Source organism: Advenella alkanexedens (assembly GCF_019132845.1).
Lineage (GTDB): Bacteria > Pseudomonadota > Gammaproteobacteria > Burkholderiales > Burkholderiaceae_B > Advenella > Advenella alkanexedens.
Genome location: NZ_JAHSPR010000002.1, coordinates 230,686 through 426,340 on the forward strand (window position 1 = coordinate 230,686; position 195,655 = coordinate 426,340).

At 50.5% G+C, this 195,655-nt stretch carries 186 protein-coding genes, 1 tRNA gene, 4 pseudogenes and 1 riboswitch (1 of these 192 cut by a window edge); of the genes and pseudogenes, 122 read left to right on the forward strand and 69 right to left on the reverse strand.

The annotated features are described in order from the left end of the window. The 8 genes from KU392_RS03530 to KU392_RS03565 all read right to left on the reverse strand — a co-directional run. Positions 1 to 1,433: the 5' portion of a type I restriction endonuclease subunit R gene (locus KU392_RS03530; RefSeq protein ID WP_217734574.1), read on the reverse strand. Its footprint begins 1,666 nt before the window's first position; 1,433 of the gene's 3,099 nt are visible here — the first part of the coding sequence; its start codon is at positions 1,431 to 1,433; its stop codon lies beyond the left edge, outside the window. Between the two features lie 248 nt (positions 1,434 to 1,681). After that, entirely contained in the window at positions 1,682 to 1,864 is a 183-nt protein-coding gene (locus KU392_RS03535) for a hypothetical protein (protein ID WP_217734575.1), read from the reverse strand. Further along, complete coding sequence (locus tag KU392_RS03540) at positions 1,857 to 3,041, reverse strand: ATP-binding protein (RefSeq protein ID WP_217734576.1); 1,185 nt, start codon at positions 3,039 to 3,041, stop codon at positions 1,857 to 1,859. Before KU392_RS03540 ends, KU392_RS03535 begins: the two co-directional genes overlap by 8 nt. A gap of 1 nt (position 3,042) precedes the next feature. Then, entirely contained in the window at positions 3,043 to 4,290 is a 1,248-nt protein-coding gene (locus tag KU392_RS03545) for a restriction endonuclease subunit S (RefSeq protein ID WP_217734577.1), read from the reverse strand. Then, positions 4,283 to 5,296 carry a PDDEXK nuclease domain-containing protein gene (locus KU392_RS03550; protein ID WP_217734578.1) on the reverse strand — a complete coding sequence of 338 codons (1,014 nt, stop codon included), beginning with the start codon at positions 5,294 to 5,296 and terminating at the stop codon, positions 4,283 to 4,285. Before KU392_RS03550 ends, KU392_RS03545 begins: the two co-directional genes overlap by 8 nt. Positions 5,297 to 5,342: 46 nt before the next feature. Then, a complete protein-coding gene (gene fic / locus KU392_RS03555) occupies positions 5,343 to 5,948 on the reverse strand; it encodes a protein adenylyltransferase Fic (protein ID WP_217734579.1) in 606 nt (201 codons plus the stop codon). Beyond that, positions 5,945 to 7,495 carry a type I restriction-modification system subunit M gene (locus tag KU392_RS03560; RefSeq protein ID WP_217734580.1) on the reverse strand — a complete coding sequence of 517 codons (1,551 nt, stop codon included), beginning with the start codon at positions 7,493 to 7,495 and terminating at the stop codon, positions 5,945 to 5,947. The genes fic and KU392_RS03560 overlap by 4 nt, the downstream gene beginning before the upstream one ends. 117 nt (positions 7,496 to 7,612) lie before the next feature. Beyond that, positions 7,613 to 8,524, reverse strand: coding sequence for a GIY-YIG nuclease family protein (locus KU392_RS03565; RefSeq protein ID WP_217734581.1), 912 nt, complete (start codon positions 8,522 to 8,524; stop codon positions 7,613 to 7,615). 112 nt (positions 8,525 to 8,636) lie between these two features. On the opposite strand from KU392_RS03565, the pseudogene tnpC (KU392_RS03570) reads away from it, so the two are divergent. The 6 genes and pseudogenes from tnpC (KU392_RS03570) to KU392_RS03595 form a co-directional block, all read left to right on the forward strand. Next, positions 8,637 to 10,070: pseudogene (tnpC, locus tag KU392_RS03570) on the forward strand (IS66 family transposase); the annotation flags it as partial. A gap of 159 nt (positions 10,071 to 10,229) precedes the next feature. Next, on the forward strand, positions 10,230 to 12,224 hold the full coding sequence (locus KU392_RS03575; protein WP_217734582.1) for a dynamin family protein: 1,995 nt from the start codon (positions 10,230 to 10,232) through the stop codon (positions 12,222 to 12,224). Next, entirely contained in the window at positions 12,221 to 12,877 is a 657-nt protein-coding gene (locus KU392_RS03580) for a hypothetical protein (protein WP_217734583.1), read from the forward strand. Before KU392_RS03575 ends, KU392_RS03580 begins: the two co-directional genes overlap by 4 nt. Further along, a complete protein-coding gene (locus tag KU392_RS03585) occupies positions 12,874 to 16,005 on the forward strand; it encodes a helicase HerA domain-containing protein (protein ID WP_217734584.1) in 3,132 nt (1,043 codons plus the stop codon). The genes KU392_RS03580 and KU392_RS03585 overlap by 4 nt, the downstream gene beginning before the upstream one ends. Further along, entirely contained in the window at positions 15,998 to 16,552 is a 555-nt protein-coding gene (locus KU392_RS03590; protein WP_217734585.1) for a hypothetical protein, read from the forward strand. The genes KU392_RS03585 and KU392_RS03590 overlap by 8 nt, the downstream gene beginning before the upstream one ends. Next, the gene (locus KU392_RS03595; RefSeq protein WP_217734586.1) at positions 16,552 to 16,872 is read left to right on the forward strand and encodes a hypothetical protein; all 321 of its coding nucleotides are present in this window, start codon (positions 16,552 to 16,554) and stop codon (positions 16,870 to 16,872) included. The genes KU392_RS03590 and KU392_RS03595 overlap by 1 nt, the downstream gene beginning before the upstream one ends. A gap of 108 nt (positions 16,873 to 16,980) precedes the next feature. Here the strand turns inward: KU392_RS03595 and KU392_RS03600 are convergent. Beyond that, positions 16,981 to 17,421, reverse strand: a pseudogene (locus KU392_RS03600) (transposase); the annotation flags it as partial. Between the two features lie 72 nt (positions 17,422 to 17,493). On the opposite strand from KU392_RS03600, the pseudogene KU392_RS03605 reads away from it, so the two are divergent. From KU392_RS03605 to mnmM, 6 genes and pseudogenes are all read left to right on the forward strand, one after another. Beyond that, positions 17,494 to 17,619 (forward strand): annotated as a pseudogene (locus tag KU392_RS03605) (transposase); the annotation flags it as partial. 98 nt (positions 17,620 to 17,717) lie between these two features. Further along, positions 17,718 to 17,936 carry a transposase gene (locus tag KU392_RS03610; protein WP_217734587.1) on the forward strand — a complete coding sequence of 73 codons (219 nt, stop codon included), beginning with the start codon at positions 17,718 to 17,720 and terminating at the stop codon, positions 17,934 to 17,936. Positions 17,937 to 18,257: 321 nt separating this feature from the next. Further along, on the forward strand, positions 18,258 to 19,268 hold the full coding sequence (locus KU392_RS03615; RefSeq protein ID WP_246587309.1) for a linear amide C-N hydrolase: 1,011 nt from the start codon (positions 18,258 to 18,260) through the stop codon (positions 19,266 to 19,268). A 30-nt stretch (positions 19,269 to 19,298) separates the two neighbouring features. Continuing rightward, on the forward strand, positions 19,299 to 20,060 hold the full coding sequence (locus tag KU392_RS03620) for a porin family protein (protein WP_217734589.1): 762 nt from the start codon (positions 19,299 to 19,301) through the stop codon (positions 20,058 to 20,060). A gap of 77 nt (positions 20,061 to 20,137) precedes the next feature. Continuing rightward, a complete protein-coding gene (locus KU392_RS03625; RefSeq protein ID WP_425514642.1) occupies positions 20,138 to 21,139 on the forward strand; it encodes a linear amide C-N hydrolase in 1,002 nt (333 codons plus the stop codon). 466 nt (positions 21,140 to 21,605) lie between these two features. Next, positions 21,606 to 22,178 carry a tRNA 5-(aminomethyl)-2-thiouridylate-methyltransferase MnmM gene (mnmM, locus tag KU392_RS03630; protein ID WP_217734591.1) on the forward strand — a complete coding sequence of 191 codons (573 nt, stop codon included), beginning with the start codon at positions 21,606 to 21,608 and terminating at the stop codon, positions 22,176 to 22,178. Here the strand turns inward: mnmM and KU392_RS03635 are convergent. The 3 genes from KU392_RS03635 to gshA all read right to left on the reverse strand — a co-directional run bounded on the left by KU392_RS03635 (position 22,175) and on the right by gshA (position 24,760). Beyond that, positions 22,175 to 22,549, reverse strand: coding sequence for a hypothetical protein (locus tag KU392_RS03635; protein ID WP_217734592.1), 375 nt, complete (start codon positions 22,547 to 22,549; stop codon positions 22,175 to 22,177). The two genes, mnmM and KU392_RS03635, sit on opposite strands and share 4 nt — an antisense overlap. Before the next feature lie 81 nt (positions 22,550 to 22,630). Further along, positions 22,631 to 23,068, reverse strand: coding sequence for a nucleoside deaminase (locus KU392_RS03640; protein ID WP_217734593.1), 438 nt, complete (start codon positions 23,066 to 23,068; stop codon positions 22,631 to 22,633). 138 nt (positions 23,069 to 23,206) lie between these two features. After that, a complete protein-coding gene (gene gshA / locus KU392_RS03645; protein WP_217734594.1) occupies positions 23,207 to 24,760 on the reverse strand; it encodes a glutamate--cysteine ligase in 1,554 nt (517 codons plus the stop codon). 96 nt (positions 24,761 to 24,856) lie between these two features. Here gshA and KU392_RS03650 point away from each other — a divergent pair, with 96 nt between their 5' ends. The 4 genes from KU392_RS03650 (at position 24,857) to KU392_RS03665 (ending at position 28,644) form a co-directional block, all read left to right on the forward strand. Beyond that, positions 24,857 to 25,366, forward strand: a complete 510-nt coding sequence (locus KU392_RS03650; protein WP_217734595.1) for a hypothetical protein — start codon at positions 24,857 to 24,859, stop codon at positions 25,364 to 25,366. 42 nt (positions 25,367 to 25,408) lie between these two features. Next, positions 25,409 to 25,487: riboswitch (SAM riboswitch) on the forward strand. Continuing rightward, positions 25,477 to 26,661, forward strand: coding sequence for a homoserine O-succinyltransferase MetX (gene metX / locus KU392_RS03655; RefSeq protein ID WP_169293516.1), 1,185 nt, complete (start codon positions 25,477 to 25,479; stop codon positions 26,659 to 26,661). Its footprint overlaps the riboswitch before it by 11 nt. Further along, a complete protein-coding gene (gene metW / locus KU392_RS03660) occupies positions 26,658 to 27,290 on the forward strand; it encodes a methionine biosynthesis protein MetW (protein ID WP_217734596.1) in 633 nt (210 codons plus the stop codon). The genes metX and metW overlap by 4 nt, the downstream gene beginning before the upstream one ends. Positions 27,291 to 27,342: 52 nt before the next feature. Continuing rightward, positions 27,343 to 28,644, forward strand: a complete 1,302-nt coding sequence (locus KU392_RS03665; RefSeq protein ID WP_217734678.1) for an AmpG family muropeptide MFS transporter — start codon at positions 27,343 to 27,345, stop codon at positions 28,642 to 28,644. A 101-nt stretch (positions 28,645 to 28,745) separates the two neighbouring features. Here the strand turns inward: KU392_RS03665 and KU392_RS03670 are convergent, their stop codons facing one another. The 4 genes from KU392_RS03670 to KU392_RS03685 all read right to left on the reverse strand — a co-directional run bounded on the left by KU392_RS03670 (position 28,746) and on the right by KU392_RS03685 (position 32,190). Next, a complete protein-coding gene (locus KU392_RS03670; protein WP_217734597.1) occupies positions 28,746 to 29,531 on the reverse strand; it encodes an exodeoxyribonuclease III in 786 nt (261 codons plus the stop codon). A 172-nt stretch (positions 29,532 to 29,703) separates the two neighbouring features. Then, positions 29,704 to 30,285: an FMN reductase gene (msuE, locus tag KU392_RS03675; protein ID WP_217734598.1), complete on the reverse strand. Its 582-nt coding sequence runs from the start codon at positions 30,283 to 30,285 to the stop codon at positions 29,704 to 29,706. Positions 30,286 to 30,452: 167 nt separating this feature from the next. Continuing rightward, complete coding sequence (locus tag KU392_RS03680) at positions 30,453 to 31,307, reverse strand: DMT family transporter (protein ID WP_217734599.1); 855 nt, start codon at positions 31,305 to 31,307, stop codon at positions 30,453 to 30,455. A gap of 88 nt (positions 31,308 to 31,395) precedes the next feature. Next, positions 31,396 to 32,190 carry a DODA-type extradiol aromatic ring-opening family dioxygenase gene (locus KU392_RS03685; RefSeq protein WP_217734600.1) on the reverse strand — a complete coding sequence of 265 codons (795 nt, stop codon included), beginning with the start codon at positions 32,188 to 32,190 and terminating at the stop codon, positions 31,396 to 31,398. 403 nt (positions 32,191 to 32,593) lie between these two features. Between KU392_RS03685 and pyrE the strand changes: the two genes are divergently transcribed. From pyrE to KU392_RS03710, 5 genes are all read left to right on the forward strand, one after another. Next, complete coding sequence (gene pyrE / locus KU392_RS03690; protein WP_169293535.1) at positions 32,594 to 33,265, forward strand: orotate phosphoribosyltransferase; 672 nt, start codon at positions 32,594 to 32,596, stop codon at positions 33,263 to 33,265. A gap of 142 nt (positions 33,266 to 33,407) precedes the next feature. Further along, positions 33,408 to 34,655 (forward strand): sarcosine oxidase subunit beta family protein, encoded by a 1,248-nt coding sequence (locus KU392_RS03695; RefSeq protein ID WP_169293536.1) that lies wholly within the window; start codon positions 33,408 to 33,410, stop codon positions 34,653 to 34,655. A gap of 22 nt (positions 34,656 to 34,677) precedes the next feature. Then, on the forward strand, positions 34,678 to 34,953 hold the full coding sequence (locus KU392_RS03700; protein ID WP_169293537.1) for a sarcosine oxidase subunit delta: 276 nt from the start codon (positions 34,678 to 34,680) through the stop codon (positions 34,951 to 34,953). Then, positions 34,950 to 37,958 (forward strand): sarcosine oxidase subunit alpha family protein, encoded by a 3,009-nt coding sequence (locus tag KU392_RS03705; protein ID WP_217734601.1) that lies wholly within the window; start codon positions 34,950 to 34,952, stop codon positions 37,956 to 37,958. The genes KU392_RS03700 and KU392_RS03705 overlap by 4 nt, the downstream gene beginning before the upstream one ends. Next, positions 37,927 to 38,547, forward strand: a complete 621-nt coding sequence (locus KU392_RS03710) for a sarcosine oxidase subunit gamma (RefSeq protein WP_217734602.1) — start codon at positions 37,927 to 37,929, stop codon at positions 38,545 to 38,547. The genes KU392_RS03705 and KU392_RS03710 overlap by 32 nt, the downstream gene beginning before the upstream one ends. 112 nt (positions 38,548 to 38,659) lie before the next feature. Here KU392_RS03710 and gatB read toward each other — a convergent pair whose 3' ends face one another. The 3 genes from gatB to gatC are packed head-to-tail and all read right to left on the reverse strand — an operon-like array spanning position 38,660 to position 41,957. After that, positions 38,660 to 40,114, reverse strand: coding sequence for an Asp-tRNA(Asn)/Glu-tRNA(Gln) amidotransferase subunit GatB (gene gatB / locus KU392_RS03715; RefSeq protein ID WP_169293540.1), 1,455 nt, complete (start codon positions 40,112 to 40,114; stop codon positions 38,660 to 38,662). Next, positions 40,114 to 41,646 carry an Asp-tRNA(Asn)/Glu-tRNA(Gln) amidotransferase subunit GatA gene (gatA, locus tag KU392_RS03720; RefSeq protein WP_217734603.1) on the reverse strand — a complete coding sequence of 511 codons (1,533 nt, stop codon included), beginning with the start codon at positions 41,644 to 41,646 and terminating at the stop codon, positions 40,114 to 40,116. Before gatA ends, gatB begins: the two co-directional genes overlap by 1 nt. A gap of 2 nt (positions 41,647 to 41,648) precedes the next feature. After that, the gene (gene gatC / locus KU392_RS03725) at positions 41,649 to 41,957 is read right to left on the reverse strand and encodes an Asp-tRNA(Asn)/Glu-tRNA(Gln) amidotransferase subunit GatC (RefSeq protein ID WP_217734604.1); all 309 of its coding nucleotides are present in this window, start codon (positions 41,955 to 41,957) and stop codon (positions 41,649 to 41,651) included. A gap of 239 nt (positions 41,958 to 42,196) precedes the next feature. Here gatC and KU392_RS03730 point away from each other — a divergent pair, with 239 nt between their 5' ends. The 5 genes from KU392_RS03730 (at position 42,197) to rodA (ending at position 48,002) form a co-directional block, all read left to right on the forward strand. Continuing rightward, positions 42,197 to 43,240 carry a rod shape-determining protein gene (locus tag KU392_RS03730; RefSeq protein WP_169293543.1) on the forward strand — a complete coding sequence of 348 codons (1,044 nt, stop codon included), beginning with the start codon at positions 42,197 to 42,199 and terminating at the stop codon, positions 43,238 to 43,240. 87 nt (positions 43,241 to 43,327) lie between these two features. After that, positions 43,328 to 44,236 carry a rod shape-determining protein MreC gene (gene mreC / locus KU392_RS03735; protein WP_169293544.1) on the forward strand — a complete coding sequence of 303 codons (909 nt, stop codon included), beginning with the start codon at positions 43,328 to 43,330 and terminating at the stop codon, positions 44,234 to 44,236. A 3-nt stretch (positions 44,237 to 44,239) separates the two neighbouring features. Further along, a complete protein-coding gene (gene mreD, locus KU392_RS03740) occupies positions 44,240 to 44,776 on the forward strand; it encodes a rod shape-determining protein MreD (RefSeq protein ID WP_211182248.1) in 537 nt (178 codons plus the stop codon). Positions 44,777 to 44,796: 20 nt separating this feature from the next. Continuing rightward, positions 44,797 to 46,854: a penicillin-binding protein 2 gene (gene mrdA, locus KU392_RS03745; RefSeq protein ID WP_169293545.1), complete on the forward strand. Its 2,058-nt coding sequence runs from the start codon at positions 44,797 to 44,799 to the stop codon at positions 46,852 to 46,854. Next, positions 46,851 to 48,002: a rod shape-determining protein RodA gene (gene rodA / locus KU392_RS03750; protein ID WP_169293546.1), complete on the forward strand. Its 1,152-nt coding sequence runs from the start codon at positions 46,851 to 46,853 to the stop codon at positions 48,000 to 48,002. The genes mrdA and rodA overlap by 4 nt, the downstream gene beginning before the upstream one ends. Here the strand turns inward: rodA and mutY are convergent. Genes mutY through KU392_RS03765 form a run of 3 tightly spaced genes read right to left on the reverse strand, consistent with a single transcriptional unit; the run spans position 47,966 to position 50,627 of the window. Next, positions 47,966 to 49,048 carry an A/G-specific adenine glycosylase gene (mutY, locus tag KU392_RS03755; RefSeq protein ID WP_217734605.1) on the reverse strand — a complete coding sequence of 361 codons (1,083 nt, stop codon included), beginning with the start codon at positions 49,046 to 49,048 and terminating at the stop codon, positions 47,966 to 47,968. The two genes, rodA and mutY, sit on opposite strands and share 37 nt — an antisense overlap. A 4-nt stretch (positions 49,049 to 49,052) precedes the next feature. Then, positions 49,053 to 49,961, reverse strand: a complete 909-nt coding sequence (locus KU392_RS03760) for a cell division protein FtsX (RefSeq protein WP_217734606.1) — start codon at positions 49,959 to 49,961, stop codon at positions 49,053 to 49,055. Next, positions 49,962 to 50,627 (reverse strand): cell division ATP-binding protein FtsE, encoded by a 666-nt coding sequence (locus KU392_RS03765; protein ID WP_169293549.1) that lies wholly within the window; start codon positions 50,625 to 50,627, stop codon positions 49,962 to 49,964. 234 nt (positions 50,628 to 50,861) lie between these two features. On the opposite strand from KU392_RS03765, the gene KU392_RS03770 reads away from it, so the two are divergent. From KU392_RS03770 to epsC, 14 genes are all read left to right on the forward strand, one after another. Then, positions 50,862 to 52,034 (forward strand): amino acid ABC transporter permease, encoded by a 1,173-nt coding sequence (locus KU392_RS03770; RefSeq protein WP_169293550.1) that lies wholly within the window; start codon positions 50,862 to 50,864, stop codon positions 52,032 to 52,034. 1 nt (position 52,035) lies between these two features. Then, the gene (locus tag KU392_RS03775; protein WP_169293551.1) at positions 52,036 to 53,145 is read left to right on the forward strand and encodes an amino acid ABC transporter permease; all 1,110 of its coding nucleotides are present in this window, start codon (positions 52,036 to 52,038) and stop codon (positions 53,143 to 53,145) included. A 12-nt stretch (positions 53,146 to 53,157) separates the two neighbouring features. Continuing rightward, on the forward strand, positions 53,158 to 53,898 hold the full coding sequence (locus tag KU392_RS03780; protein WP_169293552.1) for an amino acid ABC transporter ATP-binding protein: 741 nt from the start codon (positions 53,158 to 53,160) through the stop codon (positions 53,896 to 53,898). A 45-nt stretch (positions 53,899 to 53,943) separates the two neighbouring features. Then, positions 53,944 to 54,132, forward strand: a complete 189-nt coding sequence (locus KU392_RS03785) for a DUF3460 family protein (RefSeq protein WP_217734607.1) — start codon at positions 53,944 to 53,946, stop codon at positions 54,130 to 54,132. 9 nt (positions 54,133 to 54,141) lie between these two features. Next, the gene (locus KU392_RS03790; protein WP_169293554.1) at positions 54,142 to 55,011 is read left to right on the forward strand and encodes a segregation and condensation protein A; all 870 of its coding nucleotides are present in this window, start codon (positions 54,142 to 54,144) and stop codon (positions 55,009 to 55,011) included. A gap of 32 nt (positions 55,012 to 55,043) precedes the next feature. Next, positions 55,044 to 55,892: a pantoate--beta-alanine ligase gene (gene panC, locus KU392_RS03795; RefSeq protein WP_169293555.1), complete on the forward strand. Its 849-nt coding sequence runs from the start codon at positions 55,044 to 55,046 to the stop codon at positions 55,890 to 55,892. Between the two features lie 91 nt (positions 55,893 to 55,983). After that, positions 55,984 to 56,211, forward strand: coding sequence for a response regulator transcription factor (locus KU392_RS03800; RefSeq protein WP_169293556.1), 228 nt, complete (start codon positions 55,984 to 55,986; stop codon positions 56,209 to 56,211). Between the two features lie 199 nt (positions 56,212 to 56,410). Then, complete coding sequence (gene coaE / locus KU392_RS03805; RefSeq protein WP_217734608.1) at positions 56,411 to 57,046, forward strand: dephospho-CoA kinase; 636 nt, start codon at positions 56,411 to 56,413, stop codon at positions 57,044 to 57,046. A gap of 18 nt (positions 57,047 to 57,064) precedes the next feature. After that, a complete protein-coding gene (zapD, locus tag KU392_RS03810) occupies positions 57,065 to 57,820 on the forward strand; it encodes a cell division protein ZapD (protein ID WP_169293558.1) in 756 nt (251 codons plus the stop codon). 122 nt (positions 57,821 to 57,942) lie between these two features. Next, positions 57,943 to 59,154 (forward strand): MdtA/MuxA family multidrug efflux RND transporter periplasmic adaptor subunit, encoded by a 1,212-nt coding sequence (locus KU392_RS03815; protein ID WP_169293559.1) that lies wholly within the window; start codon positions 57,943 to 57,945, stop codon positions 59,152 to 59,154. Continuing rightward, positions 59,151 to 62,246: a multidrug efflux RND transporter permease subunit gene (locus tag KU392_RS03820; protein WP_217734609.1), complete on the forward strand. Its 3,096-nt coding sequence runs from the start codon at positions 59,151 to 59,153 to the stop codon at positions 62,244 to 62,246. Before KU392_RS03815 ends, KU392_RS03820 begins: the two co-directional genes overlap by 4 nt. Continuing rightward, on the forward strand, positions 62,233 to 65,346 hold the full coding sequence (locus KU392_RS03825; protein ID WP_217734610.1) for an efflux RND transporter permease subunit: 3,114 nt from the start codon (positions 62,233 to 62,235) through the stop codon (positions 65,344 to 65,346). The genes KU392_RS03820 and KU392_RS03825 overlap by 14 nt, the downstream gene beginning before the upstream one ends. Before the next feature lie 10 nt (positions 65,347 to 65,356). Beyond that, positions 65,357 to 66,790 (forward strand): efflux transporter outer membrane subunit, encoded by a 1,434-nt coding sequence (locus KU392_RS03830; protein ID WP_246587273.1) that lies wholly within the window; start codon positions 65,357 to 65,359, stop codon positions 66,788 to 66,790. 82 nt (positions 66,791 to 66,872) lie between these two features. Beyond that, positions 66,873 to 67,829 carry a serine O-acetyltransferase EpsC gene (gene epsC, locus KU392_RS03835; protein ID WP_169293563.1) on the forward strand — a complete coding sequence of 319 codons (957 nt, stop codon included), beginning with the start codon at positions 66,873 to 66,875 and terminating at the stop codon, positions 67,827 to 67,829. Positions 67,830 to 67,960: 131 nt separating this feature from the next. On the opposite strand, the gene KU392_RS03840 is transcribed toward epsC, so the two are convergent. Together KU392_RS03840 and KU392_RS03845 are read right to left on the reverse strand one after the other, a co-directional pair. Continuing rightward, entirely contained in the window at positions 67,961 to 68,917 is a 957-nt protein-coding gene (locus KU392_RS03840) for a Nudix family hydrolase (protein WP_217734611.1), read from the reverse strand. Positions 68,918 to 68,962: 45 nt separating this feature from the next. Then, complete coding sequence (locus tag KU392_RS03845; RefSeq protein WP_217734612.1) at positions 68,963 to 69,835, reverse strand: ATP-binding protein; 873 nt, start codon at positions 69,833 to 69,835, stop codon at positions 68,963 to 68,965. 149 nt (positions 69,836 to 69,984) lie between these two features. Between KU392_RS03845 and ispB the strand changes: the two genes are divergently transcribed. After that, positions 69,985 to 70,950, forward strand: a complete 966-nt coding sequence (ispB, locus tag KU392_RS03850) for an octaprenyl diphosphate synthase (RefSeq protein ID WP_217734613.1) — start codon at positions 69,985 to 69,987, stop codon at positions 70,948 to 70,950. Positions 70,951 to 70,958: 8 nt separating this feature from the next. Here the strand turns inward: ispB and KU392_RS03855 are convergent, their stop codons facing one another. Beyond that, positions 70,959 to 71,999 (reverse strand): C45 family autoproteolytic acyltransferase/hydrolase, encoded by a 1,041-nt coding sequence (locus tag KU392_RS03855; protein ID WP_169293567.1) that lies wholly within the window; start codon positions 71,997 to 71,999, stop codon positions 70,959 to 70,961. A 200-nt stretch (positions 72,000 to 72,199) separates the two neighbouring features. Between KU392_RS03855 and glnH the strand changes: the two genes are divergently transcribed. The 4 genes from glnH (at position 72,200) to ilvD (ending at position 76,403) form a co-directional block, all read left to right on the forward strand. Continuing rightward, positions 72,200 to 72,958, forward strand: coding sequence for a glutamine ABC transporter substrate-binding protein GlnH (gene glnH / locus KU392_RS03860; RefSeq protein ID WP_169293568.1), 759 nt, complete (start codon positions 72,200 to 72,202; stop codon positions 72,956 to 72,958). Positions 72,959 to 73,075: 117 nt separating this feature from the next. Beyond that, the gene (gene glnP, locus KU392_RS03865; protein WP_169293569.1) at positions 73,076 to 73,786 is read left to right on the forward strand and encodes a glutamine ABC transporter permease GlnP; all 711 of its coding nucleotides are present in this window, start codon (positions 73,076 to 73,078) and stop codon (positions 73,784 to 73,786) included. Next, entirely contained in the window at positions 73,783 to 74,511 is a 729-nt protein-coding gene (gene glnQ / locus KU392_RS03870) for a glutamine ABC transporter ATP-binding protein GlnQ (RefSeq protein ID WP_169293570.1), read from the forward strand. The genes glnP and glnQ overlap by 4 nt, the downstream gene beginning before the upstream one ends. Positions 74,512 to 74,537: 26 nt before the next feature. After that, entirely contained in the window at positions 74,538 to 76,403 is a 1,866-nt protein-coding gene (ilvD, locus tag KU392_RS03875) for a dihydroxy-acid dehydratase (RefSeq protein ID WP_169293571.1), read from the forward strand. A gap of 94 nt (positions 76,404 to 76,497) precedes the next feature. On the opposite strand, the gene ppc is transcribed toward ilvD, so the two are convergent. The 4 genes from ppc to KU392_RS03895 all read right to left on the reverse strand — a co-directional run bounded on the left by ppc (position 76,498) and on the right by KU392_RS03895 (position 82,036). After that, positions 76,498 to 79,344, reverse strand: a complete 2,847-nt coding sequence (ppc, locus tag KU392_RS03880) for a phosphoenolpyruvate carboxylase (RefSeq protein ID WP_217734614.1) — start codon at positions 79,342 to 79,344, stop codon at positions 76,498 to 76,500. Positions 79,345 to 79,457: 113 nt separating this feature from the next. Further along, positions 79,458 to 80,237, reverse strand: coding sequence for an ABC transporter ATP-binding protein (locus KU392_RS03885; protein ID WP_169293573.1), 780 nt, complete (start codon positions 80,235 to 80,237; stop codon positions 79,458 to 79,460). Continuing rightward, positions 80,237 to 81,040 (reverse strand): ABC transporter permease, encoded by an 804-nt coding sequence (locus tag KU392_RS03890; protein ID WP_169293574.1) that lies wholly within the window; start codon positions 81,038 to 81,040, stop codon positions 80,237 to 80,239. The genes KU392_RS03885 and KU392_RS03890 overlap by 1 nt, the downstream gene beginning before the upstream one ends. A gap of 33 nt (positions 81,041 to 81,073) precedes the next feature. Further along, positions 81,074 to 82,036 carry an ABC transporter substrate-binding protein gene (locus KU392_RS03895; RefSeq protein WP_169293575.1) on the reverse strand — a complete coding sequence of 321 codons (963 nt, stop codon included), beginning with the start codon at positions 82,034 to 82,036 and terminating at the stop codon, positions 81,074 to 81,076. A 338-nt stretch (positions 82,037 to 82,374) separates the two neighbouring features. On the opposite strand from KU392_RS03895, the gene thiC reads away from it, so the two are divergent. Continuing rightward, complete coding sequence (gene thiC, locus KU392_RS03900) at positions 82,375 to 84,288, forward strand: phosphomethylpyrimidine synthase ThiC (RefSeq protein ID WP_169293576.1); 1,914 nt, start codon at positions 82,375 to 82,377, stop codon at positions 84,286 to 84,288. A gap of 172 nt (positions 84,289 to 84,460) precedes the next feature. On the opposite strand, the gene cysG is transcribed toward thiC, so the two are convergent. From cysG to KU392_RS03945, 8 genes are all read right to left on the reverse strand, one after another. Then, a complete protein-coding gene (cysG, locus tag KU392_RS03905; protein ID WP_217734615.1) occupies positions 84,461 to 85,834 on the reverse strand; it encodes a siroheme synthase CysG in 1,374 nt (457 codons plus the stop codon). A 309-nt stretch (positions 85,835 to 86,143) separates the two neighbouring features. Next, positions 86,144 to 87,292: a glutamate 5-kinase gene (proB, locus tag KU392_RS03910; RefSeq protein ID WP_169293578.1), complete on the reverse strand. Its 1,149-nt coding sequence runs from the start codon at positions 87,290 to 87,292 to the stop codon at positions 86,144 to 86,146. A 38-nt stretch (positions 87,293 to 87,330) separates the two neighbouring features. Beyond that, positions 87,331 to 88,434, reverse strand: a complete 1,104-nt coding sequence (obgE, locus tag KU392_RS03915; RefSeq protein WP_217734616.1) for a GTPase ObgE — start codon at positions 88,432 to 88,434, stop codon at positions 87,331 to 87,333. Positions 88,435 to 88,564: 130 nt separating this feature from the next. After that, complete coding sequence (gene rpmA / locus KU392_RS03920; protein WP_169293580.1) at positions 88,565 to 88,825, reverse strand: 50S ribosomal protein L27; 261 nt, start codon at positions 88,823 to 88,825, stop codon at positions 88,565 to 88,567. A gap of 33 nt (positions 88,826 to 88,858) precedes the next feature. Further along, positions 88,859 to 89,170 (reverse strand): 50S ribosomal protein L21, encoded by a 312-nt coding sequence (gene rplU / locus KU392_RS03930; RefSeq protein ID WP_169293581.1) that lies wholly within the window; start codon positions 89,168 to 89,170, stop codon positions 88,859 to 88,861. 142 nt (positions 89,171 to 89,312) lie between these two features. Further along, positions 89,313 to 90,362 (reverse strand): DUF1853 family protein, encoded by a 1,050-nt coding sequence (locus tag KU392_RS03935; RefSeq protein ID WP_217734617.1) that lies wholly within the window; start codon positions 90,360 to 90,362, stop codon positions 89,313 to 89,315. 6 nt (positions 90,363 to 90,368) lie between these two features. Further along, complete coding sequence (argJ, locus tag KU392_RS03940; RefSeq protein WP_217734618.1) at positions 90,369 to 91,595, reverse strand: bifunctional glutamate N-acetyltransferase/amino-acid acetyltransferase ArgJ; 1,227 nt, start codon at positions 91,593 to 91,595, stop codon at positions 90,369 to 90,371. Between the two features lie 290 nt (positions 91,596 to 91,885). Beyond that, positions 91,886 to 92,305: a hypothetical protein gene (locus KU392_RS03945; RefSeq protein ID WP_217734619.1), complete on the reverse strand. Its 420-nt coding sequence runs from the start codon at positions 92,303 to 92,305 to the stop codon at positions 91,886 to 91,888. Between the two features lie 295 nt (positions 92,306 to 92,600). On the opposite strand from KU392_RS03945, the gene KU392_RS03950 reads away from it, so the two are divergent. Together KU392_RS03950 and KU392_RS03955 are read left to right on the forward strand one after the other, a co-directional pair. Then, positions 92,601 to 94,478 (forward strand): AAA family ATPase, encoded by a 1,878-nt coding sequence (locus KU392_RS03950; RefSeq protein ID WP_217734620.1) that lies wholly within the window; start codon positions 92,601 to 92,603, stop codon positions 94,476 to 94,478. Continuing rightward, positions 94,462 to 95,796 carry an McrC family protein gene (locus tag KU392_RS03955; protein WP_217734621.1) on the forward strand — a complete coding sequence of 445 codons (1,335 nt, stop codon included), beginning with the start codon at positions 94,462 to 94,464 and terminating at the stop codon, positions 95,794 to 95,796. The genes KU392_RS03950 and KU392_RS03955 overlap by 17 nt, the downstream gene beginning before the upstream one ends. A 146-nt stretch (positions 95,797 to 95,942) precedes the next feature. On the opposite strand, the gene hemL is transcribed toward KU392_RS03955, so the two are convergent. Genes hemL through thiD form a run of 3 tightly spaced genes read right to left on the reverse strand, consistent with a single transcriptional unit; the run spans position 95,943 to position 98,675 of the window. Then, the gene (hemL, locus tag KU392_RS03960) at positions 95,943 to 97,220 is read right to left on the reverse strand and encodes a glutamate-1-semialdehyde 2,1-aminomutase (RefSeq protein WP_217734622.1); all 1,278 of its coding nucleotides are present in this window, start codon (positions 97,218 to 97,220) and stop codon (positions 95,943 to 95,945) included. Between the two features lie 5 nt (positions 97,221 to 97,225). Continuing rightward, positions 97,226 to 97,888 carry a thiamine phosphate synthase gene (gene thiE, locus KU392_RS03965; RefSeq protein ID WP_217734623.1) on the reverse strand — a complete coding sequence of 221 codons (663 nt, stop codon included), beginning with the start codon at positions 97,886 to 97,888 and terminating at the stop codon, positions 97,226 to 97,228. Further along, positions 97,881 to 98,675 carry a bifunctional hydroxymethylpyrimidine kinase/phosphomethylpyrimidine kinase gene (gene thiD / locus KU392_RS03970; protein ID WP_217734624.1) on the reverse strand — a complete coding sequence of 265 codons (795 nt, stop codon included), beginning with the start codon at positions 98,673 to 98,675 and terminating at the stop codon, positions 97,881 to 97,883. The genes thiE and thiD overlap by 8 nt, the downstream gene beginning before the upstream one ends. Before the next feature lie 126 nt (positions 98,676 to 98,801). On the opposite strand from thiD, the gene KU392_RS03975 reads away from it, so the two are divergent. The 7 genes from KU392_RS03975 to KU392_RS04005 are packed head-to-tail and all read left to right on the forward strand — an operon-like array spanning position 98,802 to position 103,529. Then, positions 98,802 to 98,966, forward strand: a complete 165-nt coding sequence (locus KU392_RS03975; protein ID WP_169293587.1) for a rubredoxin — start codon at positions 98,802 to 98,804, stop codon at positions 98,964 to 98,966. A gap of 36 nt (positions 98,967 to 99,002) precedes the next feature. Then, the gene (locus KU392_RS03980; protein WP_217734625.1) at positions 99,003 to 99,584 is read left to right on the forward strand and encodes a YqgE/AlgH family protein; all 582 of its coding nucleotides are present in this window, start codon (positions 99,003 to 99,005) and stop codon (positions 99,582 to 99,584) included. Then, entirely contained in the window at positions 99,577 to 99,972 is a 396-nt protein-coding gene (gene ruvX / locus KU392_RS03985) for a Holliday junction resolvase RuvX (protein ID WP_169293589.1), read from the forward strand. The genes KU392_RS03980 and ruvX overlap by 8 nt, the downstream gene beginning before the upstream one ends. 39 nt (positions 99,973 to 100,011) lie before the next feature. Further along, positions 100,012 to 100,536, forward strand: coding sequence for a bifunctional pyr operon transcriptional regulator/uracil phosphoribosyltransferase PyrR (gene pyrR, locus KU392_RS03990; protein WP_169293590.1), 525 nt, complete (start codon positions 100,012 to 100,014; stop codon positions 100,534 to 100,536). Further along, the gene (locus KU392_RS03995; RefSeq protein ID WP_169293591.1) at positions 100,529 to 101,482 is read left to right on the forward strand and encodes an aspartate carbamoyltransferase catalytic subunit; all 954 of its coding nucleotides are present in this window, start codon (positions 100,529 to 100,531) and stop codon (positions 101,480 to 101,482) included. Before pyrR ends, KU392_RS03995 begins: the two co-directional genes overlap by 8 nt. Further along, the gene (locus tag KU392_RS04000; RefSeq protein ID WP_169293592.1) at positions 101,479 to 102,774 is read left to right on the forward strand and encodes a dihydroorotase; all 1,296 of its coding nucleotides are present in this window, start codon (positions 101,479 to 101,481) and stop codon (positions 102,772 to 102,774) included. Before KU392_RS03995 ends, KU392_RS04000 begins: the two co-directional genes overlap by 4 nt. 2 nt (positions 102,775 to 102,776) lie before the next feature. After that, positions 102,777 to 103,529, forward strand: a complete 753-nt coding sequence (locus KU392_RS04005) for a lysophospholipid acyltransferase family protein (RefSeq protein ID WP_217734681.1) — start codon at positions 102,777 to 102,779, stop codon at positions 103,527 to 103,529. An 89-nt stretch (positions 103,530 to 103,618) separates the two neighbouring features. Here the strand turns inward: KU392_RS04005 and KU392_RS04010 are convergent, their stop codons facing one another. The 7 genes from KU392_RS04010 to mpl form a co-directional block, all read right to left on the reverse strand. Then, on the reverse strand, positions 103,619 to 104,428 hold the full coding sequence (locus KU392_RS04010; RefSeq protein WP_169293593.1) for a symmetrical bis(5'-nucleosyl)-tetraphosphatase: 810 nt from the start codon (positions 104,426 to 104,428) through the stop codon (positions 103,619 to 103,621). Positions 104,429 to 104,430: 2 nt separating this feature from the next. Then, entirely contained in the window at positions 104,431 to 105,615 is a 1,185-nt protein-coding gene (lptG, locus tag KU392_RS04015) for an LPS export ABC transporter permease LptG (RefSeq protein ID WP_169293594.1), read from the reverse strand. Between the two features lie 155 nt (positions 105,616 to 105,770). After that, a complete protein-coding gene (gene mtgA / locus KU392_RS04020; RefSeq protein WP_246587315.1) occupies positions 105,771 to 106,430 on the reverse strand; it encodes a monofunctional biosynthetic peptidoglycan transglycosylase in 660 nt (219 codons plus the stop codon). Positions 106,431 to 106,552: 122 nt separating this feature from the next. Then, positions 106,553 to 107,401, reverse strand: coding sequence for a shikimate dehydrogenase (gene aroE / locus KU392_RS04025; protein WP_169293596.1), 849 nt, complete (start codon positions 107,399 to 107,401; stop codon positions 106,553 to 106,555). Further along, positions 107,398 to 109,320: a ribonuclease catalytic domain-containing protein gene (locus tag KU392_RS04030; protein WP_169293597.1), complete on the reverse strand. Its 1,923-nt coding sequence runs from the start codon at positions 109,318 to 109,320 to the stop codon at positions 107,398 to 107,400. Before KU392_RS04030 ends, aroE begins: the two co-directional genes overlap by 4 nt. 12 nt (positions 109,321 to 109,332) lie before the next feature. After that, positions 109,333 to 109,914, reverse strand: a complete 582-nt coding sequence (locus KU392_RS04035; protein ID WP_169293598.1) for a YqiA/YcfP family alpha/beta fold hydrolase — start codon at positions 109,912 to 109,914, stop codon at positions 109,333 to 109,335. 29 nt (positions 109,915 to 109,943) lie between these two features. Further along, on the reverse strand, positions 109,944 to 111,320 hold the full coding sequence (mpl, locus tag KU392_RS04040; protein ID WP_217734626.1) for a UDP-N-acetylmuramate:L-alanyl-gamma-D-glutamyl-meso-diaminopimelate ligase: 1,377 nt from the start codon (positions 111,318 to 111,320) through the stop codon (positions 109,944 to 109,946). A 143-nt stretch (positions 111,321 to 111,463) separates the two neighbouring features. Between mpl and KU392_RS04045 the strand changes: the two genes are divergently transcribed. The 7 genes from KU392_RS04045 to KU392_RS04075 all read left to right on the forward strand — a co-directional run bounded on the left by KU392_RS04045 (position 111,464) and on the right by KU392_RS04075 (position 117,336). After that, entirely contained in the window at positions 111,464 to 111,997 is a 534-nt protein-coding gene (locus KU392_RS04045) for a TlpA family protein disulfide reductase (RefSeq protein ID WP_246587274.1), read from the forward strand. Positions 111,998 to 112,086: 89 nt separating this feature from the next. Continuing rightward, positions 112,087 to 112,527, forward strand: a complete 441-nt coding sequence (aroQ, locus tag KU392_RS04050) for a type II 3-dehydroquinate dehydratase (RefSeq protein WP_169293600.1) — start codon at positions 112,087 to 112,089, stop codon at positions 112,525 to 112,527. Positions 112,528 to 112,583: 56 nt separating this feature from the next. Continuing rightward, entirely contained in the window at positions 112,584 to 113,036 is a 453-nt protein-coding gene (accB, locus tag KU392_RS04055) for an acetyl-CoA carboxylase biotin carboxyl carrier protein (protein WP_169293601.1), read from the forward strand. 1 nt (position 113,037) lies between these two features. Continuing rightward, the gene (gene accC, locus KU392_RS04060) at positions 113,038 to 114,390 is read left to right on the forward strand and encodes an acetyl-CoA carboxylase biotin carboxylase subunit (RefSeq protein ID WP_169293602.1); all 1,353 of its coding nucleotides are present in this window, start codon (positions 113,038 to 113,040) and stop codon (positions 114,388 to 114,390) included. 66 nt (positions 114,391 to 114,456) lie between these two features. Further along, positions 114,457 to 115,374 (forward strand): 50S ribosomal protein L11 methyltransferase, encoded by a 918-nt coding sequence (prmA, locus tag KU392_RS04065; protein WP_169293664.1) that lies wholly within the window; start codon positions 114,457 to 114,459, stop codon positions 115,372 to 115,374. A gap of 18 nt (positions 115,375 to 115,392) precedes the next feature. After that, a complete protein-coding gene (locus KU392_RS04070; protein WP_169293603.1) occupies positions 115,393 to 116,379 on the forward strand; it encodes a zinc-ribbon and DUF3426 domain-containing protein in 987 nt (328 codons plus the stop codon). Between the two features lie 12 nt (positions 116,380 to 116,391). Beyond that, positions 116,392 to 117,336: a carbohydrate kinase family protein gene (locus KU392_RS04075; protein WP_169293604.1), complete on the forward strand. Its 945-nt coding sequence runs from the start codon at positions 116,392 to 116,394 to the stop codon at positions 117,334 to 117,336. Positions 117,337 to 117,338: 2 nt separating this feature from the next. On the opposite strand, the gene KU392_RS04080 is transcribed toward KU392_RS04075, so the two are convergent. Further along, on the reverse strand, positions 117,339 to 117,890 hold the full coding sequence (locus KU392_RS04080) for a YggT family protein (RefSeq protein ID WP_169293605.1): 552 nt from the start codon (positions 117,888 to 117,890) through the stop codon (positions 117,339 to 117,341). 106 nt (positions 117,891 to 117,996) lie between these two features. Here KU392_RS04080 and KU392_RS14445 point away from each other — a divergent pair, with 106 nt between their 5' ends. Further along, the gene (locus KU392_RS14445) at positions 117,997 to 118,758 is read left to right on the forward strand and encodes a hypothetical protein (protein ID WP_217734627.1); all 762 of its coding nucleotides are present in this window, start codon (positions 117,997 to 117,999) and stop codon (positions 118,756 to 118,758) included. Between the two features lie 416 nt (positions 118,759 to 119,174). Here KU392_RS14445 and KU392_RS04090 read toward each other — a convergent pair whose 3' ends face one another. Both KU392_RS04090 and gltX read right to left on the reverse strand, forming a co-directional pair. Further along, on the reverse strand, positions 119,175 to 119,486 hold the full coding sequence (locus KU392_RS04090; RefSeq protein WP_169293606.1) for a hypothetical protein: 312 nt from the start codon (positions 119,484 to 119,486) through the stop codon (positions 119,175 to 119,177). Positions 119,487 to 119,525: 39 nt separating this feature from the next. Beyond that, a complete protein-coding gene (gene gltX / locus KU392_RS04095) occupies positions 119,526 to 120,926 on the reverse strand; it encodes a glutamate--tRNA ligase (protein WP_169293607.1) in 1,401 nt (466 codons plus the stop codon). Between the two features lie 109 nt (positions 120,927 to 121,035). On the opposite strand from gltX, the gene KU392_RS04100 reads away from it, so the two are divergent. Next, positions 121,036 to 123,498: a bifunctional acetate--CoA ligase family protein/GNAT family N-acetyltransferase gene (locus KU392_RS04100; protein ID WP_217734628.1), complete on the forward strand. Its 2,463-nt coding sequence runs from the start codon at positions 121,036 to 121,038 to the stop codon at positions 123,496 to 123,498. Here KU392_RS04100 and KU392_RS04105 read toward each other — a convergent pair whose 3' ends face one another. Continuing rightward, positions 123,499 to 124,182: an alpha/beta hydrolase gene (locus tag KU392_RS04105; protein WP_371808388.1), complete on the reverse strand. Its 684-nt coding sequence runs from the start codon at positions 124,180 to 124,182 to the stop codon at positions 123,499 to 123,501. Between the two features lie 3 nt (positions 124,183 to 124,185). Then, the gene (gene yjgA / locus KU392_RS04110) at positions 124,186 to 124,731 is read right to left on the reverse strand and encodes a ribosome biogenesis factor YjgA (protein WP_217734629.1); all 546 of its coding nucleotides are present in this window, start codon (positions 124,729 to 124,731) and stop codon (positions 124,186 to 124,188) included. A gap of 93 nt (positions 124,732 to 124,824) precedes the next feature. Between yjgA and pmbA the strand changes: the two genes are divergently transcribed. The 7 genes from pmbA (at position 124,825) to erpA (ending at position 130,944) form a co-directional block, all read left to right on the forward strand. Beyond that, positions 124,825 to 126,165, forward strand: coding sequence for a metalloprotease PmbA (pmbA, locus tag KU392_RS04115; protein ID WP_169293611.1), 1,341 nt, complete (start codon positions 124,825 to 124,827; stop codon positions 126,163 to 126,165). A 129-nt stretch (positions 126,166 to 126,294) separates the two neighbouring features. Further along, entirely contained in the window at positions 126,295 to 127,398 is a 1,104-nt protein-coding gene (locus KU392_RS04120) for a TRAP transporter substrate-binding protein (RefSeq protein ID WP_169293612.1), read from the forward strand. Between the two features lie 298 nt (positions 127,399 to 127,696). After that, the gene (rplM, locus tag KU392_RS04125; protein ID WP_169293613.1) at positions 127,697 to 128,125 is read left to right on the forward strand and encodes a 50S ribosomal protein L13; all 429 of its coding nucleotides are present in this window, start codon (positions 127,697 to 127,699) and stop codon (positions 128,123 to 128,125) included. A gap of 9 nt (positions 128,126 to 128,134) precedes the next feature. Beyond that, positions 128,135 to 128,527 carry a 30S ribosomal protein S9 gene (gene rpsI / locus KU392_RS04130; protein ID WP_169293614.1) on the forward strand — a complete coding sequence of 131 codons (393 nt, stop codon included), beginning with the start codon at positions 128,135 to 128,137 and terminating at the stop codon, positions 128,525 to 128,527. A 202-nt stretch (positions 128,528 to 128,729) separates the two neighbouring features. Then, on the forward strand, positions 128,730 to 129,785 hold the full coding sequence (gene argC, locus KU392_RS04135; RefSeq protein WP_169293615.1) for an N-acetyl-gamma-glutamyl-phosphate reductase: 1,056 nt from the start codon (positions 128,730 to 128,732) through the stop codon (positions 129,783 to 129,785). 14 nt (positions 129,786 to 129,799) lie between these two features. Beyond that, a complete protein-coding gene (locus KU392_RS04140) occupies positions 129,800 to 130,492 on the forward strand; it encodes a copper transporter (protein ID WP_217734630.1) in 693 nt (230 codons plus the stop codon). An 83-nt stretch (positions 130,493 to 130,575) separates the two neighbouring features. After that, complete coding sequence (gene erpA, locus KU392_RS04145; protein WP_169293617.1) at positions 130,576 to 130,944, forward strand: iron-sulfur cluster insertion protein ErpA; 369 nt, start codon at positions 130,576 to 130,578, stop codon at positions 130,942 to 130,944. Positions 130,945 to 131,050: 106 nt separating this feature from the next. Here erpA and nadB read toward each other — a convergent pair whose 3' ends face one another. Beyond that, positions 131,051 to 132,634, reverse strand: coding sequence for an L-aspartate oxidase (gene nadB / locus KU392_RS04150; protein WP_217734631.1), 1,584 nt, complete (start codon positions 132,632 to 132,634; stop codon positions 131,051 to 131,053). A gap of 5 nt (positions 132,635 to 132,639) precedes the next feature. Beyond that, positions 132,640 to 133,752 (reverse strand): quinolinate synthase NadA, encoded by a 1,113-nt coding sequence (gene nadA / locus KU392_RS04155; protein ID WP_217734682.1) that lies wholly within the window; start codon positions 133,750 to 133,752, stop codon positions 132,640 to 132,642. Between the two features lie 279 nt (positions 133,753 to 134,031). Between nadA and KU392_RS04160 the strand changes: the two genes are divergently transcribed. Continuing rightward, positions 134,032 to 134,976 (forward strand): NUDIX hydrolase, encoded by a 945-nt coding sequence (locus KU392_RS04160; protein WP_169293620.1) that lies wholly within the window; start codon positions 134,032 to 134,034, stop codon positions 134,974 to 134,976. A gap of 120 nt (positions 134,977 to 135,096) precedes the next feature. Here the strand turns inward: KU392_RS04160 and KU392_RS04165 are convergent, their stop codons facing one another. Continuing rightward, positions 135,097 to 136,212, reverse strand: a complete 1,116-nt coding sequence (locus KU392_RS04165) for an anhydro-N-acetylmuramic acid kinase (protein ID WP_217734632.1) — start codon at positions 136,210 to 136,212, stop codon at positions 135,097 to 135,099. 140 nt (positions 136,213 to 136,352) lie between these two features. On the opposite strand from KU392_RS04165, the gene tyrS reads away from it, so the two are divergent. The 8 genes from tyrS (at position 136,353) to KU392_RS04205 (ending at position 143,235) form a co-directional block, all read left to right on the forward strand. Next, positions 136,353 to 137,579, forward strand: a complete 1,227-nt coding sequence (gene tyrS, locus KU392_RS04170) for a tyrosine--tRNA ligase (protein ID WP_217734633.1) — start codon at positions 136,353 to 136,355, stop codon at positions 137,577 to 137,579. 41 nt (positions 137,580 to 137,620) lie between these two features. Then, on the forward strand, positions 137,621 to 138,250 hold the full coding sequence (locus tag KU392_RS04175) for a YbhB/YbcL family Raf kinase inhibitor-like protein (RefSeq protein ID WP_169293623.1): 630 nt from the start codon (positions 137,621 to 137,623) through the stop codon (positions 138,248 to 138,250). 32 nt (positions 138,251 to 138,282) lie between these two features. After that, positions 138,283 to 139,527 (forward strand): serine hydroxymethyltransferase, encoded by a 1,245-nt coding sequence (glyA, locus tag KU392_RS04180; RefSeq protein ID WP_217734634.1) that lies wholly within the window; start codon positions 138,283 to 138,285, stop codon positions 139,525 to 139,527. Between the two features lie 56 nt (positions 139,528 to 139,583). Further along, positions 139,584 to 140,063 (forward strand): transcriptional regulator NrdR, encoded by a 480-nt coding sequence (gene nrdR, locus KU392_RS04185; protein ID WP_217734635.1) that lies wholly within the window; start codon positions 139,584 to 139,586, stop codon positions 140,061 to 140,063. Between the two features lie 13 nt (positions 140,064 to 140,076). Further along, entirely contained in the window at positions 140,077 to 141,207 is a 1,131-nt protein-coding gene (ribD, locus tag KU392_RS04190) for a bifunctional diaminohydroxyphosphoribosylaminopyrimidine deaminase/5-amino-6-(5-phosphoribosylamino)uracil reductase RibD (protein ID WP_343212399.1), read from the forward strand. An 18-nt stretch (positions 141,208 to 141,225) separates the two neighbouring features. Then, the gene (locus KU392_RS04195) at positions 141,226 to 141,831 is read left to right on the forward strand and encodes a riboflavin synthase (protein WP_217734636.1); all 606 of its coding nucleotides are present in this window, start codon (positions 141,226 to 141,228) and stop codon (positions 141,829 to 141,831) included. Between the two features lie 72 nt (positions 141,832 to 141,903). Beyond that, positions 141,904 to 141,991, forward strand: a tRNA-Ser gene (locus KU392_RS04200). A 227-nt stretch (positions 141,992 to 142,218) separates the two neighbouring features. Next, the gene (locus KU392_RS04205) at positions 142,219 to 143,235 is read left to right on the forward strand and encodes an AI-2E family transporter (protein ID WP_169295536.1); all 1,017 of its coding nucleotides are present in this window, start codon (positions 142,219 to 142,221) and stop codon (positions 143,233 to 143,235) included. A 63-nt stretch (positions 143,236 to 143,298) separates the two neighbouring features. Here the strand turns inward: KU392_RS04205 and KU392_RS04210 are convergent, their stop codons facing one another. The 4 genes from KU392_RS04210 to KU392_RS04225 form a co-directional block, all read right to left on the reverse strand. Continuing rightward, on the reverse strand, positions 143,299 to 144,234 hold the full coding sequence (locus KU392_RS04210; RefSeq protein ID WP_169295535.1) for a hypothetical protein: 936 nt from the start codon (positions 144,232 to 144,234) through the stop codon (positions 143,299 to 143,301). A gap of 49 nt (positions 144,235 to 144,283) precedes the next feature. Beyond that, positions 144,284 to 146,275, reverse strand: coding sequence for a hypothetical protein (locus KU392_RS04215; protein WP_169295534.1), 1,992 nt, complete (start codon positions 146,273 to 146,275; stop codon positions 144,284 to 144,286). A 36-nt stretch (positions 146,276 to 146,311) separates the two neighbouring features. Next, complete coding sequence (locus KU392_RS04220) at positions 146,312 to 147,157, reverse strand: SH3 domain-containing protein (RefSeq protein WP_169295533.1); 846 nt, start codon at positions 147,155 to 147,157, stop codon at positions 146,312 to 146,314. A gap of 108 nt (positions 147,158 to 147,265) precedes the next feature. Further along, a complete protein-coding gene (locus tag KU392_RS04225) occupies positions 147,266 to 147,901 on the reverse strand; it encodes a carbonic anhydrase (protein ID WP_169295532.1) in 636 nt (211 codons plus the stop codon). A gap of 289 nt (positions 147,902 to 148,190) precedes the next feature. Here KU392_RS04225 and nhaA point away from each other — a divergent pair, with 289 nt between their 5' ends. The 7 genes from nhaA (at position 148,191) to KU392_RS04260 (ending at position 155,035) form a co-directional block, all read left to right on the forward strand. After that, positions 148,191 to 149,534 carry a Na+/H+ antiporter NhaA gene (nhaA, locus tag KU392_RS04230; protein WP_217734637.1) on the forward strand — a complete coding sequence of 448 codons (1,344 nt, stop codon included), beginning with the start codon at positions 148,191 to 148,193 and terminating at the stop codon, positions 149,532 to 149,534. A 62-nt stretch (positions 149,535 to 149,596) separates the two neighbouring features. Continuing rightward, positions 149,597 to 150,493 (forward strand): DMT family transporter, encoded by an 897-nt coding sequence (locus tag KU392_RS04235; RefSeq protein ID WP_169295530.1) that lies wholly within the window; start codon positions 149,597 to 149,599, stop codon positions 150,491 to 150,493. Between the two features lie 232 nt (positions 150,494 to 150,725). Further along, positions 150,726 to 151,526, forward strand: coding sequence for a thioesterase family protein (locus tag KU392_RS04240; RefSeq protein ID WP_217734638.1), 801 nt, complete (start codon positions 150,726 to 150,728; stop codon positions 151,524 to 151,526). Between the two features lie 82 nt (positions 151,527 to 151,608). Further along, positions 151,609 to 151,932, forward strand: coding sequence for a cupin domain-containing protein (locus tag KU392_RS04245; protein ID WP_169295528.1), 324 nt, complete (start codon positions 151,609 to 151,611; stop codon positions 151,930 to 151,932). 143 nt (positions 151,933 to 152,075) lie between these two features. Next, entirely contained in the window at positions 152,076 to 153,080 is a 1,005-nt protein-coding gene (locus KU392_RS04250) for a TRAP transporter substrate-binding protein (RefSeq protein ID WP_211182406.1), read from the forward strand. Positions 153,081 to 153,209: 129 nt separating this feature from the next. After that, positions 153,210 to 153,761, forward strand: coding sequence for a TRAP transporter small permease (locus KU392_RS04255; protein ID WP_200239465.1), 552 nt, complete (start codon positions 153,210 to 153,212; stop codon positions 153,759 to 153,761). Beyond that, positions 153,758 to 155,035 carry a TRAP transporter large permease gene (locus tag KU392_RS04260; RefSeq protein WP_217734639.1) on the forward strand — a complete coding sequence of 426 codons (1,278 nt, stop codon included), beginning with the start codon at positions 153,758 to 153,760 and terminating at the stop codon, positions 155,033 to 155,035. The genes KU392_RS04255 and KU392_RS04260 overlap by 4 nt, the downstream gene beginning before the upstream one ends. 126 nt (positions 155,036 to 155,161) lie before the next feature. Here the strand turns inward: KU392_RS04260 and KU392_RS04265 are convergent, their stop codons facing one another. Further along, positions 155,162 to 155,686 (reverse strand): cytochrome b, encoded by a 525-nt coding sequence (locus KU392_RS04265; protein ID WP_217734640.1) that lies wholly within the window; start codon positions 155,684 to 155,686, stop codon positions 155,162 to 155,164. A 272-nt stretch (positions 155,687 to 155,958) separates the two neighbouring features. Here KU392_RS04265 and KU392_RS04270 point away from each other — a divergent pair, with 272 nt between their 5' ends. The 13 genes from KU392_RS04270 (at position 155,959) to KU392_RS04330 (ending at position 167,573) form a co-directional block, all read left to right on the forward strand. Next, positions 155,959 to 156,969 carry an amidohydrolase family protein gene (locus tag KU392_RS04270; protein ID WP_217734641.1) on the forward strand — a complete coding sequence of 337 codons (1,011 nt, stop codon included), beginning with the start codon at positions 155,959 to 155,961 and terminating at the stop codon, positions 156,967 to 156,969. A gap of 27 nt (positions 156,970 to 156,996) precedes the next feature. After that, complete coding sequence (locus KU392_RS04275; RefSeq protein ID WP_217734642.1) at positions 156,997 to 158,331, forward strand: metal-dependent hydrolase family protein; 1,335 nt, start codon at positions 156,997 to 156,999, stop codon at positions 158,329 to 158,331. 55 nt (positions 158,332 to 158,386) lie between these two features. Beyond that, entirely contained in the window at positions 158,387 to 159,454 is a 1,068-nt protein-coding gene (gene dctP / locus KU392_RS04280) for a TRAP transporter substrate-binding protein DctP (protein ID WP_217734643.1), read from the forward strand. Between the two features lie 53 nt (positions 159,455 to 159,507). Continuing rightward, entirely contained in the window at positions 159,508 to 160,050 is a 543-nt protein-coding gene (locus KU392_RS04285; protein ID WP_217734644.1) for a TRAP transporter small permease subunit, read from the forward strand. A gap of 23 nt (positions 160,051 to 160,073) precedes the next feature. After that, on the forward strand, positions 160,074 to 161,363 hold the full coding sequence (locus KU392_RS04290; RefSeq protein ID WP_217734645.1) for a TRAP transporter large permease: 1,290 nt from the start codon (positions 160,074 to 160,076) through the stop codon (positions 161,361 to 161,363). 10 nt (positions 161,364 to 161,373) lie between these two features. Then, positions 161,374 to 161,931: a nuclear transport factor 2 family protein gene (locus KU392_RS04295; RefSeq protein WP_217734646.1), complete on the forward strand. Its 558-nt coding sequence runs from the start codon at positions 161,374 to 161,376 to the stop codon at positions 161,929 to 161,931. A 34-nt stretch (positions 161,932 to 161,965) separates the two neighbouring features. Beyond that, a complete protein-coding gene (locus KU392_RS04300; RefSeq protein ID WP_217734647.1) occupies positions 161,966 to 163,129 on the forward strand; it encodes an aromatic ring-hydroxylating oxygenase subunit alpha in 1,164 nt (387 codons plus the stop codon). After that, positions 163,120 to 163,434, forward strand: coding sequence for an NIPSNAP family protein (locus tag KU392_RS04305; protein ID WP_217734648.1), 315 nt, complete (start codon positions 163,120 to 163,122; stop codon positions 163,432 to 163,434). The genes KU392_RS04300 and KU392_RS04305 overlap by 10 nt, the downstream gene beginning before the upstream one ends. A 27-nt stretch (positions 163,435 to 163,461) precedes the next feature. Next, positions 163,462 to 164,241 (forward strand): SDR family oxidoreductase, encoded by a 780-nt coding sequence (locus tag KU392_RS04310; RefSeq protein ID WP_217734649.1) that lies wholly within the window; start codon positions 163,462 to 163,464, stop codon positions 164,239 to 164,241. A gap of 54 nt (positions 164,242 to 164,295) precedes the next feature. Then, positions 164,296 to 164,805 carry a MarR family winged helix-turn-helix transcriptional regulator gene (locus KU392_RS04315; protein WP_169295522.1) on the forward strand — a complete coding sequence of 170 codons (510 nt, stop codon included), beginning with the start codon at positions 164,296 to 164,298 and terminating at the stop codon, positions 164,803 to 164,805. 62 nt (positions 164,806 to 164,867) lie between these two features. Beyond that, positions 164,868 to 166,310, forward strand: a complete 1,443-nt coding sequence (gene gabD / locus KU392_RS04320) for an NADP-dependent succinate-semialdehyde dehydrogenase (RefSeq protein ID WP_217734650.1) — start codon at positions 164,868 to 164,870, stop codon at positions 166,308 to 166,310. 87 nt (positions 166,311 to 166,397) lie between these two features. Then, a complete protein-coding gene (locus KU392_RS04325) occupies positions 166,398 to 166,994 on the forward strand; it encodes a hypothetical protein (RefSeq protein WP_217734651.1) in 597 nt (198 codons plus the stop codon). 60 nt (positions 166,995 to 167,054) lie between these two features. After that, positions 167,055 to 167,573, forward strand: coding sequence for a lipocalin family protein (locus KU392_RS04330; protein WP_169295519.1), 519 nt, complete (start codon positions 167,055 to 167,057; stop codon positions 167,571 to 167,573). 76 nt (positions 167,574 to 167,649) lie between these two features. On the opposite strand, the gene KU392_RS04335 is transcribed toward KU392_RS04330, so the two are convergent. After that, positions 167,650 to 168,069 (reverse strand): Zn-ribbon domain-containing OB-fold protein, encoded by a 420-nt coding sequence (locus tag KU392_RS04335; RefSeq protein ID WP_169295518.1) that lies wholly within the window; start codon positions 168,067 to 168,069, stop codon positions 167,650 to 167,652. A gap of 1 nt (position 168,070) precedes the next feature. Next, positions 168,071 to 169,354, reverse strand: coding sequence for a thiolase family protein (locus tag KU392_RS04340; RefSeq protein ID WP_169295517.1), 1,284 nt, complete (start codon positions 169,352 to 169,354; stop codon positions 168,071 to 168,073). Between the two features lie 306 nt (positions 169,355 to 169,660). On the opposite strand from KU392_RS04340, the gene KU392_RS04345 reads away from it, so the two are divergent. The 4 genes from KU392_RS04345 to KU392_RS14260 all read left to right on the forward strand — a co-directional run bounded on the left by KU392_RS04345 (position 169,661) and on the right by KU392_RS14260 (position 173,263). After that, complete coding sequence (locus tag KU392_RS04345; RefSeq protein ID WP_169295516.1) at positions 169,661 to 170,713, forward strand: HNH endonuclease; 1,053 nt, start codon at positions 169,661 to 169,663, stop codon at positions 170,711 to 170,713. Then, positions 170,703 to 171,332, forward strand: a complete 630-nt coding sequence (locus tag KU392_RS04350; RefSeq protein WP_217734652.1) for a hypothetical protein — start codon at positions 170,703 to 170,705, stop codon at positions 171,330 to 171,332. The genes KU392_RS04345 and KU392_RS04350 overlap by 11 nt, the downstream gene beginning before the upstream one ends. A 202-nt stretch (positions 171,333 to 171,534) precedes the next feature. Next, positions 171,535 to 172,584, forward strand: a complete 1,050-nt coding sequence (locus tag KU392_RS04355) for an NAD(P)-dependent alcohol dehydrogenase (protein ID WP_217734653.1) — start codon at positions 171,535 to 171,537, stop codon at positions 172,582 to 172,584. Between the two features lie 196 nt (positions 172,585 to 172,780). Further along, on the forward strand, positions 172,781 to 173,263 hold the full coding sequence (locus tag KU392_RS14260) for a GNAT family N-acetyltransferase (RefSeq protein WP_169295513.1): 483 nt from the start codon (positions 172,781 to 172,783) through the stop codon (positions 173,261 to 173,263). 36 nt (positions 173,264 to 173,299) lie between these two features. Here KU392_RS14260 and KU392_RS04365 read toward each other — a convergent pair whose 3' ends face one another. Beyond that, complete coding sequence (locus KU392_RS04365) at positions 173,300 to 173,995, reverse strand: MarC family NAAT transporter (protein WP_169295512.1); 696 nt, start codon at positions 173,993 to 173,995, stop codon at positions 173,300 to 173,302. Between the two features lie 244 nt (positions 173,996 to 174,239). On the opposite strand from KU392_RS04365, the gene KU392_RS04370 reads away from it, so the two are divergent. Beyond that, complete coding sequence (locus tag KU392_RS04370; protein WP_425514646.1) at positions 174,240 to 175,244, forward strand: zinc-dependent alcohol dehydrogenase family protein; 1,005 nt, start codon at positions 174,240 to 174,242, stop codon at positions 175,242 to 175,244. 31 nt (positions 175,245 to 175,275) lie between these two features. Here KU392_RS04370 and KU392_RS04375 read toward each other — a convergent pair whose 3' ends face one another. Together KU392_RS04375 and KU392_RS04380 are read right to left on the reverse strand one after the other, a co-directional pair. Beyond that, the gene (locus KU392_RS04375) at positions 175,276 to 176,721 is read right to left on the reverse strand and encodes a Cu(+)/Ag(+) sensor histidine kinase (protein ID WP_217734655.1); all 1,446 of its coding nucleotides are present in this window, start codon (positions 176,719 to 176,721) and stop codon (positions 175,276 to 175,278) included. After that, positions 176,718 to 177,416 (reverse strand): heavy metal response regulator transcription factor, encoded by a 699-nt coding sequence (locus tag KU392_RS04380; RefSeq protein ID WP_200239361.1) that lies wholly within the window; start codon positions 177,414 to 177,416, stop codon positions 176,718 to 176,720. The genes KU392_RS04375 and KU392_RS04380 overlap by 4 nt, the downstream gene beginning before the upstream one ends. A gap of 250 nt (positions 177,417 to 177,666) precedes the next feature. Here KU392_RS04380 and KU392_RS04385 point away from each other — a divergent pair, with 250 nt between their 5' ends. The 3 genes from KU392_RS04385 to KU392_RS04395 all read left to right on the forward strand — a co-directional run bounded on the left by KU392_RS04385 (position 177,667) and on the right by KU392_RS04395 (position 179,214). Continuing rightward, entirely contained in the window at positions 177,667 to 178,170 is a 504-nt protein-coding gene (locus KU392_RS04385) for a cupredoxin domain-containing protein (protein WP_217734656.1), read from the forward strand. 57 nt (positions 178,171 to 178,227) lie between these two features. Continuing rightward, complete coding sequence (locus tag KU392_RS04390; protein ID WP_246587316.1) at positions 178,228 to 178,656, forward strand: c-type cytochrome; 429 nt, start codon at positions 178,228 to 178,230, stop codon at positions 178,654 to 178,656. 348 nt (positions 178,657 to 179,004) lie between these two features. Continuing rightward, entirely contained in the window at positions 179,005 to 179,214 is a 210-nt protein-coding gene (locus tag KU392_RS04395) for a cold-shock protein (protein ID WP_246587317.1), read from the forward strand. 362 nt (positions 179,215 to 179,576) lie between these two features. Here the strand turns inward: KU392_RS04395 and KU392_RS04400 are convergent, their stop codons facing one another. Further along, positions 179,577 to 180,341 carry an IclR family transcriptional regulator domain-containing protein gene (locus KU392_RS04400; RefSeq protein ID WP_217734658.1) on the reverse strand — a complete coding sequence of 255 codons (765 nt, stop codon included), beginning with the start codon at positions 180,339 to 180,341 and terminating at the stop codon, positions 179,577 to 179,579. Between the two features lie 167 nt (positions 180,342 to 180,508). Here KU392_RS04400 and KU392_RS04405 point away from each other — a divergent pair, with 167 nt between their 5' ends. The 10 genes from KU392_RS04405 (at position 180,509) to KU392_RS04450 (ending at position 189,969) form a co-directional block, all read left to right on the forward strand. Next, on the forward strand, positions 180,509 to 182,197 hold the full coding sequence (locus KU392_RS04405; protein WP_217734659.1) for an FAD-dependent monooxygenase: 1,689 nt from the start codon (positions 180,509 to 180,511) through the stop codon (positions 182,195 to 182,197). Positions 182,198 to 182,220: 23 nt separating this feature from the next. Continuing rightward, a complete protein-coding gene (locus KU392_RS04410) occupies positions 182,221 to 182,406 on the forward strand; it encodes a hypothetical protein (RefSeq protein ID WP_217734660.1) in 186 nt (61 codons plus the stop codon). Further along, complete coding sequence (locus KU392_RS04415; protein ID WP_217734661.1) at positions 182,403 to 184,040, forward strand: AMP-binding protein; 1,638 nt, start codon at positions 182,403 to 182,405, stop codon at positions 184,038 to 184,040. Before KU392_RS04410 ends, KU392_RS04415 begins: the two co-directional genes overlap by 4 nt. A gap of 6 nt (positions 184,041 to 184,046) precedes the next feature. Continuing rightward, positions 184,047 to 184,451, forward strand: a complete 405-nt coding sequence (locus tag KU392_RS04420; protein WP_217734662.1) for a Zn-ribbon domain-containing OB-fold protein — start codon at positions 184,047 to 184,049, stop codon at positions 184,449 to 184,451. Beyond that, positions 184,448 to 185,629: a thiolase family protein gene (locus KU392_RS04425; protein ID WP_217734663.1), complete on the forward strand. Its 1,182-nt coding sequence runs from the start codon at positions 184,448 to 184,450 to the stop codon at positions 185,627 to 185,629. Before KU392_RS04420 ends, KU392_RS04425 begins: the two co-directional genes overlap by 4 nt. Positions 185,630 to 185,636: 7 nt before the next feature. Further along, positions 185,637 to 186,734: an NADH:flavin oxidoreductase/NADH oxidase gene (locus tag KU392_RS04430; protein WP_217734664.1), complete on the forward strand. Its 1,098-nt coding sequence runs from the start codon at positions 185,637 to 185,639 to the stop codon at positions 186,732 to 186,734. A 12-nt stretch (positions 186,735 to 186,746) separates the two neighbouring features. Continuing rightward, the gene (locus KU392_RS04435; RefSeq protein ID WP_217734665.1) at positions 186,747 to 187,367 is read left to right on the forward strand and encodes an NIPSNAP family protein; all 621 of its coding nucleotides are present in this window, start codon (positions 186,747 to 186,749) and stop codon (positions 187,365 to 187,367) included. 41 nt (positions 187,368 to 187,408) lie between these two features. Continuing rightward, the gene (locus KU392_RS04440; protein WP_217734666.1) at positions 187,409 to 188,407 is read left to right on the forward strand and encodes a Bug family tripartite tricarboxylate transporter substrate binding protein; all 999 of its coding nucleotides are present in this window, start codon (positions 187,409 to 187,411) and stop codon (positions 188,405 to 188,407) included. A 68-nt stretch (positions 188,408 to 188,475) separates the two neighbouring features. Then, positions 188,476 to 189,453 carry a Bug family tripartite tricarboxylate transporter substrate binding protein gene (locus KU392_RS04445; RefSeq protein WP_217734667.1) on the forward strand — a complete coding sequence of 326 codons (978 nt, stop codon included), beginning with the start codon at positions 188,476 to 188,478 and terminating at the stop codon, positions 189,451 to 189,453. A gap of 282 nt (positions 189,454 to 189,735) precedes the next feature. Beyond that, complete coding sequence (locus tag KU392_RS04450) at positions 189,736 to 189,969, forward strand: hypothetical protein (protein ID WP_169295506.1); 234 nt, start codon at positions 189,736 to 189,738, stop codon at positions 189,967 to 189,969. A gap of 72 nt (positions 189,970 to 190,041) precedes the next feature. Here KU392_RS04450 and KU392_RS04455 read toward each other — a convergent pair whose 3' ends face one another. Next, positions 190,042 to 190,425, reverse strand: a complete 384-nt coding sequence (locus tag KU392_RS04455) for a VOC family protein (protein ID WP_217734668.1) — start codon at positions 190,423 to 190,425, stop codon at positions 190,042 to 190,044. A gap of 45 nt (positions 190,426 to 190,470) precedes the next feature. Continuing rightward, positions 190,471 to 190,722 carry an SEL1-like repeat protein gene (locus KU392_RS04460; protein ID WP_217734669.1) on the reverse strand — a complete coding sequence of 84 codons (252 nt, stop codon included), beginning with the start codon at positions 190,720 to 190,722 and terminating at the stop codon, positions 190,471 to 190,473. Between the two features lie 165 nt (positions 190,723 to 190,887). Here KU392_RS04460 and KU392_RS04465 point away from each other — a divergent pair. Then, positions 190,888 to 191,984 (forward strand): IS3 family transposase gene (locus KU392_RS04465; protein WP_425514647.1). Its coding sequence is split into 2 segments (ribosomal slippage): positions 190,888 to 191,116 and positions 191,116 to 191,984, totalling 1,098 coding nucleotides; the frame shifts between segments, so codons are not numbered across the junction. 384 nt (positions 191,985 to 192,368) lie between these two features. Here KU392_RS04465 and KU392_RS04470 read toward each other — a convergent pair. Next, on the reverse strand, positions 192,369 to 193,295 hold the full coding sequence (locus tag KU392_RS04470; RefSeq protein ID WP_217734670.1) for a tetratricopeptide repeat protein: 927 nt from the start codon (positions 193,293 to 193,295) through the stop codon (positions 192,369 to 192,371). A 495-nt stretch (positions 193,296 to 193,790) separates the two neighbouring features. Here KU392_RS04470 and tnpA point away from each other — a divergent pair, with 495 nt between their 5' ends. The 3 genes and pseudogenes from tnpA to tnpC (KU392_RS04485) form a co-directional block, all read left to right on the forward strand. Then, positions 193,791 to 194,162 carry an IS66-like element accessory protein TnpA gene (tnpA, locus tag KU392_RS04475; protein WP_200235227.1) on the forward strand — a complete coding sequence of 124 codons (372 nt, stop codon included), beginning with the start codon at positions 193,791 to 193,793 and terminating at the stop codon, positions 194,160 to 194,162. Further along, a complete protein-coding gene (gene tnpB, locus KU392_RS04480; RefSeq protein WP_217734671.1) occupies positions 194,156 to 194,500 on the forward strand; it encodes an IS66 family insertion sequence element accessory protein TnpB in 345 nt (114 codons plus the stop codon). The genes tnpA and tnpB overlap by 7 nt, the downstream gene beginning before the upstream one ends. Positions 194,501 to 194,687: 187 nt before the next feature. Beyond that, positions 194,688 to 195,476: pseudogene (gene tnpC / locus KU392_RS04485) on the forward strand (IS66 family transposase); the annotation flags it as partial. Positions 195,477 to 195,655 lie beyond the last annotated feature (179 nt).

The following is a 195,655-nucleotide window of genomic DNA, read 5'->3' on the forward strand; positions in this document are numbered from 1 at the left end:
TCCACCTTAAACTTCAGCACTTTTTCATCCCGAATGGCATCGGTAATCACATACGAATGCAGCTCGCGACCAAACACACTGGCCGTGGTTTCAGCCCCCAAAGCGTTTTCTACAAAAATCGGTGTGCCGGTAAAACCAAACTGGTAATAATGCTTAAATTTCTTTTGCAGATTTTTCTGCGCCTCACCAAACTGGCTGCGGTGGCATTCGTCAAAAATAAACACCACCTGCTTGTGATAAATAGGCAAGCTTGCCTCGCCCTTGATCAGGTTATTCAGCTTTTGAATGGTGGTAACGATAATCTTGTTATCGTCTTTATCCAAATTGCGCTTGAGGCCAGCGGTGCTGTCAGAGCCGTTCACACTATCCGGTGAAAAGCGCTGGTACTCCTTCATGGTCTGGTAATCGAGGTCTTTCCTATCAACCACAAAGAACACCTTGTCGATAAAGTCCAGCTCGGTGGCTAGCCGCGCCGCTTTAAAACTGGTCAGCGTTTTACCCGAGCCTGTGGTATGCCAAACAAAACCACCGCCTTCTGGAGTGCTCCATTTTTTGCTGGCAAAAGCACTTTTGATCTTCCACAGAATCCGCTCGGTGGCGGCAATTTGGTAGGGGCGCATCACCAGCAACGTGTCGCTCACATCAAACACCGAGTAATGCAGCAGCACGTTCAGCAAGGTGTTTTTTTGAAAGAAGGTCGCAGTAAAGTCTTTTAAGTCTTTAATCAGACTGTTGTCGGCTTTGGCCCAGTTCATGCTGAAGTCGAAACTGTTTTTATCGCGCTTGGTCGTGTTGGCAAAATAACGGGTATCGGTACCGTTAGAGATCACAAACAACTGCAAATACTTATACAGCGAGTTGTCTGAGTTGAAGCTCTCTTTGCTGTAGCGGTGTATCTGATTAAAGGCTTCACGAATAGCAACACCACGCTTTTTCAGCTCGATATGCACCAGCGGTAAACCGTTCACGAGTATCGTCACATCGTAGCGGTTCGCGTAGCTGCCGGTTTGCTCAAACTGCCTAATCACCTGCAATTTGTTGCGGGCAATGGTGTGTTTATCGACCAGATAAATGTTCTGAATCCGGCCATCGTCAAACACAAAATCCAGAATGTAATCGTCGTGGAGTTTACGGGTCTTGTCGGTAATGCTGTCGCTGGGTTTATCCAGATAGCTCTCTACAAAGCGCTGCCACTCCCCTTCCGTGAACACCACCTTATTCAAGGCTTGCAACTGCTCTCGCGCATTGGCCAGCATGGCTTGTGGGTTGTTCAGCCCTGCTACGTACTCATAGCCTTGGTGTTGCAAATCTTGGATCAGCTCTTGCTCGAGCGCGTCTTCGCTTTGATAGCTTTCCGCGACTTGCCAGTTTTTAGTGTATTTGTCCAACACAATAAAGTTGTTGGATTCGGCAATGGGTGTGTAGCTTGTCATTGGCTTTTATCCTTTTTGCTCAATCGTTTTTTATTTCACGGTCAAAACCTGACTCTCTGGGTCTGAGTTTTGCCTGCTATCGCGCCATATTCAGTGGTAGGTTCCATTTTGGAACATAGCAGTTTTTCGTCTCAATCACCTCTCTCAAAAATATTCTTCAAGTGCTTGGTGATTGCCGGGCGTTGTGTAGAGTAAGAACTCCGTGGCTTGGTCTTGTGTGCTTAATTGTTGGCTCATAGGGTCCTTCTTTATGCAGTTGCAACGGTTTCAGTCTTGGAAAAGCTCAGCAGCAAGCTGCGGTAAAACTCGCACAGCTGTTCGCGCAGTTCGATTTCGCTTTGGTCGCTTTCAGCTACTTGCCAGTTTTGGGGATATTTATCCAATAGGATAAAGTTATTGGATTCGGCGACGAGCTTAGTGTGTTCAACCATGTTGTTCTTCTTCCTTCTGCCAATAACCGTAATTGCTTACCAAGTGGTTCAGAAGCAAAGCTACCGTATTCTTTTCAGGAGCACTGGGCTCAGAGACGACTTCATTCGACAATGTTGAATGACTGGTAAATTGAATAATCCGGTTCAAATAGGCCTGCTTGTCGTCAGGCAAAAGTTCTGACCACTTTGGATAGCCTAAAAAACTGGCGGTCTTCTCATACAGATTGCGCAAAAGCGTAAAATGGTACTTCTGCACCTTGTTTTCAGCGATAGCATTCTCGAGCGTTTGCTTTAAATATAGATGGTAAGAGAAGCTTTTATTGGAGTCGCCATACTTATCCAACAGCTCGAAAGTGCCATCTTCAAAACGTTCCAACAGGTAACAAGATTTACTGTTTAGCTCGTTGTAAAGCACGTTATAAAATAACGGACTGTGGGTGGTGACAATAAATTTCAGGTTCGATTCGCTGGACTTGATAAGACCAGCCAAGTTGACCGCCAACTCAATTAAATGATTTTCATCCAGAGAGCTCACAGGATCATCAATAAATACATAATCTAACTGGTCAAATTGATTGGTTTCTCGCTCTGCAGGCTCAACGACATTTAGGATGGTGATCACTTGGTCCAGTAGCGTGTAGAATATACTCCAGATAAAGCTACTTTCTTCGCCTTTGGATATTTTCAGAGGCTCCGTACCTTTGTCATCACCCCGCTCCAGTGTAAAGGTGACCTCAGCAAAGTCTTCACTAAAGTGTGGAGTCAATTTGTCATTAGCGAAGCGTTGGAAGTACTTAATGATATTTCCATCCTGCCCAAGGTCTTTCAGTAAAGTCAGCAACCAGTCAGTATAGGTATTCGGCTGAATTTTCAGCCTAGGGGCGACATCCTCTTCCAAGTCGTTATCCCAATAGAAGAGGTCTTCGGTAAAGGCGTTGTAGTAGAGAAATTTTTTACGAGATAACATTACGTCATTTTCGTCGCCTTCATCAAAGTCTTTAGGTGCAACCAATTTCTTGAACTCGCGAGACAAGCGCGTTTTACCCGTACCATTAAAAGCGTAAATCAGTTGCACTTTCGGCACCTGCTTGACCACCTCGACCTCAGTGGCTTTCTTATTCTTCACCGTTCTTGGCGCATTTAATTGCTGCGCAATGTCTTGTAACGTCTTGCTCATATCAAGCGACTACCTTGGTATCTGGCTTAGGGAAGCTCAGCAACAAATCGCGGTAGTATTCGTACTGCTGTTGGCGCAGCTCGATTTCGCGGGGCAAGCCTTCGGTGAGGGAGGTGGTTAGCGTATCGAATTTGTCGAGGATGGCGACGATGCGTGCTTGTTCTTCTAGTGAAGGTACTGGAATTAGATATTCTAAAATTTTCGGTTTATTACCTCGTGGCATTTTTGCGCCTTTAGCATGCTGCATGTTGTACTCAAAAAATTTATCATCAGCTAGAACTTGATATAAATATTTTGGGTTTACAGCAGTATCTGTAGGATGAACTACAAGAACATCCCCATTCGTTCCACCAACTCGATCAGCATGCCAAATTTTCTTTAAATAAGGACGTATATTCCCTATCAATATATCACCCACCTTGTATTTTGTAAGATTTCCACTATCTGGAGTGCGGGTAGAGTCTATTTTTCCAGCTCGATTTTGTAACAAGCTTTCAACACCAACATAATTACTGCCATCGAGCTCTGTATGCCTAATACGGCTCTTTGAGTACTCGGCTACCTCCCCCAACGTCTTCCACTCCACTTCCCCTTCTTCAAAACTCAACAACTGGTCGCGATAGTAGTTGTATTGTTGCCTGCGTAGGTTAAGCTCGGCGGTCAGCTCGGCGGTCATGGCGGTAAATGCGTCTAGAATACGGACGATTTCGGCTTGGATTTCCAACGATTTTTTGGGGTTGTCTGGGCAGGGGATGGGGCACTCAAAACCATTCATGACAGATGAACTTAAGTTGTTAATAGTTGAGCTTTTCAACATTTCATCCATATAACGTTGAAAAATAGCGCTAGTTAAAATATGAAACATATACCCTGGAAGTAGATTGCTATGAGGTCTTACAACCCCCATAAATCCACCAAAGTAGTAATCCAAATCCTCTTTAATAAAAGCTACTTTACCAACGTGCTCTCTGCTGCCGCTAGCAGCACTTATTAAAATGTCATTTTTATAGAGTTTTTGTGAGCTTTTTACTTTTGTGTCATGCGTAACAATTTTAATATCATCAAAGTTCAATACGTTACCTGATAAGGTGATATTGTTTGCTCGCAACACCTTAAATCCTTCACTATTTGAAGATTCATTCGATTTACTGTAAGTAAGACCGCGAACATAAAAGGCTACATCACCAAGCCTCACCCACTCCACCTTTACACCATCCAATAGCTTTTCAATAAATCCTAAGTTATTCATTCTTATCTCCTAAGCTGTGCTGAAAATCCTGTTCAAGCATGGCAGCCAGTTCTTCTTCGGTGGGGAGCATGGTTTGGTATTTAGAGGCAAAGAGCTGTTTGCTTTCGCTCAGTACCGAGTAGTGCACTAGGGTTTCATCTTTATCAGCACAGAGGATAATGCCCAGCGTAGGGTTGTCGTCTTCACCACGCTTTAAATCATCAAACATGCGTACATACATATCCATCTGACCAATGTCTTGGTGGGTCAATTTCTCGGTTTTTAAATCAATCACCACAAAGCATTTGAGCAGGTAGTTGTAAAAAATCAAGTCCACATAAAAGTGCGAGGTTTCGGTGCTGATACGCATTTGGCGAGCTACAAAAGAAAAGCCTTTGCCAAGCTCTAATAAAAATTTCTGTAATTGATTAATCAGGCTTTGTTCTAGCAGGTTTTCTTTGCCGCTAAGATCGCTAGGCAAGTTTAAAAACTCTAATACATAAGGGTCTTTAATAAAGGCTTCTGGGCTGGTGGCAAATTGCTTTTCTACAGAAGTATCGTGATTCAACACACGACGGTAGTAACCGCTTTTGATATTGCGCTCTAGTAGGCGAGTGCTCCAGTTTTGGCTACTGGCTTCTTGCAGGTAGTAACTACGCTCGGCTGGGTTTTCTAGACGCATGATTAAGCGCACATGTGACCAGCTAAGATTGGCTACGCAGTGCGTAGCCAATTCATCAAAGTCAGGGTAAGTAAGATAAAGCTGACGAAAGTTCTTTAGGTTAGCCACCGAAAAACCCTTGCCAAAGGTGTCTCCCAAATAGCGCGACAGGTTGGTAATCAGGGCTTTGCCGTATTCGGCACGGGCTTCGCCTTGTTGTTCCTGCTCAACAATGCGTTGGCCTAGCTGCCAGTAGGTTTGCACCATGGCGGTATTGACGGCTTGGTAAGCTTGGCTGCGCCCTGTTTGTAAAATGCGGGCAATATCGGCAAAAAACTGTTGCTCATTGCTAAGGCTTTGGCTCATTTTTTACGGCTCTCTTTTTTAGCCTGTTTTTCTATAAAACCCATGCTTATAGTTCCTCCGTTTTGAACTCACTGTAGCCTTCATAAAAGTAACTCACGTCGATGCCTTTCATAAACAGGGCGCGGTCGTCAATTTTATCGGTGAGCGCTTGTTTGAGCAGGGCTTTGATTTCCACGTCTTTGACTGGGCTGCGTTGCATGGCAGAGAGGTATTCCTCTTTATCCACCTGATTCCAATCGATGACCTGCTGTATTTCTGTTTTGAGTATTACGTCCAACCAGATGCGGGTGGCGCGGCCATTGCCTTCGCGAAAGGGGTGCGCCATGTTCATTTCGACGTACTTTTCAATGATTTCATCGAAGCTACGTTGTGGCATTTTGTCGATATGCGTTAACGAGGCATCCAGATACATCACACGCGCAAACGCGGTTTCGCCTTTGGCGATATTCACATCGCGGACTTTGCCCGCAAAGTCATAGATGTCGCCAAATAAATAGGTATGAATAAAGGCTAGTCCGGCAAAGGTACCCACTTGCACTTGGTTAATGTCGCCCGAATCAAACAGCTGTTTGGCTTTTTGTTTACTGATCTTTTCTTCGGCTCTGGCCAGTTCCACTTGATCCGTGATGCCCAACTTGTTTTCCAGAATCATTGCTTTTCACCTTCAATTTCCAAAACAATGGCATCAATCTCACTACGCAGCTGGGTGATCTTGGCGACGGTGGTTTCAAGCTCGGCGTTCAACGCTTTGATGTCGATTTTCTCGCGCGTGTCTTCGGTTTCCACATAGCTGGACACCGACAGGTTGTAGTCGTTGTTGACAATGGTTTCCAATGGCACGGTTTGGGCAAAGTGGTCAATATTTTCTTTGCTGTCGAACACCGCCATGATTTTTGCGATGTGCTCGTCGGTTAGCGTGTTGGTGTTGGTTTCTTTTTTGAATAGGCTGCTGGCATCGATAAACTGGGTGTGGGTGTCGGGTTTGTTTTTCGCCAGCACTAAAATGGTCACGGCAATGGTGGTGCCAAAAAACAGGTTAGGTGCTAGGGAAATCACGGTCTCTACGTGGTTATTGTCTACCAAGTATTGGCGGATTTTCTTTTCAGCACCACCACGGTAAAAAATGCCCGGAAAGCACACAATAGCCGCACGGCCTTTTGCAGATAAGTAATTCAGCGCATGCAGCACAAAGGCAAAGTCAGCCTTGGACTTAGGCGCTAACACACCCGCAGGGGCGAAACGGTCATCGTTAATCAGCGTTGGGTCGTCGCTGCCAATCCACCTCACCGAGTAAGGCGGATTAGACACAATGGCATCAAACGGTTTTTCATCACCAAAGTGCGGCTCCGTTAGCGTGTTGCCCAGCTTAATATCGAACTTGTCGTAGTTGATGTTGTGCAAAAACATGTTCATACGAGCCAAGTTATAGGTCGTATGGTTGATTTCTTGGCCAAAGAAACCGTCTTCGATGATGTGCGCATCAAAGTGTTTCTTTGCTTGGAGCAACAAAGAGCCTGACCCACAAGCAGGATCGTATATCTTGTTCACACTGCTTTGACCATGCATAGCCAGTTGTGCGATCAGTTTCGATACATGCTGCGGGGTAAAGAACTCCCCACCGGATTTGCCAGCGTTAGCAGCATAATTCGAGATTAAAAATTCGTAGGCATCACCAAACAGGTCAATCTGATTGCCCGAAAAATCACCAAAGCCAAGCTCTGCTACACCTTTTAGTACCGCACTTAAGCGAGCGTTTTTATCTTTAACGGTATTGCCTAAGCGGTTGCTGGTGGTGTCAAAGTCGGCAAACAGCCCTTTAATGTCTTTTTCTGAAGGGTAGCCATTTGCTGAGTTCTCGATGTCAGAAAAAATCTGTGCCAGATCGGTATTCAGACTGTCATTACGGTGTGCATTTTTCGCGATGTTGGCGAACAGCTGCGAGGGATAAATAAAATATCCTTTGGTTTTAATCGCTTCATCTCGTACTTCTGGGGTGATGATGTCATCCGGCAGGGCTGCATAGTCAATGCTTTCATCATCAGCCTCGATATAGTTAGAGAAATTTTCACTAATGAAACGGTAAAACAAAGTGCCCAGCACGTACTGTTTGAAATCCCATCCATCCACTGATCCACGCACGTCATTCGCAATTTGCCAAATACGGCGCTGCAGCTCAGCACGCTGTTGTTGACCTGTCATACTGTATTTCCTAGATGATCTGCCCTAAGCCACGGCGTAACCCAGTGACTTCATATAAGTTAGTTCATTTTAGCGAGCTTTCACTCGTTTACATAATGAAACAACCAAGAGATTGTATCATTCGTCATTAAGCTGCTGCTCTTGCCAAGCGCCATACGTTAAAGCTTTTCCCTCAACCACCCAAGACTTGCGCCCATTCGCGCTACGCCCTGCCACTACAGCCGCCGCTGCACTAGGGCTAGAGAAAACCGTATCCACTGCAAAGGTACGTTGTCCTGATTCGGATTTAATCAGTGTTTCACTGGCACAAAGTTGTTCGTAGAGGCTTTCATAACCGCCAGCGGCACCTTCCCATCTAGCTCTGGCTGATGATCCGGCTAATACAACAAACTGCCCTTCTATCTCTTTAGCCTGCGCTTTAATGCCCTTGGTCGGTATGGCAAAGGTAAAGATAGGTGTCTCTGTCGCTTTAGTGGGGATCATATTTTGTTCCTTCACCTCAGTGACTGAACTGCGCAAATAATCAAAACCCAACACCGGCAAAATAGTACGCAACTGCTCCATAAAAAATGCCATATCAGCCTGATCAGACTCTGGCAGGTTTACGTAATCATGAGCGGTGCCATTCTCTAATTTACATAAACCACTTTGACTTACACTACGTATAAGCTGACTTTCTAAATACTTAGCATGTGCTTTGGTTAGATTTTGATCTTTGCTTGTGACGAGCCACACATGCTCCCAGAAGTCTTTGCCACCTGACTCTTCCGTTCGATTGTGCTGCTTTAGTCTGGTACTGACATCGTCACTCTCACCGATATACACCAAAGGCAGCGCCCCACCATCAGGATCGCTGCCCACTAAAAAATAGATGCCTGTTCGCTTGCTTTCTGGACGTTGCACCAGCTCTGATAGTTTGGTTCTAGGGCCTGTTAGCACATGCCCTGTCCAATTCATAATTTCCGCGGTCATTAAACCTTTAGGTGATCCGTCTACTAAAAAGAGTCGAATGCTGCGCCCTTGTGACATGCTTGATTCCCTCCAAGTAAAACCACAATGTAACACAGCATGTCTAATGTCTACTGGCGCTGTCGAGGACGGCCTAAACGGTGGCCTCTAGGCCTGTAAACTCCTTGCCTATACGAACGATAAACAGGAAATCGAACGCCTGACTTTATTACTGGCCAAATTACAGCGCCTGCTGTTTGGCCAGAAGTCTGAGAAACTGGTGCGCCAGATAGAACAGCTGGAACTGGAGCTGGAAGAACTGCACATCAAGCAGGGAGATCATCCCGTTCAGCCAGAACCTGTTACACTGCCAACGCGCACCGCTCCGGTGCGCAAACCATTACCCGAACATCTGCCTCGCGATATCCAGGAGCACCTGCCGCAGGCGTGCTGCTGCCCCGATTGTGGTGGCGCCTGGCAACGTATTGGCGAAGATGTGAGTGAAGTACTGGACTATGTCCCCGCCAGCTTGCGTGTGATCCGCCATGTGCGTCCCCGCTTCAGTTGCCGCCAGTGCGATCGCATGGCACAGGCACCGGCACCCAGCCGTCCCTTGGCGTGCAGTTATGCCGGAGCAGGATTGCTCAGCCATATCATGGTCTCCAAATATCTGGATCATTTACCCTTGTATCGTCAAACCCAGATGTGGGAACGGGAGAATGTTTCCTTGAGCCAGAGCACACTGGGCGACTGGGTGGGTGGCGTGCATCAATTGCTGCGCCCATTGATCAACGCCTTGCACCAGCATGTTTTTAGCGCCCGCAAGCTACATGCCGATGATACCCCGATTGCGGTGCTGGCACCGGGTAGCGGTAAAACCCGGCAAGCCCGCTTATGGGTGTATGCCCGTGATGATCGCCCTAGTGGCGGCACCCAGCCACCGGCGGTCTGGTTCCGCTACTCACCCGATCGCAAGGGCATCCATCCGCAAACCCACCTTAAAAACTTCGAGGGTATTTTACAGGCCGATGCCTATGCCGGTTACAACGAGGTATACCGAACCGGCCAGGTGACCCAAGCGGGTTGCTGGGCCCATGCCCGGCGCAAGTTCCATGATATTCATGTCCATCGGCCCTCTGATATTACCCATCATGTGCTCACTCAAATTGGCCGTTTATATGAGATTGAGGCCGGCATCCGGGGCAGTCCACCACTAACTCGTCAGGCCGAGCGCCAGGACAAGTCATTGCCAATTGTGCTTGCCTTGCATGAGTGGTTCATGCAGCAGTTACCGACCCTGTCACGTAAATCCGTAACGACCGATGCCATCCAGTATGCCCTTAACCAGTGGCAGGCCTTGACACGCTATCTGGATGATGGGGAAATCGAAATCGATAATAACGCGGCAGAACGAGCCTTGCGCGGCGTGTCTGTTGGACGCAAGAATTACTTATTCCTGGGTTCGGATGCGGGTGGTGAGCGGGCGGCAACGCTTTACAGTTTGCTGGGCACGGCCAAACTGAACGATATCAATCCCGAGGCGTACCTGTGTCATGTGCTGTCGGTGATTGCCGACTATCCGGTTAATCGCGTCGACGAGTTATTGCCTTGGCGAGTGCAGCTGTAAAAACAAGTTTTAAGCTGTCAATACGGTATGGGGCGGAGCGTTACAGAAATTTTTATTGCTAAAATAGCGCATCTTAAATACTGTGTCGAATTTTAACTTCTCATCGAGGCTGTAGTTTTTCCAATCATGGTGGGACAGAAAGTCAAAAAGGAATAGAAAATGCCAATCGGAAAACAATATAAAACCCATAAAAATAACGTGATAGACCTTTTTGACGGGTACAAAAATAAAAGAGGCGATCTCAATGATGGTGTTGATATCAAATTTCTCGAGCAAAGAGTGGACACATTAAAAAATGGCAAGTTCACGTTGGCGGTGGCGGGTGAAGTTAAAGCGGGAAAGTCAACGTTCATCAATGCGCTTTTGGGGGCGGAAATTCTCCCTACCGATGTGCTTCAAGCATCAAGTGCCATTGTAGAAATTTTCAAATCTGAAAATTCAGTATTGAAGGTGAAATTCTCAGATGGTCACGAAGAAATCCTTTCCGATGACTTGGACACACCCACTACGGATGAAGCAAAAGAGCGTCTCCATGAGATATGTAGGCTACATGATGCCTACCGCGACATACCGACAACATTGATAGATGCCTGCATAGTTGAAAGCAATGAGCTTCTGGAAGTTAATAATGAGCTCATCACGAAACTCCAGAAAAGCTCTGGCATGAAGAACCTTGAGCACAATCAGGATAAGATCGAGTCGTATATTTTAGAAAGAACCAAAGATAAAATCCCTGTTGAAATAACCTTTGGTTACCCCTTGAAGTGGGATTTTGAGGAACTACGGATTGTCGATGCCCCTGGAGTTAATGCGACTGGCGGGGTTCAGGACGTTGCATTTGATTTTTTTGAATCAGCCAACGCAATTTTGTTTGTGCATCCTATTAAACCTATTGAATCTGAGTCTTTCAAAAAATTTGTCGATTCAGTTATTTCTGATCGCAGTAAGGAAACCCTATTTCTGATTTTGACTCATGCCGGAATCTACTCAAATGATGAAGTAGAGAGATTGCAAGGCGAAGCCAAGCGGTTATATGGGGGCTTGATTCCTCAAGATAGAGTTTTAGTAGTGGATAGTCTTCTTAAGTTAATCCATTGCGACCTTGAGCAGGGGGTCTCTGTTCAAGAAATTAGAAAATCTGAAAATAAAAAGAAAATTCTTTCCAGTTATCGAGAGCAAGCAGAAGATGAAGGCCGCGAGTTAATTGACGTGATTTATGAGGCGTCTCGGTTTAAGAGAATGTTTTCTGCAATTGATGAGTTTTCCATGAAGGCACCCAATATCCAACTTCAAGAAATTTTGGAGAAGGTGAAGTCAGGATACGAGAAGCAGGAAGAGCTGATTGGTGAAAAATCCAGCCAGTTGGAGCTGAAAAAAAGAAATCCTCAAGAGTTTGAGGAAGAGATAAATCGTATTAATAAAGCTCTGGAAAAATACAAATTACTTACCCGGAAAACTGAGGAAGAGCTGAGATCAAATTACTCTGGTAGACACTCTTCTTGGCAGAAAGATATCGAGGCGCTTAAAGATAAGTACCAGAAACTTATAGAAGGAAGTGATAGTATTGAAAGTGCCCGAAAACATACCGTCGATGCTATAAATGCTATACAGAATAAGGCAGACGAGTTTTCAAGAGAGTTGACAAAAAGGCTTGAGGACGCTCTTAATAAAGAAGATAAATCATTCAAAGAGGAGCATCGAATATCTATCCCTAAAGTCGATCTGAAAGCCTTGGAGGAAAAATCAAAGGAAGCAGCATATAAAGAGAAAGAAACTGGGTATTGGGATAAGGAGCCGATATGGAAGATCTGGAAGTGGGGAAGTAGAGATTATTATGTAAAGACAGGAACCAAACAAGAATTCGATAATGAAAAATTTCTTGATGGATTTAAAACTCGTTGTAATGAGGAGTTTTATAAAATCGTTAACAATCTGCCAAATCAATCAAAAGTAGTTCTTGATCTTTATTTACAGCTCTTTACGAATAAAATGGACTCGGTTATTAAAGAGCGTCAGAAAGCCTTAGAGCAGGAAAAAGACAAGAAACGCTCCAACGAAGAAATAGCCAACGAAATAAAGGATCTTGACAGAAAAAAAAAGGATATTCAGCCGGAAATAAAGAGATGCAACGAAGTTTTGGAGGACATCCAATGATTATCGAAAATATCAAGACAGACGTCTCCGAAGAGTTTCTGAGCATCAAGGAATCGCTGCAGATATATTTTAAGCCGGGCTTTGACGTGTCTCAAACCAAACAGTTTTTGCAGACGCATGTTCCAAAAGAGGTTACCTATAAATCTGAGATTCTGCTGGACACCCTGCTAAACTATCTGATGAAAGATGCCAGGGATAAAATCGAGACTGCCGATATTGGACTGCAAAATGCATTTTTCGACATGGATTTTCGCAAGCGCATTCATGAATGGACAAAGCAACTGCAGAACAATCTCGCGCTGGAACCGAATATTGTCAAATACTCGACCGATCCTCGCCTAAAACAAGGGCTGATTGCTTCAGGCATTACCTTTCTTGCAGGAGCGGGTATCTCTACCGCTGTTGCTTCGGGCCTTGTTGGTTCTATTCTTTCAGGAATAGTTACCATTATTCTTACCACTATGGTTTTCAAGATTGCCTATAACAAGGCGTCACCCAAGGCTCGGGAGGCGCTGAGGGCGGATATTGATCAGTATCTGGCAAGTTCGCAAGAACAGGTTTTCGTGTGGCTGAAAACTGTTGCAAATGCCTTTGACAATGATTTTCATGCGTTCTGCACAGCCAATGATTTTATCCTAGGGAGAGACAAGTGACTAACTTGGTATCCATCAAAGAGCAAATGCTCGCTGAACCTTCAAAAAAACTTGTTGAAGCCTCACAAAAACTTGTACCTTGGTGGTCGGTTAACGCCAGTAATGCATTGAAAACACAAACGGAAGCTGACCCCAAGAGTGACCTGGACAGCTATTATCTGTTCCCACTGGACGAGATATCCGTCAACGCAGACTGCAATGATATTCCTGCCTTCATTAATGAGCGTTTCCAAAACATATTAGCGGCCGCGAGTCATTCGGGTCTTTCAGTCGCTCTTTTACTCAGTAGTAAAAACGGTAATAACCGCGTTTTTCTTGGATTCAAAAGTGAGTTAGCTAAGAGTAAACCGACATTATTCGAATCCATCGTGAATGGCATTTTCCCGGGGAAAAATATTAGCTACGATGAAAAGGTCAACATAAGCTCCCTCGCTGATGGTTTCAGTTACGGGGGCATGGTGACCGGTGTGCCGATAGTGAAAATTGAGGATGAAAAACAGAAGCTTAATCTGTCATCGGTTACGCGCAGCCTTTACGGAAAGGAATATCTATTTGCGATCATCTCCAAACCAGTTTCTGAGTCAAATAAACAAAGTGCATTTCATGAGCTGATCCAGCTGAGAGATGCTTTGCATGCTTTGGCAAAACATACCATAGGTGAAAACAAGTCATTATCTGAATCTGAAACCTTGACTGAATCGAGCTCCAAAACACGCGGGCACAGCGCAGGAGGAACCGCAGGGCTTGGTGTCCCAACACCTTTCGTTTTTATTGGCATTGGAGGCAATTATTCACATAACTGGTCGAACACAGAAGGAAACAGTACGTCTAGCGGAAAAACCGATACTTTTGGTAGTTCGCTTTCCTTTGAACAGCAAAATGGCTTTGCCCTGGAGCTGGAGAAAATTGCGGATCAGTATATTGAAAGAATGATGCGAGGACTTGGCGCGGGCTACTGGGAAACATCTATCACCTTTGCCACCCGAGATAAAATCACAAGTGACATTCTCGCTGGAACATTTACTGGGGAGCTTGCAAAACCTAGCAACAAGATACTACCACCTCCCCGTATTTATCAGGACAACCTTGACGATAAAATCCTGTTCATTCCCAAAAAAAACTCTGCCAGCAATCTTTTTCCTAAGTCGCTTGCGTCATACATTACCAGTGAAGAGCTGGCGCTTGTTTCCTCTCCTCCAATGGAATCAGTGCCAGGGTATGAAATACAGAAAATGCCCACACTGGCTTTGACTGACATTGGAAGCCAGTCCGGAGTAGTAGTAGGTAACATTGCCGACCATGGTAATCCGATTAAAGGTATGCACCTCCACCTATCCAAAAGTGATCTGAACAAACACCTTTTTGTCTGTGGCCTGACGGGAAGTGGCAAGACCACCACGGTCAAGCATATTTTGAAGAGTCTTACCCAACAGGAAGGCATTCCATTTTTGGTGCTGGAGTCAGCCAAGCGCGACTATCGGCAACTGTTGGCAGATGATATTTTCAAGAGGAACCTGAACATTTTTACCATTGGTGATGGCATGGTCAGCCCCATTCGTTTCAACCCTTTCTATATCCAGAAAGGTGTTCATCCTTTGGTGCATATTGATTACTTGAAGGCCATATTTAATGCCAGCTTTTCTTTGTATGGCCCCATGCCCAGCATTGTCGAAAAGTGCTTGCATGCCATATACATTAAAAAGGGATGGGATTTGACCTTGGGCACCCACCCCAATTTTATTGATAGCAAAGGCAACTCTGATGAGAGACGGTATGAGTTGGAAGAGCATTTTTACTGCTTCCCCACATTGACTGACCTTAAAGATGAAGTTGACCACTACATCAAGAACGAACTGGATTATCAAGGTGAGCTAAGAGATAACATTCGTACTGCCATCATAGTACGCCTAGAAAGTCTCTGCGTCGGCGCGAAAGGTTTGATGTTCAATACTCATAACTTCTTTCCCATCGAGAAGCTTTTGTCACAAAACACGATACTCGAAATGGAAAGTCTGGCAGACGATGATGACAAGGCATTTTTTGTTGGTCTTGTTTTGGTACTTCTGAGCGAATACCGGCAGAAAGAAAATCCAGCGGTCAATCCTGGAATGGGTAACAAGGGTTTGCGTCATTTTATGGTTATCGAAGAAGCCCATCGATTACTGAAAAATGTTGATACCGAGCGATCGTCGGAAATGATGGGCAACCCCAAAGGCAAAGCAGTTGAAGTATTCAGCAATATTCTTGCAGAAATGCGCTCCATAGGCCAAGGCGTTGCGGTTGTTGAGCAGATCCCGTCAAAAATCTCTCCAGACGTTATTAAAAACTCCAACACTAAGATTGTTCATCGTTTAGTGTCAAAAGACGATCAATCACTTTTGGCAGGCTCCCTAAGCATTGATGATCATGAGGCGCTCTATCTGAACAGACTTAAGACTGGGCATGCATTGTGTCACAAGGAGGGTATGGCGCGCCCCGTCGAATGCGTAATTCAGCCAAACGTTAGCTCACATGCGATCAGTGATATGAGAGTCAAGAAAGTAATGGAGCCTTGGACAGGTAAGCCCCTGCACGGCTATCAGGCTTATCAAATAGCAGAACTGCTTGGCCAAGATGGTAAAGAGCTAGCTATCAGGCTGTTTAATTCACTCGTAATCCTTGAGGCAAACGAATTAAACAAATTGATGGAAAGGGCTGCAGAAGAATTTAGAAAGCTTCTCATCTTGAAAAACTTTCGGCATCAGGCCGATGATTCACTGTTTTCAGACTATTTCTCTCTACAAATCATGCTGCTTTTGAACAAGGGGATTTACTGTTGTAGAAACCCTCTTCCAGAGAATTTCAAATCCACACTTGTTCAAGTTCTGCAGCAACCAAGTGAACTAGCTAGAAAAAAACTTATTCGTATGCTGGATAAACTATGGATGCACACTTCTGCAATGGGTTTCATTGAAGATGTCATTGAGACTCTGGTTACTCGTCAAGTGTATAAAAAAGAACGATTGATAGTGGATCCCTTAGCAGTTAAAAATCATGTGTCTTCATTTTTATTACTTGCTGACAGTGGTAATATGCTGAATGTGCTTTCCCAAAAAATACAAAACAAGATGGAGGCTGCCAATGCTTAATGCTGTCGCTTCAAAGACAAGGGAAAGCATAAGCGAAGCTTTCAAAGAAGCGTATATTAAGGAAAGCAAGGAGCTGACGCCGCTCCAATCTAGTATGGAGCTTATAGAAAACAGCTCGCTCGAAAGCTTGAAAGCTGAAAATGAATTAGTACTGGAAAATATTAATGAGGCAAAAGTGGGGCAGCTTGAAAAAAATAGAGAGGATGGCGCAAATAGAGAGGAGCTGGCTCTTGAGATTCTGAATAAGGAATTTCCAGAGGAAGATGGATATAAAACCGAAAGAGAACAGTATCTAAGAGATGAGGATGGAAATATTGTAAAAGACTCGGAGACTGGTGAAGCTAGACGAGTAGATTTTGTGGTAACTAAAGATGGAGAGGTAGTAAAAAGCATTGAGGTGACGTCGGAAACGGCACCTAAAGACGCTCAGATCGCGAAAGAAGAACGAATCAGAGACGCTGGCGGTAACTTTATCAAGGATCGAGATACTGGCCAGCTTGTGGAAATTCCAAAGGATGTTCAAACTGAGGTGAGGAGATACGCCTAATGTCTAAGGTAATTATTTACGATAAAGTTTCTTGGCACTTCCCTGAAGGAAAAAGCTGTCCAAGCCTTGAGGCAGCGAAAAAACATTTTGATATTTTGGTTGAGTGGATTAAAAAAAATGACCTTTTCTCTGCTGAGGGAGAGGAAATATTTGATCTTGGAGTGGATTCGGAGTTTTCAATTACATCCGCAATGCTAAATAAAAACGGCAACGATGTTTTAAGTAAATATTATTCTGACTGGTTAAGGAGTCTTGATTATTCAGGGGATGTGGATATGAAAATACTGGATGATGGACTTAGTGAATATAAGAGTGGTTAGCTAATAGGAGTGCCACTTAAAATTGGCAGAGATTAACGGTGATAGGAGAAGTTGCTTCATCATTTCGCTTTTCCAGAGGGTGTAAATAATTCTGTGTAACCGTCTGGGTTATATATAATCGCTGATGCGATCCTCAAACTCGATAATAAACCGATTCAGTGCAAGCTTCCAGTTGCGAATGGGCATGGTCCATTTTTTGGACGCATCCATGATGGCAAGGTAAATAACTTTTCTGGCTGAATCGTCTGTCGGGAACAACTTGCGCTTGCTGATGGCCTTGCGAATGACACTGTTCAGGGATTCGATGGCATTGGTGGTGTAAATGGCTTTTCGAATGTCCTCCGGATAGCGAAACAGGGTGTTCAGGTTCGGCCAGTGGGCACGCCAGTTACGGCTGATCTGTGGGTATTTGTCATCCCATTGCTGCGCAAACAACTCCAGTTCGCGCAAGGCTTCCTGCTCAGTGGCTGACTGGTAAATACGCTTGAGCCCGGCAGCAACTGCCTTGTAGTCCTTGTAGGGCACGTACTTCATCGCGTTGCGTACCATCGTAGACTTACCTTAAAAAGGCACAAACGAAAACCAGAGATTTCTGCCATGATTCTTTACATGGAGGAAATCATGAAACGATCTAAATTTACCGAAGCCCAAATCGTCAGCATTTTAAAACTCGCTGAACAGGGTGCTAAAGTGACCGATATCTGCCGTGAACACGGCATCAGCAGTGCCACTTATTACCAATGGAAAGTGTAAATACCGTAATGCTCCGGCCAGTGCCGTCTAGAATTCTGTTTTAAATTCTAGCAATATAGATGTCCATTTATTCAACTAGGTTTTGATGCGTTATGGATGTTTCTCTTTATTCGGTGCCAGTGGCTGAGCGACCCCGGCGTCGCTATTCAAACGAATACAAGCGCCAGGTCGTAGAGGCCTCTTTTCAGGCCAATACGTCGATTGCTGCCGTTGCCCAAGCACACCAGATTAATGCCAATTTACTGCATACCTGGGTAACTGTCCGTAACTGTCCGGTAAAGTCATCTTTTCAAGTCGCTAATAAAATATGAACATACTTGTCCACTATCGCAAATGGACACGTATGGACTATCTAGAAGAAATCAGCCCGCCAGCCGTATTGCTGAACTGTTGCCGCATAATTGGCAACCACAGACAGCGATGTAAAAAAACAGGTTAAAGAAAACCGCTGTCAAGATGAGATGGCCGAACGCTTACCGTGATGTAAACTACGAGTCCAGAGGATGTGTTATTCTGCACAAAATACCCTGGTTTCATAAAACAGTTATTCTCTCTATATTTAAAGGATAGTGAGCATGTCTTTATTCTCCAACGCTTTACGAAAAACCGCCACAACAGCGCTTGTAGCAACCATGCTCGTGGGTACCACCGCATTGGCTTGCACCCGGCTAGTCTATCATGGTGTTGATGATCAGATTCTTACCGCCCGCTCAATGGACTGGAGCGTTGATGTGGAAACCAATTTGTGGATTTTCCCCCGGGGCATGGAAAGAAATGGCCAGGCCGGAGAGAACTCTCTTCGCTGGACCTCAAAGTATGGCAGCGTGATTTCATCCGGTTATGATATTTCAACCACAGACGGCATGAATGAAGCCGGCTTGGTGGCCAACCTGCTGTGGCTGGTCGAGTCCAGTTACCCTGAGTTTAAAGAGGGCTCCGCACCGGGTCTGACTATTGCTGCCTGGGGACAATATATTCTGGATAACTTTGCAACGGTCCAGGAGGCCGTTGACGAACTGCGCAAGCAGCCTTATACAATCGTTACACGCGACGTACCGGGACAAAACAGGTTGGCCACGCTCCATTTGGCCATCTCCGACGCCAGTGGTGATAGTGCCATTGTGGAATATATAAATGGTCAGGCGGTGATTCATCACAGTCGTGAATATCAGGTTCTGACCAACTCACCAACGTTTGAGCGCCAGCTGGCCTTGCATTCGTATTGGACCGAGATTGGTGGTACTGTCATGCTGCCAGGCACCAACCGTGCCGCGGACCGCTTTACGCGTGCCGCATTCTATGTGAATGCCATTCCTCGTGACCAAGACGCGCGCAAGACTATTGCCAGCGTGTTCAGCGTTATTCGCAACGTGTCTGTGCCCTTTGGCATCAGTACTCCTGATCAGCCCAATATTTCATCAACCCGCTGGCGTACCGTGGCTGACCAGAAGCGCATGCTGTACTTTTTTGAGAGCGCATTGACCCCCAATGTTTTCTGGGTTGAGCTCAACAATATTGATTTTTCTGAAAAAACAGGCAAAGTCAAAAAACTGGATCTTGGTCCCAATCAGGCCAATATTTTCTCAGGTGTGGTCAATGATAAGTTCGAAGAATCCAAACCCTTCGAATTTTTGGGTCTTTGATTTTTTGGTTATATTTAAAAGGATGCAGGAATGTTTCAGTCCTATCTAAGGCGCTCACGAGCAACACTTCAGGCGGGTATGTCTGCCCTGGTCTGTTGTCTGGTTTCATCAGCGGCATTCGCACAGGATACCGGTTGGTATGGGCAAATTACTCCTTATGTCTGGGCAACCGGTATGGGAGGTCATCTTAAGCCTTTTTCAGGAGCGCCTTCCATTTCATTCGAGCGGTCTTTTTCAGACACACTGAAAGACCTGGATGCCGCATTTTTTATTAATGGTTTTGCAAGAAAAGACCGTTTCGTGGTTTCCGCAGACTTGCTCTATGCCAGTCTTTCCAGAAAAGGAGAGGTTTTTCCCGATATTTCGGCCAAGGGTAAGCTGCGCATGACTGCGCTGACCCTTACCGGAGGATATCGGGTTCTTGATGACTCAGTCGTGGCCCTGGATGTCATGGCGGGTGCGAGGGCCTGGCGTACACGGGCTTCTGTCAGCGTGCCGGTCATTGGAGAACATCTGTCCGAGACGAAAAAATTTGTTGATCCGATTGTTGCATTACGTGCCAATTTCACTTTGAGTCCTGACTGGTCCATTCTGGCGTATGGTGATATTGGTGGCTTGGGTGCCGGATCAGAACTCACCAAGCAAGTTGCCTTAAGTGCCAATTATCAAGTGAATGAAAATATCTATGTATCAACCGGATATCGTTATCTTTACCTGGATTACAAACAGAACGGGACGCGGATTGATACAAAATTGACGGGTCCGTTTCTTGGGCTGACCTGGAGATTCTGAGGGATTCTGAGGCAGAGCTACGCATGAGCCAGCTTTTGCTGGCTTCTTCATTACTTTTAAGTAGGATAACAATAGCTATGGCATGTACACGAGTGGTTTATTTGGGCGAAGAGCAGCAGATTATTACAGCTCGCTCAATGGACTGGAAAATGGATTTGGGCACCAATCTGTGGGCTTTGCCCCGTGGGGTGAAACGCCAGGGGCAGGCAGGCGCAAACTCTCTTTCCTGGGAGTCCAGGTATGGCAGTCTGGTTGCCACGGGCTATGATATTGCCACCACTGACGGGCTTAATGAAAAAGGTCTGGCTGTTAACCTGTTGTGGCTGGTCGAATCAGAATATCCAACATTTACGCCAGAAAGCAAACCCGGCTTGAACATTTCCCTGTGGGCGCAATACATGCTGGATAGTTTCGCTTCGGTCGATGAGGCCGTCAAGGCACTGGAAAAAGAACCCTTTACCCTGGTGACCGATCAGGTTCCGGGGCAGGGCCGTCTGGCAACTTTGCATCTTTCATTGTCGGATGCCTCCGGAGACAGTGCCATTGTTGAATATATTGGTGGCAAGCAGGTGATTCACCATGACCGGAAATACCAGGTCATGACCAACTCGCCTGTATTTGGTGATCAGTTGGCGCTTAATGCTTACTGGAAACAAATTGGTGGCACCGTGATGCTACCGGGTACCAATCGGGCAGCGGATCGTTTCGTACGCGCATCGTTTTATGTGGATGCGATCCCGCAAAAAGCACCTATCGCCGAAGCCTTGGCCAGTATGTTTGGCGTTATCCGGAATGTTTCGGTGCCTTATGGTATTGCTTCTGAAACCGAGCCGAACATATCGTCAACCCGCTGGCGAACCGTGGTTGATCACAAACATTTGAATTATTTCTTTGAGTCGGCTTTCAGTCCCAATACTTTCTGGGTAGACCTGAAAAAAATCGATTTTGGCATGGATCCATCCAAAGCCCTGAAGCTGGATTTGGGCCCCATGGCAAGCCAGGTATATGCAGGCGAAGTCTCGTCCTCTTTTGAGCCAGCCCAGCCATTTACCTTTTTGTCAGTGGGTGCTGGTAAATAGCTAGCACTGTGCAGTAGCGCAGGCGCTTGGATATCCGGTTTTTTCCGGATGCGCTTTTGAACTGACCCCAAAAAACTGGACCCGTTTTCAGTCTTTTTGGGGTTTTTTAATATTGTTCAAGTGCGCGATAAGCCACACCGTTTATGTATTGGGATTCAGCAAGCCATGGGTGGCCAGTCATGAGCGGTCGGGTTTCATGGGGTCCCGGAAGGGATTTTGCTGGAGCGGCTTCGTTATATCAATGATGAGCCCATTTCCTATGTGCAAACCTGGCGGCCTACCTGCAGGTTAAAAACAGAAGCCCCTTGTTGCAATTGCAGGCCAGTTATTACCGCCTGGCACCGTGAAGACAAAGTGGTGTTTGATATTGCCGTTGATGCCTCTTTGGAAAACAGGATTCAGGTGAAAAATTTTCAGCGCGTGCTAAAGTAATCACTTTTCAATCATTATTGTTATTTCTTCTGCCATGACCCAGTTAGTACCTGTCCTTTCATTTGTCCATCAGCTCTTAAGACAGGTGGTGCAGCCTGGCGATGTAGCGGTTGATGCCACCATGGGAAACGGACATGATACGGTGGTACTGGCCCAATGTGTGGGGGCCGCAGGCAAGGTGTATGCGTTTGATGTGCAGGAACAGGCCTTGCATAAAACACGCCGTCGCCTGCAGGCAGCCGGTCTTGACGATCAGGTTGAATTGATTTGCCAGGGCCATCAGTATATGAACGAACACGTGCGACAGGGCGTGTCGGCGGTTATTTTTAATCTGGGTTATTTGCCGGGCGGCAACAAGGCGCTGACTACCCAGCGGGACACGACGCTGGCCGCCACTACCCAAGGGCTGGCTTTGTTGCGACAGCATGGTTTGTTATTGCTGGTGATTTATCCCGGGCATGAACCGGGCAGAATAGAGCAGGAAGCCATTGAGGGCCTGGTAACCGGGCTGGATCAGCAGCATTTCCAGGTACTGCGTTACCAGTTTACCAACCAGAAAAACAACCCCCCCTATTTGCTGGCTATTGAAAAGCTGTCTACCGGTTAAAGGTGGACCAGGGTGTCCTGGGCAGACTGGCTGAGTTGCTCCTTGAACGCAGTCCTGGCCTTGATTAAATACCCATCATCGAAGTGGGCGATTTTTTTATTGTTACAGCCATCCTTGACCTGGCTGATGATATAGCTGCCTTTGGCGCAATGCCTAAGAATCAGCAAGTCATATTTCAAGGCGCTATTGGGATTGTAATGCTTGAAGATTTGCGGCAAACCTTCTTTCAGGCCTTTCTCACTAAGCCAGCCAGAACGGGAATAAAACTCGGGATTGGCCTCTTTCTGGCAAGGGAGCGCCAGGTTTATATAGAAAGGATTGTCTTTATGAACGCGGTCATCAAAGTTTCTGTACAAATAGGCTGTTTTCATACTACACCCATATAAATCAAAATGTTATGCGGGCATTATCCTGTGCTTGTGTTAAGAAACCGTGACAGTTCCTGAATGCGCCTATTCTCCAATATCCTCGTTCCAGAGTTCCGGCTTGCTGGCAATAAAATGACGCATCAGCTCAATGCAGGTATTATCTTGTAAAACCTGCAATTCCACGCCCTGGCTGCGTAATAATGCTTCACCACCCATAAAGGTCTGGTTCTCACCAATCACGACTTTGGGAATGCCATAAAGCAGAATGGCACCCGTACACATGGAGCAGGGTGAAAGTGTGGTGTAAATGACTGATTCACGGTAAACGTGCGCCGGTAGTCTGCCAGCGTTTTCCAGGGCATCCATTTCGCCGTGCAGAATGGCGCTGCCTTTTTGAACACGCCGGTTGTGTCCACGTCCAATAATGCGTCCCTGATGTACCAGTACCGAACCGATGGGAATGCCACCTTCCTGCAACCCAAGACGAGCTTCCTCAATGGCTGCCTGCATGAATTCATCCATGTCTGTCTCCTGTCTGTTTTTGTTGTCGGTAAGGAAAGTTTACGGGAAATCAAACCGTGATGGAAGGGGGGGTGAAGCGGCCGGAAAACGAAGGGTTTCGGGCAAGCCGGTGACATGTCTGTCGCCCGGCCGCGTTGGTCATGCAGGACGCTTCAGGGAGTCATTGTAGTGTTTGACATATTCATCAAATGATTCCATATCGGAGACTTCAATTTCTTTTTGTTCAAGTATTGATTCCTGAGCCATGTTTTTCAGTTTTTGGTCGGTTTCCACCGATAGCTCCTGAAAGCGCAGTGCATCCGAGTGTTCCTGGCTTTTCTGAAGGGTGTAATCCTGTAGGCTTAAACCACTGTTCCTGAGTTCCTGCAGCAGGCGGGCAGAAGGCGTCAGGTCCGGGTTGTCCAGTTTTTGTCGTTGCAGTTCAACTGCCGCACTGTATTGTGTGGTGCTGTAGGCAATATCCAGTTCTTTGGCATAGGCAAGAATCTGATCCAGAATCTCATGTCCCCAGTCTTTGACGGACAGGCGGGACCCTTCTTTATTAAGGGTTAAAGCGGGATCGCGACCTTGTTTGACAGTCAGTGCAAAGTTATTCTGGCTTTGTGCGCAGTGACCACCATCAGGGAAGAAACCGCTTTCACTCACGGCACAGAAAAGCAGGAAAGCGTCCATGAAATGGCTGGTGGATGCCGCAATGCCAATAGGCTCGAAAGGGTCGATGTCAAGGCAACGGATTTCAACATATTGCACGCCACGTTCCATCAGGGCGGTAATCGGACGTTCGCCACGCGAGGTGGTTCGTTTGGGGCGAATGCTGGAATAGAATTCATTTTCTATTTGCAGCACATTGGTGTTCAGCTGGATCCACTGGCCGTCACGGTGAGTGCCGATGGCTTCATAAGCAGGCCAGGACTGGGTTACCGCGTCATACATTTTTCGTATAAAGGAATCCAGGTCGTTATAGCATAGGGTCAGAGCTGATTGTGCATCGTTCTGGTAGCCCAAATCACTCATGCGCAGGCTGGTTGCATAGGGCAGATAGAACGTATCATGATCAAAGGTTTGCAACTCGTGTGGCATGTTGGCCAGGAACGACTTTGAAGCGGCCGGTGAAGCGCCAAACAGATACATCAGGAGCCATGAGTAGCGGGTAAAGTTGCGGATTAAGGCCAGGTAGCCATTGGATTGCTGTTCCTGGTGGCTGTCACCCTTGAAGTCCAGTAATGGCCATAACTCGGAGGGCATGGAAAAATTGTAATGCAGGCCGGCAATACATTGCATTTTCTTGCCATAGCGCTCGGCCAGTCCCCGGCGGTATACATGCTTGAGCATGCCGGTATTGGAAGAGCCATATGTCGCGATCGGGATGTCTTTTTCAGGCGGTAAAATAGCCGGCATGGATTGCATCCAGATGCTTTCACCACGGTTTTGCTGCATGACAAACTGGTGAATCTCGGTGAGTTCCCGTAACAGGGACTCGACGGTTGTATGTGTTCCAGTGATCAGCTCCAGCAAAGCCTCAGAGTAATCGGTCGTAATATGAGGGTGCGTCAGTGCAGAGCCTAAGGCAAGCGGATGGGGCAGAGTGGACAGATGACCATCCCGGTCTATGCGTAAACCTTCCCGCTCGATGCCACGCATGGTTCGGGTTAATATGTCACGATGTTGTTGTAATTGAGTGAATCGCTGCACAAAATATCCTGAATCGTCTAACGAAAATTCGATTTTAAGTTAGAACCCGGGTAATTCAGTTTTAAATTTATCTTTTTATGATTTTTTATTCTTTGTATGAAAATGATAGCTCGCCATCTCCTGATGTTTTCCTTTGTGCTCTTAATGGGGTGTTCGCCCGAGTATGACTGGCGCAGCGTGAATACCGCGGAAGGCAATCTGACAGCTTTGTTTCCGGCCCGGCCGGTGGAGCAAACCAGGCAGGTGGAGCTTGATGGTGAAAAAATGCCATTTACCATGCAGATTGCCACGGTTAGCGATGAGGTGTATGCCGTGGGATATCGTGTCTTTCCAGTGGAAATGGTGGCCGAACAGGCAAAAATTGAGCAAAAGGGCAGGGCACTCATGGCTTCGGTTTACCAAACCATGGGCGAACCCATGCCCGACCCGGCGCCGGCGTTTGGGGATGTATTCAGTTTTTCCAAAGAGGTCAATGGCAAGGTTTTCAATGTGCATGTCAAAATACTGGCCGCCAATGGCTTAATCGTTCAGGCCTATGTGGCGGCAGATAACCAGACACCGCCCGAACAGGTCAGGCAGTTTCTGGATGGGGTGAAAATCAATTAAATGCCTGTTGCGTGTTGTCGAAGATGTTAGAATCATATCTTTAAGCTTTTTTGCGCCGATTTGCTTGATCTGCTTGCGGGCGCTTCAAAAATCCAGCTAAAGAGGTCCTTATGGCCGAATCTATTCCTGAAAAAAAATTGTCTGAATCCGTTGGTGTTGTCAGTCCGGTTTACCTGGACTTCCAAGAGCCCCTGCCTTTGGCAAGCGGGCAAGTCCTTGAAAACTATACCCTTGCCATAGAAACCTATGGTACCCTTAACGCAGATGCCTCCAATGCCGTGCTGGTGTGTCATGCCCTGAATGCGTCGCACCATGTTGCCGGCATCTCGGCCAGTGATCCCAATGATATTGGCTGGTGGGACAATATGGTGGGGCCGGGCAAACCGGTCGACACCAATATTTTCTTTGTGATTGGTATCAATAACCTGGGGTCCTGTTTCGGCTCTTCGGGTCCTGCTTCCATCAATCCGCAAACCGGCCGTCCCTGGGGGGCTGCATTTCCGGTACTTACCGTTGAAGACTGGGTACGGGCGCAGGCCCGGGTGGCCGATCACTTTGGCATTCAGCGTTTTGCCGCTGTCATGGGTGGTTCGTTGGGCGGCATGCAGGCCTTAAGCTGGGCCATCCAGTGTCCCGAGCGGGTGGCCCATTGCGTGGTCATTGCCAGTACCTGCAGCCTGTCTGCCCAGAATATCGCTTTCAATGAAGTGGCCCGGCGCGCCATTATTACCGATCCTGAATTTCACGGTGGTGATTATTATGCCCATAACACCGTGCCTAAACGGGGTTTGTCAGTTGCCCGCATGATTGGTCATATCACGTATTTGTCCGATGATGACATGGCTGAAAAATTTGGCCGTGCCCAGCGTAATCCTGCCGAAGACGGCCGGTTCCGTTATGGTTACGATGTCGAATTCGAAGTCGAGTCTTACCTTCGCTATCAGGGTGAGAAGTTTTCCGGTTATTTTGATGCGAATACATATTTGCTGATTACCCGGGCACTGGATTATTTTGATCCGGCCCGCCGTCATGGCGGCGATTTGAGCAAGGCGCTGGAAAATGTCCAGGCCGATTTTCTCACGGTTTCCTTCACCACCGATTGGCGTTTCCCGCCCGAGCGTTCCCGTGAATTGGTACGGGCCCTGCTTAAAAACCAGAGCAAAGTCACGTATGCCGAAATTGATGCTCCGCATGGGCATGATGCCTTTTTGCTGACCGATCCCAGATATCACGCCGTTGTCAGGGCCTATTACGAGCGCATTGTGCGCGCCCTTGATCTGGAGGTTACAGCATGAATAAAAAATCCGTATTAAGGCCCAATCAGGGAAAAATCCGTCCAGACCTGATCCGTATTGCCAGCTGGATCCGGGAAGAAACCCGTGTGTTGGATTTGGGTTGTGGTGATGGTGCTTTGCTGGCTCATGTTCAAAATAACAAGGGGGTGACCGGCGTTGGTGTTGAGATTGAAGACGAACATGTCATTACCTGCGTACGCAAAGGGGTAGAGGTTATCCAGCAAAACCTGGAAGATGGCCTGGCCATGTTTGACGATCGGCAGTTTGATACCGTGGTATTGTCACAAACCTTGCAGGCCATGAAAAATACCGAGGATATCCTGCGGGAAATGTCACGGGTGGCGCGTTACGGCATTGTGTCGTTTCCCAACTTCGGACACTGGACCCATGGGTGGTCTATTTTGAATGGCCGTATGCCGGTAACCGGGCAAATGCCTTATCAATGGTACAACACACCCAATATTCATTTATGCACATTGCATGACTTTGAGGCGCTGGCCGCCCAACTGGGTATTAAAATACTGGATCGTGCCACGTTTAACGAGGGCCGTGAAATTTCTTTCATGCCAAGCTGGCGCAGTACGCTGGCGGTGTATCATTTCGAATCGGCACCCCTGTTGAAGGAATAGATTTTTTCCCCTTTAGGCAAACACATTACCCGGTCAATCAAGGAGCACGCCTATTTTCAACTATATCCAACCCTATCTGAGTCGCCGGGTTTATCCTTTGCTGTTATTGGGGGTGGCCAGTGGTTTGCCACTGGCGCTGACCGGTGGAACCTTGCAGGCCTGGGCAACAGTTGAAAATGTGTCGCTCAAGGAAATCGGTTTCCTGACCCTGGTGGGGGCGGCTTATACGTTCAAGTTTCTGTGGGCTCCGTTCATCGACCGTTTTGTGCCCCCTTTTATGGGGCGGCGGCGGGGCTGGATGGCAATCGCGCAAATCGCCCTGGGTATTACCATTGGGTGCATGAGTCTGTTCAGCCCGTCTGACAACCTGTTTATATTGGCCCTGCTGGCCACGGCGGTGGCATTTTTGTCGGCGACCCAGGATATTGCCTTTGATGCTTACAGTGCCGAAGTGCTCCAGCCGGAAGAACGGGCGGCGGGGGCAGCCATCCGTACCTTGGGTTATCGCATCGGGATGATTGTTTCCGGCGGTCTGGCGCTGGTGATTGCTTCGGTCTGGCTGGGGTGGGCCAATATGTATCTGCTCATGGGCCTGCTCATGTTCGGGTTCGCCGTGTTGACCTGGCTGGCTCCCGAACCTGATGCCACACGTGTACAGCCCCCTCGCAATATTTATGATGCTTTCACGGTGCCTTTCCGGGAATTTTTTTCACGCCCTGAAGCCTGGTCGATTCTGGCCCTGATCGTGTTTTATAAATTGGGAGATGCCTTTGCCGGCGCCCTTTCAACCACTTTCCTGATTCGTGGGGCCGGTTTCTCACCCGAGGTGGTGGGGTCGGTTAACAAGATCCTGGCGGTTATTGCCACGATTTTGGGTGCCTTGGTTGGGGGCTCCATCATGGGTAAGCTGGGTTTGTACCGTTCCCTGATGTTTTTTGGGATCATGCAGGCGGTTTCCAACCTGGCGTATTGGGTAGTGGCCATTACACCGCAAAGTATTCCCGTGATGGCACTGGCCGTTGGTCTGGAAAACCTGTGTGGCGGCCTGGGAACGGCGGCTTTTGTTGCCCTGTTAATGGCCTTGTGTCACCAGCAATTTACGGCCACCCAGTTTGCCTTGCTCTCGGCCCTGTCTTCGGTGGGGCGGGTGTTTTTGGCCGGGCCGCTGACGCCACCGCTGGTGGAAGCGTTTGGCTGGCCCGGATTCTTTGTGTTTACGGTGTTTATTGCCTTGCCCGGTTTGCTGCTGTTGTGGTACCGACGCAAAGAGCTGAGCCGGCTGGATCAGCCGCAACAGGCTGATGAAGTCGGGCCCGAAACTGACGAAGCCGACTTGCCAGTGGCATCCCGTTAGCGTATTGGCAATGTATTTTTTGCCTGTCATGTTGGGGCTGGGCAGCCTTCACTGGCCAGAAAATCCGGCCGGCCAGTGAAAGCACCGGGGGCCTGGATGGGTTATAGCGTCACATCGTAATCAATCGTCAGGGGGGCGTGGTCCGAGAAGCGCTCATCTTTATAAATAGAGGTGGCCACGGCTTTTTCGGCAATGCCCGGGGTTGCAATTTGGTAATCAATCCGCCACCCCACGTTTTTGGCCCAGGCCTGGCCACGGTTGCTCCACCAAGTGTATTGGTCGGGTTCGGGGTTCAGTTTTCTGAATACATCCACAAAACCCCGACGGTCAAAGACTTCTGAAATCCAGGCCCGCTCTTCCGGTGTAAAACCCGAGTTCTTCAGGTTGCCTTTCCAATTTTTCAGGTCAATTTCCTTGTGTGCGATATTCCAGTCACCGCAAATGATGTAGTTGTGACCGGTTTTGACATGGTCTTCCATCATGGCGTCAATCCAGGGACCGAATTTATCCAGGAAACGGAATTTGGCCGCTTGCCGTTCTTCGCTGCTGGAGCCTGAGGGAAGGTAGGCGCTGACCACGGTCAGGTCATCCCAACGGGCACGGATCAGACGGCCTTCTGCATCAAATTCGTCACAGCCCATACCGGTTGCCACCGGTACATCCTGGCGGGTGTAAATGCCTACCCCGCTATACCCTTTTTTTTCTGCATGACAAAAAAAACCGCGGTAATCAAGCGGGTTGCGCAGTTCGTCAACCAGGTCCGGGTCACTGACCTTGATTTCCTGCAGGCAGACAATATCGGCATTATGCTTTTCCAGCCAGGGAATAAGTCCTTTTTTGGCGGCGGAACGAATGCCATTGACATTGATGGAGGTAACGCGTAACAAAATGAATTCCTTTGTGAATCAGTGTTTTGAATCTGTGTTTTTAGGGAACACGGCTGCCGTTATTATAAGGGCCCCACCCAGTATCATGCGCTGAGAGGGGGGCAAACAGTATTCAGGTAAGCACAATCGCATACGCTGATTCAGGGATAGTATTCGCTCTTTTGGAAAATTGTTATGCAGGGATCAGTTCTTCGGCATTATGCTGTTTTTGTAGTGCGATGCCTTGCAGAACAGGGGTGGCCAGATTAGCGACCAGGTCAAGGCGCTGTTTCAGGGCTGTGCTTGAAATCAGGCCATCCTGAATGTCTTCCTGTGTGGCGTATACACCGGCCGGCAGGCTAAGCGCATGGAAGAAACCGAACAGGGTGCGTAGCTGATGGTCAATCATCAGCGCATGCCGGGTACTGCCACCGGTAGCAGCCAGCAAAACAGGTTTGCCCGCGATGGCATTCATATCAACCAGGTCAAACAAATGTTTGCACAGGCCGGGAATGGAGCCCTTGAATACAGGGGTTCCTACAATCAGAAAATCGGCCTGTTCAATGCGGGTTAACGTCTGTTTGGCATAATCGTTCAGATGATCGGTGCAAAGTGCTGTTCCAATATAGGGAACCAGATCGACCAGATCGATGAATTCGGTTTCAAGTGATACCCGCTTTGATATTTGTTTTTCAATTTCATTCAGTAGTATGCCAGTACGGGATGGGCGATGCAGGCTACCATTAATAACGACGGTATTTAAAGGTTGTGTCATGTTGTTCTCTTTTATGTTTGTATTGTTGTGCTGGTTGTATCGCTGAAAATCATAATTGTTGATATTTGAAAATGAAACAATTCATTGGAAAAGGTTCATCTTAATGTTTTCAGTCAATAAATTTAAATATGCATAATTTATATAAACATTCGTTTTTTTTATGTGAGCTATGCTTTCTTCGGGAACACGGCCGCTGTTATTATGAGTATCCCCCCCAGAATCATGCGCTCTGAGGGGGCTTCGGCAAACAGTATCCAGGCAACCGCAATGGCATACACTGGTTCAAGGGCTATGATTAACCCTGCGGTGCGGGCGGTCAGGGAGCGCAGGCTGAAAACGAACAGGTAATGGGACAAGGCTGTACACATAACGCCAAGCACTGCTATCCAAAAATAATCCCGTGGTGCCAACAGGTGGATATGGGTGAAAATAAAGGGCAGGGTCAAGGCGGCAACCACCAGATTCTGCCAGAAGGCCAGTTGCACCGGGTTAAGGTTAACGGCATTTTTGCGGTTCATGACAGCCAGTATGGCAAATGCAAAACCGGAAATAATGCCCCAGATCAAGCCGCTGGCAGACGTATTGCCCGGGTCTGTCGATGGGGCAGGTGTGACCAGAATCAGGCCGATTAACACCAGAGCCAGTAAAAACCATTCTCTTTTGCCGATTTGTTCTTTCAGCAAGAGACGTTCCAGCAGGGTGATGAATGCGGGAAAGCTGGCAAAACCCAGGGTGGCAATGGCAACGCCGGCCGTTTTGATGGCAATGAAAAAGGTGAACCAGTGAATGGCCAGGGAAAGGCCAGAGAAAAATAGAATTTTAAGTGTATGGCGGTTGATGTTTTTTGTAATCGGACTGCGCAGTAAAAACGAGGCAATAGCCAAGGCCAGCACGGCAAAAAAAGCCCGGCCAAAGGTAATGATGGCGGGCGTACTGTGTATCAGGGCGCCAAGCACACCGGTAAGACCAAACAGAAAAGCGGCGATATGGGCAGAAACAAGGCCCTGACGAGCAGAAGTCATGAAATGGGACTGTAAAAAGATGAAAAAGCCAAAGCATCAAGGATACATGATGCTTTGGCTTTTTGGTGATGAGTCTGGTTTTAAGGAATTAGCCAAACTTGAAACTTGTCGCGGTAATACCACCAAACGCAGTTGTTTCATGATACACACAGGTGGCCGCATCATCACCGGCCGAACCAACTGCCACCATTAAGGGAATCAGATGGTCTTCCTGCGCATGGGCCAGGCGGGCAGCAGGGGCTTGTTCCCATTGCTCCAGGGCATGGCTGCGGGCTTCCTGGGTTTTTCCCAAAATGGCATCCTGTAACCACTGATCAAACTTTGCCGAAGGGACTGAACCGGCCGGGCCCAACAGGCGCAAGTTATGGTAGCTTAGGCCGCTGCCAATAATCAGTACCCCTTCATCGCGCAAGGTGGCCAGTGCCTGACCCATGCGAATATGATAGGCCGGGTCATAATGACGGTTAATAGAGACCTGCACCACCGGAATGTCGGCGTCGGGAAATGAAACAGCCAAAGGCACAAAAGCACCATGGTCAAAACCGCGATCCAGGTCAATGCGGGTTTCAAAGCCGGCTTCAGTCAACATGTTTTGTATTTGGGCGGCTAAAGCCGGGTGGCCGGGGGCGTTGTAGTGAACATGATAAGTATGTTCGGGGAAGCCGTAATAATCGTAAAGCATACTCGGCTTTTCACTGCCCATGATCAGGATTTCATTGCCAATCCAGTGTGCTGAAACCATGACAATGGCTTTGGGCTTTTCCGGCAGCTGGGCAGGCAGTTGTTCAAGAGACTCCCGCAATGCTTTGTATTGTTCATCCCATTCCCGGATATAAGGCCAGGGGCCGCCGCCGTGCGAAATAAAATAAGTGGGCATTTTCATATGAGTTCCTTGTAAAAAACAATAGCCAGCCGGTTTTTTTTGCGGGTTCTTGCAGCGCCTGAATGATATTGGGCAAATCAGTGTTTGGCTGTATGTAAAAAACCGTTTTCATGGAGCCAGGATATTCTAATCAGGATTTTGAGGGAAATAAATCGGGTTAACCTGAATGCACTGTTCCGCAAATGGAATAGTGCCATTTAAGCGCTGAAAACATCATCAATAAATCGGGGTTTCTTGCCTGGGTCATAAGCATTACCCGGACTTGATGGGGTAATTTGGCAGAGCTAATCAGACCGGTAATTTTCTTTTCGGAAAAAATGGACAAATAAAAGTGGAGGACTGGTATGAATATTGCTAAGATGACAGAATTATTTTATTCATCAGTTTTTGTGCAAGGTTAATTATGTCATCTCGGAATCGTCTTGATTTTGTTCGTTTTTCATTGGGTCAGGGTGTTTTGAAGTTTGGCCAGTTTAAAGTCAAATCTGGTCGGCTCAGTCCTTATTTTTTTAATGCCGGCCTGTTTGACTCTGGAAAATCGGTGGGTGAACTGGCTCAGTTTTATGCCCAGGCACTGGTTGATTCCGGGGTAGAGTTCGATATGTTGTTTGGCCCTGCTTACAAGGGTATTTCACTGGCGACGGCTACTTCTATTGCCTTGGCTAATCATCCTGCCCTGAAGGGTCGTGATGTGCCATTTGCCTTTAACCGCAAAGAAGCAAAAGATCATGGCGAGGGCGGTGTATTGGTGGGTGCGCCTCTGCAGGGCAAAGTGGTTATTATCGATGACGTGATTACCGCAGGTACGTCGGTGCGTGAATCGGTGGACATTATCCGTAAGGCTGGCGCCACGCCTGCTGCCGTACTGATTGCGCTTGACCGGATGGAAAGGGCCGGTCCCGATGATGCGCTGTCCGCCCATTCAGCGGTTCAGGATGTGTCGCAAACGTATGGCATTCCGGTTGTCAGCATTGCCTCTTTGAACGATATCATGCAATTGCTTAATGAGGATCCGGCGTTTGCCGAACATAAAGATGCAGTGGTGGCCTATCGTGCGAAATATGGCGTGAACTAATCGCTGTGGGCTGTTTCGTTTGTTCGTTCGCATGCTCCTGCGTGGGAGCAAGGAGTCCAGGGCATTAACGCATTCCCATGCTCCCGCGTGGGAATGAAAACCTACAGAAACCTTTATTACCCCATCCGTTGCAAGAGGAAGTATGAGTCAGAAATATTCTATTTTCAGTCTGGTCCGCAATGGACTAAGTTATCACCGGAACTGGGAGCGCGCCTGGCGCAGTCCCGAACCTAAAAAAGAATACGATGTCGTGATTGTGGGTGGGGGCGGTCATGGCCTGGCAACGGCATACTACCTGGCTAAAGAGCATGGCATACGCAATGTGGCGGTGCTGGAAAAAGGCTGGTTGGGTGGTGGCAATACGGCCCGCAACACCACGATTGTGCGTTCCAATTATTTATGGGATGAAGCCGCGCTGCTGTATGAAAAATCCATGTCGCTGTGGGAAGACCTGTCCCAGGACCTGAACTATAACGTCATGTTCAGCCAGCGTGGGGTGCTGAATCTGGCCCATACCTTGCAGGAAGTCCGTGATACGCAGCGTCGGGTCAATGCCAATCAACTTAACAATATCGATGCCCAGTTCCTGACCCCCCATCAGGTACAGGAGCTGGTTCCCCTTATCAATCTTAACAGCCGTTATCCGGTACTGGGTGCCTCCTTTCAGCCACGTGGCGGAGTAGCCCGTCATGATGCCGTTGCCTGGGGATTTGCCCGGGCGGCCGATCACCGCGGGGTGGATATCATCCAGAATTGCGGAGTAACCGGTATTCGCCGTGAAAATGGTGCGGTAAGCGGTGTGGATACGGTCAAGGGATTCATCAAGGCCAAAAAAGTGGCGGTGGTCGTGGCGGGCAATTCCAGCGTGCTGGCCGAGATGGCCGGCATTCGCCTGCCTATCGAAAGCCATCCCCTGCAGGCCCTGGTGTCTGAATCCATCAAACCGATTATCAATACGGTCATCATGTCCAATGCCGTGCATGCCTATATCAGCCAGTCCGACAAGGGCGACCTGGTGATTGGTGCCGGCATCGACCAATACACCGGCTATGGACAACGTGGCAGCTTTCACACTATAGAAGGTACGCTGCAGGCGATTGTTGAAATGTTTCCGGTGCTTAGCCGCGTGCGCATGAACCGGCAGTGGGGCGGCATTGTGGATGTCACGCCCGACGCTTGCCCGATTATTTCAAAAACCGCGGTCAAGGGACTTTATTTCAACTGTGGCTGGGGAACCGGTGGCTTCAAGGCGACACCGGGCTCGGGCTGGGTATTTGCCCATACCGTGGCCAACGATACGCCGCATTCTTTGAACGCGGCGTTTTCCATTGACCGTTTTTATACTGGCCATTTGATTGATGAGCACGGGGCTGCCGGTGTGGCCCACTAGTTCAAATCTGAAGGAAGAAGATATGCTGTTGATAAAATGCCCGTGGTGTGGAGAAAGGGCCGAATCCGAATTTGCAGCCGGTGGTGAGGCAGGTATTGTCCGGCCGGTCAACCCCGAATCGTTAAGCGATGAAGCATGGGGCGACTATCTTTTCATGCGTCAAAATAAACGTGGTCTGCAGCACGAGCAGTGGCAGCATATACATGGCTGCCGACGCTGGTTTACCGTGTATCGGGATACGGTCAGCTACGCTTTTCAGGAAGTGGCCGAGTCGGTCCGGGAAGGAGGCGCAGCATGAGTCAATCGTTCAGGCTTAAGGAAGGTGGCCGGATCGACCGGCACCTTAAGATCCGTTTTCAGTTTAATGGAAAAAGTTATTACGGTTACGAGGGTGACACCCTGGCTTCTGCCCTGTTGGCCAACGGCGTGCATTTTGTGGCACGCAGCTGGAAATACCACCGGCCGCGCGGCATTATGACAGCCGGAGTTGAAGAGCCCAATGCGATTGTTCAGCTTGAAACCGGTGCCTATACCGTGCCCAATGCCAAGGCTACCGAGATCCCGTTATATGACGACCTGCAAGCTGCCAGCGTGAATGTCAGCCCCAGTCTGGCGCAGGACAAAATGGCGGTTGTGCAAAAATTCTCCCGTTTTCTGCCGGCGGGTTTTTACTATAAAACCTTCATGTGGCCCAAAAAATACTGGCCCCGTTTCGAAGAAAAAATCCGTGATGCCGCGGGTTTGGGTGTGGCACCCAAGGCTCGTGATGCCGATCGCTATGATAAGCAGTTCATGCATGCCGATATTCTGGTGGTGGGGGCGGGGCCAGCAGGGCTTGCCGCAGCCCTGGCCGCTGGCAAGGGTGGTGCACGGGTCATCCTGCTCGATGAACAGGCACAGGCGGGTGGCTCTTTATTGTCTGGCGATGAAAACATTGATGGTATGAAGGCCGCGCAATGGGTCGATGGCATCATGCAGGATTTGGCCGACATGCCCAATGTGAAGGTTTTTTTGCGTACCACCGCTTTTGGCTACCAGGATCATAATCTGCTGACCGCCTGCCAGCGCTTGACCGATCACTTGCCTTTGGCTGAACGCAAGGGAACGCGTGAACGCATCCTGAAAATCAGGGCCCGTCAGGTTATTCTGGCGACAGGGGCTCACGAACGGCCCCTGGTTTTTGCCAATAATGATTTGCCGGGCATTATGCTTTCGGGGGCCATTGTCAGCTACGTCAACCGCTATGCGATTTTGCCGGGCAAGTCGGCCCTGATTTTCACCAACAATGATGAAGGATACCGGGCGGCCATTGCCCTTAAACAGCATGGTGCTGCCGTTACGGTGATTGATGCGCGGCCCGTGTCGGGGGGCACCTTGCCACAACGGGCCCATGCCATGGGTATTTCCATTCTTTTTGAGTCGGTGGTCCTGGAGGCCTTTAGCGAACAGTTTGACCATCACATTGAAAAAGTCAGTGTGGCTGCTTACCGGAAAGGTCATCTGGGTGAGGTCGTGGCCACCTTGTGCTGCGATCTGCTGGGGGTGTCCGGTGGCTGGAATCCGGTTGTGCATTTGTTTGCCCAGTCTGGTGGGAAAGCCACCTGGTCCGATGAAAAAGCCTGCTTTGTACCTGGTGATGCCGTGCAGAAGCAAGTCAGCGTGGGAGCCGCCAATGGCGACTTCCTGCTGGCTGAGGCGTTGGCCGGTGGCCAGCAGGCAGCCAATGATTGCCTTGCCAAGTTGGGTTTGCCGGCTGTGCAGCCTGTGGCCTGGGCGCTTGATGAATACCGGGAAAACGCCATTTTGCCTTTATGGCTGATTGGTGAGCGTGCGCAAATAGGCCAGGGTGAAAAGCAGTTTGTCGATTTCCAGAATGATGTGTCTGCGGCTGACATTTATCTGGCGGCGCGGGAGGGCTATCAGTCGGTGGAGCACGTCAAACGCTATACGGCATTGGGATTTGGCACCGACCAGGGCAAACTGGGCAATATCAATGGCATGGCTATTCTGGCCGAAGCCCTGCAACAAACCATTGCGCAAACCGGCACCACGACTTTTAGGCCCAACTACACACCGGTTACGTTTGGTGCCATGGCCGGGCGTGAACTGGGTGATTTTTTTGAGCCGGTCCGGACTACTTGCATTCATGCCTGGCATGAGGCGCATGGCGCGGTCTTCGAGGACGTGGGTAACTGGAAGCGGCCTCTGTACTACGCGCCTGGCAATGAAGACATGCAGGCCGCAGTCAGGCGTGAATGCCTGGCCGTTCGTCATGGTGTGGGTATTCTGGATGCCTCCACCCTGGGCAAGATTGATGTCCAGGGCCCGGATGCCGCCGAATTCCTTAACCGTATGTATACCAATGCCTGGAATAAGCTGGGCATAGGCAAATGCCGTTATGGGCTGATGCTTGATGAAAACGGCATGGTTTTTGATGATGGGGTGAACATCCGTCTGGGCGAGAATCATTATTTGCTGAGCACGACCACTGGTGGCGCGTCCCGGGTGATGCAGTGGATGGAAAAATGGTTGCAAACTGAATGGCCCGAGCTGAAGGTGCATCTGGCTTCGCTTACCGATCATTATTCCACCTTTGCCGTGGCCGGGCCCAATGCCCGTAAAGTACTGCAAAAAGTGTGCTGCGACATTGATTTTGCGGCCGGGCAATTTCCGTTCATGAGTTTCCGTGAAGGCAGCATTATGAACGTTCCGGTTCGTATCATGCGGATCAGTTTTTCAGGTGAACTTTGTTATGAAGTGAATGTGCCTTCCAATTATGGCAGGGCGGTTTGGGATACCCTGATCCAGGCCGGCCAGGAGTTTGAGATTACCCCTTATGGTACTGAAGCCATGCATGTCCTGCGGGCTGAAAAGGGTTTCATTATTGTGGGCCAGGATACCGACGGCTCCATGACGCCTGCCGATCTGGGCATGGACGGCCTGGTGGCCAAAACCAAGGACTTCATTGGTAAACGCTCCTTAAGCCGAAGTCATACCGCTGGCAGCGGGCGTAAACAGTTTGTGGGGCTGAAGGCAGAAGATCCACAGCAGGTTTTGCCCGAAGGCGCGCAAGTCTTGCTGGAAGAAACCGAACAGCGCCCGGCTCCCATGCTGGGGCACGTGACTTCCAGTTATTACAGCCCGGTCCTGGACCGCTCAATCGCCCTGGGGGTTGTCCGGGATGGCTTCAGTCTGATGGGGTCAACTGTTGTTGTGTGGTCGGCGCAAACCGGTTTTATAAAGGCACAGGTTTGCAGTCCGGTCTTTTTTGATGAAGAAGGGAGCCGTCAGCATGCAGCTTGATGTGAATATGCAATCACCATTGATTAATGTGCCGGGTTTGCTGGAAGAGGCTGCCGGCAAGGCACCTGATAAGTTTCTTTTAAGGGAATTGCCGTTTCGTGAGTTACTGAATGTCCGGGCTGACCTTGCAGATGCCAATGTTGTCCGGGTTTTGGGTAATTCATTTAATCTTCAATTTCCCGTGCAGCCCAATACGGTTGTGGATAATGACCGATATGTGATCTGGTGGCTGGGGCCCGATGAGTGGCTGGCCCAGTCAGTCGCGCCAGTTGATATGCCGGCACCGGTTGATGAAATCCAGGCTTTGTTGACGGGTTCGTTTGCCCGGGTGCTTGATGTCAGCAGTGGCTACACCTTGCTGCATTTAAGTGGCAGCATGGCCACAGATGTGCTTAACAAAGGCTGTCCGCTGGATTTTGATGCCAGCGTGTTTGGCAAGGGGCAGTGTGCCCAGTCGCATTTTTTCAAGGCGGATATTGCCGTCAGGCCAGTGCCAAGTGGCTGGCATGTATTGGTACGCAGGAGTTTTGCCGAATATACGGTAAGAATGCTGCTGGATGCAGCGTACGATTATTATTTGCCGTCTTGAGCTAAGTGTTTTTTCTCGCTGTCACAGGGTGGTTTCACCGCAGGCCGATAAAAAAACAGCCGTTCATTAATACAATGAACGGCTGTTTTTGGCGGGATATGGCTATAAAAACTTAACCCAGTTTTTCCTTAAGGATTTCATTCACCTGGGTTGGGTTGGCCTTACCTTTGGCCGCTTTCATGACTTTACCCACTAAAGAGTTGAAGGCTTTTTGTTTGCCGGCCCTGTATTCCTCAATGGTTTCAGGGTTGGCTGCCAGCACTTCGTCAATCATGGTGGCAATGGCGCCGCTGTCGCTGATTTGTTTCAGGCCTTTGGCCTCGATAATGGCATCGGCATCGCGATTGTGTTCACCGGCCCACATATCGGCAAATACATCACGCGCGATTTTGTTGGAAATGGTGTTGTCAATAATGCGAAGCAGCATTTTGGCCAGTTGTTCGGGGCTGACGGGGCTGTTTTCAATGTCCAGCTCATCACGGTTAAGCGCGCCCGACAGTTCACTCATGATCCAGTTGGAAGCCAGTTTGGCATGGCCTTCGGGCAGTGCCTTGATGGTGTCTTCAAAGTAGTCAGAGATGGCGCGGGAAACGGTTAACTGTGCAGCATCATAGGCGGGCAGGCCCAGATCGCTGCAGTAGCGTTCGCGGCGGGCAGCGGGCAGTTCGGGCATGCTGGCCTGCACACGGTCTTTCCATTCCTGTGAAATGACCAGTGGTGGCAGGTCGGGATCGGGGAAGTAGCGGTAGTCGTGGGCATCTTCCTTGGTACGCATGCTGCGGGTTTCATCTTTTGCGTCATCGTACAGGCGGGTTTCCTGGATCACGGTGCCACCGTCCTCGATCAGTTCAATCTGGCGGCGGGCCTCGTACAGGATGGCGCGCTCAAGGAAGCGGAAAGAGTTGACGTTCTTGATTTCGGCACGGGTACCGAATTCTTTTTGGCCAACGGGACGCACGGAAACGTTGGCGTCGATGCGGAACGAACCTTCTTGCAGGTTGCCATCGCAAATACCCAGCCAGACTACCAGGCCATGCAGGGTTTTTGCATAGGCGACAGCTTCGGCGGCCGAACGCAGTTCAGGTTCGGTCACGATTTCCAGCAAGGGCGTGCCGGTGCGGTTTAAGTCAATCCCGGTAGACAGTTCACCCAGCGGACCAATGAAGTCATCGTGCAGGGATTTACCGGCATCTTCTTCAAGGTGGGCCCGGGTCAGGTTAAGGGTTTTTTCTTCTTTTCCGACAAAGTAGGAAATTTTTCCGCCCACCACCACAGGCAGTTCGTACTGGCTGATTTGATAGTTTTTGGGCAAGTCGGGGTAGAAGTAGTTTTTACGGGCAAACACCGAGCGCGGTGCGACTTCGGCACCAATGGCCAGGCCAAAACGGATGGCCTTTTCGACGGCCGATTTGTTCATGACCGGCAGGCTGCCGGGCAGGGCCATGTCAACCACATTGGCTTGCGTGTTGGGAGCGGCACCAAAAGCGGTGCTGCTGCCTGAAAAGATTTTGGATTTTGTGGAAAGCTGTACATGCGTTTCCAGACCAATGACAATTTCCCAATTCATTATTTGATTTCCGGTTTACGTGTATGCCAGTCAGTGTGTTGCTGGAAGCGATCTGCAATGGCAAGGATTTGACCTTCATTGAAGTAGTTGCCGATAATTTGCAGCCCTATGGGACGGTTGCCATTGGCACCGCCAAATCCGCAAGGAATGGACATGGCCGGCAAGCCTGCCATGCTGATCCCCAGGGTAAAAATGTCGGCCAGCCAGTCGGCGGTCAGGTCATCGCGGTTTTCACCAATGTTTTTGGCCACGTTGGGGCTGACGGGACCCATGATGACATCGCATTGCGTGGCAAAGGCGGCCTGGAAGTCGTTGGCAATAAGGCGGCGGATCCGTTGCGCCTGCAGGTAGTAGGCATCGTAGTAGCCTTGTGACAGAACATAAGTGCCGATCATGATGCGACGCTGCACTTCGGGGCCAAAGGCCTCTGAGCGAGAGCGGCTGGTCATGTCTTCAAGGCCCTTGTATTCTTTGGCGCGGTAGCCGTAGCGCACGCCATCGTAACGGGACAGGTTGCTGGAGGCCTCGGCCGGTGCAAGTACGTAGTAAGCAGGGATGGACAGCTCGGTGCGAGGCAGGGAAATTTCAACCCGTTCGGCACCCAGGGCTTCGTATTGCTGCAGGGCGGCTTCAATGGCACTGGCGACATCGGCAGACAGGCCCGGGCCAAAAAACTCTTTGGGTACGCCAATGCGCAAGCCTTTCAGAGGAAGGCTTCCTTGAGCGTTCTGGCTGGCCAGGGTGTCGAGGTAGGCCTGCTTGACCCTTCCCTGGCGGTTGGGGGTTCCATCGCAGGTTTCAATGCTGGTGGAGTCGCGCTCGTCGAAAGCGCTGATGACATCAAGCAGCTCAACCAGGTCCTGGGCGCTGCCGGCAATCGGACCGGCCTGATCAAGGCTGGAGCCGTAAGCGATCATGCCAAAACGGGATACCGTGCCATAAGTGGGCTTGATACCGCTGACGCCGCACATGGCTGATGGCTGGCGAACCGAGCCGCCGGTATCGGTGCCGGTGGTTGCCAGTACAATACCGGCGGCCACCGCGGCGGCTGAGCCACCCGATGAACCACCCGGAACCGCGTTGGTATCCCAGGGGTTAAGACAGGGGCCGAAGGCCGAGTTTTCATTGCCTGAGCCCATGGCGAATTCATCGCAATTGAGCTTGCCAATGTTGACAGTTCCCGCGTTGTTCAGGTGCTCGACAACAGTGGCATCAAAGGGGCTGGTATAGTTTTCAAGCATTTTGCTGCCAGCCGTGGTGCGCCACTGGCGGGTTACAAAAACGTCTTTGTGGGCAATTGGAATGCCGGTCAGTAACTGTTGTTTACCTTCGGCAATGCGCTGGTCGGCTTCTTTGGCTTGTGCCAGCGTGGCTTCGGGGTTGATATCCAGAAAAATATTCAGGTGTTTGGTGGCATGGGCACGGTCAAGTGCCGCCTGTGCAAGTTCGGTTGCGCTAACCTGCTTGCTGTCCAGTGCCTTGCGCATTTGGGCAATACTGGAAAAAGTGTAAGGGGAAGTTGTATTGCTCATGATTACTCGATAACTTTAGGGACCAGGAATAAGCCGTTTTCGGTGGCTGGGGCATTGGCCAGCAGGGTGGCGCGTACGGATTCGGAGCTGGTTTCGGTAATAACGTCTTCACGCAATCTGAGTGTTATGTCTTCATGTGCGGATAATGGATGGGCAAGAGGCTCGATACCGGTTGTATCCACGGATTGCAGCTTTTCGATAAGTCCCAGAATATTATTCAGTTCGTTCAGGGTCTGCTCTTTTTTTTCAGGAGTCAGTTCCAGTCGTGCCAGGCGCGAAATACGCGTTACATCTTCTAGGGAGAGTGACATATAATTCTTGCGATATAAAAAATAAAAAGAAAAAAGGGATATACAAAAAATAAAGTAAAAAACTGTGGATTTCAGTAAAGAAAACAGCACCAGGTTACAAAGAAAACAATGTGTTGGCGCACTAAATCCGTTAGTTGGCAGCAATTTTCAGTTATTATTATAAGTTATCTTAATCGTTATGTGCGCTGGGCTTGTCGCTGCGCTTTTATCTCCCCTAAAAATTTTTACCTGCGCGAAAAATGTTCGGATTTTTAAGAAGTTATCTGTCAACAGATATGGCTATTGACCTGGGTACTGCCAATACCCTGATTTACGTACGTGGAAAAGGCATTGTGCTCGATGAACCTTCGGTTGTTGCGATTCGCCACGAAGGCGGGCCCAACGGACGTAAAATCATTCAGGCCGTTGGTCATGCCGCCAAGCAAATGCTGGGACGAGTGCCTGGCAATATTGAAGCCATTCGCCCCATGAAAGACGGGGTGATTGCCGACTTCACCGTTACCGAGCAAATGATCAAGCAGTTTATCCGCATTATTCATCCCCGCAGCATGTTTGCGCCAAGCCCGCGTATTATCGTGTGTGTGCCTTGCGGATCCACCCAGGTAGAGCGTCGCGCCATTCGCGAGGCGGCCATGGGTGCCGGTGCAAGCCAGGTTTACCTGATCGAAGAGCCCATGGCGGCCGCCCTGGGTGCCGGTCTTAACGTATCCGATGCCAGCGGTTCCATGATTGTGGATATCGGTGGTGGTACAACCGAAGTGGCCATTATTTCGCTGGGTGGCATGGTTTACAAGGGTTCCGTTCGAGTGGGTGGAGATAAATTTGATGAGGCCATCATCAATTACATTCGCCGCAATCATGGCATGCTTATTGGTGAGCCCACTGCTGAACTGATTAAAAAAGAAATTGGTTCGGCCTTTCCGGGCACTGAGGTTCGTGAGATGGAAGTCAAGGGCAGGAACCTGTCTGAAGGTGTGCCGCGCAGCTTTACCGTTTCATCCAACGAGATTCTTGAGTCCCTGTCCGATACCTTGAACCAGATTGTATCCGCGGTTAAAATCGCTCTTGAGCAAACACCGCCTGAATTGGGTGCCGATATTACCGAAAAGGGCATTGCATTAACAGGCGGTGGTGCCTTGCTGAAAGACCTGGACAGATTGCTTCAAGAGGAAACCGGCCTGCCGGTGGTTGTGGCCGATGATCCCCTTACCTGCGTCGTCAAAGGGTGCGGTGAAGCGCTTGAGCACCTGGAAAAACTGGGTCCCATCTTTATTAATGACTGAATCCCCTGGCAACTGAATTTTTCATCGGGCCATGCCTGTCCGGAATGGCCCGCTCCATGTTGTTGTTCTTCTTCCCACGGTTGTTTTATGCAGCAGAACAGATCAATCCGCTTATTCAAACATGGGCCGGCTGCAGAGGTAAGACTGTTTTTTCTTGTCTTGTTATGTTTTGGGTTGATGATTACCGATTCCGGCTGGCGGGTACTTGATCCCATTCGGCAGGCTACCGCAGTTGTCCTGTATCCATTTCAGAAAGCAGCCTTGTGGCCACGTGATGTCGTCGCCAAATTCAATGACTGGTCCAATATTGTGGCCGTTGCCAAGCAGGAAAGCGAGGCATTGCAGCATCAACGCATAGAACTGGCACAAATTTCGGCCCATGCGGCACAGATGGCAGCTGAAAATATTCAGTTGCGCCGTTTGCTGGGTATTAAAAACACGGCCCAGACGCCATCGGTGGCCGTGGAAATTCTGTATACGGCACCCAACCCCCTGAACCAGACCATGGTGCTTACCAAAGGCAGTAACCATGGGATAGAGCCCGGCATGCCGGTTATTGGTGAAGGCGGGGTGGTGGGGCAAATTCGCAGGGTAACCGCCATGACATCGGAAGCGGCCCTGATTACCGATGAAAAAGTTTCCATTCCGGCCATGGTATTGCGCAATGGCTTGCGGGTCATTGTGTTTGGTTCCGGGCAGGGGGGCAAGCTTGAAGTCAGGTATTTGTCCATGGATGCCGATATCAGGGTGGGTGACAGCCTGACAACCAGTGGTATTGGCGGTATATATCCGGCAGGGTTGTCGATTGGTACCGTGACTTCCATTGAAGCCAATTCGGCTGAAGGGTTTGTACGGGCGATTGCCGAACCTTCGGCTCACCCCGAACGCTACCGCCACTTTCTGGTTCTGCTGGTGCCTACCGATGAGGTTCCGGGAAAAGATGAGCTTGATATTTTGGCCAAGGCGCCAACCACTAAAAAATACGGCAAAAATTGATTCATGGCGAATAAAAACCTGAAATCGCTGCAACCGCTGCAATCCACCCATTATTCTTACATGGTCAATCCCGTGTATGGCTGGGGCACGATTGTATTTGTCTGGATGGCATCCATGCTCCCCTGGCGCAGCTGGGAGGGCTCTCCTGATTTGCTGATTCTGGTCCTGGCATTCTGGTGTGCGCATGAAGTAAGGGGAGTGGGTCTGCTTGCCGCCTTTTGCTTTGGCTTCCTGATGGATGTCCATGACATGAATATCCTGGGTGAACATGCCCTGACTTATGTGTTGATCATTTACGGTACCTTGAGGATTCGTAAACGAATGATGCGGTTCGGGGTCATTAGCCAGCTTATTCACATGTTTCCGATTTTTGTTCTCGCGCCTATTCCCAGTCGCCTGATGCAGGCGTGGTTTGCCGGTGTCTGGCCCGGTTGGCTCTGGATTTGGTCCGGTGTGATTACAGGGGTGTTGTGGCTGGCTGCCGATCTTATCCTGAAACTGCCATTGCGTCCGGTGGAAGACGATGATGCAACCATTTAACCTTATGGCAGGAAAGATCTATGTTTGAATTCAGGAAGCAGGCACTGGTACAGCGACGGCAACTGATTACCCGGGTAGTGGTGGCGGTGCTGTTTGTACTGTTGTGTTTTGGTATTCTGGTTAACCGCTTGTGGGTTTTGCAGGTTGAGCGCTACCAGGGGCTGTCGGAAAGGGCCGAAAAAAACCGTATTACGCTTGTGCCTATTACGCCTCGTCGGGGTGATATCGTGGACCGCAACGGTGTCGTCCTGGCCCGCAGTCATCGAGACTATACGCTTGAAATGGTGCGCGGGCAGGTTGGGGATGTTTCTAAAATGCTCGAACAGCTTGAGCAGATCATTCACTTGTCCCCGCTTGAGTTAAGACGCTTCAAGCGCCGGCTGGGCAGCTCAAACCGTTTTGCCTCGGTTCTGCTTAAAAGCAACCTGACCGACGATGAGGCGGCCACTTTTGCCGCCCATTCCTACAAGTTCAAGGGCGTCAGCCTGAAGGCACGCTGGGTACGGGAGTACCCTGAGGGGGAATCGGCGGCCCACGTGATTGGATACGTTGGCCGGATTTCCGAGCGGGACCAGGAGCAGCTTGAAGAAAAAGGGCTAGAGGGTAATTATCGGGGTACCGAGGTTATCGGCAAAAAAGGAATTGAAGCCAGCTACGAAGAGCGGCTGCACGGAAAAACAGGTTGGGAGGAAGTGGAAATTGCCGCTTCCGGCAAACCGGTCCGGGTATTGAAAAGAACCGACCCCATTCCGGGCGATAATCTGCGCCTGTCGCTGGATATGGGTTTGCAAAAACTGGTAGAGGGCATTTATAACGACCCCAAAGATCCCAAGCGGGGCGCCCTGGTGGCCATCGATCCGCGTAACGGGCAGGTGCTGGCCTATGTATCGGCACCTTCTTATGATCCCAATTTGTTTGTGGATGGCATTGATGTTGAAAACTGGCGTCGCTTGTCAGACTCTCCCGACCATCCCCTGATTGACCGGCCCATTTACGGTACCTTCCCCATTGGTTCCACTTATAAGCCCTTTGTAGCCCTGGCTGCCTTGAAGCTGGGTGTGCGCGACCCCAATGCCAAAATTCCCGATCCCGGTTATTTTGAGTATGGTGGCCAGCGGTTCCGCAATGCAGGGGGGGCTGCCTATGGGCCAACCAATATGCATAAAGCCATTGTGGTGTCGTCAGATACGTACTTTTTTAGCCTCGGTCCCCTGATTGGTGTAGATGCCTTGCATGACTTTGCAGAGCAATTCGGATTTGGCAAGAAAACCGGCATTGATTTGATGCATGAGAAAAAAGGGATTTTGCCTTCACGCGAGTGGAAGAAAAAAGCATTCAAGAATCCGGCCCAGCAAAAATGGATTCCGGGCGATACCATTTCGGTTTCGGTGGGGCAGGGATATAATTCGCTGACGATTACCCAGCTTGCGCAGGCGACGGCCACATTGGCGGCCAATGGCGTGTATACCAAGCCACATCTGGTTAACTGGATAGAAAACCCGGTCCTGAAAACGGTCGAGCAAACCGTCTCTGAGCCCGAGTACACGGTGGATGTGGCGCAGGAACACATTGATCTGGTCAAGGCGGCATTGGCCGAAGTGAATGCCAAAGGCACGGCCCGAAGGATTTTTGCCGGCACCAATTATGACTCAGCCGGTAAAACCGGTACGGCCCAGGTTTTTAGTTTGAAGGGTACCAAGTACAAGGCTGAAGCGCTTAACAAACGCCTGCATGACCATGCTTTATATATGGGATTTGCGCCGGTTGAAAACCCCCAGATTGCGGTGGCCCTGATTGTTGAGAATGGTGGCTGGGGCTCCAGTGTGGCCGCACCGATTGCCCGCAAGGTTTTTGATTACTGGCTGGCACCTGAACGGGCCAATATTCCCGAGTACATCCCCAGTTTTGATGATACGGAACAGCAGGAAGAGGTTTCGCCCGATCTGGTGCTGCCGGAAGACATTCCTGCCAACCCGGATGACAATGCACCGGGACATACACCTGAAATTCTGGCACCGGTCGAGATAAACAGGAATGGCCGGGAAGATACGCAAAATAATGAGGCAGGTGCACGATGAGCCGGGTAATGAATTGGATTCTTGGTTCCCTGCGTTGCATAGACTGGCCGTTGTTGCTGATTCTGGCTTTGTTGTCCGGCCTGGGCATGACGGTCATGCATTCGGCAGTGGGGGGCACCGACTGGCGCTTTGCCGGTCAGGGGCGCAATTTTCTGGTGGCCTTTGTCGTTATGTGGGTGGTGGCCATGATACCCCTGTCCAAAATGATGAAGATGGCCATTCCATTTTACCTGTTGGGGATAATCCTTTTGCTGGGGGTGGAGTTCTTTGGCATCACCAACAAGGGGGCAACCCGCTGGCTGAATGTGGGTGTGACGGTTATTCAGCCCTCTGAAATGATGAAGTTGGTGGTTCCCATGATGCTGGCCTGGTATTTTGACAAGCACAGGGCCAGGCTGCGTGTGATTGATTTTTTTGCGGCTGGCGTATTGCTGCTGTTGCCGTTTATCCTTATTGTCAAGCAGCCCGATCTGGGGACAGCCTTGCTGGTGTTTGCGACCGGTTTTTTTGTGATTTATTTTGCAGGGTTGTCGTTCAAGTTGTTGGCCCCTCTGTTTTTTTTTGGGGTAACCGTACTGGTCCTGATTCTGTACTATGAGCAAACGCTTTGTGCCCCCGGTTTTGACTGGGTTGTGCTGCATGAGTACCAGAAACATCGGGTGTGCACCTTACTTGATCCCAGTACCGATCCGCTGGGCAAGGGCTTTCATACCATTCAGGGGATGATCGCGATTGGTTCCGGCGGCATTTACGGCAAGGGTTACATGCAGGGTACGCAAACCCATCTGGACTTCATTCCGGAACGCACAACCGACTTCATCTTTGCCGTGTTCGCCGAAGAATTCGGCCTGTATGGTGGCATACTGTTGTTGATTTTGTATTCCCTGCTGTTGTTGCGCGGCTTTTTCATTACCCTGAAGGCAAGAACCCAGTTTGGCCGTTTGCTGGCCGGTGCCCTGACCATGATGTTCTTTGTTTATGTTTTTGTGAATATGGGCATGGTCATGGGTATTTTGCCGATTGTCGGGGTGCCCCTGCCATTCATGAGTTATGGTGGAACGGCCCTGGTAACCCTGGGCTTTGCCTGTGGGCTGTTAATGAGCATTTCAAATTATGAGCCCAGTAAATCCACAGTGCCTGAAAACTGATGCAGGCCTTGCAGCAGTTTCAGGATAGGGGCTGGCAAGGCCGTGGTTTCCAGTTGGTCCAGGGGCAGCCACTGATGCCTGCCGGGGTTGCCATTTTCTTCCCTTAATGGAAGATGGCTGCATTTAAGCCAGTACGGTTGTATATGCAGTTTGAAATGGGTGAATACGTGTTCGAAAGCTGCCATTTTAAGGGCGGTTTGCCGCGCCTGTTGCCAATCGTTTTGCAGGCTTTGCAGCGCTTGTTCATCAGTAAATTCGGGTAATGACCACAGCCCTCCCCAGATGCCCTGTTCGGGGCGCTGCTGAATAAGGATGCGATCCTCGTGCTGCAAGACCAGCATATTGACCGAGCGCACCGGAACGGTTTTTTTGGCTTTGGGAGTGGGCAGTTCTGCCTGCCTGTTTTCACGATAGGCATAACAGGATGACTGCAACGGGCAGGCCTCGCATTTGGGTTTGCTGCGGGTGCACAGGGTGGCGCCCAGGTCCATTTGGCCTTGGGTATAGGCGGACATATCCAGGTTTTTATCCGCTTGTTTAATGTTTTCCTCGGCCTGTTCCCATAAGCGGTTTTCAATTTCCCGTTTGTTTGTCTGTCCTTCAATCCCGTAGTAACGGGTGAAAATCCTTTTGACATTGCCATCCATGATGGGCGTTTTTGCACCAAAACAAAAAGCGGCAATGGCATGGGCGGTGGATTTTCCAATGCCGGGCAGGCTCATGATGTCTTGTGCCTGCCGGGGAAATTCTCCGTGCCATTGGGTCACGACGGCCTGGGCGCATTTATGCAGGTTCCGGGCGCGGGCATAGTAGCCCAGGCCGGCCCATAGCGCCAGTACCTCATCTTGCGAAGCTGCAGCCAGGTCGTGGATGGTGGGAAAAGTGGCCAGAAAACGCGCATAGTACGGAATGACTGTAATGACCTGGGTTTGTTGCAGCATGATTTCAGATAACCATACTTTATAAGGGTCTTGCGTGTTCTGCCATGGCAGATGGTGTCTGCCATGGATTTTCTGCCAGGCAACGATAAGATCGGCAAATTGCATGTGCTTAGAAATGTGAGTGGCGGGTTACCGACCAGCGGGCCGCCGTGGCGGCAATGAGCATGACCAGAGCAATGGTCAGTACCAGCCATGAAGCGGAAGGCAGGGTAACGTTGAAGGGGATGCCATAGCTGTTGGAAAGCAGGGTGATGGCCTGGTTTAAAAAGCCCAGGGTAATGCTGGTGAGTAAAACGGCCAGCAAACCTGCGGTCAGGCCTGTGATGGCACCAAAATACAGAAAGGGGCGTCGCACAAAGGATTCGGTGGCGCCGACCAGGCGGGCAACCGCAATTTCGTCACGTTGAACCAGTGCCTGCATGCGGACGGTATTGAAAATGGTGGTAATGACAATCAGGGCCACACCGGCGGCCAGCAGTCCCAGCACAATCCGGATGAAAGAAAGAATGGCCTCCAGTTTTTGTACCCAGGCACTGTCAAATTGCACCAGGTCCACGTCGGGCAGCTTGCTCCATATCTCTGCCAGCTGTTCGGCCGTTTCAGTGGGACTGGCCTCGTCGGAAAGGGTGATGATAATGGAGTGGGGCAATGGGTTTTGCGGTAGAACCTTAAGGGCGTCCGACCAGGATTCAGAGGCTTTCAGTGACTGCAGGGCCTCGGCCTTGTCAATCACTTCCAGTGTCAGAATAGACTGGCTGTGTTCGTTTTTCAGCTGTGTGGCTAGCGCATGGGTCTGTTCAATCGTGGTGGCATCTTTCATGAACAGTGAAATGGCCGGATTGACGGATATATTGCGGGCAAGGGGCTGCATGGAAACCAGCATGGCACTTGCCAGCAGGGGTAAAGTCAATACCAGGGCGATGACGATGATATTGGTGAGTGATGAAAATGGCGTGCCCAGCAGACGGCGTGCGGCAATGCGAATAGCGTAAAGATGATGTCTAAGCCAGGTGTTCATTCAGTGTTTCCCCAGGTCTTTGAAACGGCCGGGCTCCAGCAGCAGGGTCCGGTTGGCATGGCGTTGCAGCAAGGGCATGTCGTGGGAGGCGATCAGGGTGGTCACACCTACCCGATTGAAATCGCGGAACACCTCGAGAATGCGGTTGGCATTGTCCTGGTCCAGGTTGGCGGTGGGTTCGTCGGCAATCAGGATGGCAGGGCGGTTAACGATGGCACGGGCAATTGCCAGGCGTTGCTGTTCTCCGCCTGAGAGCGCAATGGGATTGAGTTTTTCCTTGCCCGACAGGCCCACCTTGGCAATCGCGGCGCGTGCTCTTGAGGCGGCTTTTTTATAATCAAGGTTCATCACGGCCAGGGGTAGCATGACATTTTCGAAGGCATTGCGGTCATAGAGCAGGTGTGTGTCCTGTAAAATGATGCCAACCGCACGGCGCAGATAAGGACGTTCCCTGGCAGGCATGCTGTCAAGGCTTTGTCCGTTAACCATAATGGATCCGCGGGTAGGCGGTTCAAGTCCGCCAATCAGCTTGAGCAGGGTGGATTTGCCCGCACCTGACGGGCCGGACACAAAAACAAACTCACCGCGTGAAATGTTGAAGTTGATATCAGCCAGAATATTGGCGCTTTGGCCATAGGACTTGAAAACGTGCTTGAATTCAATCATGTTGGTTCAGGTTAGGGAATCGGGCACATTAATGCAAATGCACATAATACCTGCATTTTATACCAATGATGGCATTCTTTACGGCCGGTCTGTCTGCCAAAGGGTAATACCGGTCGGTGAATGTATGGCAGGCCGGTTTCTGTCTTGAGGGCTATAAGTTTATAAGGTCATAAGACTATACAAACAGGCGATGTTTGGGTTACAAAGGCGCATTGGTTTGTAAAGTTAATGCTTATGACTTCCAAAAAAACAAATAAAATACAAATTTCATGGAATGATCCTGCATTCCGCGCCATTGTTTACCAGATTGCCGTATTGGGTATCGTGGCGTATGTGGCCTGGTATCTGGTTACCAACACCATGCATAATCTTTCCGTTCGCAATATTACAACCGGGTTTGACTTTCTTGACCGGGAGGCCGGTTTTGCGATTGGCGAATCCTCTATCGCCTATTCACCGGCCGACACCTATAAACGCGCCATATTGGTGGGTATTGTCAATACCCTGCAGGTCTCCGCTTTGGGGATTGTCCTGTCCACTCTGCTGGGTACGATTATCGGTGTGGCCAGGCTGTCAATGAACTGGCTGGTTGGCCGCTTGGCGACCGTTTATGTTGAAGTCATCCGCAATGTGCCCTTGCTGATCCAGCTGTTTTTCTGGTATGTCCTGATTACCGAAAACCTGCCCGGTCCCCGACAGGCCCTTCGTCCGGTTGAGGGCGTTTTCCTGTCCAATCGGGGGCTCAAGTTTCCCGCGCTCCAGGGGGATTCCCTGAGCTGGATATTATATGGCCTGCTTCTGGCCGCGCTCTGTACGTTTGTTTTTTATTACCGGTCACGCAGGCACCAGGAAAAAACCGGGAAAACGTTTCCGGTTTTAAGCACTGGTCTGCTCATGTTGCTGGTTTTTCCCTTTATTGGCTATTTTCTGGGTGGTGCTTCGCTGGCGCTGGAATACCCCGAACTCAGGGGATTCAATTTTACCGGCGGCCTGTCCATTTCTCCTGAGTTGTCGGCCTTGCTGGCCGGTTTGGTTATTTATACGTCTGCATTTGTGGCGGAAATTGTCCGTTCGGGTATTCAAAGTATCGGGAGCGGACAGTGGGAGGCCGCCAGTTCTATCGGGCTGGGTAAAGCCCGGGTATTGAGGCTGGTTATTTTGCCGCAGGCCTTGCGTGTCATGATTCCTCCTCTGACCAGTACTTACCTGAACCTGACCAAAAACAGTTCGCTGGCGGTTGCCATTGGTTATCCCGATATTGTTTCGGTGGTTAACACTACCCTGAACCAGACCGGACAGGCCATTGAAGGCGTGTTGATCATCATGGCGGCCTATCTCACGGTCAGTTTATCCATTTCGGTATTCATGAACTGGTATAACCGGCATATCGCCCTGGTGGAGCGTTAAAATGAGTCAGCACACATTGACCGGCCCCGTTCAGCCAGGCAGGCGTCCTCCGCCCAAAAATGAAAGTGGTGTTTTTGGCTGGGTGCACAAGAATCTTTTTTCTTCGCCCCTCAGTATCCTGATCACGGCACTGGCGCTCTGGTTTTTGCTAATGACGGCGCCTTGGCTGATCGAATGGGTTTGGCTTAAGGCAAATTTCACGGCAGGCAGCGGCACCGAATGCCGGGGAAGTGAAGGCGCCTGCTGGGCTTTTATCCGGGAAAAATACCGTCTTATCCTGTTTGGCACCTATCCTTATGACGAACAGTGGCGTCCCTTGCTGGCCATGGTGATTCTGGTGGCGATCATCATTTGCAGCGCCATCCGCGTTTTCTGGAATAAATGGCTGCTGCTGATATGGCTGGCAGGCCTGGGTTCGGTTGCCATCCTGATGTGGGGCGGAGTGCTGGGCTTGAGTCCCATTGATAACAGCCGTTGGGGTGGTTTGCCACTTACCTTGATTCTGGCCACTTTTGGCATTGGCCTGGCTTTCCCTTTAGGCGTTTTGCTGGCGCTCGGGCGACGTTCAAACATGCCTGCCATCAAGGCCTTATGTGTGGTGTATATTGAAATCATCCGGGGGGTGCCCCTGATCAGTCTGCTGTTCATGTCGTCGGTCATGCTGCCGCTGTTCCTGCCTGAAGGAGTCACGATTGACAAGCTGCTGCGCGCACAAATTGCCATTATCCTCTTTACCGCTGCCTATATCGCAGAAACCGTGCGCGGTGGCCTGCAGGCCATTCCCAAGGGACAAATTGAAGGTGCCGAGTCGCTGGGCCTGACTTACTGGCAGCAAATGTACAAAATTGTTTTGCCCCAGGCCCTGAAAATCGTGATCCCACCCATGGTCAGTATTTTTATTGCCCTGTTCAAGGATACCTCGCTGGTGGTGGTCATCGGTATTTATGACCTGACGCTATCGGCCAAGGCAGCTTTGGCCGATCCGCTCTGGCAGGGCTTCAGCGTCGAGGCCTATTTGTTTATTTCACTTATTTATTTTGTTTTCTGTTTTGCCATGTCCCGCTACGCCAAAAATCTTGAGGCTCGCCTGGATACGGGATACAAGCGTTAAAAGGAGCCTGGTGTGTCAGATATGATTATCCGTATGGAAAATGTCAACAAGTGGTACGGAAAATTCCATGTGCTCAGGGATATCAACCTGTCGGTCGCGCCCGGTGAGCGGATTGTGATTTGCGGGCCGTCGGGCTCTGGAAAATCCACCCTGATTCGCTGCATCAACCGCCTGGAAGAACACCAGGAAGGCCGGATTATTGTGGATGGTGTCGAGTTAAGCAATAACCTGAAAAATATCGAGCAGGTACGTCGCAATGTGGGCATGGTGTTCCAGCACTTTAATCTGTTTCCTCATTTAACCGTGCTTGAGAACCTCACGCTGGGACCCATTTGGGTCTTGAAAATGCCCAAATCCGAGGCTGAGGCGGTGGCCATGAAATATCTTGAACGGGTCCGGATTCCCGAACAGGCACACAAATATCCCGGCCAATTGTCGGGCGGCCAACAGCAGCGGGTGGCCATTGCCCGCTCTTTGTGCATGAGTCCCAAGGTCATGCTGTTTGATGAGCCCACCTCGGCGCTTGACCCTGAAATGGTCAAGGAAGTGCTGGATGTCATGGTGACCCTGGCTGAAGAATCGGGTATGACCATGCTATGTGTGACCCATGAAATGGGTTTTGCCAGAAAAGTGGCCGACCGGGTGGTTTTTATGGATGAGGGGCAAATTGTGGAAGAAAATACGCCAGACGCGTTTTTTGATCATCCGGTGCACGAAAGGACCAAACTGTTTTTAAGCCAGATTTTGCACTAGAAATGCAGTAAACTTTCGTTTTAGTTTATTTTTGCGTAAGTGATCATGGCACAACATTACGAATCAGATATTACCCGGTTTATTAACGAGTATAAAACCAAACACCCCGACACTGAAAAGCGTCAGCTGGAAGGACGTGCGCTTTTGTGGGACAAGCAGCAGGATGCCGAACTGCTCAAGCAATTCAAGGCCGCCCGTGTTCCCCAGAAACCCTACGTCTATCAAACGAACTAAGCCATTCCCATGGCAGTGGCCTCTGCGGCAATCGATACACTGGTGGACCCCGAGATAGACAGTACCCCCGATGTGGTGGATACGGTCGCTTTGGCTCGTCTGTACGGTGAGCCCCTGTTCAATATCCCGCAAGACCTGTACATTCCTCCCGATGCCCTTGAGGTATTCCTGGAAGCTTTCGAGGGGCCACTGGATCTTCTGCTGTACCTGATCCGCAAGCAAAACTTCAATGTGCTTGACATTCCCATGGCCGAGGTCACCCGTCAGTACCTGAGCTATGTCGATCAGATCCGTAACCAGAATCTGGAGCTGGCTGGCGAGTATTTATTGATGGCAGCCATGCTGATCGAGATCAAGTCCAGAATGCTGTTGCCGGTTCGCAAGTCGGACAATGGCGAAGAAGTGGAAGATCCCCGTGCCGAGCTGGTGCGGCGCTTGCTTGAATATGAGCAAATGAAACTGGCCGCCCAAAAACTGGATGCCCTGCCGCTGTTGGGGCGCGATTTCGAGCGTGCCAATGCGCAGATGGATTTAAGTGTGGAGCGCATGCTGCCCGAGGTCAGTGCCGATGATCTCAGGCTGGCCTGGCAAGATATCATGAAACGGGCCAAACTGAATGCCCATCACCAGATTACCCGGGAGCAGCTGTCGGTCCGTGACCACATGACGCATATTCTGCGCAGATTGTCGGATACCCGCTTTATGGAGTTTACCGACCTGTTCATGGAAAGGGTCAATGAAGGCGAACCGGCCGCCGTCATTGTGGTGCATTTTATCGCGATGCTGGAACTGGCCCGCGAATCGCTGTTGGAAATCACCCAGGCCGAGCCATATGCGCCCATCTATGTACGGCTTGCCTATACAATTGCCGTTGAATAAATTGACCTTGTATAAATAAGAAAGGAAGACAATTGAAAGTAGTTCACACCATTGAGGAATTAAGGGATCAGCTGCGTGGCCAGCTACGGGCTTCCTTTGTGCCCACTATGGGAAACCTGCACGAAGGGCATTTGTCCTTGATGCGTCTTGCCCGGCAGCACGGAGACCCGGTCGTTGCCAGTATTTTCGTGAATCCGTTGCAGTTTGGCCCTAACGAGGATTTTGACAAATATCCGCGTACCCTAGAGGCGGATATCGCCAAACTGGAAGAGCGGCGTGATGTCTATGTGCTGTTTGCGCCTTCCGTCAAGGAAATGTACCCCGAACCGCAAAGCTATCGCGTGCAAACCCCTTCCGACCTGGGCAATGTCCTTGAGGGTGAATTCCGTCCCGGCTTTTTTGAGGGCGTGACAACCGTGGTGCTGAAGCTGTTTTCCTGTGTGCAGCCCAAAGTGGCGGTGTTCGGGAAAAAAGATTACCAGCAACTCATGATTGTGCGTAACATGTGCCGCCAGTTCCAGTTGCCTGTGACCATTTATGCGCATGAAACAGTGCGTGAACCAAGCGGGCTGGCGCTGTCTTCGCGCAATCGTTACTTAAGCGATGCCGAGCGTGCCGAGGCCCCTTTCCTGTATGCCACGCTTAACCAGGTCAAAGACAGGTTGCTGGCCGGAGAAACCGAACCGGCCGCCCTTGATGAGTTTGCCCGAAACACACTGACCCAGCGTGGCTGGGAAGTGGATTACGTCTCTGTCAGAAAGCAACTTGACCTGCATGTGCCAACGGCCCAGGAAATTGCCAATAAAACGCCTTTGGTGGTATTGGCTGCGGCCAAGCTGGGTGCGACCCGTCTTATTGATAATCTGGAAATTGAGCTGTAATTGTCCCGTACCTACCTAAAAGGGTAGGTGTCAAATGAGCAAGGGGTTCATATAATCTTTTTGAGTCTTATATAAGAGTTAAGGAGGTTATATGATCAACTCAAATTCGACAATGATGCAAAAAATGGCACAACTGACTCCACGAGAAAAAGAAGTGCTCAAGCTGCTTGGCAAGGGGCTGCCCAACAAGGTCGTGGCAGGCATGCTTGGTGTAACAGAAAGAACCATAGAAGCCCATCGGGCGCATATTTTTCGGAAAATGAAGGTCAGGAATCTGGTTCACTTGCTCTATGGGTGTACAACCCTTGAGTCGCTCTGACCGATTCAGTCACGCCTTGCTTAAGGCAAATCGGTAAGTCCAAAGTGTTTATGGCGTGTCAACCCAGTTTGGTGTACATTGTACGCAGGCCGGGTTGTTTGTTTCCGGGGTCATGCTGTCATTTTATGTGAAAGTTTTTTTGACCTGCCGGGCAATAACAGGGCAAATCCGTTTATCTGTTTTTAAAATGTAATGCATCATGGAAAAATTCAAGGTAGGCATAACCGGTGGGATCGGGTCAGGGAAATCTACCGTTTGCCGTTTGTTTGCGCAATGGAATGTCACCATTATTGATGCCGATGCCCTGTCTCATGAACTGACCGGGCCCGGTGGCAAGGCTGTTGCAGCCATCCGGGATGCATTTGGCAGCCAGGCCATTAATGCCAAGGGGGGCATGGACAGGGCCTATATGCGGCAACGGGTTTTCGAAGATGACAGTGTGCGTCATACATTGCAAGCGATTATCCATCCCCTCATCAGACAGGAAATGCTCAGCAAGACCACCAATGCCACGGGCGAATACGTGATTTACGATATCCCCCTGTTGGTGGAATCGCTCCATAAATACAAGGATTTGCTGAACGTTATTTGTGTGGTGGATTGCGAAGAGTCTGAGCAGATTCAGCGGGTGCAAAAAAGAAGTGGATTGTCTGTCGAGGCGATCATGAATATTCTCAAGGCACAGGCCAGCCGTGAACAAAGACTTGCAGTTGCCAACGAAGTGATATTTAATGGCAGGGGAATCACCCATGAGCAATTGCAGGAGCGTGCTTTTGCGCTACATCAAAAATGGTTGTTGTCGGCGCGCAAGCTTGCCAGTGCGAGTGTGGACTGAATGTAGAAAGGAGTCAGTTTGATTTTATACGAGTATCCATTTAACGAGAGAATCCGCTCTGTCATGCGACTGGAGTATCTGTTCAAGCGATTGTTTGCATTTGCCGGGGCGTCCGATCCCATGCAGCAGCATGTGGCTTTGTCGGTCTTGTTTGAAATCATGGATTCGTGTGATCGTGCCGAAGTGCGTACGGGCATTTTGCAGGATATCGACAAACAGAAAACCAATCTCGAGGCTTATCGCAATTATCCCGATGTCGATACCGAGGCCCTGAATCAGGCCATTGCCGATCTGGATCGTGTGTCCGCCGCCTTGTCGGGTACCGGGCGCATAGGCCAGTCAACCCGCGAAAATGAATGGCTGATGAGCCTGAAAAACCGTTTTGCCATTCCAGGCGGCACCTCCCAAATGGACATGCCGTCGTATTCCGCCTGGCAGCTGTTTCCTGAAGAAGAGCGCAAGGCTTCATTGCTGAGCTGGATCAGGCCTTTCATACCCTTGTATGATGGTGTGGCCCAGGTGCTGAAAACGTTGCGTGAATCGGGTCATCCCGTTGAGGCCAACACCCAGGAAGGAGGTGTTTACCAGGAAATGCTGGGGGGTAAGATCTATCAGTTAATCCGGGTGTGGGTACCCGAGCATATTCGCACTTACCCTGAAATCAGTGCCAACAAATATATTATCTGGATTCGTTTTCATCAGTTCTCGCCCGAACAGAAAACAGAATTGGTCACCAGCCCAATAGCGTTTAAAATTGCGCTTTGCAACGTTTGAGTCCATCTTCACTGTGTTTTAGGTATTGCAATTTATTTCAAATTTTCGGGGTAAGGTAGCCAGACCTTGCGTAGATGGTTCACAATATCGTCTATTGATTTTTAATTACGAATTGTTGAGCAATGGCCAATCAAACACAAGAAAATGTACCAAAAACATCTAAACGTCTGCAGCTGGCAATATTTGTCTTGATTGTTATTGGCGGCTATTACGGGTGGCAATATTTTTCCAATGACCCTTCGGGTGACAATGCCACCACACAGTCTCAAGGTGCCGGTGGCCCACCCTTATCCCGTAATGGCCCGGGAGCCGGTGCGCGCGGTGCGATGGTTACCCCCGTCAGGGTTGAAACCGTTCAGCAAAAAGATATGGAAGTCAGGGTACCCGGCTTGGGTACGGTAACCGCTTTCAACACGGTAGGGGTCAGGAGCCAGGTAAGCGGACCCATTGTAAATATTGCCTTTACCGAAGGGCAGGAAGTCAAACAGGGCGATTTGCTGTTTGAGATTGATCCGCGTCCTTTCCAGATACAGCTTCAGCAGGCCCAGGGGCAACAGGCCCGGAATGCAGCGGAACTGGCCAATGCGCGGCAGGATCTGAAGCGTTACCAGACACTTTTCAAACAGGACTCTATCGCCCGTCAGCAGGTGGATACGCAGGCTGCGCTGGTGCAGCGGCTGGAAGCCCAGGCTTATAGCGACAAAGCAGCGGTGGATGAAGCCAAACTGAATCTTGAGTACACCAAGGTATTGGCGCCCATTGACGGTCGTCTGGGTTTGCGAAATGTCGATATTGGCAACCTGGTAACTGCCAATTCAACAGATGCGCTGGTGAGTATTACCCAGGTCAAGCCTATTTCGGTTGTGTTCTCCATGCCTGAAATTCATCTTGCCGAGGTGGCAACCCAATATGCCAAGGGAGCAAAGCTGGAAGTCACCCTGATGGACCGCGATAACCGCCAGGAGCTGGCGACTGGAGAGCTGGTATCCATGGATAACCTGGTGGATGTCAGTACAGGTACGATTAAGCTTAAAGCCAATTTTTCCAATGAAGACGAGCGGCTGTTCCCCAATCAGTTTGTCAATACCCGGCTGAAAATCCGTCAGGTTCCACAGGCAATGGTCATTTCCACCGATGCGATCCAGAACAGTTCAAACGGACCGTTTTTATTCAGGGTGGGCAAGGACAATACCGCGGAAATGGTGCCGGTCAAGCTGGGTGTGACTGATGGCATCTATACTCAGATCCTGGAAGGCGTTGCCTTGGGTGAGCAGATTATCACCGAAGGGGTTGACCGCTTGCGTAATGGTTCAAAAATAGAGATTATCCAGTGAATATCTCACGCGCTTTCATTCTTCGTCCGGTAGCCACTACCTTGCTGATGGTGGCCCTTTTCCTGACCGGGATAGCCGCTTACCGTCAACTGGCCATTTCCGCTTTGCCCGAAGTCGATTACCCCACCATCCAGGTGGTGTCTCTATATCCGGGGGCGGGCCCTGATGCCATGGCGTCACTGGTTACATCACCGCTTGAGCGACAGTTCGGGCAAATGCCCGGCCTGATTCAAATGAGCTCCTCCAGCTCGGGGGGCGCTTCGGTCATTACCCTGCAGTTTTCCCTGTCGCTGGAAATGAGTGTGGCCGAGCAAGAGGTGCAGGCTGCGATTAATGCCGCTTCCAATCTGTTGCCCGCTGACATGCCCATGCCACCGGTGTACAACAAGGTAAACCCGGCCGATTCACCGGTGGTGACGCTGGCAATCACCTCACCTACCTTGCCCTTGTATGAAGCCCGTGACCTGGTTGAAACCCGGATGGCGCAAAAACTGTCACAAATTTCAGGGGTGGGGCTGGTCAGCATTGCCGGTGGACAGCGACCGGCCGTGCGCATACAGGTCAATCCAACGGCGCTGGCGGCCAATGGCATGACCCTGGGAGATGTCAGAAGTGGTGTGACGGGGGCCAATATCAACCAGCCCACCGGCAACCTGGATGGCCCGCGCCGCGCCACCACGATTTATACCAATAGCCAGCTGAAAACCCCCGAAGAATATGAGGCGCTTATTTTGGCCTACCGCGATGGAGCACCCTTGCGCTTAAGCGATGTTGCCCGCGTGGTCAATGATGCGGAAAATACCCGGCAGGCGGCCTGGATTGGCAACGAACAGGCCATTTTGTTAAATATCCAGCGCCAGCCCGGTGCCAATGTGATCGAGGTGGTGGACAATATCAAGGCCTTGCTGCCTCAATTGCAAGCGGCGTTGCCTGCCTCTATCACGGTGGATATTGCCTCTGACCGGACCGAAACCATTCGCCAGTCCATTTCGCATGTTCAGTCCGAGATGCTGATGGCGATTGGCCTGGTGGTGCTGGTGACTTACGTCTTCCTGCGCAGTTTAAGCGCCACCATTATTCCTTCCATTGTTGTGCCCCTGTCCATTGTGGGTACCTTTGCCGTGATGTACCTGCTTGGCTTCAGCCTGAATAACCTGTCCTTGATGGCGTTAACCATTGCCACGGGTTTTGTGGTGGATGATGCCATTGTCATGATCGAGAACATTGCCCGGCATATTGAAAAAGGCGAAACAGTCATGCAGGCGGCTCTCAGGGGGGCGCAGGAAATTGGATTCACCCTGATTTCCCTAACCGTGTCTTTGATTGCCGTGCTGATTCCCCTGCTGTTTATGGGAGATGTGATTGGCCGGCTGTTCAGTGAGTTTGCCATTACCCTGGCAGTGGCCATTTTGATTTCCCTGCTTATTTCCCTTACCCTGACCCCCATGATGTGCGCCCGTATGCTCAAGCCCGAAAGCGAGTATAAGGACAACGCTTTTCACGCCAGAATGGGCAAGGCCATTGACGGCCTGATCCATTATTACGATCGTTTGCTCAACATTGTGCTCAGGCATCAGGGTGCCACTTTGATGGTGGCCTTGGCGACTCTGTTATTGACCCTTTTTTTATACTGGTGGATTCCCAAAGGGTTTTTCCCCCAGCAGGATACGGGCCTTATTCAGGTAATTACTGAAGCACCGCAATCGTCCTCATTCCAGCAGATCTCCGCACGTCAACAGGAAGTGGTTGAGCTTGTCCTGCAAGATCCGGATGTCGGGTCCGTGTCGTCGTTCGTGGGGATTGATGGCAGCAATACCACCCTGAATACCGGCCGTTTGCAGGTTTCGCTCAAGGCAAATGAAAACCGTGACAGTATCACGACAATCATGCAGCGTCTTGAAGAGCGGCTTGCACCGTTAAGCGGCATCAATGTTTATCTGCAACCGGCCCAGGACCTGACGATTGATACCCAGGTTGCCCGCACGCAATATCAGGTCAGCCTTTCAAGCATTGATGCGGCCTTGCTCAGGCAATGGGTGCCCGAATTTGTCGACCAGCTCAGGAAAAGCCCGCTGTTAACCGGCGTCACCGATAACTACCAGGCAGGGGGTTTGCAAACCAATGTCATCGTGGACAGGGATGCCGCCGCACGTTACGGGGTGTCCATGTCCCAGGTGGATGAAGCGCTTTACAATGCGTTCGGGCAGCGTCAGATTTCCACTATTTTCACCCAGTCGGCCCAGTACCGGGTCGTCCTGGAAGTGGATCCGGAATATGGGCAATCACCGGCAGATCTGGCCAATGTCTATGTGGCTTCCAGCAATGGCACGCCGGTGCAATTGACTCAGATTGCGCGTATTGATGACTCGCAAACCCTGCTTGAAGTCATGCGTATTGATCAGTTCCCGGCCGCGCTGGTTTCTTTCAATCTGGCCGAAGGCGTTTCCCTTTCCTCGGCTGTCGATGTGGTGAACGAAGTCCGGGCGCAGATTGGCATGCCGCTTTCGGTGGAAATGCGTTTGCAAGGGGCGGCCCAGGCCTTTGAGTCGTCCCTGTCCAGCACACTCTGGTTAATGCTGGCAGCGGTGTTTACCATGTATATTGTGCTGGGTGTGCTGTATGAAAGTTACATTCATCCCATTACCATTTTGTCCACCTTGCCATCGGCAGCGGTAGGGGCTCTGCTGGCCTTGATCATGACTGGTCGGGAGCTTGACATGATCGGGATTATCGGCATTATCCTGCTCATTGGTATTGTCAAGAAGAATGCCATCATGATGATTGACTTTGCCCTTGAGGCGGAAAGGCATCAGGGCCTGAGTCCCCAGGATGCGATTCACCAGGCGGCGCTGTTGCGTTTTCGGCCGATTCTCATGACAACCCTGGCGGCCCTTTTTGGTGCGATTCCACTGATGCTGTCTACCGGAACCGGTGCCGAATTGCGTCAGCCACTGGGCCTGGCCATGGTGGGTGGGCTGATTTGCAGCCAGGTTCTGACGCTGTTCACCACTCCGGTTATTTACCTGATGTTTGACCGGTTGGGCAAGCGGGCAGAGGTCACGCCAAGGGATGAAAGCAGTGAGCCTGTCTAGCCCCTTCATCGCCCGTCCTGTTGCTACCTCTTTGCTGGCATTGGCTGTTGCCGTGATGGGAGCGATTGCCTATTATTTTCTGGCGGTCGCTCCCTTGCCGCAAGTGTCTTTTCCCATGATTTCAGTCAGCGCCTCCTTGTCGGGTGCCAGTCCCGAGAACATGGCCTCTAGCGTGGCGACCCCGCTGGAACGCTCGCTAGGCAATATTTCCGGTTTGATGTCGATGAGCTCGCGCAATACCGAGGGTAGTACGCGAATCTTCCTGCAGTTTGACATGGACAAGAATGTTGATGACGCCGCGCGTGAAGTGCAGGCCGCCATCAATGCCGCCCAGCCTCTGTTGCCCAGCAGCATGCGCTCACCGCCCACTTATCGCAAGGTAAACCCGTCCTCTTCACCGATTATGGCACTGGCCTTAACGTCCGAGACGCTCGACCAGGGCCAGCTTTATGATTTGGCCTCAACCATTCTGGCGCAAAAACTGGCCCAGGTGGAAGGGATTGGAGAGGTGACGATTGGCGGCAGTTCCCTGCCTGCCGTGCGGGTGGACCTGAATCCTTATGTGCTGGCTTCATACGGCATTGCCCTGGATGAAGTCCGTTCGGCCATTACCTCGGCCAATACGGTCAAGCCCAATGGCTTTCTGGAAAATGAAGAATACCGCTGGCAGATTGGCACCAACGGGCAATTGAGCAAGGCGGCGGATTTTGAAAACCTGGTGATACGTTGGCAGGATGGCGCAGCGGTACGCCTGAAAGACGTGGCCAAGGTTTACGATTCCATCGAAAGTGTCTTCAACAGTGGCTTTTACAACGATGAAAAGGCCATTATCATGCTGCTGCGCAGGCAGGAATCGGCCAATATCATTAAAACGGTAGAACTGGTCAAGGCTGAATTGCCGGCCTTGCGCCTGCTTTTGCCTACACAGGTGGACCTGGATGTTGTCCAGGATCGCACGCCCAGTATCCGGGCAACGCTGGCAGAGGCTGAATTTACCCTGGTTCTGTCGGTGCTGCTGGTGACCCTGGTGGTGCTGGTGTTTTTACAGAATGTCCGGGCTACCCTGATTCCCGCGATTTCGGTGCCTCTGTCTTTGCTGGCGACTTTCATTGTCATGTATTTTCTGGGGTACTCACTCAATACCATTTCCCTGATGGCCCTGATTGTGGCAACCGGGTTTGTGGTGGATGATTCCATTGTTGTACTGGAAAACATTACCCGTCATCTGGAGCGGGGCGTGAGTCCTTTCACGGCCGCCTTGCAGGGGGCCAGGGAAGTCGGTTTTACCGTACTGACCATGAGTGTTTCCCTGATCGCGGTGTTCATTCCCCTGTTTCTGATGGGTGGTTTGCCGGGACGCCTGTTCCGGGAGTTTGCGGTCACGCTGTCGGTGGCCATTCTTATGTCGTTGCTGGTGTCGCTGACCCTGACGCCCATGATGTGTGCGCAATGGCTGAAAAACAAACCGGCCGTACGCAAAGAACGCTGGCTGACCCGGCAGTGGAACCGTTTTTTTGATGCAATGCTGGGCGGTTACAAGAAATCCCTGGCCTGGGCCCTGCGTTTCAGGTTTCTGACCTTACTCATGCTGTTGCTGACGATTGGCCTGAATGTCTACTTGTACGTGATTGTGCCCAAAGGCTTTTTTCCACAGCAGGATACCGGCATGATCATGGGTTTTTTCCGGGTGGATCAGGGCACGTCTTTTCAGGCCATGGTGCCCAAACTGGAAATTTACCGCCAGGAAATCTTGAAAGATCCAAATGTGGATACCGTAATGGGTTATGCCGGCGGGCGTGGTGGCAGCAACTCCAGCTTTCTGATGATTCAGCTTAAGCCTTTTGAGCAAAGGGAATTGTCGGCCAACGACGTGATTAACAATTTGCGTCGCAAGTTTCCGGTTATTCCGGGAGCCCAGTTGTCATTGGTGCCACAGCAGGATATCCGTATGGGTGGGCCTGGTGGTGGTTCAACGGGCTCTTATGACTATACCTTAATGTCCGGTGATCTTGAATTGCTTCGCGAATGGGTGCCTAAAGTGCAAAGGGCCATGGCTGCCCTGCCTGAAATTACCGAGGTGACTGCCGCCGTGGAAGACAGGGGGCGCCGGATTGAATTGGTGATTGACCGTGAAATGGCGACCCGGCTGGGTGTGGACATGGATCTGATTGCCGGCTCCCTGAATAATCTGTTCAGCCAGCGCCAGGTGTCTGTGATTTACAGTGCGCTCAATCAATATCACGTGGTGATGGGGGTTGAGCAGCAGTATGCCCAGGATGCCGGGGTATTGGATACGATAGAATTGATGACAGCCGATGGCAATCGGGTGCCTTTGTCCGCTTTTGCCACTTTTGAAACGGCGAATGCCCCACTAAGTGTGCAGCATCAGGGGTTGCTGGCCTCCGATTCGATTGCTTTTAACCTGGCACCCGGTTTTACCTTGGAGCAGGCCAGCAATGCCATTGAAAATGCCGTTGAACGTCTGAATTTGCCAACCAATGAAATCCAGGCCGGTTTCGAGGGCAATGCGCAGATGTTTCAGCAAACCACCAGTCAGCAGCCCTTGTTGATTCTGGCTGCGCTGGTGGTGATGTATATCGTGCTGGGGATTCTGTATGAAAGTTATATGCATCCCCTTACCATTCTGTCCACCTTGCCATCGGCGGGTGTGGGGGCCCTGCTGGCCCTGATGATTGTGGGCATGGAGTTTACGCTGATTGCCCTGATCGGGGTGTTCTTGCTAATTGGTATTGTGAAGAAAAACGCCATTATTATGGTGGATTTTGCCCTGCAAAAAGAGCGTCAGGAGGGGTGTTCGCCCGAGCAGGCCATTTATGAGGCCTGTATTGTCCGTTTCAGGCCCATCATGATGACAACCCTGGCCGCCATGTTTGGTGCCTTGCCGCTGGTACTGGCAACCGGGGCCGGTGTCGAAATGCGTCAGCCGCTGGGCGTGGCCATTGTTGGTGGTTTGTTCCTGAGTCAGGTGCTAACCCTGTATACAACACCGGTGGTTTATTTGTATCTGGATAAATTGCGCTGGCGCTTTGCCAGAAAGAAAAAACGTACCGGGGAAGTGGCACCGGATACTGACAATTAAAGGTTGAAGAATGAGTGAAGCTTTGAGCAATGATTCCCGTTTTCCAGGCAGGTATTTCCGTTGGGTCGCGACCATGCTGTCACTGGCCCTGTTAAGTGCCTGTACGGTAGGGCCCGATTACGTGCGTCCCGTTCAAGAAACAGGACTGGCCTACAAGGCGGAAAAGGTGGATGGCTGGGTACAGGCCCGGCCTGGAGATGATTTGTCCAAGGGCAACTGGTGGGAGCGCTTCAATGAGCCGGTGCTGAATGATTTAATGAAGCAACTGAATGCGTCCAATCAGAGTATTGTCCAGGCGGTGGCCCGTTATGATGCGGCCAGGGCCCTGACGGCACAAGCCCGTTCGGGTTTTTTCCCGGTGTTGGGTAGCGGTGCCGGCTATGACCGTTCGGGTGGCAGCAATCGCTCGGGAACCTCGCAATATGATTTAAGCGGATCCCTGAACTGGGAACTTGACTTGTGGGGGAAAGTTCGCCGGCAGGTGCAAGGCCAGGAGGCGGCGCAGCAGGCCAGCGCGGCTGATTTGGCCAATGTCAGGCTGAGCATGCAGTCGGAACTGGCCAGGAATTATTTTAATTTGCGCATGATTGATGAGCACAAACGCTTGCTGGAACGGACTTTGCAGGCCTATGAACGCTCATTGCGGATGAACCGGAACCGTTATGCGCAAGGGGTGTCGGCACGGGGCGATGTGGTGGCCGCCATGGCGCAGGTGAATAATGCACGTGCGCAGGCTATTGATATTGAAGCCGAACGTGCGCGAACGGAAAATGCGATTGCCGTGCTGACTGGACAGTTGCCGTCCAGCGTGAATATAGCGCCTGTTGCCTTCGAAGTGAAAGTGCCAGCTATTCCAGTCAGTGTGCCGGCTACTTTACTGCAAAGGCGGCCTGATGTGGCGGCTGCCGAGCGCAAGGTGGCGCAGGCCAATGCTGATATTGGGGTTGCCCAGTCAGCCTGGTTCCCCGATTTGAAACTGAATTTATCCGGGGGATTGCAAGCTGCCACGTTTTCAGACTGGATTTCTTCCCCGCTTAATTTCTGGTCATTGGGTCCGGCGCTGGCCATGACCCTGCTGGACGGGGGGGCGCGTGCGGCCAATATCAATTATGCCAAAGCGTCTTATCAGGCCGAGGTGGCCGGGTACCGTCAAACGGTTTTGACGGCCTTGCAGGAAGTGGAAGATGCAATCAGTACCCTGGGTGTGCTCAATCGTGAGATTAAGGTTCAGCAGCAGGCATTGGCTGCTTCACGCGAGTCTTTGCAGATAACCCGCAACCAGTTTGAGGCAGGCCTGATTGATTATTTAAGTGTGGTGCAGGTGGAGACAGCGGCCTATTCGGCGGAACGCACGGCTTTGCAGTTGGAAAATCAGCGGCTTAATACGACGGTCGATTTGATCAAGGCGTTGGGGGGTGGCTGGAGTGAGTCGTTAACACCATAGTATTGATGTGGTTTGTTTGCGGTGTTTTCCCTGCTTGTGTTAAAACTGTGGTATTTAGTTGACCCTTTTTGACGGGTGTTATATGCCGATTTTCAAGTGTGATTCCAAAAGTGATAACCCCCAGGTTTTTCCCTTGGATGATATTGTTTGTGGCCTGCGTGAGGCGCGTCATAAGTGGCGGGTATCGCAAAACCGCCAGCATGAGATCGGGGGACGGCATTTGCCTTCTCCCAGTGAGATCAGGGAAGCCCTGGATTCACTGATCAGTGCGCTGTTCCCGATGCGTTTGGGACCTAATGATTTGCTGCAGGAAACCGAAGATTATTATGTGGGCTATACCATTGGGGTGGCGTTGAATGTGTTGCTGGCCCAGGTTCGGCTGGAAGTCCGTTATCAGTATCGTAATGACACTTTAAGTGCCGAAGCGCTCGAGGAGCGTGCGGTGGAAATCATGAAAGCGTTTTCGATTTCCCTGCCAAGGATTCGCAGCCAGTTGGATACCGATGTGAATGCGGCTTATGTGGGTGATCCGGCCGCTGGCAGTGTGGATGAGGTGCTGCTGTGTTATCCGGGTATTCTGGCGATGATTTATCACCGGATTGCACATGAGTTTTATAAGCTGGATGCCAAGCTGGTGGCGCGTATTATTGCCGAGCTGGCACATAGTCAGACGGGTATTGATATTCATCCCGGTGCACAGATTGGTGACGGGTTTTTTATTGATCATGGCACGGGCGTAGTCATTGGCGAGACAACGATTATCGGAGAGCGGGTGCGGGTGTATCAGGCGGTCACGTTGGGCGCGAAGAGTTTTCCGGTGGCAGAGGACGGGTCGCTGCATAAGGGGCTGGCAAGGCATCCGATTGTTGAGGATGATGTGGTGATTTATGCGGGGGCGACTATTCTTGGCCGCGTAACGATTGGGAAAGGTGCCACGATTGGCGGCAATGTCTGGTTAACGCATGATGTGGCCCCTGGCAGTTTTGTCAGCCAGGCCTCCAGCCGTGACGAGCGGTTTTTTCAGAAAAACGGAGAGTAACAAGCCCCGTTGGCCTCGTTCCCATGCTCCAGCGTGGGAATGCCTACCCCGTTCCTTTGAAACAGCAAAAAACACCACCGGTGCAGCGACTTCGACCCGCAGGGGCATCGGAGCAAACCGGTGGTGTTTTTTTACCAACCGCTAATCCCCGCAATCCCATGTGCACCGTTTTGTTGGGCAACGGGCAGCAGGGTTTCATTCATGCCGCCAATGGCAAAAACGGGCAGGCCGGCCTCGGCACTTAGTTGCGTGAAGCTTTCCCAGCCCAGCGGTGGCTGCTTGGGGTGGCTGGCGGTGGGCAAAACATGGCCGAGCACGGTGAAGTCAGCCTGAATGATGTTGGCATACAGCAGATCGGCCAGGTTGTGGGCCGAGACACCGACCAGTTTATCTTCAGGCAAGGGCCGTTCTTCCAGCAGGAGAGCGTCCTGGGCCCTTAGTTGCACGCCATCGGCCAGGCTCCACCAGGCTTTGGGGTGGATGCTGTTGATGATCAGGCGGGCACCTTTTTGGTGGCAGCGCTGGTGTATTTCCAGCATGAGTGCTTTCAGGGATTCGGCTTTGGGGCCTTCGTCCCAGTTGGGTTCGCGCAGTTGGAAAAGGCGGATTCCGCGGTCCAGCAGTGAGTCCAGTTTTTCCAGCCAGGCGGGAGCGTTGGCGGCCGAGCCGATGGCGCTGATGGCGTAGCGGTCGGGGATACCCAGCCATTTAAGCGGCGGCAAAGAGGCGGGTAACAGCTGGCCCAGTTGTTCTGCGCTTTCCGGTTGGGTCCAGGCCAGTTGCTGGTTTTCAAGGCCGGTGGGTGTGCCTTGCCAGCGGGTGACTTTCCAGAAGGCAAGATGTACGATGTTTTTGGGATATTCGTGAACAAAGTTGACCCATGGAGTGGCTTGTTCGACAGTGATGTCGAGTTCTTCTTTCAGTTCGCGGCACAGGGCCTGGTGGACGGATTCACCGGCTTCTATTTTACCGCCGGGAAACTCCCACCAGTCTTCCCAGGGTTTGCCTTTGGGGCGTTGTCCAAGCAGTATTTCACCGTTGTCACGGATGATGACGCCAACGGCGACATGGATGTGTGGTTTTGACATGTTTGTGTATTTTGGCTTAACGGGTTTAATTGTTTATTAACGGGTTCATTGATCCATGTGGCGTGCGGCCCAGTCGCGCGCGAAATGACGGGCAACGCGGCCGGAACGTGAACCGCGTTCAAGGGTCCATTGCAGGGCTTCGGTACGGCTGGCCAATATGTGTTCTTCGGGACAACCCAGTTCACGCAGCCAGTGGTACACAATGTCCAGGTAATCGTCTTGTTTGAACGGGTAGAAGGACAGCCACAGGCCAAAGCGCTCGGACAGTGAGATTTTTTCTTCCACGGTTTCGCCAGGGTGGACTTCGCCATCGCTTTGATGTTTGGCGGCCAGGTTTTCGCTCATGTATTCGGGCATTAAATGGCGACGGTTTGAGGTGGCGTAAACCAGCACGTTGTCGCCCGCCGAAGAGATGGAGCCATCAAGAATGGATTTAAGCGCCTTGTAGCTGGCCTCGCCTTCTTCAAAAGAGAGGTCATCGCAGAAAATGATGAAGCGTTCAGGGCGCTGGGCAACCAGGTCGACAATATCGGCCAGATCACCCAGATCGGACTTGTCCACTTCAATCAGGCGCAGGCCCTGGCTGGCGTATTTGTCGAGCATGGCCTTGACCAGGGAGCTTTTGCCGGTTCCGCGGGCACCTGTCATGAGGACGTTATTGGCCGGTTTTTTTTCAAGGAAATGCAGGGTATTGCGCTCGATGATGTTTTTTTGCCGGTCGATATGTTTGAGGTCATCAGGGGTGATGGTCGAGATGTGTTTGACGGCATCAAGCCAGGCGGTGTTGCCTTTTTTGCGCCACCGGAAGGCGGTGGCATTCCAGTCAGGGGTGGGGGGGGCAGGGGGCAGCCATGCTTCAAGCTGGCCCAGAACGCGTTCGGCGCGTGCAATCAGGGTGGTGAAATCGTGGTTTGTCATTGCTGCAAAGTAATTTGAAAAAGCATTAAAAACAGGTACATTATCACTGAAATAGGGTTTTTCACTGTGATATTTGAGTGAGTCGAATATAATTACACAGTTTGACAGCCTTTTAAATTGATTCTTTTTCTTAATCTGTTGGATTTACCTTGAACTTAGCCGAGATTGTTAGCCCTATTGCCAATGACATGAAAGCGGTCGATGCCGTTATTCGTCAGCGTTTGAACTCTGAGGTCGTCATGATCCGTACTATTGGCGACTATATCATCAGCGCAGGAGGCAAGCGTATGCGGCCTGCCATGGTTCTGATGATTGCCAATGCGTTAGGTTATAAAGGGGCCGACCATCATTTAATGGCTGCCATTATCGAATTCATTCACACTTCAACCTTGCTGCATGATGACGTGGTTGACGAGTCCGACATGCGGCGCGGGCGCAGTACGGCCAATGCGGTGTTTGGCAATGCGGCCAGTGTCCTGGTGGGCGACTATTTATATTCCCGCTCATTTGAAATGATGGTGGATATCGATTCCATGAGGATAATGCAGATCGTGTCCAATGCCACCACGATTATTGCCGAGGGTGAAGTCCTGCAGTTGCTGAACGTTCACGACCCCGACGTGTCGGTTGAACGCTATTTACAGGTTGTTCGTTATAAAACGGCAAAACTGTTTGAGGCGGCAGCCCAGACTGGTGCGGTCATTGCCGGTGCCAGCCCTGAGCAGGAAAAGGCGGCTGCCGAATATGGCTGTTACGTGGGTACCGCTTTCCAGCTGATTGATGATGTGCTGGATTACTCTGGCGATGCCGAAACCCTGGGCAAGAACGTGGGTGACGATTTGCGTGAAGGCAAACCAACCCTGCCCCTTATTCGTGTCATGCAGGTGGGTACACCCGAGCAGCGCGACCTGGTGTATAAAGCCATTGAAACCGGAGAGGCTGATTTTACCGAGGTTGCCCGAGCCATCCAGGCTACCGATGCCCTGGCGTACACTCGCAAGATTGCGCAGGAAGAGGCCGAGCGTGCCCTAAGGGCTCTGGAACCCTTTCCTGACTCTCCCTATAAAGATGCCCTGATCGGCTTTTGTCACTTTTCCACCGATCGCAATAGCTGATCGGCTCACTAAATATTGCTGGAAACCAGATCAGCGTCCTTGAAGACATAAATCGGTTTGGTTGGCCAGGCACCATCGTAAACCTGCCATTGAACACCCTGTGGGCCAATTTGCATGTCAGCGGTCGCCAGGGTGTTTTCGTGGTCGCTGTCATTGATTTGCTTGCGATAAACCGGAAATTGCGGATGGGTTTGATCGGCCAGAATCTCTAGCGGGTGGCCGACCCCCTTAGCCAGCATTTGCTGGCCACGCAACTGGCGCCAGCCTGATGACCCGGTAATGATTTGCGGATAATTAAACGTTTCGTCATGGATGGCATGATTGGCATGTACCTGATCGGCAGTGATGCTCTTGACCGAGCAGGCGGATGAAAAAAATTCGATACTGAGCAGATGGGGGCTGTTGGTGTGGGCAAGACTAATATGAAAACCGCCGGCTCGCGGAAGCGTTTGCAGCAGCTCCACGGCCTGCTCCAGGCTGGCTTGGTTTAACAGGGCCCGGGTAAGCACCATACGGGGAATGCCGCCTGCCACATGGCGGGAACGCAGGTTGTTAACGGCCATGGCCAGACCTGTCTGGGTCACCGCAAAGGTGTGGCCGGGAATCGAGGCCGGATATACAAAGGAAGTAAAAGCGGGTGAATTGTTGACCTGGCATCGGGCCATGGCGCAATAACCGTTAAATTCCGGGTAGCCGTCTTCATTGTGGCAAATGCGCCGTTCAGTGCGTTGTGCCGTTTGCGGGTATTGTACGGTGGTGCAGCCGTCTTTGCTCATGGCCCAGATATCGCCCCGGCAATTCCACAGGAATACATCGGTTTCATCCAGTTCCAAACCCTTTGCCAATCCCTGGATTTCTTCCCAGATGGCAGGAAAATGCTGTTGTACCCGGGTTTTCATTTCCATGAGGTCAGGGTCATGTTTGAAAGAAGTGATATAAGCCCAGTCGGGCGATGTTAGCAGGAAGGCGTGTACGCCAGGAGCGCCAAATTCACCCAGCTGACGGCCAACTTCGTGGGGTGAGCCCTGGATATTGATGTAAGACAGCATGGAAAGCACCTTTTCGGGAAAGACTGAAGTAAAAAACGGCTATAAATGTGACGGGCTTTCGGGTTTACCTTAAGGCCTTATTTTTAACTGTTCATTATCCTATAAAACGGGTTATATTGAATGTTCTTTAGTATGCAATGGGCTGCATTTCCCAAAGCATGAAGAACAGAAAGTGTAAACATACGATTTCAGGAGTAGTCATGTTAAAAAATAAAATGAAAGCAGCATTATTGGGATTTGCCATTACCTTTGCAATTCCAGCTGCAACCACAGCTTATGCACAAGATAAGGAACTGGTTGTTGCTACTGATACGGCCTTTGTACCTTTTGAATTCAAACAGGACGGCAAGTATGTCGGTTTCGATATCGATTTATGGGATGCCATTGCCAAAGAACTGAATCTGAAATATCGTCTGCAACCCATGGATTTCAACGGTATTATTCCCGGCTTGCAAACCAGGAATATCGATGCGGCGCTGGCCGGCATCACCATCAAGGACGAGCGTAAACAAGTCATCGACTTTTCCGATCCCTACTACGAAAGCGGCCTGGCCATCCTGACTTCCGTCAACAATGAAAACATTAAAACCGCGGCAGACCTGGCCGGTAAAGAAGTGGCGGTTAAAACCGGTACGGCAACCGTGGATTACCTGAAAAAAGAAGTGCCCGATGCCAAGCTGAAACTGTTCCCGAACATTGACAACGCCTTCCTTGATCTGGCAACGGGCCGGGTGGATGCCGTGGTGCACGACACGCCTAACGTCCAGTACTATGCCAACACGGCAGGCAAGGGCAAAGTAGTGGTTACGGGCGCATTGCAAAGTGGTGACTTCTATGGTATTGCTTTCCCTAAAGGCAGTGACATGGTGGAAAAAGTCAATGCAGCCCTGAAAACCCTGAAAGACAATGGCGAGTACGAAAAAATCTATACCAAATGGTTTGGTGAAGAAGTCAAGTAATCAAGCAGGCGCCTGAAGCGTTTATAGGGCAATATGAAACGGTGATTGCTGTCCTGTATGGGCAATCACCGTTTTTACTTTGTGTATTGCCGTTTTGCACATAATAAGGAAAAGCTTATGGACTTTGATTTGTCGGTTGTTTGGGATGCGTTGCCCAGCCTATGGCAAGGTACGCTGGTGACAATCAAAATTACTTTTTGGGGCTTGTTTGGCGGTGCCGTACTGGGTGCGCTGGCGGGGGTCATTCGTACGTATGTGCCGGGCTGGTTCTCACTCGATGTGATCCGTCAGCACCCGCTGAGCGGTATTGTGCTGCCGCTGGTTTCCATGATTGCGCAGGCTTATATCCTGATTGTCCGGGGTACCCCGATTGTGGTACAGGTCATGTTTATTTACTTTGCCTTGCCACTGATGGTGGATGTGCGGGTTGATGGCATGAGTGCAGCCATTGCGACACTTATTATCAACTCTGGCGCCTATATCGCGGAAATCGTGCGTGGTGCCTTGCAATCCGTGCCCAAAGGCCTGTTCGAGGCGGGGCAGTCCATGGGTTTGCCCTTTTACAAAATCCTGTTGCGCATTATCGGGCCGATTGCCTTTCGCCGCATGATTCCCGCCCTGGGCAACCAGTGTATTATCAGTTTGAAAGACTCTTCCCTGTTTATCGTGATCGGGGTTGCCGAACTGACCCGGCAGGGCCAGGAAATCATGGCCAGCAACTTCAGGGCTGTTGAAATCTGGGGGGCGGTGGCGGTTATATATTTGATTCTGACCGGTTTGATCGCACTGATCCTGAAAACCATGGAACGTAGGATGCGAATATTATGAGTATGGTAACTTTTGAGCATGTCGTTAAAAAGTTTGGCCACAACACCATTCTTGATGATATCAGCCTGACCATTAACAAGGGTGAAGTGGTTGTGGTGGTGGGGCCTTCAGGTTCGGGCAAGTCCACCTTTCTGCGTTGCATCAATGCGCTGGAAACCATTCAGGGCGGTGATATCAGGGTGGGTCAGTTAAGTGTGCGGGGCAAGCCTGCCGAGGTACGCGAGCTGCGCCGGGAAGCCGGTATGGTGTTTCAGCAGTTCAACCTGTTTCCACAGTTGACGGCACTGGAAAATGTCATGTTTGGGCCCATCCATGCCCGCGGCATGTCCAACAAACAGGCGCGCGAGAAAGCGATTGCCTTGCTTGAAAAAGTGGGTCTGGCCGAGCGTATGGATCATTACCCTGGTGAGCTGTCGGGCGGACAACAACAGCGCGTGGCCATTGCCCGGGCGCTGGCGGTCAACCCCTTGCTGATGCTGTTTGACGAGCCTACCTCGGCTTTGGACCCTGAGTTGCGCCATGAAGTCCTCAAGGTGATGAAAGATCTTGCCGAAGAGGGCATGACCATGATTGTGGTAACCCATGAAATGGACTTCGCTCGCAAGGTGGGAAGCCGCTTAATTTTTATCGATCAGGGTAAAATAGCTCATGATGGCCCGCCATCTGAATTATTATCTAATCCTCCAAGTCAGCGTTTGAAAGATTTTTTACAACACGTTGTGTAACCTCCCAGATAGTTTTAGGAATCAGTATGCCTCAGTATCGTTCAAAAACCTCTACACATGGCCGCAATATGGCCGGTGCCCGCGCTTTGTGGCGAGCCACAGGGATGAAAGACGGAGATTTCGGCAAACCTATTATTGCCGTGGTCAACTCGTTTACCCAGTTTGTGCCAGGGCATGTGCACCTGAAAGATATGGGGCAGCTGGTGGCGCGTGAAATCGAAGCGGCCGGAGGTGTTGCCAAAGAGTTCAATACCATTGCGGTTGATGACGGGATTGCCATGGGCCATGGTGGCATGCTGTATTCCCTGCCTTCGCGTGAGCTTATTGCCGATTCAGTTGAGTATATGGTGAATGCACACTGTGCCGATGCCATGGTTTGCATTTCCAACTGCGACAAAATCACCCCGGGCATGCTCATGGCTGCCATGCGTTTGAATATCCCGGTTGTCTTCGTATCGGGTGGTCCCATGGAAGCCGGTAAAATTCTGGCGCCAGGAACCGGTAAGGTCATTGCCAAGCTTGACCTGATTGATGCCATGATCAAGGCGGGCGATCCCACCGTATCCGATGCGGAAACCGAAGAAACCGAGCGTAGTGCCTGCCCAACCTGTGGTTCATGCTCTGGTATGTTTACCGCCAACTCCATGAACTGCCTGACCGAAGTGCTGGGCCTGTCCTTGCCGGGCAACGGTTCGATTGTGGCAACGCATGCCAAGCGCCGTGCCCTTTTTGAGCGTGCGGGCAGTCTGATTGTTGAGCTGTGCAAACGCTATTACGAGCAGGATGATGCGTCTGTCCTGCCACGTAATATTGCGACCAAATCCTCTTATGAAAACGCCATGGCCCTGGACGTCGCTATGGGTGGTTCGACCAATACCGTGCTGCATTTGCTGGCGGCTGCCCAAGAGGCAGAGATTGATTTCAATATGAGTGATATTGACCGTATTTCCCGTCAGGTTCCCTGTCTATGCAAGGTGGCACCGGCTACCAACAAATACCACATGGAAGATGTTCATCGTGCCGGTGGTGTGATGGCGATTCTGGGTGAGCTGGCTCGTGCCGGTAAACTTGACCTCAATGCAGGTAACGTACACAGCGGTACGCTGGGCAAAGCCATTGAGCAGTGGGATGTCAATAGTGGACATGCCTCAGAGGAAGTCAAAGAGTTTTACAAGGCTTCACCAGGTGGGGTACCCTCCCAAGTGGCTTTCAGTCAGGATAGACAGTACCCCAGTCTGGATCTTGATCGAGCCAACGGTTGTATCCGCAGCCATGAACATGCCTATTCACAAGATGGCGGTCTGGCAGTACTGTATGGCAACCTGGCCATCAATGGCTGTATTGTTAAAACCGCCGGTGTTGATGAAAGTATTTTGAAGTTTACCGGCAAGGCGGTTGTTTATGAAAGCCAGGAAGATGCAACAGCCGGTATTCTGGGTGATCAGGTCAAGGAAGGCGATGTTGTGATTATTCGCTACGAAGGCCCTAAAGGGGGTCCGGGCATGCAGGAAATGCTGTACCCCACCTCTTACCTGAAATCCAAAGGTCTGGGTGCCAAGGCTGCCTTGCTGACAGATGGCCGCTTTTCAGGCGGTTCGTCAGGCCTGGTGATCGGTCATGCCTCTCCCGAGGCGGCTGAGGGCGGTAATATCGGTCTGGTCCAGCAAGGTGATATCATCGAGATTGATATTCCAAACCGTACCATTCATCTGGCCATTTCCGATGAAGAGCTGGCGCGTCGCCGTGCCGCCATGGAAGCCAAGGGTGATCGTGCATGGCAACCGGAAAACCGTGAGCGTTATGTGTCACAGGCCCTGCAGGCATATGCCGCCATGGCCACCTCGGCCGACCGAGGTGCCGTGCGTGATGTCAGCCAGTTAAAGCGCCGTTAATTTTTTAACGGTAACCGGATGGGGGCGCTGTTGTGCCCGTGTCCGGTGGCAAGGCATTCCCACGCTCCCGCGTGGGAACCTCTATCCAAGTTGCTTAGCCTGAGTTTCGCAGGCCGGTGGCAATCCCGTTAATAGTCAGGTGGATGGTGCGCTGGCTGCGGGCGCTGGCAAACTTGCTGACTTTGACATTGTCTTTTTCATCCTGGCGCAGGCGGCTAATGACTTCAACCTGCAAGTAATTAAGCGGGTCGATATAGGCAAAACGTTCTTGCAGGGCAGCCACCAGTTCGGGGTTGTCAGCCAGCAGTTCGCGACCGGTAATTTTCTTGAGCATGGCCAGGGTTTTGGCGTGTTCGGTTTCAATCATGCCGAAGATTTTTTCCCGGGTTGATGTTTGCGTGACCAGAGAGCTGTATTGCTTGCCAATGTTCAAATCTGATTTTGCCAGTACCATTTCCATATTGGACAGCATGGTGCGGAAGAAGGGCCAATGCTGTTCCATTTCCTGCAATTGCTCAAGACGTTCCCGGGCGGTTTCAGGGGCACCGGGTATGCCTTCATTCAGATAGGTTTCGATTGCAGTGCCTACGCCGTACCAGCCGGGAATCATCAGGCGGCATTGTGCCCATGAAAAACTCCAGGGAATGGCGCGCAGGTCTTCAATACGTTGGCCGCTTTTGCGTGAAGCCGGGCGTGAGCCAATATTCAGGCCGGCAATTTCATGAATGGGGGTCGCGGCAAAGTAATATTCATTGAATTCAGGGGTGCCGTATACCAGCTGGCGATAGGTGGCCTCGGCAATGGCAGACATATGATCCATCGCATGAGCGAATTTTTCCATGTGTCTGTCCCGGGTGTTGTTCTTGGCCGAGAGACTGGCTTCCAGGGTGGCGCAAACCAGCAGTTCAAGGTGCCAGCCGCCAATATCGGCATTCTTGTATTTGCTTTGAATGACTTCGCCCTGTTCGGTCAGGCGGATTTGCCCGGCAACCGTACCGGGTGCCTGCGCCAGAATGGCATCAAAGCTGGAGCCGCCACCACGGCCTACCGAACCGCCACGGCCATGGAACAGGCGCAGGCGGATATCGTGTTTTTCAAAAACCCGGACCAGTTCGAGCTCGGTTTTGTACAAGGCCCAGTTGGACGTCAGGTAACCCCCGTCCTTGTTGCTGTCAGAGTAGCCCAGCATGACTTCCTGGATACCGTTCTGAGCGTGCCGGATACGGTTTTTGACAGCTGGCAGCCCAAGCCAGCGATCCATGATGTCGGCGCCAGCCTGAAGGTCGGGAATGGTTTCAAACAGGGGGACCACAATCAGGCCGTCATCCTCTGACAGGGGCAGCAGCTCGCCGTTTTCATCGCGTTCCTGCGTGATCAGGCCGGTTTCCTGCTGCAAGACCAGGACTTCGAGCATATCGCTAAGCGTTTCTGTGTGGGAAACAATATATTGCTGAATGGTTTGTTTGCCGTAACGCTTGCAGACAAAGGCGGCCGCACGCAGGATGTCCAATTCCTTGGTGGTTTCTTCGCTGTAACCTTGCCAGGGGGAAACCAGTGGACGGCTTTGATTGAGCTCGTCCAGCAGCAGCTCTACTTTTTCTTCTTCGCTTAAGCGGGCGTAGTCAACCGGTTTACCCTTGAAGGTAATGGCGGCGCGACGGTACAGTTCGGTCAGGATTCTTTCGTGAACATCCGAGCTTTGGCGCAGATCCAGGGTGGCCAGATGAAAACCGAAAACCCGTACTGCCTGCAATAGTTTGTCCAGATGCAAAGTCACCACAGCACCTGCCTGGTTTTGTTTCAGGGAGTCGATAATGATTTCAAGATCGTCCGCAAAGGCGGCAGGGGTGGTGTAGGGCTCTGCCACATGGGTGCTGCGAATGGTAATGCTTTGGTCGGTCAGCAGGCGTGCGGTGGCGGCCAGGCGGGCATAAATATAAATCAGGGCCCGGCGATAAGGCTCATCCTGACGGTGTTTGGACTGGTCGGGGCTGAGGTCGGACAGCGTTTGCAGAGCCTTGGTCACTTGGGTCAGCGAGGTGCTGAGTGACAGTTCGGAACCCAGCGAATGCACTTCAGTCAGGTAATACTCAAAAATGGCGGTTGATTGGCGCAGGACGGCATGTTTAAGCGTGTCGGCATTCACGAACGGGTTGCCGTCACGGTCTCCGCCAATCCAGGAGCCCATTTTAAGGAAGGTAGGCAGGGATGGCGTCTCACTTGCCCCGTCCTCTGACAGCGTTTTCAGATAATGATTCAGGCGGCTGTATAGCTTGGGGATGGCTGTCAGGAAGGTGTTGTTGAAATAGGCAATGGCGTTTTCAATTTCATCATCCACCATCAGCTTGTTAAAACGCAGCATGCGGGTCAGCCACAGGGTTTTGATATGACCGGCCAGTTCGGTCTCAAGCTCTGCCTGTTCGTATTCGGTAAGCGGCTTGTCGTACAGGGCCAGGCAACGCCCAATCTCGCGGTGCAGGTCCAGCGTGCTTTTGCGCTGGACCTCGGTGGGGTGGGCAGTCAAGACCGGAACAATGCATGCCTTTGTAAAGAACTCCCGGATGGCTTCCAGTGACACCCCCTGTTCTTTAAGCTTAAGCAATGTATGCTTGAAACTGCCGCGTAGCTCATCACTGTTTTCCAGCAGAATGCGGCGGTGGCGCCTGTTCTGGTCACGGTCTTCGGCCAGGTTCGCCAGGTGCAGGAAGTAACTGAACGCCCTTGACAGGGTATTGGCTTCATCATCAGACAGTGAGGTGATTTTGTCCAGCAGGACCTCACTGTCATTGATATTGCCTTCCCTGCGAAAACTGACGGCAGAACGCCGCACGGTTTCAATAACATCAAAAATGGGTTTGCCGTCGGACTCATGAATGCTTTGTCCAAGGATTTTTCCCAGCAAACGGATGTCTTGCTGTTGCTCGCTCTTTGTCTTCTTCACACTTTGTCTCTACGTTTTAATGAATTGGAAAAAAACAATTGTAGAGGCAAATGTCAGAAAGGGTAATTGAAAATTTTGAAAGACAGGCTTTCGTCGATTAAGGAAAAAAAAATCTAACGCTGTTCCGCCGCAATCGCTTCGGCCCTGATCTCTTCCGTCAGGCGTGCTTTCAGCTCCATGAATTCGGGTGTTGTCTTGACGGTGTAGTGTCGGGGGTGGGGCAGGTTAACCTTGATTTCGGTTTTGATGCGTCCGGGGCGGGCACTGAAAACGGCAATCCGGTTGGCCATGAAAATGGATTCATCAATATCATGAGTCACAAACAGGACGGTTTTTTGGGCCGACTCCCAAATGCCCAGCAACAGCTCCTGCATGAGCAGGCGGGTCTGGTTGTCGAGGGCGCCAAACGGTTCATCCAGCAGCAAAATCTTGGGGTCATTGGCCAGGGCACGGGCAATCGCAGTACGTTGCTGCATGCCGCCAGACAATTGTTTGGGAAAGTGCTGTTCAAAACCTTTCAGGCCAACACGGTGAATGAAGTAACTGCTGCGTTCCTTTTGTTCGGCGGCAGTCATGCCTTTTTCACGCAGGCCAAAACAAATGTTTTGTTCTACCGTGAGCCACGGAAACAGGGTATAGCTTTGAAACACCATGCCGCGGTCGGCACCGGGACCGGTAATGCGCTGGCCATCCAGAAGCACCTGGCCGGTGGTGGGGTGATCAAGCCCGGCAATAATGCGCAGCATGGTTGATTTGCCACAGCCCGAAGGGCCCAGGATAGTGACAAAATCATTTTCCTGGACGTTGAAATTGATCGGGGTCAGGGCTTGGGTTTGTGTGCCTTTTTTACCCGGAAAGACACGGCTGATGTTTTGTATTTCCAGCTGACTCATTACAGGTTGCTCCAGGCAAATAAATGGCGGTTGACCGCCTTGAAGGCAAAGTCGGAAATCAGGCCAATAACACCAATGGTGATAATGCCAAAAATAATCTGGCCTGTGTTCATCAGGGATTGACTATTGGTAATCATGTGACCGATACCGGACGAGGCACCGATCAATTCGGCCACAATCACATAGGTCCAGGCCCAGCCCAGCACCAAGCGCAGGATTTCTGCAATTTCCGGTGCTGCACCGGGCAGTATCACGCGACGGATGATTCCCTTGTTATTGGCGCCCAGCGTATAGGCCGCTTCCACCAGATCCTTGCGGGCATTACTGACCGTGACCGAAACCATCAGAATAATCTGGAAGACCGAGCCAATAAAAATCACCAGTATTTTTTGTGCTTCATCAACACCTGCCCATAAAATCAGCAAGGGAATAAATGCTGACGCTGGCAGATAGCGACAGAAGGAAACAAAGGGCTCCAGGAACGCTTCGATAAACTTGAAGGCCCCCATGGCAATTCCCAATGGCACGGCAACCAGACACGCCAGCAGGAAACCAACCAGCACACGCATGACCGTCATACCAATATCATGAATAAAATTGTATTCCGTGAAAAGCAGGTATCCCTCTTCAAGCATGGTAAGCGGGCTGGCCAGGAAAGTGGGGGAAACAAATCCCCCCAGGGTAAAAGCGGCCCAGACGGCAACGAATACAATGAAAAAGAGCAGACCCAGCACCCACTTGAAGCGTGGGTGAACGGGATGCAACGGCCTGAATTCAAAAATTTTGTGTTGTGTTGGTTTCATTACTGCGTTATTTAAGACTTAAGACGGCATGAGTTAATTAACATAAGTCGCATCAAACAGGGCGTTCAGGTCTGCTGGCGCCTTGCGGATCACTTTGGTGTCAATCAGGATGTCGGTGGCTTCTTTCATGAAGGGAATAATGTCATTTTTGAAGTATTCGCGACTGTCTTCCTTGGTTTTCCAGGTCAGGAATGAAGCGGATTTTTCGAATTGCTCAGCAGACTGCTTAACTTCGGCGCCCATGATGGTATAGGCTTCCTTAGGATTATTTTTAATCATCTCAAGGGCATCAGAGTAGCCGGCAACAAGTGCGTAACCGGCTTTGGGGTTGTCTTTGAGCCAGGTGGGGTTGCAGCCGACAAAGTCGATGATCGCAGGGTATTCAACGGTTGTTGCCAGGATTTTGCCGCCTTTTTCGTTTTCACGAACGGTGGACAGGTAGGGTTCGTAGCTCATGGCTACATCAACCTGACCTGCATTGAATGCCTGGGCAGCAGCCTGTGGTGACAGGGTGTTGGTTTTGATTTCGGACATTTTGATGCCGTTTTTGTGCATCATGTAAGACAACAGAAAGTAAGGAGAGGCACCCGCTGTTTCCACGGCAATGGTTTTACCTTTCAGTTCCTTGATGTCATTAACGTCATTGCGTACCGCGATGCCATCGGCGCCATGGGAGGCATCCAGCATGAATATTTGGGTGACCGGTACATTGTTGGCATTCCAGGCGATGAAGCTGTCGATGGTGGTGGCCACACATTGCAAAGAGCCGGAAGCGTAGGCCAGCAGACGGTCTTTAACGGGCAGGAATTTGATGTCGACATCCAAACCGTGTTTTTTGAAAAAGCCGGCTTTTTGTGCCAGGGTCAGGGGGGCAAATCCGGTCCAGCCAGACATGCCAATGACCACTTTGGTGGTTTCCTGGGCCGAGGCGGTAGCGGATACGGTAGAAAAACACAGGCTCAGGCCGACAAACAATGCTTTTTTCATTAAAGACATGATCTTTCCTTCGAGGTAACAGTAGGTGTGTTTTGGGGCGGTTATTTAAATACCAGGCAAGCCAAGATTTTATGACAGATTTGCGTAAATACGATTTATTCCCATGGAATTCGGTTAATTAGTTTTGGAAAATGATTGTTTTTTGTGGTTGAAGAATCATCTGGACACAAGACAGTCGTCTACGTATAATTTACGCTTCAAACAGGGGTACTAAGCATTCGCTTGGTTGAGAGAGACCCTTTGTACCAGTACGGATAATGCCGAGGCTGGGAGTTCAACATTCGAATCCCTCGAAAGTCATTCCCTATTCGGCTCCAATTTTTTCATTTGGAGCAATCATGAGCGCTAAACCCATTTTTTCCGCAGCCACTGCACAGGTTGACAATGCGGCTGTCCAGTCATTGCCACGGTCACGCAAAATTTATGAACAGGGGTCACGCCCTGATATTCGCGTGCCTTTTCGGGAAATCTCGCAAGATGACACCCCCACTATGTTTGGTGGTGAAAAGAACCCACCGCTGACGGTTTACGATACCAGCGGCCCTTATACCGATCCCACCGTGCGGATTGATATTCGAAAAGGCTTGCCGGCATTGCGCAACGCCTGGATTGAAGAGCGCAATGATACCGAAGTGCTGGGTGGCCCCAGCAGTGAATACGGGCGGCAGCGCCTGCAAGACCCGCAGCTGGCCGCCATGCGTTTTGAATTGCAGCGCCCGCCACGACGCGCCAGGGCCGGGCAAAACGTCACGCAAATGCACTATGCGCGCAAAGGGATTGTGACCCCTGAAATGGAGTTCGTGTCCATCCGTGAAAACATGCGGGTGGAGCAGTACCTGGAAAGCCTGCGCCAAAGTGGGCCCGAAGGGGAAAAACTGGCCGCACGCATCAGCCGCCAGCATCCGGGCCAGTCGTTTGGGGCATCCATTCCCCAGCGCATCACGCCGGAATTCGTGCGCGATGAAATTGCCCGTGGCCGTGCCATTATTCCGGCCAATATCAACCACCCTGAAATTGAACCGATGGTGATTGGCCGCAATTTCCTGGTAAAGATCAATGCCAATATTGGCAACTCGGCCTTGGGGTCGGGCATTCACGAAGAAGTGGAGAAAATGACCTGGGCCATCCGCTGGGGTGGCGATACGGTGATGGATTTGTCGACGGGTAAAAATATTCATGAAACCCGCGAGTGGATCATCCGCAATTCGCCGGTGCCGATTGGCACCGTGCCCATTTACCAGGCGCTGGAAAAAGTCGATGGCAAGGCCGAAGAATTGACTTGGGAAATTTTCCGGGACACCTTGATTGAACAGGCCGAGCAGGGTGTGGATTACTTCACCATTCATGCCGGTGTGCGTTTGCCTTTCATTCCCATGACCGCCAATCGCATGACGGGTATTGTGTCGCGGGGTGGTTCGATTATGGCCAAATGGTGCCTGGCGCATCACAAGGAAAGTTTCCTGTACGAGCATTTTGAAGATATTTGCGACATCATGAAAGCTTATGATGTGAGCTTCTCGCTGGGAGACGGCTTGCGCCCGGGCTCGGGTTACGATGCCAACGACGAAGCCCAGTTTGCCGAGCTGAAAACCCTGGGCGAATTAACCCAGGTGGCCTGGAAGCACGATGTGCAGGTCATGATTGAAGGTCCCGGTCATGTACCGATGCACCTGATTCGTGAAAACATGGACATGCAGCTGGAACATTGCCATGAAGCACCGTTTTATACGCTGGGCCCGCTCACTACCGATATTGCGCCCGGCTACGATCACATCACTTCAGGCATTGGGGCCGCCCTGATTGGCTGGTACGGTACCGCCATGCTTTGTTATGTAACCCCTAAAGAACACCTGGGTCTGCCCAATAAGAAAGATGTGAAAGATGGCATTATTACCTACAAAATTGCCGCTCATGCCGCTGATTTGGCCAAAGGGCATCCGGGCTCAGCCATTCGGGACAATGCCCTGTCCAAGGCACGTTTTGAGTTCCGCTGGGACGACCAGTTCAACCTGGGGCTTGACCCGGATACGGCCAAGGATTTTCATGATGAAACCCTGCCCAAAGATTCCATGAAAGTGGCGCATTTCTGCTCCATGTGCGGACCGCATTTTTGCAGCATGAAAATCACGCAGGACGTACGCGAATATGCCGAACAGCAGGGAATCAGTGACAAGGATGCCCTGCAAAAAGGCATGCAGGAAAAATCCATCGAGTTCGTGAAAAAAGGCGCTGAAATTTATCATCAGGCGTAAGAGGCGGAAGACTGATGGTTCCCACGCGGGAGCATGGGAACAAGAAGTTAGCATCTGGTCTCCACGCTCCTGCGTGGTGACCCCAGTCTCCCCTCGCAGCTCGTTCCCATGCTCCTGCGTGGGAATGCCTACCGCAGCCTGGTCCCCCAGCCACATCTGTGCACAGGAACGCCTAATCACCAAACCATTTCAAATTTGAATGAAGCCCGGCCGTTTCACCTACCACAATAAGGGCAGGGGCTTGCGCCAGTTTGGCCAGTTCAGGCAGTTGTGCCAGGGTACCGGTCTGAACCTGCTGGTTCTTGCGGGTACCATGGCTGATAATGGCAATGGGTGTGTTTTCTTTGCGGCCATGGGCAATCAGCTGGTGTGAAATTTCCTCGGCCTTGATGGTGCCCATGTAAATCACTAATGTCTGTTTGCCACGGGCCAGGGTTTTCCATTCCAGCTCATCACCATCGGGGCGGCAGTGGCCGGTAATGAACATGGCGGTTTGAGCGTGATCACGGTGTGTGAGCGGAATACCGGCATAGGCGGTTGCGCCCAGTGCCGCGGTAATGCCCGGAATCACCCGGTAAGCAATGTTTTCTTCACGCAGGGCTTCCAGTTCTTCGGCTCCACGGCCAAAGACAAACGGGTCGCCTCCTTTCAGGCGCACCACGCGCAGGCCCTGTTTGGCGTATTTGATCAGGCGCTGGTTGGTGTCTTCCTGGGCGACCGAATGCGCGCCTGCCCGTTTACCCACCGATTCCCGAATCGCATCACGGCGTACCAGTTCCAGGATTTCATCGCTGATCAGGGCATCGTACAATACGATATCGGCCTGCTGAATGGCTTGCAGCGCTTTTAAGGTAAGCAGCTCCGGGTCACCGGGGCCGGCACCGACCAGCGTGACTTCACCGGGCTGGCGGGTATGGCCATTCAGCTGTTGTTCCAGTTCTTCTTCGGCCTGTTGGGGTTGTCCGTTTGCCATCAGGGTGTTAAAACGGCTGGCAAACAGGTTCTCCCAGAAGCGGCGGCGTTCCGTGATGTTGCTCAGGCGCGCTTTGACCTGCTCGCGCCATTTGCCAGCCAGGCTGGCGACTTCACCTAAATGATGGGGAATCAGGGCTTCCAGTTTTTCCCGCAGCAGCCGGATCAGGACAGGAGAAGTGCCCTGGCTTGAAATGGCAATTTGAATGGGGGCACGGTCAATGACGGAGGGCAGGATGAAGGAGCAGAGCTCCTGGGTATCCACAATATTTACCAGTTTCTGGCGCCGCTCGGCTTCGCTGGCGATCTGGCGGTTCAGTGCTGCATTGTCGGTGGCACCAATAACCAGAAATACATCATTTAATTGCTCTGCCTGAAACGAGTCTGCAACATGGCTGATACGGTCTTCCTTGACCCATTGGGCCACTTCATCACAAAGCGCCTGGGCCACCACGCGCACCTGGGCACCGGCTTTGAGCAGGGAAGCAATTTTACGTGCGGCAACGTGGCCACCACCGACAACCAGGACGGGGCGCTTGTTGAGATTGGTGAAGATGGGGTAATAAGAAGACATCAGAAACCAGGAGCGATAAGAAACAATGATGGGATCTGATGAATGCTATATGAAATATTTAATAAATAAAAATAACTATTTCATTGATGTTTAAAACTGAAGGTTATATAAGGTTGTTGGCTATATTGGTGCCCATGCTCCAGCGTGGGCACCGGAAGGCATGCCAGCAGGAACTGGCGCAGGACTTCAGGCTTTATTGGCTCCCACGCGGGAGCGTGGGAGCCAGAAGGGCCTTTTGCGACAGCCTCGGGAGCGTGGTATTGGTGCCCATGCTCCAGCGTGGGCACCGGAAGGCACCGGCGCATGAACTCAGGCTTTGGCAAACTTGCGCAGCACCACCATATTGTTGCGGTGCATCAGTTCAGCGGCGGTCATTGAGCCCAGAATGGTTTCAATTTTATGGGTGGGCTGGCGCATGATGCGGCGGGTGTCTGAGGAGGAATAGTTGATCAGGCCGCGTGCATATTCAACATTGTTTTCATCCATGCAGGCCACTACATCGCCCCGTTCAAACTCACCATTGACGCGGATAACGCCCACGGGCAGCAGGCTTTTTCCTTGCAGGGTAAGGGCTTTGAGGGCACCTTCATCCAGGGTGATCTGGCCGCGCAGCCGCAGATGATCGGCCAGCCATTGTTTACGGGCAGAGCGTACCGCCACCGAGGCACGCAATTCGCTGCCAATGGATTCTCCCTGACTTAAGCGTTCAAGTACGTTAGGTTCACGGCCCGAGGCAATGACGGTATGTGCACCGCTATTGGCTGCACGTTTGGCCGCCAGCACTTTGGTGGCCATGCCACCGGTACCAATATTGGAGCCGGCGCCACCGGCCATTTCCTCAAGTGCAGGATCGCCTGCCGTGGCCACCGAGATGAGTTTGGCCTGTGGGTTCTTGCGTGGGTCGCTGTCATACAGGCCGCTTTGGTCAGTCAAAATAATTAAAACATCCGCCTCAATTAAATTGGTGACCAGGGCACCCAGCGTATCGTTGTCGCCCAGGCGGATTTCATCGGTAACCACGGTGTCGTTTTCGTTAACGATGGGAATGACCCCCAGATCAAGCAGGGTAAACAGGGTGGAACGGGCATTCAGATAGCGGTGGCGATCGGCCAGGTCTTCATGGGTTAACAAAATCTGGGCGGCGCACAGATTGTGCTCATGAAATGCGGTTTCATAGGCCTGAATCAGTCCCATTTGTCCGATTGCCGCGGCAGCCTGCAGTTCGTTCATGGCTTTGGGGCGGGTTTGCCAGTTAAGGCGTGCCATGCCTTCGGCCACTGAACCGCTGGATACCAGAACCACTTGCTTGTTTTGTTTCCTGAGCGCGGCAATTTGCGATGCCCACTGCCGGATGGCGGTGTTATCCAGGCCCTTGCCATTATTGGTAACAAGAGAAGAGCCCACTTTAATGACAATACGTTGGGCTGAATGAACGGCAGATTGGGGCACGGTGCTCATGATGTGAATCGGGAGAGAAACAAAAAATAAATGATTGATTAAAGGTTATGACGGGAATCATCAAAGCGCGGATCTTCAGGGGTATAGTTTTCCTGCTGTTTATCCTGCTCGAGATGTTCTTGAGCCTTGACTTTGTCGAGGTACTCTTGCAAAGCCCAGACCAGTTCTTGCGTGCCTTCGCCGCTAAGGGCTGAAATGGCAAATACCGGGCCATCCCATCCGAATTCCTGGCAGAAGCGTTGTTTGATTTCTTCCGGGTTTTCAAGCATATCCAGTTTGTTAAGCACCAGCCAGCGGGGCTTGTTGTACAGTTCCGCATCGTACAGGCGCAGTTCTTCCACAATGGCTTTTGCATCAGCCACGGCTTTTTCGACGGGATCGACATCGGGATCAAGGGAGGAAACATCGACCAGGTGCAGCAATACCCGGGTACGGGTAAGGTGGCGCAGGAACAGGTGGCCCAGGCCAGCCCCTTCGGATGCCCCTTCAATTAAACCGGGAATGTCGGCCACGACAAAACTGCGAGCCGCCGAGGTGCGCACCACACCCAGGTTGGGGTGCAGCGTGGTAAACGGATAATCGGCAATTTTAGGTTTGGCGTTGGAAATTTTGGTGATAAGGGTGGATTTGCCGGCATTGGGCATGCCCAGCAGGCCCACATCGGCCAGTACCTTCAATTCCATTCTCAGTTTGCGCTGTTCACCTTCGGTACCATGGGTAAACTGGCGCGGTGCGCGATTGACGCTGGATTTGAAATGCAGGTTACCCAAGCCGCCCTGGCCGCCCGCTGCCAGGGTGACTTGTTCACCGTGGCGATCCAGGTCGAACAGCTGCTCGCCTGTTTCATAGTCATAAATAACCGTGCCGACGGGAACCCGCAAGGTAATATCGGGTGCGGCTGCACCGTACTGGTCGGAGCCTCGGCCATTTTCACCGTTTTTGGCACGGTGCAGGCGGGCATAGCGAAAATCGATAAGGGTATTGATATTGCGGTCGGCGATGGCATAAATGCTACCGCCACGACCGCCGTCTCCGCCGTCGGGGCCGCCTTTGGGAATAAATTTTTCACGCCGGAAGCTGGCTGCGCCATTGCCGCCTTTTCCTGCGATCACTTCGATGGTGGCTTCGTCTACGAATTTCATGGTTCGCTTTTCTGCTTATAAACAGTTATTCTAAATCCAAATTGCGTTAGCTGCATTTCGGAAGGGGATAAAAATAAAAATGCCGCTCACCTGATAGAGTGAACGGCATTGATTGTTTTTGAAACTGCGCTTATTCAGCAGCAATAACAGAAACGGTTTGCTTGTTGAGTGCGCCTTTTACAGAGAACTGTACGCTGCCATCAACCAATGCAAATAAAGTGTGGTCTTTGCCGATACCTACGTTGGTTCCGGGGTGGAAACGAGTGCCACGCTGACGAACAATGATGGATCCTGCCGGGATTACCTGACCACCGTACGCTTTAACACCCAGACGTTTGGATTCTGAGTCGCGGCCGTTGCGGGTTGAGCCGCCGCCTTTCTTTTGTGCCATGATTAGCTCCTGCTGTATTAAGGTAAGTCGAAATTAAGCTGTGATAGCTTCGATAACGATTTGTGTGTAATTTTGGCGATGGCCTTGGTGACGCTGATAGTGCTTGCGACGGCGCATTTTGAAAATTTTCACTTTATCGTGACGACCCTGTGCAAGAACCTTTGCTTTCACCACAGCACCAGCAACTAAAGGAGTACCAACCTTGATTGATTCACCTTCGCCTACTGACAAAACCTGGTCTAGCGAGATTTCTTGCCCAATGTCAGCCGGTATCTGTTCTATCTTAAGTTTTTGACCTTCGGCAACACGATACTGTTTGCCACCGGTTTTTATGACCGCGTACATATGGTTTAACCTCAAAAATAATTAAGTAACATAGCAAAATTTATGCTAAGCCTTGCATTTTATCCTGCTTGCTTCTGAAAAGTCAAATAAATCAATTGCTTGATGAAATAAAGTTGGGTACCTGGGGGGATGGGTGTGGTTTTCAGGCACGTGCCCAGGTATGGCCCGTCACAAAGCCGCGATGGTTTTCCCGGTAAAGTCCGGGATGCGCCGGGTCTTCCTGGAGGGCAGCAAGCAGGAGGGGTTCGGCAGGGTGGTTATCGGCAAGGAAATGCAGGCCAAGCTGTTGCTGTAACTGCGAGGCATCAAGTGTTTGTCCGGATGTCGCCCATGCTTCGGATAACCAGTTCAGCCGGGGCAGGACAAGCCAGCGAATGTTGTCGGGCTGGCGGGCAAGGCGGGCCAGGAAATCGGGCAGACGCAGCCACCAGCCTTTATTATGAGCCGGATTCAGGCAGTCAAGCGTGGTTTTTCCTGGGAACAGATAGCTGTCCCAATCGCTACCTTGCAAGGGATAAAACAGCCAGCCTTTCAGGTAAATCCCCCATTCATCCACCTGCCTGCCCAGCCGGGTGGTAATTTGCTCATGAGCGGACAGTTGCAATTGGTGGTTAAACAGACGTTGTGTTTTTCTGTATAGCGTATCGTGCAACTGGGTGCCAACGAAACGATGCAATTCCTTGTTGGCCTGCCCGTCAGTAGGCAGATCGGGCGCTTCAGATAAGGGCACGTAAAGGTAAAGCTTGACGGCCAGTTCCCAGTGATGAATGGCTCCGGTTTTGTTTTCCTGCCAAATGTAATCTACTTCTCCCAGCGTTTTACGGCCTTTTTCCGGGGCAACCGGTTCCAGGTGAATAGGGTGGTGGTGCAGTAAAAGCCGGGTGTCCTGGCAGTGGTCCAGCCCCAGTTTCAGAAGGTGTTCGGCATATAGACCCAGACGCCTGAAGCGGGTTTCCGTTTGGGGCGTCAAAGCCATCGGATGTTGCTGCTCTTGGTACATCCATTGCATGATGTGTTGCAGGCAATGATCCGGAAAGCGGGCGGGGGGGTAAGAGGCAAAGCCGGGTGCCAGCAAGGGTTGGGTATGCAGCAGCCAGTACAGGTCGCGCCAGGCCTGGCAGGGTAATGTGGGCTGTTTGGCAGAAAAAAACCGGTCAACGACAGGCGTGACCGGTTTTTGTGGGACAGTCATGTCGTATCAGGAACGGTAATCTGCGTTAATGGTGACGTACTCATGAGAGAAGTCGCAGGTGTAAACTGTCTCGGTCACATCGCCGCGACCCAGGGAAATGCGCACCAGGATTTCGGCTTCGTTCATGACGCGTTGGCCATCTTCTTCCTGGTAAGCCGGGGAGCGGCCGCCGTTTTCGGCTACCAGCACATCACCCAGCCATAAGCGGGTTTTGTTCACGTCAAGGTCTTCGATACCCGCGTAACCCACCGCAGCCAGAATGCGGCCCAGGTTTGGATCGGAAGCATAAAACGCGGTTTTCACCAGTGGTGAGTGGGCAATGGCATAAGCAACTTTAAGTGCTTCTTCGGAATTGCCTGCGTCTTCAATGCGAACGGTAATGAATTTGGTGGCCCCTTCGGCATCGCGTACGATTTTTTGTGCCAGCTCGCGAGCCATGGCAGTCAGTTCGTTCTTGATGGTTTCGTAGTGAGGGCTGCTGGTGTTGTCTACCTGAATGCCACTTTGACCGGTGGCGGCTACGATGAAAGAGTCATTGGTGGAGGTGTCGCCATCAACCGTGATACGGTTGAAAGAATGATTGGCAATGTCCAGGGTGAGTGACTTGAGCAGCTGGGGCTCGATATCGGCATCGGTTGCCAGGAAGCCCAGCATGGTTGCCATGTTGGGGCGAATCATGCCAGCGCCTTTGCTGATACCGGTAAAGGTAACGGTTCTGCCCTCAATCTGGATTTGCCGGGAACAGATTTTGGGCAGGGTGTCAGTGGTCATGATGCCATAAGCGGCTTTCATCCACTCGTTTTTACCCAAGGCATTGATGGCCTTTGGCAGGGCGGCAATGATTTTATCGCTAGGCAGGGGTTCAAGGATGACGCCGGTTGAAAAAGGCAGGATTTGCTCTTCCAGAACACCCAGTTCTTTGGCCAGGGCATGACAAGTGGCATATGCACGGTCAAGGCCATCGGCACCGCTACCTGCGTTGGCATTGCCGGTGTTGATAAGCAGGGCACGGATGTCATGACCGGCTTGCAGACGCGACTCGCATATTTGAACAGGCGCTGCACGAAAACGGTTTTTGGTAAAAACACCTGCCACGGCAGTACCTGGACTGAATTTGAAAACGGTAAGATCTTTACGGTTTTCTTTTTTGATACCGGCCTCGGTTACACCGATTTCTACGCCTGCGACAGGAAAAATATCTGTTTCACTGGGAATATGAAGATTGACAGCCATTCTGCTTTTCTGCCCTTGGGATTATGGAATACCCTTAATAATAACCGTAAATAACTGGAGATGCTATAAAAAGTGGTAGGGCTGAAAAAAATTGGGGAGTGATGGTAAAGCGATGTGCTAGAAAAAAGTGCATCTTAATCCTTAGTCCGGCATTTGATTCATCTTTCCGTAGAGGTCATTGGATCAGGCAAAGATGAAAATGCTGATAAATCAGTGGTAAAGCTTATGTATCGTGGATCTTGAGTTAGAGCATTTTTAGACCATGGCGTCATGACCCTTGATTGAACAGCTCATTCTTCATCAGGAGACCGCTGTAGTTTTAGGGCTGTTTCCAATGGTAAATAGCAAAAGTGAACGTCAGGATATTTCATGGATCCATCAGGATTTTCCAGATATTCTTGAAGTAGCATATATTTTTCATTTTCTACGTCATAAGGGGTATCTAAGTAAATCCTGCCGTCATAACCATATCTTTGCCAACCGTTACGCCAGTTAATATGGCCACATTCATGCCATTGGTAATTATTATTATCCAGCCAGTTGATGATCATTTTTCTTGCCTGGTAATCTTCCCAATACCATTCGCTATTTTCGTCATCAAGAAAAAATGAAGGGGTTAACGGTTCAATATATGGGCCAAAAGTGATATATAAAATGCCACGTTGTTGTTTGCGGGCTATTTCATCAAGATGGTAGATGAGTTGGGGCATGAGTTTTCAGATTCTCCTGAAATAAAATGTGCGGGATTGGGATAGCTTTGGTTTTCCTGAGTTCGTACTAATAAAACCTTACTATTTTCTTGAACATCGAATCGCGTGATGTTTATTCGTCAGTTTGGTCGGTTTAGAGCCAAAACGAACAGGAATTCAGGTTTCGGATATGCTTGCTCCTAAAAGTATGTGTTGAAAAGATAACACCCAACTTCACATATTAGGTATCATCTTGATATGTCTTAAAATTTATTTACTATTTACAATAATTTTTTACAAAGGGGTTGAGTAAGAAATGGCTCGTTCAAACGATAGCAATAGCAATAAAATATATGAAATAGCAAAGGATTTTCGTGAGAAATGCCTGTTCGATGACTGTTCCCTCATTTCGGGGAAGGGTGATATTTGGAAATTAGAGAATTTACAAAAAATCCATAACTGTTTTATTGCAAAGCCTGATACAACAGCTACACTTACTTTTATTGAAAAATTTGAAAATCAGATCAAGCCAGAAGGAAATGAAGTGATCCAGCTTGCAGCAGAGCTGTTGTGTGTGTACTTCTTGTTTCCATCCAGTGTTCGAGGAGTGCAAAAGCGAAAAGTAGTTAATGAGGTGCTTGGGTGGGTTGATAGCGAGCCACAACAACTTAGGGACGACCATCCTATTTCCAAAGCCTTTGAATACGGACTCGGTAGCGGTGGTTACGGTTACAATACTCGTCGTCCATTTGAGTTGGCTTTTCTCATAACTTTTATGTTGGGATGGAAAAACCTATCTCTACAAGAAAAACAGGACAAAATAGGGAAGCCGTGGGAGTTCCAAAATTATTTAGATATGATTCAAATTCCTGAGAGTTTAGATGACTCTCGGTCTTATAACGCTGGTTCCTGTCAGATTCGCCATATGTTGCTGCACCTACTCTTTCCTGAGAGCTTTGAAAACATTGCGACCAATAACCATAAGCGACAAATAATTGATAAATTCTCAGGCCTTATTGAAAACGAGGTCACAGAAAACCAAGACCTAAATCTCTTTAATATACGTGCAAAGCTAGAAAATTTAATCCCAGGCAAAGAGCTGGATTTTTACAAGGATCCGCTAAGAGCTGCTTGGTATGATGAAACCACAGACGCCTCTGAGGATATTGCACCTGTAGAAGCGCTTTTAATAAAAAAACAAATTGTCTTGTATGGCCCACCAGGGACCGGGAAAACATATCGGGCTAAACAATTGGCTGAAAAGGTCATTCGCGCTGCTGCCTTGGATAATTGGACAGCAGCACAATATTTTGAATCAGAAGCCGAAATTAAAAAAGCGATCCTTAATAATACACATCGATTACAGCTTCACCCCTCTTATGGTTATGAAGACTTTGTGCGAGGATTACACATAAATGCTGAGGGGGCAACAGAGTATCGCTTAGGCTATCTGCCCGAATTAATTAAAAAAATAGAGGATCAAAAAAAGAGTGGTGAAAAAGCGGGTGGCTTGCCACACGTACTAATTCTTGATGAAATGAATCGTACCGATTTGAGTCGAATGTTAGGTGAGTGTTTCTCGTTATTGGAGGATAGGGATCAAACGATTGATTTACCCGCACGTAATTCAAATGGAACAACCCTGACGCTTCGTATTCCTGACAATCTTTTTGTCATTGGGACGATGAACCTTATTGATCAATCTATTGAGCAAATTGACTTTGCCCTGCGGCGACGTTTTTTGTGGTTGTCTTGTCCATTTAATGCCGATGCGCTACTTGTCGCCGCCGAAAGTAGATGGAAAGAAAGAAAGAGGGATAAAAATGCCTTGCCAAGCTGGGAACGCGTTGAACCTGATTTTCAACGGTTGGCAGTTTCAGCCAGCAATTTGAATAATAAGATTAAAAATAGCCAATTACTGGGTTCCCAATATGAAATTGGGCATACATACTTCCTTGATATTGTTGATTTTCTGTATAAGTTTATCGATAACTCTTCCTCAAGAAAAAACAACCACCTATGGAATAATAAAGGCAATGCACTTGAGCCGGTTTATCTGCTATGGAAATTATCTTTGCAGCCTTTACTGGAGCAGTATCTAATGGGGTACGACACCAATGCACGTAATGAGGAATTAAAGGGGTTGTCCGAGGTGTTTCTGAAAGCTGGGGATTGGGATGATAGTAGAAGCTAAAGACTGCTCTAAGCTTAAAATGCCATCATCTAAAGAGCTGCCCAAAGAAGAATTGGTTAATTGGTTGAGCGATGTGGCATCAAATGTTAAGGCAAAAAATTTAACCATCTCAGTTTCTGGCAGTACAAGTCAGGATAATGACGAACGTATTGTTCATTGTGACAGGGAAGGAACCTGGTGGACAGGTCGCTATATTGGGACACTTTCGTATAAAGGGCACTGTCTGAATATTCAGCCACGTTTCGGGTTAGATACAATTCGGGATTGGCTTATTGAAGCGACCTCAGTGGTAACCACTAATGTTCAGGGAGAGCTGCAAAGCAATAGCTCCTTCATTATTCAATTATTGGCATATGTATGGGTACAAGGCATTATTGAGGCGGCCCGTCATGGGTTACCATCCTTGCGTCGTGACGTGACTGTCAAGAGCGCTACAATCAGGGGGCGGCTTGACGTCTCCAAATCAATCCGGCTTATTGCTGCTCGTCAAGGTCAGGTCATTTCAGTACATTCTGAAAAATCCTTGGATCATGCTGCTTCATGTGCAATCATTGCCGCTTATCGAGTCTTACGTAAAGGGCTCGGAATACCTGACGAAAAATGGATGCCTTCACGAGCCATTGAGCTTGTGCATCAGCTCCTGGCTGTTACTGGTCCCCACCCTACTGTACCCACTCAACAAGAACTTGAAAAAGTTCGTTATACACCCATCACTATAGGATTCGCAAAAATTGCAGAACTCTCTCGCCAGATCGCCAATAGGCAAGGATTAACTACTGAAATAAGTAAAGGTGAGGTTAAGGGCCTGCTCCTTGATGTTGCTGAACTTTGGGAATTGTATGTGCTGAGCGTACTTGGAAAAGGATCGGCGGCATTATCTGTTAGTCATGGGACGAGGGAGAGAAGCGCATCGAAGTTTCTGCTTAGCAGTGATATTAATAAGCGGCTGCTTGGAAAATTAATGCCTGATGGAATTCTCTATGAACAGGGGAATATCAAAGGAGTAGTCGATGCAAAGTATAAGTCTATTTTTCCTTCTCCAACAGCGCCCGATGGCCCTCAGCGTGAAGACCTTTATCAAATGGCAGCTTATTTAGGTCGGTTTAAGTCTCAAGAGGATGGTTTTGCATGGGGATTACTGGCGTACCCTCAAGATCCCTTAAAAACATACCTTTCAGAAGTGGAAAAAAATAGCCCATGGAGTCTTGATCAAAAAAAGAAGATTTTCTTTGCGGCTTTGCCGCATAAAGCAATTGAGGCAACAGACAAAATACGAGGTATTGTTGAGCAGATGAATAACTTGAGTTTTTCAAAATAATAGTTGAAGCGCCAACAAGTATTTTACAAAAAGGTAGCTATGGTCATGTAAGCATTCCCCCAATACCGTATTGGGAGAATGTTTGCTATAAGTCCATGAACAGGCTGAAACCTCTGAATAGGGCCTCAATGCCACTCACCCATCAATCAAATAGCCGCAAAAGCCTTCTCCGCCGCATCCAGCGTTTGGGCAATAATGGCGTCATCGTGTTTGGCCGATACAAAACCCGCCTCAAAAGCAGACGGTGCCAAATGAACACCCTGATCCAGCATGGCATGGAAAAACACTTTGAAGGCTTCAACATTTGAGTCGGACACCTCAGCAAAGCTGGTGGGAATGCTTTCGCGGAAATACAGGCCGAACATGCCGCCTACCGAATCGGCGCAGAATGTTACACCGGCGGCCTTGGCGCGCTCGCTTAGGCCATTGACCAGTTTCTGGGTTTGCGCCGCCAGGTTTTCATAAAAGCCGGGGCGACCCAGGATGTCCAGGGTGGCCAGGCCGGCGGCAACCGAGACCGGGTTGCCGGAAAGCGTGCCTGCCTGGTACACCGCGCCCAATGGGGCAATGTGTTTCATGACATCGGCACGGCCACCAAAGGCGCCTACCGGCATGCCACCGCCAATTACTTTGGCCAGGGTGGTCAGGTCGGGGGTAACACCGCTTAAACCTTGCACGCCTTGTGGGCCAGCCCGAAAACCGGTCATCACTTCATCAAAAATCAGCAGGGCACCGTATTGTGTGCACAATTCACGCAGGCCTTCCAGGAAGCCGGGGGCCGGCTTGATCAGGTTCATGTTGCCGGCAATGGGCTCAACGATAATGCAGGCAATGTCATCGCCATGCTGTTTGAAGGCTTCACTAACGGCATCAAGGTCGTTGTAGTCAAGCACGATGGTGTGTGTCACGAACTCGGGCGGCACACCGGCAGAAGTGGGGTTGCCAAAGGTGAGCAGACCCGAACCGGCCTTGACCAGCAGGCTGTCGGCATGACCATGGTAGCAGCCTTCAAATTTAATGATTTTGGCGCGGCCGGTGGCACCACGGGCCAGGCGAATGGCGCTCATGGTGGCCTCGGTGCCCGAACTGACCAGACGAACCTGCTCAATGGAGGGCAGGCGCTTGATGATGGCTTCGGCCAGCAGGGTTTCACCTTCGGTGGGCGCGCCAAACGAAAGACCGTTAACCGCTGCGTCTTGCACGGCCTTGACAACTTCAGGGTGGGCATGGCCCACAATGGCAGGGCCCCATGAGCCCAGGTAATCAATGTATTGCTTGCCGTCGGCATCCCAGATATGAGCATCGCGTGCCTTGCTGATGAAGCGGGGTGTGCCGCCTACCGAGCGGAACGCACGGACGGGAGAGTTGACGCCGCCAGGAATGGATTGTGCGGCGCGAGCAAAGAGTTCTTCGTTACGTGACATGAGATTCAGTTTTCAAAAAGGTTGGAAAGGGCCTGGGCCGTACTGCGGATATCGGTTTGTTCAAACAGTCCGGAAATGACGGAAATACTGTCCGCACCGGCCTGGATGACGCTTTGGGCATTATGGATGTCTATGCCGCCAATACCCACCAGGGCGGGGCGTGGAGATTGGTTTTGTACCAGCAGTCTGGCAGCGGGAAAAAGATCAAGGGTCGCTTTTTCGGCCTCGGGTTTGACCTGTGAGGCAAACAGTGCGCCAAAGGCGACATAGTCCAGGTCCTGTTCGATGGCCTGCCGGGCCTTGTCCAGCTCATTGTAGCAGGACACGCCAATCAGCAGCGGTGCCTGCCGGTGGTGGCTGGCCGCCTGTTGCCGGACATACACGGGATCTGCGTCTTCACGGCCAAGATGAACGCCGTCTGCGTCAATGGCCAGGGCCAGCTTCCAGTCGTCATTAATGAAAAATAGCGTGCCGTGCTGTTTGCAGATTCCGGCAACCTTGGCGGCCTGTTCAAGGGCCGTTTCAAACGGCGTGTTTTTGCGGCGCCATTGCAGTACATTCATGCCGCCTTCGCAGGCCTGTTCAATGGCTTTGTAGAGTTTTTCAATGTCGTCCCAGGCGGGGGTAATGCCATACAGCCCTCGGGGGAAACGCAGTTTTTCAGTCATGGTCAAATTGATTGGGCATGGGTTTTCCCATGCCTAAGGGGTAGCATTGTTCAAGTATTGATTGGGTGTATTGTATTGCTTTTTCAGAGGCTTGCAAAACGGGCATGCCTTTGGCCAGGTAACAGCAAAGGGCCGTGCTGGCAATGTCTCCGGCTTCGGGGTGGCGGTCGGGAAAATAAGCGCTCACAAGCTCCGTGCCTTCAGGGCTGTACAGGATGTTGGTTTTTTTTCTGTCCTCAAGTGGTTGACCCAGCAACAGGCAATGGCGGGCACCTTGCCCAAGGATGAACTGGATGAGATCTTGTGTGTTGCTGTTGTCTTCGCCGGCCCATTGATTGGCGTACGTGTGGTCAAGTACCACGGTGTGCGCCAGGGGCAGCAACAAGTCCTTGACCGCGCTGATGATGTCTTCAATATCTTCAGGGTCAGGGCTGTTAAGGGTGTTGAAAAAGGTTTTGCCCAGATCCACCACCAAAGGCGCGGTGTCGTAATCGGCAGCGATTTGCGCGATGATGCTGACGGTTTCGGTCGAACAAAAACCATTGGCCTTGATGGCCTGGATGGCACAGTCTTCCAGCAGGCAGCGGGCCTGGTTGTTCAATATTTCCGGGTCAACTGGATGGATGGATTCGGTGGCGGCGGTGTCCTGGACGGCCAGGGCGGTGATTGAGGCCAGCGGGTGGCATTTCAGGCGGTTGGCCGTAATCGCTCCGGCGGGCAGACCGAACCGTCCGCTGGGGTCGAAAACATTGAAAAATAATACGGTTGCGGGTAAGGAATTGGACACAATCTGGCTTTGTTTCTGTACTATTGGGATTATTGGATTGTAGCCATTTTCGATAAATCAAATATCGGGAATGATTTCAAACTAAAATTAAGGTTTCATTTATATTTATTGTTGGAAAGTATCTCTATGCGCACTTGGATGTGTTTGATTTGTGGTTGGGTTTATGACGAAGAAGCCGGCTTGCCCGAAGAGGGTATTGCACCGGGTACCAAATGGGAAGATGTACCGCCAAATTGGGTCTGTCCCGAATGCGGTGCCCGCAAGGAAGATTTCGAGATGATGGAAATCTGATCAACAGTAAGAACAAAATAATCCAGGGAGTCAATCATGGAAGAACAGTCAGCGCCAACAGAGCCCGGTTTCATGAGCATGGCCAACCAGTTCCTGATGGCCATGCCTTCACATAACTCAGACCTTTTTGAAGGCGGGGTTATTTATGTTTGCGAGCATTCAGAGCAGGGCGCACTGGGCCTGCTGTTAAACCGACCCACCGACTTGTCCGTGAAAACCCTGCTCGAAAGGCTGGAACTTGACGTTCAGGAATCGGACCCCAAAGGGATTGTTTTTTATGGTGGTCCGGTCCAGACAGACCGGGGTTTTGTGTTGCACAGTCCGGTTCGCAACTACCGTTCAAGCGTTGTTTTGGGTGATATGGCTTTAACCACGTCACGCGATGTCCTTGAAGATGTGGCCAAGGGTACCGGCCCTGAAAAAGTGTTTATATCACTGGGTTATTCGGGTTGGAATGCCGGGCAGCTGGAACAGGAAATTGCCGATAATGCCTGGCTGAATGTCGATGCCGACATGTCGGTGATTTTTGACAAGGCACCCGCCGAACGTTATGTGGCGGCCCTGGCCCTGCTGGGCATTGAGCCTTCTGCCCTGTCAGGTGAATCCGGGCATGCCTGAGCAGACTTTTCTGGCCTTTGATTTCGGCCTGAAGAAAATTGGCGTTGCAATTGGCAACAGCCTGACCAAAAGCGCCCGTCCGCTGTGTATCCTGAGGCCTGCCACCAAACAGGCCCGTTTCGAGCAAATCGCTCAACTACTGAACGAGTGGCAGCCCGATTGTGTCATAGTCGGCCTGCCGCTCACGCTCGAGGGCCAGGAACAGCCCGCCTCATTGCAAAGCCGGCGTTTTGCCAACCAGCTTAACGGGCGATTCGCCGTCAAGGTTGAGCTGGTCGATGAACGGGGCTCCAGTCTGGAGGCCCAGTCGTACCTGGGCAACAACGATGATGATGATGCGGTGGCCGCATCCATTATTTTGCAACGTTATCTGGATAAGCTGGCGTAAAATGACAAAACATGATTTTGACAATTACAGGAAGAAACAATGGAGTTAACTCTACCTAGAGCGGAAGACTTGTATGCGCATATGAAAGCGGGCATTGAAGATCTTCTTGGGAAACTTGACCCTGACTTGGTGCACCTGGTTGGCATTTATTCGGGGGGTGCCTGGTTGGTGGAACGGTTGCAAAAAGACCTCAAGCTGAAAAATCCCTCCGGCGTGATCAACACCAGTCTGTATCGGGACGATTTTCATAAAATCGGCCTGCATTCGCAGGTTCTGCCCAGCTCCATTCCCTTTGAGGTCAATGGCAAGCATATCATCATGGTGGACGATATTTTGTATACCGGTCGCACCACAAGGGCTGCCATCAACGAGCTTTTCGATTACGGGCGTCCCGCTTCCATTTCCCTGGCCGTACTTATTGACCGTGGTGGCCGTGAGCTGCCGGTAGCCCCCAATATATGCGGCGGCGTGATTCCCCTGGAAAAAGGAACCAATTTTGTGTTGTCACAAAATGAACAAAGATTATTTGATATTGATTTAAAAAAGGAAAACGTCGGTGCATAATCCTCAGCTTAATCGACACGGAGAGTTAACGCATTTACTGAGTACAGAGGGATTGCCCAAAGATATTCTGACTCACATCCTGGATACTGCACAAACTTTTGTTCCCCTGGCGGAACGGGAAGTCAAGAAAGTGCCGCTGTTGCGTGGCAAGAGCGTTTTCAATCTTTTCTTTGAAAACTCAACACGTACCAGAACCACGTTCGAGATTGCGGCAAAGCGTTTGTCAGCAGATGTATTCAACCTGAATATCAATGCCTCATCTACGGCCAAAGGCGAGTCCCTGCTGGACACCATCAGTAATTTGACGGCCATGCAGGCCGATATTTTTGTGGTCAGGCACGAAGCCAGCGGTGCGCCTTATCTTATCGCCCAGCATGTCGAACCGCATATTCATGTGGTTAATGCGGGTGATGGCCGTCATGCACACCCCACCCAGGGTCTGCTTGATATGTACACGATCCGTCATTTCAAGAAAGACTTTTCCAATTTAACGGTCGCCATTGTGGGTGACATTTTGCATTCGCGCGTGGCCCGTTCCGACATTCATGCACTCACTACACTGGGAGCGGCAGAAATTCGTGCGATTGCCCCACTAACCCTGTTGCCGGGTGGACTTGAGCAAATGGGGGTTCGTGTCTTCACGAATATGGAGCAGGGTCTGAAAGACGTGGATGTGATTATCATGCTGCGTCTGCAAAACGAACGCATGAAAGGGGCACTATTGCCTTCTTCGCAAGAGTATTTCAAGCATTATGGCTTAACACGGGAAAAACTTGCTTATGCCAAACCTGATGCCATCGTCATGCATCCTGGCCCCATGAACCGGGGGGTTGAAATTGATTCTGCTGTTGCCGATGGCGATCAGGCGGTCATTCTGAACCAGGTGAATTTTGGTATTGCAGTCCGGATGGCTGTTATGAGTATTGTGGCAGGAGCTAGTCAGTGAAAATCTTGATTAAAAACGGTCGTTTGCTTGATCCCAAAAACGGCATTGACCAGACATGTGATATTTCAATTGCTTCCGGACGCGTGGTGGGCATTGGCAAGGCGGATCCTTCGTTCGAGGCCAAACGCGTTATTGATGCGCAAGGGCTGGCGGTCGTGCCTGGCCTGGTCGATTTGTCTGTCCGTTTGCGTGAGCCCGGTTTCGAGCACCGCGCAACCCTTGAGTCCGAGATGCATGCCTCGCTGGCAGGTGGTGTGACCAGCCTGGTCATTCCTCCGGATACCGATCCGGTACTTGATGAGCCCGGGCTGGTGGAAATGCTGAAACACCGCGCCAAACAGCTTAATCAGGCCAATCTATACCCATTGGGTGCCATGACGCAGGGTCTGAAAGGAGAAATCATCACTGAAATGGCTGAGCTGACCGAAGCCGGCTGTGTGGCGTTTTCTCAGGCGGTGCGTCCATTAATTGATTACGGTGTGCTGTTCCGTACCATGCAGTATGCCAAAACCTTCGACTATACCTTGTGGCTATATCCCTTCGATGCGGGCTTGTCCAAGGGGGGCGTAGCCGCCAGTGGGCCATTTGCTTCGCGTACGGGACTGGCAGGTGTGCCTGTGCAGGCTGAAACCATTGCCTTGCATGCCCTGTTCGAGTTGCAAAAAAGCACGGGTGTGCGTTTGCACTTGTGCCGGGTTTCAAGTGCGGCCGGGCTGGATCTGGTACGCAAGGCCAAGGCCGAAGGCTTGCCGGTCAGTTGTGATGTGTCTATCAACCAGATTCACCTGATCGACCAGGACATCGGTTTTTTTGACAGCAATTATCGTCTGGATCCACCTTTACGTTCACAGCGTGACCGTGATGCGATCCGTCAGGGCCTGGCCGATGGCACGATTGATGCCATTTGTTCCGATCATACGCCTGTTGACGATGATGGCAAGCTCCTGCCGTTTTCCGAGGCGGAGCAGGGTGCGACCGGTGTGGAACTGTTATTCTCCCTGGTTTATAAATGGGCCCTGGAAACCAAAACCCCGGTATTGGACGCATTGGCCAAAATCACCACACAGCCGGCCTCCATTCTGTTGTCCGGTGCGCCTGCCCTGCCACCTTGCGGTCAGCTGGATATTGGTGCGCCTGCTGATTTGGCGCTGGTGGATCTTGACGCTGCCTGGGTTGTCAACCGTGAAACCATTTTCAGCCAAAGCTGCCATACGCCATTTTTTGGCTATGAACTGCCGGCCAAGGTCAAAATGACCCTGGTGAGTGGACGGGTTGTGTGGGAGTCGGCTTGATTCTGCGAATAATGCTTTTCAGCATAAGGGTTTTTTTTCTGATCCTTATGCTGGCGTTTGGCCTGGTAAGCACCTCCTTGCTGTATCCATTGCTTAAGCAGTCCTCACGCGACATTATCACCCGTTGCTGGTCACGTCATTTGATGAAAGTCTGTGGCGTGCGTATTGTGGTTGAAGGGCAGCCTATCCTGAAAGGCGCGGTCATGTGGGTGGCCAACCATGTTTCATGGATCGATATCTTTATCCTGAACAGTTGTCGCACGACCTCATTTATTGCAAAAAGTGAAATCAGGAGCTGGCCGGTGATTGGCTGGCTGGTGGCATCGGTTGGCACGATTTTTATCGAACGGGGCCAGCGTCATGCCATTTCCCGGGTGAGCAAGTCTATTCTTGGGCTTTTCGGCAACGGGGCCTGTGTTGGCCTGTTCCCTGAAGGGACAACCACCGATGGTATGGATATGCGTTCCTTGCATACCAGCCTGTTTGAGCCACCGCTCAGGGCGATGGTGCCCATTCAGCCGGTGGCGCTTGTCTTCACGCAGCATGGCCGGCGCAGTGGTGCGGTGGCCTTTGTGGGTGAGCAGACTCTGGTGAACAATATCTGGCACTTGCTAAGTTCACGGGGTGTGCTGGTTTATGTCCGTTTTCTTGAACCGCTTAATCAGCCTGGTGTGCCGGTAGAGGCCACACGGACTGAAATTGCCGGTGAAATTCGTACGGCTATTATTCAGGAACTGAAAAAAGAGCTGGCCTGAGCAAATCCTGGGTATGCAATAAAAAAACCACTATTCCAATTTGAGCGGAATAGTGGTTTTTTTATGAGGTGGACTTTATGATTGTGGGGTTAATTTACAGCCGCGATTTGTATCAGCTTTCTGTCGTTAAGACGGATGGCGGTTAACTTGCCTCCCCATACGCAGCCGGTGTCAAGGGCAATCAGGTGCTCACGCAGCAGTAATCCCAGTGTGGACCAATGGCCAAAAATAATGGTGTCATCGACGGTTTTACGACCGGGAACCTCGAACCAGGGGATCAGGCCCTTGTCGCTGCCTGGCGCTTCCTTGGATGCAAAATCCATATGGCCTTTGCTGGTGCATAAACGGATGCGGGTAAGCGCATTGATAATCACCCGCAGGCGCTTTGAACCTTCGAGGGATTCTTTCCATTGAGAGGGTTCATTGCCATACATGTTCTGCAGGTTTTTTTTCCAGTCCCGGGAGCGCAGGGATTCTGCCGCCTCATTGGCCAGGCGCAAGGTGGTGGCCAGATCCCACTTGGCCATGACACCTGCATGGACCATCAGGTGTCCGTAATCGTAATGGGCCAGCGGGCGGTGCCTGAGCCAATTGATCAGGTCCCTGGCATCCTTGGCATTCAGGATATCGTCGATGGTATCTGATTTGTTTTGTCGCCGGATGCCGGCATAAACAGCCAGCAAGTGCAGGTCATGGTTGCCCAGGATGCAAACGGCCCTGTCACCCAGTTCAATCAGCCGTCTTAGCGTGCGCAATGACTCCGGGCCGCGGTTGGTCAGGTCACCGGCAAACCATAATTCACAGTTGGGATCGTCTTTGATTTCAGGTTGTTCCAGTAATGCATCAAGTGCCTTACAGCAGCCCTGTAAGTCACCAACAGCCCAAACGTTTTTATTCATGATTAACCTTGTTGTTTTGACTTTTTCTTGTCAGTTTCGGTTGTATGGTTTTTTGTGGTTCGTTTGGCTTCCATAAAGTATAACGCCATCAGGGCCACAGCCAGACCGAGCAGATTGGGTGCCAAAGCGGTTATCCAGGCGGGAAGGTTGTTCAACATGCCTAGGTTAAGGGACAGCTGGTTGAACATGAAAAACGCCACACCCAGCAAAATGCCTATGAACACTTTTGCACCAACGCCACCGCTGCGGGTTTGAACGAAGCTGATGGGAGCGGCAATGGTCATCATGACCAGCAAGGTAAAGGGATAACTTCCTTTGCGCCATAAAGCCACGAATTGCCGGTTGGTTTGCAAATTGTTGTCATCAAGGTAGCTAATATAATCAAGTAGCGAGATGACGGACATTTTTTCCGGCTGTAACTCACCTGCCAGCAGGCGATCTGGCGTCAGGGTGGTTTGCAGGGTTAAAGAAGGGAGGGACACGATTTTCGCGACCGCATTGACCGGGTCATTGGGGTCGGCCAGGGCTTCTTCAATGTTGACGGTGCTTTGGGTTTGCGCCACATCGTTCAGGGTCAGGGTGTTGTCCTGGAAAAAACCGTTCTGGGCGTGGGAGAAATGCAGGAATTGCCCGTTGGTTTTGTCGTAGGTAATAATGCGGATGTCCTGGACGTTGCCGTTGTCTGACAGCGTACCAATATTGATGACCCGGGCATTGCCTTCCGGATCGGGTTCGCGAAACCAGTAACCACTGCTCATGCGTCCACCTTTGGCCTTGCCCAGGAACTTCAGGCTGAGTTCGCTGGTTTTGATTTCGGCCGCCGGTGCGGCAAATTCGGATAGCACCAGGGCGCCGCCCATGATAGGGATGCAAATCACCCAAAGCATGAGCAGCAGCTTGGCACTGCTGACACCGGACACTCGCAAAATAACCAGTTCATTGCGTTGCGCCAGGCCGGCCAGGGCCATGGTGGCCCCAATTAGCAGCCCGATAGGCAGCAAGTCATACAGCCGGGTGGGTATTTGCAGGGATTCCAGGTATAAAAGGGACAGCAGGGAAAAATTATCGTTGACTTTATCCAGCTCGTCGATGAGGGAAAAAAAAGTAAACAGACCCAGCAACACCAGCAGGACAGCAGTAGTGGCTCGGTATATTTCACTGGCAAGATAACGACGGGCAGTTTGCATGTAAGCGGAAAAAATAAAATTATTTACAAATTATAAGGGTATTGTTGTGATGCTGAGGGTTCGTATCGTAAGCAACTGCCTTGGATTGTAACTTTTAAATGAGTGGCAAACCCATCCTGAATACGTGAAAATGTTAATTTCTGGCAACAGCCGGTTTATTGCGTTTCGGGGATTTTTGCCGATTTCATTCTTGCCTGGATAGTCCGTGTGCGTGATTGCACATAGCGGCTGCCAATGTTGGCACCGTAAACCCTGGGATTGGGTAACAAGACGGCCAGCTGGGCTGCCTGTTTTTGGCTGAGCTTGCTGGCATCGGTTTTGTAATAGTGCTGGCTGGCTGCCTGTGCACCAAAAATACCGGTGCCCCATTCGGCCAGGTTCAAGTACAGTTCCAGAATGCGTTCTTTGGACATGACCGTTTCAAGCATAAAGGTAATGATTAGTTCCTGGCCTTTTCTGATATAGCTGCGATCATTGGACAGGAACAGGTTTTTGGCCAGTTGCTGGGAAATGGTGGAGCCTCCGCGGATTTTATTCCTGCCTTTTTCGCTTTGTGCCGTATTGTAGCGCCAGGCCTGCTCAATGGCGTCCCATTCAATACCGCCATGGGAGACGAAGTTGGCGTCTTCAGAGGCAATCACGGCTTTTTTCAGATTGTCGCTAATCTGATCGTAACTGACCCACTCATAACGAATGGCGACGGGCGGGTTTCTTTGGGAAAGGATTGATGCCTGCTGGCTCATTATGGCACTGCCCCATGGGTTGAAGATGCTATACCAGCATACCCACAGGAACAGCCAGACCTGGTAAAGCATAACAAGACCTGCAGCAGCAACGGCCAGTTGACACAAGGTGCTGGCAAGCGACTGTTGCCGGATTTTTTGCGGATATTGGCGTAACCGGGTCAACAGGGATTGCAGCAGGGGCAATGCAGTCATTAGCCCGAAATCAGTTGTTGACGCAGGGTTTCAAGAACGGGAACCGGATTGACACGGATATGGTTCCAGATAAAGAAGCTTTCCGCGCCCTGGTAAACCAGCATTCCCAGACCATCCGATGTGATTCCGGCGCCATCTTTGCGGGCCTGTTGCAGGAAGGGGGTGTTGTTGTCGGGTGTGTAAACCATGTCGTAGGCCAGGCTGTCTTGGGTGAACAGGCCTGCCGGCAGTGGCAGGGTATGGTGCTGCAAGCTGCTGGAGGTAGCGTTGATGACAATATCCCACTGGCCCTGGATGTGTTCAAAACCACCGGCCCTGAAGATGTTGGCGTATTGAGGCAGGTTGGTCTGGCATTGCCTGGCCAGTTCCGTGGCTTTGGCGGCGGTACGGTTGACCACCTGCAATTGCTGGCAACCGGATTCTAACAGTGGCAAAATAACGCCCCGGGCGGCACCACCGGCACCCAGCAGCAGGATTTTTTTACCTTCAAGGGCAATGCCCTGGCGCCGGATATCGTTGACCATGCCAATGCCGTCGGTATTGCAGCCGTGCAGTTGCCCTTCTTCCATCCAGAGCGTATTGACCGAACCGGCGGATTGGGCACGCCGGGACAGATTGCCCCTGGCCAGTTCATGGGCCCTGAGCTTGAAGGGGATGGTAATGTTCAGGCCTTTGCCGCCTTGTTCAAAAAAGGTGTGTACGGCAGACTCAAAGTCCTCAAGGGGAACCAGCATTTTTTCATAGTTGATGTCCAGGCCTGCCTGTTTGGCAAAGAGCGAATGCAGCAGGGGTGAGTAACTGTGCTGGATGGGGTTGCCCATGACGGCAAAATGCAAGGGAGTGTTCATGACGGGTTGGCCTCTGTTGCATGAGTGACGGGTTCTTCGGGTTCAATGTGTCTGATGTACTGGCAGTCCAGGGTTAGTTCAAGAAGGTTGTTGCCCATTAATTCGATTTCCACAATGCTGCCGCGTTCAAGTTCGGGCATGCCATTGATTTCGGTCACAAAGGGGGCGTTGTTGAAGCGGACCAGGTTATCGCGCAATACCGTGGCTTCAACGCGGGTAACTTGTTGCTGCTCAAACCAGCGCAGGCACCAGAAACGCTCAAGACGGTTTTGGAATTCTCCCCACAGGGTGTATTGCGATTCAAAGGCCCCGATAATGGCGAACAGGTCGGCGTCTTTGGGTTTGAAAGGCGCCACCAGACGGGCCGAGATGCCATGTTGTGCGGCGGCAATAATCTGGCTCTGGTTGATCAGGTCGACGTAGCGCCTTAAGGGTGAGGTGCACCATGCATAATGAGGAACGCCAATGGTTTCATGGGGAAGCGGATGGGTGGACATGCGGGTGCGACCGGCTTGCTGTGACCTGAAAATGCCGGGCAGGCCGTTACCATTCAGGAAACCGGCCCATTGGGTATTGGCCAGCAGCATGAACTCGGCCACAATCAGGTCGAGCGGTGCATCACGACGGCGGGGTGCCAGGTTGATAACTGAATGAGGGTCATCAGCCGGGCCATCCAGCACAAAGGTGTACTCCACCCTGGAGTTGTTTTCAGGTTTGCCGCGAATTACTTCCCGGGCCTTTTTCAGGTGCTGCCCCAGTTTCCAGAGTGGTCTGAACAGGAACGGATAGGGCATGGGCAGGCTTTCGTCTTCCAGGGACTCGACGGTAATCAGGTGGTCGATCAGGTTGGTGCGCAGGTTTTCCTGTACGCAAATCTGTTCAAGCCGGGTTTCTGATGACAGTATTTCTCCGGTCTCGATATCGGCCCGGATGTACAGGGATACGGCGGGCGTGGTTTTACCGGCAACCAGTGAAAAGGTGTTGATGACCGATTCCGGTTGCATCGGGATCTTGTCTCCGGGCATGTAAACGGTGGACATCCGCTCGCGGGCCAGTTTGTCCAGTTCCGAGTCGCGCTCAACGATCAGGGCGGGAGCCGCAATATGGATGCCAATGCGGTATATGCTGCCATTTTCCTGGTGTACCGAGAAAGCATCGTCAATCTCGGTGGTGAACAGATCGTCGACGGAATAGGGTTCAACATCGGCCAGTGGCAAATCGGGTACGGCAGGTAGCGTAATATCCTTGAATTGCGTGCCTTTGGGGAAGTTCAGGCCCAGGAATTTCTCACGATGGATGGCCAGCGGGTGTGGATAAACCCGGAGTCGGAGCAACAGCTGCTCGATGGTTTCTCCGGTTTCGTTCAGGGCCTGGTTAAAGGCTTTCCATTCAAGCGTGTTTTTGTCGGGTTTGGCCAGGAAGGTATGAATGACCGGTTTAAAAGCTTCCGGCACAATACCCTGCTTGATCTGTTCGATCCAGATGGCTTGTTGTTCGGCCTGTTTCTGTTTTTTTTCGAGAGCAGCCAGTGCCGCTTTCAGTATATCGGGTGGCGCCGGGCGGTATTGGCCCTTGCCTTTGCGATGAAAATAGACCGGGGCACCATGAAGGCGCAGCAACAGGGCGGTTTTTTCCAGGATGCCGGGTTCATGGCCGAAGTAGTCACGGGCCAGTTCTTCCACCTGGAATTCCTGTTGAGGAGCACATTCCCACAGAAACTCCAGATCAATGTCTTCAGCCAGTTTTCCAGCCTCTTCCAGCAGGGTGAGCGGGTTATGGTTGTCGAAGAAGAAAATCGTGTTGTTGCGTTTTATTTTGCTTCTTTTCCCGGACGCCGACTCCACCTGCAGGGAGGTGTCGGCTTCAGACAAGATTTTTTCGGCTTTAAATTGACCGTTGTCTTCAAAAACTACGTACATTGAGTTTTTTTCCTAATTGTTTAAGGCAAAGTCCAGGACTTGGGGAATATATTCTTCAAAATCTGAAAAACCGTGATCCCCACCGGGAATAATTAATTGTTTTGCGCCAGCGTAGCGATGTTGCATTTCTCGCCAGTCCAGCACCTCGTCAGTCATGCGGGCCAGCAGGAAAAATTTTTCCGGGTGCCTGATTGCCGGTACGAACAGTTCCGCCAGTTCCTTGATATGTTCCGCTTTCAGTTCGAACGGCTCATCGCTGTGAAAGCAGGTCATGGGGCCGAGTTGGGTGGACAGGTCACGCGCGGCATAAATGCACGGGTTGACAAGAACCGCTTTGCAGCCCATTTCATTGGCCAGCCAGGTTGCATAGTATCCGCCCAGGGACGAACCAATCACGGTTAGCTGGTGCACGTCCCGACCCTGGCAGAGCTGGTGGGCTGTGGCAAGGGCCAATTCTATGGCCTGTCTGGGCGAAACAGGCAGGTTGGGGCCAGCGAAAGCATGGCTCAGTCCACGGTTGGCCATGGCCTGTTGCATTAGCTGTGACTTGGCCGACAGGGACGAAGACCGAAAACCATGTAAATACAGAATCATATGAAAAATAATAAAGGGCCGCTAAAAAATCAAGTGAATTTTTGTTTCAGGGCGGCAATCAGTTTATCGTGAAATCCGCCAAAACCACCATTGCTCATGATAAGAATATGGTCGCCTGGCCGAGCCTGCTGAAGGACGGCTGTGGTTAGCGCTTCAAGGTTGTCATGGGTGCCAACGCGATCTTGCTGGCCGGCAAAAACGGTTTTTGGATCCCAGCCCAGCGCATGCTTGCCTTCTTTGGCACCAAAACAGAATACCCGATCGGCCTGTTCCAGGGCTTGTGGCAGGCGCGCTGCCATGGTGCCCAGTTTCATGGTGTTGGAGCGTGGTTCGAGCACGGCCAGGATGCGTTGCGGGCCAACCTGGTTGCGCAGGCCTGCCAGGGTAGTGGCAATCGCTGTGGGGTGATGGGCAAAATCGTCGTACACGTGAATATCATTCACGCTTGCCCGCAACTCCATGCGCCGCCGGATGCCCTGAAAACAGTTTAATGCCTGGGCAGATTGTTCTGCGCTGATGCCAACATGATGGGCGGCGGCAATCGCGGCCAGGGCATTGTTCATATTATGAACACCATTGTGCTGCCAGTTGATGTGCGCCACAACCCGGTTTTGGTAAAGCACGTCAAAACGGGTGCCGGCGGCATCGTGGTTGGCGTATTGCCATTGGGCACCAGGACCAAAGGTGTCGGTGCCCGACCAGCAGCCCCGTGCCAGTACGCGTTGCAGGGCTTCGTCCCGGGATGGATAAATAATACAGCCCGAACCCGGCACCGTGCGAACCAGGTGATGAAACTGGGTTTCGATAGCGGCCAGGTCGGGGAAAATATCGGCGTGATCAAATTCCAGGTTGTTCAGGACCGCGGTGCGAGAGTGATAATGCACGAATTTTGAGCGCTTGTCGAAGAACGCGGTGTCATATTCATCGGCTTCAATCACAAAATATTTGTTTTCCGGATTGAACCGGGCGGATACCTGCAGGTCATGGGCAATGCCGCCAATCAGGAAATTGGGCTGCAGGCCCGCGTGTTCAAGAATCCAGGCCAGCATGGAGCTGGTGGTGGTTTTGCCATGGGTGCCAGCCACAGAAAGAACGTGTTGTGACTGAAGGACATGGTCGCCCAGCCACTGGGGGCCTGATATATATGGCTTGCCCTGGTCTAAAATGGCTTCCATTAATGGATTGCCACGGCTAATCACGTTACCGATGATGAACAGATCGGGATTCAGTTCGGTCTGGCTGGCATCGAACCCTTCGATCAGCTCAATACCCTGTTCCTGCAATTGGGTGCTCATGGGGGGATAAACCCCGGCGTCGCAACCGGTTACTTTGTGTCCGGCCGAACGGGCAATCAGGGCAAGACCGCCCATGAAGGTCCCGCAAATACCTAGAATATGAATATGCATAAAAATCTCCTGTGGGTATTTTAAGTGTTTTCTGCTGCCAAGCTTGTTGAAAAAACGTTGAAAAGATTAAAAGGTGATGTGGCTCATGGAGCCAAGTGGTGATTTGTGTTAAAAACAGTCATTGTTTTAAAAGCGGGATTTTAATGAAACGTAGAAATATGCTTAAAATGGCAGGTGGGCTCCTGCTGTTGTTGTCGGGCGCCCGGGCCTGGGCACTGAAGGCCGGCAGCTCTTCTGACATTACTGATGTATCCCAGGAAGCCCTGGATAAACTGTTTGATCTTTCTGTCCCTGATATGTCGGGGCAGTCACATACCGTGCGGGAGTACACCAATAAACCGCTGGTGCTGAATTTCTGGGCCACCTGGTGTCCACCCTGTGTCAAGGAAATGCCTGACCTCGAAGCCCTGCACCAGACTTATCCCAATGTTAATTTTGTCGGGTTTGCCGCAGATACCGAACGCAATATGCTTAAATTCGAAGAAAAGGTTAAGGTGACCTATCCCCTGCTGGTGGCGGGCATGGGCAGCATCAGCCTAATGAAAAATCTGGGTAATAAAACGGGTGGTTTGCCGTTTACCCTGATCTTCGATGCAGGTGGTAAACTTAGCCATAAAATCCTTGGCCAGGTTGAAAAAGATGAGCTTGAACAAATACTTAAAACGCTTTCAAGCTGATTTTGAATATGCAAGAATATGATAATTTAATAGACAAAAACGTGAATTTGACGTTAAATACGAGTTTATTTGTTTGTATAATGTGCTAAATGACTCGAAATTTGCTCATCATTAACGGGCCCAACCTTAATTTGCTAGGCACACGCGAGCCTGAAATTTATGGCAGTCACACCCTGGGTGACATCAACCGTGAACTTGCGGAAACAGCTGCTGGCCTGGACGTCTGCTGTGAGTTTTATCAAAGCAACCATGAAGGCGCTCTTGTTGATCGCATTCAGCAGGCCATGGGAAATATCGATTTCATTATTATCAATGCCGGTGCCTATACCCATACCAGTGTAGCCATTCGCGACGCTTTGGCCGGAGTCAATATTCCGTTCATCGAAGTGCATATTTCAAATGTGCACCAGCGCGAAGCATTCCGTCACCACTCTTATCTGTCAGACAAGGCTGTCGCAGTCATTTGTGGGTTGGGGGCTTACGGGTACACGGCAGCCATGTATTATGCGGCAAAACATTATTTTAAATGACGTTTGCATTACCCTTGCAGACTGAATTAACTAAACACCTCCAACCGGAAAATGTTATGGATCTTAGAAAACTAAAAACCCTTATCGACCTTGTTGCCGAGTCAGGAATCGCTGAATTGGAAATCACAGAAGGCGAAGGTAAAGTTCGCATTGTCAAATTCTCACAAGTGCAGCCTGTTGCACCCGTTGCCGCTCCCGAGCCAACCGTAGCTGTCGCACCAGCGCCAGCCACACCAGCCGCAGCCCCTGCTGCCAGTGCTGAACCGGTGGTAACCGGTCATGTTGTCAAGGCTCCCATGGTAGGCACATTCTACCGTGCCCCCAACCCCAACGCACCTGCTTTTGTTGAAGTGGGCACCAGCGTGAAAGAGGGTGACTCATTGTGCATTATCGAAGCAATGAAACTGCTTAACGAAATTGAAGCGGACAAAACCGGGGTGATCAAGGAAATCCTGGTTGAAAACGGTGAACCTGTTGAATTTGGTCAACCTCTCTTCGTGATTGCCTGATATGTTTGAAAAAATTCTTATTGCGAATCGTGGTGAAATTGCACTGCGAATCCAGCGGGCATGCCGGGAACTGGGGATAAAAACCGTTGTCGTGCACTCTGAAGCTGATCGCGATGCGAAATACGTGCGACTGGCCGATGAGTCAGTCTGCATTGGTCCCGCGTCACCCCAGCAAAGTTATCTGCACATGCCGGCCATTATTTCGGCTGCCGAAGTGACCGATGCCGAAGCCATTCACCCCGGTTACGGTTTTCTGGCTGAGAACGCCGATTTTGCCCAGCGCGTCGAGCGTAGCGGTTTTGTTTTCATTGGCCCCCGTCCTGAAACCATTCGGATGATGGGTGATAAAGTCAGTGCCAAAAAAGCCATGATTGAAGCGGGTGTGCCTGTCGTGCCCGGCTCGGAAGGTGCTTTGCCTGACGATAACGAATACGTGTTGAAAACGGCCCGTGAAATTGGCTATCCGGTTATTATCAAGGCTGCCGGTGGTGGTGGCGGACGCGGCATGCGGGTGGTGCACACCGAAGCCGCCCTGTTAACCGCCGTGCAAATGACCAAGGCCGAGGCCCAGGCTGCTTTCAATAATCCTGAAGTCTATATGGAAAAGTACCTCGAGAATCCACGACACATCGAGATTCAGGTATTGGCGGATGGTTTCAAGGAAGCGATTTGGCTGGGTGAGCGTGACTGCTCCATGCAGCGTCGACATCAGAAAGTGATCGAGGAAGCCCCCGCACCGGGTATTCCACGCAAGCTGATTGAAAAAATCGGTGAGCGCTGTGCCGATGCCTGCCGTCGTATTTCATATCGGGGAGCAGGTACATTCGAGTTTCTTTATGAAAACGGTGAATTCTATTTCATCGAAATGAATACCCGAATTCAGGTTGAGCATACCGTAACGGAATGCATTACCGGCGTTGATCTGGTTCAACAGCAAATTTTCATTGCTGCCGGAGAGCCCTTCAAACTGAAACAAAAAGACATCCAGTTCAGGGGCCATGCGCTTGAATGCCGGATTAACGCCGAAGATCCTTATACGTTTATGCCATGCCCCGGTCTTATCACCAGCTGGCATACACCCGGTGGTCCTGGCGTAAGGCTCGATTCTCACGTGTTTAGCGGTTACAAAGTACCTCCCAACTATGACTCCATGATTGCCAAATTAATTACCTATGGCGATACACGGGAGCAGGCCATTGCCCGCATGAAAATTGCGTTGTCGGAAATGGCGGTGGAAGGTATTCAAACCAATATCCCATTGCATCGTGATCTCATGAGCGATACGAATTTTGCCGATGGTGGAACCAGTATTCATTATCTGGAAGAAAGACTTAGCGAACGTGGTAAATCATAAACTGATGCTGGTTTGAAAAAATAGGCCGAGATTTATTCTCGGCTTAATTCATAATAAGGAAAAATGATGCGTGAGCTGGTGCTGATGTGTGCTGAAAACGACGCTGAGCAGCTGTCGGATCTGTTGCTTGAAGAGGGTGTTTTATCGGTGTCGGTTGAAGACGCCGATCGGGATACCGATGTGGAACAACCCTTGTTTGGTGAGCCGGGTACCGAGCCCGACGTGCAGGCCTGGAAGCATAACCGGGTTGTGGCACTGTTGCCTGATGATATTGAGCCTGAAGTCCTTCTGGCGCAATTGCAGACGCAAACCGGGATTGATTACGCCAGCCAGAGCCAATTGCGTGAAGTGGCCGATGAAGACTGGGTAAGGCTGACACAATCGCAGTTTGATCCTATCCAGATCGCAGGCCGCATCTGGATTGTTCCCAGCTGGCACAAGGATAACCCCATCGTGCCACCGGAAGCACCCGAAAACAGTCAGAAAAACATTCTGGTGGAACTTGATCCAGGACTGGCATTTGGAACCGGCAGTCATCCCACCACTCGCCTTTGTACCGAGTGGCTTGAGGCCTGCCTGCCGGCCAACACGCAGGTGCTTGATTACGGCTGCGGCTCGGGGATTTTGGCCATTGTGGCAAAAAAACTGGGGGCGGCACGGGTAGTGGGTGTCGATATTGACGAACAGGCGGTTCAGTCGGCCCGTTATAATGCGCAGGCCAATGAGGTGGATATAAACGTTTGCCTGCCCGATGGCCTGGCAGCTGGTACCTTTGATGTGGTCGTGGCCAATATCCTGTCAAATCCACTCAAGGTTCTGGCACCCATGCTGGCCGGTCGGGTTGCCCCTGGCGGTCATCTGGTGCTGTCTGGCGTGCTGGAAAGGCAGGCTGAAGAGGTGGCCATGGCCTATGAACCCTGGATCAAAATGAGCGTTTGGCGCAGCCATGAAGGTTGGGTTTGCCTGCATGGCCAGCGGGCATGAAAACAAGGAATTATTCCGATGAAAACCCGTTGCACGAAATGTGAGACCATTTTCAACATTACTGAAGACCAGCTTGCCCTGCGGGATGGTCTGGTTCGTTGCGGTATCTGCAAGAATGTTTTCAATGGCCGGGAGGCCCTGTTGCCTGAAGAGGTTGATGACTTTCCGGTGCTGGAGCATGAACAGGCGGTATGGCCTGAAGCGCCTGTCATGGCGGGGCAGGAAACCGGTCATGTTTATCCTGATGATTCTGATAATGATCATGATGACATCAAGGCGGATCCGGATGAAATGCCCGATGAACACCGCTTGCAGGATGAGCCCGATTTTCACGTGGGGCATGATGCCGGCATTTATGACGAACAGCCGAAAGAGCCCGTTTTAGGTCGGCAGTCCTGGCAGGAGGACGATCCCATTATTGTTCATCATGAGCCGTCTGTGACTTATGATGATGAACCCTTGCGGATGGGTGCCGATGATACGGACAGCTATCCGGCTTCGGATTATGAACGACGCAATACCAGTTTGTTCTGGATTCTTGGCATTTTCCTGGGACTGCTGCTATTGATTGGGCAAAGTCTGGTGGTATATCGAAATCAGCTGGTCAATGTGGTGCCTTCCCTGCGTCCCACTTTGTTGCAGATTTGTCAGGTTGTTGGGTGTGAGTTGGGTTCCGATAAAAACCTGGCCAGCCTGCAACTTAAAAACTGGGTGCTCAAGCCTGATCTGGCGGCCAAGCCCCAGGAGGGTGTAACGGCTTTGCGGCTTCAGTTCATCCTGCGCAATAATGATGCCCGTGCCCAGGTATGGCCTTTGCTGGTTATCAATTTGAAAAACCAGCAGGGTCTTATTGAAATTACCAAAATTCTTGAGCCTCGGGAATATGTGCAACCCAACTTGCTGGAACAGAAGTTTCAGCCAGGAACCGAGGTTTTCATCAATGTGCCGCTTGCCGTCTTTAATGTGGCTGTATCCGGTTTCGAACTTAGTTTAGTTTATCCATAAGGTTTAATTGTCATGAGTAATGATGTACTGGTATGCGGTTCAGTTGCGTTTGATACCATTACCCTGTTTGAGGGGCACTTCAAGGATCACATTCTTGCTGAGCACATAAAGTCATTAAGCGTTTCTTTTTTTGTGCCTACCATGCGTAAAGAGTATGGGGGATGTGCAGGAAATATCGCTTATAACCTGCGCATGCTGGGTGGCAATCCGGTGCCGGTGGCAACGGTTGGCAAAGATGCCCGGGAATATTTGCAGCGCATGCGTGACATGGGCATTGATACGCGGGCCATCCGGGTGTTGCCTGATGCCTTCACACCCCAATGCCATATTACAACCGACCTGGATGGCAACCAGATTGCCGCTTTTCACCCCGGTGCCATGATGCAGTCGGCTGAAAACGATATCAGCCGGGAAAAGGCCGTATGGGCGATTGTGGCGCCGGATTCAAAAGATGGTATGTTTACCCATGCCGAGAACCTGAACAAGGCTGGAATCCCCTTCATTTTTGACTTGGGCCAGGCCATGCCCTTATTCGACAAGGCCGATCTTGAGCGTATGCTGGGTCTGGCCAATGTGCTGACCGTCAATGACTATGAGGCATCGGTGATTGAGCAGCGTCTGGAAAAAAGCATGGCGCAAATTGCCGGGCACCTTGAAGCGGTGGTGGTTACCCGTGGCGCGGAAGGTTCAGACCTGTACCATGATGGCCAACAAATCTCGATTGAGGCGGTGAAGGCAGAAGCGGTTACCGATCCTACCGGCTGTGGGGATTCGCATCGTGCCGGGCTGCTGTACGGCCTGTCGCTGGGCTGGGGATGGGAAGATTGCTGTCGTTTGGGCAGTTTGATGGGGGCCATCAAGATCGCCTCGCAAGGCCCCCAGAATCACTTTTTAAGCCGGGAAGAGATTTCTTCCCGTCTTATGAGTGCATTTGGCACGGCATTGCCTGCCCTGTAATGTTAGCCAAGCATCAGGTGCTGTAAAACAATTTGCAGCACCTGTGTAATCAGGATCAGCACCAGCGGAGAAAAATCAAAAGCGCCGGTGCTGGGCAGAAAACGGCGAATCGGGTTCAGCATTGGGTCTAGCAAGACCCTTAGTACGGGCATCAGAGGAGAAGCAGGACTGATCCATGAGAGGATGGCCTGCAAAATACACAGCCATAACACCAAAGTTAACGCCCATTTGACGGTCATGAACAGTCCGACCAATGGCAGGGTTGCCAGCGAAGTCTGGATGATTACATTGGCTGGTGTGAGCGAGAAAACAAGAAAAACGTGCAGCGTTGAACAAGCCCATGCCAGTAGCAGGCTGGTCCAGTCTATTTTGTTGCTGGTTGGGATTATTTTGCGAACAGGTTGAACCAGCCAGTCGGTTGCTTTATAAATAACCATGACATAGGGATTGAAAGGATGGAGTCTGGTCCAGAACATCCATGCCCTGACCAATAGGGCAGATACAAACAGGGAAAAAAAGGTGCCGAGTAGAAAACTAAGTATTGAATTGATCATATAAAAGAAAACCGAAAAAAAGCCGTCTAAGTGTTTAATTTAGACGGCTTTTATAATTACTTCAACCGATTATGGTCGATTCCCGGTTGGGAATGGCCAGGATGAGTTGCTGTTGCTGCCTGTTTTGGCTACCGCATCAGCCGTTTTTTTGCTGGCTGCGGTTTTTTTCACGGCTGCTTTCTTGGCGGCAGGTGCTTTTTTGGCGACGGCTATCTTGGTGCCAGTTTTTGTCGCTGTTTTTGTACTTGCCTTGGCTGCAACGGTGGTTTCTGTGCTTGGCACTTCAGAGGCAACGGCTTTTTTGGCTGTTGCGGTTGTTTTCTTGGCGGGTGCTGCCTTAGTGGCGGCTGCTTTTTTGGCAGGAGCGGCGGCTTTAGTGGCAGTTGTTGCTTTTTTGGCAGGAGCGGCGGCTTTAGTGGCAGTTGTTGCTTTTTTGGCAGGAGCGGCGGCTTTAGTGGCAGTTGCCGCTTTTTTGGCCGGAGCCGCTTTTGTGGCAGCTACTGCTTTTTTGACTGCTGGCGTTTTAGTGGCTGGTGCCGCTTTTTTGGCGACGGCTGTTTTTTTCACGGCAGCGGTTTTGCTGGTGGTGGTTTTCTTGGCAGCTACTGTTTTTGTGGCGGCTGCTTTTTTTGCAGGAGCGGCTGTTTTGCTAACGGATTTTGCGACGGTTTTTTTAGCAGCGACTTTCTTCACAACTGTTTTTGTTACGGCAGGGGTCTCAGCTGCAACGGTTTTCTTGACGGCAGTAGCTTTTTTAGCCACTGTTTTGGTTGCAGCTTTTTTAGCTGCAGGTTTTTTGATTGCTTTTTTGGCTGCTGTTGCCATGGCAATACTCCTTGGGAAAGGGTCCGGATATGAAAAAAATTAAATACATCTGTACAGATATAATTTCAAGGTCAAAGTATAAATCCGGCAACGGATAACTCTACTTCCTTTGTATCACCATTTGATATGTTCCCCGCTTTCAGTGCGAAACATTGCAAATGGTTATAAAGGCCAATTATTTTATTTGCCTTTATAACCGCAAGGGTAACTCATTACGCCATGAAACGCACGCAATACTTTTGAAATAAAGCACAATAAAAACAAGATAATTGTTATCAATATTAAGAGCTTAGCCATCAATTAGGCTATAAAAAACCATTTTTAAATCCTGGAAAATAAAATTTTTATGTCTGAGTTGGTGCGGGAACGATTGCCTGGGTTTGTTTTGATCAGGCAAATCAAGGCCGAAGGAGCCGTTTTTTTTGGGTTGACAGATTTTTCGTGTATTACACTTTTTTTTCAAAAGTATTGAAAATAAAGGCTTGTAGCGTGACGGGATATTTTTCTTGCGCTTTTTTCACTGTGCAAAGATGCGATGAGCAGGCAGTAAATGTCATCAGCCTGACGAGCTGTTGTAACGTTTTTTGATGTTGCTGACGCTGACGGGTTTACTGTGTTTTTCTGAAGTAAAAAAACGGGGTTGCTTTGCTTGAAGCATAAAAAAACCATTGGCGAAAAACCAACAAAACCGTTTGGCGTTTTTTTATGGCATGCATAAAAAAACGCCTTGCCCAACGCCATGAACAGCGGTGTGCTGATGGCGTAAGGCAATGCGTTGTTTGTAGCGTGCCTGGATGCTCTTAAGGAGCGCTAGATGGCGTTTTGCAGGCGTTCAAGAACGGTTGTTTTGCCAATAATGGCCAGAACGGCACCAATGGAAGGTGTTTGTTTCTGGCCGGTGACGGCAAGGCGCAAGGGAATGCCCAGCATGGGCATTTTGATGCCATGCTCGCTGAGGGTTTCCTTGATCAGGGCATCAAGGGCTTCACTGGTCCAGGTGTTCAGCTTGCTGGCGTTTTCGGCAAAGCCGGCCAGAATCCGTTTGGCATCATCGGTCAGGAACTGGGTTTGCAGTTCTTCAGTCGCGGGCTGGAACGGAGCGCAGAACAGCATGGCGTTTTCAGCCAATTGCTCCAGGGTTTCGGCACGGTCCTTGAACAGATTGAGAACAGCAACCATGTCCAGGCCCTCGGTGTTGCCACCGCGTGAGTGAATGCGGGGTAAAACGTGCTCCAGCAACGCTTCGTCGCTTAATGCCTTGATGTAATGGGCATTGACCCAGTTGAGTTTTTTGGGGTCCCATTGGGCAGCCGATTTGGACAGGTTGCGGGTGTCAAACCATTCAACCAGCTGTTCACGCGAGAAGATTTCATCATCGCCGTGGCTCCAGCCCAGGCGAGCCAGGTAGTTAACCATGGCTTCGGGCAGGTAACCCTGTTTTTCGTATTCCATGATGCTGACAGCGCCATGGCGTTTTGACAGTTTTTGCCCGTCTGGACCCAGGATCATGGGCACGTGTCCGTACTCGGGAATGGGTGCACCCAGGGCCTTCAGGATGTTGATCTGGCGTGGTGTGTTGTTGATGTGGTCATCACCGCGAATAACATGGCTGATACGCATGTCCCAGTCATCAACCACCACGCAGAAATTGTAGGTGGGGGTGCCATCGGGACGGGCAATGATCAGGTCATCAAGCTCGGCGTTTTCAATGGTGATGGTGCCTTTGAGCATGTCATTCCAGGAAACGGCGCCTTCAGTGGGATTCTTGAAACGGACAACCGGTTTGCGACCCTCAGGAATGGCGGGCAGTGTTTTACCGGGTTCAGGGCGCCAGGTGCCATCGTATTTGGGCTTCAGACCCTTGGCCTTGGCGCTTTCACGCATTTGTTCAACTTCTTCCGGTGTGCTGTAGCAGTAATAAGCCGAGCCCTCGGCCAGCATTTGGGCAATCACTTCCTTGTGACGTTCGGCGCGTTGCATTTGGTAGAAAGGGCCTTCATCCGCTTCCAGCGACAGCCATTTCATGCCGTCAAGAATGGCCTGTACCGCTTCGGGGGTGGAGCGTTCCAGGTCGGTATCTTCAATACGCAATACAAAAGTGCCTTGGTGATGGCGTGCAAACGCCCATGAGAAAAGGGCCGTGCGTGCACCACCCAAATGGAGATAGCCGGTTGGGGAAGGGGCAAAACGGGTTCTAACAGAAGAAGTCATGGATAGTTAAAACAGTTAAGTGATTAAAAGAAGAGGCAAGACAGTTTACAATGAGTTGGCAGGCTTCAGAAAAATTTCATTTTAACTTAATATTTTTGTGAGTGAATATATGCAGCGTCATCGCCTGGCTTCCATCTTCGAGCCAAGATCGTTAATCGTGATTTCAGATGTCTCCTTGCCGGTTTGCGAATCGGTGCCGGCTTACCTGGTGCGCAACACTACGCTCATGTCGTTTGACTCATCCGAATCCTTTTTGAAACTGACAGCCAAAGAAGCCATTGAAAGTGAAGAGAGAAAAGACCTGGCGGTGTTGTGCGTGCAACCTGACAGGCTGGAAATGGTTTTGTCGTTTCTTGAACGCAAGCCGCCCCGGGCCATGATCCTGCTGCCTACCCAAACCATTGATGATGATCCTCTTGAAATACGCCGGTTCGTGCTGGGCTGGGCCAGGCAGCATAAGTGCCTGCTGTTGGGGCCGCGTGCGTTTGGTATCCAGCGTCCTCACCTGAACCTGAATCTTAGCAAGCACCCCATTTTGTCCAATCAGGGCAGGGTGGCGGTGGTGTCACAGTCAAGGCTGCTGCTCATGTCCATTATGGACTGGGCCAATGATGTGGATCTTGGCCTGTCGGCAGCCATTTCAATGGGAGAGGTGATTGATGTTGACCTGCCTGAAATTATTGAGTACCTGGCTACCGATAACCGCACCGACAGTATTGCCTTGTACATGGATAAGCTCGGTTCCGGGCGGGAGCTGGTTAGTGCCATTCGCATGGCCTCCAGTGTCAAGCCGGTTCTGGTCTTGCGGGCCGGCAAGGCGAGTCCCGAACTGAAGGGGGATGATGCCGTATTTGAGGCGGCCATCCGGCGTGCCGGGGCGGTCCGGGTTGATTATTTTGTCGAGCTTTTTGCCGCCCTGAAGGCGCTGTCCTATGCCCGGCGTCCCAAGGGTGGACGGATTGTGGTGTTTGGCAATAGCCGAGGCTCAACGTCCCTGACGTTTGATGCGATGGGCTCCAGCAGTGCCTTGTCCAAGGCATCGCTATCCGGCAACAGTTTGCGTGACTTGAGACGTATTCTGGGCCCTGGTGCGATAGTGGGCAATCCTGCGATCAGTTATGCCCCCCTAACCGGAGAGCAGCTTATCGAGAGTCTGAAGGTGATGGTGGACGATGCCGGCGTTGATGCCATCTTGGTCATGCTGGCCCCCGATGAGTTGATGGACATGCAGAAGGTGGTTGAGCAATTGGCGGCTTATGCCCGCAAGGCGCCCAAACCGATTGTGACCAGCATTCTGGGGGAGGCCACCATGCGACCGTTTCGCAGGCTGCTTAACCGGGCGGGCATGCCGGCGTTCAGGACCCCTGAAACAGCGCTGGGGGCCATGATGTCGCTCTGTGATTACTTCTATAACCAGCAACTGTTGCACCAGCTCAGGATCCCTCAGCCTGATTCCCGGCCTTCCGATATTCCGGCTGCCCGTACCCTGCTTGATACCGCCCTTAAGGAAAAACGCAGTACCCTGGAGCCGTCCGAAGCCATGCGCCTGCTGGACTGTTTTAATGTGGGGGTTTCCTGGGAGGAAGACGGGCAGGACGAACAGTTTTCTGTTGAAGACGGGGTGCCGGCCGTCATGATACTGGTTCAGAACGACCCTATCTTTGGACCCTGGATCCGTTTTGGCGAAGGGGGTCACAAAGTGGTGTTTTCATCCCGTGACAAAGGGCTTGACCTGCCGCCCCTGAACGCTTATCTGGCCGGTCAGCTGATCAAGCGCAGCCGGGTCTGGCGTCAGGAACTGGAAACCTATGTAGAACCGCACATCTTCGTCAAGTTGCAGCGTATTCTGGAGTCGGTGGCTGATCTGGTCAGCGAATTTCCCTGCATCCAGACGCTTGAAATCAACCCGATTATTCTGGGTTACCGTGAAGTCCATGCCAGAGATGTCAGGATTGTGCTTGATGAGCAAGCGGGTGTGTCACCACGTGAGTCCGGTTACGACCATATGGCGATCTTCCCGTATCCGCACTACCTGATTGAAAACCGACGTTTTGATGATGATACGCCCTGGGTGCTGCGACCCATTCGTCCTGAAGATGCCGAGGCGCTGCAGAGTTTTATCAGGGGCCTGTCCGAGAAGTCGCGCTACATGCGTTTTGTTTCCATGATGCGTGAATTGACGCCTAAAATGCTCAGCCGGTATACCTATGTGGATTATCACCGGGAGCTGGCACTGGTGGCCACCATCCAGGTGCCCAACGAAGCCAATCGCGGGTTACCACGGGAAGAGATTATTGGTCTGGCGCATTACTTGCGTAATGCCGATGGCGTGGGTGCTGAATATGCCTTGGTGATTGGTGATGGATGGCAAAAGCGTGGTTTGGGCAGAACCCTGATGAGCAAGCTGATAGAGGCGGCCCGTAAACAGGAACTGGCTTACATAGAAGGGGTGGTGCTGGCCAGTAACAAACCCATGTTGCATTTAATGACCAGTCTGGGTTTGCAAAATGACCCGGATGAAGAAGACCCTTCAATGCGAAGGGTCTGGATGCCGTTGAACCAGGCGGATTAATCAGGCCAGGTTTTGCTGGATGAAATCTGAAATGTCGCGGATTTCTTCCAGGCAAACCGAATGCTGCATGGGGTAAGTGTGCCATTGCACGTTGCGGTAGCCCAGTTCTTCCAGTTTGGCCTTGCTGTTAAGTGCGCGTTCGGGAACCACTACCGGGTCCTGGGTGCCGTGCGCCATGAAAATGGGGATATCAATATTTGCCTGGCTGCGTTCGGCTTCGGTTTTGGCTGCCAGAGGCAGAAAACCCGACAGGCAGATAAGACCTGCCAGTTTTTTGGGATGACGCAAGCCGGTTAACAGGGCAATGGCGCAGCCCTGCGAGAAGCCGGCCAGGAAAATGTTTTCAGTCGGAATGCCGCGTTCGTTTTCACGGGCAATCAGGGCTTCGATGGCCTGCTGTGTTTCGCGCAAACCGGCTTCGTCTTCGGGGCCGTTGATGCGGTCAAGGGAAATAATATCAAACCAGGCAGGCATGGCGATGCCATTGTTCAGGGTAACCGGACGTACCGGTGCATTGGGGAAAACGAAACGGATGCCTGACGGTTTGGGTAGTCTCAGTTCGGGAACAACGGGTACGAAATCGTTGGCATCGGCACCCAGGCCGTGCATCCAGATAATTGAGTGCGTGATGTGGTTGCCCGTATTGATTTCAACACAATCGAGCAGTGCTTGATCTGACATAATAAACTATTCCCCGGTTGATAAAATAGACTTGAGTGCCTGGAACAGGGCACGATAATGTTTTTTTTGCGGCTCCTGGGTTTCGGACAGGGCTGCGTTGGCGCTCTGTTCTTTGCGGGCAGCGCGAATCAGTGCCCTGAGGTGCTGAATATCCACCTGGGGATATTCGGAAAGAAGTATGGTTAACTCTTCATCGCTGGCAATCAGGCGATCGCGCAGGGTTTCCAGCCGGTGCATATGTGCGGTAATTTCTTTTGAGCCATTTTCCCAGACATCCAGCTGTTGGCGAATGGCCTCGATGTCGGCTGTGCGCATGAGTTTTCCGACATAATGGATCTGACGGCGTTTGCCTTCCCGACCGTTAATTTTCTGGGCCGTTTTAATGGCATCCAGCAGTTTGTCATCAAGGGGTAGCTGCTTTACTTTGTCATAGGGCAACTCAATCACTTGCTTGCCCAGATCCAGAATGGCATGCAGCTCTCTTTTGATTTGGGATTTGCTGGGTCGGTCGTAAAAATCGTTATCGTCCTGATCTGTTTGGTCGCTATGCATAAATAAAATCGAAAAATGGTTGATATTTGGATATCATAACCGTGTATGCGATTACAGTCATAATGAACAGAACAACCACTTATATTTTTATCTATGAATCCTAATAGTCAGTCTAATTTTGAAGAGCTGGTTCAGCTGGCGCTGAAACATGCCGGCAAGCTCGGTGCAAGCAGTGCCGCAGCCGAGGTCTCCGAGTCCAGCGGGCTTGCTGTCTCCGTTCGCAAGGGCAGTGTCGAAACGGTTGAACAAACCAATGACCGCTCCCTGGGGGTGACTGTTTACGCAGGGCAAAGCAGGGGTTCAGCTTCCACCTCGGACTTGTCAGCCAAAGCGATTGCCGAAACCGTCGAGGCCGCTTGGAATATTGCCAAATATACAGCGGCCGATCCTGCGGCCGGTTTGCCTGAGCTCGAATTGCTGGCCACCTATTTACCTGATCTGGCCTTGCATAAAAGTTGGGATATCTCTGCCGATGAGGCGGTCAGGCTGGCAATAGAGGCCGAGCAGGGCGCCTTGGGCTATAGCAAGGAAATCACCAATTCTGAAGGCGCCTCCATTGATATCAGTGAAGGGCGCTTTGTGTTTGCCAATTCGTTGGGGTTCATGGGCGGTTATCCGTATTCGCGCCATGGTATTTCGGTGGCAGCCATTGCCGGCAAGGGCGATCACATGCAAAGGGATTATTGGTATACCTCCAATCGTTACCCCGAAAGGCTGGCCAAGGGACATGATGTGGGTGTGTATGCGGCCCAGCGTGCCTTGTCCCGTTTGTCGGCCCGCAGGATTCCCACCGGAAAATATCCGGTTCTGTTTGAGGCACCCCTGGCTCTGGGGCTGATTGGTGCGCTAACCCAGGCCATCAGTGGTGGTGCGCTTTATCGCAAGTCCAGCTTCCTGCTTGACTCTCTGGGCAAGCCGGTGATGGCGGACCATATTCAAATTCATGAAGATCCTTATATTCCGGGTGCCATGGGCAGCTCCGCCTTTGATGACGAAGGCGTGCAAACCCAGACGCGTGATTTGGTGCAGGACGGCATTTTGCAGGGCTATTTGCTGTCAAGCTACACGGCCCGTAAACTGGGGATGCAAAGCACCGGTAATGCGGGTGGTTCGCATAATTTGCTGTTAAGCTCCACACTCACCGAAGCCAGTGACGATCTTGATGCCATGCTGAGAAAAATGGGTACTGGCCTGCTGGTGACCGAGTTGATCGGGCAGGGTGTCAATTATGTTACCGGCGACTACTCCCGTGGTGCGTTTGGTTACTGGGTGGAAAACGGGCAAATCCAGCATGCGGTTCAGGAAATCACGATTGCGGGCAACCTGAAAGATATGTTTATGCAAATGGTGGCGGTAGGTAACGATGTCATTACGCGCGGTGCCAAAACATCGGGTTCCATCCTGATTGAAAGCATGGCGGTGGCAGGCAGTTAGGTGTCAGGCAGGCCTGGGGCTGCTTTAGGGAAAACCACTAATTCGGGTTATCACATAAAGCAAGGGCGCCAGAAGGCTGTTTATCGTATAAAATTTTTAGAGTTTGAAATAAATTTGGAGAATAAGCATATGCAACGTCGTTCGTTTCTAAAAAAAGCCGGTATGGGTATGGTGGCCGGTACGGCAGCGGTTGGTGCCCCGGCATTGGCGCAGGAAAATCCAAGCATCAAATGGCGCATGGCTTCCAGTTTTCCACGCAGCCTTCCCGCCTTGTTCGGTACCTCTGAAAAATTCGTCAAGTATGTCAACGAAGCTTCTGATGGCAAATTCGTGATTGACGTGTTCCCGGCCGGTGAAATCGTGCCTGCCCTGCAGGTGATGGATGCGGTGTCCAACGGTACCGTTCAGGCTGGTCATACCTGCGGTTACTATTATTTTGGTAAAAACCCCGCCTACTGTTTCGATACAGCGGTTCCTTTTGGTCTGACCGCCCGTCAGATGATGGCCTGGATTCTTGAAGGCAACGGTAAAGCGTTGCTGCGCGAACTGTTTGAGCCCATCAATATTGTCAACTTCCCTCTGGGTAATACCGGTGTACAAATGGGTGGCTGGTATCGCAAGGAAATCAACTCACTGGCAGACCTGAAAGGCCTGAAAATGCGTACTTCCGGTTTTGCCGGAGAGGTGCTGGCACGATTGGGCGTGATTCCCCAGCAAATCGCCGGTGGCGATATTTACCCCTCGCTTGAGAAGGGTACGCTTGACGCGGTTGAGTTTGTCGGTCCTTTTGATGATGAAAAACTGGGCTTTAACAAAGTGGCCAAATACTACTACTACCCCGGATTCTGGGAAGGTGGTCCACAGGTTTCCGCTTATATGAACAAAGGTGAGTTCGAGAAACTGCCCAAAAACTACCAGGCGATTGTTGAGGCGGCATGTATGTATGCTACGGCCAATATGACGGCGGTTTATGATGCCCATAATGCGGGTGCGCTGCGCAGATTGATCGCTGGTGGTGCCGTACTGAAAGAGTTCCCCAAAGAAGTGCTGGACGCCGGTTACAAGGCTTCTGTAGAACTGTATAAAGAGTTCTCTGACAAAGACCCGATGTTCAAGAAAATCCATGATGACTACATGGCTTTCCGTGACGATCTGGCACCCTGGTTCAACCTGGTTGAGGGTTCGTATACCCGCTATCTGGCCTATGCGATTTCACAAGGCCGTAAAGCTTAATCAGGTCTAAGACAGTCCCACCCGTACAAAATACAACAAAAAGCAAGGATTGTACGGGTGGTTTTTCTCTGATTTGCGTTCTATTTTATTGTTTTTATTGAAAAAATAAAAACAAGGTGTTAACATAACCGGCTAACCCAGAACTGTACGGCTGAAAAGTAAGATTTTACTTGTTTACAATAACAGCCTGGCAGCGTCCGGCTTTATGTTTTTTTAACAGGCATAAAAAAATCGGAAATTGGGCGTAACGGGCACGGCACAAGCCGGCTCTATTAATTTTTATTTAGGAATAACTATCATGAAGACCTTTGTGGCAAAGCCGCATGAAGTCAAACGTGACTGGTTTGTTATCGATGCAAAAGGCAAGGTCCTTGGTCGTGTAGCCAGCGAAGTTGCACGCCGTTTGCGCGGTAAACATAAACCCGAGTTCACCCCTCACGTTGACACCGGCGATTATATTGTAATTATCAATGCTGCCGATATCGTTGTTACCGGTAACAAGACTGAAGACAAAAAATACTTCCGTCACTCCGGTTACCCTGGCGGTATTTACGAAACGAACTTTAAAAAGCTGCAAGAGCGCTTTCCAGGCCGTGCACTTGAAAAAGCCGTTAAAGGTATGCTGCCCAAAGGTCCACTGGGCTACGCCATGATTAAAAAACTCAAGGTGTATGCTGGTGCCGAACATCCTCATACTGCCCAGCAGCCTAAACAGCTGGATTTCTAAGGATAAATCATGATCGGTAATTGGAATTATGGAACAGGCCGCCGCAAAACTTCAGTGGCTCGTGTTTTCTTGAAAAAAGGTACAGGCGCCATCGTTGTTAACGGTAAACCTGTTGATGAATATTTTGCCCGTGAAACAGGCCGCATGGTTGTTCGTCAGCCTTTGGTCCTCACAGAGCTCACCGAAGCCTTTGACTTCCACGTCAATGTGCACGGTGGTGGCGAAAGCGGCCAGGCTGGCGCAATCCGTCATGGTATTACCCGCGCGCTTATTGACTATGATGAAACATTGAAATCATCATTGTCCAAAGCTGGTTATGTAACCCGTGATGCACGTGAAGTCGAGCGTAAAAAAGTCGGTTTCCACAAAGCCCGTCGTCGCAAACAGTTCAGCAAACGCTAATCTGTTTTCGAGCCAGAAAAGACCGCATTTGCGGTCTTTTTTGTTTTTGGCCTGTTAAAGGCGCTTTGAAACATAGTGAAGCAAAACCAGTGCCTGATTTTCAGGTAAGTTGAACCAAAACGCGTGTAAAAACTCTCATAATGTGGTGCAATAGTCGTTTATAAAAACGTTTACATCCATTTCATTAACAAAGGATTTAACAATGGCATCTTCTTCGGCCCAGATCAAGGTTGGCATCGTTGGCGGCACCGGCTATACCGGTGTGGAATTGCTGCGCCTGTTATCAGCGCACCCCAATGCAAAGCTTCATGCAATTACCTCTCGTAAAGAAGAAGGCATGCCGGTTGCGGATATGTTTCCCAACTTGCGCGGGCATGTTGATCTGGCTTTTTCCGCTCCCGAAAATGCGGCACTGACTGAATGTGATGTGGTTTTCTTTGCGACACCTCATGGCGTTGCCATGGGGCAGGCCCGTGCCCTGATAGAGGCCGGTGTCAAAGTGATCGACCTGGCGGCCGATTTTCGTTTGCAGGACACGGCGGTTTTTGAAAAATGGTACAAAATGCCGCATGCCTGTCCGGATGTCTTGAAAGACAGTGTTTATGGTTTGGTTGAACTGAATCGGGAAAAGGTGGCCGGCGCGCAGGTGATTGGCAACCCGGGTTGTTATCCCACCACTGTTATTCTGGGACTTACCCCCTTGTTGGAAAAGGGTCTGATCAAGCTGGACAATATCATTGCCGATTGTAAATCGGGTGTGTCTGGTGCTGGCCGTAAAACCGAAGTGGGCAGCCTGTTCTCCGAAGCCAGTGACAACTTCAAGGCATACGGAGTTTCCGGCCATCGTCATCATCCTGAAATAGTCGAGCAATTGGGCAAAATTGCCGGTCAGCCGGTGGGCCTTACCTTTGTGCCGCATCTGGTACCCATGATCCGGGGAATGCTGTCCACCATTTATGTCAAAATCAAACCCGAGGCCCTGGAAACCGATTTTCAGGCCCTGTACGAGCAGCGTTACCAGAATGAGGCATTTGTTGATGTGATGCCTGTCGGCAGCCTGCCGGAAACCCGCTCGGTCCGGGCATCCAATCAGCTGCGTATTGCCTTGCACCGTCCCGGGCATGGCGATACCCTGATTGTTGTCGTGGTTCAGGACAATCTGGTGAAAGGGGCTGCCGGTCAGGCAGTGCAAAACATGAATGTGTTATTTGGTTTGGCTGAACAAACTGGCCTGGATCAAGTGGCTATTTTGCCTTAAAGGGCCGGTTAACAATGGCAGCACGTATTTTTCTTTTGGCCGTCGGTATAGCGGTGGGAGCAACGGGTAGTTATTACGTTACCCAAAACGTCGTGCAGCGTAAAATGCTGGGCGTGGAAAATGAACAGCTCACTTTGCTTTCGGAAAAAGTAAAGCAGGGTGAGTTGGAAATCCAGGCATTGCAAGGGAAGCTGGATGCTGCCAATGCGCAAATGGTGATTGATAAAAGCACGATTGTTGAATTCAATCGCCAGGTCGCGAAGCTGCAGGATGAAATCGTGAGAAGCACCGAGGAATTGTTGCGTTATGAGCAGCTGATTCCCTCCAAAAGCAATATGCATGTGACCGTTCGGGAGTTCGATGCGGTCAAGGAAGGCGCCCGGATTCGCTATAAGGTATTACTGACGCGCACCCAGAAGCAACCTGCCGTTTTCAGTGGTCGTTTGCATTTTGAGGCCAAGGGCAAGATGAATGGCAAGGCCACCACCGTGGTGCTTAAGCCCGACTCTGCAGTCCAGAATGCAGACAATAACAAGTCGTCAACAAAAAATGCCAGTAATGGTGGCCAGAACTTGAAGTTCAGCAAAATTGAACTGGCACAGGGCCTGCTGGTGATTCCTGACGGCTTTATACCTGAAAACATAACCCTGAAGGTGGTGGAAGGTAAAAATACACGTGTGACGCGAACGCTAAAGCTCAAGTCTTAGCGTGTTGTTATGTTAAAATAATCAAGTTATAGGCGTATCTGCCTGTTTTATTAAGGTGACTGTATCTCACCAGGAGTAAGTATATGAGTAGCGTTTTAGAGTCAGTAGACTTGCAGGCTCCTCCAGTGCCATTGGTTTTTACCGATGCGGCTGCAGCTAAAGTCAAGGATTTGTTAATCGATGAAGGTAATCCCGACCTTAAACTGCGCGTGTTCGTGCAGGGTGGTGGCTGTTCAGGATTCCAGTATGGCTTCACGTTTGATGAGGTCGTTAACGATGATGACACCACTATCGATAAAGATGGCGTTCAGTTGTTGGTAGACCCCATGAGTTTCCAGTACCTGGTTGGCGCTGAAATTGATTACAAAGAAGATATTGAAGGTTCACAGTTTGTGATTCGTAATCCGAATGCCCAAACAACTTGTGGTTGTGGTTCTTCTTTTTCGGTGTAATACTGTTAAACAGCAAGTGTCGTTCGCGTTCGTGAAGGCATGACACTAAATAAACCAGAGCAGGCCCGTGTATTGAATAAAATGCACGGGCCTGTTTTTTTGTGTCTCAGGATAACAGCGGTGCCAGTATGGTAGGCGCAGCGGTATTAGCCATGTCAGGGTAGTCGGTCGTGTAATGCAGGCCCCGGCTTTCCTTGCGGGCCAGGCCGCATTGCAGCATCAGGCTGGCAACGTCCAGCATGTTTCCCAGCTCGATATCATCCAGGCGGGGGGCTTGTGGGCCAGCGCCTGTGTGAAACTGTGTTTTCCATGCGCCCAGCTGCTGCAGGGCTGCCTGCATGCCGGCATGATTGCGCACAATGCCAAAATAGTGCCGCATCAGTTGCCTCAGGTTGTTGACGTCAAGAGGGCTGCCTTGTGCCGGCTGTTTGACATTGTCTGTCACTGTCTTAATGCAAAGGGTGTTGTCATAAGCGGCAGGGGTTTCCCAGGGCAGCTTGGCGGCAATGTTGCGGGCAATATTTCGGCCCGTCACGATGCATTCCAGCAAGGAATTGCTGGCCAACCGGTTGGCACCGTGCAGGCCGGTGTAAGCGCTTTCACCGGCACAGTAAAGCCCTTTCAGGTCTGTTTGTCCTGAGTGGTTAATAACGACACCACCACAGGTATAGTGGGCGGCGGGTGCAACCGGGATGGGGGTGGTGCAAATGTCCAGTCCATGGGACAGGCAGGTTGCATGAATCGTGGGAAAGTGATGCAAAATTTCATCCCTTGGCTTATGCGAGATGTCCAGCAGGACATGCTGGCTGCCATTTTTTTTCATTTCAGTTTCAATGGCCCGGGCCACAATATCGCGCGGTGCCAGTTCAGCACGTGCGTCATAGTCGGGCATGAAGCGACTGCCGTCTGGCCGCAGTAAAATACCGCCTTCTCCTCTGACCGCCTCGGAAATCAAAAAGGTGGGAGCATTGGGTAAGGCCAGCGCGGTTGGGTGAAACTGGATGAACTCCATGTTGGCAACCCGGCAGCCTGCCCGCCAGGCCATGGCAATCCCATCACCGGTAGCTATGGCCGGGTTGGTGGTATGGGTAAAAAGCTGTCCGGTGCCACCGGTGGCCAGTACGGTATTGGGGGCCAGAAAGGTTTCGATTTCACAGGACTGCCGGTTGAGAGCCTTGACACCCAGGCATTGGGCAGGCTGTTCCTCATCAAGCAACAAGTCAATCGAGGCCCGTTGCTCAAATACCTGGATGTTGGGATGCAGACCCAAGAGGGATTGCAGGGTATGCGTGATGACATGCCCTGTTTGGTCCGATGCATGGGCAATCCGACGCCAAGAATGGCCGCCTTCAAGGGTCAAGTGCAGTTGCTGATCGTTCTCGTTGCGCGTAAAGCTGACCTGGTGCGCCAGCAGCCATTTCAGGGCATCGGGCGAGTGCTCAACAATGTGAGCCACCGCTTCTTTTTCGCACAGCCCGGCTCCGGCAATCAGCGTGTCGTTAATGTGTCGTTCGAAGGAGTCCTGGCTGTCCCAGACGGCGGCAATGCCGCCTTGTGCCTTGTCGCTGGCGGTGTTGATAAGCGCGTCTTTGCACAGTATGGCAATGCGCTGGTTGTCCGGCAATGACAGGGCTACCGATAATCCGGCCAGGCCACTGCCAATAATAATGGTGTCAAACTGACGCATCATGATGCTTAAGCGGCCCCTATATGCTGAAATAGTTTCATGTCCTGAATCAGGTTGCCGCTGGCCTTGACCGATTTTTTATGGGCTTCGGCAAACTGCAGCATCCGGTCAAGTGGCAGGCGGGCCCGTTCGGCCAGTGTTTTGTCCAGCGTGACTTCACCCGAGCCATCAAGCAGGCATTGTTTGATGCCGGCCAGTCCATTCATGGCCATCCAGGGGCAAAAGGCACAGCTTTTACAGGTGGCGCTATTGCCAGATGTGGGGGCTGAAATAAAGGTTTTGCCAGGCGCTCTTTTTTGCATTTCGTGCATGATGCCGGCATCGGTAGCCACAATAAACGTTTGGGCCGGCAGCTCGATGGCGGCCTGAATCAGTTTGCTGGTAGAGCCGGTTACATCGGCCAATGCTGCCACGCCTGCCGGTGATTCCGGGTGCACCAGTACTTTGGCATCGGGGTATTGTTTTTTCAGGCTGGCCAGTTCGGCTGCCTTGAATTCATTATGAACCAGACAGGAGCCTTGCCATAGCAGCATATCGGCACCCGTATTGTTTTGAATGTATTGGCCAAGGTGACGATCGGGGCCCCAGATGATTTTTTCGCCTTTTTCATGCAGGTAAGTCACGATTTCCAGGGCGATTGAAGAGGTGACCACCCAATCGGCACGTGCTTTGACTTCGGCACTGGTGTTGGCGTAGACGACCACGGTCCGGTCAGGGTGGGCATCACAGAAGGCACTGAACTGGTCGGCAGGGCAGCCCAGATCCAGTGAACATTCGGCCTCGAGGGTTGGCATCAGTACTTTTTTCCCGGGGCTAAGCATTTTGGCGGTTTCACCCATGAAGCGAACACCGGCCACAATCAGGGTAGAGGCTTCATGGTCACGACCAAAGCGTGCCATTTCAAGCGAGTCTCCCACGCAGCCATTGGTTTCAAGTGCCAGATCCTGCAAGACGGGATCAACATAATAATGGGCCACCAGCACGGCATTCCTGCTTTGCATGAGTTGCCTGATTTCCTGGATGTATTGCTGCTCCTGGTTTTTTGACAGGGGGGCGGGTATTTTGGCCCAGGCCTTGCCTACCGCTTGGGCATCTGCGCTTTCCGGAAGGATGGAGGTCATGCAGGCTTGCCCGTTAAGGCTGGCGCTGTGTAATAAGGGTTGATCAAATTCAAATGCTTTCTGTTCTGTGTGTCCCATGGCTTTTCAAATAGTATTTTTTTAAAAAATCAAATTATGCTCTTTTTGAGCATAAAAGGCAAAGCATTTTTATAAATGGACATTCTGTTGTCATGCCCGTTGTTGCAAATAGTTTTGCCCGACGGGATACTTCCATATACCCGACGGGATACTTCCATATACAATGGCCATGCCAATATCCAATCATCAATAGCCATAACAATGTCGGCATCAGATACCTCTCCCAGTCAGAACGAGGGCGCCAGTGAGCTGGTTGCCGTTTTAATCGCCATTACCCGGTTTTCCGCCCGTGTCTTAACGGTGCTCGATGGTCTGTCCCTGCCTTTTGGGGCCTTGTCGCCGATTCACCGTTCCTTGCAGTCGGGGGTCCGTCAGTGGGTAAAAACCCAAACCAGACAGCCGATGGGTTATGTAGAGCAGCTGTACACCTTCGTGGATACCACCCGAACCCGTTTGTCGGGACATCCGGTGCTGTATGTCAGTTATCTGGGACTGGTCAAGGAAATTGATGAAAGCCAGCTTGAGGCGCATGCCAGCTGGCAGGACTGGTACTATTATTTTCCCTGGGAAGATCATCGGCAGGGACTGGCTCCCTGGGTGGCGCAAACGCTTTTGCCGTCATTGCAGGATTGGGTCAATCAGGAAAGCGATCCTACTGGCCGCATGAACCGGCAACGCCGGGTGGATATGTGTTGGGGCCTGAACGGATTTGACTGGGTGGAAGAGCATGTGTTGTTACGCTACGAGCTCATGTATGAAGCGGGTCTGATTCCCGAGGCACCCAATTATCTCAGTATCGGGCTGGGGGCTGGCGAAATCGGGGTTTTCATGCAGCGGGATCATCGCCGGGTGCTGGCTACGGCCATGTCACGGTTGCGGGCAAAAATCAAATACCGTCCTGTTATTGCCGAACTGATGCCGGCAGAGTTCACCCTGTTTCAATTGCAAAAAAGTATAGAGGGGCTGGCTGGCGTAGAGTTGCACAAGCAGAATTTTCGTCGCATGATACAGCACCAGGATCTGGTGGAGGAAACGGGCAAGGTTACTACCCAGGATCGAGGCCGGCCGGCGCGGCTGTATAAATTTAAAGAGCATGTTTTGCTGGAAAATATTCTGGCGGGTAGCAAGCTGCCGCAAATAAAATAAGCAATGAGACAGGATAGGCTAGTGGCTTCGTTATAACAGCGGGGTATTGCCCCTTTTCGCATTTTCAATCTGAGTCATTAAACTGGCTGCTTCAGTAACTTCAGCGTATAAACAAGAAGTTCAGGCCGGGTAGTAACAGCCCAGAATGGTTTTGCGCCGGGCACCGCTGACGGACGGCGTGCCTGCCGGTACCCGGTTGCAATGGGCCCAGGCCAGCCAGGCAAAAGCCAGGGCTTCCATGGACTGGCCGGGAATCCCGTAATCTTCACAGCGACTTACCGGCAGGCGTGCCCGTTGCGCAAGCTCCTGCAACAGGGGGCCATTGAATGCGCCACCGCCACAGGTAATGATTTCCTGTGTTTCGGGGGCATGGGCATGAATGGCGCTGGCAATGGTTTGGGCAGTTAGCGCGCGCAGGCTGGCCTGGATGTCAGGGGCGCTAATGTTTTGTTTGAAGTTGCCAAGCAGGGTATCCAGCCAGTTCGGGTTGAACAAGTCCCGGCCGGTTGATTTGGGTGGGGGCAGTGCAAACCAGGGTTCGGCTTCAAGCAAATAATTCAGCAATGCCTCGTTCACCGTACCGCAGGCCCCCCATTGGCCATCCCTGTCATATTCCTTGCCGGTATGGCGCTGGCACCATAAATCCATCAGTACATTGGCCGGGCCGGTATCAAACCCGTTTACTTCTTTTTCAGGATGCAAAATACTGATATTGGCGATGCCACCCAGATTCAGGACGGTAACAGGCCGTTGTGTGCCAAACAAGGACTGGTGAAAAGCAGGCACCAAGGGAGCGCCTTGACCGCCTGCGGCAATGTCCTTGCTGCGAAAGTCGGCCACCACCGCAATGTGTGCCAGTTCGCTCAACAGGGCGGGTGCATTCAGTTGCAGGGTGTAGCCCAGTTCGGGGCGATGGCGTACGGTTTGACCGTGGGCGCCAATGGCCGTGATGTTTTCCGCTGTCAGCTGTGTTTGTTCCAGCAACTGTTTGCAAACCCTGGCATACAAACGGGCCAGTTCATTGGCGGCCAGGCTGGCTTTTTCCAATTCATTGAGCCCTGGCGCATTCAGTTCAAGAAAATGCTGTCTTAACAAAGCCGGCATGGGCAGGCTGGCCTGGGCAAGAATGCGGGGGCGTTGTGCGGGTGAAAAGGCGGCAATGATGCCATCGACCCCATCGGTGCTGGTGCCGGACATGAGCCCGATGAAAAATTGAGTGTCCTGTATGGCAGCCATATGCAATCTGAATTTGGATAAAAAGGTATAATTTAGCACTGAATCGCAGGAAAAAAGCGATAATAGCAGGTCTACCTGATTATCATCCCGGTTACATTCTGTTTCTGGGATGTTTATGTTTTGCATTGGATAAAGTTTTTATGTCATCTTCCGAATCACCTGTTTCTCCAGAAGTCCAGAATGACTTGCGCATTGTCTTGCGTGGGTGCGATGAACTGCTGGTCGAGTCAGAGTTTGCCAAAAAGCTGCAAAAGAGCCGTGATACCAATACGCCCTTGCGTATTAAACTGGGTCTGGACCCAACCGCTCCCGATATTCACCTGGGTCATACCGTTGTCCTGAATAAAATGCGTCAGCTGCAAGACCTTGGGCACAATGTCATTTTCCTGATTGGCAATTTCACTTCCATGATTGGTGATCCCAGCGGCCGTAACGCAACCCGCCCGCCACTTACCAAAGAACAGGTCGAGGAAAACGCAAAAACCTATTATGAACAGGCCAGCATGGTGCTGGATCCTGAACGTACTGAAATCCGCTACAACGCCGACTGGTGCGAACAGCTGGGTGCAAGCGGTATTATCCAGCTGGCCTCACGTTACACCGTGGCCCGCATGATGGAACGCGATGATTTCACCAAGCGTTTCAAGGGCGGTGTGCCTATTGCGGTTCACGAGTTTTTATATCCCTTGCTGCAGGGCTACGACTCTGTCGTGCTCAAGTCCGACCTCGAACTCGGTGGCACCGACCAGAAGTTCAATCTGCTGGTGGGCCGTGAGCTGCAAAAAGAATATGGCCAAGAGCCCCAGTGCGTGTTAACCATGCCCTTGCTGGTGGGTCTTGATGGTGTCGACAAAATGTCCAAATCCAAGAATAATTACATTGGCATTACCGAAGCGCCCGACTCCATGTTTGGCAAGCTCATGTCCATTTCAGATACGCTCATGTGGAGCTATTACGAGCTGCTTTCTTTCCTTTCCCTGGAAGAAATCGCCGACCTTAAAAAACAAACCGAAGAAGGGCGCAACCCGCGTGACATCAAGGTCATGCTGGCCCAGGAAATCATTACCCGGTTCCATTCCGCCAAGGCGGCCGAACAGGCTCTGGCCAATTTTGAGGCCCGCTTCCGTGATGGTGCCATCCCTGATGACATGCCTGAGATCCAGTTGCCGGGCGGCCCGTTGGGTATTGTCAAGGTGCTCAGGGAATCGGGCCTGTCCAGCTCCGGTTCCGAAGCCCAGCGTAATATCGAACAGGGTGGTGTACGGGTTGATGGCCAGCGGGTTGAGGATAAATCACTGCAGCTTGCAGCAGGTACTTATGTCGTGCAGGTAGGCAAACGCAAGTTTGCCCGCATTACTGTCAATTAATTGACTTCCATCTATTAACATCAGGTTTTATTGGGGGATCTATGAAGTTACTCAGTCAGTCAATCGTCAATGGCCAGGTCATACACCCACGTTATGCTTTTGGCAAACAGGATGCGGTGGCACATATTGCACTGTCCGATAATTTGAATCCGCACTTCTCCTGGGAGGGGGCGCCTGAGGGTACCCGGTCTTTCGTATTGATTTGCCGTGATCCGGATGTTCCCAGCAAGCCAGACGATGTCAATCAGGAAGACCGTGAAGTACCGGCCGATTTGCCCCGTGTCAACTTCTATCACTGGGTGCTGGTTGATATTCCTGCCAGCGTGACTGCCATTGAAGAAGGCGAATTCTCCAAAGAAGTGACACCCAAGGGCAAGAACGGCCCCATTGCGCCTCGCAACATGCGCCAGGGCATCAATGACTACACGGCCTGGTTTGCCAATGACCATGACATGAAAGGCGATTACTACGGCTATGATGGCCCGTGCCCTCCTTTCAATGATGCACTGGTCCATCGTTATGAATTCACGCTTTATGCCCTGGATATAGAAACAGTTCCACTCGAAGGCCGGTTTAGTGCTGAAGATGTGCTTAAAGTCATCAATACGCATATATTGGCCAGCGACAGTATTACCGGGCTGTATACACTTAATCCTAAAGTGACCATTTAATTTTTTTGCCTTTTATAAATTTAGGAAAACACATGTTTGATCGTTCCCTAACCCTGGACAAAGTCGATCCCGAATTGTGGGATGCCATCCAGAAAGAAACCGTACGTCAGGAACAGCACATTGAGCTGATCGCCTCTGAAAACTACACCAGTCCTGCCGTCATGCAGGCTCAGGGCACGCAGCTGACCAACAAGTATGCAGAAGGTTATCCCGGCAAGCGTTACTACGGCGGTTGCGAGTTTGTGGACATTGCCGAGCAGCTGGCCATTGACCGTCTGAAAGAACTGTTTGGTGCCGAGGCTGCCAACGTTCAGCCCAACTCTGGTTCACAAGCCAATCAGGGTGTTTACATGGCCGTCCTGAAACCGGGTGATACCGTTCTGGGCATGAGCCTGGCTGAAGGTGGTCATCTGACACACGGTGCGTCTGTCAACGCTTCGGGCAAACTGTATAACTTCATTCCTTATGGCCTGGATGAAAACGAAGAGCTGAACTACGCACAGGTAGAGCAGCTGGCCAAAGAACACAAGCCCAAATTGATTGTGGCCGGTGCTTCTGCCTACTCATTGCGTATCGACTTCGAGCGCATGGCTAAAATTGCCCACGACAATGGTGCCCTGTTCATGGTTGACATTGCCCACTATGCCGGTCTGGTTGCCGGTGGCCAATATCCCAACCCCGTGCCCCATGCCGATTTTGTGACGTCCACGACCCACAAATCACTGCGTGGTCCACGTGGCGGTGTCATCATGATGAAGGCCGAACATGAAAAAGCCGTCAATTCCGCGATCTTCCCAGGTATCCAGGGTGGTCCGTTAATGCATGTGATTGCCGGTAAGGCGGTTGCCTTCAAAGAAGCCCTGGCGCCCGAGTTCAAGGATTATGCCAAACAGGTTGCCCTGAATGCCAAAGTGCTGGCCGAAACCCTGGTTAAACGCGGTTTGCGGATTGTGTCCGGCCGTACCGAAAGCCACGTCATGCTGGTAGACCTGCGTGCCAAGGGCATTACCGGTAAAGAAGCCGAAGCCGTTCTGGGTGATGCACATATCACGGTCAACAAAAACGCGATTCCGAATGATCCTGAAAAACCATTCGTGACCAGCGGTATCCGTTTGGGTACACCGGCCATGACCACACGCGGTTTTACCGAAAAAGAAGCCGAGCTGACGGCCAACCTGATTGCCGATGTCCTGGACAATCCACGTGATGCAGACAATATTGTAGCGGTCCGTGAAAAGGTCAATCAATTAACCGCACAGTTCCCGGTTTACAAATAATTAGCTGACCAGCAGCGCCTGCTCCGGCAGGCGTTTTACTTTAAGGTTTCTTTCAGATGAAATGTCCGTTCTGTGCTCATTCAGAAACCCAGGTGGTGGATTCCCGGGTTTCCGAGGATGGTGATACCATACGCCGACGCCGTCGCTGCCTGGATTGTGACCGGCGTTTTACCACGTATGAGCGAGTTGAGCTGTCCATGCCAACCATCGTCAAAAGAAACGGAACGCGCGTAGAGTTTGATATTAAAAAATTGCATGCCAGTTTAAAGCTGGCCTTGCGCAAACGGCCGGTCTCAACCGAAGCCCTTGAGGCCGCTGTTGCCCGTATCCAGGAAGCCTTGCGGAACACGCCGGGCAAGGAAGTTTCCACTGGGCATATTGGGGAACTGGTCATGAATGAACTCAAACAACTGGACCAGGTGGCCTATGTGCGTTTTGCCTCAGTGTATAAAAGCTTTGAGGATATTGGCGAGTTTGTGAAGGCCATTCAGGAAATGCAGATGCCGGTCAATGCCGGTAAGCTGGAAAAGAAATAGGAAAGGATCTGTTTTGAGCCAGCCTGATGACTTTTACTGGATGAGCAAGGCACTGGAGCAAGCGGCTTCAGTCATGTTTGTAACTACCCCCAATCCGCGGGTGGGTTGTGTCATTGTTAAAAACCGGCAATTGCTGGGGCAGGGGGCTACTCAAAAAGCAGGTGGGCCGCATGCCGAAGTGTGTGCCATCCAGCATGCACGGGAAAACCGGCATGAGCTGGCAGGCAGTACTTTTTACGTCACTCTGGAGCCTTGCAGCCATTATGGTAAAACCCCACCTTGTGTGGATGCCATCATTGCCGCCAAGCCCGCCAGGGTGGTGATTGCCATGGCAGACCCCAATCCATTGGTGGGAGGCCGAGGGATTGCCAAACTGCAGGAAGCGGGTATTGAAGTACGCTGCAATCTGCTGTCCGAACAGGCACTGGCCCTGAATCCGGGATTCATTTCTCGTATGTTAAACGGTCGTCCATGGGTGTGGACCAAGCTGGCCTCTTCCCTGGACGGGCGTATGGCTTTGTACAATGGTCAGTCACAATGGATTACCAGTGCCGCGGCGCGTGCCGACGGGCATTACTGGCGTGCCAGAAGCTGCGTGGTGTTAACTGGCTTGGGCACCGTTTTGCACGATGATCCGCTCATGACCGTGCGTTCCCTGGCAACCCCGCGCCAGCCTGTTCGCGCCATAATTGACAGTCGCTTTGTGGTGCCTGAAACCGCGCGAATCTTCAATGGTGAACCGGTGTGGGTGTTTACGACTCATCTTGATGAAGCCAAGGCGGCGCGTCTGCTGGCCAAAAATGTGCAGCTTATTGTCATGCCTGAAAAAAATGGTCATGTGGATTTGGATGCCGTGCTGGCCTGGATGGGAAAACAGCAAATCAATGAAGTGCACGTAGAGGCAGGGCCAGGCCTGAACGGAGCCTTGTTACAGGCAGGTTTGCTGGATGAGCTGTTGCTGTACATGGCTCCTAAAATACTGGGTGATGCTCAGGGCCTGTTTCGTTTGCCTGTCTTGAGTGAACTGGATCAGGCTTATCAGTTTGATTTTTTTGAAACCCAAACCGTTACGCCCGATTTGCGTTTGCGTGCGCGTTTGCAAAACCGCTGGAATATGCTTTTGAACAGCGTTGTACATAACTAGAACCATCAAGGAAAAAATATGTTTACCGGAATTGTTGCTGCTGTGGGCAAAATCACAAATGTTGAACCCTTGGGAAGCACGGGTCAGGATGGCGTGCATTTAACCATCCATGCGCCCGGATTCAATATGGAGCAGACCAAATTGGGCGATTCCATTGCGATTCAGGGCGCCTGCATGACAGTGGTGAAATTTGCCGGGCAGGAATTTGAAGTGGATGTTTCCCGCGAAAGTCTGAACCGCACGGTTGGGCTGGATGCCGTGGGGGAAGTCAACCTTGAACATGCCCTTAAAATGGGAGACTCCCTGGACGGGCATATTGTGTCCGGCCATGTGGACGGCTTGGGTACGGTGGTGTCATTTGATGCTGTGGGTGAGTCTCATGAGCTTAAAATCCAGGTGCCTGCGGAACTGGCCAAATTCCTGGCATACAAAGGTTCTATTACCGTTAATGGGATTAGCCTGACGGTAAACAGCGTGACTGATAATGACAGTGGTTGTCTGATCAGCATCAACATTATTCCCCACACCATCCAGAATACAACACTTCGCCATACCAAAGCCCATGATAAAGTGAATTTGGAAGTGGATATGATTGCACGATACGTGGAAAGGATGCTAAAATAATTGATTAAGTTGATGCAGTTTATTAAAATTGTGTTGGCAAGATAAGCTGGTGCAAGGCCAGTTGTATGAAAAGGGTCGGTGGCCGAGTGGCTGAAGGCGCACGCTTGGAAAGCGTGTAAACGGAAACGTTTCGGGGGTTCGAATCCCCCCCAACCCGCCAAAACTTTAAAAGTTTAAGTAAAAAATTTTTATCCGAAATAGCTAAAAGCCAGTTAAATAACTGGCTTTTTTCATTTGGGAGAAAATTTGAGTTTCCTGGCATTTTACTTATCCTCCCGTTCTCTCTGACCGTAATTAACACGCCAATCCCTCTTCAATATATACTTACGGGGTAGGTGAAAACCTTGTTTTCCGCCTCTGTAGAGGTTTTTCTGTTAGAGAGTCATCTTGCATCTGAATCCTGCTTCCCTTCGTCGTACCCTTAGTCTTGTTCTAGCTGGTTCTTTGCTGCTCACTGTGCTGTTTGTAGGTATGCTGCCAGGGTTACTGGCCATAGCTTTTTCGTATGTCGCAAGTAATGGCATCCAATCTTTGCTTAAATTAAAAGACAACAAATACGTAGCAAAGCCCATTGCATTCCTTGTGGCGCTCATTCCCTGGGTTGCGGGGTTTATTTTCTTTAAACTGGCGCAAGATTCCATTCCCGCCTTGCATCGTGAGTTACAGGGCCTGTCACATAGCCTTGAAAACTTTATTATTACGAAATATGTTGAACTTCCTGAGAGTGTGGCTCAATTCCTGCCTGAATTTTCACATTTGAATGAGGCAATGGCAAATTTTATCAAGAGCCAGATGGGAGCGGTGGCTCATTTCAGCAAGAACAGCCTGGGCATACTCTTGCAGATTATTGTCGGCTTCATTATTGGTCCCATGATCTTTTTAAGCGGCCTGAAGCAATCTCCAAAAGGAGCGTTGGAATCAGAAATAACAAAAAGGGCAAAAAATTTCGGGGACACCTTCAAGGCAATTGTGCTGGCCCAGTTTTTCATTGCAATTGTCAACACGGTTGCTACGTTTATTTATCTTTTTGCGATTCTGCCACCGTTTGGTATCGAGTTGCCGTTCAAGACTGCATTGCTCGTTATTACTTTTGTGGCCAGCCTGATTCCCATCGCGGGTAATATTTTCTGTAATACTTTGCTGACCGTTGTGTCTTTGACTGTTAGTCCTGGGGCTGCACTGGCGGCATTGACCTTCCTGGTGCTGGTTCATAAAAGCGAGTATTTCATCAGCGCGACCGTGCTTGGTGAGCGCACACATATCAAAGTCTGGGAGCTGCTGATTGTGATCTTCATGAGTGAAGCGCTGTTCGGGCTGTACGGTATCCTTGCTGGGCCCCTGTATTATGCGTACTTGCGCAAAGAGTTGACTGGTGAAGTTCCGGCTTTACCCGCCCACAATTAAGGCTTCTTGAAAAGTTTTGCCTGAAATAATTGAAAGCCAGTTAAATAACTGGCTTTTTTTGTTTTACCACATATCCAGTACCAGTTCATCCAGCTCTTTCAGAGGGAAGGACTTCAGCTTCAGTTTAAGCGAGCCGTTTTCCTGGAACATGAATTTGGCAATGGCCTTGCAGCTGTCAACCGGATTATCAAAAAAACGGTTTTTAGAATTGGGTTGGGCACATTGCTGCATGGCCTGCTCATAACGGTCTTTTTGCTGTGTTTTGGCAAATTTTTCAGTATCCAGTGTTTTTTCCGAAGGTACTAGCGGAATGTCATATCGGTTAACAAGGGCATTGACCCTTTGTATGTATCCCTGCTCTTTAATGTGGATTTCCGTATTATTAACGGTTATAGGATCAAGCATTGCCCCAATGCTGAATATCATCATTGGGTTGAATGCTTCTTTGCCACCCTCCAGGCCTGAAGAGAGCAGTGCCATTAATTGTTGGGCGCGCTGAATGGACAATGAACTGTTCAGTTCAATGACTTCGTGTTGGTCAAGGGCCAGGTTGATTTGTGCCGAGCCTTTGTTTTTCTGGGCTTTAAGATCCAAACGTATGTTAACGGGATCGGCTGTGATATAGCCTGCATTCTGAAGCAATTCGTTTTCCAGCAAGGGACTTTGTCCATTGGTGTCGGCGACACCGGTTAAAACCAGTTTGCCCTGAAGGATGGATGCCGAGTTTTCAAAACCTGACAATTGCAGTTTCTGGACATTCAGGGCTGATTTTCCTTTGCCAATGACCAGGTTTTCCATGGTCACAGTACCAAAAATATTGGCGCTTAATTTTTCCCAATGAATGTCATTGGCCAGTGGTGTGCTGCCCAGGGTTTCCGAGATTTTTTCTTCGGCTGTGCGGGTCGCGTAAATATTACCCAGAAACCATATTGCCGCTATCAGGATCAGTAAACCTGCTCCGATCAGTGACAGTCGTTTTTTGCTAAGAATCGTTGTCATTTTATTGTCTGTTAAATGTGTCTGTTTATTAAAAGAGGGCGTGGCTTGCTTAATAACTGGCCTTTTTAGCCTCTTCATATTCCTTGATAACACTTTGCGCGTGTGCGATATCCCAACTTGCATTTTTTGATGCTATACGGGTTAGGGCAAGTGGGTTTTCCAGGTCTTTACATAGCGCCTGTTCGCATTTGAGCAGGTGAGATGGACTATCAATAACAACCTGTATGACAGGGAGTTTGGCTGTTTCCGTTTGGTTCTTGTCCAGTGATGCCTTGCCGTTAATCCAGTACCAGCCTTTTTCCAGCTGGACGGGGCTGTTCAGTTTGAGCGGGTAGGGCCAGATAGCCTGTGCGGCATCGTTGTCGACCTTGTCAATGCGCACCAGCAGGCTGACTTCTTTGGAACGGCCATGCATTAAGTGGTAATAGTCGCTGCGGCCAAAAGGAGTAAATTCAATGCCAGACAGGTTTTGTGCCAGCAGATTTTTATCACCGTTTTGCAGGGCTTTTTCAAAACCATTAAATTGCTGGAGGTTTCTTTCTTCCTTGTTGGCAATGGCATACAGCTCTTGCTGTTTTAGACGTGCCAGGCGCTGTTGCTCATAAATGCGTTGTCTTTCTTCTTGTTGTTTTTTCCATATGGCTTCCTGGGCCAGTCGTGCTTCTTCACGTTTTGTCGCTTCATCTCTTTGGAAAAGATAGTTGTTGCCTTGAATGGCAGTGAGGCTCCATGGCGGAAGCTGTTTCTTTTTCCAGTCGTAATGCCGGTAAAGATTGGTTGAATACAGTTTGCCTTGTAGCTGGTTTTCAAGTACACCGCGTTTGAAGTCACTGAAGAAGGAAACACTCAAGTTGTTGGCTTTGTCCTGAAGCCAGGGATGTTGCTTAAGTGCTTTGTTGACTTGTTCAAGAATATGGTTTTGTTTTCTGAAGATGTCATTTTGCTCGGTGATGATATCAAGGCCACTAATAGACCAGGGGCCGAAGGGGGAGCCCCAGCCTTTTTTTAAACCTAATAAATAATAGGTCTTTTCGTCGGGATCTTCACCTAGATAAAGCCAGAGCTGGTGTCCATTTTCGTTGGCGGCAACAATATTAAGAGAATCAAGATCCGTCAGCTCTGTGTTAAGCGCAAGGCCCTTTGAAAAATAGTAGTCAGATGCCCGATTGAGGATATTGCCGTCGGAACGGACAATACTGGCTTTGCCGGGGCCTTGCGCGATGTTGTTCTGGCAGTCCAGGCCCTCTGTTTTGAACTGGGTGTATTCAAGATTTAAAGATGTGTTTTCCAAAGATACAAGCAGTTTACAACCGTTTTGGTCTATGACTTCGGTCAGTTTCGCTGTTTTCAGGACTTCTTGCGTATTCGCATTGGGTTTCCAGCCGTTAACTTCAAAAGCCAGTTTGGGGGTGACGGGCAGCCTGGGCTCGTTGGCAGGTGCTTCTGTTTGCGCGGCTGTCACATTGGCGATCGGGCTTTCGGTTGTCTTTTCTTCTGTTTTCCGGATTTGCGCAAGGAAAGAGGTGGTTGTGTTTTGAGCCGGTTTTTCGGCTGTGGCCTCTGCGCTTGCAACTTTGCTGCCAGCCTGGTTGCTTTCGGCTTCAGTTGGTTTTTCAGCGCTCGCAAGGGGTGTTTCACTTGCTGGGGCGGCGGCTATGTCATTTGTTTTTTGCTGTTCTTCTGCCGCTTCAGGGTCAATGTTCAGGACCCAGCCAGTCGCGGCCGAGCTGTTGCCGGAAGCAAGCTGTTTGCCATGGCTGGTACTGATCCAGCTAAGCTGCGTTGCCTGTGGGCACTGGGTTTTCATGAGCTGGCCGATTTTGGGCATAAGCCTGGCCAGTCCTTCGGGGTTGGGGGTGGCCTGATAGCGTGCCTCCAGTTTCAGCTTGGCACTGCACCAGCTGTCTTGATTGGCATTATTGATGATGATTTCAATCTGTTCGCCTTTGGAAAAGGCCAAACGGTATTCTTCGGCATGGGCACTGCCGCCCGCCATCATGAAGGCGCAGGAAAGCGCCAACCCTATTTTGTTGATCTTCACAAATTGCTCCGGTTTGTATGCGTTTAAACGTCTGGCTTAGCCAATTTGCCATGTGCCATTGGTGTCCTGGCAAGCCTGGAAGGTTTTATCTTCTTGGCCGGCGCTGGATTTCAGACTGTATTTCATTTCACGGCATTGTGTTTCTACGTTAACTTGCTGGGTAACCGTTTTAGCGGGTTCGATCGCGTCCAGGTCAAAGCCTTGTTGCTGGGCAGAAGCCACGGTGATTTTGTCCAGATCGGTTGCCGTGTCTGTGTGTTTGGTGGCGGCACCAACCAAAGGGGCGTATACATAACCAACGGTAACGCCTTTGCGGCCAACGGCAATCCAGTTATTGTTGGTTTTACCCAATGCGGTGAAGGTTTGGCCTGCCTTGAATCCACCAATTTTTTTACCCGTCTCATTAGGAGCGGCGCGTAAAATGGCTGATTTCTTTGCCTGATAGGGTTGGTTAATGATTTGCAGGTTATCGACCTGGGCGATTTTTTGGGAACGCTTTATTTTTGTGGATTGTGTAACGGTTTTGCTGCTGACAGGCGTAATAACGGCTGATGCACCGCTGTGCTCTGATTTCCAGTTGGTTTTTTTGCCGGATTCCAGTGCTTTTTGAGTGCTTGCCGCCAGTGCCAGCCGGTCTTTTTCATCCAGGCTGGAGCCGATCATATTACCCAATAAACCACCGGCCAGGGCACCAACAATAGCGGCAACGGCTTTGCCACTGCCACCGCCAATCTGGGAACCTACAATTGCCCCAAGAATGGTGCCTATAGCAGTTCCTGCAGTTTGCTTGGAGCCCCATCCTCCTTGCCCGTCAGTGGCGCATCCACCGAATATTAATGTTGTTGATAAAAGCGTAATGGATGCTTTTTTGCCAAAACTCATTGTTTTCCCCATAATTTTGCAAGATCAAATCAGTTACAAAGTATACATTATGTATATTTGTGATTCAATTATGGGTGGGACGTGAGTGTTTATGTATAACTTAAGGTATTACTCGGTACAGGCATTGAATTCACCTGTGATCGGATCGCGCACAAACAACAAGCCTGTGGCAATACCAAAATAAGCGCCATGCAGGGTCAGCTCGCCCGATTCCACCCGTTCGCGTACGGCCGGGAATGTCATGAGGTTGTCCAGGCTGTACTCCACCACCGCCCATTCAAGCTGGCGTATCCAGTTTTGCCGGTCTCCTTGTGGGGGACCCAGTTTGTCAGCTACCGGTGCAATCTGAGACATCCATTTTCCAATGAAATCCCGCTGGGACAGCGGTGCTGCCTTGTTGGCATAGGCCGCAATGCCCCCGCAACTGGCATGCCCCAGGACAACAATGTGTTTAACCTTCAGGGCATTAACCGCGAACTCGACAGCGGCACTGGTGCCATGGAAAGAAGACTCAACATCTGACTCACAGGGAGGGATCAGGTTGGCAATATTGCGAATAACAAATATTTCACCAGGGCCGGCGTCAAAGATGGTTTCTGGCGCAACCCTTGAGTCTCCACAACCGATAATCATGATCTCGGGATGTTGCCCTTCTTCTTCAAGTTTTTTATAGCGGGCATGTTCACGCTCAAGTTTGCCATGCAGGAAGGAGGCATAGCCTTCAGAAAGTTTTTTGGGAAACATAAGTGGTATTTTGCTTTTGTGCTTTTGGATAAGGGAGTTAATTTTATCATTGATCAGATTAATCTCTTTTTTGTCGCAGGGGCGAATAAATAAATTCTCGGGTGTTAATTTTTTTTCTGGTTGCATGGGAATAAGCAAACAGCTTATCAACAGGGTGTTAGCTCAATCCTGTTGTTGGCTTGTACATAATCGTTATTTCAGGTAGAATTTTCGCGGGTGTTAGCACTGCGGTGTTGCAGTGAAACAGGTTAATGCGTTGGTCGGGCCGCCACGCGGAGCGTACATACTTATGAACCAACACCCGTCACGGCAGTCTTTGCCACGTGCGCAAATTTTGGCTGAGCGCGCCTTTTCAACACTGGACCGTTTTCTTCATATTGAAGCGGTCAGCGGTATCGTTTTGTTAGTGGCAGCAACCATTGCATTGATCTGGGCCAATTCCTCTTTTTCGGCAAGTTATCACGATCTTTGGCACACGCCATTTTCCATTGGTATTGGCACTTATGTATTTTCGCAATCGTTGCACTTTTGGATTAACGATGCGCTCATGACTGTTTTTTTTCTCGTGGTCGGGATGGAGATCCGCCGGGAAATTCATGAAGGGGCCTTATCCAATTTCAGGCTTGCGGCATTGCCACTTGCTGCAGCCATGGGAGGTGTCGTTGCACCGGCCCTGATATATCTTTTCTTTAATAGCGCTCCCCCCAATAGTGCCGGATGGGCAGTGCCTACCGCCACGGATATTGCCTTTGCGGTGGGCGTACTGGCTTTGCTGGGGCGATCCATTCCCGGCAATGTCCGGGTGTTTTTGCTGGCCTTGGCTATTATTGATGATATTGTGGCTGTGCTGATTATTGCCGTGTTTTATTCTGGCGGCCTGGATTACAGTGGCTTGCTGATTGCGGCACTGGGAATCATAATGGTGCTTGGGTTGCAGATGATTGGCACCACTTCGGCTTATGCTTATGTGTTGCCTGGTGCTGTCTTATGGATAGGTTTGTTGCAAACGGGGGCGCATCCAACCCTGGCGGGTGTTGTGCTGGGTCTGATGACACCAGTATTGCCCGGTCGCATGAAAAAGCCGCCTTTAATGCTGGCGTCAGAGGCCATTAATACGTTTTCTCATCTCAATAAGCAAGATGCTTCACCCAATCACCTTGCAGAACCCGTGAAGCAGCTTAAGCGTGCCCAGCGTGAACTGATGGCACCGGTGACCCGCGTTCAAATGGCCCTGCATCCGTGGGTGGCTTATGGGGTTATGCCATTGTTTGCGCTGGCTAATGCAGGGGTTACCCTGGATGGGGTGGATTTGGCAATGGGGGGTTCACAATCGGTGTTACTGGGCATCTTGCTGGCATTGGTAATTGGCAAGCCGTTTGGCGTAATTGCCGCCAGTTGGCTGGTCGTCCGTTTGGGATGGTGTGTGCTCCCCCCCGGATTGAGCTGGGGTGGTATCAGTCTGGTTGGGTTGTTGGCAGGAATTGGTTTTACCATGTCGATTTTTATTGCCACGCTTGGCTTGGCAGATCCCAATCTGCTTGGGGCCGCAAAGCTGGGTGTATTATTGGCTTCCCTGACTGCAGCCATCGTTGGCCTAAGTTGGGGGTATCTCTACAAAAAAAGGCATAAGTAAGATACGCTGTTAACGAAAATACATGCAAATATTAAAAGATCTTGCACGGAGCATGCAATAAAATGAGGAAAGCAGTAGATGGCAAGGCCAGCGCAATTATGGTGTTGCTTTGCCTGATATGGGGGCTTCAACAAGTCGCCATCAAAGCCGTTGCCGCAGATATCCCTCCCCTATTGCAAGTTTCCATCCGCTCCGGCGTTGCTGCCGTGCTGGTTTTACTCTTTACCCGCCTGTTTTCACGCGACCAATGGGTTCAAGGCGTGGCCTTTCGCTCCGGGCTGGTGGTTGGTTTTCTGTTCGCGACCGAATTCATGCTGGTTGCCGAAGGATTACGTTGGACCTCAGCCTCACACATGGTTGTTTTCATGTATACGGCCCCCTTGTTTGCCGCTATCGGACTCCATCTGCGCTTACCTGAAGAGCGTCTGAATCCACGCCAATGGTTTGGCATGGCACTGGCTTTCACGGGCTTGCTGATTACCTTTTTGCTCACCCCTCAAGCCCAAAACGACGCCATCCCCAACCAATTACTGGGCGACTTGCTGGGTTTATGTGGTGGTTTTGCCTGGGGCATGACAACCGTGGCGGTACGAGTCAGCCGTCTAAGCGAAGCGCCACCCAACCAAACCCTGTTCTACCAGTTATTCGGCGGATTCATCTTCCTGATGCCGGTGGCATTTTTTACCCATCAAATAACATTCAACAGCACGCCACTGGTTTGGGCCAGCATGGGTTTCCAGACACTGGTCATTTCCTGCGCCAGTTATTTCACCTGGATATGGCTGATGCGCAAATACCTGACGGGTCGCCTGGGTGTGCTGTCATTCATGACGCCCCTATTTGGCGTACTGCTGGGCATACTGCTGCTGGATGAACCGCTGGAACCCACTTTCCTGGTGGGCTCGGTGCTGGCCCTGAGTGGACTTATTATTGTGAATACGGGCGGCAAACAAAGTTAACAATGCCCATTGCAAACATTATTGCGCCTTTGCGCTTAACAAATGACAAGTTGCAAACAATATACTTCAAGCTAAAAAACGGCTCTTGTCACCTAATTGATATTCAGCACGCTTTTTTAGTACCATACTTGCACAACATGACACCTAAACCGGACTAAAAACCGGTATAAAACAAAAACACCCTGCCAGACATTGCTGCTTTGGCCAGGAGACATGCATCAAGAGGAAACCCATGCCTGCTTATTATCAATTTCTGGAAAGAACCGTTAACCCGGACGGATCGGTAACCACCCAATATTGCTCAACCATCCACGCCCAGGGCGCCTGGAACCCGCATGAACAACATATGGCACCGGCCAGCGGTGTCATGGCCGTGGAACTTGAACAGTTTGCACCACGTGCAGACATGCGGATAGGCCGCATCAGTTTTGATATTTTCGGTTTGATCCATTTTGGCGAATTCAGCATTACCACCCGCATTATCCGTGCCGGAAAAACCATCGAGCTGCTTGAATCCGACATGCAGGCCAATGGCAAAACCTGTATTGTTGCCCGGGCCTGGCGCATGGCAACGCAAGACAGCAAACACATCGGCGGACTTGAAGATCAGGCAATCCTTCACCCGGAAACCTACCCGCTTTGGACCGGCCTGCGGCGCTGGCCAGGCGGCTATATTCACAGCCTTGAAACCAGAGCCGATGAAAACAACCGTACTGGCAAGGGTATTGTGTGGTTAAACAATGATCTGGCTATGGTTGAAGGCCAGCCAACCACCCCCTTTGCGCATTTAATTGGCATGGTGGATACCGCCAACGGCATTGTACCCAGACAGGATGGTGAATTTGCCTGGGCTTTTCCCAACCTGGACCTGCAAATTCATATGCACCGATACCCCACCGGACAATGGCTGGGCCTTGAAACAGTGCAACAATATGGCGAAGATGGCATAGGTTTGACCAGCTCGGTACTGCACGACATCCATGGTCCTTTTGGCCGCAGCGAACAAATTCTTACTTTACGAAAAATGGTATAGAAAAACCTGCTCAAATGATGCAAGCCCTGCCCACACAGGTCTGAGGTCAGGCTTGCACAAATTGGCAGCTTTTACGGAAAACATGATGCTGAAGAATCTGTTCGAACAGTTGCCCATGGTTACGGGACAGGAGTCTTTTGACGACCTGCTGGCCGTGCCCGGACTGCGTATTGAGCGCATTGTGTCACACGGGCAGGGCAGTCCACCCGGATTCTGGTATGAACAGGATTGGGATGAGTGGGTGATGGTTTTGCAAGGCAGGGCTGCGTTACAGGTTGAAGGAAAGGAAGATCTGGTTGTTTTGCAAAAGGGAGACCATTGTTGGTTGCCTGCCGGATGCCGGCATCGGGTTGTCTTTACAGCCAAGGATGAGGCCACGATTTGGTTGGCCGTGCATAGGGATTAAGCAGCTCCATTTATGGTAAGTCCTAGGTAATTTTTTTGCTCCAGGTTGTTACACTGAAAGCGGGTTATTAATTCGTGTATTTGATATAAACAGTTCTCGGTGCACGGAAAATATTTAATGTTAATAATACGGAGACTATTCCCATGAAAATTACTGCTATGCGCATCCTGAGTGCAGTGGGTATGAGCTGTGCACTGGCTTTTTCCGGCAGTGCCCTGGCGTCCGATAAGCCTATCGTTGTCAAGTTCAGTCACGTGGTTGCCGACAAAACTCCCAAGGGGCAGGGGGCCCTCAAATTCAAAGAGGTGGCTGAAAAGCTGTTGCCTGGCAAGGTTGAGGTTCAGGTTTTCCCAAGCTCACAGTTGTTTGGGGATGGCAAAGAACTGGAGGCCCTGTTGCTGGGCGACGTGCAGATAATTGCACCGTCACTGTCCAAGTTTGATCGTTACACCAAAAAAGTGCAGCTGTTTGATCTGCCATTCCTGTTTGACGACATGGAAGCCGTGGATCGCTTTCAGCAAAGTGACAAGGGTAAAGAGCTGCTGAACTCCATGCGTAACCGTGGGTTGCAGGGCCTGGCTTATTGGCATAATGGCATGAAACAACTATCCACCAACAAAGACACATTGCAGCGCCCCGAGGATGCCAAGGGCCTGAAATTCCGTATCCAGGCATCTGACGTGCTTGAGTCCCAGTTTCGGGCTTTGGGTGCCAACCCGCAAAAACTGTCTTTCAGCGAGGTATATCAGGCCTTGCAAACCGGGGTGGTGGATGGTCAGGAAAACACCTGGTCCAATATTTACTCACAAAAATTCCATGAGGTTCAGAAAAACATTGCTGAAACCAACCACGGTGTGATTGACTACATGGTGGTGACCAACGCCAAGTGGTGGGATGGATTGCCTGCTGATGTTCGTGAGGGCCTGCAACAAGCCATGGATGAAGCCACCAAGTTTGCCAACGAAGAGGCTGCCAAGCTGAATGAACAGGACAAGCAGAATATTATCGCCGACAACAAAGCCAAGGTTGTTCAATTGTCCAAGGAAGATGTGGAAGCCTGGCGTAAAACGATGGAACCGGTCTGGAAAAAGTTTGAGGGTGATATTGGCGCAGATCTGATCAAGGCGGCCCAGGAAGCCAACCAATAAAAAATGTTGGCTGGTTATGGACGGGTTGTTGTGTTTAATAGAGACGTTTGTAATCAGCCATTTATTTTGCATTGAAGGGATACCGACGCAAAGGCCCTTTTCTTTTTTCTAAAAACATGGAGTACAACCATGAATGTCCGCTGGTTTCATCGACTTGAAGAAGGGTTGATTGCTTTTTTGCTGGCAGCAATGACACTTGTTACTTTTGCTCAGGTCATTGCGCGGTACATATTCAATTACAGTTTCGTCTGGGCGCTTGAATTGTCCATTTTCCTGTTTGCCGGGCTGATCTTTTTGGGCCTGGCCTATGGCGTGCGGGTGAACGCCCATATCGGGGTGGATGCCCTGATCAAAATCCTGCCTAAAAAAATTGCCCATGTGGTGGGGATTATTGCCTGCCTGCTTTGTCTTGGTTATACCGTTATCGTCTTTTATGGTGCCTGGATATACGTAGATAAAATGTACATGATTGGTATTTTGGCGCAGGATATTCCCATTCCCCAATGGGTACCTCGTCTGGTGCTTCCCATTGGATTTTTAATGCTGTTTATCCGCTTTGCCGAAGTGCTGTTTCATATGCTGCGTGGACACCGTAGCCAGTTGCTTGGTGATGAGGCTGAAGACGCGCTTAAACATCTCAATGATGATGACCACTCCGATAACCTGCAGGAGCGCAAATGACCACTATCGCACTTTTTGTCATGCTGTTCGTGTTCATGTTCATGGGCACGCCTGTCGCGGTGGCTCTTGGGCTGTCTTCCATCCTTACCATTCTGTTTTTCGGTACAGACTCACTGGCTTCGCTGTCTCTTAAAATGTATGAGACATCCGAGCATTTCACACTGATGGCCATCCCGTTTTTCGTGCTGGCAGGCGCCTTCATGACAACAGGGGGCGTGGCCCGCCGAATGATCCGCTTTGCCAATGCTTCGGTGGGGCACTTGCATGGTGGCCTGGCGATTGCCTCGGTCCTGGCCTGCTGCCTGTTTGCCGCAGTTTCCGGCTCTTCTCCGGCAACGGTGGTTGCCGTGGGTTCTATTGTTATTGCCGGTATGGTTCGCGCGGGGTATTCACAGCCCTTTGCCGCTGGGGTGGTTTGTAATGCGGGTACACTGGGTATCCTGATTCCGCCGTCCATTGTGATGGTGGTTTATGGTGCGGCCACCGAAACCTCGGTAGGGGCATTGTTCATGGCAGGTGTCATACCGGGCATCGCTTTGGGTGTGTTGCTCATGGTCGCCATTTATATCATTGCCCGTATCAAGAAATTTCCCCTGCAACCGCGTGCGTCAGCCAAAGAATTGCTAACAGCTGGTCGTGATTCTATTTGGGGCCTGGCCCTGGTATTCATTATCCTGGGCGGTATCTATGGAGGGGTTTTCACACCTACCGAAGCCGCGGCTGTGTCAGCGGTGTATGCTTTCGTTGTGGCCGTTTTCATTTATCGTGATATTGGGTTAAAGCAAGTACCCGGGGTTTTGCTGGATGCCTCCAAGGTAACGATCATGCTGATGTTCATTATTGTTAACGCACTGCTGTTTGCACACGTGTTAACGACAGAACGCATTCCGCAAATCATTGCTGAACAGATTATTGCCTGGGACATGGCTGCCTGGCAGTTTCTGATTGTCGTCAATATTCTGTTGTTGATTGCCGGCATGTTTATGGAGCCCACCGGTATTATTTTGATCCTTGCTCCTATCCTGTTTCCGATCGCCATGGAGCTGGGGATAGATCCGGTTCATTTGGGTATTATTATGGTGGTTAACCTGGAAATTGGTCTGGTAACACCCCCTATTGGCTTGAATCTGTTTGTGACGGCAGGCATTACAAAAATGACAATTGGCCAAGTGATAAAAGCCGCCTCACCATGGCTGATTTTACTGCTGGGTTTCCTGGTGTTTGTGACGTATATCCCCGCCATCTCGCTGTGGCTGCCAAAACTGCTTGGGTAATGTTAGGGCAGGCAGATGCCCGAAAGGGCACAAAGGCTAAATTTCGTCACACATAAGCATAAGCAGTCATGAATGATCCCCAGCCTGCTGGATTTGATACCAGCAGGCTGGGGATCTTTTTTTGTTTTAACGCGTCATGCGTTTAAGCGTATCGTCACGTAAAATAAAATGATGGTAAAACGTCGCACCAATATGACCAATCACCAGTAAAAGAAACAGCACGGCCACGGGAGCGTGCAGGCTGCCCACAGAGGCCATCCAGGCGATGCCCGTTTCGCTTCTTTCGATCAATTGCATGCCAAAAACCTTAAGTCCGTAACCTTTGCCAACCATATAGAAAATGCCCAGAACCGGTAGCAGCAGCATGACTAGATACAGCAGGAAATGACCGATTCTGGCCAGTGGTGCCAGTGGGCCGCTTAATTTCGGGCGATGTGCAGACTGTTTGATTGCCCAGTACACACGCACAATCCCCAAAATGAGGATCAGAAAACCGATGGAAATATGCCATGGCACCAGGGTTTGGCCTATCCAGTGTTCGCCCTCATTAATAAGGTCGCCTATTTTCAGGAATTGCCAGACAATCAATATGGCCATTCCCCAGTGAAACCATCGGGACAAACTGCCGTAACGTTCGGGTGTATCGCTCATTGTTCACTCCTTGGATCGTGGAATGGGTTTGGAAACACGGTATTAACAAGTTGTGGATGAATGGGGGCAGGTATGTTTTTGACAGATTACCATGAATTAACGGGTTGAAAAAAAAACATATTTTTATAGCTAGGTATAAATACCAATATGGTGAGGTTGTCTTTTAATCAATAATTTATATCGACTACGATATTATCGATATCGATAGAATAAATTAAAAGTACATTCACATATGTATGTGAATAAATTGCGCAGGCAGTGAGGAAGACAAAATGAATCAGCAGGAAGGGTTGAAGCACGCTTCAGTCATTGATATGCATGCCCATATTGTATTGGCTGAAACTATGGGGGCAGCAGGTGATTATGGGCCGTTCTTGGGTAAGTATCCGGATAATACGCCTTATTTTCAAATAGGAAAAACATACCGCCTGAATGGCGTGAAGTATGAAGGCAGTCCCTTCATGGATGTGGATTGCCGTCTTGAAAAAATGGCAGAAAGCGGTATTGATTACCAAGTGCTTTCACCTAATCCACTTACCTATTTTCATTTTATTCCCGCTCAGGAAGCCATCCGGTTTTGCCGGATTCACAATGATGCGGTCGCTCGCCTGGTCGGTAACAACAGTCAAAAATTGGGTGCTTTTGCCGCCTTGCCAATGCAGGATCCCAAAGCAGCCAGCGAGGAATTGAAACGTGCCGTTAATGAGTTGAACCTGATGGGGGCGGGCTTTGGCACAGACATGCCATTGCGTTTGCATGACCCTGCCATGGATATTGTGTATGAAACCGCGGCTGAACTGGGGGTTCCCCTTTATATTCATCCGAGCCCAGCGGGTATTGATGGTCCGGAAGGGGATCCGGTTTTGCGTCATTTTGAACTGGATATTGTGGCAGGGTTTACCTGTCAGGAAACGCTTGCCATCGGATCCCTGGTGTATGGTGGGGTCTTGGAGCGGCACGAAAACCTGAAAATTTGTATCAGTCATGGTGGTGGTGCGGTGGCCATGACCCGTTACCGGATGGCGCAGGCGGCCCGCAAACGGCCCTGGTCACCGGCTTCGCTCAGGGAAACAGGCAATTTTGAAGCCATGCTCAAGCGACTTTGGGTGGACACGCATATTGGGCACCCCAAGGGGATAGAGCTTTTATCCGAAACATTTGGTGCCGATCATTTGGTTTATGGGACCAACTTTGCCGGTTGGGATATGCCTGACAATCTGGACAGTCATGCCCTTCCTGGTTTTCTGGCAGACAACGCACGCAAATTGCTTTGTCGGACCTGAACAGGCACTGATATCAAGAGAATAAATATGGGAATGCATTTATACATCCATGGCGGACAGGTCATTGACGGGACCGGTGCTGCACCTTTTGCCGCTTCTGTTCTGGTGCGTGATGACAAAATTATGGCACTCGGGCAGGAAGCTGATCAGCAGGTGATGCATCTGGATCAGGTCAAACGGATTGATGCCAGTGGTTTGACTGTTATGCCGGGGCTGATTGATTCACATTGTCATTTGAGCTTTGATGACGCCTCTTCGAATCTTGAGATTTTTCATCAACGGCGTAATGCCCTGTCGGTATTGGTTGCTTCGTATAACGCCAAAAAAGTACTGCGTGCCGGTGTGACTTCAATTCTTGATCCCGATTCGGTATTTGCCAACTCGCTTGATCTTCGTGATGCCATCAATGCCGGTTACGTGGAAGGTCCGCGCATGGTCTGCGGTGCTTATGCCCTAATCACGGGTGTGGGTGGAACCGCCGGTCATTTAATCGCCGATGAGGGTGTGACCGGCTATTACCGTGTGGTGCAGGGGGACGATGAAATTATCAAGGAAGTGCGTCGCCAGATAAAAGAGGGTGTGGACTGGATCAAGGTACATGTGTCAGGGGTGGTGCCGCATTATGCCCACTTGGGTGAGCGTTGCAGCTGGAGCCAGAAGGAGCTGGATCTGGTGTGTGAGGTTGCACATGACATGGGGGTTCCGGTGATGGGGCATTGCCGGGGTGCAGAAGCGGTTAAACGTGCAGCCAAGGCTGATTTTGACATGCTGTTTCATGCGACAGGCATGGATGAAGAAGCCATTCAGATGGTTATTGATAAACGCATACCGGTTTGCCCATCGTTAACATTTCAGGCCAATATCGCGGATTTTGGCACGCAAATTGGTACCAGCCAGGCCCTGATCGACTTGTTTAAAAATGAAATCCAGGAATCGGTCGAGCCAATGAAACGCCTGATTGCCGCCGGTATTCCTTTGATTTGTGGCAGTGAAAGCGGCTTTACCGCTGTGCCTTACGGAGATTGGCATCATCGTGAAATGGAGGTTTTTGTCAATCATTTTGGCATGACACCCTTGCAGGCTATTCGCAGTGCAACGGCAGACAATGCTTTTGCCATGAAAATGTCCGGTGAGCTGGGTTTGATCAAACCCGGCTGCTACGCCGACATATTGTGTATCGAGGGCGATCCATCCCAGCAAATTTCCCTCTTGGGGGAGACCCGGCTTATTCAGCACGTGATCAAGAATGGCCAATCGCTTGACCTTTCTCCATTACCCGCACACAAGCGTTTGTCGGGCTGGCATATTCCCTCTATGGGGCAACGGATTAGTAAAAATGCGGTCATGCCGGCATTCAATTGATTTTGCAGTTTCAAGGCATTAATACAGACTTAAACCAATTATCAAAGAGACATATATGAAACCTATCAGTACGCTTTTGATGGCATCCGCCTTATCGCTGACCCTGGCTTATACCGCACAGGCACAATCCATTGATACGAAAAAATTTGCCGTGGTTGGAACATGGGGGCAGCTTGACCACTGGAAAAGGGAAGACAAATTCTGGAACCAGACATTGCCTGCCGTTTCAGGGGGCAAGTTGACGGCCAATGCCAAGCCATTGACCGAGCTGGGTATGGACGGCCAGAAGATCATGCGAGACCTGAGGGCCGGGGCCTTCGATTTTGCCCATGGGGTTTTTCTTTATGTTTCCAGTGACAGTCCGGTCATTGAAGGGGGGGACCTGTCGGGTGTGTCTCCTGATCTGGCCACATTCCGTAAAACCATGAATGCCTATCTTCCGGTGCTGAACAAAGAGTTTGAGAAAAAATTCAATTCTAAAATACTTATGCTGTATGCCTTTGACGAAACCAATATGCAATGCAAGTTGCCGGAAAACACACCGTCTGAAGTGGGTCTGGAGGTATTCAAGAACCTGAAAATCAGAAGCTTTGGTGCCTCGATTTCTGACTTTATCTCTGAGTCGCTGGATGCCGTGCCGGTTCCGGTCGCTTTTGGTGAGGTGCTGCAAAGTCTGCAGAAAAACACCATTGATTGCGGTGTTTCGGGCGTTCGCTCTGCCTATGATGCCAAGTGGTGGCAGGTGGCCACACATAATGTGAACCTGTCATTGGGTTATACCGCCTCATTCCTGGCCGTTAACAAAAAAGTCTGGGACAAGCTATCCCCTGATACGCAAAAATTGATTGAAAGCGAAGTGGCCAAACTGGAAGAGGAAATGTGGCAGGCAACGGCCAGGAATAACGAGCAGGGCCTCAATTGCATTACTTCTGGTTCATGTGATACCGAGAATGGCAATATGAAGCTGGTCAGGCTGACAGAAGAGGCGCAAAAAGCGCTGAAGCAGTCAATCAATGACAAGGTGGTGCGCAATTGGGCAAGCCGTTGCAAAACCCGAAGCGCCACTTGCGTGGATGACTGGAACAGCACAGTCGGTGAGGTGGTAGGCATGCGTGCGGAATAAACAGGCATGATGTGGCTGATGAGTCAGATCCGATGTCTTCTGGAGTAAGAGTAATGTTGTCAGATATATACCGTTTCCTGCATCGGATTTCCCGGTTCGGTGTTTGGATTTGTGGTGGCGGTTTTTTATTGATTTCGATTGGCGTGTTCATTGAGGTTTTGATGCGCTATCTGTTTCAAACAAAATTCAGCGGTTCGGGCGAACTGGCCGGTTATATTTTTGCCATCTCAACAACATGGGGTTTTTCATATTGCCTGTTTGAAAAAACCCATGTACGGATCGACTTTGCCTATCAACATATGCCTAAACCCCTTCAGGGGATCATGGACTGGCTCTCCCTGTTAAGTCTGCTGGTTTTCTCGGTCTTATTGGCCAGCAAGGCCTGGATGACTTTCATGGAGTCCATCGAGTTTTCATCCATGTCAACCAGTGCCTTGCAAACGCCTTTATGGATTCCACAACTGGCATGGGCCGTTGGATTCATCATGTTTGCCCTGAATGCCGCCTTTCTGGTGGTTTATACGGGTTTGTTACTGCTGGCTGGCGACAGACAGGCCGCTGCAAAAGTGGCTTGCATTCCTTCAACTCATGAGTAATTGGTAAATACAGGAACATCATCATGGTTTTTTTACTCATCGTCGCCGTTTTGCTTGTTTTGGTATTCATGAGCATACCCGTGGCGTCTGTGCTGGGACTGCTGACAATGTGGCTCGATCAGGCATACACAGACGGACGCATGTCGTTGACGTTTGGCGGTTTCATCTGGGATGCCAGTACCCAATTCATCCTGATCTCGGTACCCTTGTTCATCTTGCTGGGTGAAATAGTTCTGCGTGCCGGTTTGGCTGAGAAAATGTATATGGCCGTATCCAAATGGCTGTCGTGGTTGCCGGGTGGTCTGATGCACGCCAATATCGGTTCTTCGGCCATTTTTGCCGCAACTTCCGGTTCCAGCGTGGCAACCGCCGCCACCATAGGTACCGTGGCGTATCCTGAAATTGGCAAGCGCGGTTATAAAGAGTCCCTGTTTCTGGGTTCTATCGCTGCCGGTGGTACCTTGGGTGTTCTCATTCCCCCCTCGGTGGTGCTGATTGTCTACGGTGTGTTAACACAGACTTCCATCCCCGAGCTTTATCTGGCCGGTATTTTGCCAGGATTGTTGCTAGTGGTGTTGTTTTCACTGGTGATCATTGTGGCCTGCCTGATCAACCCCTCTTATTCCGGACAGAAGCAGTCAAGCACATGGGCGGAAAAAATGACGGTGCTGCTTGATCTGGTACGGCCGCTGATTCTGTTTATGGGAGTGGTTGGCTCTATTTATGCCGGTATTGCCACGCCTACCGAAGCGGCATCCTTTGGCGTGGTGTTTGCATTGGGACTGGCCTGGTGGGAAAAGAAACTGACCGTTCCCATGTTGCTGGCGTGTTTTGAAAATACGGTTAAAACAACCGCCATGATCATGCTGATCATTTTTGCCGCCATGCTGCTGAATGTGGTGATTGGATATATGGGGGTCATCCAGTCGGCCACCGAATTCATCAAGACATTGAATCTGACTTCCCTGGAAACCCTGATGATCTTGGTGGTTTTTTATCTGATCCTGGGCATGTTCATGGAAACCTTTTCCATGATGCTGACGACGATCGGACTGGTTTTCCCCTTGATGACCTCATTGGGTTTTGATCCGGTCTGGTTCGGAATTGTGTTAACGATTTTGATGGAAATTGCGCTCATCACGCCACCGATCGGGGTCAATCTTTTTGTGGTGCAGGGGATTCGGAAAAATGGCGGCGCTTTTAACGATGTCTGCGTGGGGGCCATTCCTTTTGTATTAATGATGCTGCTTCTTATTGTGCTGGTAACCATCTTCCCCGAAATCATTCTTTGGTTGCCCAACAAATTTTATTAATGGAAAAAAAATGACTGATATTGACAGCCTGGTTAAAAGAATAGATCGCCTTGAGTCCCGTAACGCCATTATTGAGTTGGGTACGCGTTATGCCATGGCCTGTGATGAACATGATATGCCGGCATTGCTTTCCCTGTTCACCGAAGACGCTGTATTTGACTCGCCCAGTGGTGTCATGAAGGCCCATGGAAAGGGGGCCATCGAGGCCATGTTTATCAATATGCTTAAAATTCGGGGCCCTGCCTATCACTGGACGCATGATCATATTGTTGAATTTGATCATGATGATCCCGATAGGGCAACGGGTATTGTGTTAAGCCATGCAGAGACTTCGCCGGATGGTCAAGGAAGCATGGCAGCGATGAAATATGAAGATGTTTATGCAAGAGTAAATGGACAGTGGAAATACGCCAGAAGAAGCATTCATTTTCTGTATTACACCCCCATCAGCGAATATGGTCAGATCCTGAACCGAAAGGACCGGCTTGTGGTGGGCGGGAAGCGTCTGCCAGCAGACTATCCCGAATCATTGCCCAGTTGGCAGGAATTTGAAAAAAACCATGCCTGATAAGCACGGTTTTACTGGAAATAAGGAAAGGATCATGGAGACAAGAATGGAAAAAATTGAGCTGGCCAGACGGGCCCTGGCGCATTTTGACACGAAAGGAACCGACCAGGCCGCCAGCACCCTTGAGTTGCCCGTTACCTTGTATGGCGATGTTGAACGTTTTCAGAGAGAAAAACAGGCTATTTTCATGGAACTGCCCCTGGCACTGGCAATGAGTATCGAGCTGCCTGAGCCTGGCAGCTATAAGGCCATGACCGTGATGGATAAGCCCGTTCTGCTCTCACGTGATGAGAACGGGCAGGTGCATGCGTTCATTAATGCCTGTCGTCATCGTGGGGCACCGGTATGTCAGGAGGGTAAAGGACAGGGTAAACGGTTCGTTTGCCCCTATCATGCCTGGCAATATGGTCTTGACGGCCAACTGAAAGGCATTTATGGCTCCAACACGTTTGGGGACGTGAGTCCGGCCACGCATTCACTGACCGAATTGCCCTGTGCCGAGCAAAGTGGTTTGATCTGGGTCTGCCTGACTCCGGGTAAGGTTTTTGACATTGATGAGTGGCTGCAAGATTTTAAAGAGCAGCTGGATGGATTGCAGTTGAACAATTGGCATATTTACGAGCAGCGCTGGCTGGATGGCCCCGGCTGGAAAGTGGCCTGGGACGGTTATCTTGAGGCCTATCATCACAATACCTTGCATGCCAACACGGTTGGACGCTACACGATTGGCAACTTAATGCTGCATGATACATATGGCCCGCACCAGCGTCTGGTGTTTGCCAGACGTACGCTGGCGGAAATGAAAGCGCAGGAAGAAAAAGACTGGGATCCCGATTTGCACTTGCGGCAAATCCATTCTGTTTTTCCTAACCTTTCCATTTCGGGTGTGCTGGGCGACCATTGTCTGGTCAGTCATGTTTTTCCCGGGGCAACGCCCGAAACAACGCGAACCCTGCAAACGGTCCTGGTGGCCAAAGTGCCGGAGACTGAAGAGGAGAAAAACAAATCCGAAGCTTTTAGCGCAACCGTGTTGCAGGCGGTGCAGCAGGAAGATTATCCCATGGGGTATAAAATCCAGCAGGGATTGCCCGCGGGGGGCAATCGTTTCTTTACCATTGGCCGTAATGAGCCTGCGATTCAGCATTATCACAAATGGGTCAGGCATTTTGCCGGTGACGAGGAGCAAACATGTTTGTAGAGCAAAGAACCTATACCTTCAAGGCTGGTATGGTTCCACAGTTCATGGCCTTGTATGAGAAAGAAGGCCTGGCCATTCAGAAGACCATCCTGGGCAATATGGTTGCTTATTTCACGTCTGAGTTCGGTACTCTGAATCAGACGGTGCATTTGTGGCAATATCAAAGTTTTGAAGACAGGGCCGCCAGGCGGGCTGCCTTGGCGGCCAATGAGCAATGGCAGGCATTTTTTGCCAAGGTGGCACCGATGTTGATCAGCCAGGAAAGCAAAATCCTGCAGCCGGCCTCATTTTCACCAATCAAGTAAATAGTTTGGAATTAAAGGATTGTAACAATGGATCTTGGTATTGCAGGGAAAAAGGCACTGGTATGCGGTGCCAGCAAAGGCCTGGGTTTTGCCTGCGCCCAGGCACTTGCCAAAGAAAGTGTTGATGTTACCCTGGTGGCCCGAACCGAGAGCACCTTGCGGCAGGCTGCCGCAACGATTCAGGCAACGGCCGGGGGCCGGGTTGATTATGTGGTGGCCGATGTCACTACCGCAGAAGGTCGTGAGCGTGTTTTGCAGGCATGCAGCCGTCCGGATATTCTGGTCACCAATGCTGCAGGCCCGCCACCGGGCAATTTTCGCGAGTGGTCGATCGATGACTGGTCGCGTGCCCTCAATGATAATATGCTCAGCTCAATCGAACTTATTCGCATGACCATTGATGGCATGATCCAGAACCGCTTTGGACGTATCGTGAACATAACATCCAGTGCGGTGAAGGCGCCCATTCCCGCACTGGGGTTGTCCAATGGCGCCAGGGCGGGCCTGACCGGTTTTGTGGCGGGTCTGGCTCGTGAGGTTGTTCAGCATAATGTCACCGTCAACAATCTGTTGCCCGGTTTTTTCGATACGGACAGATTACGCAATACGCTGGATTATTTGGCAAAACAGGCATCGACGACGCTTGAGGACTATCGTCAGGAGCATCAACAAACCATACCGGCCCTTCGCTACGGCAAGCCAGAAGAGTTTGGTATGATGTGCGCATCAATGTGTAGCGCCCATGCAGGATATTTAACGGGACAAAACATTCTTCTTGATGGCGGCTTCTATCCCGGCACATTTTAACGCTGACCATGCGTTGTTTGCCAGAATGCCATGAATACCTTCATTGGGACGATAATGGATATTACAAACAATAAATCATCAGACAGGCTGGATTCAAGGCTATCGTATCTTTTCCATTTGATTGGTGCCCGTTTTCTGCAGATCGGCAACCGGCATTTCCGTCATTTGGGACTTAACCATTATTCAGCCAGAATGCTGGTTCTCCTGATGGATAACGGGGAAATGAAAACGGGTGATCTGGTTAGCCGGCTTGGCCTGCCGCAATCCACCATTTCAACGCAATTGCAGGTGCTGAACAAACGTAAACTGATCAAGCGCAAGCGCTCTGAAAAAGACAATCGTTCGGTAATGGTTGAACTGACCAAGGAGGGACATGAACTGGCGGTGGATTGCAATCATTTGAGTCAGGCCGTGCAGGATTATCTGGTTGGTCATTTCGAAGAAAAAGAGTTACTGAAAAATGTCCAGTTTCTTGAAAAAATCAATAAATTGCTGGGTGAACTTGAACATCAGGATCTTTACGAGTTCAAGAAAAACGAACATAACAATGGTGCATCTGATTGAAAACTGAATTATTATCTGAATAGTCCGTTTTCGGTTTTACCAGTCGACTCAAGGTTTCTATTATGCAAAATACAGGTTTATTTCATCAGCAGGCTTACATTAATGGCCAATGGCTGGATGCCGACTCAGGACAGGTGCAAACCATCCTGAACCCGGCTACTGGTGAGTTGTTGGGTACGGTTCCAATTATGGGGGCGGCAGAAACCAGGAAGGCCATTGAAGCGGCCAATAATGCCTTGCCGGCCTGGCGTGCAAAAACTGCCAAGGAGCGCTCACAACTATTGCGTAAATGGTTTGAACTGATGCTTGAGCATCAGGATGAGTTGGCCCGTTTGATGACGCTGGAGCAGGGCAAGCCCCTGGCTGAAGCCAAAGGAGAAATCCTGTATGCCGCTTCGTTTGTGGAATGGTTTGCCGAAGAGGCCAAACGGGTTTATGGTGATGTGATTCCCGGGCCACAGGCCAACAAGCGCGTGATTGTGGTTAAACAGCCGGTGGGTGTCACGGCAGCCATTACTCCCTGGAATTTCCCCTCTTCAATGATTACCCGCAAAGCGGCACCTGCCTTGGCGGCTGGGTGCACCATGGTCCTGAAGCCAGCGCCCCAAACACCATATTCCGCACTGGCCCTGGCCGAGCTGGCGGTGCGTGCGGGCATCCCCAAGGGTGTGTTCAACGTGGTAACGGGTGATGCCATTGCCATTGGCACTGAATTAACCGGCAATCCACTGGTACGCAAATTGTCTTTTACCGGCTCCACCCAGGTGGGGCGCCTGTTAATGGCCCAGTGTGCGCACGATCTCAAGAAGGTATCCCTGGAGCTGGGCGGTAACGCTCCGTTTATCGTGTTTGAAGATGCCGATCTGGACGCAGCCGTTCAGGGAGCAATCATTTCCAAGTTCCGCAACAACGGACAAACCTGCGTCTGCGCAAATCGCCTGTATGTTCATGACAAGGTTTACGACGCCTTTGTTCAGAAACTGGTTGCGGCGGTAGAAAACTTCAGGGTTGGCAACGGGATGGAGCCGGAAACCACCATGGGGCCCCTGATTGATCAGAATGCACTGGCCAAGGTCAAGTCACACATCGAGGACGCCCTTGAAAAGGGCGCCCGCATCGTGACGGGTGGCAAACCCCATGCGCTGGGTGGTACTTTCTTTGAGCCTACCGTCATGGTTGATGTGCCCGTTAATGCGATAGCGGCCAAGGAGGAAACGTTTGGTCCCCTGGCTCCTGTCTTCCGTTTTCATCATGAAGAAGAAGCCATTGCCTATGCCAATGACACCGAATATGGTTTGGCGGCCTATTTTTATACACGGGATATCAGCCGTGTTTTCAGGGTGGCCGAAGCCCTGGAGTATGGCATGGTGGGTATTAACTCGGGAGCCATTTCAACTGAAGTGGCACCCTTTGGTGGCGTGAAAGCATCGGGCCTGGGACGCGAAGGGTCCAAATACGGCATCGAGGAATATATCGAGATCAAATACCTGAGTCTGGATATTTAAGCCCAATTTATCACTTGCTCAACTGGTCGTCATCCCGTAATGTATGGGTTCGGTAAGGCATAAACCAATCTTAGCCTGGAGCCCTGGATGATCGACCTGTCTTCCCCCTTGAAAGCCGATACGTTCACGCATGTCCGTATCATTGTTGGGATAATTACCGGCTTGTGCATGACCCGTTTGCTTAACGGGTTAAGCCGTTTTGTTCAGCAACCCAATAAAAATCATGTGTTTTTTGTTCATATTGGCTGGACTTTTTTTCTTTTGCTGGACATGGTCAATTTCTGGTGGTTTCAAATCAGATTGTCCAACACGGTGGTATGGAGTTTTGAACTATATCTGTTCATCCTTTTCTATGCCTCGCTTTACTTTTTTACCTGCACCATTCTTTATCCGGACAAAATAGATCATATCAACAGGATGGATGACTACTTCCTTTCCAGACGGGCCTGGTTTTTTGGCTTGCTGATTGCGCTGAACGTGACGGATTTGCTGGACACCACGCTGAAAGGGAAAGATTACCTGGCGTATCTGGGGTTGCCCTATATAATGCACATCAGTGTTTTTGTGGTGCTGTGTGGCATTGCCATGCGTACCCGGCAACTGCGGTTTCATAAAGGTTTTGCCGCTTTTGCCATTGTTGAGGAAGCCATCTGGGCGGTATTTGCGTACAGTTCTATTGTTTAAACCCGTTTTCCTGCAAGGAATCAAGTAGGTGGTAACTCATTAATCCGGGAGTTTGGTTAAATGCGCTATGTTTTAATGTTTTTGTTTGTATTTTTAACAGGTTGTACGGGCATTCCCAAAGGGATAGAACCCGTTCAGAATTTTGACTCCCGGCGCTATCTGGGCAAATGGTATGAAATTGCACGGCTGGACCACTCTTTCGAACGCGGACTGCAGCAGGTAAGCGCAGAATACACGCTTCGTGAGGATGGTGGCATCAAGGTGCTTAACCGTGGCTTTAATACGGCTAAAAATAAATGGGAAGACGCTGAAGGCAAGGCCTATTTTGTGGAAGACAGCAATCAGGGTTACCTGAAGGTTTCTTTCTTCGGCCCTTTTTACGGCGCTTACGTTATTTTTGATCTGGGCAAGAATTACGAATACTCATTGATAACCAGCCACAATAGAGATTTTTTGTGGCTGTTGTCCAGAACCCCAACCATTGATGAAACGCTTAAAAAAGAACTGCTGGCGAAAATGGAAAGTCGGGGTTTCAAAACACAAGACCTGATTTTCGTGGATCAGTCAGGGGCACAATAGGCTTTATCACTGGTGCAGAAGCCATGACACAGGAGCCAGGGTCAATTCAAAGAGCATGGACTGTGTCAGCGCTCCTTTAAAGCGTTACACGAAAGCCAAGAATGGGCAGGTCTTCCATTTCAATGGTTTCCGCCTTGGCAGGAACCGGCCCTCGATTGAAGAGGTCGTGCAAGGCCTCGGGGGTGGGTTCCACGCCCAGTATGACCGCCTGGACAATAGGCCCTTCCTTAAGTTGCAAATGACCATATACATAGGGCGCAATCTTTTCAAACCGGGGGTGGCAGGCTGGCGCGATATTGTGCGTTGCATAAAGCAGGGTGGCATCACCGCTTAGTGTTATGCCTTCTACTTCCCAACTGCCGCAATGCTCACAGCACCCGGTTGGGGGAAACGTGACGTTTTTGCATTTTTTGCATTTCATCGCCCAAAAAACACCCTGCTTCAGGCCCTCGTAGTACCAGCGAATCAGGTTTGGCTGTTCAATAATGTCGTTCATATTAAACTCCTCCCAAAACCATAACCGTGCCGATCATGGCGTAACCGTGAGTATGGATAAGTGATATTTCCGGAGGCTTGCGCAGTTGCCTTGCACCGGCGAGGCCCCTCATTTGCAGGACGGCTTCATAGGTATCCGAGCCGGCACTGGCACCCCAGGCATGGCCGAACGCATGGCGTCCTCCGTGGGTTGACATCGGTCGGTCCCCATCAAACCTTAGCCGTCCCTCACGGGCTGCCTCAAGTCCTTTGCCCGGCTCAAGATAGCCTATGGTTTCAGCGGTGCAAATACTTGAAATATGCGAACAGTCATGGGTGTGCAGGTAATCGATGTCTTTGGCGGTGATGCCTGACATCTCCATGGCCTGGTCTGTGGCACGCCTGTCAAATTCCCAATAGGTGGGGTCTTCACCGTACCAGGGCAGATCACTGTAGCTGATGCCAAAACCCTTTAATTCGACCGGTTTGGAACGATTGTTTTTGGCAAGACTGGCACGGGTCAGGACCATGGCCGATGCACCATCTGCCGTGGTGACAAGGCTGAGCAACCTGGAGGGCCAGGCAACCCGGGGGTTGTGTTCGTCCGAGAGCCAGAGATCGTACGGGTCAGAAAAACCCTTGCGCGTAGCGCGATCTTCCAGGGTTTCCTGGATATTTGCCTTTGGATTCATCGAACCATGCAGTCTGCGCGTTCTGCACAATTCGAACATGCCTCTTTCAAAGTCTTCGATTGATAGACCGTATTTCCGGCAATAGCCCAAGGCGACCAGACCGTTATAGACCGAGAAAATATCGTAACCTTGCGGCACGCTATATGCCTGGTTGACGGCCATATCAGTCCATAACCAGGTTTGCTGGTGTGATATTGGTTCACGCTCGTAGGGGCTGAAGTCTTTGACTTTAGTCCGGGTTGTTTCAAACCCGTAAACAAGAACCGTATCGTAGGCGCCCGATGCAATGGCCATGGCAGCCATGGCAGCGCCTACATTGGTGGTTGAGCATTGCGCTTCAAAATGCACCCCGGTCTTGAACTGGGTGCCTGTCCACTTTGATAACTGGGAATAGGTGCCCGGCACCTGCGAGCTGTGAACCATTGCATTGCCGGCAAAGACGGCATCGACATCCTGACCTGAAATACCTGCATCATCCAGTGCTTCTTTAACTGCCCTTGCTGTCAGTTCCTGGATACTTGTTCCTTTTAACTCCGGTGTGCTGAGCAGGTCTCCAAACCGCGAGCAACCCACTCCTGTTATAAAAACCTGCTCTTTAAGCTTCCTGCGACTCATGGTAAACCCTCCTGATGTATGTACATCCGAATGTTGTGTTGAACCACTGAACTACCACTGGAAATTTACTTGCTTATTGATGCAACTTGTTATTTTTATTGAAAAAATAATACCACTTTGACAGTAGGGTTTCAATGGTTTTTTATTTTATTCAGCTCAGGTTTGTGCTTGATGATGGGTGATGCGTAGGTATTTTCCACAATAGTTACAAAAGTCCTTAAAATCAACATGAGTCTTTTTCTTAATTTCAACCTCCGTGTGACGTTGAGCGATGATTGGATACTGTTGACCAGTAATGGATATTTCATGCTTGAAGATATTTCGATTCCCACGCCACAAGAGCAGTTAAGATTTCTGAAGCAGATCCAGACAATATTGCAATCGGGAAGCTTTACATCCACTTATAAATTTGCCTTGCTGATCAGTCTGTCCAGGCTGGCTATTGAGCAGGGAGTGGATACCGGTGAATGTCTGACATTGGATTATCTTGATATTGCAGAAAAATTCATTGATTTGTACTGGTGGCAGGCCAGACCTTATCAGTTTAATGAGCAGGCACCTTTTGTACTGCAGCAAAGCACGGGGCCACAGGCCAGTATTGTGAATTTGGTGTTGGCGGCACAGGAAAAATTTAAAACCCTGGCTGCGGCCAGGCAAAATGCCGCTGAATGGTTGAAGCTGAAAAAAGCGGTTGCCGGCACCGTTAAAAGAATGCCAGTGGTGTATTTGCAAAACCTGAATGGCCAAAGTATTGAGTTTTTATATCATCTGGATGCATCGAGGCATCATTTGCAGTTATTGCCCAAGGTGATGTATTGCTTAAGGCAGTTTAGCGAAATGATCGAAGAGTTGTGCCAAAAGCGCTGGGTGGATTTTGTGCGGGAAAATAAAAACAACCTGCCCGTATTGGATGGCCTGCCAGACCTGAATGCGTTCCTGTTTGCACCTACCCGGAACCAGCTGGGTAAAGTGGCCGATTTTTTAATGGATTTGCAACAGTGCCGCTGTTTTTACTGCAATCAGTCACTGAAGAACAAAAAAGTTGCGGTGGACCATTTCATACCCTGGTCGTTATATCCAGCGGATACCGGACATAACTTTGTGTTGGCGGACAGTACGTGCAATTCGCAAAAAAGCAATTTTCTGGCCGCAGAAAATTATCGCCAACAATGGCAGGAACGTAATGTCCAGCATGATTCACTTATTACGGCCGAGTTGTCCCGTCAGGGGTTCCTGACGGATATCCGGCGCTCTCACCGTGTTGCGTCCTGGGCTTACCAACAGGCCATGGAGAATAATTACTTGCTTTGGGAGGGTGGGAAAAACATCCGTTTTCAAAGGCGCCATTATGAAACTTGAACGATTTGAACGCCTGCGTAAGGCGCAAAAGGCTTATCACCGTCGCTGTAAATGGGTGATGAAAAATGGCATATATGTGATCCATTCCTATGATGAAAAAAAGCCGGATGACTTGTCCTGGTGGAGTGACGCCGGCTTTATTCTGGGAGACCGGCGCGTGATGGTCTGGTGGCAGCATCCGCGCTTCGTTTATGCTGAGGCGCTTGATGAGCAGGCCCGCCAGGAGGCCGGTCATTCTCCGGTCAATGGACGACTTTTTGATGACGGCATCCCCAACCACAAACCGGTTGGTCGCTCACGTAAAAAAATCATCAGCTATACCGTGCCTCCAGGCACGGATGAAACCCGGCAATATTATGACAGGCTGGATACGATCAACCAGAGATTGCAAAAAGAGGGAATGGATTTTACCGTGAAACCCTGTTGGCAACGTGAATGTCTTTCATGGGCGACCGGAGTAGAGCTGGTGGCACCGCTGGAAGTGCGTAATGAAACGGAACTTGAAAACGTAATCGATCTGGCAAACCGCCTGCTTCGGGGACAAACCACGCTTGAACACGAGTTTCCGGGGTATGCCTATGGCAGGGAACAGTGGCTGCAAGAGCAGGATAAACGTTAAACCCTGAGTCACCAGACTGGTTCCCATGCTAGGCTCGTTCCCATGCTCCAGCGTGGGAACGGTAACCCTCTCCGCTTGGGACGTCAAAGTGGTTGTGACGTTTGCATGTTGAACATATGATTTACAGGGGTGAGTTTTTGGAAAAAGCCTGATTATATAATCCGAAAACAGTCGTGTTATGACACTAACAAGGAGTATTGCAATGGAAATAAAAGCTTATGGTGCCCGGGCGGGCGATCTGCCCCTTGAATCTATGGATATTACCCGGCGCCAGCCGGGGGCGAACGATGTACAGATTGATATCGCCTTTTGTGGTGTATGTCATTCCGATATTCACCAGGTGCGCTCCGAGTGGGCAGGTACCTTGTATCCCTGCGTGCCGGGTCATGAGATTGTTGGCCGGGTATTGGCAGTGGGCGAGCAGGTCTCCGGCTTTCAGAAAGGCGATCTGGTGGGGGTTGGCTGTATTGTTGACAGTTGTCAGCATTGCCCGGATTGCAACGAGGGGCTGGAAAACTTCTGTGATCATATGGTGGGCACGTATAACAGTCCCACGCCCGATGCGCCGGGGCACACCTTGGGTGGTTATGCCCAGCAAATTGTGGTGCATGAGCGGTATGTGCTGCGCATCCGTCACCCGGAAAGCCAGTTGGCTGCCGTAGCACCCTTGCTGTGCGCAGGCATTACCACCTATTCTCCATTGCGTCACTGGAAAGTGGGGCCAGGCCAGAAAGTGGGTGTGGTTGGTATTGGCGGGTTGGGGCATATGGGCATTAAGCTGGCCCATGCCATGGGCGCCCATGTTGTGGCGTTCACAACCTCAGAGTCCAAGCGTGCCGAAGCCAGAAAGCTGGGGGCGGATGAGGTGGTGGTTTCCCGTAACCCCGATGAAATGGCAGCCCATGCCATGAGTCTTGACTTTATTCTTAACACCGTTGCCGCCCCGCATGATCTGGATCCTTTCTTTGCATTGCTTAAGCGGGATGGCACGATGACATTGGTGGGGGCACCATCAACACCGCATCCTTCACCCAATGTGTTCAGTCTTATCATGAAAAGGCGAAGCCTTGCCGGCTCTCTGATTGGCGGGATTCCTGAAACCCAGGAAATGCTAGACTTTTGCGCCGAGCATGGCATTGTTGCTGATATCGAAATGATTCGGGCAGACCAGATTAACGATGCCTACGAGCGTATGCTCAAGGGTGATGTCAAGTATCGTTTTGTGATTGATAACGGGACACTGGAAGCGTGATATGCATTCCCACGCAGAGCGTGGGAACGAGTGTAAGCGTGGGAACGAGTGTAAGGTTAGGTTTGTTCCCATGCTCTGCGTGGGAACAAGCAGCGGTAGAAGTAAGTCAAATTAGGCTAGTTCCCATGCTCCAGCGTGGGAACGGGGAGCGGTTGGAAGCAGGTCAAATTTGCCAGATATAAAAGGAGGGAAGTGGGTGGCAGTTGAAATTTTAGAAATCCAGGCAGGGCACGACCACGATATTTGCAACATAATAAAAAAGGTTGGCGAAGAGTTTGGTGCCATCGGTGAAGGGTATGGTCCCTCCGATGCGGAAGTGGTTGAAATGAGTGCGCATTATGGCGACCAAAATGGCAGCCTGTACTTGGTGGCGAGTATGGACGGAAGCATTGTGGGTGGCTGTGGTGTTGCCCCTTTCAGTGGCAGCAATCAGACGTGCGAACTGCGAAAGCTCTTTCTTTTAAAAGAGGTTCGGGGCCTGGGAATTGGGAAGGAGTTGGTTGCCAGGTGTTTGGCTTATGCAAGCCAAAAGGGATACAAGGAATGCTACCTTGATACTTTGTCTGGCATGACGTCAGCAATATCCCTATATGAAAAATTCGGGTTTCAGCATCTTGATCGCCCACTGGAAGGTGTTGTTCACAGCGGGTGCGATGTTTGGATGCTGAAAAAACTGTAGACTGGAATGAATATGTTTTTTGACTGCCTGTACGCTTTAAACAGCCTGCGTAGCCATAAATTCGGTCGCAATTTCCAGCACGCCGTTAATAATGAATTGAACGCCCATGCACACCAGCAAAAAACCCATGATGCGGGAAATGGCTTCTACACCACTTTGACCGATGACAGCAACAACGCGGCCAGCAAAGCGCAAGGCTAACCAGAACAACAGGCTTAGCAAAAGAAAGACAAGTATGGCTGCCGTATGCAGGAACCAGTGAGAATAGACACTGGTAATGGAAGACGGGATACTGGCCGTTGTGCTAATGATCATGGCAATATTGCCTGGTCCTGCCGTGCCGGGCATGGCTAGTGGCACAAAGGCGATGTTGGTTGTTTTTTTAGTGGCTATTTGTTCACTCACCGTGTCCGCTTCAGGCATGTCATCGGTGCGGGAAGACGGTGAGAGCATTTGAAAGCCGATTCCGCTCACAATGAGTCCACCGGCAATACGCAGGCCGGGAATGGAAATGCCAAAGGATTGCATGATCAAGGTGCCGCCAAAGTAGGCAACCAGCATAATCCCAAAAACATAAAAGGCGGATTGAGTAATTTGTTTCTGGCGTTCCCGGTAAGGAATACCGCTGCCAAGCGAGAGTAGCAACGACATAGAGGTAAGCGGATTGGCCAGGGGCAACATGAGGACTAGCCCAACGCCCACCAGATGAAAAAGCCGGAGAAGATCATCCATGAATGAATCCTTTTCTTAAAATGAATCCTGCATATATTACTATATGCCTGGTTCTATTGACGGATTCAGTAATAAGCTGAGGCCGCCACGCCAGCGGTACAAGGTAATAACAACCCAGGCGGCCAGCATCCAGGTAGCCATTAACAGTTTATTGCGCGCCTTTGGTGAGGGGCTGTGCATATATCGCCCACCTATTGACAGTTAGAAGTAAGATACAACCACTGAATTTGGAGAAAGCATGAATATCAAGACGGTTTATGTTCAGGCCGGTGGCGGTTTTGACAACGTTGTTGTTGGAACGAGTGAATCCCGCGAGCCAAAACCAGGTGAAATCACCGTACGCATTTTTGCCAGTTCGTTGAATTATCACGATTTGTGCGTTGTCAGCGGTGCAACACCACCCAATGAACAACGAATCCCTATGTCTGATGGAGCGGGTGAGGTTATTGCGGTTGGTGACGGCGTTGAAGAGTTCGCGGTTGGCGATCATGTTGTCAGTACCTTTTTTCCCGATTGGCAGGAGGGCAATCCACAACGTGCCGGGTTTGGACGCACACCCGGTGACGGTATCGATGGTTTTGCCCGTGAGCAGGTAACGTTGCCAATAACCGCCTTCACCCATGCGCCGCGTGGTTACAGTCATGCGGAAGCTGCAACATTAACAACGGCTGGCCTGACGGCCTGGCGGGCCTTGTTTGTAAGTGGTTCACTCAAGCCGGGTGAAACCGTTCTGGTGCAGGGCACCGGCGGCGTTTCTATCTTCGCGCTGCAACTGGCCAAGCTTGCCGGTGCAAACGTCATTGCCACCTCATCCAGCCCGGAAAAGCTGGATAAACTGAAAGCCCTGGGGGCTGATACGGTGATTAATTATCGTGAAGACCCCGAGTGGGGCAGCTCTGTTCTTCGTCTCACTGGTGGGCGTGGCGTAGATCACATTATTGAGGTTGGTGGTCCGGAAACACTGGCACAGTCCATTGCGGCCAGTCGTGTCGGTGGCCATATTGCGGTTATTGGTGTGCTTAGCGGGATTACCGGCCAGTTGCCGCTTGCGCAGGCGCTATCCCGACAGGTGCGCATGCAGGCAATCCTGGTAGGTAGCCGCAGCCATCAGCAGGATTTCGTACGCGCTATAGAGGTGACCGGACTGAAACCGATTATCAGCCGTCATTTTGCGCTTGATGATATTGTCGCGGCTTTTCAGTATCAGGCCAGTGGGCAGCATTTTGGCAAAATCGTGCTGGATATCTAGCGGTAATAGAATTGCTTTTGATTCAATTATTTTAACTCTTAGTGCCATTTGATTGGGCAGCAACAGGCGCTGCGTTGATTGGAAGCGATATTTCAAATGACGTCATTTCTTCGTTTGAGCTAACCGCAATACTGCCCCCGTGCGCTTCAATAATGGATTTGGTAATAGCCAGCCCTAAACCGGCACCCTCTCCAGTGCGTTGGCGCGAGGAATCCGGACGATAAAACCGTTCAAAAAGGTATGGCAAATGCTTTGCCAGAATGACCGCGCCAGGGTTTTGTACGCAAATTTTTAACGTATCTGTAGCGGTATTTCTTATCAGCCTGACTGTAATGGTTTTTCCCTGAGGCGTGTAACGGATGGCGTTGGATAGCAGGTTACTTAATGCACGGCGAAGCATCAGCCGGTCTCCCGTTACATTGGCATGTTCCCCGGCCAGTTCAAGGTTTACCCCGCGCTCTTCGGCCAAGACTTCAAAATAGTCGAACAAGGTCTGAACTTCGGCTTGAAGATCAATGCTAACAAGTTCTGGCTTCAGCAGTTTGTTATCGGCCTGGGCCAGAAACAGCATGTCGCTTATCATCCTTGCCATCCGGTTATATTCTTCAAGGTTGGAATACAGGATTTCCTGGTATTGCCCGCTGCTTCTTGCCTGGGAAAGGGCTACCTCTGTTTGCGTTCTGAGGTTTGTAATGGGGGTGCGAAGCTCATGCGCAATGTCTCCGGAAAAATCCGACAGCCGTTTAAATACCCCCTCAAGCCGGTCAAGCATTTTATTGAATGACTTAGCCAGTTCGGTCAGTTCTGCAGGAACGGCTTCTGCATTCAGGCGGATATGCAGCTGTTCCGAGTTGATTTTTTCTATCTCACGGCTAATACGCCGTATGGGGGCATGGCCTTGATACACCACCAGCCAGGTTGCCAAAATCGCGATCAGGCAGGCAATTACGGTGATAATTCTCAGATAATGCTGGAAGCTCTCAAGATAGTGCAGGTGGAAATCTATTTCGGTTGCGATAGCAAGGGTAAAGTCGTTTGTGATGACAGGGTTGTTAGGGGTGATTTGTAGCACCACGCCCCTGAGGGTCCTGCCATTATCTTTCCATATGGAAACGGTATCACTGGTGATCTGCATGACGGGTGGCGTGGTTTTTGCAAATTTTTCCAGATCTGATCCGGAGGTTGCATAGAGGACAGCGCCGGTTGAGGTGGATATGCGGTATTGCGCGTTGTAGTGGCCCACAATGACGTTGGCAAATGTGGCCTGTATTGCTTCCGGATGATTATCGTTGGGCAATAGAGCCAATGTGTGTTCCAGCGCCTGCCGCACCGCGTTCAGTTCGTCTATATCCTGCTGGATGAAATGGTGGTTGATTGAGCGTTCCATCATCCAGCCGAATGAGAGCAGGACAAGTGTTATTACCGCACCAATAGAAACGGTAAGGCGGACTGCCAGAGAGGTGGGACGTCGCTTCATTGCTCAGGTATAGGATCAGCCTCGTCCACATCCAGCATGTAACCCATGCCTCGTACGGTGTGAATCAGCTTGGGCTCGTAGTTGTCGTCAATTTTTGCACGCAGGCGCCGGATGGCGACATCAATAACATTGGTGTCACTATCAAAATTCATATCCCAAACCTGAGAGGCGATGAGCGACCGCGGCAGTACTTCACCCTGGCGCCTTACCAGCAGCTCCAGCAGGGCAAACTCTTTATTGGTCAGGTTAATGCGTTGATTATCGCGCTGGGCACGCCGGCGGGGAAGGTCAAGCGTCAGGTTGGCCACTTGCAATTGATCATTCTGTGCGGGTGCGGCACCGCGGCGCAATAATGTACGTACGCGCGCCAGAAATTCGGCAAAGGCAAAGGGTTTGACAAGGTAATCATCAGCGCCAAGCTCCAGGCCTTTTACCCTGTCTTCAATACTGTCGCGAGCGGTCAGAAACAGGACCGGTGTAGATGGCTTTGCATCCCGCAGTGCACGGATAATGCGCCACCCGTTAACATCGGGTAGCATGACATCAAGAATAATCAGGTCATAGGAACCGGTTAACGCCAAATGGTGTCCGTCCAGGCCAGTGCGCGCCAGGTCTACGATAAAACCGGCTTCGGCAAGACCCTGGCGCAGGTAGTCGCCTGTTTTAACCTCGTCTTCCACAACAAGCAGTTTCATGGGTTTGCTCCTGTAATACGCATGCAGGTTGCCTCAATCGTCTGCAATGCGGGCGGATTTATGTCTGAAGTGAGTTTACCCACACGACACTGACTGGAAAATGACCTAAGCATTACAGTATTGTAATCTGTATGATGACAGGAATGTAATGAGGCTGTCACCCGTGCGACAGCTATGCGTGACTAAAATTCTTATATCGAATGGCATTAAATGCCTCTTTGTTTGAATGAGTTTAAAGCGAATATTTATCATGAAAAAAATCCTTTCCGTTTTAATTTTAAGCGCATTGCCTGTCCTTGCTCTGGCTTCAGGTAACCATGCCGGCGGTCATCATGGTGCATCAGGCCATGGTCATGACATGTCTGGGCATGCGCATGTATCGGCTCCCGTTGGTCAGCCGGGAGACCCAGCCCAGGTTACGCGTACCATCGAAATTGATATGCTGGACACTATGCGCTTCACGCCTGGTGAAATAAGTGTTAATGCCGGGGAAACGGTTCGTTTTATTGTTAAAAATGCAGGAAAACTGCCGCATGAAATGGTGATTGGTTCTTTGGAGGACTTGAAAGCACATGCTGTTGAAATGAGACATAATCCATCCATGATGCACGATGAACCGAATGCCATTACGCTTGAAGCTGGCCAAAGTGGAAGCCTGGTCTGGAAATTTGACCAGTCTGGTACGGTTGATTTTGCCTGTACCATTCCTGGCCATATGGAAGGAGGAATGGTGGGTAAGATGCTGGTTAACTAAAGCAGGAAAAACATGACAAAAACAAAATTGCTTTTTATGGTTGCCGGTTTTGCCGTGATGGTGGCCGGGACGCTTCTATATGTTCAAGGGCGTACCCCAGGCCCTGCATTCATTGATCCCGCTAATCAGACGCTGGTCATGCAAGGTAAGCCAATTTACGAAAACCTGTGCGCATCGTGCCATGGCGTTTCCTTGCAGGGGCAGCCGAACTGGCGCGAACGCATGCCTAATGGGCGCCTGCCAGCACCACCGCATGACCAGAGCGGGCATACATGGCATCACCCCGATGCCTTGCTGTTTGATATGGTCAAGAATGGCCTGGTGCCAGGAAAAACGGCACCACCCGGTTATCAAAGTGACATGCCCGCCTACCGTGATATGTTGACGGATGAGGAAATTGTGGCGGTACTGGCATACATTAAAAGCAGCTGGCCTGTAAAGGTGCTGAAGGTGCAAAAAGAAATAACCTTGCAGCAACAACAATAGCTTGCAGGGGGTTGTAGGGCAATTTGCGTTCACCAATATCATCGGTAATAACAGCTGAAGCCGCTACCCTACTGCGCATAAAGGGCGATTGACCCTTTGTGCGTTCAAGAAAAACCTGCAATCCTTCCAGCATTTCGGGTACTTCTTCTGCTGGTGGGGCTACATAATGCACAATACTCTGATAGTGGATGGTTTCCCCCACGAATGCTGCAAGAGTAGTTAAAGTGAGAAGTCAAACAGAATTGCGGCAGATAGATGTATTATTTTGAAACAAAGCTATCTATTGTTGATATAAATGAAGAGAATGGCTTTGGGGATATTTTTCCCCTAGTACATTTAGGACTTACATTGAAGACAGAAACCGGTATTGTGAAGTGGTTCAACAACGATAAGGGCTTCGGCTTTATCATGCCTGAGTTTGGCGGCAAGGATCTCTTCGCACACTACAGCGAAATTCAAGGCACTGGCCACAAATCTCTTGAAGAGAATCAACGTGTGTCATTCGTGACAGGTCAAGGGCAAAAAGGCCCTTGCGCCACCCAGATCCAAGTGATCTGAATGCGCGTGTGCTGAAAATACTCAGCATACCTGCAGTGATAAAAGCGGAATCCTTTGAAACATTGGATTCCGTTTTTTTATTTCTACGTATTTCCCACAACAGCCAAAATTGTCCTTAAAATCAACATAACCCTTTTCTATCAATATCAACTTCCGTGTGACGTTGAGCAATGATCGAATATTGTTGATCAGTTATGGACATTTCATGCTTGAAGCTATTTCGATTCCTACGCCACAAGAACAGTTTAAAACCCTGGCATCAGCCAGGAAAAACACCCGTTTTGCTTCATGGATGGCATTGGATAATCTATCTTCAGCCCAACTTTTCTGCACTCCAAATAATAATTCAAGCATCAACTTTCTTACAGCCCACTGCGCATTTTTTCAGCTGCATCAAGCAATAAAGGTAAAAATTCAGTGGTCATCCGTTTAATCGAAACACGGCTGAGCATGGCGCTTACGTTCATGGCGGCAATCGCACGGCCTTCACGATTCCTGATGGGAACTGCCAGTGAAACGCGGCCTTCATATACCTGATCTACCGGCATGGCGTAGCCTTGTTCCCTGATCTTTTTCAGGGTGTTGCGGATAGAAACCGGGTCTACATCCGTGTATTTGGTTTGCTTGCGCAATTCGGCTTTGGCAAAAAACTCATCCAGTTCTTTATCACTTAGATCAGCTAACAAAACTTGGCCCATCGCATTGATGAAGGCAGGCATGCGCATGCCGACCTGTACAGGAATGGTGTACACATGCGAGGGCGGGATGCGGGAAATGTACACAACATCTGTGTCATCCAGCACACTCATGGCGCATGATTCATCAATTTTTTCAACAATGCTGGTCATGAAAGGCTGGGCCAGCTCCGACAGGGGTATAGAGGACAGATACGCATAGCCCAGGTCCAGCACCTTGGGCAGCAGGCGGAATTTGTTATCTTCCATGCCCACATAGCCGATGGCTTCTAGGGTAAGTAAAAAGCGGCGAGCTGTCCCACGCGCCAATCCGGTGCGAGTCGCGACTTCATTTAACGACAGGCGGTCAGCGCCTTTTTCAAAACAACGTATAACACTCAAGCCCCGTGCAAAAGCGGTTACAAAATCCGGGTGATCCTCATTGATACTCATTATTTACCTGCTTGTTGGTTGGTCTTTCCGTTAGGGCCCACGAATTGGAAAAGTGTAACGGAATCATAAACATTATAAAACCAGATTGACCTTATAAGTCTTCATCGATATAATTTTAACCATTATACGGCCAAACGTCCGTTTTACGGTCAAAATGGAGGAGACAAATGAAAGTTGAAAAACCAGGTTTCTTTAAATGGGAACATTACCCGTCAGTAACACCGCCAGAATTGCAACAAGCCCAAGTTGGCGTGCATCCTGTGGTGGTGGTGGGGGCTGGCCCGGTTGGCCTGACGCTGGCCCTGACGCTGGCGCAGCAGGAAATTCCGGTCGTCATGCTCGAGGCTAGGGATCAGGTTTCTGATAGCAGCAGAACGCTTGCCGTGGCCCGGCGCAGTGTCCAGGTGATGGATCGATTGGGGGTAAGTGCGGCTTTCCGTGAAAAAGCCATTACCCGTGAAAGAAACTATGTTTACCATGGCCGGCAATTGATTCACAGTGCGCCCTACGAACAGTCGGTGGCTGAAAAACATCCTGATATCAGTGTGTTGCAGCAGCCCTGGACCGAGAAGGTCTTGCTGGATGCGGTGCTGGAAAATGAATTGATCGATTTGCGCTGGCTGAATGCAGTTACAGCGGTGAATGTTGAGGACCAGGACCAGGACCAGTCCATTCTGACGGTCAGCTCACCCCAGGGGGAGTATTTGCTGAAGGCGCAATACGTGATTGCGGCAGACGGTGCCCGTGGACAGGTGCGGCGCAGTCTGGGCCTAGCTTATGAGGAAATTGGTGATGGCGTGTTGCAACGCAATTTCATTATTTGCGATTTCGAGATGCCTTCCGATTTGCCGATTGCCCGCCGTTTATGGATTTCACCACCTTACAAGCCAAATTCTGCAGTCATTTTGCATCGCCAGCCGTTTAATACATGGCGCTTGGATTATGCGCTGGATGATGGTGAAGATATCGAAGAGGCCATGAAGCCTGAAGTGGTTGCGCGCAATGTACGGCAACAGCTGCAGTTGATGGATATCCCCGATTCGGAAGAATTCAAACTGGTGTGGATTTCATCTTATCGCCCCATGTCCAGAAGTTTGCCATGCTATCGCCAAAAGTCAGTGTTTTTTGTGGGTGATGCGGCCCACCAAACGCCTATTTTTGGTGGTCGTGGCATGAACCAGGGCATGCTGGATGCTGCCAATCTGGGCTGGAAGCTGGGTATGGTGATGAACGGGGTGGCCAATCCTGATTTGCTGGATTCATACGATACCGAGCGTCGTCCGCTGATTATCCAGAACCTGAAGGATATCGGGTTGGCTACACTTTGCATGACAGCGCCCACCCGTGGTGCCTCCCTGATGCGTCAGGCTGCTTTTGATCTGCTGCCCACCGAACGCTTTGTGCTGGATCTGGTGGATGCCTTCAATGCCAACAAGTCTGAATGTCTGTTTGCCGACCAGGTTAACGAGACCGGGCACACGGCCTTACCCGGTTACCCTCTGCCGGATTGCCGACTGGAGCAGGGGGCCCAAACGATTTATTTGCACGATCTGCTCAAACCCCATGGGTTCACCAGTCTTTATTTCTCGGCAAATGGCCAGTTGCCTGAAGGTCTGCAATCCGAGACAGATAAATTGCAGGCAATTTTCCCCCGTTATTTCCGGCACGAAACGGTCGCATTGGATAAAGCATCCGCCAACACGCCCAAAGTGGCCTATCTGCAAGAAGGTGAAAGACTGGGTCTGCAAGAAGGTACATGGTTGCTGGTTCGCCCTGATGGTTACATTAAGGCCAGATCGGAAAAGCCGCTTGGACAGGACATTAATCAGGCCCTGCATGTGGCCCTGGGTAATTAGCAATACAAAAGGAGACATCAAACATGGAATTGCAACGCTCATTTCGCGCGGTAACCGAAGCGCTAGACCAGATTCCGGAAGCTGAAACAGAAGGCTTCCTGGCGAGACTGGCTCTTATTCTTGCCAATGAACTGGCCGATGCGGACCGGGTTGAAAATGCAGTACAGCGTGCCTTGGCGCCTGTGAAAACAAAGGAGAAAGAGCAATGAGTCTTGGAGACCGCTGGGCTGGACATCATATTCAGCAATTAACCACACCAAAAGTATTGGCAGAACGTGCCCAGTCACTGGGTGACAAGGTATTCCTGAATTATTTGCCCGATGGCCGACAACTGACTTACCGGGATATCGATCTGATGTCCAACCAGCTGGCGCATGGCCTGGCCAAGCGCGGTATTGGTCATGGTACACACGTGGCCTGCCTGATGGATAATAGTCCTGAACAGTTACTGACTTACTTTGCCCTGGGTAAACTGGGTGCGGTGGCGGTGCCCTTGAATACGGGCAGTCGTGGTCAGTCCCTGCAGTATTTGCTGTCCCATTCCGATGCGGTGGCGCTGGTCGTTGACGATGCTTTATGGAGCAATTATGCCGAGGTGGCAGCAGAACTGGACAATATCAGGCAGATTGTTTGTCTGGGTGCTGACAAGGCGCAGATTGCAGCCAGAAAAACAGACATTGATGTGGTGGACTTTGCGGATTTGTATGAGGCCGACCAAAGTTTGCCTGAAGCAACCGTGTCATTCAATGACCCCTCATACATTATTTACACCTCGGGCACAACGGGGCCATCTAAAGGCGTGATTCTGACACAGGCCCAGTGTTTTCTGTGGGGCCTGAGCCATGCGCAGGCATTTGGCCAGCGGCCTGATGATATTGCCTATATCTGTCTGCCCATGTTCCATACCAATGCCTTGCAGGGCGCAACCTATAACGCCATCATGGTGGGTGCTTCCATTGCCTTGCAAAAGCGGTTCTCCGCGTCCCGGTTCTGGCAGGATATTCGCGCATGCGGTGCGACCCTGACCAATCTGCTGGGCTCCATGATTAATATTTTATGGAGCCAGCCCCGTGATCCGGCTGATGCGGACAACCGTTTGCGGATGTGCATGTCGGCGCCGATTCCCGATTTTGGCCTTGAGTTTGAAAAACGTTTCGGTTTGCGCTTTATTCAAAGTTACAGCCTGACCGATTTCGGTCCTTCGCATGCTTACAGCCTGGTTGAACCACTGGCTAAATTGGGTTCATGTGGCAAGGCCCGTGCGGGTATCGAGGCACGCATTGTTGACGAGAACGATTTTGAGCTTGAGCCCGGACAGCGCGGTGAACTGGTGCTGCGCCATACCATGCCATGGGCCCATTCCCAGGGTTACTACAAAATGCCCGAAGCAACCGTCAAGGCCTGGCGCAATGGCTGGTTCCACACCGGTGACGTGGGCGTGATTGATGAGGATGGTTATTTCTGGTTCCTTGACCGCACCAAAGATGCCATTCGTCGTCGCGGTGAAAATATTTCCGCGTATGAAGTTGAAAAAGTCATTATGTCCCATGAGGCCATTCGTGATGTGGCGGTGTTTGCGGTCAAGTCGGAGATGTCTGAAGATGAAGTCGCTGCCGCCATTACGGTAAAAGACCAGGTTGAGTTGGATCATGCCGGGCTGATTCGTTATTGTCAGTCCCAGATGGCCTATTACATGGTTCCCCGCTATCTGGTCGTGATGCAGGACTTACCCAGAAACTCCAGCCAGAAGGTCGAGAAGTTCAAGCTTCGCGATTGGGCCAACGAGGATCTTGAGCGTTTGTGGGACCGTGAAAAAGCGGGCATCGTAGTCAAAAGAGGATAACAAGGCATGTTTGAAAAAATTCCTGCCCTGGATCCGGATAATAGCGCTTTTTGGACCAGTGGCAAAAACAATGAATTGCGCATCTGCCATTGTCCCCAATGCCAGACTTACCAGCATCCACCCTTGCCGGTATGCCCGCAATGCGGCAATCTGGATGTGGAATATAAACCGGTTTCAGGCAAGGCGGAAGTCGTTAGCTATACCGTGAACTGGCAACCCTGGGCACCCAACCAGAAAGTCCCGTTTGTATTGGCCGTCGTAGAGTTGGCCGAGCAAAAAGGCTTATGGCTGATGACCAATATCGTTGACTGTGAACCTGAAGAGGTCAGCATTGGCATGAAGGTTTCCGTCCGGTTTGAAAATCAGGATGATATCTGGTTGCCTGTTTTCCGGCCCGAGGTGAGCGCATGATGAATTATGCAGAAAAACAAGTTGCCATTCGTGGCATAGGGCAATCGGCAGTGGGCCGTCCCGCGCAGGCAAGTGCGCTGCGGCTGACCGTGGATGCCTGCCTGGCCGCGATTGCCGATGCCGGTCTGAAACCGGCTGATATTGACGGTGTCATGTCGTATCCCGGGGCTGCCGACAACGCAACCGGGTTTTCTCCGGTAGGGGTGCATGATGTCCGTCTTGCCTTGGGTTTGCAGCCAAGCTGGTATTGCTCTACCGCGCTGGAATCGGCCGGGCAGATGAGTGCTTTTTTTGTGGCCATTCAGGCCCTGGCGGCAGGCACGGTTAAAAACGTTTTGCTATTCCGTACCACCGGTGAGGCATCGGCCCGGGCGCGTGCTAAAGGTGCCATGGCCTGGGGCGGCAGTGACCGGCAGGTGTTTGGCATGTGGCAGTATGCCGTGCCATACGGGGCGGTTTCACCGGCCCCCTGGTATGCCATGTATGCCACCCGTTATATGCACGAATTCGGGCTGACGCCCGAGCAGCTGGGTTCGGTGGCGGTGCATGCCAGAAAAATGGCCGGGCTTAATCCCAATGCGATTTACCGTGACCCGATTACGATCGACGATTATCTGGCTTCGCGAATGATTACCACGCCATTGCGCATGTTTGATTGCGATGTGCCGGTTGACGGTTCTACCGCTTTTGTGTTGTCACGTTGTGATGACGCCAGTGACGGGCCTAATCCGCTGATCCGGATTGAAGCCATAGGCAGCCGTTTTGAAACAGGCGGCTTGCGCCAGCCAACCGATATGACGTCGTTTGGCGCCGAGGCCGCCGCAAACATGATGTGGTCGCGTACCGACCTGAAACCCAAGGATGTTGATGTGGCCCAGATTTATGACGGGTTCAGTATTTTAACCCTGCATTGGCTGGAGGCCCTGGGCTTTTGTGGCAAAGGAGAGGCCGGTTCCTTTGTGGAAAAAGGTGAGCGAATTGGGCTTGATGGAGAGCTGCCCATGAATACCAGTGGTGGTCAGCTGTCTGCCGGCCGCCTGCATGGATTTGGGCATACCTATGAAGCCTGTATGCAGTTATTGGGCCGTGGTGGTGCCCGGCAGGTGGATGCGCCGGAAGTGGCGGTGACATGCAATGGTGCCTATGGCCTGGGTTGCATGCTTTTGACAAAGGGATAAACATAATATGACAAGCAAATTATTTACGCCGTACCCGTTAAGGGAACTGACCCTGAAAAACAGGATGGTTGTTTCACCCATGTGCCAATACAGTGCCGTGGATGGCAATGCCAGTGATTGGCACACCATTCATATTGGCAGCCTGCTGACCTCTGGCGCCGGTTTGTTCATGCTGGAAGCCACGGCGGTTGAGGCGAGGGGGCGCATTACGCCAGATTGCCTGGGCTTGTGGAACGATGAAAATGCCGATGCATTGCACGCTGTTTTGAAGGCGGTTCGCAAGTACAGCTCCATGCCGGTTGGTGTGCAGCTTTGCCATGCCGGCAGAAAAGCCTCTGCCCATAAACCTTTTGTGGGAAGAGGCCCCCTGCAGGCTGATGAAGGTGCATGGCCGGTGATTGGCCCAAGTCCGGTGCCTTTTGCCGAGGGCTGGCAAACACCTCAGGCCATGAACCGTGAAGATATGGATACTGTTATTGCGGCTTTTGTTGCTGCAGCGAAAAGAGCGGACCAGATTGGTATCGATCTTATTGAGCTGCATGCGGCCCATGGCTATTTGATGAGTTCATTCCTTAGCCCATTGGCCAACCATCGCGATGATGAATACGGCGGCAGTCTGGAAAACCGCATGCGTTTTCCGCTGGAGATTTTTGATGCCGTGCGCAAGGTCTGGCCGGCAGAAAAGCCCCTGGGCGTGCGTTGTAACGGTACTGACTGGCATGAGGAAGGCATTCATGCGGACGATGCCGTGGCTTTTGCCCGGGCATTGCAGCAGCATGGTTGTGATTTTATTGATGTCTCCAGTGGTGGCAATGCCTATGTCAAAGTGCCGATTGGACCCGGTTATCAGGTGCCGTATGCCGAGCGTATCAAACAGGAAGTGGGTATTGCCACCATTGCCGTTGGGCTGATTAATACAGCTGTGCAGGCAGAATCCATTGTGACTGAAGATAAGGCGGATCTGGTGGCGGTGGGCAGGGCAGTGCTCAATAACCCGCACTGGCCATGGCAGGTGGCTGAAGAGTTGGATGGCAGTGTTGAGGTGCCTTGGCAATATTTCAGGGCTGCCACCAAAAAAGGGGTGCCTCCCCCGTATGTACGCTAGGAGAAGACCGTTATGATCAGCAGTCAGTTTTATGAGTTGCGTTTATATCAGGTGGAACGCGGGCGCATGAATGACATGATTGCGCGCAGGAAAGATGCGCTGCAAACATTGTTTCAGCGCCATGGTATTGCTCCGTTGGGCAATTGGTATACCAGCATGGGGCGTAACTCACCGTTGTTTGTTTACCTGATGCGATGGCCGGATTGGGAAACACGACAAAAAGCCTGGGCCGGCTTTTATAGCGATCCGGAATGGTGGGCAGCCCGCGAAAGCACCAATGCAGGCAGTGAGCTGGTGGAGCGTTACGAGTTGAATTTTCTAAAGGAAATTCACCCCTGGGTGGCACACCCGGATGTTTCACGTTTAACGCTTGAGCTGCATATTACAAAGATTGACATTGGGCGCAGTGCAGCGGCCGAGGCACTGGTCAAGAATGATTTGAATGCCCGGCTGGCGACCCATGGTGGCCAGGTATTGGGGGCATTTGAATATTTGACGGGTGATGACTTGCCAAGGGCAGCCTTGTTTGTGGGCTGGGATAACGCCACACAAGCCGAGGCAATGCAGCATTTGCTTGAGGCCGCACCATTGAACCGCAGTGATCGTTACCGCCTTACACACATTCCGCTGTAACGATTGGGTTATTACTGCACCCCATTAACAAAGGAGACAACATGATGAAACAGACATTGAAAAAAAGCATACTTGGATTTGGCAAGGCCATGCTTTGCACGGCAGCACTGGTACAGGCAGGCCCCGTGCTGGCCAGCAGTTATCCAGAGGAACCCATCCAATGGGTGGTGCCCTACGCACCGGGTGCCGCCTCTGATACCCTGGCACGCAGAATTGCCAAAGATTTGGGTGATGGACTGAAAAAATCCATTGTGGTTGAAAACCAGCCGGGGGCAGGTACGGTTAATGCCGCCAGAAAACTCAAACGTGCCAATCCAAACGGTTATACCGTCATGAATGCGGACATTTCAACCCTGGCACTTAACCCGATACTGATGAAAGACCCGGGCTACTCCGCTGATGATTTCACCATGGTCAGCATGCTTGCCCGCCTGCCACTGGTGCTGGTGGTTCGCCCCGACTTGCCGGTAGAAAGCGTTTCCGAGCTGATTGAATATGCCAAGGCCAATCCTGACAAACTGAACTATGCTTCTGCCGGTTTGGGAAGCCCCCATCACATGGGCATGGAATTGCTGATGCAGAAAACCGGTTCATCCATGACTCATTTGCCCTTTAACGGTGCATCGCCTGGCTTGATGGAGTTGCTGGCAGGCAGGGTGGATCTTATGTTCGGCTCCGTGGGTTCGGTTGCAACCTATTTAAATAGTGGAAAGCTGAAAGCACTGGGTATTTCATCGGAAGAAAGCTTCCCGGGTTTAGAAGGCGTCAAGCCTTTGCATGAGCTGGATCCACGGCTTGACGATTATGAAATGTATGCCTGGCAAGGCTTGGTTACACCGGCAGGCCTGTCGGACGAGATCCGTGACAAACTGAATGCCAGCCTGAAGACGGTTCTGGAAAAACCGGAGCTGATCGAGGACTTTACCAAACTGGGTCTTGAGGCCAAATGGTCCACCGCTGAAGACTTCAAGGATTATGTACACGACCAAGGTCAAATCTGGAAAAAACTGATCGAGGAAAAAGGTCTGTCACGCAATTAAACCACTTATGTGGTGACAGGTTTTGTGTTTGTCCCAGCCTTGGTGCTGGGATTTTTCGGAGTATTTGAATGAGAATCGGAAAATTTTTTCTGTCCGTCATGGCGTGTGTGAGTTTTGCCGGTGTGATGGCGACGAGTGCCAGTGGCAGTCTGTCTTATCCGAACAGGACGGTGAATGTGATTGTTGGTTTTGGAGCGGGTGGCGCTTCGGACATTCTTGCCCGGGTGCTGGCATCCGAGTTGCAGCAGGACTGGGGCCAATCTGTCGTGGTGGATAACAAGGCAGGTGCTTCAGGCATTATTGGGACCAGCTTTGTGGCCAAGTCCAAACCCGATGGTTATACCCTGCAATTGCTGGCAGGCAACCATACCATTAATCCTGCACTACGCAACAATCTACCGTTTGATTCCGTGAAGGATGTCACGCCCATTATGCTTGTGGCGTCTGCGCCCAATATGTTGATTGTTAGGGCCGATTCGGGTTTCAAATCGTTGGAGGATTATATTGCCGCAGCGAAATCACGCCCTGAAGCGGTTAGTTATGCCACTTCAGGTATAGGCACCACGGTGCATCTGGCCGGTGAAAAATTTGCCAATATGGCCGACATCAAGCTTAACCATATTCCCTATAAAGGTTCTGCCCAGTCGGTTAATGCCGTGTTGTCCGGTGAAGTGGATTCTGCCTGGGTAGCCTTGAATTCGAGCCTTTCATTCGTAAAGTCGGGGGATGTACGTGTATTGGGGATTGCCAGTAAAGAACGTTCGGATTTTCTACCTGATGTGCCTGTTTTGAAAGAGCAGGGCATTGATATGGAAAGCAATAACTGGCTGGCGGTATCTGGCCCGGGCAACATGGCCGATGACATCGTGATGAAAATCCAATCCGACCTGAAGCGGGTGCTTGAAAAACCAGCGTTTTTGCAGCGTCTTGCCGAACTGGGCCTGGCGCCGATTGGGATGGAACATGGAGAATTTGCCAGCCTGATTCAGGACGAAATTAATGATTACCGTCAAACGGTTGAAAGCGCAGGCATTAAACCGGAGTAACAGAAAACACTAAAGTTTTAGCAACATTTCCAGATTCCAAACAATAAATACCAATATTATTTGATATAACACAAACAAAGCTGAGTTATACTATTGACGTACATTAAATTTTTGAGGTTTTGAAAATGTGGCAAAAACATTAGTAAAACGGGTTTAGTGTGCGTTTTTTTATTGGGATCAATGCAATAACTGATAAGTTGTGAGTAGCAAATACCCAAATATATCAGTTTGTTGAAAGCGGAAATGTCATATAGAAAACAATAGGTAACGGGGGGATTTATCATGGCCTATGTGCGTACTTTGCCTGAAGTCAACAAAACGGGATTCACTTTCAAAGAATATTTGGAGATGGTGAAGTCAAAGCTGGAGTCCCTTATCAATAAGGTGCATTCTGTACATTTGCCTGAACTCATGCTCTTGGTTCGTGAAGTCTTGGGTATTAATCATATTAATCACTTTGGCAGATTGCAGAAAATAGAAAAAGAAATTACTACCCGTCCCTGGCGTTATCGTTAATAACGGTTCGTGCTGAGTGCCGAGGACGAACCAGCATGCTTTGCGGTGCGACTATATATTGCGCAACGTTCGCTATTCTTTAACTTGCTCAGAAATTTCAATTAGATTAAGGTCTGGATCGCGCAAGTAAATTGACATGATGGGGTAGTTGGCTCCGGTTCGCCTGACCGGACCTTCTTCTATTTCCCAGTCACAGCCCTGGATATGGGTAATGACCTCTGCCAGGGGGATACTCGACATAAAGCACAAGTCCAGTGCGCCCGGGACAGGAAGATGCGCTTTAGGCTCAAATTCCTGGCCCTTTATGTGAAGATTGATCTTTTGTTCCCCAAACTTGAACGCTATTCGTCCCTGACCAAAGGTTTCAAGTTTCATGCCCAGTACTCTGGTATAAAAATCAATACATTTTTCTTTCTGGCTTGTGGTTAAGACCAAATGATCTAGATGGTGCATCATATGTGCTCCGTTGTAAGGACGAGTAAGGGGTAGCCAAAGCATATTCTAACGTGAAAGAGGCAGAGGAGAAACGGGCTGCAGTCCAAAAAAAGCAGGTGAGAAGAAGTCAGCAGTGTTTTGGACATAATTTTGCCGAACTCCTTGGTCATTTTCGTACATGACGCTCAGATTGAACTGGGTGACCGCATCACCTTGTTCAGCCTTCTGAATAATGGCTTGATCTGTTTGCACGGCAAGGTTATTTCCCAGTGTGGCACCTAAACTGAGCATTAGAACCATAATGAATTTGCGTATCATATTAAATGACTTTTATTTTTTGAATAATGACGCTTGAATTCTAACTATTATTTTAGGTTTCCCGATATTTAGATCAATGACAGAACAAGCCAAAACCAGAGATTTCTGCCATTATTATCTTTGATGAAGGAAATCATGGAACGATCTAAATTTACACAAACTTAGATTGTGGCTATTTTGAAATTGGCTGAGCAAGGCATGAAAGTGACCGATATTTGTCGCGAGCATGGCATCAGCAACGCGACTTATTACCAGTGGAAAAGCAAGTACGGTGGTTTGGAGGCGTCGGATTTGAAACGATTGCGGGACATCGAGGTGGAAAATGCCCGTCTAAAGAAAATGTACGCAGAATTGGCTTTGGAGAACGCAGCGATCAAAGATTTGCTGGGAAAGCTCTGACGCCGGAGCGACGACGTGAAGCGGCCTTGCACTTGGTTCAGCAAGGTTCGCTTTCCATTGCCCGGGCATGTCGTCTGACACGCCTGTCTCGTCGCAGTTGGTACCGGCCTGACCCCAGTCAGCATCGTCTTGAACGTGATCAACCTATCATTGATGCGCTTAACGCAATCGTGCAAGATCCAACGCGATCCCGTTGGGGCTTCTGGAAATGTTTTTATCGATTGAGACTGGATGGAAAACTTTGGAATTTCAAGCGAGTGTGGCGTATTTACTGTGCGCTGAATTTGAACCAAAAACGTCGTACCAAAAACCGGTTACCCGAGCGTGCGCCAGCGCCTTTGGCTGTGCCTGCAGAATCGAATTACAGTTGGTCTTTTGATTTTATGAGCGATGCACTTTACAACGGTACACGCTTTCGTGTGCTCAATATCATTGACGAAGGCGTTAGGGAAGCCTTGGATATCGTGATTGATACCTCACTGCCTGCCACCAGAGTGGTGAGAACACTGGAGCAACTGAAAGCAGAAAGAGGCCTGCCCAAAATGATTCGCGTGGATAACGGTAGTGAAATGACATCGCTTGCCTTTACGCAGTGGTGTGAAGCACACGGCATCAAGATTTGTTATATTGAGCCAGGCAAGCCGAACCAAAATGCTTATATTGAGCGATTTAATCGCAGTTACCGCACCGAAGTCCTGGACCCGCATTTGTTCTCATCGCTAGATCAGGTACGAGACCTCAGTTGGGCCTGGATGTTAAGTTACAACGAGGAACGACCCCATGAGTCGTTGGGTAACTTACCACCCAGTGAATTTAAACGACAGTTAGCAGCAGAAGTCTCTAGTTATGAACTGTGCGCTTGACGGTAAGCTTACGATATTATTAAAAAAATAACGAAAAATTTTAACTTGAAGAAAAGTATAGAATTGCATGTGATCTTTGTTAATAGCTTTGCTGCGCAAACAGATCAAGATATTCAAGTACTTATCAAAGAAGCGGAACAAGGTGTTAATGGCCAATTAAACTGACCCAGTTTAATCTGGGCCTCATGTACGCCGATAGCCAAGGTGGCCCTCAAAATGATGCCCAAGCCCGGCAGTGGTATAGAGGAACTATTTATTTTTGCTGGTGCTGGTCTGGTGTATGGGGGGGCAGTATTGCCCTGGAAGAGGGTGTGAGTCTGTAAATAATTCTGTGTAACCTAGATGATTACATGGAATTATTTACACCTTTTGATTATAAGGTAACTAATACCCCTGTTTGTGCAATTCGCGATAGTTATTACAAGCACTTTGAAGGCCATTATCACATGCTTTTCCAAACCATTCTTTTGCTATGGCATTATCATGCCGCACAGCATGTCCATCTAAATACATAAGCCCTAGACTAAACTGAGCTAAAGCATCATTTTGTTCGGCAGCTTTCTTAAATAACTCTCGTGCTTTTATATAATTTTTTTCAATACCTATTCCTTTATAATACATATAACCTAAATTAAATTGAGCTGGAGCAAGATTTTTATCAGCAGCTTTTTCATACCATTCAAAGGCCGTAGAATAATTTTTTTCTACTCCAAAACCTTTTTCATATATTAGTCCTAAATTTCTCTGTGCCCAAGCATCATTTTGTTGTGCTGCTTTTTCATACCACTGTTTCGCAATGATATGGTTTTGCGGCACGCCTTTACCTTCTGAATACATGCGCCCTAAATCTCGTTGAGCTTTAGCATGTCCTTGTAAAGCAGCTTTTTTATACCATTCAAATGCTTTAGCATCATTCTGTTTAACACCAAGCCCCCAAAAATATATTTCCCCCAAGCTTACTTGAGACTCTATCAAACCTTGCTCAGCAGATTTTTCAAACCATTTCCTTGATTTTATGTAATCTTTTTTTATGTCTCCTCGGCCTACGTAATACAACATCCCCAAAAGCTGTTGTGCTTCTGCGTACCCATTTTCCGCTGCTTTTTCAAACCACTGTTGAGCTTGGGCATCATTTTGAGGGCCACCTTGGCTATCGGCGTACATGAGGCCCAGTTTAAACTGGGCCTCTGCATCGCCTTGTTCAGCCTTCTGAATAAGTGCTTGAATATCTTGATCTGTTTGTGCTGCAAAGCTATTTCCTAGTGCAGAACATAAACCCAGTGTTAAAACAACAATAAATTGGCGTAACATACGGCATCACTCTCATTTTTATTAAGCAAACTTCGTGCTTCGATATTTAATAAATTATTTGATTTAAGTTTTGATAAGCATTACAGCCATCTTGTATTGCATTATCACATAACTTACGAAATCATTCTTATGCATTATGCCTAAATAATACTGAGCCTAAGCGAATTATTGATAATGGAATATAAGTCATGTCATTAGACACAACTTGATGAGTGCGCTGTACCAGGCTAGCTTTGAGTAGGTTTACAGAGGAATGGGAACAACCCATGAGAGACTGGAAACAGGCTATGATTCACTTTGCCATTCTCTTATGAGGGTCGTTTTATTAGGTCTAACGTGTAATCTTAAAGCACCTTGACACTCCATTCATTTTCTCTGGCAAAGGGTATGTCTATTATTGCAAATTAGGTAATGCTCCGGCCAGTGCCGTCTAGAATTCTGTTTTAAATTCTAGCAATATAGATGTCCATTTATTCAACTAGGTTTTGATGCGTTATGGATGTTTCTCTTTATTCGGTGCCGGTGGCCGAGCGACCCCGGCGTCGCTATTCAAACGAATACAAACGCCAGGTCGTAGAGGCTTCTTTTCAGGCCAACACTTCGGTTGCTGCCGTTGCTCAAGCACATCAGATTAATGCCAATTTACTGCATACCTGGCGCTGGCAATATCGGAAGGGGCAATTCGGCGCGGTTGATCAGGCAGTATCTTTGGTTCCTGTGTGCTTAACCAACCCGGAACCCCCTGTCACCACAACGACAGACACTGGCTACTTTGAACTGCATATCAATGCCGTTCGCTTGCAAATTCATGGCACACCGGATATGCAATTATTACCTGAACTGCTGAAGATGATAAAAGCATGTTAGGTTTACCTGCAGGAACCCGCGTCTGGCTGGCGGCAGGTGTGACCGATATGCGCCGGGGCTTTGATGGTTTGGCCGCCATTGCCCAGGACGTCTTGCAACAGGATCCCTTCAGTGGTCATGTGTTTGTATTTCGTGGACGCAAAGGCGACCGCATCAAGGTGCTGTGGTGGAGTGGTGACGGCATGTGCCTGTTGGCCAAACGCCTGGAACAAGGCCATTTTGTCTGGCCCCAGGCCGAGTCCGGATCGGTGCATTTAACGCCCGCACAACTGTCGATGTTGCTGGAAGGGATTGATTGGCGACGGCCCGCCAGAACACATAAACCGAGTCGCGTATAGACGCCCTAAAAAACGACAGAATGGCGTATTGACTGGCGTTCCGGCTTTTTATTTAATGCTGTCAGGGTGGTTGTTTGGTAAAATAACGGCTATGCCTACACCGCCACCGCTTCCCGATTCCATTGAAGATTTAAAACATTTGGTGCTTGCCATGCAAGCCGACATGGAAGCGGTTCGGCTGGAGCGTGACACCCCGATTGCGGTGCTGGCACCGGGGAGCGGTAAAACCCGGCAAGCCCGCTTATGGGTGTATGCCCGCGATGATCGTCCCAGTGGCGGCACCCAGCCACCGGCGGTCTGGTTCCGCTACTCACCCGATCGCAAGGGCATCCATCCGCAAACCCACCTTAAAAACTTCGAAGGTATTTTACAGGCCGATGCCTATGCTGGTTACAACGAGGTATACCGAACCGGCAAGGTTATTCAAGCGGGTTGTTGGGCCCATGCCCGACGCAAGTTCCATGATATTCATGTCCATCGGCCCTCTGATATTACCCATCATGTGCTCACTCAAATTGGCCGTTTATATGAGATTGAGGCCGGCATCCGGGGCAGTCCACCACAAACTCGTCAGGCCGAGCGCCAGGACAAGTCATTGCCAATTGTGCTTGCCTTGCATGAGTGGTTCATGCAGCAGTTACCGACCCTGTCACGCAAATCCGTAACGACCGATGCCATCCAGTATGCCCTTAACCAGTGGCAGGCCTTGACACGCTATCTGGATGATGGGGAAATAGAGATCGACAATAATGCAGCAGAACGGGCATTACGTGGTGTGGCAATTGGTCGCAAAAATTATTTATTCCTGGGTTCGGATGCGGGCGGAGAACGGGCGGCCACGCTCTACAGTTTACTGGAAACCGCCAAACTCAACGGTATCAATCCAGAAGCCTACCTGCGCCATGTGCTGTCGGTGATTGCCGACTATCCGGTTAACCGGATGGACGAATTATTGCCATGGCGAGTACAGCTGTAAAAACCGCTACTTAATCCAGCACCTGTCAAGACGGTATTGGGCGAATGCTTACGAACAATGGTAGAACTGGCTCATATTTATCCCCTCTATGATTGTTTATCTTTTTCACCATAAAAAGTATCAGGGGCTACTCAGGGCTACATAAAGATATTTATCTACTTTTACTGATTGATAAGTAG

Excerpts from the sequence above, each read along its gene's own strand:
- KU392_RS03535 (WP_217734575.1), bottom strand. The coding sequence starts at position 1,864 with ATGGTTGAACACACTAAGCTCGTCGCCGAATCCAATAACTTTATCCTA.
- KU392_RS03540 (WP_217734576.1), bottom strand. The coding sequence starts at position 3,041 with ATGAGCAAGACGTTACAAGACATTGCGCAGCAATTAAATGCGCCAAGA.
- KU392_RS03545 (WP_217734577.1), bottom strand. The coding sequence starts at position 4,290 with ATGAATAACTTAGGATTTATTGAAAAGCTATTGGATGGTGTAAAGGTG.
- KU392_RS03550 (WP_217734578.1), bottom strand. The coding sequence starts at position 5,296 with ATGAGCCAAAGCCTTAGCAATGAGCAACAGTTTTTTGCCGATATTGCC.
- fic (WP_217734579.1), bottom strand. The coding sequence starts at position 5,948 with ATGATTCTGGAAAACAAGTTGGGCATCACGGATCAAGTGGAACTGGCC.
- KU392_RS03560 (WP_217734580.1), bottom strand. The coding sequence starts at position 7,495 with ATGACAGGTCAACAACAGCGTGCTGAGCTGCAGCGCCGTATTTGGCAA.
- KU392_RS03565 (WP_217734581.1), bottom strand. The coding sequence starts at position 8,524 with ATGTCACAAGGGCGCAGCATTCGACTCTTTTTAGTAGACGGATCACCT.
- KU392_RS03575 (WP_217734582.1), top strand. The coding sequence starts at position 10,230 with ATGCCAATCGGAAAACAATATAAAACCCATAAAAATAACGTGATAGAC.
- KU392_RS03580 (WP_217734583.1), top strand. The coding sequence starts at position 12,221 with ATGATTATCGAAAATATCAAGACAGACGTCTCCGAAGAGTTTCTGAGC.
- KU392_RS03590 (WP_217734585.1), top strand. The coding sequence starts at position 15,998 with ATGCTTAATGCTGTCGCTTCAAAGACAAGGGAAAGCATAAGCGAAGCT.
- KU392_RS03595 (WP_217734586.1), top strand. The coding sequence starts at position 16,552 with ATGTCTAAGGTAATTATTTACGATAAAGTTTCTTGGCACTTCCCTGAA.
- KU392_RS03610 (WP_217734587.1), top strand. The coding sequence starts at position 17,718 with ATGGATGTTTCTCTTTATTCGGTGCCAGTGGCTGAGCGACCCCGGCGT.
- KU392_RS03615 (WP_246587309.1), top strand. The coding sequence starts at position 18,258 with ATGCTCGTGGGTACCACCGCATTGGCTTGCACCCGGCTAGTCTATCAT.
- KU392_RS03620 (WP_217734589.1), top strand. The coding sequence starts at position 19,299 with ATGTTTCAGTCCTATCTAAGGCGCTCACGAGCAACACTTCAGGCGGGT.
- KU392_RS03625 (WP_425514642.1), top strand. The coding sequence starts at position 20,138 with ATGGCATGTACACGAGTGGTTTATTTGGGCGAAGAGCAGCAGATTATT.
- mnmM (WP_217734591.1), top strand. The coding sequence starts at position 21,606 with ATGACCCAGTTAGTACCTGTCCTTTCATTTGTCCATCAGCTCTTAAGA.
- KU392_RS03635 (WP_217734592.1), bottom strand. The coding sequence starts at position 22,549 with ATGAAAACAGCCTATTTGTACAGAAACTTTGATGACCGCGTTCATAAA.
- KU392_RS03640 (WP_217734593.1), bottom strand. The coding sequence starts at position 23,068 with ATGGATGAATTCATGCAGGCAGCCATTGAGGAAGCTCGTCTTGGGTTG.
- KU392_RS03650 (WP_217734595.1), top strand. The coding sequence starts at position 24,857 with ATGAAAATGATAGCTCGCCATCTCCTGATGTTTTCCTTTGTGCTCTTA.
- metX (WP_169293516.1), top strand. The coding sequence starts at position 25,477 with ATGGCCGAATCTATTCCTGAAAAAAAATTGTCTGAATCCGTTGGTGTT.
- metW (WP_217734596.1), top strand. The coding sequence starts at position 26,658 with ATGAATAAAAAATCCGTATTAAGGCCCAATCAGGGAAAAATCCGTCCA.
- msuE (WP_217734598.1), bottom strand. The coding sequence starts at position 30,285 with ATGACACAACCTTTAAATACCGTCGTTATTAATGGTAGCCTGCATCGC.
- KU392_RS03680 (WP_217734599.1), bottom strand. The coding sequence starts at position 31,307 with ATGACTTCTGCTCGTCAGGGCCTTGTTTCTGCCCATATCGCCGCTTTT.
- KU392_RS03685 (WP_217734600.1), bottom strand. The coding sequence starts at position 32,190 with ATGAAAATGCCCACTTATTTTATTTCGCACGGCGGCGGCCCCTGGCCT.
- pyrE (WP_169293535.1), top strand. The coding sequence starts at position 32,594 with ATGTCATCTCGGAATCGTCTTGATTTTGTTCGTTTTTCATTGGGTCAG.
- KU392_RS03695 (WP_169293536.1), top strand. The coding sequence starts at position 33,408 with ATGAGTCAGAAATATTCTATTTTCAGTCTGGTCCGCAATGGACTAAGT.
- KU392_RS03700 (WP_169293537.1), top strand. The coding sequence starts at position 34,678 with ATGCTGTTGATAAAATGCCCGTGGTGTGGAGAAAGGGCCGAATCCGAA.
- KU392_RS03705 (WP_217734601.1), top strand. The coding sequence starts at position 34,950 with ATGAGTCAATCGTTCAGGCTTAAGGAAGGTGGCCGGATCGACCGGCAC.
- KU392_RS03710 (WP_217734602.1), top strand. The coding sequence starts at position 37,927 with ATGAAGAAGGGAGCCGTCAGCATGCAGCTTGATGTGAATATGCAATCA.
- gatB (WP_169293540.1), bottom strand. The coding sequence starts at position 40,114 with ATGAATTGGGAAATTGTCATTGGTCTGGAAACGCATGTACAGCTTTCC.
- gatA (WP_217734603.1), bottom strand. The coding sequence starts at position 41,646 with ATGAGCAATACAACTTCCCCTTACACTTTTTCCAGTATTGCCCAAATG.
- gatC (WP_217734604.1), bottom strand. The coding sequence starts at position 41,957 with ATGTCACTCTCCCTAGAAGATGTAACGCGTATTTCGCGCCTGGCACGA.
- KU392_RS03730 (WP_169293543.1), top strand. The coding sequence starts at position 42,197 with ATGTTCGGATTTTTAAGAAGTTATCTGTCAACAGATATGGCTATTGAC.
- mreC (WP_169293544.1), top strand. The coding sequence starts at position 43,328 with ATGCAGCAGAACAGATCAATCCGCTTATTCAAACATGGGCCGGCTGCA.
- mreD (WP_211182248.1), top strand. The coding sequence starts at position 44,240 with ATGGCGAATAAAAACCTGAAATCGCTGCAACCGCTGCAATCCACCCAT.
- mrdA (WP_169293545.1), top strand. The coding sequence starts at position 44,797 with ATGTTTGAATTCAGGAAGCAGGCACTGGTACAGCGACGGCAACTGATT.
- rodA (WP_169293546.1), top strand. The coding sequence starts at position 46,851 with ATGAGCCGGGTAATGAATTGGATTCTTGGTTCCCTGCGTTGCATAGAC.
- mutY (WP_217734605.1), bottom strand. The coding sequence starts at position 49,048 with ATGCAATTTGCCGATCTTATCGTTGCCTGGCAGAAAATCCATGGCAGA.
- KU392_RS03760 (WP_217734606.1), bottom strand. The coding sequence starts at position 49,961 with ATGAACACCTGGCTTAGACATCATCTTTACGCTATTCGCATTGCCGCA.
- KU392_RS03765 (WP_169293549.1), bottom strand. The coding sequence starts at position 50,627 with ATGATTGAATTCAAGCACGTTTTCAAGTCCTATGGCCAAAGCGCCAAT.
- KU392_RS03770 (WP_169293550.1), top strand. The coding sequence starts at position 50,862 with ATGACTTCCAAAAAAACAAATAAAATACAAATTTCATGGAATGATCCT.
- KU392_RS03775 (WP_169293551.1), top strand. The coding sequence starts at position 52,036 with ATGAGTCAGCACACATTGACCGGCCCCGTTCAGCCAGGCAGGCGTCCT.
- KU392_RS03785 (WP_217734607.1), top strand. The coding sequence starts at position 53,944 with ATGGCACAACATTACGAATCAGATATTACCCGGTTTATTAACGAGTAT.
- KU392_RS03790 (WP_169293554.1), top strand. The coding sequence starts at position 54,142 with ATGGCAGTGGCCTCTGCGGCAATCGATACACTGGTGGACCCCGAGATA.
- KU392_RS03800 (WP_169293556.1), top strand. The coding sequence starts at position 55,984 with ATGATCAACTCAAATTCGACAATGATGCAAAAAATGGCACAACTGACT.
- coaE (WP_217734608.1), top strand. The coding sequence starts at position 56,411 with ATGGAAAAATTCAAGGTAGGCATAACCGGTGGGATCGGGTCAGGGAAA.
- KU392_RS03815 (WP_169293559.1), top strand. The coding sequence starts at position 57,943 with ATGGCCAATCAAACACAAGAAAATGTACCAAAAACATCTAAACGTCTG.
- KU392_RS03830 (WP_246587273.1), top strand. The coding sequence starts at position 65,357 with ATGAGTGAAGCTTTGAGCAATGATTCCCGTTTTCCAGGCAGGTATTTC.
- epsC (WP_169293563.1), top strand. The coding sequence starts at position 66,873 with ATGCCGATTTTCAAGTGTGATTCCAAAAGTGATAACCCCCAGGTTTTT.
- KU392_RS03840 (WP_217734611.1), bottom strand. The coding sequence starts at position 68,917 with ATGTCAAAACCACACATCCATGTCGCCGTTGGCGTCATCATCCGTGAC.
- KU392_RS03845 (WP_217734612.1), bottom strand. The coding sequence starts at position 69,835 with ATGACAAACCACGATTTCACCACCCTGATTGCACGCGCCGAACGCGTT.
- KU392_RS03855 (WP_169293567.1), bottom strand. The coding sequence starts at position 71,999 with ATGCTGTCTTACATCAATATCCAGGGCTCACCCCACGAAGTTGGCCGT.
- glnH (WP_169293568.1), top strand. The coding sequence starts at position 72,200 with ATGTTAAAAAATAAAATGAAAGCAGCATTATTGGGATTTGCCATTACC.
- glnP (WP_169293569.1), top strand. The coding sequence starts at position 73,076 with ATGGACTTTGATTTGTCGGTTGTTTGGGATGCGTTGCCCAGCCTATGG.
- glnQ (WP_169293570.1), top strand. The coding sequence starts at position 73,783 with ATGAGTATGGTAACTTTTGAGCATGTCGTTAAAAAGTTTGGCCACAAC.
- ilvD (WP_169293571.1), top strand. The coding sequence starts at position 74,538 with ATGCCTCAGTATCGTTCAAAAACCTCTACACATGGCCGCAATATGGCC.
- KU392_RS03885 (WP_169293573.1), bottom strand. The coding sequence starts at position 80,237 with ATGAGTCAGCTGGAAATACAAAACATCAGCCGTGTCTTTCCGGGTAAA.
- KU392_RS03890 (WP_169293574.1), bottom strand. The coding sequence starts at position 81,040 with ATGAAACCAACACAACACAAAATTTTTGAATTCAGGCCGTTGCATCCC.
- KU392_RS03895 (WP_169293575.1), bottom strand. The coding sequence starts at position 82,036 with ATGTCTTTAATGAAAAAAGCATTGTTTGTCGGCCTGAGCCTGTGTTTT.
- thiC (WP_169293576.1), top strand. The coding sequence starts at position 82,375 with ATGAGCGCTAAACCCATTTTTTCCGCAGCCACTGCACAGGTTGACAAT.
- cysG (WP_217734615.1), bottom strand. The coding sequence starts at position 85,834 with ATGTCTTCTTATTACCCCATCTTCACCAATCTCAACAAGCGCCCCGTC.
- proB (WP_169293578.1), bottom strand. The coding sequence starts at position 87,292 with ATGAGCACCGTGCCCCAATCTGCCGTTCATTCAGCCCAACGTATTGTC.
- obgE (WP_217734616.1), bottom strand. The coding sequence starts at position 88,434 with ATGAAATTCGTAGACGAAGCCACCATCGAAGTGATCGCAGGAAAAGGC.
- rpmA (WP_169293580.1), bottom strand. The coding sequence starts at position 88,825 with ATGGCACAAAAGAAAGGCGGCGGCTCAACCCGCAACGGCCGCGACTCA.
- rplU (WP_169293581.1), bottom strand. The coding sequence starts at position 89,170 with ATGTACGCGGTCATAAAAACCGGTGGCAAACAGTATCGTGTTGCCGAA.
- KU392_RS03935 (WP_217734617.1), bottom strand. The coding sequence starts at position 90,362 with ATGACTGTCCCACAAAAACCGGTCACGCCTGTCGTTGACCGGTTTTTT.
- argJ (WP_217734618.1), bottom strand. The coding sequence starts at position 91,595 with ATGGCTGTCAATCTTCATATTCCCAGTGAAACAGATATTTTTCCTGTC.
- KU392_RS03945 (WP_217734619.1), bottom strand. The coding sequence starts at position 92,305 with ATGCCCCAACTCATCTACCATCTTGATGAAATAGCCCGCAAACAACAA.
- KU392_RS03950 (WP_217734620.1), top strand. The coding sequence starts at position 92,601 with ATGGCTCGTTCAAACGATAGCAATAGCAATAAAATATATGAAATAGCA.
- KU392_RS03955 (WP_217734621.1), top strand. The coding sequence starts at position 94,462 with ATGATAGTAGAAGCTAAAGACTGCTCTAAGCTTAAAATGCCATCATCT.
- hemL (WP_217734622.1), bottom strand. The coding sequence starts at position 97,220 with ATGTCACGTAACGAAGAACTCTTTGCTCGCGCCGCACAATCCATTCCT.
- thiE (WP_217734623.1), bottom strand. The coding sequence starts at position 97,888 with ATGACTGAAAAACTGCGTTTCCCCCGAGGGCTGTATGGCATTACCCCC.
- KU392_RS03975 (WP_169293587.1), top strand. The coding sequence starts at position 98,802 with ATGCGCACTTGGATGTGTTTGATTTGTGGTTGGGTTTATGACGAAGAA.
- KU392_RS03980 (WP_217734625.1), top strand. The coding sequence starts at position 99,003 with ATGGAAGAACAGTCAGCGCCAACAGAGCCCGGTTTCATGAGCATGGCC.
- ruvX (WP_169293589.1), top strand. The coding sequence starts at position 99,577 with ATGCCTGAGCAGACTTTTCTGGCCTTTGATTTCGGCCTGAAGAAAATT.
- pyrR (WP_169293590.1), top strand. The coding sequence starts at position 100,012 with ATGGAGTTAACTCTACCTAGAGCGGAAGACTTGTATGCGCATATGAAA.
- KU392_RS04010 (WP_169293593.1), bottom strand. The coding sequence starts at position 104,428 with ATGAATAAAAACGTTTGGGCTGTTGGTGACTTACAGGGCTGCTGTAAG.
- lptG (WP_169293594.1), bottom strand. The coding sequence starts at position 105,615 with ATGCAAACTGCCCGTCGTTATCTTGCCAGTGAAATATACCGAGCCACT.
- mtgA (WP_246587315.1), bottom strand. The coding sequence starts at position 106,430 with ATGCTTTACCAGGTCTGGCTGTTCCTGTGGGTATGCTGGTATAGCATC.
- aroE (WP_169293596.1), bottom strand. The coding sequence starts at position 107,401 with ATGAACACTCCCTTGCATTTTGCCGTCATGGGCAACCCCATCCAGCAC.
- KU392_RS04030 (WP_169293597.1), bottom strand. The coding sequence starts at position 109,320 with ATGTACGTAGTTTTTGAAGACAACGGTCAATTTAAAGCCGAAAAAATC.
- KU392_RS04035 (WP_169293598.1), bottom strand. The coding sequence starts at position 109,914 with ATGATTCTGTATTTACATGGTTTTCGGTCTTCGTCCCTGTCGGCCAAG.
- mpl (WP_217734626.1), bottom strand. The coding sequence starts at position 111,320 with ATGCATATTCATATTCTAGGTATTTGCGGGACCTTCATGGGCGGTCTT.
- KU392_RS04045 (WP_246587274.1), top strand. The coding sequence starts at position 111,464 with ATGAAACGTAGAAATATGCTTAAAATGGCAGGTGGGCTCCTGCTGTTG.
- aroQ (WP_169293600.1), top strand. The coding sequence starts at position 112,087 with ATGACTCGAAATTTGCTCATCATTAACGGGCCCAACCTTAATTTGCTA.
- accB (WP_169293601.1), top strand. The coding sequence starts at position 112,584 with ATGGATCTTAGAAAACTAAAAACCCTTATCGACCTTGTTGCCGAGTCA.
- accC (WP_169293602.1), top strand. The coding sequence starts at position 113,038 with ATGTTTGAAAAAATTCTTATTGCGAATCGTGGTGAAATTGCACTGCGA.
- prmA (WP_169293664.1), top strand. The coding sequence starts at position 114,457 with ATGCGTGAGCTGGTGCTGATGTGTGCTGAAAACGACGCTGAGCAGCTG.
- KU392_RS04070 (WP_169293603.1), top strand. The coding sequence starts at position 115,393 with ATGAAAACCCGTTGCACGAAATGTGAGACCATTTTCAACATTACTGAA.
- KU392_RS04075 (WP_169293604.1), top strand. The coding sequence starts at position 116,392 with ATGAGTAATGATGTACTGGTATGCGGTTCAGTTGCGTTTGATACCATT.
- KU392_RS04080 (WP_169293605.1), bottom strand. The coding sequence starts at position 117,890 with ATGATCAATTCAATACTTAGTTTTCTACTCGGCACCTTTTTTTCCCTG.
- gltX (WP_169293607.1), bottom strand. The coding sequence starts at position 120,926 with ATGACTTCTTCTGTTAGAACCCGTTTTGCCCCTTCCCCAACCGGCTAT.
- KU392_RS04100 (WP_217734628.1), top strand. The coding sequence starts at position 121,036 with ATGCAGCGTCATCGCCTGGCTTCCATCTTCGAGCCAAGATCGTTAATC.
- yjgA (WP_217734629.1), bottom strand. The coding sequence starts at position 124,731 with ATGCATAGCGACCAAACAGATCAGGACGATAACGATTTTTACGACCGA.
- pmbA (WP_169293611.1), top strand. The coding sequence starts at position 124,825 with ATGAATCCTAATAGTCAGTCTAATTTTGAAGAGCTGGTTCAGCTGGCG.
- KU392_RS04120 (WP_169293612.1), top strand. The coding sequence starts at position 126,295 with ATGCAACGTCGTTCGTTTCTAAAAAAAGCCGGTATGGGTATGGTGGCC.
- rplM (WP_169293613.1), top strand. The coding sequence starts at position 127,697 with ATGAAGACCTTTGTGGCAAAGCCGCATGAAGTCAAACGTGACTGGTTT.
- rpsI (WP_169293614.1), top strand. The coding sequence starts at position 128,135 with ATGATCGGTAATTGGAATTATGGAACAGGCCGCCGCAAAACTTCAGTG.
- argC (WP_169293615.1), top strand. The coding sequence starts at position 128,730 with ATGGCATCTTCTTCGGCCCAGATCAAGGTTGGCATCGTTGGCGGCACC.
- KU392_RS04140 (WP_217734630.1), top strand. The coding sequence starts at position 129,800 with ATGGCAGCACGTATTTTTCTTTTGGCCGTCGGTATAGCGGTGGGAGCA.
- erpA (WP_169293617.1), top strand. The coding sequence starts at position 130,576 with ATGAGTAGCGTTTTAGAGTCAGTAGACTTGCAGGCTCCTCCAGTGCCA.
- nadB (WP_217734631.1), bottom strand. The coding sequence starts at position 132,634 with ATGATGCGTCAGTTTGACACCATTATTATTGGCAGTGGCCTGGCCGGA.
- nadA (WP_217734682.1), bottom strand. The coding sequence starts at position 133,752 with ATGACCTCCATCCTTCCGGAAAGCGCAGATGCCCAAGCGGTAGGCAAG.
- KU392_RS04160 (WP_169293620.1), top strand. The coding sequence starts at position 134,032 with ATGTCGGCATCAGATACCTCTCCCAGTCAGAACGAGGGCGCCAGTGAG.
- KU392_RS04165 (WP_217734632.1), bottom strand. The coding sequence starts at position 136,212 with ATGGCTGCCATACAGGACACTCAATTTTTCATCGGGCTCATGTCCGGC.
- tyrS (WP_217734633.1), top strand. The coding sequence starts at position 136,353 with ATGTCATCTTCCGAATCACCTGTTTCTCCAGAAGTCCAGAATGACTTG.
- KU392_RS04175 (WP_169293623.1), top strand. The coding sequence starts at position 137,621 with ATGAAGTTACTCAGTCAGTCAATCGTCAATGGCCAGGTCATACACCCA.
- glyA (WP_217734634.1), top strand. The coding sequence starts at position 138,283 with ATGTTTGATCGTTCCCTAACCCTGGACAAAGTCGATCCCGAATTGTGG.
- nrdR (WP_217734635.1), top strand. The coding sequence starts at position 139,584 with ATGAAATGTCCGTTCTGTGCTCATTCAGAAACCCAGGTGGTGGATTCC.
- KU392_RS04195 (WP_217734636.1), top strand. The coding sequence starts at position 141,226 with ATGTTTACCGGAATTGTTGCTGCTGTGGGCAAAATCACAAATGTTGAA.
- KU392_RS04210 (WP_169295535.1), bottom strand. The coding sequence starts at position 144,234 with ATGACAACGATTCTTAGCAAAAAACGACTGTCACTGATCGGAGCAGGT.
- KU392_RS04220 (WP_169295533.1), bottom strand. The coding sequence starts at position 147,157 with ATGAGTTTTGGCAAAAAAGCATCCATTACGCTTTTATCAACAACATTA.
- KU392_RS04225 (WP_169295532.1), bottom strand. The coding sequence starts at position 147,901 with ATGTTTCCCAAAAAACTTTCTGAAGGCTATGCCTCCTTCCTGCATGGC.
- nhaA (WP_217734637.1), top strand. The coding sequence starts at position 148,191 with ATGAACCAACACCCGTCACGGCAGTCTTTGCCACGTGCGCAAATTTTG.
- KU392_RS04235 (WP_169295530.1), top strand. The coding sequence starts at position 149,597 with ATGAGGAAAGCAGTAGATGGCAAGGCCAGCGCAATTATGGTGTTGCTT.
- KU392_RS04240 (WP_217734638.1), top strand. The coding sequence starts at position 150,726 with ATGCCTGCTTATTATCAATTTCTGGAAAGAACCGTTAACCCGGACGGA.
- KU392_RS04245 (WP_169295528.1), top strand. The coding sequence starts at position 151,609 with ATGATGCTGAAGAATCTGTTCGAACAGTTGCCCATGGTTACGGGACAG.
- KU392_RS04250 (WP_211182406.1), top strand. The coding sequence starts at position 152,076 with ATGAAAATTACTGCTATGCGCATCCTGAGTGCAGTGGGTATGAGCTGT.
- KU392_RS04255 (WP_200239465.1), top strand. The coding sequence starts at position 153,210 with ATGAATGTCCGCTGGTTTCATCGACTTGAAGAAGGGTTGATTGCTTTT.
- KU392_RS04260 (WP_217734639.1), top strand. The coding sequence starts at position 153,758 with ATGACCACTATCGCACTTTTTGTCATGCTGTTCGTGTTCATGTTCATG.
- KU392_RS04265 (WP_217734640.1), bottom strand. The coding sequence starts at position 155,686 with ATGAGCGATACACCCGAACGTTACGGCAGTTTGTCCCGATGGTTTCAC.
- KU392_RS04270 (WP_217734641.1), top strand. The coding sequence starts at position 155,959 with ATGAATCAGCAGGAAGGGTTGAAGCACGCTTCAGTCATTGATATGCAT.
- KU392_RS04275 (WP_217734642.1), top strand. The coding sequence starts at position 156,997 with ATGGGAATGCATTTATACATCCATGGCGGACAGGTCATTGACGGGACC.
- dctP (WP_217734643.1), top strand. The coding sequence starts at position 158,387 with ATGAAACCTATCAGTACGCTTTTGATGGCATCCGCCTTATCGCTGACC.
- KU392_RS04285 (WP_217734644.1), top strand. The coding sequence starts at position 159,508 with ATGTTGTCAGATATATACCGTTTCCTGCATCGGATTTCCCGGTTCGGT.
- KU392_RS04290 (WP_217734645.1), top strand. The coding sequence starts at position 160,074 with ATGGTTTTTTTACTCATCGTCGCCGTTTTGCTTGTTTTGGTATTCATG.
- KU392_RS04295 (WP_217734646.1), top strand. The coding sequence starts at position 161,374 with ATGACTGATATTGACAGCCTGGTTAAAAGAATAGATCGCCTTGAGTCC.
- KU392_RS04300 (WP_217734647.1), top strand. The coding sequence starts at position 161,966 with ATGGAGACAAGAATGGAAAAAATTGAGCTGGCCAGACGGGCCCTGGCG.
- KU392_RS04305 (WP_217734648.1), top strand. The coding sequence starts at position 163,120 with ATGTTTGTAGAGCAAAGAACCTATACCTTCAAGGCTGGTATGGTTCCA.
- KU392_RS04310 (WP_217734649.1), top strand. The coding sequence starts at position 163,462 with ATGGATCTTGGTATTGCAGGGAAAAAGGCACTGGTATGCGGTGCCAGC.
- KU392_RS04315 (WP_169295522.1), top strand. The coding sequence starts at position 164,296 with ATGGATATTACAAACAATAAATCATCAGACAGGCTGGATTCAAGGCTA.
- gabD (WP_217734650.1), top strand. The coding sequence starts at position 164,868 with ATGCAAAATACAGGTTTATTTCATCAGCAGGCTTACATTAATGGCCAA.
- KU392_RS04325 (WP_217734651.1), top strand. The coding sequence starts at position 166,398 with ATGATCGACCTGTCTTCCCCCTTGAAAGCCGATACGTTCACGCATGTC.
- KU392_RS04330 (WP_169295519.1), top strand. The coding sequence starts at position 167,055 with ATGCGCTATGTTTTAATGTTTTTGTTTGTATTTTTAACAGGTTGTACG.
- KU392_RS04335 (WP_169295518.1), bottom strand. The coding sequence starts at position 168,069 with ATGAACGACATTATTGAACAGCCAAACCTGATTCGCTGGTACTACGAG.
- KU392_RS04340 (WP_169295517.1), bottom strand. The coding sequence starts at position 169,354 with ATGAGTCGCAGGAAGCTTAAAGAGCAGGTTTTTATAACAGGAGTGGGT.
- KU392_RS04345 (WP_169295516.1), top strand. The coding sequence starts at position 169,661 with ATGCTTGAAGATATTTCGATTCCCACGCCACAAGAGCAGTTAAGATTT.
- KU392_RS04350 (WP_217734652.1), top strand. The coding sequence starts at position 170,703 with ATGAAACTTGAACGATTTGAACGCCTGCGTAAGGCGCAAAAGGCTTAT.
- KU392_RS04355 (WP_217734653.1), top strand. The coding sequence starts at position 171,535 with ATGGAAATAAAAGCTTATGGTGCCCGGGCGGGCGATCTGCCCCTTGAA.
- KU392_RS04365 (WP_169295512.1), bottom strand. The coding sequence starts at position 173,995 with ATGGATGATCTTCTCCGGCTTTTTCATCTGGTGGGCGTTGGGCTAGTC.
- KU392_RS04375 (WP_217734655.1), bottom strand. The coding sequence starts at position 176,721 with ATGAAGCGACGTCCCACCTCTCTGGCAGTCCGCCTTACCGTTTCTATT.
- KU392_RS04380 (WP_200239361.1), bottom strand. The coding sequence starts at position 177,416 with ATGAAACTGCTTGTTGTGGAAGACGAGGTTAAAACAGGCGACTACCTG.
- KU392_RS04385 (WP_217734656.1), top strand. The coding sequence starts at position 177,667 with ATGAAAAAAATCCTTTCCGTTTTAATTTTAAGCGCATTGCCTGTCCTT.
- KU392_RS04390 (WP_246587316.1), top strand. The coding sequence starts at position 178,228 with ATGGTGGCCGGGACGCTTCTATATGTTCAAGGGCGTACCCCAGGCCCT.
- KU392_RS04400 (WP_217734658.1), bottom strand. The coding sequence starts at position 180,341 with ATGAGTATCAATGAGGATCACCCGGATTTTGTAACCGCTTTTGCACGG.
- KU392_RS04405 (WP_217734659.1), top strand. The coding sequence starts at position 180,509 with ATGAAAGTTGAAAAACCAGGTTTCTTTAAATGGGAACATTACCCGTCA.
- KU392_RS04410 (WP_217734660.1), top strand. The coding sequence starts at position 182,221 with ATGGAATTGCAACGCTCATTTCGCGCGGTAACCGAAGCGCTAGACCAG.
- KU392_RS04415 (WP_217734661.1), top strand. The coding sequence starts at position 182,403 with ATGAGTCTTGGAGACCGCTGGGCTGGACATCATATTCAGCAATTAACC.
- KU392_RS04420 (WP_217734662.1), top strand. The coding sequence starts at position 184,047 with ATGTTTGAAAAAATTCCTGCCCTGGATCCGGATAATAGCGCTTTTTGG.
- KU392_RS04425 (WP_217734663.1), top strand. The coding sequence starts at position 184,448 with ATGATGAATTATGCAGAAAAACAAGTTGCCATTCGTGGCATAGGGCAA.
- KU392_RS04430 (WP_217734664.1), top strand. The coding sequence starts at position 185,637 with ATGACAAGCAAATTATTTACGCCGTACCCGTTAAGGGAACTGACCCTG.
- KU392_RS04435 (WP_217734665.1), top strand. The coding sequence starts at position 186,747 with ATGATCAGCAGTCAGTTTTATGAGTTGCGTTTATATCAGGTGGAACGC.
- KU392_RS04440 (WP_217734666.1), top strand. The coding sequence starts at position 187,409 with ATGATGAAACAGACATTGAAAAAAAGCATACTTGGATTTGGCAAGGCC.
- KU392_RS04445 (WP_217734667.1), top strand. The coding sequence starts at position 188,476 with ATGAGAATCGGAAAATTTTTTCTGTCCGTCATGGCGTGTGTGAGTTTT.
- KU392_RS04450 (WP_169295506.1), top strand. The coding sequence starts at position 189,736 with ATGGCCTATGTGCGTACTTTGCCTGAAGTCAACAAAACGGGATTCACT.
- KU392_RS04455 (WP_217734668.1), bottom strand. The coding sequence starts at position 190,425 with ATGATGCACCATCTAGATCATTTGGTCTTAACCACAAGCCAGAAAGAA.
- KU392_RS04460 (WP_217734669.1), bottom strand. The coding sequence starts at position 190,722 with ATGATACGCAAATTCATTATGGTTCTAATGCTCAGTTTAGGTGCCACA.
- KU392_RS04470 (WP_217734670.1), bottom strand. The coding sequence starts at position 193,295 with ATGTTACGCCAATTTATTGTTGTTTTAACACTGGGTTTATGTTCTGCA.
- tnpA (WP_200235227.1), top strand. The coding sequence starts at position 193,791 with ATGGATGTTTCTCTTTATTCGGTGCCGGTGGCCGAGCGACCCCGGCGT.
- tnpB (WP_217734671.1), top strand. The coding sequence starts at position 194,156 with ATGTTAGGTTTACCTGCAGGAACCCGCGTCTGGCTGGCGGCAGGTGTG.